The 225,746-nt window shown below is 73.1% G+C and carries 199 protein-coding genes, 4 tRNA genes, 1 other RNA gene and 2 pseudogenes (1 of these 206 running past the window's edge); 113 read left to right on the forward strand and 93 right to left on the reverse strand.

Going from position 1 to position 225,746, the window contains the following annotated elements:
* Positions 1 to 106 precede the first annotated feature (106 nt).
* The 3 genes from ACIBCA_RS24035 to ACIBCA_RS24045 all read left to right on the forward strand — a co-directional run bounded on the left by ACIBCA_RS24035 (position 107) and on the right by ACIBCA_RS24045 (position 3,630).
* Positions 107 to 835 carry a hypothetical protein gene (locus ACIBCA_RS24035; RefSeq protein WP_396285026.1) on the forward strand — a complete coding sequence of 243 codons (729 nt, stop codon included), beginning with the start codon at positions 107 to 109 and terminating at the stop codon, positions 833 to 835.
* A 322-nt stretch (positions 836 to 1,157) separates the two neighbouring features.
* The gene (locus tag ACIBCA_RS24040; RefSeq protein ID WP_396285027.1) at positions 1,158 to 1,346 is read left to right on the forward strand and encodes a hypothetical protein; all 189 of its coding nucleotides are present in this window, start codon (positions 1,158 to 1,160) and stop codon (positions 1,344 to 1,346) included.
* Positions 1,347 to 1,689: 343 nt separating this feature from the next.
* On the forward strand, positions 1,690 to 3,630 hold the full coding sequence (locus ACIBCA_RS24045; RefSeq protein ID WP_396285028.1) for a DNA/RNA helicase domain-containing protein: 1,941 nt from the start codon (positions 1,690 to 1,692) through the stop codon (positions 3,628 to 3,630).
* A gap of 561 nt (positions 3,631 to 4,191) precedes the next feature.
* Here ACIBCA_RS24045 and ACIBCA_RS24050 read toward each other — a convergent pair.
* Positions 4,192 to 4,383: pseudogene (locus tag ACIBCA_RS24050) on the reverse strand (ATP-binding cassette domain-containing protein); the annotation flags it as partial.
* A gap of 80 nt (positions 4,384 to 4,463) precedes the next feature.
* Between ACIBCA_RS24050 and ACIBCA_RS24055 the strand changes: the two are divergent.
* The gene (locus ACIBCA_RS24055) at positions 4,464 to 6,533 is read left to right on the forward strand and encodes a Shedu anti-phage system protein SduA domain-containing protein (RefSeq protein WP_396285029.1); all 2,070 of its coding nucleotides are present in this window, start codon (positions 4,464 to 4,466) and stop codon (positions 6,531 to 6,533) included.
* A 341-nt stretch (positions 6,534 to 6,874) separates the two neighbouring features.
* Here ACIBCA_RS24055 and ACIBCA_RS24060 read toward each other — a convergent pair whose 3' ends face one another.
* Both ACIBCA_RS24060 and ACIBCA_RS24065 read right to left on the reverse strand, forming a co-directional pair.
* On the reverse strand, positions 6,875 to 7,963 hold the full coding sequence (locus ACIBCA_RS24060; RefSeq protein WP_396285030.1) for a PP2C family protein-serine/threonine phosphatase: 1,089 nt from the start codon (positions 7,961 to 7,963) through the stop codon (positions 6,875 to 6,877).
* 162 nt (positions 7,964 to 8,125) lie between these two features.
* A complete protein-coding gene (locus ACIBCA_RS24065; protein ID WP_396285031.1) occupies positions 8,126 to 9,343 on the reverse strand; it encodes a cytochrome P450 in 1,218 nt (405 codons plus the stop codon).
* A 121-nt stretch (positions 9,344 to 9,464) separates the two neighbouring features.
* Here ACIBCA_RS24065 and ACIBCA_RS24070 point away from each other — a divergent pair, with 121 nt between their 5' ends.
* The 3 genes from ACIBCA_RS24070 to ACIBCA_RS24080 all read left to right on the forward strand — a co-directional run bounded on the left by ACIBCA_RS24070 (position 9,465) and on the right by ACIBCA_RS24080 (position 11,178).
* The gene (locus tag ACIBCA_RS24070) at positions 9,465 to 9,821 is read left to right on the forward strand and encodes an arsenate reductase family protein (protein WP_396285032.1); all 357 of its coding nucleotides are present in this window, start codon (positions 9,465 to 9,467) and stop codon (positions 9,819 to 9,821) included.
* 74 nt (positions 9,822 to 9,895) lie between these two features.
* Positions 9,896 to 10,447, forward strand: a complete 552-nt coding sequence (locus ACIBCA_RS24075) for a DUF1697 domain-containing protein (RefSeq protein WP_396285033.1) — start codon at positions 9,896 to 9,898, stop codon at positions 10,445 to 10,447.
* A 185-nt stretch (positions 10,448 to 10,632) separates the two neighbouring features.
* Entirely contained in the window at positions 10,633 to 11,178 is a 546-nt protein-coding gene (locus tag ACIBCA_RS24080; RefSeq protein ID WP_396285034.1) for an FHA domain-containing protein, read from the forward strand.
* Between the two features lie 11 nt (positions 11,179 to 11,189).
* Here ACIBCA_RS24080 and ACIBCA_RS24085 read toward each other — a convergent pair whose 3' ends face one another.
* The 7 genes from ACIBCA_RS24085 to pulA form a co-directional block, all read right to left on the reverse strand.
* On the reverse strand, positions 11,190 to 12,155 hold the full coding sequence (locus tag ACIBCA_RS24085; protein ID WP_396285035.1) for a DUF1152 domain-containing protein: 966 nt from the start codon (positions 12,153 to 12,155) through the stop codon (positions 11,190 to 11,192).
* A gap of 43 nt (positions 12,156 to 12,198) precedes the next feature.
* A complete protein-coding gene (locus ACIBCA_RS24090) occupies positions 12,199 to 12,324 on the reverse strand; it encodes a hypothetical protein (RefSeq protein ID WP_396285036.1) in 126 nt (41 codons plus the stop codon).
* Between the two features lie 181 nt (positions 12,325 to 12,505).
* Positions 12,506 to 13,363, reverse strand: coding sequence for a hemerythrin domain-containing protein (locus ACIBCA_RS24095; RefSeq protein WP_396285037.1), 858 nt, complete (start codon positions 13,361 to 13,363; stop codon positions 12,506 to 12,508).
* Positions 13,364 to 13,587: 224 nt separating this feature from the next.
* Entirely contained in the window at positions 13,588 to 14,652 is a 1,065-nt protein-coding gene (locus ACIBCA_RS24100; protein WP_396285038.1) for an alpha/beta hydrolase, read from the reverse strand.
* 386 nt (positions 14,653 to 15,038) lie between these two features.
* A complete protein-coding gene (locus ACIBCA_RS24105) occupies positions 15,039 to 16,781 on the reverse strand; it encodes a carbohydrate-binding module family 20 domain-containing protein (RefSeq protein WP_396285039.1) in 1,743 nt (580 codons plus the stop codon).
* Positions 16,782 to 17,057: 276 nt separating this feature from the next.
* Entirely contained in the window at positions 17,058 to 19,391 is a 2,334-nt protein-coding gene (locus tag ACIBCA_RS24110; RefSeq protein ID WP_396285040.1) for a M4 family metallopeptidase, read from the reverse strand.
* 609 nt (positions 19,392 to 20,000) lie between these two features.
* Positions 20,001 to 25,601 carry a pullulanase-type alpha-1,6-glucosidase gene (gene pulA, locus ACIBCA_RS24115; RefSeq protein ID WP_396285042.1) on the reverse strand — a complete coding sequence of 1,867 codons (5,601 nt, stop codon included), beginning with the start codon at positions 25,599 to 25,601 and terminating at the stop codon, positions 20,001 to 20,003.
* 338 nt (positions 25,602 to 25,939) lie between these two features.
* Between pulA and ACIBCA_RS24120 the strand changes: the two genes are divergently transcribed.
* A complete protein-coding gene (locus ACIBCA_RS24120; RefSeq protein WP_396285043.1) occupies positions 25,940 to 26,905 on the forward strand; it encodes a phosphatase PAP2 family protein in 966 nt (321 codons plus the stop codon).
* Positions 26,906 to 26,956: 51 nt separating this feature from the next.
* Here the strand turns inward: ACIBCA_RS24120 and ACIBCA_RS24125 are convergent, their stop codons facing one another.
* Positions 26,957 to 29,983, reverse strand: a complete 3,027-nt coding sequence (locus ACIBCA_RS24125; protein WP_396285044.1) for a bifunctional [glutamine synthetase] adenylyltransferase/[glutamine synthetase]-adenylyl-L-tyrosine phosphorylase — start codon at positions 29,981 to 29,983, stop codon at positions 26,957 to 26,959.
* A gap of 132 nt (positions 29,984 to 30,115) precedes the next feature.
* Here ACIBCA_RS24125 and ACIBCA_RS24130 point away from each other — a divergent pair, with 132 nt between their 5' ends.
* Positions 30,116 to 31,255: an acyltransferase family protein gene (locus ACIBCA_RS24130; protein ID WP_396285045.1), complete on the forward strand. Its 1,140-nt coding sequence runs from the start codon at positions 30,116 to 30,118 to the stop codon at positions 31,253 to 31,255.
* On the opposite strand, the gene ACIBCA_RS24135 is transcribed toward ACIBCA_RS24130, so the two are convergent.
* Entirely contained in the window at positions 31,222 to 32,436 is a 1,215-nt protein-coding gene (locus ACIBCA_RS24135; protein WP_396285046.1) for a hypothetical protein, read from the reverse strand. The genes ACIBCA_RS24130 and ACIBCA_RS24135 overlap by 34 nt on opposite strands.
* A gap of 178 nt (positions 32,437 to 32,614) precedes the next feature.
* Positions 32,615 to 33,976 carry a type I glutamate--ammonia ligase gene (gene glnA, locus ACIBCA_RS24140; protein ID WP_396285047.1) on the reverse strand — a complete coding sequence of 454 codons (1,362 nt, stop codon included), beginning with the start codon at positions 33,974 to 33,976 and terminating at the stop codon, positions 32,615 to 32,617.
* 189 nt (positions 33,977 to 34,165) lie between these two features.
* Between glnA and ACIBCA_RS24145 the strand changes: the two genes are divergently transcribed.
* Positions 34,166 to 35,926 carry an NAD+ synthase gene (locus tag ACIBCA_RS24145; RefSeq protein WP_396285048.1) on the forward strand — a complete coding sequence of 587 codons (1,761 nt, stop codon included), beginning with the start codon at positions 34,166 to 34,168 and terminating at the stop codon, positions 35,924 to 35,926.
* An 18-nt stretch (positions 35,927 to 35,944) separates the two neighbouring features.
* Here ACIBCA_RS24145 and ACIBCA_RS24150 read toward each other — a convergent pair whose 3' ends face one another.
* The 3 genes from ACIBCA_RS24150 to ACIBCA_RS24160 form a co-directional block, all read right to left on the reverse strand.
* A complete protein-coding gene (locus ACIBCA_RS24150) occupies positions 35,945 to 36,973 on the reverse strand; it encodes an endonuclease/exonuclease/phosphatase family protein (protein ID WP_396285049.1) in 1,029 nt (342 codons plus the stop codon).
* A gap of 209 nt (positions 36,974 to 37,182) precedes the next feature.
* A complete protein-coding gene (locus ACIBCA_RS24155) occupies positions 37,183 to 37,842 on the reverse strand; it encodes a TetR/AcrR family transcriptional regulator (protein ID WP_396285050.1) in 660 nt (219 codons plus the stop codon).
* A 125-nt stretch (positions 37,843 to 37,967) separates the two neighbouring features.
* On the reverse strand, positions 37,968 to 39,608 hold the full coding sequence (locus ACIBCA_RS24160) for an MFS transporter (RefSeq protein ID WP_396285051.1): 1,641 nt from the start codon (positions 39,606 to 39,608) through the stop codon (positions 37,968 to 37,970).
* A gap of 256 nt (positions 39,609 to 39,864) precedes the next feature.
* Between ACIBCA_RS24160 and panB the strand changes: the two genes are divergently transcribed.
* Positions 39,865 to 40,734: a 3-methyl-2-oxobutanoate hydroxymethyltransferase gene (gene panB / locus ACIBCA_RS24165; protein WP_396285052.1), complete on the forward strand. Its 870-nt coding sequence runs from the start codon at positions 39,865 to 39,867 to the stop codon at positions 40,732 to 40,734.
* A gap of 40 nt (positions 40,735 to 40,774) precedes the next feature.
* Here panB and ACIBCA_RS24170 read toward each other — a convergent pair whose 3' ends face one another.
* Complete coding sequence (locus ACIBCA_RS24170; RefSeq protein WP_396285053.1) at positions 40,775 to 41,578, reverse strand: aminoglycoside phosphotransferase; 804 nt, start codon at positions 41,576 to 41,578, stop codon at positions 40,775 to 40,777.
* Between the two features lie 67 nt (positions 41,579 to 41,645).
* Positions 41,646 to 41,768, reverse strand: coding sequence for a hypothetical protein (locus ACIBCA_RS24175; RefSeq protein ID WP_396285054.1), 123 nt, complete (start codon positions 41,766 to 41,768; stop codon positions 41,646 to 41,648).
* A gap of 296 nt (positions 41,769 to 42,064) precedes the next feature.
* Here ACIBCA_RS24175 and ACIBCA_RS24180 point away from each other — a divergent pair, with 296 nt between their 5' ends.
* On the forward strand, positions 42,065 to 43,090 hold the full coding sequence (locus tag ACIBCA_RS24180; RefSeq protein WP_396285055.1) for an ATP-binding cassette domain-containing protein: 1,026 nt from the start codon (positions 42,065 to 42,067) through the stop codon (positions 43,088 to 43,090).
* Positions 43,087 to 43,908, forward strand: coding sequence for an ABC transporter permease (locus ACIBCA_RS24185; protein WP_396285056.1), 822 nt, complete (start codon positions 43,087 to 43,089; stop codon positions 43,906 to 43,908). The genes ACIBCA_RS24180 and ACIBCA_RS24185 overlap by 4 nt, the downstream gene beginning before the upstream one ends.
* Before the next feature lie 167 nt (positions 43,909 to 44,075).
* Here the strand turns inward: ACIBCA_RS24185 and ACIBCA_RS24190 are convergent, their stop codons facing one another.
* Positions 44,076 to 47,495, reverse strand: a complete 3,420-nt coding sequence (locus ACIBCA_RS24190; protein ID WP_396285057.1) for an AfsR/SARP family transcriptional regulator — start codon at positions 47,493 to 47,495, stop codon at positions 44,076 to 44,078.
* 184 nt (positions 47,496 to 47,679) lie between these two features.
* On the opposite strand from ACIBCA_RS24190, the gene ACIBCA_RS24195 reads away from it, so the two are divergent.
* Positions 47,680 to 48,450, forward strand: coding sequence for a site-2 protease family protein (locus ACIBCA_RS24195; RefSeq protein WP_396285058.1), 771 nt, complete (start codon positions 47,680 to 47,682; stop codon positions 48,448 to 48,450).
* Between the two features lie 198 nt (positions 48,451 to 48,648).
* Here the strand turns inward: ACIBCA_RS24195 and ACIBCA_RS24200 are convergent, their stop codons facing one another.
* Together ACIBCA_RS24200 and npdG are read right to left on the reverse strand one after the other, a co-directional pair.
* On the reverse strand, positions 48,649 to 48,948 hold the full coding sequence (locus ACIBCA_RS24200; RefSeq protein WP_396285059.1) for a hypothetical protein: 300 nt from the start codon (positions 48,946 to 48,948) through the stop codon (positions 48,649 to 48,651).
* Between the two features lie 59 nt (positions 48,949 to 49,007).
* Positions 49,008 to 49,721 carry an NADPH-dependent F420 reductase gene (gene npdG / locus ACIBCA_RS24205; RefSeq protein ID WP_396285060.1) on the reverse strand — a complete coding sequence of 238 codons (714 nt, stop codon included), beginning with the start codon at positions 49,719 to 49,721 and terminating at the stop codon, positions 49,008 to 49,010.
* A 47-nt stretch (positions 49,722 to 49,768) separates the two neighbouring features.
* Here npdG and ACIBCA_RS24210 point away from each other — a divergent pair, with 47 nt between their 5' ends.
* The gene (locus tag ACIBCA_RS24210; RefSeq protein ID WP_396285061.1) at positions 49,769 to 50,374 is read left to right on the forward strand and encodes a hypothetical protein; all 606 of its coding nucleotides are present in this window, start codon (positions 49,769 to 49,771) and stop codon (positions 50,372 to 50,374) included.
* Positions 50,375 to 50,465: 91 nt separating this feature from the next.
* Positions 50,466 to 51,818, forward strand: coding sequence for an MFS transporter (locus ACIBCA_RS24215; RefSeq protein ID WP_396285062.1), 1,353 nt, complete (start codon positions 50,466 to 50,468; stop codon positions 51,816 to 51,818).
* Here the strand turns inward: ACIBCA_RS24215 and ACIBCA_RS24220 are convergent.
* Positions 51,815 to 52,039, reverse strand: coding sequence for a hypothetical protein (locus ACIBCA_RS24220; protein WP_396285063.1), 225 nt, complete (start codon positions 52,037 to 52,039; stop codon positions 51,815 to 51,817). The genes ACIBCA_RS24215 and ACIBCA_RS24220 overlap by 4 nt on opposite strands.
* A 105-nt stretch (positions 52,040 to 52,144) precedes the next feature.
* On the opposite strand from ACIBCA_RS24220, the gene map reads away from it, so the two are divergent.
* A complete protein-coding gene (gene map / locus ACIBCA_RS24225; protein ID WP_396285064.1) occupies positions 52,145 to 52,990 on the forward strand; it encodes a type I methionyl aminopeptidase in 846 nt (281 codons plus the stop codon).
* A 48-nt stretch (positions 52,991 to 53,038) separates the two neighbouring features.
* On the opposite strand, the gene ACIBCA_RS24230 is transcribed toward map, so the two are convergent.
* Complete coding sequence (locus ACIBCA_RS24230) at positions 53,039 to 53,731, reverse strand: bifunctional DNA primase/polymerase (RefSeq protein ID WP_396285065.1); 693 nt, start codon at positions 53,729 to 53,731, stop codon at positions 53,039 to 53,041.
* A gap of 416 nt (positions 53,732 to 54,147) precedes the next feature.
* On the opposite strand from ACIBCA_RS24230, the gene ACIBCA_RS24235 reads away from it, so the two are divergent.
* Entirely contained in the window at positions 54,148 to 54,357 is a 210-nt protein-coding gene (locus ACIBCA_RS24235; RefSeq protein WP_396285066.1) for a hypothetical protein, read from the forward strand.
* Between the two features lie 55 nt (positions 54,358 to 54,412).
* On the opposite strand, the gene ACIBCA_RS24240 is transcribed toward ACIBCA_RS24235, so the two are convergent.
* On the reverse strand, positions 54,413 to 55,078 hold the full coding sequence (locus ACIBCA_RS24240) for a PadR family transcriptional regulator (RefSeq protein ID WP_396285067.1): 666 nt from the start codon (positions 55,076 to 55,078) through the stop codon (positions 54,413 to 54,415).
* Positions 55,079 to 55,233: 155 nt separating this feature from the next.
* Between ACIBCA_RS24240 and ACIBCA_RS24245 the strand changes: the two genes are divergently transcribed.
* Both ACIBCA_RS24245 and ACIBCA_RS24250 read left to right on the forward strand, forming a co-directional pair.
* Positions 55,234 to 55,632, forward strand: coding sequence for an ACT domain-containing protein (locus ACIBCA_RS24245; protein WP_396285068.1), 399 nt, complete (start codon positions 55,234 to 55,236; stop codon positions 55,630 to 55,632).
* Between the two features lie 70 nt (positions 55,633 to 55,702).
* Positions 55,703 to 55,960 carry a hypothetical protein gene (locus ACIBCA_RS24250; protein WP_031075430.1) on the forward strand — a complete coding sequence of 86 codons (258 nt, stop codon included), beginning with the start codon at positions 55,703 to 55,705 and terminating at the stop codon, positions 55,958 to 55,960.
* Positions 55,961 to 56,028: 68 nt separating this feature from the next.
* Here the strand turns inward: ACIBCA_RS24250 and rnpB are convergent.
* From rnpB to ACIBCA_RS24265, 3 genes are all read right to left on the reverse strand, one after another.
* An RNA gene (gene rnpB / locus ACIBCA_RS24255) (RNase P RNA component class A) lies at positions 56,029 to 56,426 on the reverse strand.
* A gap of 13 nt (positions 56,427 to 56,439) precedes the next feature.
* Positions 56,440 to 57,915, reverse strand: a complete 1,476-nt coding sequence (locus ACIBCA_RS24260; protein WP_396285069.1) for an MFS transporter — start codon at positions 57,913 to 57,915, stop codon at positions 56,440 to 56,442.
* 27 nt (positions 57,916 to 57,942) lie between these two features.
* Positions 57,943 to 59,436: an RNB domain-containing ribonuclease gene (locus ACIBCA_RS24265; RefSeq protein WP_396285070.1), complete on the reverse strand. Its 1,494-nt coding sequence runs from the start codon at positions 59,434 to 59,436 to the stop codon at positions 57,943 to 57,945.
* Between the two features lie 267 nt (positions 59,437 to 59,703).
* On the opposite strand from ACIBCA_RS24265, the gene ACIBCA_RS24270 reads away from it, so the two are divergent.
* The gene (locus tag ACIBCA_RS24270) at positions 59,704 to 60,138 is read left to right on the forward strand and encodes a DUF3995 domain-containing protein (protein WP_396285071.1); all 435 of its coding nucleotides are present in this window, start codon (positions 59,704 to 59,706) and stop codon (positions 60,136 to 60,138) included.
* A gap of 42 nt (positions 60,139 to 60,180) precedes the next feature.
* The gene (gene yaaA / locus ACIBCA_RS24275) at positions 60,181 to 60,966 is read left to right on the forward strand and encodes a peroxide stress protein YaaA (RefSeq protein ID WP_396285072.1); all 786 of its coding nucleotides are present in this window, start codon (positions 60,181 to 60,183) and stop codon (positions 60,964 to 60,966) included.
* 13 nt (positions 60,967 to 60,979) lie between these two features.
* Here yaaA and ACIBCA_RS24280 read toward each other — a convergent pair whose 3' ends face one another.
* Genes ACIBCA_RS24280 through ACIBCA_RS24290 form a run of 3 tightly spaced genes read right to left on the reverse strand, consistent with a single transcriptional unit; the run spans position 60,980 to position 63,721 of the window.
* On the reverse strand, positions 60,980 to 62,113 hold the full coding sequence (locus ACIBCA_RS24280; protein WP_396285074.1) for a bifunctional RNase H/acid phosphatase: 1,134 nt from the start codon (positions 62,111 to 62,113) through the stop codon (positions 60,980 to 60,982).
* 4 nt (positions 62,114 to 62,117) lie between these two features.
* Positions 62,118 to 62,861 carry a zinc ribbon domain-containing protein gene (locus ACIBCA_RS24285; protein ID WP_396285075.1) on the reverse strand — a complete coding sequence of 248 codons (744 nt, stop codon included), beginning with the start codon at positions 62,859 to 62,861 and terminating at the stop codon, positions 62,118 to 62,120.
* A gap of 23 nt (positions 62,862 to 62,884) precedes the next feature.
* Complete coding sequence (locus tag ACIBCA_RS24290; protein ID WP_396285076.1) at positions 62,885 to 63,721, reverse strand: Nif3-like dinuclear metal center hexameric protein; 837 nt, start codon at positions 63,719 to 63,721, stop codon at positions 62,885 to 62,887.
* Between the two features lie 339 nt (positions 63,722 to 64,060).
* On the opposite strand from ACIBCA_RS24290, the gene ACIBCA_RS24295 reads away from it, so the two are divergent.
* Together ACIBCA_RS24295 and ACIBCA_RS24300 are read left to right on the forward strand one after the other, a co-directional pair.
* Positions 64,061 to 66,178 (forward strand): alpha/beta fold hydrolase, encoded by a 2,118-nt coding sequence (locus ACIBCA_RS24295; protein ID WP_396285077.1) that lies wholly within the window; start codon positions 64,061 to 64,063, stop codon positions 66,176 to 66,178.
* 258 nt (positions 66,179 to 66,436) lie between these two features.
* Positions 66,437 to 66,580, forward strand: coding sequence for a hypothetical protein (locus tag ACIBCA_RS24300; RefSeq protein ID WP_396285078.1), 144 nt, complete (start codon positions 66,437 to 66,439; stop codon positions 66,578 to 66,580).
* Between the two features lie 73 nt (positions 66,581 to 66,653).
* On the opposite strand, the gene ACIBCA_RS24305 is transcribed toward ACIBCA_RS24300, so the two are convergent.
* Positions 66,654 to 67,736, reverse strand: a complete 1,083-nt coding sequence (locus ACIBCA_RS24305) for an alcohol dehydrogenase catalytic domain-containing protein (RefSeq protein ID WP_396285079.1) — start codon at positions 67,734 to 67,736, stop codon at positions 66,654 to 66,656.
* Positions 67,737 to 67,886: 150 nt separating this feature from the next.
* Here ACIBCA_RS24305 and ACIBCA_RS24310 point away from each other — a divergent pair, with 150 nt between their 5' ends.
* From ACIBCA_RS24310 to ACIBCA_RS24330, 5 genes are all read left to right on the forward strand, one after another.
* Complete coding sequence (locus ACIBCA_RS24310) at positions 67,887 to 69,218, forward strand: M48 family metalloprotease (RefSeq protein ID WP_396285080.1); 1,332 nt, start codon at positions 67,887 to 67,889, stop codon at positions 69,216 to 69,218.
* Between the two features lie 117 nt (positions 69,219 to 69,335).
* Positions 69,336 to 69,989 (forward strand): class I SAM-dependent methyltransferase, encoded by a 654-nt coding sequence (locus ACIBCA_RS24315; protein WP_396285081.1) that lies wholly within the window; start codon positions 69,336 to 69,338, stop codon positions 69,987 to 69,989.
* A 180-nt stretch (positions 69,990 to 70,169) separates the two neighbouring features.
* On the forward strand, positions 70,170 to 71,186 hold the full coding sequence (locus ACIBCA_RS24320) for a hypothetical protein (RefSeq protein ID WP_396285082.1): 1,017 nt from the start codon (positions 70,170 to 70,172) through the stop codon (positions 71,184 to 71,186).
* A gap of 8 nt (positions 71,187 to 71,194) precedes the next feature.
* Positions 71,195 to 72,121, forward strand: coding sequence for an N-acetylmuramoyl-L-alanine amidase (locus ACIBCA_RS24325; protein WP_396285083.1), 927 nt, complete (start codon positions 71,195 to 71,197; stop codon positions 72,119 to 72,121).
* Between the two features lie 186 nt (positions 72,122 to 72,307).
* Positions 72,308 to 73,237: a hypothetical protein gene (locus ACIBCA_RS24330; RefSeq protein WP_396285084.1), complete on the forward strand. Its 930-nt coding sequence runs from the start codon at positions 72,308 to 72,310 to the stop codon at positions 73,235 to 73,237.
* A gap of 77 nt (positions 73,238 to 73,314) precedes the next feature.
* Here ACIBCA_RS24330 and ACIBCA_RS24335 read toward each other — a convergent pair whose 3' ends face one another.
* The 3 genes from ACIBCA_RS24335 to ACIBCA_RS24345 all read right to left on the reverse strand — a co-directional run bounded on the left by ACIBCA_RS24335 (position 73,315) and on the right by ACIBCA_RS24345 (position 76,508).
* The gene (locus ACIBCA_RS24335) at positions 73,315 to 74,376 is read right to left on the reverse strand and encodes a prenyltransferase (RefSeq protein ID WP_396285085.1); all 1,062 of its coding nucleotides are present in this window, start codon (positions 74,374 to 74,376) and stop codon (positions 73,315 to 73,317) included.
* Positions 74,373 to 75,122: a class I SAM-dependent methyltransferase gene (locus ACIBCA_RS24340; RefSeq protein ID WP_396285086.1), complete on the reverse strand. Its 750-nt coding sequence runs from the start codon at positions 75,120 to 75,122 to the stop codon at positions 74,373 to 74,375. The genes ACIBCA_RS24335 and ACIBCA_RS24340 overlap by 4 nt, the downstream gene beginning before the upstream one ends.
* 75 nt (positions 75,123 to 75,197) lie before the next feature.
* Entirely contained in the window at positions 75,198 to 76,508 is a 1,311-nt protein-coding gene (locus ACIBCA_RS24345; protein WP_396285087.1) for a glycosyltransferase family 4 protein, read from the reverse strand.
* Positions 76,509 to 76,761: 253 nt separating this feature from the next.
* Between ACIBCA_RS24345 and ACIBCA_RS24350 the strand changes: the two genes are divergently transcribed.
* The 7 genes from ACIBCA_RS24350 (at position 76,762) to ACIBCA_RS24380 (ending at position 84,785) form a co-directional block, all read left to right on the forward strand.
* A complete protein-coding gene (locus ACIBCA_RS24350) occupies positions 76,762 to 77,373 on the forward strand; it encodes a TetR family transcriptional regulator (protein ID WP_396285088.1) in 612 nt (203 codons plus the stop codon).
* A 148-nt stretch (positions 77,374 to 77,521) separates the two neighbouring features.
* Entirely contained in the window at positions 77,522 to 78,766 is a 1,245-nt protein-coding gene (locus ACIBCA_RS24355) for a prenyltransferase/squalene oxidase repeat-containing protein (protein ID WP_396285089.1), read from the forward strand.
* Positions 78,763 to 79,791 (forward strand): SCO2322 family protein, encoded by a 1,029-nt coding sequence (locus ACIBCA_RS24360; RefSeq protein ID WP_396285090.1) that lies wholly within the window; start codon positions 78,763 to 78,765, stop codon positions 79,789 to 79,791. Before ACIBCA_RS24355 ends, ACIBCA_RS24360 begins: the two co-directional genes overlap by 4 nt.
* Before the next feature lie 381 nt (positions 79,792 to 80,172).
* Complete coding sequence (locus ACIBCA_RS24365; protein WP_396285091.1) at positions 80,173 to 81,318, forward strand: CbiQ family ECF transporter T component; 1,146 nt, start codon at positions 80,173 to 80,175, stop codon at positions 81,316 to 81,318.
* Positions 81,315 to 82,916 (forward strand): ABC transporter ATP-binding protein, encoded by a 1,602-nt coding sequence (locus ACIBCA_RS24370; protein ID WP_396285092.1) that lies wholly within the window; start codon positions 81,315 to 81,317, stop codon positions 82,914 to 82,916. Before ACIBCA_RS24365 ends, ACIBCA_RS24370 begins: the two co-directional genes overlap by 4 nt.
* Positions 82,913 to 83,749 (forward strand): ECF transporter S component, encoded by an 837-nt coding sequence (locus ACIBCA_RS24375; RefSeq protein WP_396285093.1) that lies wholly within the window; start codon positions 82,913 to 82,915, stop codon positions 83,747 to 83,749. Before ACIBCA_RS24370 ends, ACIBCA_RS24375 begins: the two co-directional genes overlap by 4 nt.
* Before the next feature lie 277 nt (positions 83,750 to 84,026).
* Positions 84,027 to 84,785 (forward strand): LysR family transcriptional regulator, encoded by a 759-nt coding sequence (locus ACIBCA_RS24380; RefSeq protein ID WP_396285094.1) that lies wholly within the window; start codon positions 84,027 to 84,029, stop codon positions 84,783 to 84,785.
* A 101-nt stretch (positions 84,786 to 84,886) separates the two neighbouring features.
* On the opposite strand, the gene ACIBCA_RS24385 is transcribed toward ACIBCA_RS24380, so the two are convergent.
* Together ACIBCA_RS24385 and ACIBCA_RS24390 are read right to left on the reverse strand one after the other, a co-directional pair.
* Positions 84,887 to 85,210: an antibiotic biosynthesis monooxygenase family protein gene (locus ACIBCA_RS24385; RefSeq protein ID WP_396285095.1), complete on the reverse strand. Its 324-nt coding sequence runs from the start codon at positions 85,208 to 85,210 to the stop codon at positions 84,887 to 84,889.
* A gap of 43 nt (positions 85,211 to 85,253) precedes the next feature.
* Complete coding sequence (locus ACIBCA_RS24390; RefSeq protein ID WP_396285096.1) at positions 85,254 to 85,664, reverse strand: cupin domain-containing protein; 411 nt, start codon at positions 85,662 to 85,664, stop codon at positions 85,254 to 85,256.
* Between the two features lie 61 nt (positions 85,665 to 85,725).
* Here ACIBCA_RS24390 and ACIBCA_RS24395 point away from each other — a divergent pair, with 61 nt between their 5' ends.
* Both ACIBCA_RS24395 and ACIBCA_RS24400 read left to right on the forward strand, forming a co-directional pair.
* Positions 85,726 to 86,208, forward strand: coding sequence for a MarR family winged helix-turn-helix transcriptional regulator (locus ACIBCA_RS24395; RefSeq protein WP_396285097.1), 483 nt, complete (start codon positions 85,726 to 85,728; stop codon positions 86,206 to 86,208).
* 284 nt (positions 86,209 to 86,492) lie between these two features.
* Positions 86,493 to 87,476, forward strand: coding sequence for a peptidoglycan-binding protein (locus ACIBCA_RS24400; RefSeq protein ID WP_396285098.1), 984 nt, complete (start codon positions 86,493 to 86,495; stop codon positions 87,474 to 87,476).
* Between the two features lie 3 nt (positions 87,477 to 87,479).
* On the opposite strand, the gene ACIBCA_RS24405 is transcribed toward ACIBCA_RS24400, so the two are convergent.
* The 4 genes from ACIBCA_RS24405 to ACIBCA_RS24420 form a co-directional block, all read right to left on the reverse strand.
* Positions 87,480 to 88,067, reverse strand: coding sequence for a TMEM165/GDT1 family protein (locus ACIBCA_RS24405; RefSeq protein WP_396285099.1), 588 nt, complete (start codon positions 88,065 to 88,067; stop codon positions 87,480 to 87,482).
* 201 nt (positions 88,068 to 88,268) lie between these two features.
* Complete coding sequence (locus ACIBCA_RS24410; protein ID WP_396285280.1) at positions 88,269 to 89,048, reverse strand: ABC transporter permease; 780 nt, start codon at positions 89,046 to 89,048, stop codon at positions 88,269 to 88,271.
* Positions 89,048 to 90,664 (reverse strand): dolichyl-phosphate-mannose--protein mannosyltransferase, encoded by a 1,617-nt coding sequence (locus tag ACIBCA_RS24415; protein WP_396285100.1) that lies wholly within the window; start codon positions 90,662 to 90,664, stop codon positions 89,048 to 89,050. Before ACIBCA_RS24415 ends, ACIBCA_RS24410 begins: the two co-directional genes overlap by 1 nt.
* Positions 90,665 to 90,843: 179 nt before the next feature.
* Positions 90,844 to 92,148, reverse strand: a complete 1,305-nt coding sequence (locus ACIBCA_RS24420) for an MFS transporter (RefSeq protein WP_396285101.1) — start codon at positions 92,146 to 92,148, stop codon at positions 90,844 to 90,846.
* A gap of 154 nt (positions 92,149 to 92,302) precedes the next feature.
* On the opposite strand from ACIBCA_RS24420, the gene ACIBCA_RS24425 reads away from it, so the two are divergent.
* Positions 92,303 to 92,881 (forward strand): MarR family winged helix-turn-helix transcriptional regulator, encoded by a 579-nt coding sequence (locus tag ACIBCA_RS24425; RefSeq protein ID WP_396285102.1) that lies wholly within the window; start codon positions 92,303 to 92,305, stop codon positions 92,879 to 92,881.
* Positions 92,882 to 92,982: 101 nt separating this feature from the next.
* Here the strand turns inward: ACIBCA_RS24425 and ACIBCA_RS24430 are convergent, their stop codons facing one another.
* The 4 genes from ACIBCA_RS24430 to ACIBCA_RS24445 all read right to left on the reverse strand — a co-directional run bounded on the left by ACIBCA_RS24430 (position 92,983) and on the right by ACIBCA_RS24445 (position 97,037).
* Positions 92,983 to 94,830, reverse strand: coding sequence for a glycosyl hydrolase family 18 protein (locus ACIBCA_RS24430; RefSeq protein ID WP_396285103.1), 1,848 nt, complete (start codon positions 94,828 to 94,830; stop codon positions 92,983 to 92,985).
* 330 nt (positions 94,831 to 95,160) lie between these two features.
* Positions 95,161 to 95,772 (reverse strand): FxLYD domain-containing protein, encoded by a 612-nt coding sequence (locus ACIBCA_RS24435; protein WP_396285104.1) that lies wholly within the window; start codon positions 95,770 to 95,772, stop codon positions 95,161 to 95,163.
* A 118-nt stretch (positions 95,773 to 95,890) separates the two neighbouring features.
* Positions 95,891 to 96,451: a DoxX family protein gene (locus tag ACIBCA_RS24440; protein ID WP_396285105.1), complete on the reverse strand. Its 561-nt coding sequence runs from the start codon at positions 96,449 to 96,451 to the stop codon at positions 95,891 to 95,893.
* 151 nt (positions 96,452 to 96,602) lie between these two features.
* Positions 96,603 to 97,037, reverse strand: a complete 435-nt coding sequence (locus ACIBCA_RS24445; protein WP_396285106.1) for an Lrp/AsnC family transcriptional regulator — start codon at positions 97,035 to 97,037, stop codon at positions 96,603 to 96,605.
* 217 nt (positions 97,038 to 97,254) lie between these two features.
* Between ACIBCA_RS24445 and ACIBCA_RS24450 the strand changes: the two genes are divergently transcribed.
* From ACIBCA_RS24450 to ACIBCA_RS24460, 3 genes are all read left to right on the forward strand, one after another.
* On the forward strand, positions 97,255 to 98,085 hold the full coding sequence (locus ACIBCA_RS24450) for a tryptophan 2,3-dioxygenase (RefSeq protein ID WP_396285107.1): 831 nt from the start codon (positions 97,255 to 97,257) through the stop codon (positions 98,083 to 98,085).
* A gap of 17 nt (positions 98,086 to 98,102) precedes the next feature.
* Positions 98,103 to 99,344: a kynureninase gene (gene kynU, locus ACIBCA_RS24455; protein ID WP_396285108.1), complete on the forward strand. Its 1,242-nt coding sequence runs from the start codon at positions 98,103 to 98,105 to the stop codon at positions 99,342 to 99,344.
* Positions 99,345 to 99,470: 126 nt separating this feature from the next.
* Positions 99,471 to 99,968 carry a hypothetical protein gene (locus tag ACIBCA_RS24460; protein ID WP_396285109.1) on the forward strand — a complete coding sequence of 166 codons (498 nt, stop codon included), beginning with the start codon at positions 99,471 to 99,473 and terminating at the stop codon, positions 99,966 to 99,968.
* A 14-nt stretch (positions 99,969 to 99,982) separates the two neighbouring features.
* Here the strand turns inward: ACIBCA_RS24460 and ACIBCA_RS24465 are convergent, their stop codons facing one another.
* Positions 99,983 to 101,008 (reverse strand): hypothetical protein, encoded by a 1,026-nt coding sequence (locus tag ACIBCA_RS24465; RefSeq protein ID WP_396285110.1) that lies wholly within the window; start codon positions 101,006 to 101,008, stop codon positions 99,983 to 99,985.
* A 76-nt stretch (positions 101,009 to 101,084) separates the two neighbouring features.
* On the opposite strand from ACIBCA_RS24465, the gene ACIBCA_RS24470 reads away from it, so the two are divergent.
* Positions 101,085 to 101,717, forward strand: a complete 633-nt coding sequence (locus tag ACIBCA_RS24470) for a TetR family transcriptional regulator (RefSeq protein WP_037973422.1) — start codon at positions 101,085 to 101,087, stop codon at positions 101,715 to 101,717.
* A gap of 91 nt (positions 101,718 to 101,808) precedes the next feature.
* On the opposite strand, the gene ACIBCA_RS24475 is transcribed toward ACIBCA_RS24470, so the two are convergent.
* Complete coding sequence (locus tag ACIBCA_RS24475; RefSeq protein ID WP_396285111.1) at positions 101,809 to 103,338, reverse strand: choice-of-anchor A family protein; 1,530 nt, start codon at positions 103,336 to 103,338, stop codon at positions 101,809 to 101,811.
* Between the two features lie 367 nt (positions 103,339 to 103,705).
* On the opposite strand from ACIBCA_RS24475, the gene ACIBCA_RS24480 reads away from it, so the two are divergent.
* Positions 103,706 to 104,407, forward strand: a complete 702-nt coding sequence (locus tag ACIBCA_RS24480) for a 4'-phosphopantetheinyl transferase family protein (RefSeq protein WP_396285112.1) — start codon at positions 103,706 to 103,708, stop codon at positions 104,405 to 104,407.
* Here ACIBCA_RS24480 and ACIBCA_RS24485 read toward each other — a convergent pair.
* The gene (locus ACIBCA_RS24485) at positions 104,404 to 105,495 is read right to left on the reverse strand and encodes a DUF5937 family protein (RefSeq protein ID WP_396285113.1); all 1,092 of its coding nucleotides are present in this window, start codon (positions 105,493 to 105,495) and stop codon (positions 104,404 to 104,406) included. The two genes, ACIBCA_RS24480 and ACIBCA_RS24485, sit on opposite strands and share 4 nt — an antisense overlap.
* 101 nt (positions 105,496 to 105,596) lie before the next feature.
* Here ACIBCA_RS24485 and ACIBCA_RS24490 point away from each other — a divergent pair, with 101 nt between their 5' ends.
* The 3 genes from ACIBCA_RS24490 to ACIBCA_RS24500 all read left to right on the forward strand — a co-directional run bounded on the left by ACIBCA_RS24490 (position 105,597) and on the right by ACIBCA_RS24500 (position 107,237).
* Positions 105,597 to 105,746, forward strand: coding sequence for a hypothetical protein (locus ACIBCA_RS24490; protein WP_396285114.1), 150 nt, complete (start codon positions 105,597 to 105,599; stop codon positions 105,744 to 105,746).
* Between the two features lie 127 nt (positions 105,747 to 105,873).
* Positions 105,874 to 106,356, forward strand: a complete 483-nt coding sequence (locus ACIBCA_RS24495) for a hypothetical protein (protein WP_396285115.1) — start codon at positions 105,874 to 105,876, stop codon at positions 106,354 to 106,356.
* Positions 106,357 to 106,415: 59 nt separating this feature from the next.
* Positions 106,416 to 107,237 carry a helix-turn-helix domain-containing protein gene (locus ACIBCA_RS24500; RefSeq protein WP_396285116.1) on the forward strand — a complete coding sequence of 274 codons (822 nt, stop codon included), beginning with the start codon at positions 106,416 to 106,418 and terminating at the stop codon, positions 107,235 to 107,237.
* On the opposite strand, the gene ACIBCA_RS24505 is transcribed toward ACIBCA_RS24500, so the two are convergent.
* Both ACIBCA_RS24505 and ACIBCA_RS24510 read right to left on the reverse strand, forming a co-directional pair.
* On the reverse strand, positions 107,234 to 107,656 hold the full coding sequence (locus tag ACIBCA_RS24505; protein ID WP_396285117.1) for a hypothetical protein: 423 nt from the start codon (positions 107,654 to 107,656) through the stop codon (positions 107,234 to 107,236). The two genes, ACIBCA_RS24500 and ACIBCA_RS24505, sit on opposite strands and share 4 nt — an antisense overlap.
* Positions 107,657 to 107,865: 209 nt before the next feature.
* A complete protein-coding gene (locus ACIBCA_RS24510; protein WP_396285118.1) occupies positions 107,866 to 108,849 on the reverse strand; it encodes an Lrp/AsnC family transcriptional regulator in 984 nt (327 codons plus the stop codon).
* A gap of 92 nt (positions 108,850 to 108,941) precedes the next feature.
* Between ACIBCA_RS24510 and ACIBCA_RS24515 the strand changes: the two genes are divergently transcribed.
* Positions 108,942 to 109,745, forward strand: a complete 804-nt coding sequence (locus ACIBCA_RS24515; protein WP_396285120.1) for an inositol monophosphatase family protein — start codon at positions 108,942 to 108,944, stop codon at positions 109,743 to 109,745.
* On the opposite strand, the gene ACIBCA_RS24520 is transcribed toward ACIBCA_RS24515, so the two are convergent.
* From ACIBCA_RS24520 to ACIBCA_RS24550, 7 genes are all read right to left on the reverse strand, one after another.
* Positions 109,738 to 110,625, reverse strand: a complete 888-nt coding sequence (locus ACIBCA_RS24520; RefSeq protein WP_396285121.1) for an amidohydrolase family protein — start codon at positions 110,623 to 110,625, stop codon at positions 109,738 to 109,740. The genes ACIBCA_RS24515 and ACIBCA_RS24520 overlap by 8 nt on opposite strands.
* Complete coding sequence (locus ACIBCA_RS24525) at positions 110,622 to 112,256, reverse strand: acyl-CoA dehydrogenase family protein (RefSeq protein ID WP_396285122.1); 1,635 nt, start codon at positions 112,254 to 112,256, stop codon at positions 110,622 to 110,624. Before ACIBCA_RS24525 ends, ACIBCA_RS24520 begins: the two co-directional genes overlap by 4 nt.
* Positions 112,240 to 112,857, reverse strand: a complete 618-nt coding sequence (locus ACIBCA_RS24530; RefSeq protein WP_396285123.1) for a TetR/AcrR family transcriptional regulator — start codon at positions 112,855 to 112,857, stop codon at positions 112,240 to 112,242. Before ACIBCA_RS24530 ends, ACIBCA_RS24525 begins: the two co-directional genes overlap by 17 nt.
* A gap of 160 nt (positions 112,858 to 113,017) precedes the next feature.
* Positions 113,018 to 114,451, reverse strand: a complete 1,434-nt coding sequence (locus ACIBCA_RS24535; protein WP_396285281.1) for a S28 family serine protease — start codon at positions 114,449 to 114,451, stop codon at positions 113,018 to 113,020.
* Positions 114,452 to 114,566: 115 nt separating this feature from the next.
* A complete protein-coding gene (locus tag ACIBCA_RS24540; RefSeq protein WP_396285124.1) occupies positions 114,567 to 115,415 on the reverse strand; it encodes a serine protease in 849 nt (282 codons plus the stop codon).
* Positions 115,416 to 115,580: 165 nt separating this feature from the next.
* Positions 115,581 to 116,429, reverse strand: a complete 849-nt coding sequence (locus ACIBCA_RS24545) for a serine protease (RefSeq protein ID WP_396285125.1) — start codon at positions 116,427 to 116,429, stop codon at positions 115,581 to 115,583.
* Between the two features lie 119 nt (positions 116,430 to 116,548).
* Positions 116,549 to 117,232, reverse strand: a complete 684-nt coding sequence (locus ACIBCA_RS24550) for a TetR family transcriptional regulator (RefSeq protein WP_396285126.1) — start codon at positions 117,230 to 117,232, stop codon at positions 116,549 to 116,551.
* A 136-nt stretch (positions 117,233 to 117,368) separates the two neighbouring features.
* Between ACIBCA_RS24550 and ACIBCA_RS24555 the strand changes: the two genes are divergently transcribed.
* From ACIBCA_RS24555 to ACIBCA_RS24565, 3 genes are all read left to right on the forward strand, one after another.
* On the forward strand, positions 117,369 to 117,524 hold the full coding sequence (locus tag ACIBCA_RS24555) for a hypothetical protein (protein WP_396285127.1): 156 nt from the start codon (positions 117,369 to 117,371) through the stop codon (positions 117,522 to 117,524).
* A gap of 67 nt (positions 117,525 to 117,591) precedes the next feature.
* Positions 117,592 to 117,882: a DUF4190 domain-containing protein gene (locus tag ACIBCA_RS24560; protein ID WP_396285128.1), complete on the forward strand. Its 291-nt coding sequence runs from the start codon at positions 117,592 to 117,594 to the stop codon at positions 117,880 to 117,882.
* Between the two features lie 111 nt (positions 117,883 to 117,993).
* Positions 117,994 to 118,863 carry a metallophosphoesterase family protein gene (locus ACIBCA_RS24565; protein ID WP_396285129.1) on the forward strand — a complete coding sequence of 290 codons (870 nt, stop codon included), beginning with the start codon at positions 117,994 to 117,996 and terminating at the stop codon, positions 118,861 to 118,863.
* A 51-nt stretch (positions 118,864 to 118,914) separates the two neighbouring features.
* Here the strand turns inward: ACIBCA_RS24565 and ACIBCA_RS24570 are convergent, their stop codons facing one another.
* From ACIBCA_RS24570 to ACIBCA_RS24580, 3 genes are all read right to left on the reverse strand, one after another.
* Positions 118,915 to 121,443, reverse strand: a complete 2,529-nt coding sequence (locus ACIBCA_RS24570; RefSeq protein ID WP_396285282.1) for an ATP-dependent Clp protease ATP-binding subunit — start codon at positions 121,441 to 121,443, stop codon at positions 118,915 to 118,917.
* 96 nt (positions 121,444 to 121,539) lie between these two features.
* On the reverse strand, positions 121,540 to 122,244 hold the full coding sequence (locus ACIBCA_RS24575; RefSeq protein WP_031074511.1) for a VIT family protein: 705 nt from the start codon (positions 122,242 to 122,244) through the stop codon (positions 121,540 to 121,542).
* A gap of 95 nt (positions 122,245 to 122,339) precedes the next feature.
* Complete coding sequence (locus tag ACIBCA_RS24580; protein ID WP_396285130.1) at positions 122,340 to 122,945, reverse strand: HAD family hydrolase; 606 nt, start codon at positions 122,943 to 122,945, stop codon at positions 122,340 to 122,342.
* Between the two features lie 149 nt (positions 122,946 to 123,094).
* On the opposite strand from ACIBCA_RS24580, the gene ACIBCA_RS24585 reads away from it, so the two are divergent.
* The 16 genes from ACIBCA_RS24585 (at position 123,095) to ACIBCA_RS24660 (ending at position 144,020) form a co-directional block, all read left to right on the forward strand.
* Positions 123,095 to 123,625 carry a hypothetical protein gene (locus ACIBCA_RS24585; protein ID WP_396285131.1) on the forward strand — a complete coding sequence of 177 codons (531 nt, stop codon included), beginning with the start codon at positions 123,095 to 123,097 and terminating at the stop codon, positions 123,623 to 123,625.
* Between the two features lie 110 nt (positions 123,626 to 123,735).
* The gene (gene fxsT / locus ACIBCA_RS24590) at positions 123,736 to 127,419 is read left to right on the forward strand and encodes an FxSxx-COOH system tetratricopeptide repeat protein (protein WP_396285132.1); all 3,684 of its coding nucleotides are present in this window, start codon (positions 123,736 to 123,738) and stop codon (positions 127,417 to 127,419) included.
* A gap of 141 nt (positions 127,420 to 127,560) precedes the next feature.
* Positions 127,561 to 128,922, forward strand: coding sequence for a S28 family serine protease (locus ACIBCA_RS24595; protein ID WP_396285133.1), 1,362 nt, complete (start codon positions 127,561 to 127,563; stop codon positions 128,920 to 128,922).
* A gap of 177 nt (positions 128,923 to 129,099) precedes the next feature.
* Positions 129,100 to 129,285 carry a hypothetical protein gene (locus ACIBCA_RS24600; protein ID WP_396285134.1) on the forward strand — a complete coding sequence of 62 codons (186 nt, stop codon included), beginning with the start codon at positions 129,100 to 129,102 and terminating at the stop codon, positions 129,283 to 129,285.
* Positions 129,286 to 129,373: 88 nt separating this feature from the next.
* Positions 129,374 to 130,741, forward strand: coding sequence for a lanthionine synthetase C family protein (locus ACIBCA_RS24605; RefSeq protein ID WP_396285135.1), 1,368 nt, complete (start codon positions 129,374 to 129,376; stop codon positions 130,739 to 130,741).
* A gap of 22 nt (positions 130,742 to 130,763) precedes the next feature.
* Positions 130,764 to 133,991, forward strand: coding sequence for a lantibiotic dehydratase (locus ACIBCA_RS24610; protein ID WP_396285136.1), 3,228 nt, complete (start codon positions 130,764 to 130,766; stop codon positions 133,989 to 133,991).
* A complete protein-coding gene (locus tag ACIBCA_RS24615) occupies positions 133,988 to 135,835 on the forward strand; it encodes an ABC transporter ATP-binding protein (protein WP_396285137.1) in 1,848 nt (615 codons plus the stop codon). Before ACIBCA_RS24610 ends, ACIBCA_RS24615 begins: the two co-directional genes overlap by 4 nt.
* 22 nt (positions 135,836 to 135,857) lie before the next feature.
* Positions 135,858 to 136,088 carry a hypothetical protein gene (locus ACIBCA_RS24620; protein WP_396285138.1) on the forward strand — a complete coding sequence of 77 codons (231 nt, stop codon included), beginning with the start codon at positions 135,858 to 135,860 and terminating at the stop codon, positions 136,086 to 136,088.
* A gap of 355 nt (positions 136,089 to 136,443) precedes the next feature.
* A complete protein-coding gene (locus tag ACIBCA_RS24625) occupies positions 136,444 to 136,896 on the forward strand; it encodes a LuxR C-terminal-related transcriptional regulator (RefSeq protein WP_396285139.1) in 453 nt (150 codons plus the stop codon).
* 13 nt (positions 136,897 to 136,909) lie between these two features.
* Positions 136,910 to 138,847, forward strand: a complete 1,938-nt coding sequence (locus ACIBCA_RS24630) for an asparagine synthase-related protein (protein ID WP_396285140.1) — start codon at positions 136,910 to 136,912, stop codon at positions 138,845 to 138,847.
* Positions 138,820 to 139,077 carry a lasso peptide biosynthesis PqqD family chaperone gene (locus ACIBCA_RS24635; protein ID WP_396285141.1) on the forward strand — a complete coding sequence of 86 codons (258 nt, stop codon included), beginning with the start codon at positions 138,820 to 138,822 and terminating at the stop codon, positions 139,075 to 139,077. Before ACIBCA_RS24630 ends, ACIBCA_RS24635 begins: the two co-directional genes overlap by 28 nt.
* Before the next feature lie 100 nt (positions 139,078 to 139,177).
* Complete coding sequence (locus ACIBCA_RS24640; protein ID WP_396285142.1) at positions 139,178 to 139,606, forward strand: lasso peptide biosynthesis B2 protein; 429 nt, start codon at positions 139,178 to 139,180, stop codon at positions 139,604 to 139,606.
* Positions 139,596 to 141,470, forward strand: a complete 1,875-nt coding sequence (locus ACIBCA_RS24645) for an ABC transporter ATP-binding protein (RefSeq protein WP_396285143.1) — start codon at positions 139,596 to 139,598, stop codon at positions 141,468 to 141,470. Before ACIBCA_RS24640 ends, ACIBCA_RS24645 begins: the two co-directional genes overlap by 11 nt.
* Positions 141,467 to 142,492, forward strand: coding sequence for a methyltransferase (locus tag ACIBCA_RS24650; protein ID WP_396285144.1), 1,026 nt, complete (start codon positions 141,467 to 141,469; stop codon positions 142,490 to 142,492). Before ACIBCA_RS24645 ends, ACIBCA_RS24650 begins: the two co-directional genes overlap by 4 nt.
* 4 nt (positions 142,493 to 142,496) lie before the next feature.
* Positions 142,497 to 142,949, forward strand: coding sequence for a nucleoside deaminase (locus ACIBCA_RS24655; RefSeq protein WP_396285145.1), 453 nt, complete (start codon positions 142,497 to 142,499; stop codon positions 142,947 to 142,949).
* Between the two features lie 21 nt (positions 142,950 to 142,970).
* Positions 142,971 to 144,020: an HNH endonuclease gene (locus ACIBCA_RS24660; protein ID WP_396285146.1), complete on the forward strand. Its 1,050-nt coding sequence runs from the start codon at positions 142,971 to 142,973 to the stop codon at positions 144,018 to 144,020.
* Positions 144,021 to 144,536: 516 nt separating this feature from the next.
* Here ACIBCA_RS24660 and ACIBCA_RS24665 read toward each other — a convergent pair.
* The 3 genes from ACIBCA_RS24665 to ACIBCA_RS24675 all read right to left on the reverse strand — a co-directional run bounded on the left by ACIBCA_RS24665 (position 144,537) and on the right by ACIBCA_RS24675 (position 146,492).
* Complete coding sequence (locus ACIBCA_RS24665; protein ID WP_396285147.1) at positions 144,537 to 144,878, reverse strand: CBS domain-containing protein; 342 nt, start codon at positions 144,876 to 144,878, stop codon at positions 144,537 to 144,539.
* Between the two features lie 18 nt (positions 144,879 to 144,896).
* Positions 144,897 to 145,430, reverse strand: coding sequence for a hypothetical protein (locus tag ACIBCA_RS24670; RefSeq protein WP_396285149.1), 534 nt, complete (start codon positions 145,428 to 145,430; stop codon positions 144,897 to 144,899).
* A gap of 582 nt (positions 145,431 to 146,012) precedes the next feature.
* Entirely contained in the window at positions 146,013 to 146,492 is a 480-nt protein-coding gene (locus tag ACIBCA_RS24675; protein ID WP_396285283.1) for an NUDIX hydrolase, read from the reverse strand.
* Positions 146,493 to 146,509: 17 nt separating this feature from the next.
* On the opposite strand from ACIBCA_RS24675, the gene ACIBCA_RS24680 reads away from it, so the two are divergent.
* The 12 genes from ACIBCA_RS24680 to ACIBCA_RS24735 all read left to right on the forward strand — a co-directional run bounded on the left by ACIBCA_RS24680 (position 146,510) and on the right by ACIBCA_RS24735 (position 154,623).
* Positions 146,510 to 147,289 (forward strand): GntR family transcriptional regulator, encoded by a 780-nt coding sequence (locus ACIBCA_RS24680; protein WP_396285150.1) that lies wholly within the window; start codon positions 146,510 to 146,512, stop codon positions 147,287 to 147,289.
* A 138-nt stretch (positions 147,290 to 147,427) separates the two neighbouring features.
* Positions 147,428 to 147,769, forward strand: a complete 342-nt coding sequence (locus ACIBCA_RS24685) for a hypothetical protein (protein ID WP_359834956.1) — start codon at positions 147,428 to 147,430, stop codon at positions 147,767 to 147,769.
* Between the two features lie 5 nt (positions 147,770 to 147,774).
* The gene (locus ACIBCA_RS24690) at positions 147,775 to 149,166 is read left to right on the forward strand and encodes an FtsK/SpoIIIE domain-containing protein (RefSeq protein ID WP_396285151.1); all 1,392 of its coding nucleotides are present in this window, start codon (positions 147,775 to 147,777) and stop codon (positions 149,164 to 149,166) included.
* Between the two features lie 82 nt (positions 149,167 to 149,248).
* Positions 149,249 to 149,947 carry a DUF2637 domain-containing protein gene (locus tag ACIBCA_RS24695; protein ID WP_396285152.1) on the forward strand — a complete coding sequence of 233 codons (699 nt, stop codon included), beginning with the start codon at positions 149,249 to 149,251 and terminating at the stop codon, positions 149,945 to 149,947.
* Between the two features lie 16 nt (positions 149,948 to 149,963).
* Entirely contained in the window at positions 149,964 to 150,155 is a 192-nt protein-coding gene (locus ACIBCA_RS24700; RefSeq protein WP_359834951.1) for a mobile element transfer protein, read from the forward strand.
* Positions 150,156 to 150,170: 15 nt separating this feature from the next.
* Entirely contained in the window at positions 150,171 to 150,374 is a 204-nt protein-coding gene (locus ACIBCA_RS24705; protein ID WP_396285154.1) for a hypothetical protein, read from the forward strand.
* Positions 150,371 to 150,907 (forward strand): hypothetical protein, encoded by a 537-nt coding sequence (locus ACIBCA_RS24710; protein ID WP_396285155.1) that lies wholly within the window; start codon positions 150,371 to 150,373, stop codon positions 150,905 to 150,907. The genes ACIBCA_RS24705 and ACIBCA_RS24710 overlap by 4 nt, the downstream gene beginning before the upstream one ends.
* Before the next feature lie 77 nt (positions 150,908 to 150,984).
* The gene (locus ACIBCA_RS24715) at positions 150,985 to 151,527 is read left to right on the forward strand and encodes a GGDEF domain-containing protein (RefSeq protein ID WP_396285157.1); all 543 of its coding nucleotides are present in this window, start codon (positions 150,985 to 150,987) and stop codon (positions 151,525 to 151,527) included.
* Between the two features lie 90 nt (positions 151,528 to 151,617).
* Positions 151,618 to 151,815, forward strand: coding sequence for a hypothetical protein (locus ACIBCA_RS24720; protein WP_396285158.1), 198 nt, complete (start codon positions 151,618 to 151,620; stop codon positions 151,813 to 151,815).
* Positions 151,812 to 153,233 (forward strand): replication initiator protein RepSA, encoded by a 1,422-nt coding sequence (repSA, locus tag ACIBCA_RS24725; RefSeq protein ID WP_396285160.1) that lies wholly within the window; start codon positions 151,812 to 151,814, stop codon positions 153,231 to 153,233. Before ACIBCA_RS24720 ends, repSA begins: the two co-directional genes overlap by 4 nt.
* The gene (locus tag ACIBCA_RS24730; protein ID WP_396285161.1) at positions 153,230 to 153,448 is read left to right on the forward strand and encodes an excisionase family DNA-binding protein; all 219 of its coding nucleotides are present in this window, start codon (positions 153,230 to 153,232) and stop codon (positions 153,446 to 153,448) included. The genes repSA and ACIBCA_RS24730 overlap by 4 nt, the downstream gene beginning before the upstream one ends.
* Positions 153,448 to 154,623, forward strand: a complete 1,176-nt coding sequence (locus tag ACIBCA_RS24735) for a tyrosine-type recombinase/integrase (RefSeq protein ID WP_396285162.1) — start codon at positions 153,448 to 153,450, stop codon at positions 154,621 to 154,623. Before ACIBCA_RS24730 ends, ACIBCA_RS24735 begins: the two co-directional genes overlap by 1 nt.
* A gap of 65 nt (positions 154,624 to 154,688) precedes the next feature.
* Here the strand turns inward: ACIBCA_RS24735 and ACIBCA_RS24740 are convergent.
* Positions 154,689 to 154,760, reverse strand: a tRNA-Val gene (locus tag ACIBCA_RS24740).
* A gap of 187 nt (positions 154,761 to 154,947) precedes the next feature.
* Here ACIBCA_RS24740 and ACIBCA_RS24745 point away from each other — a divergent pair.
* Both ACIBCA_RS24745 and ACIBCA_RS24750 read left to right on the forward strand, forming a co-directional pair.
* Positions 154,948 to 156,219, forward strand: coding sequence for a hypothetical protein (locus ACIBCA_RS24745; RefSeq protein ID WP_396285163.1), 1,272 nt, complete (start codon positions 154,948 to 154,950; stop codon positions 156,217 to 156,219).
* Positions 156,220 to 156,294: 75 nt separating this feature from the next.
* Positions 156,295 to 156,507, forward strand: coding sequence for a zinc ribbon domain-containing protein (locus ACIBCA_RS24750; protein ID WP_396285164.1), 213 nt, complete (start codon positions 156,295 to 156,297; stop codon positions 156,505 to 156,507).
* Here ACIBCA_RS24750 and ACIBCA_RS24755 read toward each other — a convergent pair.
* From ACIBCA_RS24755 to ACIBCA_RS24765, 3 genes are read right to left on the reverse strand one after another with little or no spacing between them, the layout of a single operon-like run.
* Positions 156,504 to 157,343, reverse strand: coding sequence for an HAD family hydrolase (locus tag ACIBCA_RS24755; RefSeq protein ID WP_396285165.1), 840 nt, complete (start codon positions 157,341 to 157,343; stop codon positions 156,504 to 156,506). The genes ACIBCA_RS24750 and ACIBCA_RS24755 overlap by 4 nt on opposite strands.
* A complete protein-coding gene (locus ACIBCA_RS24760; protein ID WP_396285166.1) occupies positions 157,343 to 159,910 on the reverse strand; it encodes a phosphoribosyltransferase in 2,568 nt (855 codons plus the stop codon). Before ACIBCA_RS24760 ends, ACIBCA_RS24755 begins: the two co-directional genes overlap by 1 nt.
* A 52-nt stretch (positions 159,911 to 159,962) precedes the next feature.
* Complete coding sequence (locus tag ACIBCA_RS24765) at positions 159,963 to 161,156, reverse strand: HpcH/HpaI aldolase/citrate lyase family protein (protein WP_396285167.1); 1,194 nt, start codon at positions 161,154 to 161,156, stop codon at positions 159,963 to 159,965.
* 299 nt (positions 161,157 to 161,455) lie between these two features.
* On the opposite strand from ACIBCA_RS24765, the gene ACIBCA_RS24770 reads away from it, so the two are divergent.
* The gene (locus ACIBCA_RS24770; protein WP_396285168.1) at positions 161,456 to 162,646 is read left to right on the forward strand and encodes a TerD family protein; all 1,191 of its coding nucleotides are present in this window, start codon (positions 161,456 to 161,458) and stop codon (positions 162,644 to 162,646) included.
* Between the two features lie 46 nt (positions 162,647 to 162,692).
* Here the strand turns inward: ACIBCA_RS24770 and ACIBCA_RS24775 are convergent, their stop codons facing one another.
* Positions 162,693 to 163,439, reverse strand: a complete 747-nt coding sequence (locus ACIBCA_RS24775; protein WP_396285169.1) for a Tellurium resistance — start codon at positions 163,437 to 163,439, stop codon at positions 162,693 to 162,695.
* A gap of 380 nt (positions 163,440 to 163,819) precedes the next feature.
* Between ACIBCA_RS24775 and ACIBCA_RS24780 the strand changes: the two genes are divergently transcribed.
* Positions 163,820 to 164,974 (forward strand): DUF2637 domain-containing protein, encoded by a 1,155-nt coding sequence (locus ACIBCA_RS24780; protein WP_396285170.1) that lies wholly within the window; start codon positions 163,820 to 163,822, stop codon positions 164,972 to 164,974.
* Between the two features lie 90 nt (positions 164,975 to 165,064).
* Here the strand turns inward: ACIBCA_RS24780 and ACIBCA_RS24785 are convergent, their stop codons facing one another.
* The 5 genes from ACIBCA_RS24785 to ACIBCA_RS24805 form a co-directional block, all read right to left on the reverse strand.
* Entirely contained in the window at positions 165,065 to 166,165 is a 1,101-nt protein-coding gene (locus tag ACIBCA_RS24785; RefSeq protein ID WP_396285172.1) for a DUF475 domain-containing protein, read from the reverse strand.
* A 167-nt stretch (positions 166,166 to 166,332) separates the two neighbouring features.
* Positions 166,333 to 166,911 (reverse strand): TerD family protein, encoded by a 579-nt coding sequence (locus tag ACIBCA_RS24790; protein WP_396285174.1) that lies wholly within the window; start codon positions 166,909 to 166,911, stop codon positions 166,333 to 166,335.
* Positions 166,912 to 167,146: 235 nt separating this feature from the next.
* Positions 167,147 to 167,722, reverse strand: coding sequence for a TerD family protein (locus ACIBCA_RS24795; RefSeq protein ID WP_396285176.1), 576 nt, complete (start codon positions 167,720 to 167,722; stop codon positions 167,147 to 167,149).
* A gap of 152 nt (positions 167,723 to 167,874) precedes the next feature.
* A complete protein-coding gene (locus ACIBCA_RS24800; RefSeq protein ID WP_396285177.1) occupies positions 167,875 to 168,333 on the reverse strand; it encodes a peroxiredoxin in 459 nt (152 codons plus the stop codon).
* 298 nt (positions 168,334 to 168,631) lie between these two features.
* Positions 168,632 to 169,069 (reverse strand): DUF3052 domain-containing protein, encoded by a 438-nt coding sequence (locus ACIBCA_RS24805; RefSeq protein WP_031078347.1) that lies wholly within the window; start codon positions 169,067 to 169,069, stop codon positions 168,632 to 168,634.
* 517 nt (positions 169,070 to 169,586) lie between these two features.
* On the opposite strand from ACIBCA_RS24805, the gene aceE reads away from it, so the two are divergent.
* The 9 genes from aceE to ACIBCA_RS24850 all read left to right on the forward strand — a co-directional run bounded on the left by aceE (position 169,587) and on the right by ACIBCA_RS24850 (position 183,865).
* Positions 169,587 to 172,337 (forward strand): pyruvate dehydrogenase (acetyl-transferring), homodimeric type, encoded by a 2,751-nt coding sequence (gene aceE, locus ACIBCA_RS24810; RefSeq protein WP_396285179.1) that lies wholly within the window; start codon positions 169,587 to 169,589, stop codon positions 172,335 to 172,337.
* A 119-nt stretch (positions 172,338 to 172,456) separates the two neighbouring features.
* The gene (locus tag ACIBCA_RS24815; protein WP_396285180.1) at positions 172,457 to 173,116 is read left to right on the forward strand and encodes a TetR/AcrR family transcriptional regulator; all 660 of its coding nucleotides are present in this window, start codon (positions 172,457 to 172,459) and stop codon (positions 173,114 to 173,116) included.
* Positions 173,117 to 173,208: 92 nt separating this feature from the next.
* Entirely contained in the window at positions 173,209 to 174,513 is a 1,305-nt protein-coding gene (locus ACIBCA_RS24820; RefSeq protein WP_396285181.1) for a sensor histidine kinase, read from the forward strand.
* Entirely contained in the window at positions 174,510 to 175,184 is a 675-nt protein-coding gene (locus ACIBCA_RS24825) for a response regulator (protein ID WP_396285182.1), read from the forward strand. Before ACIBCA_RS24820 ends, ACIBCA_RS24825 begins: the two co-directional genes overlap by 4 nt.
* 142 nt (positions 175,185 to 175,326) lie before the next feature.
* Positions 175,327 to 176,472, forward strand: coding sequence for an alpha/beta hydrolase (locus ACIBCA_RS24830; RefSeq protein ID WP_396285183.1), 1,146 nt, complete (start codon positions 175,327 to 175,329; stop codon positions 176,470 to 176,472).
* A gap of 27 nt (positions 176,473 to 176,499) precedes the next feature.
* Positions 176,500 to 177,753 carry an acyltransferase gene (locus ACIBCA_RS24835; RefSeq protein WP_396285184.1) on the forward strand — a complete coding sequence of 418 codons (1,254 nt, stop codon included), beginning with the start codon at positions 176,500 to 176,502 and terminating at the stop codon, positions 177,751 to 177,753.
* Positions 177,754 to 177,994: 241 nt separating this feature from the next.
* Positions 177,995 to 179,905 (forward strand): galactose oxidase-like domain-containing protein, encoded by a 1,911-nt coding sequence (locus tag ACIBCA_RS24840; RefSeq protein WP_396285185.1) that lies wholly within the window; start codon positions 177,995 to 177,997, stop codon positions 179,903 to 179,905.
* A 23-nt stretch (positions 179,906 to 179,928) separates the two neighbouring features.
* A complete protein-coding gene (locus tag ACIBCA_RS24845; protein WP_396285186.1) occupies positions 179,929 to 182,313 on the forward strand; it encodes a Dyp-type peroxidase in 2,385 nt (794 codons plus the stop codon).
* 340 nt (positions 182,314 to 182,653) lie between these two features.
* Entirely contained in the window at positions 182,654 to 183,865 is a 1,212-nt protein-coding gene (locus tag ACIBCA_RS24850; protein ID WP_396285187.1) for an alpha/beta hydrolase, read from the forward strand.
* A gap of 21 nt (positions 183,866 to 183,886) precedes the next feature.
* On the opposite strand, the gene ACIBCA_RS24855 is transcribed toward ACIBCA_RS24850, so the two are convergent.
* Positions 183,887 to 184,867 (reverse strand): helix-turn-helix transcriptional regulator, encoded by a 981-nt coding sequence (locus ACIBCA_RS24855; RefSeq protein WP_396285188.1) that lies wholly within the window; start codon positions 184,865 to 184,867, stop codon positions 183,887 to 183,889.
* 102 nt (positions 184,868 to 184,969) lie between these two features.
* Here ACIBCA_RS24855 and ACIBCA_RS24860 point away from each other — a divergent pair, with 102 nt between their 5' ends.
* On the forward strand, positions 184,970 to 185,548 hold the full coding sequence (locus tag ACIBCA_RS24860) for a TIGR03086 family metal-binding protein (protein ID WP_396285189.1): 579 nt from the start codon (positions 184,970 to 184,972) through the stop codon (positions 185,546 to 185,548).
* 49 nt (positions 185,549 to 185,597) lie between these two features.
* Here ACIBCA_RS24860 and ACIBCA_RS24865 read toward each other — a convergent pair whose 3' ends face one another.
* Both ACIBCA_RS24865 and ACIBCA_RS24870 read right to left on the reverse strand, forming a co-directional pair.
* Positions 185,598 to 186,611, reverse strand: a complete 1,014-nt coding sequence (locus tag ACIBCA_RS24865; RefSeq protein ID WP_396285190.1) for an aldo/keto reductase — start codon at positions 186,609 to 186,611, stop codon at positions 185,598 to 185,600.
* Between the two features lie 86 nt (positions 186,612 to 186,697).
* On the reverse strand, positions 186,698 to 187,168 hold the full coding sequence (locus ACIBCA_RS24870; protein ID WP_396285191.1) for a MerR family transcriptional regulator: 471 nt from the start codon (positions 187,166 to 187,168) through the stop codon (positions 186,698 to 186,700).
* Between the two features lie 132 nt (positions 187,169 to 187,300).
* Between ACIBCA_RS24870 and ACIBCA_RS24875 the strand changes: the two genes are divergently transcribed.
* A complete protein-coding gene (locus tag ACIBCA_RS24875; RefSeq protein ID WP_396285192.1) occupies positions 187,301 to 188,134 on the forward strand; it encodes a serine hydrolase domain-containing protein in 834 nt (277 codons plus the stop codon).
* Here the strand turns inward: ACIBCA_RS24875 and ACIBCA_RS24880 are convergent.
* Entirely contained in the window at positions 188,131 to 188,907 is a 777-nt protein-coding gene (locus ACIBCA_RS24880) for a pirin family protein (RefSeq protein WP_396285193.1), read from the reverse strand. The two genes, ACIBCA_RS24875 and ACIBCA_RS24880, sit on opposite strands and share 4 nt — an antisense overlap.
* A gap of 195 nt (positions 188,908 to 189,102) precedes the next feature.
* Here ACIBCA_RS24880 and ACIBCA_RS24885 point away from each other — a divergent pair, with 195 nt between their 5' ends.
* The 5 genes from ACIBCA_RS24885 to fabF all read left to right on the forward strand — a co-directional run bounded on the left by ACIBCA_RS24885 (position 189,103) and on the right by fabF (position 194,111).
* Positions 189,103 to 190,299 (forward strand): PucR family transcriptional regulator, encoded by a 1,197-nt coding sequence (locus tag ACIBCA_RS24885; protein WP_396285284.1) that lies wholly within the window; start codon positions 189,103 to 189,105, stop codon positions 190,297 to 190,299.
* A gap of 91 nt (positions 190,300 to 190,390) precedes the next feature.
* Positions 190,391 to 191,341, forward strand: coding sequence for an ACP S-malonyltransferase (locus tag ACIBCA_RS24890; RefSeq protein ID WP_396285194.1), 951 nt, complete (start codon positions 190,391 to 190,393; stop codon positions 191,339 to 191,341).
* Positions 191,338 to 192,369 carry a beta-ketoacyl-ACP synthase III gene (locus tag ACIBCA_RS24895; RefSeq protein ID WP_396285195.1) on the forward strand — a complete coding sequence of 344 codons (1,032 nt, stop codon included), beginning with the start codon at positions 191,338 to 191,340 and terminating at the stop codon, positions 192,367 to 192,369. Before ACIBCA_RS24890 ends, ACIBCA_RS24895 begins: the two co-directional genes overlap by 4 nt.
* 80 nt (positions 192,370 to 192,449) lie before the next feature.
* Positions 192,450 to 192,701, forward strand: coding sequence for an acyl carrier protein (locus tag ACIBCA_RS24900; RefSeq protein WP_396285196.1), 252 nt, complete (start codon positions 192,450 to 192,452; stop codon positions 192,699 to 192,701).
* A gap of 141 nt (positions 192,702 to 192,842) precedes the next feature.
* Complete coding sequence (gene fabF / locus ACIBCA_RS24905) at positions 192,843 to 194,111, forward strand: beta-ketoacyl-ACP synthase II (protein ID WP_396285197.1); 1,269 nt, start codon at positions 192,843 to 192,845, stop codon at positions 194,109 to 194,111.
* Positions 194,112 to 194,270: 159 nt separating this feature from the next.
* Here fabF and ACIBCA_RS24910 read toward each other — a convergent pair whose 3' ends face one another.
* Both ACIBCA_RS24910 and ACIBCA_RS24915 read right to left on the reverse strand, forming a co-directional pair.
* Complete coding sequence (locus ACIBCA_RS24910; RefSeq protein ID WP_031068041.1) at positions 194,271 to 194,765, reverse strand: DUF3145 domain-containing protein; 495 nt, start codon at positions 194,763 to 194,765, stop codon at positions 194,271 to 194,273.
* Between the two features lie 367 nt (positions 194,766 to 195,132).
* The gene (locus ACIBCA_RS24915; protein WP_396285198.1) at positions 195,133 to 196,158 is read right to left on the reverse strand and encodes an NADP-dependent oxidoreductase; all 1,026 of its coding nucleotides are present in this window, start codon (positions 196,156 to 196,158) and stop codon (positions 195,133 to 195,135) included.
* A gap of 113 nt (positions 196,159 to 196,271) precedes the next feature.
* Between ACIBCA_RS24915 and ACIBCA_RS24920 the strand changes: the two genes are divergently transcribed.
* The gene (locus ACIBCA_RS24920; protein WP_396285285.1) at positions 196,272 to 196,727 is read left to right on the forward strand and encodes a MarR family winged helix-turn-helix transcriptional regulator; all 456 of its coding nucleotides are present in this window, start codon (positions 196,272 to 196,274) and stop codon (positions 196,725 to 196,727) included.
* Between the two features lie 121 nt (positions 196,728 to 196,848).
* A complete protein-coding gene (locus ACIBCA_RS24925) occupies positions 196,849 to 198,405 on the forward strand; it encodes an LCP family protein (protein WP_396285199.1) in 1,557 nt (518 codons plus the stop codon).
* A gap of 31 nt (positions 198,406 to 198,436) precedes the next feature.
* On the opposite strand, the gene ACIBCA_RS24930 is transcribed toward ACIBCA_RS24925, so the two are convergent.
* Positions 198,437 to 199,342 (reverse strand): 1-aminocyclopropane-1-carboxylate deaminase/D-cysteine desulfhydrase, encoded by a 906-nt coding sequence (locus ACIBCA_RS24930; RefSeq protein WP_396285200.1) that lies wholly within the window; start codon positions 199,340 to 199,342, stop codon positions 198,437 to 198,439.
* Positions 199,343 to 199,710: 368 nt separating this feature from the next.
* Here ACIBCA_RS24930 and ACIBCA_RS24935 point away from each other — a divergent pair, with 368 nt between their 5' ends.
* Positions 199,711 to 201,666 (forward strand): hypothetical protein, encoded by a 1,956-nt coding sequence (locus ACIBCA_RS24935; protein WP_396285201.1) that lies wholly within the window; start codon positions 199,711 to 199,713, stop codon positions 201,664 to 201,666.
* A gap of 141 nt (positions 201,667 to 201,807) precedes the next feature.
* Here ACIBCA_RS24935 and ACIBCA_RS24940 read toward each other — a convergent pair whose 3' ends face one another.
* The 3 genes and pseudogenes from ACIBCA_RS24940 to ACIBCA_RS24950 all read right to left on the reverse strand — a co-directional run bounded on the left by ACIBCA_RS24940 (position 201,808) and on the right by ACIBCA_RS24950 (position 203,275).
* The gene (locus tag ACIBCA_RS24940) at positions 201,808 to 202,035 is read right to left on the reverse strand and encodes a hypothetical protein (protein ID WP_396285202.1); all 228 of its coding nucleotides are present in this window, start codon (positions 202,033 to 202,035) and stop codon (positions 201,808 to 201,810) included.
* Positions 202,036 to 202,112: 77 nt separating this feature from the next.
* A pseudogene (locus ACIBCA_RS24945) lies at positions 202,113 to 202,280 on the reverse strand (SPFH domain-containing protein); the annotation flags it as partial.
* Positions 202,281 to 202,438: 158 nt separating this feature from the next.
* Positions 202,439 to 203,275 (reverse strand): SAM-dependent methyltransferase, encoded by an 837-nt coding sequence (locus tag ACIBCA_RS24950; RefSeq protein ID WP_396285203.1) that lies wholly within the window; start codon positions 203,273 to 203,275, stop codon positions 202,439 to 202,441.
* 239 nt (positions 203,276 to 203,514) lie between these two features.
* Between ACIBCA_RS24950 and ACIBCA_RS24955 the strand changes: the two genes are divergently transcribed.
* Both ACIBCA_RS24955 and ACIBCA_RS24960 read left to right on the forward strand, forming a co-directional pair.
* Complete coding sequence (locus tag ACIBCA_RS24955; protein WP_396285204.1) at positions 203,515 to 204,084, forward strand: RNA polymerase sigma factor; 570 nt, start codon at positions 203,515 to 203,517, stop codon at positions 204,082 to 204,084.
* Complete coding sequence (locus tag ACIBCA_RS24960; protein WP_396285205.1) at positions 204,081 to 204,788, forward strand: hypothetical protein; 708 nt, start codon at positions 204,081 to 204,083, stop codon at positions 204,786 to 204,788. The genes ACIBCA_RS24955 and ACIBCA_RS24960 overlap by 4 nt, the downstream gene beginning before the upstream one ends.
* A gap of 115 nt (positions 204,789 to 204,903) precedes the next feature.
* On the opposite strand, the gene ACIBCA_RS24965 is transcribed toward ACIBCA_RS24960, so the two are convergent.
* Positions 204,904 to 204,977 (reverse strand) — tRNA-Ile (locus tag ACIBCA_RS24965).
* 228 nt (positions 204,978 to 205,205) lie between these two features.
* On the opposite strand from ACIBCA_RS24965, the gene ACIBCA_RS24970 reads away from it, so the two are divergent.
* A complete protein-coding gene (locus ACIBCA_RS24970) occupies positions 205,206 to 206,069 on the forward strand; it encodes a trypsin-like serine peptidase (protein WP_396285206.1) in 864 nt (287 codons plus the stop codon).
* 118 nt (positions 206,070 to 206,187) lie between these two features.
* Positions 206,188 to 206,955 (forward strand): trypsin-like serine peptidase, encoded by a 768-nt coding sequence (locus ACIBCA_RS24975; RefSeq protein WP_396285207.1) that lies wholly within the window; start codon positions 206,188 to 206,190, stop codon positions 206,953 to 206,955.
* A gap of 101 nt (positions 206,956 to 207,056) precedes the next feature.
* Here ACIBCA_RS24975 and ACIBCA_RS24980 read toward each other — a convergent pair.
* Both ACIBCA_RS24980 and ACIBCA_RS24985 read right to left on the reverse strand, forming a co-directional pair.
* A tRNA-Asn gene (locus ACIBCA_RS24980) sits at positions 207,057 to 207,129 on the reverse strand.
* Between the two features lie 60 nt (positions 207,130 to 207,189).
* Positions 207,190 to 207,262: transfer RNA gene (locus ACIBCA_RS24985), tRNA-Asn, on the reverse strand.
* 239 nt (positions 207,263 to 207,501) lie between these two features.
* On the opposite strand from ACIBCA_RS24985, the gene ACIBCA_RS24990 reads away from it, so the two are divergent.
* The 4 genes from ACIBCA_RS24990 (at position 207,502) to ACIBCA_RS25005 (ending at position 212,499) form a co-directional block, all read left to right on the forward strand.
* Entirely contained in the window at positions 207,502 to 207,798 is a 297-nt protein-coding gene (locus ACIBCA_RS24990; protein WP_031068026.1) for a hypothetical protein, read from the forward strand.
* Between the two features lie 107 nt (positions 207,799 to 207,905).
* Positions 207,906 to 209,339 carry an FGGY family carbohydrate kinase gene (locus tag ACIBCA_RS24995; protein ID WP_396285208.1) on the forward strand — a complete coding sequence of 478 codons (1,434 nt, stop codon included), beginning with the start codon at positions 207,906 to 207,908 and terminating at the stop codon, positions 209,337 to 209,339.
* A 105-nt stretch (positions 209,340 to 209,444) separates the two neighbouring features.
* Positions 209,445 to 210,848 carry a glutamate decarboxylase gene (locus tag ACIBCA_RS25000; protein WP_396285209.1) on the forward strand — a complete coding sequence of 468 codons (1,404 nt, stop codon included), beginning with the start codon at positions 209,445 to 209,447 and terminating at the stop codon, positions 210,846 to 210,848.
* 490 nt (positions 210,849 to 211,338) lie between these two features.
* Positions 211,339 to 212,499 carry a DUF2690 domain-containing protein gene (locus ACIBCA_RS25005; RefSeq protein ID WP_396285211.1) on the forward strand — a complete coding sequence of 387 codons (1,161 nt, stop codon included), beginning with the start codon at positions 211,339 to 211,341 and terminating at the stop codon, positions 212,497 to 212,499.
* On the opposite strand, the gene ACIBCA_RS25010 is transcribed toward ACIBCA_RS25005, so the two are convergent.
* The 3 genes from ACIBCA_RS25010 to ACIBCA_RS25020 all read right to left on the reverse strand — a co-directional run bounded on the left by ACIBCA_RS25010 (position 212,487) and on the right by ACIBCA_RS25020 (position 217,086).
* A complete protein-coding gene (locus ACIBCA_RS25010) occupies positions 212,487 to 213,581 on the reverse strand; it encodes an RNA polymerase sigma factor (protein WP_396285212.1) in 1,095 nt (364 codons plus the stop codon). The genes ACIBCA_RS25005 and ACIBCA_RS25010 overlap by 13 nt on opposite strands.
* Before the next feature lie 166 nt (positions 213,582 to 213,747).
* Complete coding sequence (dnaG, locus tag ACIBCA_RS25015; RefSeq protein ID WP_396285213.1) at positions 213,748 to 215,655, reverse strand: DNA primase; 1,908 nt, start codon at positions 215,653 to 215,655, stop codon at positions 213,748 to 213,750.
* 123 nt (positions 215,656 to 215,778) lie between these two features.
* Entirely contained in the window at positions 215,779 to 217,086 is a 1,308-nt protein-coding gene (locus ACIBCA_RS25020) for a deoxyguanosinetriphosphate triphosphohydrolase (protein ID WP_396285214.1), read from the reverse strand.
* A 115-nt stretch (positions 217,087 to 217,201) separates the two neighbouring features.
* Between ACIBCA_RS25020 and ACIBCA_RS25025 the strand changes: the two genes are divergently transcribed.
* Complete coding sequence (locus tag ACIBCA_RS25025; protein WP_396285215.1) at positions 217,202 to 217,441, forward strand: hypothetical protein; 240 nt, start codon at positions 217,202 to 217,204, stop codon at positions 217,439 to 217,441.
* Between the two features lie 12 nt (positions 217,442 to 217,453).
* Here the strand turns inward: ACIBCA_RS25025 and ACIBCA_RS25030 are convergent, their stop codons facing one another.
* On the reverse strand, positions 217,454 to 218,449 hold the full coding sequence (locus ACIBCA_RS25030; RefSeq protein WP_396285216.1) for an SGNH/GDSL hydrolase family protein: 996 nt from the start codon (positions 218,447 to 218,449) through the stop codon (positions 217,454 to 217,456).
* 159 nt (positions 218,450 to 218,608) lie between these two features.
* A complete protein-coding gene (locus tag ACIBCA_RS25035) occupies positions 218,609 to 219,553 on the reverse strand; it encodes a PAC2 family protein (RefSeq protein ID WP_396285217.1) in 945 nt (314 codons plus the stop codon).
* 660 nt (positions 219,554 to 220,213) lie between these two features.
* On the opposite strand from ACIBCA_RS25035, the gene ACIBCA_RS25040 reads away from it, so the two are divergent.
* Positions 220,214 to 220,948: a GNAT family N-acetyltransferase gene (locus ACIBCA_RS25040; protein WP_396285218.1), complete on the forward strand. Its 735-nt coding sequence runs from the start codon at positions 220,214 to 220,216 to the stop codon at positions 220,946 to 220,948.
* Here ACIBCA_RS25040 and ACIBCA_RS25045 read toward each other — a convergent pair.
* Positions 220,938 to 222,182, reverse strand: coding sequence for an ADP-ribosylglycohydrolase family protein (locus ACIBCA_RS25045; protein WP_396285219.1), 1,245 nt, complete (start codon positions 222,180 to 222,182; stop codon positions 220,938 to 220,940). The two genes, ACIBCA_RS25040 and ACIBCA_RS25045, sit on opposite strands and share 11 nt — an antisense overlap.
* 109 nt (positions 222,183 to 222,291) lie before the next feature.
* Between ACIBCA_RS25045 and ACIBCA_RS25050 the strand changes: the two genes are divergently transcribed.
* Positions 222,292 to 223,287 carry a hypothetical protein gene (locus ACIBCA_RS25050; protein WP_396285220.1) on the forward strand — a complete coding sequence of 332 codons (996 nt, stop codon included), beginning with the start codon at positions 222,292 to 222,294 and terminating at the stop codon, positions 223,285 to 223,287.
* Positions 223,288 to 223,314: 27 nt separating this feature from the next.
* On the opposite strand, the gene ACIBCA_RS25055 is transcribed toward ACIBCA_RS25050, so the two are convergent.
* Entirely contained in the window at positions 223,315 to 223,836 is a 522-nt protein-coding gene (locus ACIBCA_RS25055; RefSeq protein WP_396285221.1) for a ribonuclease domain-containing protein, read from the reverse strand.
* Positions 223,837 to 224,124: 288 nt separating this feature from the next.
* Positions 224,125 to 225,746, reverse strand: partial view of a pyruvate, phosphate dikinase gene (gene ppdK / locus ACIBCA_RS25060; protein ID WP_396285222.1) — the 3' portion only. It continues 1,087 nt past the right edge of the window; the window shows 1,622 of its 2,709 coding nt (coding positions 1,088-2,709); its start codon lies off the right edge, out of view — the gene reads right to left on this strand; it ends in the stop codon at positions 224,125 to 224,127.

Raw genomic sequence — 225,746 nt, forward strand, 5'->3', positions numbered from 1 at the left:
ACAGCACAGCCCACTCGGCATCCGAAAGCTCATGACGACGCACCATGGCGGACATGATCCCTCATCACTTGATCAGCTTTGAAGACGACCCCTAGAGCAGGCGGATGTGGAAGCAGAGTACGGCGGCGACAAGGCGAGAATGGTGGAGCTCTCAGAAGACAGGGTCGAGCTCTTCCGGGCATACAAAGACAAAAAGCAGGCCATGCCCCTCAAACCGCTCACCCACGCCCAGCTGAGCACGGCAACTGGAACTGGCCCCGTAGATTTCGACGCCCTGCTTGACGCAGTACTTGAAGTGCCCTCCGGGCCACAAAATGCTTCGCGCTACCACAAGGCCATTGAATCGCTTTTCACTGCCTTGTTCTATCCGGCACTGACCCAGCCCGTAATAGAGCATCCTCTCGACGAAGGCAGGAAGCGGGTTGACATAACTTACACGAACCGAGACCGGCACGGATTCTTTGACTGGCTCACCCGACAGGGGCACCAGTGTTCATATGTATTCGTTGAGTGCAAGAACTACGGATCTGATCTGGGAAATCCCGAACTAGACCAGCTATGCGGGCGGTTCACCCCACTGCGAGGAAAGGTCGGGATAATCGCTTGCCGCTCATTCGCAGACAAGGAGCGCTTCTTGCTGCGCTGCCGCGACGTGGCATTGAACCGCCGTGAGTTCGTCCTGGTCCTCGACGACGACGACTTGGTCCTGCTGGTCGAGGAAGTTAAGAAATCTCTCGGACCTCGACGCGACCCTGACGGCGCGTTGATTCGCGACAGGCCGAAGCCCGGCGAGTTTCGTTTGCTCAATGAGCGGTTTCGCCGACTCGTCAGCTAGAGCCGCGCCTGTCCGTGCATACTCGCCGCATCCATTGCTGCCCTGGCGGTCACTGTCCAGAGCGTCGAGCCCCTCCCGACAGCGTATTGCGGCTGCAACCACAGCGGTGATTTCTCCAGGGAGCCTAGAAGTACGTGACCTGGACGATGTAGACCTGCTCGTGTCGTACGACGGTCAGGCACTCGAACAGGCCAGCGGGAGACATCAGCCGCCTTGCTCTTCTCTGCGGCGCCCGCGAGTGCGCACCGAGCGGACAGACCATCGGGACCTGCGCCCTCCTCGGGCCGTCCGGGCTCGGCGAGACCATATGCCCGATCCGGACATGCCGCTCAAGCTGAGCATGCTCCAGTTGCTGGACGCTATTTGTGATGGCGAGCCGCGGATCAGAGGCATCCGTCAGGAACTGCGTCCGTCCGACGCGGCCGCGCCGCTTACCGACGATCACGAGACCGGCTGGCGCCGGCTGTTCACAGTCGCAGTCCTCGCTTCCCTGTCAGTCGCACCGGACTGACCCTGCGGGCGACACACCTCGGCCACCATTGCGAGCGGCACCCGCCCCGGTCTCGCTGATCCCTCACAGGCGAGGGACCGCGGTAGTTGATCACGACCCGCGACACCTTCTCCAACCGGGGCGGCGCCGGCACGCCTCTGAGCAGGAGGATGCCGACCCCGTGTTCACTGCGCTGAAGTGAGGCTTTACCCAGCCGCCTGGTCGCGCCGGGCCCGTTCGACATCCTCCACGGCGGTGACGCCGCCAGTAGGTGGCGCACAGGCTGCATGCAGAATCGATTCTGCTAGGTTCCAGGTGGCTCGGCTCGCACGAGCTTTCACTCGCTACCGGGGGGGCAGACGGGATGGCGGTCGGGGGCGGCTGGAAGCCGCTAGAGGCGTTCTGGCCCGTGCAACGGCTGGTGCGGGACCGCCACCAGTTGGTCCGGAAAATCAGCGAGTGCTACTCCGCCGCACACCCGAAGGACAAAAAGCCGAGCCCCTCGGATGTCAGGTCCTGGCGTGAGAGCGTCTACGAGCTGGCGACCACGCTGGACAACCTCGGACGCGGCCAGGTGCGGATGTTCATCGAGTACCTCGCCGACGGCCAGATGAACCACATCGACGTCGTCCTCGCAGGACAGCATCCATCGGGACGGCTAAGCTACGCCGTCATCGAGCTAAAGCAGTGGGGCAGCGTCGAGCGTCCGACCGTGTCGAAGACGACCGGGCTTTGCGCCTCCTGCAGGGCGGAGGGGAACACCACGCTCTGCCGGCGCTGCGCCAGGGATCTGGTCTACGCTCCGTTCCCTGAGTACCAGAGGCACCTCAAGCATCCTGCGGTCCAGGTCGGCAACAACGTGGACGACCTGCGCAGGCACCACAGCATGTTCGACGACCGCTACGTCAACCTCGTGGGCGCGGCCTACCTGCACAACCTGATGGATCCAGAGCACCAGTGGATCAGCCAGGTATCCCCTCGCCCCGGGATCCCCACGTTCACCGCACGGCAGCCCGGGGACCTGGAGAAGTTCCTGACCGCGAACTTCAGCTCCGACTCTGGCGCGGAGGCCGCGCAGGAGTTGCTCGGACGTCGACGCTCGAGCAACCTCCTGACCGACGAGACCGGGGCGATCATCAACGGTCACACCCGGTTCAGTCTCATCGAGCACCAACTGCAGGCGGTCCGGGAGATCGCCGACGCCACCGCGGCCGTCGGGTCGCCGGGGGTGAAGAAGGCGTTCGTCGTCGAGGGACGGGCGGGCAGCGGCAAGTCGCTCGTCGCGCTCACCGCGCTGGGAGAGGCGCTGCAAGCCGGGCGCTCCGCCGCCTTCGTTTCCGGCGGCATCGCCTCCCGCGACACCTTCAAGCGGGCCGCCAAGGGGTACCAGAAGGTCTTCAGACCGCTGGTGCAGGTCGCCGACAAGTTCGGGCCCGACGAACTGGACCTCATCGTCTGCGACGAAGCTCACCGCCTCAGCGAGCGACCCATAACCGGCTCCTTCAGCATGCGGTCGACGGGACAGAGCTCGGTGGAGGTCGTCGTCACCCGTGCTCGCGTGCCGGTCTTCTTCATAGACGGAGATCAACGCCTCTTCGCGGAGGAGGTCTGGTCTCCGGAGAGGCTCAAGAGCGAACTCTGGAGCCTCGGTGTGGAGATCGTGCCGATCAACCTGGACCGGGTACTCCGAACTGTCGGCAGCTCGACCTACGACACCTGGGTCAGCCGGTTCATGGCCGGGGACCCCATAGCGTGGCGCCCGGACGGCGCCAACGATCCCGAACCTTTCGAGCTCTATTACGCCGAAAGTGCCGCCGAGATGGAGTCATTCCTCCAGGACAGGGACCCGGCGGGCGTGAGTGCCCGGATGAGCGCCGGAATGTGCTGGGGCTGGACCGACGACACCGGCACCTACCCCGACGTCAGCCCCGAACCCGACTGGGCACGCCCCTGGAACGCCGGCGACAACCACAGCACCCAGGGAATACCCAAGCGGAAGTTCTGGGCAACCGACCCCGGAGGCTTCGGGCAGATCGGGTGCGTGCACACGGCCCAGGGGCTCGAGTACGAATGGGGCGGCGTGATCATGGGCCCCGACCTCACGTGGGAGGACGGTGCCTGGGTCGCCCACCGCGAACACGTGAAGAGCAAGGCATCGCGCATCGAGGACGACACCGAACTCACCCGGGCGCTGTGCAGGGCCTACGGCGTGCTGATGACCCGTTCCATCCGTGGCCTGGTGCTCTACTCGGTCGACCCTGGCGTCAGAAAGCTCTTCGCCGACCTCGGCGTGCGAAAACTCTGATCCGCCGCCCTCTGTGTGCCGGGCCGATGGTTCGCCATGGGTCCTTGGCCAGGGCCGGATAGTGCCAGCAACGTCCCGCCGGACCCACTACTCGGTTGACGAGTTCACTGGCACCAGTGACAGGCCGCGTAGCCGCCCGGGTGACACGAGCCTCCGACGCTCAGACTCGGCGAAGCCCTGGAACGTCGCGGCCGCGAATCGGCTTGGTTCTCGGTAGGCTGCGGGCGGCGGCGTGACGTTGCGCCCGTCGAGCCCTTCTGGTCCGGAGGCCGGATCCCCAGCAGGGCCCAGATGGTCTCCAAGCGCTCCGCAGACCATGGGGGCGACAAAGCGAGCTGCTCCTCCACCCAGGCATCGATCAGCTCCTCCAAGTCACCGCCAAGTGTGCTCATGCGGCGACTCTACGAGATCATGTGTGCCTTCCGCATGATCGGGCCCGCGGATGCCTTGAAGCACTGGCGCGATGTCGTCCTAGCTGAGGATCACGGTCCAACACTGTTCTGGCCAAGAGGGTTCGGCTGGGAGTCGCCAGGGCATTCAGACGTCCCCGAGCCTGCCGCGAGCGAGGGCTCCCGAGATGCGTTGCTGCTGGCCGCCGGACAGCTCGGTCGGTCGGTGCTTGAGGCGGTCGGTCAGGCCGACGGTGGCAACCACCCTCTCCACCCATGCCTGGTCGGGCTTGCGGTCGGCGCTGTCCATCGGCAGCGTGATGTTCTCCAGCGCCGTCAGGGTGGCCAGCAGGTTGAACACCTGCACCTCTTCGTCGACCGACTGTTGCCTCAAAAGTCGTTAATCGGCAGACGAGTTGGCGCATGTAAGTCCATTCTGAGCGCATGACCTTGCCCATTGCCTCTCCGGCTACACCCGCGACGGCAAAGATCACCACAGTGACGCGGCGCGACATCTTTGACTATCTGCGCGGGACTGGCGCCCCGTGGTGGGGGCGACTCGACGACGAGACAGCGTTCCTGGAGCGGCTGTACAAGCTCGACGAGTTGCCGTCGACCGACAGCCGATTCGCCACTGCGCGCGGCGACATCGTCCAGCACCGGTTCAACAACGAGGACTGGGACGATGACTGGATCTTCATGGATGCGCGCCTCGGGCTCCGCTCCGGGCCGGACGAGGTACTGCTCGCCTTCCTCGTGGAGACCCTGCACCCGGAAGTGCTTTCCGACGTCGACCAAGCCTCTCGGCACGTCGATCAACTGAACCGCCTCTTGGAACCCGATGGCTGGGCACTTCGCGCTTACCAGTTCCTGTCAGGCCGGCCGATCTACTCACCGGTCCGGGTACAGGCCGCCGGCCCGCTGGTGTCGTTGCCCTTGAACGACGATGACGCGGGCAAGCTCGACCTCGTTCTCGGCCAGGTATACAGCCTCCTCGACTGCGACGGGCAGGAGACCGCCCGCGACCTCCTGCGCAAGGCCATGCTCACGTTGCGCCGCGACGGCAGCTTCTACCACCCCATGCCGGGCGACAACTGGACTGCCAGCACGTACGAAGCCGTCCTCACCGTCGACCGCCCACTCCTCCCCGCGTTCACGCCAGCGGTGGCCGAGGCGACCTGGCACCAATTGGGAGCAGTACTCGCACGGCTCGGACGCGAAGACGTGCAGTCGCTCGTGATCGAAGGCGATATGGGGCCGATGCCCTACATCCCACACGACTGGAGAGGCCGCGCGGTCACACCGGCTTCCCCCGTGATCCGCGGCGCCCGCATCAACTTCGCTTCCACCGACTTCAACGTTGTGCGCCGGGACTTCTCCGACCTTGAGATCCGCTCCGCTGCGGACGGCGGCTTCCGCTACCTCTACGACACTCGGGCGAACAGGCCGGTCACCGACTTCGTGCTCGACGACCGACCCCAAGTAGCGACGCTGTGCAACGTCACCATCATCAGGAAGGGCGATATCTACTCCCCCCGAATCAAGCTGTGGAAGAAGGACAAGAGCAAAGCCGAGAAGGCAGCGGCCATGGAGGTCATTCCCGGCACCGAGAGCACACAGCTCATCAAGGCGGTCGTCGACACCAGCGACGCCCACGAGAACTTCTGGAAGGTCATCAACTTCCTCCAGGAGTGCAGCGGGCTCTACACCCCGGGCAGTCGTGCCGGTCTGACTGTCAACGATGCCGATCAGCTCGCCGAAGTTCTGACCGGCCAGGACCGGACTATGCTCCTGCAAGCGCTCAAGACCGCCATCGGTGGTTCGCTCACCGAAGAAGACATCCGCCTCATCAGCAACCGCAAGATCCAGCTCCAGCGCTTCGACCGACTGCTGAACGACCCTGAATATTTTCAGGAGGAGAAGGACCGAACCGCCAAGTCCAGCGAAGCGCTCTGGCAGGACTACTTCGAAGGAAATTCCTGGATCTTCGGCTACGGTCTCAACCTCGTCGCCTGCGAGGCCCTTGATGACGGCAAGCTGGAACGCATCACCACCGGGGCCAACATCTTCACCGGAGCCGGCAAGCGGATCGACGCGATCATGCGCTCCAAAGGCTTCATCAGCAGCATGCTGTTCTGCGAGATCAAGACCCATGAGACGCCGCTGCTCGCCAAGACCCTCTACCGCACCCCGGACGTCTACCAGGTCTCGACGGAACTCGGAGGCGGAGTCGCGCAAGTGCAGAAGACCGTCCACAAAGCCCAACGGCTGATCTCCAAGGAACTGACCCGGCTCTACCAGGCTGACGGCACCCCGACCGGTACCGAACTCTCGACCACCAAACCCCGCCAGGTCCTCGTGATCGGCAGCCTGGCCGAATTCAAACACAAGGGCGAGGTCAACCCAGAAAAGCTCAGCTCCTTCGAACTCTACCGATCCTCCGTCCAAGGCATCGAGGTCATTACGTTCGACGAACTCTACGACCGAGCATGCTTCATCGTGGCGGACCAGTAGGACTCTGTCGCCCCTCGCGGCCAGGGAGGCCTCGCACTTCGGTAGCTCTCCGTAGGCCGCACAACGAGCAAGCGGCGCGACCTCTCATCACCACCCGACACTTTCCGGTGTCCCTCATCCGTTGAGGCCGCCGCGTGTGCACTGGTTGTGAAATGATCTTCCTCTAGAGTCATATTTCCGCAGGTCAGAGGCATGTTCGATCAGAGCTACGACCTCTGATCGGTGGCGGTCACCACGACGGCGCCACGTCGACCGGTTGGTCGGCGTGGCGCCGTCGTGGTGACCGCCACCCTTCCTTGCGGACGCCACGCGCCCGGGGGCTTGTGCACCGGAGGACGGGCCTACTCGGGGGTGAGGGCGAGGACGGCGAGGTCGTCGGCGAGGAGGCCGGCGAAGGTGTGGACGTCCTGGGCGAGGAAGGAGACGACGCGGTCGGGGGTGGCGGGGCCGAGGGCGGCGAGGCGGGTGGTGAGGGGGTAGAAGGTGCCGGCGGCGTCGCGGGCTTCGCTGACGCCGTCGGTGTAGAGGAGGAGGGTGTGGCCTGGGGGGAGGGCGACGGCGGTGGGTTGGCGGGCGTCGGCGGGGCCGAGGTGGGCGAGGCCGAGGGGGAGTTCGTCGGCGCAGGAGACCGGGGAGATGGTGCCGTCGGCGAGGAGCAGCGGGGTGGTGTGGCCGCGGTTGACGATCTCCACGCAGTCGGAACCGGGCCGGTACTGGAGCAGGACGGCGGTGGCGAACAGTTCGTCGTCGCCGCGGTCGGCGGCGTCGCGCAGGACGGCGCGGTCCAGCTGGTCGGCGAGGTCGACCAGGTCCGGGGTGTCGTGCGCGGCCGCGCGGAAGGCGCCGAGCACGTCGGCGACCGTACGGACGGCGCCGAGGCCCTTGCCGCGGACGTCGCCGAGCAGGACGCGCACGCCGTAGCGGGTGTCGCAGACCTCGTACAGGTCCCCGCCGACGAGCACCTCGGCCTGGGCGGGGCGGTAGAGGCCGGCGACCCGCAGGCCCCCGGCGCGGTCGGGGACGGGGCGCAGGACGGTGCGCTGGAGGGTTTCGGCGACGGTACGGGCCTGGAGCAGGGTGCGGTTCTGGCGGGTGCGTTGCCAGGCCAGGGCGGTGCCCATCACGCCGGAGAGCAGGGTGGCGATGTAGACCCAGACGTGGTGCTGCTCGTCGACGTGGCCGGCGCGCAGGGCGAGCAGGATCTGCAGGGCCAGGGCGCCGCCGGTGGTGGCGGCGGTGAGCACCGGGCCGTAGCTGAACGCGGCGACCACGGGCAGGGCGGTGAGCAGGAAGCCCGCGGCGACGGCGTCGGGGACGAGGGCCTCGGCGGCCAGGTCGAGCACCAGCAGCAGCACCGGCAGCCAGAGCACCCAGCGGGGCGTCGGGGGCTGCTCGACCGCGGGGTACGGCGGGCGGGACGCTGCGGGCACGGTGGGACCTCCTGGCCGACCGGTCCGGCCGATGCAGGCGGATTGACCGGTTCGTCCCTCCATGCTCCCCCAGGTTCGGCGCTGCCACGAACGGCCGAGCGCCCGGGGGAACAGGGAGGGAACAGGGAGGGGGCAAAACGGGGGGCAGGGAGGGACGGGCGGTCAGCGGACGGTCACCGGCAGCGTCTCGTAGCCGCGCAGGATCAGCCGGTCCCGCCGCAGGGCCACGCCGCCGGGGGCGAGCCGGGGGAAGCGGTCGAGCAGGGCCGGCACCGCGATCTCGGCCTCCATCCGGGCCAGCTGCGAGCCCAGGCAGTAGTGCGTCCCGCCGCCGAAGCTGAGCGGCTGGCTGTCGGTGCGGGCCGGGTCGAAGACCTCCGGGCGCTCGTAGCGGGCCGGGTCGTGGTTGGCCGAGCCGATCAGCAGGGTCAGCATGGAGCCGAGCGGGACGGGCAGGCCCTCGACGGCGAGGTCTTCGGCGAGGGCGATCCGGGCGGTGGCCTGCACCGGGGAGTCGAAGCGCAGCACCTCGTCGGTGAAGCCGGCCGGGGTGAGGGCGCCGCTGCGCAGCCCGTCCGCGACCTCGGGGTGGCGGAAGAGGAGGGCGAGGCCGTTGCCGAGCAGGTTGGTGGTGGTCTCGAAGCCGGCGACCAGCAGCAGCACCAGGTTGGCGAGCAGTTCCTCGACGGACAGCCGGTCGTCGTCCGCGGCGGCGATCCGGGCGAGGTCGGTCACCAGGTCGTCCCGGGGGTCGGCGGCGCGCTCGCCGGTGAGCTCCAGGAAGTAGCGGGACAGCTCGACGGCCGCCTTGTCGGCCTCACCCAGGTCGTCCAGCGACTGGAACATCTCCAGGGCGACGGTGAGGTCGGAGGCCAGGCCCCGGAAGCGGTAGCGGTCCCGCTCGGGGACGCCGAGCAGCTCGCAGACCACGCCGACCGGCAGCCGGAAGGCGAAGGCGTCCATGAAGTCCACGGGCGAGCCGTCGGCGCCCTGCTCGGCCATCTCGTCCAGCAGCCGCCCGACCGCCGCCTCCACGGCCGGGCGCAGCTCGGCGACGCGGCGGGCGGTGAAGACCGAGGCGATCAGCGAGCGGACCCGGGGCTGGTCGGGGGCGTTGCGCTGGAGGATCGAGCGGCCGAACAGGACGAGCGACTCGTGCTGCGCGTACTGGGCGTCGAACCCGACCATCATGTCGCCGGTGACCATGCCGAAGGCGGGGGTGCGCAGCACCTTGTTGACGGCCGCGTAGCCCGTCACCAGGTACGCCCCCTCCCCCGCCGGCACCACCGGGCCCAGCCCGCGCGCCCGCGCGTACAGCGGGTACGGGTCGGTCCTCCCCTCCGTGGTCATCATCCGTTCGACGATCGCCGCGCCGTCCATCCCGTGCTCCCCTCCGAGTTCTCACGTCACCGGTTCGTGAACACCCGGAGGCCACCGGGGAGTTCCCGGACGAGACGGCGGTTACGGGCCCGGGGGGCGGCGGGTCGGTAGGGTTGACGGCATGGAGATCTGGATCAACCCCCGGTGCGGAAAGTGCCGTACGGCGCTCAAGGAGCTGGACGCGGCCGGGATGAAGTACACCGTCCGGCGCTACCTGGAGGACCCGCCGAGCGCCGACGAGCTGGAGGAGGTGCTGGAGCGCCTGGGCCTGGAGCCCTGGGACATCACCCGCCTCGACGAGCCGGCCGCCAAGGAGATGGAGATGAAGCAGTGGACCAGGGAGCCCGCCGACCGGGCCCGCTGGATCGCCGCGATGGCGGAGCACCCGGCGCTGATCCAGCGGCCGATCATCACCGCGGACGACGGCCACGCCGTGATCGCCCGGACCCCCGAGGTCCTGAAGTCCGTCCTGCCGTAGGGCGTGTCTGACAATTCGCAGTGCGGGGCACCGGCGGTCGGGCGGCCGTCGGTGCCCGGTGCCACACTGACCGGGTGACGACCACGAGCACCACGTACATCGCGTTCCTGCGGGCCATCAACGTCGGCGGCCGGACGGTGAGGATGGAGCGGCTGCGGGCGCTCTTCACCGAGCTGGGGCTCGGCGGCGTCCGCTCGTACATCCAGACCGGCAACGTCTTCTTCACCACCGACGAGCCGGACCGCGCCGCGCTGACCGCCCGGATCGAGGCGCATCTGGAGGCCGGGCTCGGCTACCCGGTGCCGGTGCTGCTGCGCACGGTCGACGAGGTGGCCGACCTGCTGGCCGCCGAGCCGTTCCGGGGCGTGGAGGTGACGCCGGACGTGCGGCTGGTGATCGCCTTCCTCTCCGAGCCGCTGCCCGCGGACCTCCCCGTGCCGCGCCGCTCGCCGAAGGGCGACGTCGAGGTGGTCGGCGCCGACGCGGGGGCCGCGTACGTCGTCGTGCACCTCCAGGACGGCAAGTGGGTCACCAAGGAGCTCTTCGACAAGTCGTACAAGGGGGCCGTCACCTCGCGGTTCCTGCACACCACGGAGAAGATCCTCGCCGCCGCGCGCAAGGGGTGACCGAGGAACCGGGCGGCCCGGCGCGGCGTCTGTCGCTCAGTGACGTACACCCCCGGCGCCGGCCCGCGGCGCTACCCGCTCCCCGCACACCGCGCTCCCCGCCCTCTCCGCACACCGTGCTCCCCGCCCTCCCCGCACACCGCGCTCTCTGGACACCCCGATCAGGCCGAGCGGACAATCGGGCCATGACGTCTCCTGAGTCCCACACCGGCCGCCTGCGGCCGTCCGACGCCGAACGGGACCAGGCCATCGACGCGTTGAAGGACGGCGCGGGCAGCGGGCGGCTCTCCCACGACACCTTCCTCGGCCGGATGGACCTCGCCCTGCGCGCCGAGAGCCGGGGCGAACTGGAGGCCGTCCTCGCCGGCCTGCCCACCGGCGGCCCGGTGGAGCGCGCCGTCCTGCGGACGGTCGGCCGGGTCTCCGCCTTCGGCGGCCGCCTGAACCGGGCCTGGCGCACCGAGCGGCTGCCCGGACTGGCCCTGCCGCAGGCGGGCGCCGGGCAGTTGACGATCGGCCGCATCCCGGGCTCGGCGCTGCGGCTGCACCACCCCTCCGTCTCCCGCCACCACGCCGAGCTGCGGCAGGAGAACGCCGGCTGGGTGCTGTACGACCTGGGCTCCACCAACGGCACGTACGTCAACGGCCGCCGGATCGCGGGGGCCGTGCTCGTACGGCCGGGCGATCAGGTGCGCTTCGGCGACCTGGAGTTCCGCCTCGCCGCGAGCTGAGCACCGGGCGGTCAGTGGGGGAACTGGCGGCGCGGGCGCTGCGCGGGCAGCTCCTCCCGGAACTCCTCGATGACGGTGGCGATCTGGCGTGTCAGCACCGTGCGCTCCAGCCGGTCCAGGTACAGGTTCCGGGCGGCCAGCGCCTCGACGGTGACGCCGAAGTAGAGCGTCATCAGGGGGTTGATGAAGAGCTGCTCCCCCTTCGTCCGCTCGGTGAAGCGCACGTCGCCGAACTCGCCGCGCAGCGCGGCCGCGACCGAGCCGTTGACGATGCTGGGGTGTTCGGGGAACGCGGCCCTGGCATGCTCGACGGCGTCCAGGTAGAGCGCGCCCTCGCGGCTGTCGCGCGGAACGGAGAAGGCGCCCAGGTAGCCGCCGGAGCGGTCGAGGGCGGCGAGGTTCTCGAGCACCAGGGAGTGGTTGACGCCGTGGTGGGCGTCGATGCCGAACCCCAGGCAGGCGACCAGCCGTTCGGGCACCTCGGGCAGCCCGGCGACGGCGGCGAGACTGGCCATGTCCTCCTCGGGGGTGCCGAGGCCCATCTCGTCGCCGCGCATCAGGATGTCGGTGCCGCCGTCCACCAGCAGCAGCGCGTCCACCCCGCCCAGGTGGTCGAGCAGCCGACGGTACGCCTCGCGCAGTGGCTGCACGCCGGTGGCCGGGAAGGCCCACACCGTGTCGGGCATGCCGTGCAGGTGCAGCCAGCGGGCGAGGGTGCGCTCGGGGAAGTACCCCTCGGGGGCGGGGGTTTCGGGCCCGATCCGGGCCAGGTCGGGCTCCTGCCAGACCTCGCCGGGCAGGCCGTAGAGGTGGGTGAAGGAGAGGTTGGCGAGGTGGACCTCCTTGCCGGCGGCGCGCAGCGCCAGTGCGATCGGCAGGCCGGCGTACACGTCGAAACCTCCGCCGGCCCCGGCGATCAGGACGCGGTCGGCGGCCAGCAGCCGGGTGAGCAGCGGAGGTTGCAGCAGCGAGGTCACCCGGCGGACGGTAGCACCGCCGGGTCTCGTACGGTGTCAGGGGTCAGCGGTTGACGTGCAGTTCGGCGAAATGGTCCTCCTTGTCGGACTTGCGCAGGGTGACCTTGACGCCGCCGACGAATGCCTCCTTGCCCTTGTCGACGGTAGGACGCGTACGTCCGGGGGCCATCGGCCCGGGGCGGTACGTATTCCCTGGCCCGGCCCGGAGCCGTACGGGGGTCGTGACCCCGAGGTGCGTGGGTCCGATCCCCTAGGGGGACAAGGGAGTTGACGATCGGACACCGGCTCGGCGCATATGCCGGGGGCCTGTGCCACGCGCGTAGAAGAGCGGCCCGCGAAAAGGCCCTCGGTCAGTCCGTGGCCGGGCCCGGGAAGCCGAACAGGTCGGACGGGAGGTCGGTCGGGAGGCCGGGACGGCCGGGGCGGCCGGGCTCCTCCGGGAGGTCGGAGGCCACCGGGGAGCCCCACAGCCGCGCGGTGCAGCGCTGGTACGTCGCCCGCCAGTGCGACCAGTTGCGCGCCACGTCGTCGTCGCACTCGGCCAGCAGCAGCTCGACCCGCGCCTCGTCCACGCCCTCCAGCAGCCAGGCCAGCGCGTCCGGGGTGCCCGGCCCCTCCGCCGTGGAGAGCAGGTCCAGCAGCTCGCCGAGGCTCCCGACGCGCGAGCCCTCGCTGAAGACGTTCTCCATCCGGGGCAGCAACTGCCGCTCCTCGATGCGCAGGTGGGTCTCCAGGCGGGCGGCCAGGTCCTCCATGGCGTACGCGACGGGCCAGGCGCTGCCGGTGTCCCGGGTGGCGATCCGCACGAGGGTGGTGACCCGGGTGAAGGAGTGATCCAGCCCGTGGTGGTCGTCCTCCAGCCAGTTGAGCAGCAGTCTCAGCTCCGGCGCGAAGCGGCGCACGATCGGCCAGATCCGGGTGTCCTGCTGCTCGTGGTGGCAGGTGAGCATCGCGGTCATGAAGTTCCAGTGCCGCAGCAGGGCCTCGCCCTGGTCCTCCTCGCCGGGCTGGAGCAGCCGCAGGGCGTTGGGCAGACGGGCGAGGTCGCGGCGCAGCGCGGCGTGCACCAGTCGCAGCCCGGCGAACCGGAAGGTGACCGGTTCCTCGTCGGCCTCGTGCCCGTACGCGGTCACGGCCCGGGCGTCGGCCCCGGACTGCGCCTGCTCGGGCACGGACGGGGACGGCTGGGGCAGCAGGTGGATCGGCATGGGACTCTCTTCACGACTGGCGGGCGGATGGTCGTCGGCCGGGTGAGGCGGCCCCATCCAAGGTGCTCGAAGTCGATCAGAAGGGAATCAATGTCCGATTGACGCGCAGGTCACGGGCCCTTTCGCGTACTCCGACAAGGACCTCGGCGCCGGATGCGCGAAGACCCGCGGCACCGGGGTGCCACGGGTCTTCGAGGGTGACTCCAGGGAACGGCGGGGGGGGATCAGTCCGAGGCCGGCCCCGCCAGGTTCGCGGTCAGCCAGACCAGCGTGTCCGGGATCATCTTCTTGAAGTCCGAGGTGAGGTGCTTGCCGCCCGGCTGCTCGTAGTAGGTGATGCTCACCGGGGCGACGGCCTTCTTCACCCAGTTCGTGACGATGTTCTTCTCGTACCCGTTGGCGCCGCCCGCGGTGACGTACATCTTCACGTCGGCCTTGCCCTGGGTGACCAGGATGTCGGGGTTGTTGGCCGCCTTCTCTGCGTCGTGGCCCTTCCAGAACCCGGAGTCCGGGATGAAGTAGCCGTCGATCGGCACCGCGGCCTTGTAGACGTCCGGGTACTGCAGGGCGAGCTTCGCGCTGCAGAAGCCGCCGGTGGAGGCGCCCATCACGCCCCAGCCGTCGCGGCCCTTCACGGTGCGGAAGTTGGCGCGGACGAAGTCGGGGATGTCCTGGGCCATCCACGTGGCCATCTTCTCGTGGCCCGGGATGTCGGAGCAGTCCAGCGCGTTCTTCTCGTCGCTGGTGAAGTTCTGCACCGGCATGATCATGATGAACGGATGGGCCTTGCCCTCCTTGACCAGCTTCTCGTTCTCCTCCTGGATCGGCAGCTGGTTGTCGGTCCAGGTGTTGTAGCCGTTGCTCTGGCCGCCGGCGAAGAGGGTCAGCACGGGGAAGCCGCTCTTGGCGTACTTGGGGTCGTTGTACTCGGGCGGCAGCCAGACCCAGACCTGGCCGGTGACGCCGGACTTCGCCCCGGTGACCTTGGTCAGGAAGATCGGGCCGGCGCCGGTGTCCCGGACCTTGCCGAGGTTCGCGGCGGGGCCGGTCGGCATCAGCACCTTCCCGCCGCCGGCCGGGGCCGCGGTGGTGGTGCCGGTCGGGGCGCCCGGGGCGGTCGTGGCGCCGGCGTCGCCGGCCGGGGTGGTGGCCGCCGGGGTGCCGTCCGCCTTGGCGCTGTCCCCCTTGTTACCGCCGTCGGAACCGCCGCAGGCCGCGAGCGCGGCGGCCAGGACGAGCGTGACGGCGCCGGTCAGGACGGCACGGGAACGGGACGACTGGCTAAGCACGGTGAGGACTCTCCGACCGATGTCACACCCGGTCCGGCTGACCGGGTGGTGGCCCCCCGGTGGGGCCGGACAGGCTCGGGGGCGCGGCGCTGGTGCGGCCCCGGAGCGACGGCGCGCCGTCCCTCCTGGGGGCGAACCTTCCTGCGATCTTATGACGTGGGTCGGGGTGGCCCGGTTGCGAGGTGGCCACCGTGAATCCAATGTTTGTTCGCGATCGGGTAAAACCCTTCACCGATGCCCCCCACCCGGCGGGGCCGGGCGGGGGCCGGACGGCGGGGGTGCGCCGGCCGCGAGCGGAGGCTCAGCGGGTCACGGTCGGGTCGGAGCCGGGTCAGAGCCGGGTCAGAGCCGGGTCAGAGCCGGTTCGGGGCCGGGTCGGGGCCGGGTCACGGCCGCCAGGTGTCACCGAGCGTGACCGTCCCGGTGGCGGGGACGGTCGCCGTGCGGTTGGCCCCCGACTCCCAGGTGACCGCGCCGCTCGCGTCCTTGCGCACGTACTTGTACTGGAAGGACGTGCCGGCGGGCAGCGAGAGCGTCAACGACCAGACCGGGTACCCGGCGGAGGACATCGGCAGCGCCTTGGCCGGGTCCCAGCCGCCGAGCGCGGCGGCGTCGCCGACCACGTAGACGTTCTGGCCGAGCGAGGTGGTGGCGTTGACGTTGAACGAGGCGCCGGAGACGCTCGCCGCGGCGGCCTGGACGTACAGAGCGACGGCGTCGCCCGCACCGACCGTCGCGGTGAACCGCCCGTCGGCCCCGACCTGGTACGTCGGCCCGGTGCAGCCGCCACCCGCCTGCGGGTCGCCGTGCTGGACGTCACAGTACGTCCCGGCCGGCAGACCGGTCTGGAAGGTCTGGGTGATCGCGCCCGTCTCGTGGTTGATCGCGACGTAGCCCTTGCCACCGCGCCCGAAGGCGATCGCGTTGTTGCCGTTGGACCACCAGTTGGTCACCCCGGTGCCCGCGACGGCGTTGCGGAAGCCGACCATGTTGGCGACCTGCCGCCAGGCGTGGGTGCAGTTCCAGCCGTCCTGGTAGCAGGCGTTCACGGTGCCGCCGAGCGGCGGGCCGTCGTCCTTGTTGGTGAAGCTGTAGCCCGAGTAGATGTTGGGCGAGCCGTAGGTGGAGGCCAGCAGGAAGACGTTGGCCAGCGTGTAGGTGTTGCCGTAGGTGTAGTTGAGGGTGGAGCCGTTGCGCTCGGTGTCCCAGTTGTCGAGGAAGCTGCGGGCCTGGTTGCCCGGCAGGTAGCCCCAGGAGGCGCCCCAGGTGCTGAGGTTCGCCAGCTTGTCGGTGGTGAAGATCCGCTTGAGGTCGGTGCCGACGCGGAACTCGTCCACGTCCCCGGTGCCGGTGTACTCGGAGGGCTGGATCGGCTCGCCGGCGCCGTAGATGACCTCCTGGACCCAGTAGGCGCTGGGGTTGGCCGTCCTGGCCTTGATCGCGGCGAGGTCGGAGGCGGCTATGTGCTTGGCGGCGTCGATGCGGTAGCCGTCGACGCCGAGGCCGGCGAGGTCGTCCAGGTAGTGCGCGATGGTGGTCTGGACGTACGCGCTGCCGGTGTCCAGGTCGGCGAGGTTCACCAGCTCGCAGGTCTGCACGTTGGTGCGGTCCTGGTAGTTGCTGATCGCCTGCCGGCAGGAGTGGAAGTCCTGGTCCTGGTAGTAGCCGGGGTAGGTGTACTTGCTGTAGACCGTGCCGCCGGTGCCCGTGCCGGAGCCGGCCGACATGTGGTTGACCACCGCGTCGGCGATCACCTTGACCCCCGCCGCGTGGCAGGTGTCGACCATGTTCTTGAAGGACGTACGGTCGCCGAGCCGTCCGGCGATCTTGTAGCTCACGGGCTGGTAGGAGGTCCACCACTGCGGGCCCTGGATGTGCTCCTGCGGCGGGGAGACCTCGACGAAGCCGTAGCCCTTGGGGCCGAGGGTGGAGGTGCACGCCTGGGCGACGGAGTCGAAGCGCCACTCGAAGAGGGTGGCGGTGACGTCCTTGCCGTTGTTCGCCGGAGGGGCGGCCTGGGCGGGGGTGGGGGCGCCGAGCGAGGTGCCGAGCGAGAGTGCGAGAGCCGCGGAAGCGGCGAGCGCGCCGGCCCTGCGGGCAGGCCGGCGCGTGGGGGCGGTGGTGACCACGTCGTCTCCATGGGGGGTGGCTGGGGGGTGGGGCAGCCGGGGAACTGCAGGAAGTTTCTGTAACTTGCTGGAAACTTGCAGAGAACGTAGGGCCGGGGACGAAGTGGGGTCAAGAGGTAGGACAGTAACGTTTCCGCAGGCGGGAGACGGTTCGCCCACGACGGACGGCAACGGCAAGGGCCCGGCGGCCGTAGCCGCCGGGCCCCTCACCTGTCCTTCCGGTTCACCGGTGCGTCACCCAGTGCGTCACCGGTGCGCGTCAGCCGTCATACGGCCTCAGCTGGTCTGGATCGCGGTGTCGTCGATGACGAAGCTGGTCTGGAGCGACCCGTCCTCGACGCCGTTGAACTTCAGGGTGACCGTCTGGCCCGCGTAGGACGAGAGGTCGAAGGTGCGCTGCTGGTAGCCCGCGGCCGCGTCGACGTTGGAGTACGTCTTGAGGGCGGTGCCGTTGACGGAGACCGTCAGCTTGTCGTACGCCGTGGAACCCGTCTCGGCGGTGTCGATGTGCAGCCAGAAGCTCAGCGTCGCCTTGCAGCCGGTCGGGATGGTCACCGTCTGCGACAGGGTGTCGGTGTGGGTGGTGCCGTAGCCGTTCAGCCACGACTTCCAGGAGCCGCTGTGCGCCGCCTGGGAGGAGCTGTTGTCGACGACGCCGGAGCTGGCCGTCCACGGCGAGGCCGTGCCCGTCTCGAAGCCCGCGTTGCCGAGCAGCTGCGCCGGGGTGCAGTTGCCGCCGCCGGTCGGGGTGACCGTCCAGGAGAAGCTGGTCGTCCCGCTCTTGGCGGCCGAGTCCTTCACCGTGATGGTCACGTTGGAGGTGCCCGTGGTGGTCGGGGTGCCGGTGATCGCGCCGGTGCTGGCGTTGATCGCCAGGCCGGCCGGCAGGCCCGTGGCGGAGTAGGACAGCGGGGCGGTGCCGCCGCTGGCCTTGATCGCCAGGTTGACGGCGGTGCCGACGACGGTGGACTGGCTGCCCGGGTTGGTGACGGTGACGCCGCCCGGGTTGGGCAGCGAGCCGACGTTCACGGCGGCCCAGGCGGTGGCGACCGCGTTGTACTCGGCGCTGTTGGCGCCGTACAGGTCGGTGGCCGCGTCCAGGGTCGCGGTGCGGGCGGCGGCGTAGTCGGTGGTGGAGGTCATGTGCGCGGTCAGCGCCTTGTACCAGACCTGCGCCGCCTTGTCCCGGCCGATGCCGGAGACGGTGATGTTGTTGGCCGTCGGGCTGTTGTAGCTGACGCCGTTGATCACCTTGGCGCCGCTGCCCTCGGCCAGCAGGTAGAAGAAGTGGTTGGCGACACCGGACGAGTAGTGGACGTCCAGGTTGCCGACGCCCGAGTACCAGGAGTCGGCCGAGCCGCCGTCCTTGGAGGGCTTGTCCATGTAGCGCAGCGGCGTGCCGTTGCCGTTGATGTTGATGAGCTCGCCGATGAGGTAGTCCGGGTTGTCGGCGGGCAGGTTCGCGTAGAACTCGACCATCGTGCCCATGATGTCCGAGGTGGCCTCGTTGAGGCCACCGGACTCGCCCGAGTAGTTCAGGTTGGCGGTGGCCGCGGTGACGCCGTGGGTCATCTCGTGGCCGGAGACGTCGAGTTCGGTGAGCGGGTGGGTGTCGCCCGAGCCGTCGCCGTAGGTCATGCAGAAGCAGCCGTCGTCCCAGAACGCGTTGACGTAGCCGGTGTCGTAGTGGACGCGGCTCATGGCGCCGACGCCGTCGTTGCGGATGCCGTTGCGGCCGAAGGTGTTCTTGTAGAAGTCCCAGGTGGCGGCGGCGCCGTACTGGGCGTCCACGGCGGCCGACTCGCGGTTGCTGGCCTGGCCGTTGCCCCAGGTGTCGGAGGACTTGGCGAACAGGGTGCCGTTGCCGGTCGTCCCGTTGCTCATGTCGGTGGTGTACTGCCCACCGCGGGTGCCGTCCTTGAGCTGGTACTGCGAGCCGCTCTGGGTGGTGGTCAGCGGGACGTTGCCGACGAAGACGCCGTTGCCGGAGCCGCGCTTGATGCCTTCCGTCTTGCTCAGCACCGCACCGGTCTTGGCGTCGGTGACGATGTGCAGCGCGCTCGGGGTGCCGTCCGACTCCTTGCCGCTGACGACGGTCTCGTAGGCGAGCGTCGGGGTGCCGGAGGCGGCCCAGACGACCAGGCGCGGGGCGGCCTGGACGGCGCCCTGCTCGGCGGCCAGCGCGGCCTCCTGGGCCTTGGGCGCGCTCAGGGCGGGGGTGGTGTCCACGCCGGCGAGGTTGGCCTCGCTGGCCTTGGTCACGTTCTTGGTGGCGCCGGAGGGGTCCAGGTGGACGATCAGGTCGCCGCCGAGGACCGGCAGTCCGGCGTACGTGCGCTCGTAGCGCAGGTGGCGGGCACCGTTGGCGTCCTGGACGACGTCCTTGGTGACGAGCTTCTCCTGGCCGCTCAGCCCGAGCGCCTGGGCGAACCCGGCGGACTGCTGGGTCGCGGAGGAGATCAGCGCGGCCCGGCTGACCTGCTGGTTGGCGACGGCGGCCGGGGCGTCCGGGGTGGCGGCCTGCGCGATGACCGGTATGCCGGTGACCAGCAGCGCGGTGGTGGCGGCCAGGACGACCGCCGCCTTCCGGGCGTGGGCGTAACGTGACATGCGGACTCCTTTTCCGACCGGTGCCGGTTCGCACACGGTGGAGAGACGCTGGGCCGCGGGGTTGCGGCGCAGTGGGGGCCCCCGCCGGGGTACACGGCGGAGGTGCGGAAGTGCGGTGGCGCGGTGGGAATGCGGCGTTACGGACGAGCTGCAGGGTCGGTCGCGCTGCACCTGAACTGGAGCGGCTGCTCCGGGAGGTGGGGCCCCCACGTCTGCAGCCGGACGAATCGTGGCAGTAAACGGCGCGTCAATGACAGATGCATGCCACTGATTGGCCGGTTCATTACCGAAACCGTATGCACGACTGTTCATCAGTTGTGTTACGGCGGGACTGGCTTGTGAACACGGTTTTCATGCCCCCCGAGAAGTTCGATCACCGCCGAAAGTCACTGACCAGCGCTCAGGGGTGTGGTTCGTACCGCTGGGTAGGGCGGACTTACCGGCGGGCGCGGCACTGCCGTGCCGCAGCCGTGCCACGGCCGTGCCACCGGCGATTTCCGGCCACCGGGTGGCGAGAACGCTACGGGCCCCGCACCGCCTGAACGGCGGTGCGGGGCCCGGGGGTTGCGATCGTGGGCGATCGACCCTGCGTGAGCCGGAAGAGCGGGCCTACCTCTGGACGAACACCGCCACCGTCCGGCCCGGCACGGTGAACGTCCCGGTCGCGGCGTCGAAGGCGGCCGTCTTCACCACCGCGTCCGCCCCGCCCGCCTGGACGGGGTGCAGCGCCTGCTCCGTCCCCCGCAGGGCCGGGAGCGCCTGGGTCTGCGCGGTGGGCGTGGCGTTGAAGACCACGGTGACGCCCTTCTCCGCGCCCGGCAGGCCCGTGCCGTCCAGGTGCAGGGTGATGACCCCGGGCGTCTCCCCGGGCGTGCCGGAGAGCGGGTAGGACAGCCGCCGCTGGACGTCGGACAGGGTGGGCAGGGCGAACAGCGGCGAGGACTGCTTGATGCGCAGGAACTCCCGGTACTGCGCGCCCGTGGCCCGGATGTCGGCCGCGCTCACGGTCAACTTCGGGTCCCCCAGGAGGAGTCGGGCGGCGGGCCACATCTCCTGGTTGTCCTTCGCCATGGGCAGTCCGCGGCCCCAGCCGTTCCCCTGCGACGGGTCCCAGTGGATGGAGTTGAACCAGTCGCCGGAGTCGTAGGCGTTGGAGTCCAGGGACTTGGAGCGCAGCAGGTCGCTACCGGCCTGGGCGAAGCCCACGCCCTGGGTGAGGGCGGTCAGCGACAGCCCGAGCGCCTGCATCCGGGCCCGGTCGGCGGGCGCGGTGGCCTTCGGCAGCTTGTACGCGAGCGCGTCGAACAGGTCGGTGTTGTCGTGGGCGTCCACGTACTCCACCGACTCCCCCGGCCTGGCCGCGTACCCGGTCGGGGAGCCGTTGTAGTCGACCTGGGCGCCGGTGACGGCCCGGCCCGAGCTGTCGGTGAAGGAGTACCCGGCCAGGTTGCCCGTCAGCCCGACCTTCACCTGGTCCATCTGGTGCAGCAGCCGGGCCTTCTGCTCCTCGGGGGTGCCGTTGGCCGGCGAGCCGTTGGGGTCGGTGAACAGGCCGGAGGAGAAGCCCTGCTGCGGCGCGGAGTTCAGCATGAAGTTGCCGCCGCGGGCGGCGTCGCGCAGCCGGTCGTCGAAGGTGGCGATGCCGGTGCCGGCCAGGTTGAGCTGGGTGGCCTGTTCGAAGCGGGCGTTGTTCGCGACGACGCCGAAGTTCCAGCCCTCGCCGTACAGGAGGACGTTCTTGCCGTCGACGCCGTCCGAGGCCGGGGTCATCCGGCGCAGCGCGGACTGCACGTCGAGCATGGTGGACTTCGGGTCGATGCCCATCAGGTCGAAGCGGAAGCCGTCGACCTGGTACTCCCGGGCCCACAGCGACACGGAGTCGACCACCAGCCGGTTCATCATGGCGTGCTCGGGCGCGGTGTCGGCGCAGCAACTGTCCGTCGTCACCTTGCCGTTGGCGTCCAGGCGGTGGTAGTAGCCGGGCACCACCCGGTCCAGCACCGAGTGGTCGGCCTGGCCGGCGGCGGCGGTGTGGTTGTAGACCACGTCCAGCACCACGCGCAGCCCGGCCGCGTGGATCGCCTGCACCATCCGCCGGAACTGCACCGTACGGGCCGTACCGTTGGGGTCGGTGGCGTAGGAGCCCTCCGGCACGTTGTAGTGCAGCGGGTCGTAGCCCCAGTTGTACGCGTCCTCGGCGGCGACGGCCGCCACGCACTCCTGCTGCTTGGGGCCGTCCGGGGGAAGGGACTTGAGGTCGCAGGCGGGCAGCTTCTGCTCCGCCCGGTTCTCCCGGACGGTGGCGAGGTCGAAGGTCGGCAGCAGGTGGATCGTGGTCACCCCGGCCTGGGCGAGTTCGCGCAGATGCCGCATGCCGGCCGATTCGGACTCGGTGAAGGCCAGGTAGGTGCCGCGTTCGGCCGCCGGGACGGTGGAGTCCTCCACCGAGAAGTCCCGGACGTGCAGTTCCTGGATCTGCTGCTTCCCCTGCGGAACGGCCGGCGGGCGGGGCTGGTCGTCCCAGCCGGCGGGCTTGAGCTCCTTGGCGTCCAGGTCGGCGACCAGGCTGCGCCGGGAGTCGGTGGAGAGGGCGACGGAGTACGGGTCGGTGACGGTGTTGACGACCGTCTGCTGCACCGAGGGCGCCCAGACCTTGACCTGGTAGAGGTAGTACTTGCCGTCCAACTCGCGCCTGTCACGGACGAGTTCCCAGACGCCGGTCTCCTCGTCCTGCTTCAGCGGCAGGGTCTTCGGGCTGCCGCCGGTGGCGGAGTCGAAGACCTGGACGGAGACCTGCTGCGCGGTCGGCGCCCAGAGCGAGAGCGCCACCTTGCCGTCGTAGTAGGCCGGGCCGAAATCCACCTTTCCGGTGCGACGGGCGTACAGGTCGTCCAGCACGCCGGGGATCTGCACGCCGGTGGCGGCCAGCGCGGCGCCGTTCGGGAGGTGCTCGGTGAAGAGCAGCTGGCCGCGCAGCGCGGCCGGGACGCGGGCGGTGTCCCTGGCGTCGAGGGTGAAGGCCCGGTAGCCGGACAGGTGCGGGTACGCGGCCTTCTGGGCGTCGGTGAGTCCGCCGGGCACGGGGCTGAGCCGCAGCCAGTGGCCGGGCTTGGTCAGCACGCCCTTGTCGGCGCGGATGCCGCCCTCGGGGTCGTAGACCAGCTGCGCGCTCGCGCCGCCGGCCAGGGCCGCGTCGGTGGCGCCGTAGCCGGGCGGGACGACGACCGTACGGGCGTCGATCCACTGGGCCTTGGCGGTGGAGAGGTCCACCTGGGAGGCGGAGCCCGGGTTCTGCGGCAGCAGGTAGCCCTCGCGGCCGCCGAGGATCCACACCTCCCGCCCGTCGGCGGTCAGGTTCAGGGACTGATCGGCGGGCAGGTCCTTCTCGTCGCCGCGGTGCAGGATGTAGCTGAGGCTGCTCGCTCCGGGGGCCAGCGGCACCTCGAAGACGGCGCCGAAGGCGTCGCGGCGCACCGGCGTCAGCGGCTTTCCCCAGTCGGTGGGGGTGGCGGCGCCGGTCCAGTCGTGCAGGCCCCAGCCGTCGTAGTCGCCGTCCTCCCGGTGGTAGTGGAGGACGGCGGTGTCGGCGGGCTGAGTGTTGGGCGGGCCCGGGTTCGCGGTGCGGACGGTGGGGTCGCCCTGCTTGAGCCACACCTCGCCGCCGGCGCCGACGTCGACGTGGCGGTCGGCGTCCACGTCCTTGACGCCGTTCCTCTCCACGATGAAGCCGAGGTCCGAGGCGCCCGGCTTGAGCTTCACGTACGCGAAGGCGCCGTACGCGTCCCGGCCGGTGAACGGGTGCCCGGCGGGCCACTGGGTGCCCTCGCCGTCGGCGAGGTCGCCCCAGGCGTAGAGGTTCCAGCCGTCGTAGTCGCCGTCGGCGCGGTTGTAGTGGACGACGGCGTACGGGCGGGAGCCGGCGGTGGGCACGGGCTTGGGGGCCGGGGCGCCGGTGGTGAAGCTCGCGGTGGCGGAGCGCAGGTGGCCCGCGGCGTCCTGGACGACGGCCTTGTAGCGCACCACCGTGCCGGGGGCCGTGGCGCCCAGGTCCTGGGTGACGGCGTACTTCCCGTTGTCGGCGGTGCCCAGGGTCTGCCAGGGCCCGTCGCCGATCTGCGCGGCGAAGCTCACCCGGTTGAAGCCGCCGTCCGCCTTGGCCCCGACGGTGACCAGCCCGGTGGAGCCGTCCGCGGGCGGCTGCACCGACAGCTGCGGGGCGGCGTCACCGGAGGCCACCTTGCCGTCCGCCTTGAACACCACGGAGGACAGCGCCGGGACGGTCACCGTCACCCTGTGGTCGCCGCCGGAGGTCAGGGCGGTCGCGGAGGTCAGGGTGGTCGCGGAAGTCGGGGCGGTCGCGGAAGTCGGGGCGGAGCCCGCCGAGGGGTAGATCCGGTCGAAGCCCATCCCCGCCGAGAAGGTGTCCAGGGTGACGGTCTTCGCCTCGGCCGCGTTGTTCACGGCCACCAGGTACTCGACCTGCTGCCCGGCGTCGATCCGGGAGAAGGCGTACACGCCCGCGCCGTCGGCGGCGTACCGCTCGATCTGCGCGCCGTCGGCCAGCGCCGGGTTGTCCCGCCGCAGCTTCGCCAGCGAGGCGAGGCCCTGGTAGAGCCCGCCGCCCTGCCCGTACCGGTCGGCCGGTCCGGAGGGGCCGCCGAGGACGCGGTCGGCGTTGTAGGAGGCGGTCCGCGAGGCGAACATGTCCTGCCGGGCGTCCTTGTCGCCGCCCGCGCCGGTGAAGCCCTGCTCGTCGCCGTAGTAGACGACGGGCTGGCCCCGGGTGAGGAACTGCAGCTCGCTGCCGAGCCGGTCCTTGCTCAGCAGGGTGGCCTCGTCGGCGCCCGGGTTGTCGGCGAGCAGGAAGGAGCCGAAGCGGCCCATGTCGTGGTTGCCGAGGAAGGTGGGCAGCTCGTAGGCGTCGGTGTCGGCGCTGGTGTAGCGGTAGTCCTGGGCGTACACGTCGGCGAGGGCCTTGGCGGTGCCGCCCTGGGAGACGTACGAGCGGGCCGCGCCCTGGAAGGGGAAGTCCAGGGTGGCCTGGAGCCTGCCCTTGGTGACGTAGGGCGAGGTGACGGCCGGGTCGCCGGAGTAGACCTCGCCGAACATGAAGAACTTCCGGTTGCCCTGCTTGGCGGCGAACTCCTTGAGCGCGGGCGCCCACTGCTGCCAGAAGGCCAGGTTGACGTGCTTGACGGTGTCGATGCGGAAGCCGTCCACCCCGGCGTCCTTCACCCACTGCTGGTAGACCTTCTCGAAGCCCTTCACCACCCGGGGGTTCTGGGTGTCGAGGTCGTCCAGCCCGCTGAAGTCGCCCTCGGTGGCGGACTCGCCGACGAAGGTGGAGTCCCCCCGGTTGTGGTAGAGCGCCGGGTCGTTGAGCCAGTCCGGGCTCTTGGCCTTGGCGTCGGCCGGGGTACGGAACACCGGGGTGTAGGGGAAGGAGTCCTTGGTCAGGTTCGGCCAGGGGGCACGCGCGTCGGCGACGGCCGTCTCGTCGACGGGGTTCCCGTCCGCGTCGAGCGTCGGGTAGGCGCCCGTGGAGCGGTAGGCGTGCTGCTGCTCGGCGTCGTCGAGGACGTCGGCGGTGTGGTTGGTGATGACGTCGAAGAAGACCTTGAGGCCGCGCGCGTGCGCCTTGGCTATCAGCTCCTTGAGCTGCTCGTTGGTCCCGAAGTGCGGGTCGACCTGGGTGAAGTCGGTGATCCAGTACCCGTGGTAGCCGGCCGAGGCCTGGTCCCCCGCGCCCTGGACGGGCTTGTTCTTGAAGATCGGCGCCATCCAGATCGCCGTGGTGCCCAGGTTCTGGATGTAGTCGAGCTTCTGGATCAGCCCGGCGAGGTCGCCGCCGTGGTAGAAGCCCTTGTCGGCGGGGTCGAGGCCGTTCTCCAGCCGTCCGCCGGTGATGCCGCCGGTGTCGTTGCCGGTGTCGCCGTTTGCGAACCGGTCGGGCAGGACGAAGTAGAACTGCTCGCGGGTGAGGTCGTGGCGCCCGGCGGTGGCCGCGAGCGCGGCGTCGGAGGGCGGGGCGGGCGGGGCGGCGGCCAGGGCGGCGGGGGCGCCGCCGAGGCTCGCGGCGGTGAGGGCGGCGGACAGGGCGGCGGCGAGCAGCGCGGCCGTACGGCCGGATCTGCGGCGGGGGGTGCGCGGGGTGCTCCGCGGGATGCTCCACGGGGTGCTCCGCGGAGGGCGGAGCGGCGAATCGGCCACTGAGGGCTCCCTAGGGGGAGGGGCGGTCGGGTTGCCAGGAAGCTAGCGGCCTGCAATATGTTTCAGCAAGATGCAGAAACGGTTTCCTCCCGGGAAAATACGGGCCGACAGCGGCCCCGCGGCGGTCAGGGCCACCCCGATTACGCGCCCGGAGCGCTCCGCGTGACAATGGGACGTATGCCTGTTCCACCGGTGAGCACCAGACGCGTCCGTACCCCCTACCCCGGTGGGAGCCACCCCCTAGGACAGGCCGTACGCCTCAAGGGGGACAGCTGGTGAAGAATCCACTTCCGGAGGATGAGCGGACGACGACGAGCCGTCTGGCAGACTTCTCGTCCATGGGGGAACCGACCGAGATCCAGCAGGGCGACGCCGTACGCGCCGAAGCGGCCCACGGTGGCGATTCCACAACGGCGACGGCCGCCTCGGCGCGCATGCCCGAGGGAGCCACCCGTGCCGCCCAGTCCCGTACCGCCGCGCTGCGCAGCCGCATCCGCGAGCAGCGCCGCTCCCCGGCCAGACCCCGGATCTGGATCGAGCTCGCCCTCATCGGCGTCAGCTACTGGATCTACTCGATCGTGCGCAACGCGGTTCCGCAGCAGGAATCGATAGCCCAGAAGCACGCGAGCTGGATCTGGAGGCTGGAGCAGGACCTCGGCATCGCCGTGGAGCGCTCGGTCAACCACGCCATGGACGGCGTCGGGTGGCTCATCACCGGGATGAACTACTACTACGCGACGCTGCACTTCATCATCACGATCGGTGTGCTGGTCTGGCTCTACCGCAGCCACCCCGGCCGCTACGTGGCCGCCCGCACCGTGCTGTTCGTCACCACCCTGATCGCCCTGGTCGGCTTCTACACCTTCCCGCTGGCCCCGCCCCGGCTGATGACCGACGGCGACTTCATCGACACCGTGCAGACCCACCACACCTGGGGCTCCTTCGCCTCCGGCCCGGCCTCGCACGTCTCCAACCTGTACGCGGCCATGCCCTCGATGCACATCGGCTGGTCGATGTGGTGCGGCCTGGCGATCTTCTTCCTGGCCCGCCGCACGTGGGTCAAGGCGCTCGGCGTGGCGTACCCGCTCGCCACGCTGCTGGTCATCGTCTCGACCGCCAACCACTTCTGGCTTGACGCGGTGGGCGGCGAGATCTGCCTGGCGGGCGGCTTCCTGGCCGCCCGCTGGCTCTACCACGAGTGGGTCTACAGGCTGCCGCAGGTGCCCGCCCGGGAGCGGGCCGAGGCGCCGGTCACCGTGCCCGAGCAGTGGAGCGAGCCGACGGTCGACAGCGCCCGGCGCTGAAACCGTGGGTGAAGGGCCCCTCTCCCGGCGGGAGAGGGGCCCTTTCCCGTCTCAGCTGTAGCCGTAGAACAGCCGGTCCACGACCGCCCTGGCCCGCCGGGTGGTGCGCCGGTAGTCGTCCACCAGCTCCCCGCTGTGCCCGGCGCCGTATCCGAGGTAGCGCGCCACCCCGGCCAGCTCCCTGGCCTCCCCGGGGAAGCTGTCGCCGGGCCGGCCGCGCACCAGCATCACCGCCGAGCGCACCCGGGAGGCCAGCACCCAGGCCGCGTCCAGCACCCGCGCGTCCGCCTCCCCGACCAGCCCGGCCCCGACGGCCGCGGCCAGCGCGGGCCTGGTCCGGGTGGTGCGCAGGGCCGGCACCTCGTGCCCGTGCCGCAGCTGCAGCAGCTGCACCGTCCACTCCACGTCCGCCAGCCCGCCCCGGCCGATCTTGGTGTGGGTGGTCGGGTCGGCTCCGCGCGGCAGCCGCTCGGCCTCGATCCGAGCCTTGATCCGGCGGATCTCCACCAGGTCCCGCTCCGGCACGCCCGTGCCCGGGTAGCGCAGCGGGTCGATCAGCCGCCGGAACCGCTCGCCCAGCTCCTCGTCCCCCGCCACCGGCTCGGCCCGCAGCAGCGCCTGGCTCTCCCAGACGTGCGACCAGCGCCGGTAGTACGCCTCGTAGGAGGCGAGGGTGCGCACCAGCGGACCGCTGCGCCCCTCCGGCCGCAGGTCGGCGTCCACCAGCAGCGGCGGCTCGGTGGAGGGCGCGGCCAGCAGGGTGCGCAGCTCGTTGCAGACGGCCTGGGCGGCCCGGGCGGCGTCCTCGTCCAGGGAGCCGAGCAGCGGCTCGTGGACGAAGAGGACGTCGGCGTCGGAGCCGTAGCCCAGCTCGTGGCCGCCGAAGCGGCCCATCGCGATGACCGCGATCCTGGTCGGCAGGCCCCCGTGCTGGGCCTCCCAGCCCGCGACGCAGGCGCGCAGGGCGCCCTGGAGGGTCGCGGCGTTGAGCGAGGTCAGCGCCTCCCCGGCGAGGTCCAGCGCCTCGGTCGGGTCGTCCGCGAGCCGCCCGAGCACGTCCGCGGCGGAGGTGCGGAACAGCTCCCGGCGCCGGACCGAACGGGCGGCGGCCACGGCGGCGGCGGTGGTCCCGGCCCGGCCGACGGCGGCCAGTATCTCCGCCTCCAGGGCCGCCCGGCCGCGCGGCGCCAGGCCCTGCGGGTCGCCCAGCATGGCGACGGCCTCGGGGGCGCGCAGCAGCAGGTCGGGGGCGAGCCGGCCTGCCGAGAGCACCCGGGCCAGCTGCTCGGCGGCGGCGGACTCGTCGCGCAGCAGCCGCAGGTACCAGGGGGTGCGGCCGAGGGCGTCGGAGACCTGGCGGAAGTTGAGCAGCCCGGCGTCCGGGTCGGCCGAGTCGGCGAACCAGCCGAGCAGCACCGGCAGCAGGGTGCGCTGGATCGCGGCCTTGCGGCTTACTCCGGAGGCGAGCGCGCTGAGGTGGCGCAGGGCGGCGGCCGGGTCCGTGTAGCCGAGCGCCTCCAGCCGGGCCCTGGCCGCGTCCGGGGTCAACCCGGCGGCGCCGGGCGGCAGTTCGGCGACGGCGTCGAGCAGCGGGCGGTAGAACAGCTTCTCGTGCAGCCGCCGCACCTCGACGGCGTGGCGCCGCCACTCGCGGCGCAGCGCCGCCTCCGGGTCGGTGCGGGTGTCGCCGTGGATCAGCGGCGCCAGCGAGCGGGCCAGGCGGCGCTGGTCCTCCTCGCCGGTGGGCATCAGGTGGGTGCGGCGCAGCCGGTAGAGCTGGATGTGGTGCTCCAGCGAGCGCAGGAAGCGGTAGGCGGCGTCCAGCGCGGCGGCGTCCGCCCGGCCGACGTACCCGCCGCGGGAGAGCGCGGCCAGCGCCTCCAGGGTGTTGCCGCTGCGCAGCGCCGGGTCGGTGCGGCCGTGCACCAGCTGGAGCAGCTGCACGGAGAACTCGACGTCGCGCAGCCCGCCGGGGCCGAGCTTGAGCTGGCGGTCCAGTTCGGTGGCGGGGATGGAGTCGATCACCCGGCGGCGCATCTGCTGCACGTCGGCGACGAAGTTGTCCCGGGCGGCGGCCTGCCAGACCATCGGGGCGAGCGCCTCGACGTACGCGGCGCCGAGCTCGGCGTCCCCTGCGACGGGGCGGGCCTTGAGCAGGGCCTGGAACTCCCAGGTCTTGGCCCAGCGCTGGTAGTAGGCGAGGTGGCTGGCCAGGGTGCGCACCAGCGGGCCGTGGCGGCCCTCGGGGCGCAGGTTGGCGTCCACCGGCCAGATGGTGCCCTCGCCGGTGGTGTCGGCGCACAGGCGGGTGAGGGCGGCGGCGAGCCTGGTGGCCGCCTTGAGGGCCTCGTGCTCGTCGACGCCCTCGCGGGGCTCGGCGACGAAGACGACGTCCACGTCGGAGACGTAGTTGAGCTCCCGGCCGCCGCACTTGCCCATGCCGATGACGGCCAGGCGGCAGGCGGCGGCCGCCTCCCGGTCCCGGTCGGCGGCGAGGTCCAGGGCGGTCTGGAGGGTGGCGCCGGCCAGGTCGGCGAGTTCGGCGGCGGTCTGGGCGAGGTCCGTGGTGCCGGTGAGGTCGCGGGCGGCGATGGCCAGCAGGCAGCGGCGGTAGGCGATGCGCAGCGCGTCGGCGGGGTCGTGGCGGGGGTCGCGGACGCCCTCGGCGAGGGCGCGGCGGAAGTCCTCGGGGCCGGGGTGCATGTCGCGCAGCTCGAAGGTGACGAGCACGTGCCAGTCGTGCGGGTGCCGGGCCAGGTGGTCGCCGAGGGCGGCGGAGACTCCGAGGACGCCGAGCAGCCGGTCGCGCAGCGGCTTGGAGGTGGTGAGGGTGTCGCGCAGGGTGTGGCGGTCGGCCTGGTCGGACGCCTCCAGCAGCCGGGCGAGGCCGAGCAGGGCGAGGTCCGGGTCGGCGGTGGCGCCGAGCGCGTCCAGCAGCACGGGGTCGTCGGCGAGGCCCTCCAGCCCGGGGCCGTCCAGCAGCCGCACCGCCTGCGCCGGGTCGGTGAACCCGCGCCTGACCAGCCGCATCTCCGGCCGGCTCACCCGGCCGCCGGTCCGCTGATCCTCCACCGCCATCGGCCCTCCCATCCGTCGCCCCTCAGCAGGCTACGCGCCCGCGCGGCCCCGCGCCGGGCGTGACCACCAGCCGGGCGGGCTCGTTCACCCGGCGCCCGCCTCCCCTGCCCCCTGACGCTCCGGAGCCGCCCGATGCCCAGCCGCCTGCCCTCGCTGACCGGGCTGCGCTTCTGGGCCGCCCTGCTCGTGGTGCTGTACCACCTCTCCCGCAAGGTCGGCGAGGTGCCGCTGCTCAGTCCCCTTGCCTGGTACGGGCGTTCGGGCGTCACCTTCTTCTTCGTCCTCTCCGGCTTCGTCCTCGCCTGGACGTACGACGCCTCCCCCACCCGTACCGCGGCCTTCGCCCGCCGCCGCTTCGCCCGGATCTGGCCGCTGCACGCGCTGACCACCGCGCTCTCCCTGGCCGCCGACGCCGCGATCGGCGCGGCCCTGCCCCTCGCGGCGGCGCTCTGGTCCCTGGCCCTGCTGCACACCTGGACGCCGGGGACGGTGTACGGGGGCAACCCGGCCTCCTGGTCGCTGGGCGCCGAAGCCTGGTTCTACCTGCTGTTCCCGTACCTGCTAAGGGCGTTGAGGCCCCGTCCGCGCACCTGGCTGCCGCTCGCGGCCCTCTGTTCGGCCCTCGGCCCGGCCCTGTGGGCGGCGGGCGCCCTGCTGCCCGGGGACCCGTCGCTGCGCGGCTTCCTGCTGGACTACCTGCCGCTGACCCGCACCCCGCAGTTCGTCCTCGGCGTGGTCGTCGGCCTGGCCGTCCGCCACGGCCTGCTCCCCCGGCTGCGGCTCGCCCCGGCCGCGCTCGCCGTCCTGGCCTGGCACCTCGCGCTGGTCCCCTGGCACGCCTGCGTGCCGGACGCGCTCTGGTACGGGCCGTACAGCGCCTCGCAGTTGGTGCCCGCCCCGCTGTTCGCGGCCCTGCTGGCCGCCGCCGCCCGGCGGGACGCCGAGGGTACGGCACCCCGGCTGCTGGCCGGGCGGGCGGCGGTGCGGCTCGGCGAGTGGTCGTACGCCTGGTACCTCGCGCACGAGATCGGCCTGCGCTGCTGGACGGCCCTGCGGGGCCGCCCCGAGCCGGGCGCGGCGACGGCGCTCGTCTGGCTGCTGCTGGCCGGCGGTTCGCTGTTCGCCGCCGGGGCGCTGTACCGCCGGGTGGAGCGCCCCTGCGAACGCCTCCTGCGTGGGAACGCACCGGCGCCGCTGCCACAGGTGGTGCGGCAGCGGCGCCGGGAGGTGTCGGAGGCTCAGACCTCCTCGGATCCGTCCAGGTTGACGTAGGCGTAGAAGACGCCGACGTCGTAGCCGTCCTTCTGGGTGTTGAAGCTGGCGGTCAGGTCGGTGTCCCCGTTGCGCAGGAACGGGGAGATGTCCCAACGGTTGGAGTCGTAGCCGAAGTTGTTGCGGTTGTACGGGTTCCGGGCGAACTGGTCGGCCGGGGTGAGCTCCTCGATGGTGGAGTTGAAGGCGTCGTCCGGCGCGTGGTTGACGTCCTGGAAGAGAGCCGCGGGCCCCTTGGTGGACTTGACCGAGAGGGTGTCGCCCGTCCACTTGAGGTCGCCGTCGTAGACGACGAAGCCGAGCTTGCCGCCGACCGGGCCGCTGTCCGGAGTGTGCAGCCCGGACAGCTTGACGTCCAGCTGCGGGCTGTCCGGCAGCTCGACCTGGAAGCCGTCCCACAGGTGGATGTGGCGCAGCGGCTTGCACTCGTTCTCGTACGCGACGACGATCGTCCAGCCGCCCCAGCTGTGCGGCTTCACCACCGAGTCCATGTTGGCGACGGTGTAGGTGCCGTTGCCGGCGTTCTTGACCAGGTCGGTGATGTCGGCGGACGCCTGGTAGCTGCTCTCCACGTCGGTGGTGATGTAGCCGATGGACGGCTGGTCGTTGGCGATGTTGCGGTACTGCTTCTCGCCCGGGACCTTCAGGTACACCTCGTCGATCTGGCTCTCCGGCAGCACGGTGTCGCCGATGCCCCGGGTGCCGCCCCAGTACAGCCGGGCGTACTTGACGTGGGAGCCGTCGATCAGGCCGAGGTCGGCGGAGCTGGCGGAGTAGATCTGGTCACCGAGCGGGCCGATCGAGCCCGGGTCGATGTTGATGTACTTCATCTCGTACTTGTTGTTGATCGGCCTGGGACCGAGGCCCTTGCGGGCGTCCTCGCAGGGCGGCTGCGCCGGGTCCAGCGGCGCCTTGGTCTCGTCGCAGGTCATCAGCGAGTTGCTGATCCGGGTGATGGAGCCGTGGAAGTTGCCCGTGAAGCGGGTGGTGAACGGCAGCGGGTTCTCGGAGATGGTCTCGGCGCGGGTGTGCGGCTTCGAGGAGCCGGAGCCGCGGGCGTCGGCCATGGTGGGCGCGATGAGGAGCTGACCGGCGACGGCGACGAGCGCGGCGCCCGCGACGCCGGTGCGGCGGGCGAGCAGACGGGCGGCGGCGGCGCGGCTGACGGTGGAGGAGCGCATGGTGCCTCTCGGGGACGTAACGGACGAAGCCCGCCAATCGGACCACGACGTTCCGTCACATCATCGTCACAAACCGCCATCAGAGGAACGTTTCGCCGCAGATCCACCCATACGGAGGGGCCCGCCGTCATCCTCCCGGACGACGGCGGGCCCCGGCCCGTTTACGCGGAACCTGCCGCTACAACACCTGGAGGTTCTTGCGCAGCTCGAACGGGGTGACCTCGGAGCGGTACTCCTCCCACTCCTGACGCTTGTTCCGGAGGAAGAAGTCGAAGACGTGCTCGCCCAGGGTCTCGGCGACGAGCTCGCTGCGCTGCATCAGGTCGATGGCCTCGCCGAGGTTCTGCGGCATCGGCTGGATGCCCAGGGCGCGGCGCTCGGAGTCGGACAGGGCCCAGACGTCGTCGTCGGCGCCGGGCGGGAGCTCGTAGCCCTCCTGGATGCCCTTGAGGCCGGCGGCGAGGGTTACGGCGTAGGCGAGGTACGGGTTGCAGCCGGTGTCCAGGGAGCGGACCTCGACGCGGGTGGAGCCCTGCTTGCCGGGCTTGTACATCGGCACGCGGATCAGGGCCGAGCGGTTGTTGTGGCCCCAGCAGATGTACGAGGGGGCCTCACCGCCGGCGCCGGCGGTGCGCTGGGAGCCGCCCCAGATGCGCTTGTACGAGTTCACCCACTGGTTGGTGACGGCGGCCGTCTCGGCGGCGTGGCGCAGCAGGCCCGCGATGAACGAGCGCCCCACCTTGGAGAGCTGGTACTCGGCGCCGGACTCGTGGAAGGCGTTGCGGTCGCCCTCGAAGAGGGAGACGTGGGTGTGCATGCCGCTGCCGGGGTGCTCGGAGAACGGCTTGGGCATGAAGCTGGCGTGCACGCCCTGCTCCAGCGCGACCTCCTTCATGACCAGGCGGAAGGTCATGATGTTGTCGGCGGTGGAGAGCGCGTCCGCGTAGCGCAGGTCGATCTCCTGCTGGCCGGGGGCGCCCTCGTGGTGCGAGAACTCCACCGAGATGCCCATCGACTCCAGCATGGTGATGGCCTGCCGGCGGAAGTCGTGGCCCACCCCGCGCGGGGTGTGGTCGAAGTAGCCGGACTGGTCGGCGGGGATCGGCGCGGTGCCGTCGCCGGGGAGGTTCTTCAGCAGGAAGAACTCGATCTCCGGGTGGGTGTAGAAGGTGAACCCCAGCTCGGAGGCCTTCTCCAGGGTGCGCTTGAGCACGAACCGGGGGTCGGCGTAGGAGGGCGAGCCGTCCGGCATCAGGATGTCGCAGAACATCCGGGCGGTGCCCGGGGTCTCCGAGCGCCAGGGCAGGATCTGGAAGGTCGTCGGGTCCGGCTTGGCGATCATGTCGGACTCGTACACCCGGGCGAATCCCTCGATCGCCGAGCCGTCGAAGCCGATGCCCTCCTCGAACGCCTGCTCCAGCTCCGCCGGCGCCACCGCGACCGACTTGAGGAACCCGAGAACGTCGGTGAACCACAGCCGGACGAACCGGATGTCACGCTCCTCGAGCGTCCGAAGCACGAACTGCTGCTGCTTGCCCATGGGGACAGTCTCACCTCTGCTCTTTACGCTCGTGTTACGCCCGGAAGGCCGCCGAAAGACCCCACCGAACGCCTGACCCCATCATGGCCGATCGCCGCCCCGCCCGGCAGTGCCGACCCCCCCCCCGGACTCCCCGTCCAGGGGCCCCTGACGGGACATCGCGTCAGATCGACGATTACACTTCGAGCCATGCCCACTCTCCGTCTCGCCCTCTGTCAGACCGACCCGTGGGTCGGTGACCTCGCACGCAACGGGGACGAGGTGGTGCGCTGGACCAGGCAGGCCGCGGAGGCCGGCGCGCAGCTGGTCGCGTTCCCCGAGATGGCCCTGACCGGGTACCCGGTGGAGGACCTCGCGCTGCGGCACTCCTTCGTGGAGGCCTCCCGCTCCGCCCTGGTCGAGCTCGCGGAGCGGCTGGCGCGGGAGGGGCTGGGCGAGGTGCCCGTCGTGGTCGGCTACCTCGGGCGGTCGGAGCACGCCTCGCCGCGGCTGGGCCGTCCGGCCGGGTCTCCGCAGAACTGCGCGGCCGTGCTGCACCGGGGCGAGGTGGTCACCCGCTTCGCCAAGCACCACCTGCCCAACTACGGCGTCTTCGACGAGTTCCGCTGGTTCGTCCCCGGCGACCAGCTGCCGGTGCTGCGGGTGCGCGGGGTGGACGTGGCGCTGGCGATCTGCGAGGACATCTGGCAGGACGGCGGCCGGGTGAGCGCCGCCGCCGAGGCCGAGGCCGGGCTGCTGCTGGTGCTCAACGGCTCCCCGTACGAGCGCGACAAGGACGACCGGCGCCTGGAGCTGGTCCGCCGGCGCGCGGCCGAGGCGGGCTGCGCCCTGGCGTACGTCAACATGGTCGGCGGCCAGGACGAGCTGGTCTTCGACGGCGACTCGATCGTGGTCGCCGCGGACGGCGAGGTCCTCGCCCGCTCCCCGCAGTTCGAGGAGCACCTGATGGTCCTCGACCTCGACCTGCCGGCCGCCAGCAGCGACCACACGGACGGCCTGCTGCTCGCCGACGGCCTGCACCTGGTCCGCTCCGAGCTGGGCGGGGAGCCGGTGGAGCCGGTGGAGCCGGCCGAGCGGGTGAGCTCCGAGGTCGCGCCGAGGATCTCCGACGAGGCGGAGATCTGGGCCGCCCTGGTCTCCGGCACCCGGGCGTACGTGGTGAAGAACGGCATGCGGTCGGTGCTGATCGGCCTGTCCGGCGGCATCGACTCGGCGCTGGTGGCCTCGATCGCCGTGGACGCGATCGGCGCGGAGAACGTGTACTGCGTCTCGATGCCCAGCCGCTACTCCTCCCAGCACTCCCGGGACGACGCGGCCGAGCTGGCCCGCCGCACCGGCCTGAACTTCCGTACCGTCCCCATCGCCCCGATGTTCGACGCCTACATGGCCGCGACCGAGCTGACGGGCCTGGCCGAGGAGAACCTGCAGTCCCGGCTGCGCGGCACCCTGCTGATGGCGGTCTCCAACCAGGAGGGCCACCTCGTCCTGGCGCCGGGCAACAAGAGCGAGCTGGCCGTCGGCTACTCGACCCTGTACGGCGACTCGGTGGGCGCGTACGGCCCGATCAAGGACGTCTACAAGTCGCTGATCTTCCGCCTGGCCCGCTGGCGCAACGAGGAGGCCCTGCGGCGCGGCGAGGAGCCGCCGATCCCGGAGAACACGATCAGCAAGCCGCCGTCCGCCGAGCTGCGGCCCGACCAGGTGGACACCGACTCGCTGCCCGACTACGACCTGCTGGACGAGGTGCTGACCCGCTACATCGAGGGCGACGAGGGCCGGGACGCGATCGTCGCGGCCGGCTTCGACCCGGCGGTGGTGGACCGGGTGGTCCGGCTGGTCGACACCGCCGAGTACAAGCGCCGCCAGTACCCGCCGGGCCCGAAGGTCTCGGTGAAGAACTTCGGGCGGGACCGCCGCCTGCCGATCACCAACCGGTGGCGGCGCGGCTGATCAGGGGCTGACCAGCGGCTAGTAGCGGTAGGTGGCGGCCACCGGGAGGTGGTCGCTGCCGTCCCGGGGCAGGGTGCGGGAGTCCACCGGCGTCAGCCCGCCCTTGCTCATGATCTGGTCGATCCGCGCCATCGGGAAGGCGGCCGGCCAGCTGAACCCGAAGCCGTCCCCGGCGGCGCCCTGGGCCGAGCGCATCTGCGAGGTGATCGGCGCCAAGCTGCGGTCGTTCATGGTGCCGTTGAGGTCGCCGAGCAGCAGGACCTTCCTCACCCGCTCGGCCTGGATCGCGTTGCCGAGCGCCTGCGCGCTGACGTCCCGCTGGTCGACGGTGAAGCCGCCCTCGGCCTTGAGCCGGACGGAGGGCAGGTGCGCCACGTACACGGCGAGCGGGCCCTGCGGGGTGGTGACCTCGGCGCGGAAGGCCCTGGTCCAGCCCATCCTCAGGTCCACCGGGGAGACGTCACCGATCGGGTACTTCGACCAGAGCCCGACCGTCCCCTCCACCGCGTGGTACGGGTAGGCCCCGGCGAGCCCGGTCTCGTACGAGCGCAGCGCCGAACCGGCCAGCTCCTGGAGGGCGACGATCTGGGCGCCGGAGCCCACCAGGCCCCGGATCGTGCCGGGCACGTCGGTGTTCCCGGCGGCGACGTTGTGGCTGACCACCGTCCAGTCGCCGTGGCCGCCGCCGCTGCGGTCGGTGACCAGGCCCCCGAACAGGTTGGCCCAGAGAGCGGCGGGCAGCAGCAGGGCGATCAGCGCGGTGGCGGAGCGGCGCAGCAGCGCGGCCGCCAGCAGCACGGGGACGGCCAGGCCCAGCCAGGGCAGGAAGGTCTCCAGCAGGCTGCCGAGGTTGCCGACGCCGTTGGGCACCTCGGCGTGGAAGGCCAGCAGCAGGGCGACGAGGACGGCCAGGGCGGCCAGCAGCAGGCCCCGCCGCCAGACGGTGGCGCCGCGCCGGTCGCGGCCCCAGTGGCGCAGGCCGAGGAAGCCGCCGCCCCGGGCCGGTGGGGCCGGGGCCCGTTCCTCGGTCGTGCCCGCCTGCGCCATCCGTGGCTCCCGTTCGCTCGTGCCGTCCGCCGGTCCGGCCCCGCCCGCGCGGTGCGCGGACGAAGTGCCCGACTGGTGCCGGTTCGATCGGATTCCCGGCTCAGCCTATGCCGGGACAGACGTGGGGCCCCGCGGTGAGGGTTCCGGCGCGGCCGGTTCCGTGAGCGAGGCCACGCCGGCGGGGATGCCCGATCGGCGCGTCAGCGGGGTCAGGCGGGCGGGGCGAGGCCGTCGAGGAGCGAGTCGACCATGGTGCGGGCGAGGTCCGGGTCCTCCAGGTCGGAGTCGTCCCAGAGGATGGCGCGGTAGAGGATCGGGCCGAGCATCAGGTCCCCGAGGAGTTCCACGTCGAGGTCGGAGCGGAGCACGCCCTCCTCGACGGCCTGGCGGATCAGGGTCAGCGCGGCCTCGCGGCGCGGCTTGATCACCCGTTCGCGGTACGCGGCGTACAGCTCGGGCTGGCTCTGCATCTGGCCGAGGGCGGCCTTGAGCACCCAGCGGGTGCGCTTGGCGAGGCCCCGGCGGCGCATGTAGTCGATCATCTTGACCAGATCCTCGCGCACGCCCAGGCCGCTCGGCTCGGGCGCGGGGGCCTCCAGCCGGCTGACCACGTCGACGAGCAGGGCCTCCTTGTTGGGCCAGCGCCGGTAGATGGTGGCCTTGCCGACGCCGGCGGCCGCGGCGATGCCCTCGATGGTCAGCTCGGACATCATCGTGCCGGCGGCCATCAGGCCTTCGACGGCGGCGAAGATCGCCTGCTCGGCGGCCTCGCTGCGCGGCCGCCCGCGCCGTCCCGCACCGGCGGCGCCGCAGTCCCGCTCGCCGCAGTCGGGGGCCTGGGGCCCGGCCGTCGGGGTGTCCGTCTTCATCCCCGGTACTCTCCCTCGCTCTGCCCGGGCATCGGGGCCCGTCCTGCCGCCGACGGCCCCGCCGGCCGGACGGCGTCCGGTCGACAGGGCCATTGTCACTCAGTCCTCGTGCGCTTCGCGGCTGGTCAGGCGTCCGCGGCCGCGGCCGCGCGGGCCTGGCCGCCCTGGGCGTCCTGCGCGGAAGCCTGGTCGGCCTGCGGCGGCACCTGGCCGGCCGGACCGCCGGGGGCGGCGGTGCGGCGCGGAAGCAGGAACCAGGCGACGAGCGCGCCGACCATCGAGATGGCCACGGAGAGCCAGGAGACGACGTGCATGGCGTGCATGAAGGAGTCGAAGGCGGGGGCGATCAGGCCCTTGCCCTTGTCGCCCATGTGCTCGGCGACGGCCATGGTGGCCTCCAGCGACTCGCCGGCCTTGTCCCGGTACTCGGGGGGCAGCTGCTGGAGGGTGTCGGACATGCCGTCGCGGTAGGAGGTGGAGAGCACCGCGCCGAGGACGGCGACGCCCAGCGAGCCGCCGACCTGGCGGAAGGTGTTGTTGACGGCCGAGCCCGCGCCCGCCTTCTCACGCGGCAGCGAGCCCATGATGGCGACGGTGACGGGCGGCATGACGTGCGCCATGCCCGCGCCCATGACCAGGCCGAGGACGATCAGCACCCAGATCGGCGAGGTCGCGGTGATCACGCCGTACCCGACGAAGCCGAGGGCGACGAGCACCATGCCGGCCGCGGCGGTGGCGGCGACGCCGAGGCGGTCGACGACCAGGCGGGCCCGCGGGGCGAACACCAGCTGGGCGGCGGCCATCGGCAGCATCAGCATGCCGGCCTGGAGGGCGCTGTAGCCGCGCACGCTCTGGATGTAGAAGACGCCGAAGAAGGAGACGCCCATCAGCGCGAAGAAGATCACGCCGACGACCACGACCGAGGCGCTGAAGACCTTGTTGCGGAACCAGGAGATGTCCAGCGCGGGGAAGCGGGTGCGGCGCTCGAACAGGACGAACGCGACCAGGGCGACCACGCCGATCAGGGTCGGCAGCCAGGCGTCGACGACGGTGAAGTCGGCCAGCTCGCCGCCCTTGATGATGCCGTAGATCAGCGCGACCAGGCCGATGATCGACAGCAGCACGCCGACCGGGTCCATCTTCCCGGGGTTCGGGTCCTTGGACTCGGGCACCAGGATCGCCATCGCGATCACGGCGACGATCACGATCGGGACGTTGACCAGGAAGACCGAGCCCCACCAGAAGTGCTCGATCAGCAGACCGCCGGTGATCGGGCCGATGGCGATGGCCAGGCCGACCGCGCCGGCCCAGATGCCGATCGCCTTGGGCTGCTCGGCGCGCTCGAAGACGTTCATGATGATCGCCAGCGTGGCGGGCATCGCCAGCGCGCCGCCGACGCCCATCAGGGCGCGGTAGCTCACGAGTTCACCGGGCGAGCCGGCCATCGCGGAGAGCAGCGAGGCGATGCCGAAGACGACCATGCCCGCCAGCAGCGCGCGCTTGCGCCCGAAGCGGTCCCCGAGCAGGCCCGAGGTGAAGAGCAGCCCCGCGAACACCAGGGTGTACGAGTTGATCGCCCATTCCAGGTCGCTCTGGGTGGCGCCCAGGCCGACCGGGGCCGGGGTCGCGATGGTCTTCATCGCGACGTTGAGGATCGAGTTGTCGAGCACGACGACGAGCAGGGCGAGCACCAGGGTGCTCAGGATCGCCCAGCGGCGGCGGTGGATGGCTTCCGGTACCCGTGGTGGCGCGGCTGCGGTGGTCATTGGTCTTCCCCGTCCGGTTCGGTGGTGCGGTGTACGGGGCGGTTCCGAGCCGCGTGCGTCTCGTATTACCCCCGGACGTCAGCCTAGCCCTCTTTTCGATACGAGACGAATCCGTTTCATAAAGAGCCGGTGTGTCCCGGATCGCACCCGTGCGTGCTCCCCCCTCTTTGCGCCCACGCCGGGGCGTGCAAGCATGGAGGTGATCCGGGGACGCCGCACGGCGCCACGAGACGACAACCCTTCAGGAGTCCGTTCGATGAACGCTTCCTCGCCTTCGCCTGCCCAGAACCAGGCGTCGACCACCTCCCTCTACGGCGGGGTCACCAACCGACGGGTCACCGTCCGCGACCTCGCCGCCGCCAAGCAGCGCGGCGAGAAGTGGGCCATGCTCACCGCCTACGACGCCCTCACCGCCGGGGTGTTCGACGAGGCCGGCATCCCCGTCCTGCTCGTCGGCGACTCGGCCGGCAACTGCCACCTCGGCTACGAGACCACCGTGCCCGTGACCATGGATCAGATGGTGATGCTCTCCGCCGCCGTCGTCCGCGGCACCAAGCGCGCCATGGTCGTCGCCGACCTGCCCTTCGGCTCCTACCAGGAGTCCCCCGCGCAGGCCATGCACAACGCCGCCCGGCTGATGAAGGACGCCGGCGTCGGCGCCGTCAAGCTCGAGGGCGGCGAGCGCAGCGCCCGCTCCATCGAACTGCTCGTCGAGGCCGGCGTCCCGGTGATGGCCCACATCGGCCTCACCCCCCAGTCCGTGCACGCCCTCGGCGGCTACCCCGTCCAGGGCCGCGGCGACGAGGCGGCCCACCAGATGCTGCGCGACGCCAAGGCCGTCCAGCAGGCCGGCGCCTTCGCCGTCGTCCTGGAGGCCGTCCCCGCCGAACTGGCCGCCCAGGTCACCGAACAGCTGGCCATCCCCACCGTCGGCATCGGCGGCGGCGCCGACACCGACGCCCAGGTCCTCGTCTGGACCGACATGGCCGGCATGACCGCGGGCCGCGTCCCCAAGTTCGTCAAGCAGTACGCGAACCTGCGCGCCGTCCTCGGCGACGCCGCCCGCGACTTCGCCGAAGAGGTCCGCACCGGCACCTTCCCCGCCGAACAGCACACCTTCCACTGACCGGCCCCGTCGCCGCTTCGGCCCCGCCGAAGCGGCGACGTCACCCCCGGAAGCGGGCCCATCGCCGAGCCGCCCTGCTCAGGCTGGCCGTCCACGGATCCGGCTCGCTGCCCGCGATGTCGGCCCACATCCGGGCCTGAGCCTTCGCGAAGATTTCCAGCAGCGCAGGATCGCCGAGACCCCAAGCCGGAACCCTGGCGGCCCAGCCCTCCGCCGAAGCCGGGCTGTGGCCACCGGCCGCGATCAGCCAGATCACCCAGAGAGCCGGGTCGATCCAGGCCGCGCCGCGCGTGGCCCACGCCCAGTCCACCAGAACCGCCCGTTCTCCCTGAACCAGCACGTTCTCGTTGTTCAGGTCCGTGTGCAACAGCGCGTCACCCGCGAACCTGGCCGCCGTCCCGGGCTCGTCCACATACGCAGCCCATCGCTGCTCCGCCTGACGGAGTTCGATCCCGGGGCACGGGACACGGCCGAGCCGGGTCAGCACGTCAACCATCGACTCCAGGTCCCCGGCCGCTTTGTAGTCGGCGTGCCGGGCCCGGATGTGCTCGAACGCGAGCAGGCTCCATCCTTCGACTTCCATGTGCCACAGCACCGTCGGCGCGAGGCCGTGCAGGGACGGGTTGATCTCCGCCTCGCGCTGCTGTGTCCACACACGCGGGTGGCTGAGCCGCAAGCCCTTGACGAAGACGCTGCCCTCATCGGTGGCGAGCCTGACGGCGATCTCGGAGTTGAACCCGGCCGAGACCGTCTCCGCCCGACGAATCGGACCTCCAAGCCGTACAGAAACAGCCTGGTGCACGGCTTCGGGCAGATCCGCCCAGTGGATGCGCGTGGTGGTCACGACCTACAGGCTCCCAGAATCAGCCCGGAGGCCGACGGCATCGGCGCGGTCGGCCTCCGGGGGCGTGCTACCGGTACGGGTTGTCGTCGCTGCATCCGGGGAGGGCGTCGGCGCCGAAGTCCTCCATGTCGTCGACGAACCTGATCTCGTCGTCGTCCTTCTCCGTGCGGGTGGCGGTCATCTCGACCATGACGGTTCAAAATTGATTCTTGTTTCAGGGGCGCCTCCTCGATCGAGGAGGCGCCCCTGTTGTTCCGAATCTCTTCTGCGCACTGAATGGGTGGGTGGGTTAGTTGTAGCCCTTCCCCTCGGCTTGCCGAGGGGAAGGGCTACAACGTTCCGCACTTCTCTTTGGCCGTTTCGTTGGTGCTGAAATGGTGGGTGCCCGAGAAGGGCCCCAAGCGATGACAGCCGGGTGACAGCGGCGTGACAGGGGGCTCGGTGGCGTGACAGGGGGGCGACAGGGGGGTCGGGCAGTTTGGGGGCATGACAGGAATCGGCACTGCCCCGAACACGCGGGGAACCACCGGGAACGCCGTCGAGGTGCAGGGGATCGTCAAGCACTTCGGCGAGACGAAGGCCCTCGACGGGGTCGACCTCACTGTGCGCGAGGGCACCGTCCTCGCGCTGCTCGGCCCGAACGGGGCCGGGAAGACCACGCTCGTCCGGGTGCTCTCGACGCTGATCAAGCCGGATGCCGGCACCGCGTTCGTCGGCGGCTACGACGTGTTGCGCCAGCCCAAGCAGCTGCGCCGCACGATCGGTCTGACCGGGCAGTACGCCTCGGTGGACGAGTTGCTCTCCGGCTACGAGAACCTCTACCTGATCGGCCGCCTCCTCGATCTGCCCCGGCGCGAGGCGAAGGCCCGGGCCACCGAGCTGCTGGAGCGCTTCTCGCTCACCGAGGCCGCCGGCCGGATCGCCAAGACCTACTCGGGCGGCATGCGCCGGCGTCTCGACCTGGCCGCCAGCATGATCGGCCGCCCCCGGGTGCTCTACCTGGACGAGCCCACCACGGGCCTGGACCCGCGCACCCGCAACGAGGTGTGGGACGAGGTGCAGCGGATGGTCTCCGAGGGCAGCACCGTGCTGCTCACCACCCAGTACATGGAGGAGGCGGAGCAGCTCGCCGACGAGCTGACCGTCATCGACCGCGGCAGGGTCATCGCCAGCGGCCGCGTCGACGAGCTGAAGGCCAGGGTCGGCGGCCAGACCCTGCAGGTCCGCCCGGTGCACCCGGCCGAGCTGCCCGAGATGGCCCGCTGCCTGTACGAGACCGGCGTCACCAACGCGACGTACTCCGAGGACACCGGGCTGCTCGCGGTGCCGATCGTCGGCGAGGCGCACCTGACCGCCGTCATCGGGGTGCTCGGCGGGCGCGGCTTCGCGATCGCCGGGATCGACACCAAGGTGCCCAGCCTGGACGAGGTCTTCCTCGCCATCACCGGCAAGCCCGCCGCCGACCGCGCCACCGCCACCGCCCCCGGCCACGCCAAGGAGACCGTCGCATGACCACCGCCACGCTCGCCCCCGCCCACGCCCGGGGCGACGAGTCCCGGATCGGCCTGGCCGCCAACCTGCGCCACGTCGGCGCGCTGACCAGGCGCAACCTGATGAGGATCAAGGCCGACCCGGAGTCGATGTTCGACGCCGTGCTGATGCCGATCGTCTTCACCGTGCTCTTCGTCTACGTCTTCGGCGGCGCCATGTTCGCCGGGGACCAGGACGCCTACAAGCAGTACATGATCCCGGGCCTGATCGGGCAGACCGGGATGACCCTGGCGCTGGCCGTGGGCACCGGCCTGAACAGCGACTTCCAGACCGGGGTGATGGACCGCTTCCGGACCCTGCCGATCGGGCGGGCCTCCGTGCTGCTGTCCAAGATCGTGGCCGAGTCGCTCCGGGCCCTGCTATCCACGGCGATCCTGCTGACCTTCGGCTTCCTGCTCGGCTTCGAGCTGAAGACCGGGGTGCCGGAGCTGCTGGCCACCGTCGGTCTGTCGATGGTGTTCGGCATGTCGATCGTCTGGATCTCGATGCTGCTGGGCATGGCGCTGCGCAGCGCCCAGGCCGTCCAGGGCGTCTCCATGCTGGTGCTGCTGCCGATGCAGTTCGGCAGCTCGATCTTCGCACCGACCGACACCATGCCGGGCTGGCTCCAGGCGTTCACCAAGGTCAACCCGCTGTCCGCGCTGGCCGACGCCTCCCGGGCCCTGCTCAACGGCCACGGGGCGGTGGCCCACCCGGTGATGGTGGTGCTGGTCTGGTCGGCGGTCTCGACGGCGATCTTCGCCCCGCTGGCGGTGGCCCGGTTCCGCAAGCGGACCTGAGCCCCGAGAACTCCGTCGGCCGCCTCACGGGGGTGTGACCGACGGGATCGGCGGGCGGCCCGGGACAGGCCGCCCGCCGGAGGTACGGCCGGCCGGTGAACCCTGGGGACGGGCACCGGCCGGCCCTTCGTCGTTCCCGGGCAGACCCCGGGCGCCTCGACGGGCCGTCAGTCGAGGATCTCCGCCAGCAACTCCTGGGTCTGCCGGTGGTTCAGGAGGGAGCCCTCCGCGCGGACCGCCTCGAAGGTCCCCTCCCCCAGCCGGGCGCGCAGGCCCGCGATGGCGCGGTCGCGCTCGTGCCGCTCCAGGTAGCCGCCCTTGGGGCCGTTCAGCCCGCCCTGGGCGCCGATCAGGAGCGCCGCCGTCCGGGCCCGCTCATCGTCCTCATGGGCCTCGGCGAGGGCGCGCAGTACCCCGATCACGGCCGGGACCAGCATCACCGTCATCTGCTCCGCGAAGCCGGAGACCGAGTCCAGGCTGCGGACCAGCCGCCAGCCCTCGCGCAGCAGCGTGAAGCCGGTGTCGGCGTCGCCCGACCGGGCGGTGACCCAGCCCTTCGCGGTGGTCAGCAGTCCGGTCGTCAGGCCCGGGGCGAAGAACCCGACCCTGGTCACCTCCAGCGACTCCAGCTCCGCCAGCGCCTCGGTGAACTCGCCGCGGTAGGCGTGGATGCCGCACAGCGTCAGGTGTCCGAGCAGGACGGCGCCCACGGTGGCCTGGTCCGCCGCCGGCCCCGCCAGCCCGGCCATGGTCTCCCGGATCATCCGCTCCCCGGCCGCCATGTCCCGCTCCACCAGGACACTGGCCAGCTGCACCCGCAGGATCGGCACCTCCTGGGGTGCGCCCAGCCGCTCGGCGATCTCGATGGCCCGCGCGAACGCGGCGGTCGCCCCCTCGGTGTCGCCCCGGTTCGCCAGCGCCTCGCCGCGGGCCGAGAGCGCCTGGGAGATCCCCCAGAGGTTTCCGGCCCGCTCGAAGATCTCCAGCGAGCGGTCGAGGTCGCGCAGGCTCTGGTCCTGCCCGTCGGGCCAGTCGTTGAGGGCCTTGGCCCGCACCTGAAGGACGAAGGCCAGGTCGTGCGGCTTCCCATGGATCTCGCTGCCGCGCACGGCGTCGTCCAGGAGGTCCCGCATCAGCTCCATCCGGCCGGCCAGGAACGCCGCGAACACCCGCATCAGCGCCGGGAAGCGGTAGGACTGCGGCAGCTCCGGCCCGTACACCTCCAGCAGGCGGCGGGCGAGGCGGACGGCCTTCGGGTCCCCGAGCACCTCGAGGTTGCCCTCGAACAGCCCCATCAGCCGGAACATGGCCAGCAGGCGGCGGGCCTCCTCGACCACGCCCGCGGGCATCGGCAGCTGGTACTCCAGGACGTTGCGGTCCAGCGGCACCGGTGTCGGCGCGTCGTCGGCGAACGGGTCGCCGCCGAGCGCGGCGACGGCCTCGTACCAGCCCCGGGCCTCCCGGCTGTAGCCGCGCAGCCCCCAGTACCAGGCCAGGCCGAGGACGAGGACGAGCGCCTGCTGCTCGTCGCGCAGGTCGATCGCGCGGCGCAGGGCGGCGCGGATGTTGTCCTGCTCGCGGTCGAGCACGCCGAGCCAGTGCAGCTGCCCGTGGCCGTGGACGGCCTGGTCGGCGCCGGCGACGACCGTACGGAAGCGGTGCAGATGGCGGGCCTCGGTCGCGGCGCGCTCGGCGGCGGACTCGGCGAGGCGCTCGGTCGCGTACTCGTGGATGGTCTCCAGCATCCGGTAGCGCGGCAGGCCCCCGCCCTCGCCTCCGCCCTCATCCAGGTCGGCGACCAGCAGGGACTTGTCGACGAGGGAGAGCAGCACGTCGGCGACGTCCTCCGGGGCCACCTCGGAGTCGTCCGCGCAGACCGCCTCGGCGTCCTCCAGCTGCCAGCCGCCGGTGAACACCGCGAGGCGGCGCAGCACCGCACGCTCGCGCTTGCCCAGGAGGTCCCAGCTCCAGTCGACCACCGCGCGCAGGGTCTGCTGGCGCGGCAGCAGGGTGCGGCTGCCGGCGGTGAGCAGGGCGAAGCGGCCGTCGAGCCGGTCGGCGATCTGGCGGGCCGTCATCACCCGCAGCCGGGCGGCGGCCAGCTCGATGGCCAGCGGCAGCCCGTCCAGGCGGCGGCAGATCTCGGCGCACGCCTGCGGGTCGCTCCCCGGGTCGAAGCCCGGACGGGCGGCGGCGGCGCGCTCGGTGAGCAGCCGCAGGGCCACCGGGTCGGGCAGCGGTTCGACCGGCAGCACCGTCTCGCCGGGCACGCCGAGCGGCTCCCGGCTGGTGGCGAGCACGGCCAGGCCCGGGCACTCGGCGAGCAGGACGGCGACGAGCTCGGCGGCGGCCTGGATCAGGTGCTCGCAGTTGTCGAGGACGAGCAGCATCCGGCGGTGGCCGCAGTGCTCGACCAGGCGGCGCACCGGGTCCTCGGGGCGCTTCTCCATCACCTCGGCGACCACACTGGTGTGCAGCACCAGGTCGCGCAGGCCGAGCGCGGAGACCACGGCGGCGGGGACGGCCTCCGGGCTCTCCAGCGGGGCGAGTTCGGCGATCCACACGCCGTCCGGCCAGGCGCCGCCGGGCTGTTCGGCGCGGCCGGCCTCGACGGAGAGGCTGGTCTTGCCGGAGCCGCCGGGGCCGATGAGGGTCACCAGCCGACGGTCCGTCAGCAGGCTTCGTACGGTGGCGAGATCGGCCTCGCGGCCGACGAAGCTGGTCAGCCGGCCGCGCAGATTACCCACCGGGCGCGGGGACTTGGGCGCGGGACCGGGCTTCGGCGCCTCGGCCGTCTCCGCCGTCTCGACCGTCTCGGCCGTCTCGGCTGCCTCGGCCGTCCGGACCACCGGCTCCTCAGGGCTCGCGCTCTCGGTGGAGGCGAGCAACTCGGCGTGCAGGGCCTGGAGTTGCCGCCCAGGGTCGACGCCGAGCTCCTCCGCGAGGGCGCGCCGGGTGCGCTCGTAGTGGCGCAGCGCCTCGGCGGTGCGGCCGCTGAGGTGCAGCGCCCGGAGCATCAGCTGCTGCAACGGCTCGTCCGAGGGCCGGCGGTCGCAGAGTTCGGCGAGTTCGGCCACCAGGTCGGCGGCGCGGCCGAGCTCGAGGTCGGCGGTGATCCGGTGGCGGCGGGCCTCCTCCCGCTGGGCCTCCAGGCGGACGGCCGGGCCGGAGCGGTCGGGCAGGTCGGCCAGCGCCGGGCCGCGCCACAGGGCGAGGGCGGCGCGCAGCCGCTCGGCGGCGAGGGCGTGGTCGCCCGCGTCGAGGGCGCGACGGCCCTCGGCTCCCAGCCGCTGGAACTCGGCGAGGTCGGTGGCGGAGGAGGTCAGCCAGTAGCCTGCCGGGCCGGAGCCGACCTCGTCGCGGCCGATGGTGCGGCGCAGCCGGCCGACCAGGGTCTGGAGGGCGGCGGAGGCATCCTGCGGCGGTTCCGCCTCCCACACCTCGTCGACCAGGAGGTCCGCCGGGACGGGCCGGCCCTGCCGCAGGGCCAGTGCGGTGAGCAGGGCGCGCAGCCGGGCGCCGCCGAGCGGCACCGGTGTGCCGTCGTCGTGATGGGCCGTGGTGGTGCCGAGGATGCCGTAGTGCACCGGACCATTCTGGTCGATCCGCGGGCCGGGGGCGCACACTTGTGCGCGCCCCCGGACAGGCCCTCCTCGCGGGCGGAACCCGGCGGGAGCCTCGGACGTTCACCGGGAACGGCTTGTCCGGCCCCCGCACCGCCCGGCATGATCGAACCCGACCCCCGTCACCCCGCACCCGGAGCACCCTGAGATGACCTTCGCCTCCACGCAGCGCTCCCGCAGCGAGGACCGCCGGATCAGCCCGGTGTTCTGGGTGCTGCTCGCCGTCCTCGGCACCTCCGCCTGGGCGCTGTCCACGGGTTACGGCACCGCGGGCTTCGGGGTCTTCCTGTTCGTGGTCTCGGGCTGGGTCGTCTCGCTCTGCCTGCACGAGTACGCCCACGCGCGCACCGCGCTGCACGGCGGCGACATCACCGTGGGCGCCAAGGGCTACCTCACGCTGAACCCGCTCAAGTACGCCAACGTGTTCCTCAGCCTCGTGCTCCCGATCGTCATGGTGATCCTCGGCGGCATCGGCCTGCCGGGCGGCGCGGTGTGGATCGAGCGGCACCGCGTCCAGGGCCGGCTCAAGCACAGCCTGATCTCGGCGGCCGGGCCGCTGACGAACGTCCTCTTCGCGGCGGCGCTGCTGATCCCGCTCAGCGCGGGGTGGGTGACCAACCTGAACCTGGGCTCCGCGATGGCGTTCCTCGCCCTGCTCCAGATCAGCGCCGCGCTGCTGAACCTGCTGCCGGTTCCCGGCCTGGACGGCTACGGGATCGTCGAGCCCTGGCTGTCGTACAAGACCCGGCGCTCGATCGAGCCCTTCGCGCCGTACGGCGTGTTCGCGGTGTTCGCGCTGCTGTGGGAACCCCGGGTGAACAGGCTGTTCTTCGACGCGGTGTACAACGTGATCGAGCTGTTCGGCGTGAACGGGAACGCGGCCGGCTACGGGTACGCGCTGTTCCGCTTCTGGACCTAGGCCCTCTCTTTCGGATCTTGTCGGGTGAGCGGGCGTCTCCCCCAGCCTTCGGCCGGGAGGTACCCCCATGGGTGCGTGCATCGGCGGTGCCGAGGAGGGAGCCACTGCGGAGCATTGGTGACTGACGAGAAGCCGTCGAGGTGCGTGCCCCGGCGGCGACCGCCCGGCAAGATCCGAAAGAGAGGGCCTAGGCCCGGCCTAGCCCTGCTGAGCCGCAGCGGACGCCTCGAGGATCCTGGCGCGGCGGCGGTCGAGCCAGATCACGTTGCTCGCCACGCCCGCGAGCAGCGGCCACAGCACCAGGCCGAGCCAGAACGCGTTGAGTGCCGAGATCACGGTGGCCGCCAGCGCGAGGACGACGACGGTCAGGGCGAACAGGGTCGTGCGGGGCATGGCGGGGGCTCCTCGGGCGGGGTCGGCCGGGCAGAGGTCGGCCGGATCGGGGCCGACCGGGTCGATCGGCGGGTCGGGGTCGGCCGGGTCACGGCCGGGACCCATTGTCGCCGACCTCACCCCCGGAGCCCGTCCAGGGGTGAGGCCGACACACCCGGCGGGTGTCACACGTCGGTGATCCGCAGGCCCGCGTGGGCCTTGTAGCGGCGGTTGACCGAGATCAGGTTCGCCACCAGCCCCTCCACCTGGTGGGCATTGCGCAGCCGGCCCGCGAAGACGCCCCGCATGCCGGGGATGCGCTCCGCCAGCGCCTGCACGATGTCCGTGGCGGCCCGCTCCTCGCCGAGCACCAGGACGTCGGTGTCGATCCGCTCCACCGACTCGTCCTGGAGCAGCACCGCCGAGAGGTGGTGGAACGCGGCCGTGACCCGGGAGTCGGGCAGCAGGGCGGCGGCCTGCTGGGCGGCGCTGCCCTCCTCCGGCTTGAGCGCGTAGGCGCCCTGCTTGTCGAAGCCGAGCGGGTTGACGCAGTCGACGACGATCTTGCCCGCCAGCTCCTCGCGCAGCGCGCTCAGCGTGGCCGCGTGGCCGTCCCAGGGCACCGCGACGATCACCACGTCACTCTCCCGGGCGACGGTCGCGTTGTCGGCGCCGCGCACACCGAGGGCTCCGTCGCCGAGTTCGGCCGCCGAGGCCTCGGCCCGGGCGGCGTCGCGGGAACCGATGATCACCTGCTGGCCGGCCCTGGCCAGCCGCAGGGCCAGGCCCCGGCCCTGGTCGCCGGTGCCACCGAGGACACCGACCACCAGCTGGGAGACGTCCGGGAGTTCGCGGGCGGAGGGCTTCGGGGCGTTTGTCGCTGAATCGAGGGAAGTCATGGCCCGATCCTCCCAAACCCCGTGCCCGGCGCGACATCCTGGGCCGCATGGACGCGCTCAGGGTCACCGCACTCCGGGAACGACTGGCCGGCACCGGCTGGCTGGAGACGGTCGGCGGCTTCGCCGGCTCGCTGCGTCGCTCGGTGGAGCGGCGCGGCGCCGGCGACCTGCTGCTGGTCGGCACCGAGGCGTACGAGCCCTGGCACCTGGCCGCCCACCTGGACGACGAGGCCGCCTGGTCGGCCGTCCCCCGGCTGGCGCCCACCCTGCTGCGCCACCGCCCGCCCGCCGGCGCCCCCGCGCACCTGGCGTACGGCCTGGGTCGGCTCGCCGCGGCCGGGCGCGGGGCGACCGTCCTGGTGGTGGCCCCCTCGGCGGCGGGCGTGCCGCTGCTGGAACGGGTGCAGGACGCCCGGCGCCAGGGCGCGACCGTCCTCGCCCTGGACGGCGCCGCCCCCGGCGAGCCGGGCGACCTCGGGGGCCTGGCGCACGAGCGACTGGGGGTCGGCACCACCGCCGAGGAGCCCTTCGACCTCGCCCAGCACCTGGTCAGCGCCGCCGCCGGGGAGCCGCCCACGCGCCGCTCGGCGCTGGGGCGGCTGGCCGAGCTGGCGGGGCGGCTGACGGCGGGGCCGGCGATCAGCCGCTGGTGAGTCCGTCGCTGGTGAGCCGGCGGCCGGTGAGTCGGCACCCGGTGAAAAACCCGTTGCGGGCGGCGGAACCGCCGTCCGAGGATGGTCGTTCGTGAACGACGACGAGCCGAGCCATCCCGGTCGCCTGCGCACGACGCTGCGCTCCCTCGCCCCGGACCTGTCCCCGTGGCGCGAATCCCGCGACTTCCGCCTCCTGTGGACGAGCGGCTGCGTCACCAGCTTCGGCGGCTTCCTGACCTTCGTCGCCGTACCGATGCAGATCAAGGAGCTCACCGACTCCTCCTTCGCCGTCGGCCTGATCGGCGCCGTCGAACTCGTGCCGCTGATCGTCTTCGGCCTCTGGGGCGGGGCGCTCGCCGACGCCCTGGACCGCCGCAAACTGGTGCTGCGCTCCGAGATCGGGCTCGGCCTGCTCGCCGCCCTGCTGCTGCTCAACGCCCTGCTGCCGCACCCGGTGCTCTGGCCGATCTACGTGGTCGCCGCCCTGGTCGCGGCCTGCGACGGGCTCCAGCGCCCGGCCCTGGACTCGCTGCTGCCGAGGCTCGTCCCCCACGAGCACCTGAGCGCCGCCTTCGCCCTCAAGTCGCTGTACCACAACGTGGCTTCGATCGCCGGGCCCGCGCTGGCCGGTGTCGTGGTGGCCTTCTCCGGGGTGCAGACCGCGTACGCGCTGGACGTGCTGACCTTCGCCGTCTCCCTGCTCCTGCTCGTCCGCATCAAGGCCGTCCCGCCCGCCACCGGGGCCGAACGGCCGTCCGTCCGGGCCGTGTTGACGGGCATCCGGTACGCGTGGAGCCGCAAGGACCTGCTGGGCACCTACGCGATCGACATGTGCGCCATGCTGTTCGCCTTCCCGGTCGCCGTCTTCCCCTTCCTGGCCTCCGAGTTGGACGCGGACTGGGCGCTCGGCCCGATGTACGCGGCCTCCGCCGTCGGCGCCCTGCTGATCGGGGCGACCAGCGGCTGGACCTCCCGGGTGCACCGGCACGGCCGCCTGCTGGTGGTCGCGGCCGTCGCCTGGGGCGCCTCGATGGCCCTGGCCGGGCTCACCGCGAACATCTGGATCGTCCTCCTCGGCCTGGCCCTGGCCGGCGGCGCCGACGAGATCAGCGGCATCGCCCGCTCCACCATGTGGAACCAGTCCATCCCGGACGAGGTCCGGGGCCGGATGGCCGGCGTCGAGCTCCTCAGCTTCTCCGTCGGCCCCCAGCTCGGCCAGGTCCGCGCCGGCACCATGGCCGGCCTCATCGGCGCCCGCGCCGCCGTCTGGACCGGCGGCCTCGCCTGCGTGGCCGCCGTCCTCGCCGTCGCCGCCGCCCTCCCCAAGCTCCTCGCCTACGACGACCGCACCGACCCCCACACCACCGCCGTCCGCGAACAACACCACCGGCAGGCCGAGCAGGCCGAGCAGGCCGAGGAGGCCGAGGAGGACGCTGCCGTCTAGGAGGGCTTCGGGCCCTGGTCGTTCCAGCGGGGGTCCTCGCGCCACTCCTCGTTGCGTTCGGCGGCGGTTTCCAGGGCGCGGGCGGCTTCCTCGGGGGTGGAGTAGGGGCCGAGGCGGTCCTTGGCGGGGCACTCGGGGCCCTCTTCGACCTTGGCGTGCTTGATGCAGTAGAACCACTCGCCCGGCTTGCCGGTGGTCTTGCGGTGGAATCCGAGGGGCATGGGGCTCTCCTGTTCAGACAGAGGGGTCGCTACCGATCATTCCCCGCTCAGGGGCGCTCCGCACACCGCCCGGGTGGCCCGGTCCTCACGACTAGACTCGCCGCCATGGCTCTCGAACCCGGCATCCAGTCCCCCACCCGCAAGGTCCCGGCGCACATCGCGCGCCCCGAGTACGTCGGCAAGCCCGCGCCGACGCCGTACACCGGGCCCGAGGTGCAGAGCGCCGAGACGATCGAGAAGATGCGGATCGCGGGCGGGATCGCCGCCCGGGCGATGGAGGAGGCGGCCAAGCTGATCGCCCCCGGCGTGACCACGGACGAGCTGGACGCCGTCGCCCACGCGTACATGTGCGACCACGACGCGTACCCGTCCGACCTCGGCTACCGGGGCTTCCCCAAGTCCGTCTGCACCTCGATCAACGAGGTCATCTGCCACGGCATCCCGGACTCGACCGTGCTGCGGGACGGCGACATCGTCAACATCGACGTCACCGCGTTCATCCACGGGGTGCACGGCGACCTCAACGCCACCTACTCGGTGGGCGACGTGGACGAGGAGTCGCGGCTGCTGGTCGAGCGCACCCGGGAGTCCCTGAACCGGGCGATCAAGGCCGTCAAGCCGGGCCGTCAGATCAACGTCATCGGCCGGGTGATCGAGTCCTACGCCAAGCGCTTCGACTACGGCGTGGTGCGGGACTTCACCGGGCACGGCATCAACACGTCGTTCCACTCCGGCCTGATCATCCCTCACTACGACAGCGAGCGGGCCACCGAGGTCATCAAGCCGGGCATGACCTTCACCATCGAGCCGATGCTCACCCTGGGCACGTACGACTACGAGATCTGGCCGGACGGCTGGACGGTCGTCACCAAGGACCGCAAGCGCACCGCCCAGTTCGAGCACACCCTGGTGGTCACGGCGGACGGCGCGGAGATCCTCACCCTGCCGTGACCCCCACCGGGCGCCGTCAGCCGCTCAGCTGCTCAGCTGCTCAGCTGCTCAGCCGATGATCCACTGCTCCTCGGCGACGGCGCCCGTCTCGGTGCAGGCGTCGGTCAGCACGTCCAGCACGCGCAGCGGGTCCGGCAGCGGCAGGTCGGGCCCGCGCAGCCAGGACACCTGGGAGCCGTCCGGGAGGGCGGCCGGGGGCAGCAGGGTGTACGAGCCGCGGCAGTGCCAGCGCATGCCGGGGTGCTCGGAGTCGGTGTCGGGGGTGGAGTCCAGCGCGCTGTCCCACCACTCGTCCTCGTCCTGCGGGGTGCGGGTGGCGGTGAAGAACAGGTAGCGGTCCTCGCCGACCGCCGCGACCGGGCCCTCGACGCCCAGCGCCGTCAGCCGTTCCAGCGCCAGCCGTCCGGCCTCGGCCGGGACGTCCAGCACGTCGTGGACCCGGCCGGTGGCGGTGATGAAGTTGGCCAGCGGGTCGCGGGCGAGCCAGCGGGAGAGCTGCTCGGGGTCGGTGGTGGCCTGCGTCTGCCAGGCGAAGGAGACCGGGTGCCGCGCCGGGGCCGGACAGGCCACCCGGTCACAGGAACAGCGGTATCCGGCCGGGTGGGCGGCGGGGGCGACGGGGAAGCCCGCGCGCACCGCGCCGAGCAGTTGGTCCAGCCGGGCGGCCGGCCCGTCCGCGGCCCCGCTCCGCTGACGATCACGCTTCTGCCACCAGGTCGTCCACCTGCTGCCGGCTTCCATCGAGCCCCTTCCGCGCAACTGCCGTGGCCCCGTGCGACACGGCGTTCGACGTACCACTGGGACGCAACGCACGGCACCCGCCGGTGCTTCCCGATGCGGTGCTCGGCCCTGCTGTCCGCGCCTCGCCGGCCGTGGACCGGGGTCACCGGACGGCCGACGCCCGGGTCTCGGTACGCCTGTCGCGGCAGCACGCTGTCCGCGCCGGAGACGGCCGGAGGGCGCGCCGACGCGCGCCCCGCCCGGCCCGTACGGGCCCGCTGACCCGGGGTGGACCCCGGGGGCGTAACAGGAAGGATAAGGGTGCGCGGGCCCTCCGGATGACCGGGGGCGGTGCCTCTCCGGTCACACTCCCCGCACCGGGGCCTCACCCCGCCTCCCCGTTCGCCGCGGGATGAGACCCTTGGGGGGTGAAGAGCGTGGACACCGAATTCGTGGGCGGCCCCCTGGACGGCAAGGTCCTGCCCATCCCCCTGGGCCCGATGCTCGGTGTGCCCAAGAAGTACAAGGTCCCCGTCCCCGCCCACGGCGACTCCCCCGGGCGCACGCTGGTGTACGTCCGCAGCAAGCAGGTACGGGGCCTCAGCTGGTTCTGGCGCTACGAGTACGACGAGGCCGCCTCCGGCTGACGTCCGCTGACACCCCGTCGGGGCCGGTCCTGGGCCGGCCGGCCCCGTTCGGGGGTCAGTCGTCCTCGGCGAGGATCAGGTACAGCTTCTTGCGGGCCTCGGTCAGCACCGCGAGCCCCTTGGTGCGCTGAGCCTCGGTGCCGGTGGTCATGACCTGCCGGATGGCCTGGTCCACGGCGGCCAGCGCCTGGCCCACCTCCTGGACGGCCGCCCAGTCGACCTCCCGGCCCGCCTCGGCCCACGGCTCCGCCTGACCGGCCTCGGCCTCGACCCGGCCCGCCTCGGTGAGCGAGACCAGCCGCTTGCCGCCGACCGTCTCGGAGGTGATCAGGCCCTCCTCCTCCAGCAGCTGGAGGTTCGGGTAGATCGAGCCGGGGCTGGGCCGCCAGGCCCCGCCGGTGCGCTCGGTGATCTCGGCGATCATCTCGTAGCCGTGCATCGGCCGCTCCTTGAGCAGCGCCAGCAGCGAGGCGCGCACGTCCCCGCGCCGCGCCCGGCCGCCGCGCCGCCCGTGCGGCCCTCCGCGCCGGCCGCCGTGCCCGCCGAACCCGTGCCCGTACGGGCCGCCGCGCGGCGGCCCGAAGCCGCCGAACGCCTCCCGCCCGTCGAGCCCCTCCCCGGGCATGCCCGGCATGCCCGTCATCCCCCGGAACCCGGGCCCCGGACCGCGACGCCTTCCGCCGCGCGGACCCTCTCCACGAAATCGCATTCCTGAGCGCATCGCGCCCACCTCCCGTTTGCCTGCACATCTCGTTCCGAAACAGTCGAGTCACTGTCTCGATAGCTCGACGATATATCGGTGAGCGATCGCCGTCAACGCTACCGATATGTCGTCGATCCACGCGCGGCCGCCCCGCAGCGGCTACGGTGACGGGCATGGCCGGTGAAAGAGATCTCGCGCTGCTCCTGCGCGGCATGCGCCCGTTGCTGAACCCCGGGCGGTACGTCTACTGCACGCTCCCCGCGAAGGTGCCCGCCGGGATGCGCCCGGTGGTGACCGTCGCCGAGCCCGAGGGGGTCACCGTCGTGGTCGCCCAGGAGGAGGCGGACGCGCTGGGCCTGCGCTACGAGTACGTGGCCGCCTGGATCACCCTGCAGATCCACTCCGCCCTGGAGGCCGTCGGCCTCACCGCCGCCGTCGCCACCCGGCTCGCCGAGGACGGCATCAGCTGCAACGTGGTGGCCGGCTTCCACCACGACCACCTCTTCGTCAACGCCGACGACGCCGACCGCGCCGTCCGCGCCCTGGAGGACCTCTCCACCCGCTCCGCCTGAGTGGCCGCCCGCCGCTCCCCCTCCGACACTGGGACCAGCCGCTGCACCCACTGGAAGGGAAGCACCCCCGATGGCCACCTGCGTCACCTGCGGGAACGACTACTGGCTCGCCTTCGAGATCAAGACGATCACCGGCGACACCTACACCTTCGACAGCTTCGAATGCGCCATGGAGAAGCTGGCCCCCCGCTGCGAACACTGCAACGTCCGCATCGTCGGCCACGGCGTCGAAGTCGCCGGCATGTTCTTCTGCTGCGCCAACTGCGCCCGCGTCAACGGCGGCCTCGGCACCCAGATCCGCGACGCCATCGGCGCCCACCCGGCGTAGGGGCGTGAAAAAAGGCCCTCCGGCCCGCGCGAGCTGCGCGGGCCGGAGGGCCTTCGAACGTCCAGGGGCGGAAGAGTCGGCCTGTACGCCGGGTTCTGTCACCCGGGTCGCTTGCGCGGCCCGGGGAGACGGCCATCCATCTAGGGCTGCCGTTGCCGACAGCCTCGTGCGGTCTACCCGCGAATTCGGGCGAGCAGCCCTCGAACATCCGCGCACGGCGCCCTAGGGCACCGATCTTGACCTTGCTCCAGGTGGGGTTTACCTAGCCGGCCGGGTCACCCCGGCCGCTGGTGGTCTCTTACACCACCGTTTCACCCTTACCCACGCGCCGTAGCGGTGGGCGGTCTGTTTTCTGTGGCACTGTCCCGCGGGTCACCCCGGGTGGGCGTTACCCACCACCCTGCTCTGTGGAGCCCGGACGTTCCTCGGCGGGTCTGGGACCCGTCGCGACCGCCCGGCCGGCTCTTCCGCCGTAGTGGTCATCGTAGCCGCTCGGGCGGGGCCTGCCGTACGTCGGGGCGGGCCAGGGGCGGCTCGCCGCCGAGGCGGGCGGCGACGCGGGCGGCGGTGGCGGTGGCCCAGGGGGTGGTGGTGAGCAGGCCGAGGGTGAGGATCGCGGCGCCGAGGCCCACCAGGATCCACCAGCCGGCGTGGCTGGCCGGGGCGAAGCCCGTCGCCACCGGGCCGACCACGGCGGAGGTCACGACCGTGCCGATCACCGCGACGCCCAGCGACTGGCCGACCTGGCGGCTGGTGGAGGCGACGGCGGCGGCCACACCGGCCTGGGCGCGGGGCATGCCGGAGACGGCGGCGTTGGTGATCGGCGCGTTCACCATGCCGAAGCCGAAGCCGAACAGCGCGTACGCGGCCAGCAGCAGCGCCGCCGGGGAGTCGGCGGTGAGGCGGGTGAGCAGCAGGCCGCTGGCGGCGAGGCCCAGGCCCGCGGCGACCAGCGGCAGGCGCGGGCCCCGGCCGCCGACGATCCGTCCGGACAGCGGCGCGCAGACCAGCATCATCCCGGCCATCGGCAGCGTCCACAGGCCCGCCTCGACGGGGCCGTAGTGGCGGACGTCCTGGAGGTAGAGGGTGTTGAGGAAGAGGAAGCCGCCGAGCGCCGAGAAGGCGCAGACGGCGGTGACGGTGGCGCCGGTGAACGGGGCGCTGGCGAAGAAGCGGGGGTCGACCAGCGGTTCGGCGACCCTGCGCTCCCACAGCGGGAAGGCGATCAGCGCGGCGACGGCGGCCGAGGCGAGGGCGAGGATCAGCGGGGAGGTCCAGCCGTTGCCGGGGCCCTCGATGATGGCGGCAGTGCCGCAGCCGAGCAGGACGACCATCAGCAGCTGGCCCACCGGGTCCAGCCGGCGCGGGCGGGGCGAGCGGGACTCGGGGACGTAACGGAGGGTCAGCGCCATGGCCAGCAGCGCGACCGGGACGTTGATCAGGAAGATGGACGGCCAGCCGGCGCCGTCCACCAGGAAGCCGCCGACCAGCGGACCGAGCGCCATCGAGATGCCGACCACGCCGCCCCAGACGCCGATCGCCCGGGCCCGTTCCCTCGGGTCGGTGAAGGTGTTGGTGATGATCGACATCGCCACCGGGTTGAGCATCGAGCCGCCGACCGCCTGCACGGCGCGGAAGGCCACCAGCCAGCCCAGGCTCGGGGCGAGGCTGCACAGCAGGGAGCCCAGCGCGAAGCAGGCCAGGCCGGTCAGGAACACCCGGCGGCGGCCGAAGCGGTCGGCCACCGAGCCGAACAGCATCAGCAGCGAGGCCAGGACCAGGGTGTAGGCGTCGATGATCCACTGGAGCCCGGAGGCGGGGGCGTCGAGGTCCTTCTGGATCGCGGGCAGGGCGATGTTCACGACCGTGTTGTCCAGGCCGACGATGAACAGGCTCAGACAGCAGATCGCGAGGACGAGGAAGCGGCGGCGTGGCGTGGCGGGAGCGTCGGGCACAGGCAGATCCTCCCACTCCCGCCCGGCTCAGAGGGCGGCGAAGCGGACCGTCCGGGTGGCCGGGTCGGCCGTGGTCAGCCGGACGTCGATGACCCGGCCGAGCGGCAGCGCCGCGCGCTCGGACGCGCCGTCGGACGCTCCGTCGGACGCTCCGTCGGACGCGCGATCGCAGCGGGCCCGGACGGCGGGCTCGCGCAGCTGGACGGTGCCGGTGCCCGGCCGCTTCGCGTCCACGTCGATCACCACCGCCGAGAAGCCCTCGCCCTCCCGGCCCGCCAGCAGCTCCGCCTCCAGCAGGTCCACGCAGGCCCGTTCGACCTCGGCGGCCCGCCGGTCCCCGCTCGCCATCAGCGCCGGTACGGCCGGCAGCGCCTCGCGCGCCCAGGCCGGCACCTCCTCCCCCGCCGCGACGGCCGCGCACACCTCCTGGGTGAACCGGTCGCCGAGGCGGCGCAGCGGCGCGGTGCAGTGCGCGTACGGCGCGGCGATCGCGGCGTGGCCCGGGTCGGCGGGGGCGGGCAGGCCCCGGGACTCGTCGAACGCCTGGTAGCCGGCGCCGCGCAGCAGGCCCGTGCAGGCGTTGAGGAAGGCGGCGTCGAGCGGGGCGTCCGGGTCGAGGGAGCGGATGAGCTCCGGGTACGGGAGCGCCTGCGGCCAGTCCACGTCCAGGGCGGCGGCGATGCGGCGCAGCCGCTCGTACGCGGCGGGCGGCGCGGTGGGCAGGGTGCGCAGCAGGCCGATGCCGGCGTCGAGCATCATCTCGGCGGCGGCCATGCCGGTGAGCAGGGAGATCTGGGCGTTCCAGCCGTCGGCGGGGCTCGGGGCGCGGTAGCCGAGGACGTAGCCGTGCAGGGTCTCCTCGACCTCCTGCTCCGGCACGGGCAGGCTCACGCCGCCGCGGTCGCGCTCCTGCCGCTCGCGCAGGCCCCCGACGGTGGCGAGGAGGGCGAGCTGCTCGTCGGCGCCGCCGAGGTCGACGGCGCGTTGGACGGCGGCGTAGTCCAGGCGGCGGTGGGAGCGGACCATGGCGCGGCGCAGGTCGGCGAGGACGAGAGCGCCCTCGGCGTCGAGGTCGAGCTGCCAGAGCAGGGCCGGGCGGGGCTCGCCGGGCAGCAGGCTGGCGGCGTCCTCGGAGATCCGGGCGGGGTGCAGGGGGACGCGGTGGTCGGGGAAGTAGAGGGTCTCGACGCGGCGGCGGGCCTCGGTGTCGATGGCGCCGCCGGGGTGGACGAAGGCGGCGACGTCGGCGATGGCGTAGTACACCCGGAAGCCGCCGCCGGGGCGGTGGGTGAGGTGCATGGCCTGGTCGAGGTCGCGGGAGCCGGGCGGGTCGACGGTGAACAGCGGCAGGTCGGTGGCGTCCAGCTCGGGCGTCCGGGGGCGCTCGGCCGCCTCCTCCGCCTCGGCCAGCACCGCCTCGGGCCACTCGGTGTGGATCTCCAGGCGGGTGCGGAGCTCGGCGAGCTCGGTGTTGATCCGGGCGGAGTCGGCGGCCTTGACGCGCAGTTTTCGGCGAGGCATGGACGCCAGCGTAGGGCGAATCGGGTGATTCCGGGCGGAGGCGCGGAGGCTTACCGGCCCAACGCGGAGGCAAGCCGCACGGGCAGGGACTCCTCCACGGCGTCGTCGTCGCCGGGCACCAGGTTCAGGGGGCGCAGGGTCATCTCACTCACTCTCCTCGCAACTCACGGTAGTGGCGCAGGCGGTGGGGGCCCAACCGGTTTGGCCGGGTGTAAGGGCTCGTACGGTGGGGGGAGTCGGGGTGTTGCTGCGAAGGGGGTTCGGGTGATGGGCGTGGTGAAGGCGACCGGGGTCGTGGTGGCGGCGGGGATGGGGGTGGTGGGGGCGTTGCACGCGGTGTGGGCGGTGTCGCCGTGGCCGTTGCGGACGCCGGAGGAGTTCGCGGACGTCGTGGTGGGGACGGGCGAGGGGGTGCCTCCGGCGGCGGCCTGTCTGGGGGTGGCGGGGTTGCTGGGGGCGGCCTCGTACCTGGTGGCGGCGGAGGCCGGGGTGGTGCCGGCGGTGGGGCCGGCGCGGGTGCGGCGGGCCGGGGTGCGGACGGTGTCGGCGGTGATGCTGGCACGCGGGGTCGGCGGGCTGGCGCTGTTCGGGACGGTGGTCGAGCGTTCGGAGCGGTTCCGGCGGCTGGACCGGCGGTACTACTCGCCGCTCTGCCTGGCGCTGGGGGTCGGGGCCGCCGTGGTCGGCCGGGCTCGGCAGTAGGGTTGCGGGGTTCGTCCGCTGAAAAGTATCGAGGAGTCCCCTGTGCTGGTGCTGTTGCCGCCCTCGGAAGGCAAGGCTTCGTCCGGGGACGGTGCGCCGGTGGCGCTCGGCGGCCTGTCGCTGCCGGGGCTGACGGCGGCGCGCGGGGCGGTGCTGGACGCGCTGGTGGAGCTCTGCCGGGGCGACGAGGACGCCGCCGCCGGGGTGCTGGGGCTGACGCCCGGGCTGCGGGGCGAGATCGCCAAGAACGCCGGGCTGCTCACGGCCGGGGCCCGTCCGGCGGGCGAGGTGTACACCGGGGTGCTGTTCGACAACCTGGGCCTGGCCACTCTCGACGACGCCGCCCGCGACCGGGCGGAGCGCTCGCTGCTCGTCTTCTCCGGCCTCTGGGGCGCGGTGCGCGTCTCGGACCGGATCCCGTCGTACCGCTGCTCGATGGGCGTGAAACTCCCCGGCCCGGGGGCGCTCGGGGCGTACTGGCGGAGCGCGATGGCGCCTGTGCTTCCGGAGGTCGCGGACGGGCTGGTGCTGGACCTGCGCAGTTCCGCGTACGCGGCGGCCTGGAAGCCGGCCGGCGAGGTGGCCTCCCGTACGGCGACCGTCCGGGTGCTCCAGGAGCGGGACGGCAGGCGCACGGTGGTCAGCCACTTCAACAAGGCGACCAAGGGCCGGATCGTCCGGGACCTGCTGACCGCCGGGGCCGAGCCGAAGACGCCCGGCGAGCTGATGGACGCCCTGCGGGAGCTGGGCCACCACGTCGAGCTCGCCGCCGAGGGCACGGCGCGCAAGCCCTGGCAGCTCGACGTGGTGGTCACCGAGGTGCACTGAGCCGGTAAAAGGCTCAGCGCAGGTGCGAGGTGTCGTTCAGCAGCCGCAGCGAGGCGTTGCCGTCCGCGTAGTACTGGACGGCGCAGATCGAGGCGGCGGACAGCTCCATGCGGAACAGCGAGTCCGGCGGGGCGCCCAGCGCCAGCCGTACCAGGGTCTTGATCGGGCTGACGTGCGAGACCACCAGCACCGTCTTCCCCGCGTACCGGGCGAGGATCTTGTCCCGGGCGACGCCGGCCCGGTGGGTGAGGCTCGCGAAGCTCTCGGTGCTGCCGGTCGGCCTGGCCTTGGTGGAGCCGAGCCAGGCCGTCAGGTCGTCCGGGTGGCGCTGCTGCACCTCGGCGAAGGTGAGGCCCTCCCAGGCGCCGAAGTCGACCTCGCGCAGCCCCTCCTCGTACCGGACCTCCAGGCCGAGCCGGGCGGCGGCGATCTCGGCGGTCTGCCGGGTGCGGCGCATCGGGGAGGCGACCACGGCCTGGACGCTGCCGCGCGCGGCCAGGGCCTCGGCGGCGCGCTCGGCCTGCCAGCGGCCCTTGTCGGAGAGCTCCGGGTCGCTGCCGCCGCTGCCGGAGAAGCGCTTCTCCGGGGTGAGCGGGGTCTCGCCGTGGCGCAGCAGGACGAAGGTGGTGGGGGTGCCGAGGTCGGCGGGGGCGGCCCAGCCGGCCTTGGGGGCGGCGGTCTCCAGCGGGACGTCGTCGGCGACGACGACGGGCTTGCGCGGCTCCCACTGCCGCCCGGCCTGCCCGGCGTCCATGGCCTCGTTGGCGAGCCGGTCGGCGTCCTTGTTGCGCTCGCGCGGGATCCAGCCGTACGTGACCCGGCCGGCCGGGAAGACCTCCCGGGCCTCGGCGGCGAGCGGGCGCATGTCGGGGTGCTTGATCTTCCAGCGCCCGGACATCTGCTCGACGACCAGCTTGGAGTCCATGCGGACGTCGACGCTCGCCTCGGGGTCGAGGGCGTGGGCGGCCCGCAGGCCCGCGATCAGGCCCCGGTACTCGGCCACGTTGTTGGTCGCGTGGCCGATGAACTCGGCGGCCTCGGCGACGACCTGCCCCGTGTCCCCGTCCCGGACCACGGCGCCGTAGCCGGCCGGCCCCGGGTTGCCCCGGGACCCGCCGTCCGCCTCGACGACGAAGCGCGCCGGCACGGGATCAGGCGCCCGAGTCGGCGGTGCGGACCAGGATCCGCGAGCAGTTCTCGCAGCGGACGACCTTGTCGGCCGGCTCGGCCTTGATCGCGTTCAGCTCGGTGATGGAGAACTCGGTGCGGCAGCCCTCGCAGCGGCGCTGGTAGAGGCGGGCCGCGCCGACGCCGCCCTGGGTCTCGCGCAGCTTGGTGTAGACCTTGAGCAGGTCGGCCGGGAGGACGGTGGCGACGGCCTCGCGGTCGCGCCGGACCTTCTCGGCCTCGCCGTCGATCTCGGCGAAGGCGGCGTCGCGGCGGCCCTCCGCCTCCTTGAGCACGACGGTGGAGTGCTCCAGGCGGGCGCCCAGCTCCTCGACGCGCGTCTTCGCGCTCTCCTGGCGCTCCATGATCTCGAGCACGACCTCCTCCAGGTCGCCCTGGCGCTTGGCCAGCGAGCCGATCTCGTGCTGGAGGTTCTCCAGGTCCTTCGGCGAGGTGACCGCGCCGGAGTCCAGGCGCTGCTGGTTGCGGGCGGAGCGGGCGCGGACCTGCTCGACGTCCTGCTCGGCCTTGGTCAGCTCACGGGTGGTGTCGCCCAGCTGGGCCTCGGCGGCGACGACGAGGTCCTTGAGCGCGGTGTGGTCGGCGGTGACCTTGTCGATCTCGGCGTGCTCGGGCAGGCTCCGGCGCCGGTGGGCCAGCTGGTCGAGCTTGGAGTCGATGGCCTGGAGGTCGAGCAGGCGGATCTGGTCGGCGGGCGCGGCGTTCAAGCGGAAGGCTCCTGTGAATCGGGTCAGGCGGGGAAGGACATGGGGGCGTGCGCGGTCCACGGGTCGGTGACCAGGTGGGACACCTTGGTCTCGACCGTCCAGCCGCGCTCGGCGGCGGCGGCGCGCAGGGCGCGCTCCGCGAGGGTGAGCCAGGGCCACTCGGTGGCCCAGTGCGCGGCGTCGAGCAGGGCGACCGGCGCGGCCTCGGAGGCCTCCGAGGCCGGGTGGTGGCGCAGGTCGGCCGTCAGGTAGGCGTCGACGCCGGCGGCCCGTACGTCGGCGAGGAAGGAGTCGCCGGAGCCTCCGCACACCGCGACCCGGCTCACCAGCCGGTCCGGGTCCCCGGAGACGCGCACGCCGGCGGCGGTCGCGGGCAGGCCCTCGGCGACGCGGGCGGCGAAGGCCGTCAGGGTCAGCGGGGGCTCGAGCAGGCCGATGCGGCCGCTGCCCCGGCGGCCCAGCGGGTCGGTCGGGTCCGGCACCAGCGGGCCGGTGACCTCGAGGCCGACCGCCTCGGCGAGGGCGTCCGAGACGCCCGGGTCGGCGTGGTCGGCGTTGGTGTGCGCGACGTGCAGGGCGATGCCGTTGGTGATCAGCGTGTGCACCACCCGGCCCTTGAAGGTGGTGGCGGCGACGCTGGTGGTGCCGCGCAGGTAGAGGGGGTGGTGGGTGACCACCAGATCCGCGCCCCACGCCACGGCCTCGTCCACGACCGCCTGGACGGGGTCGACGGCGAGGAGCACGCGGGCGACCTCGGCCTGAGGGTCTCCGCAGACCAGGCCGACGGCGTCCCAGGACTCCGCCCACTGCGGGGGGTAGACCTCTTCGAGGGCGGCGATGACGTCGGACAGTTTCGGCACCAGTCGAGACTACCGTGCGCGTGGGGGCGGTCGGGCCTCGGCCGATGCCGGGGGCTCCGGCAGGACGGCGGTGGGCGTCGTTCGGACGCGGGTGCCTTGCGCGTACGGGTGCTCGGCGGGGCGCGCGGCGGCGTCAACCCGCGCACAGGGGGGCCGGGCGCCCGATGCGCACAGTCACGTGCTCGTACGAATTCGAAACCGCCCCCGGATCACCCTTACGAGTGAAGTGACCGAATCTCCGTTGAGCCGCCGATTCTCTCGAAACTAACTTCTGTCCTGCGAACGGGAGTTGCCCGGGGCCTCGCGTCCGGCAGCCGAGACGAAGGGACGTGGTCGCGGATGAGGGGGATGAACGCGGCCACCACCCTGGCCGCCCAGGCCCTGCGCCGCCTCGGCTTCGGCTTCGCGGGCGACGGCAGCCACGCCGCCTGCCTCGCCTCCGCCGCCGACGGCGGGTGGTTCGTGGAGAGTTGGCGCCTCCCGGCGGACGGCGGACCGGCCGCACCGGCCGCCCTGCCCCTGGCCGGCAACCGCTCGGAGAGCCTGCACGCGCAGCTGGTCGCGCTCGCCGACGGCTCGGTGCTGGTCTGCCGGCACGACGGCGAGCGGCACGACCTCGTACGCCTCTCGCACAGCTTGCACGGCTCGCACAACTCGCCCGGACCGCACGGACTGCACAGCTCGCACGGCTCGCCCGGCCTGCACGGCTCGCACGGCGAACCTGCCGCCGTCGAGCAGCAGTTGGCCACGCTGCGCCTCCCCGGGCTGCGCCTCCTCCCGCTCCCCGCCCCCGCACCGGCCGACCCCCACGCCCCCGTCGCCGTCGCACTCGGCAGCGACGCGCGCCCGGCCACCACCGCCTGGCTGATCCGGACGGACGGCAGCGCGCCCGAACCCGTCGCCGAGATCCCCGGCCTGCACGGCGGCGGCACCTGGCTGGACCGTGCGGGCGCCCTGCTCGCCCTGGACCGGATCGGCGACGGGCTGGTCCGCAGCGTGGCGCTCGACCTGCGCAGCGGCGTCACCACCCCGCTGCTGGAGATCGGCGAGCGCAGCAACGACCGGCTGGTGCTGTTCGACCCCGACACCCGCTTCGCGATGGTCCGCAGCGACGCCCCCGGCACCGACCGGCTCGGCTGGGGCGTGCTCGGCGGCGGCGAGCCGCTGCGCTTCCCCGAGTGCCTGCACGTGGCGGGCATGTTCCTGCAGCCGGTCGCGCTGCGGCAGGCCGCGGACGGCCCCCGGGTGGCGGTGCAGATCGACCACGGCGCCTCCTCCGCCCTCGCCCTGTGGCGGCCCGCCCTCAACCGGCTGGACCGGCTGCCGGTGCCGCCCGGGCGACTCGGCGCGGTCGGGCACTGGAGCGGCGCCGGGCTGCGGATGCCGTACTCCTCGCCCGACCACCCCGCCGCCCTGGCCACCCTGGACGTGGACGCGCTGCTCTCCCACGGCCCCGCCCCGGCCGCCACCGGGCCGATGCCCCTGCCGCTCCAGCTCGCCCCGCTCGGCCCCGGACTGCCCGGGGCCCGACGGGACGCCGTCCCGCCCTGGCAGCCCGGGGGCGCGCGCACCGGGCCCAACCACAGCGCACCCGACCACAGCGCACCGAACCGCACCGCACCCGCCGGCTGGCGCCTGGACGGCAGCACCCCGCCCGGGGACGGCGGCCGCTGGCAACCGGCGCAGAGCCTCGAACTCGCGGGCCCGACAGGCCCGTTGGAGGCCGTGGTGTACGGCGGGGACGCCTGGCTGAGCAGCCCGCACCTCGTCCTGGCCCTGCACGGCGGCCCGGCGGACGCGTGGCGGCTGGAGTTCGACCCGGCCCTGCAACGGATGGCCGCCGAGGGCCTGGCGGTGATCGCCCCCAACCAGCGCGGCTCCACCGGCTACGGCGTCGCCCACGCCCTGGCCATCCGCGGCGCCTGGGGCGGGCCCGACCTCGACGACGTCCTCCACCTCCTGGAGGGCATCGCCGGGCAGCGGGCCGCGCTCGGCCTCGAACCCCCCGCCCTCTTCGGGGTCAGCTACGGCGCCTTCCTCGCCCTGCTCGCCGCCGCCCACGCGCCCGCCGAGCACGTGTCCCGCTGCGCGGTCGTCGCCCCCTTCCTGTCCGGCGCCCGCCTGCTCGCCGAAGCCGCGCCCCCCGTCCAGGCGCTCACCGCCCGCCTCGGCGGCGGCGACCCCGTCACCGACGCCCGCGGCCCGCGCGACGTCCTGCAGCTCACCCACCGCATCGGCGCGCCCCTGCTGATCGTGCACGGCAACCGCGACGAGGTCGTCCCCGTCAGCCAATCCCGGGCGCTGCGCCACGAATTGCTCCGCATCGGCCGCGTCGAGGGCGAGGACTTCCGCTACGTCGAGGCCGCGGGCGCGGGCCACGAACTCCTCGCCGAGGAGGGCGGGGCCGTCCTCCACGAACTCCTGGCCACTTTCCTCCGCACCACCCGCCCGGGCTGAGCCCGAGGCCCTGGCACCCAGCCGGTGACACTCCCTTCAGAACCCCCTTCAGGCTCCGCCGGGGCTGTGGGGCGATCTCGATAGGATCTCGTCCGGCCCGGCCGTTATGGTGTCCGGGTCCAGTCGGCCCAAGGGCCGCGATCACCGGCTGCGGGCGCGTACCGAGCGCCCGATCGGGGACCGGGCCGTGCGCGCCACAGCGCCGGTCGGGCGCCGATGACCTGCACCCATCCGCACGAAAACACGGGGACGATTCCGATGTCCGACACCCTCACCGACGCCGACGAGAAGACCGCCGAGGACACGGCGGCGCACGGTCGCCACCGTGGCGGCTCCGCCGCCGACGACAGCGCCCAGTCCGACCCGCGCGGCCGGCACCGCGCCGCCGACCACCGGGGCTGAACCGGGCGGCACGCGACGGCGGTACGGGCGAGGGCCCGTCGGGACTGTGGTGTCCCGACGGGCCCTCGCGCGTTCAGCCCAGGGTCACGACCGTCCGCAGCGCCTCGCCGCTGCGCATCTGCGCGATCGCCTCGTTCACGTCCGCCAGCGCCACCCGGTGGGTGATCATGCCGTCGAGGTCGATCCGCCCGGCCCGCCACAGGTCGACGACCAGGGCGATCGTGCGCGCCACCGTCGCCCCGCCGTACAGCGAGGGCAGCAGGCGCTTCTCGTTGAAGAACAACTCGCCCATGGTGAACTGCGCGAGGTCGTCCTGCGCCCCCGCGCCGATGACGACCACCGCGCCGCCGCGCCGGGCCGCGTCGTAGCCGGCCCGGACGGTGGCCGAGCGGCCGACCGCCTCGAAGACGTAGTCGAAGCCGCCCCCAGGCAGGGACTTGGCGAGGGCCTTGAGCTCCTCGGGCGCGAGGGCCTCGGTGGCGCCGAAGGCCAGCGCCCGCTCGCGCCGCGAGGCGACCGGGTCGACCACGGCGATCCGCGCGGCCCCGCACACCCGGGCGCCCTGGACGGCGGCCACCCCGACCCCGCCCGCGCCGATCACGGCCACGGACGAGCCGGGCTCCACCCGCGCGGTGTTGACGGCCGCGCCGATGCCCGTGGTCACCCCGCAGCCGATCAGCGCGGCCACCTCGTACGGGAGGTCGGCCGGCACCTTGACGAGGGCCTCGGCGGCCACGACCACCTCCTCGGCGAACGCCCCGGTGCCGTAGAACCCGGACGCCTCGGTGCCGTCCTGCGCCAGGCGGAAGCCGGGCGCGCCGAGCCGCCGCAGGCTGGCCACGCACAGGTGGCCCCGGCCGGCCCCGCAGTGGGCGCAGCGGCCGCAGGGGGCCATCCAGCAGAGCACCACCCGGTCCCCGGGTTCGAGGCCCGCGACACCCTCGCCGACCTCCACCACCTCGCCCGCGCCCTCGTGCCCGGGCACGAACGGCGCGGGCTGCGGCAGGACGCCGCTCATCGCGGACAGGTCGGAGTGGCACAGGCTGGCGGCGCGCATCCGCACCCGTACGGTGCCCGGGCCGAAGCCGACCGCCGTCACGTCCTCGCGGACGTCGAGGGTGTCCTGGCCGGTCTTGTGCAGGACGGCTGCGCGCATGGGGCTGCTCCCGGGGGTGCCTGGTGTGCGTCGGGCGAGGGTCGGGCCGATTCTGGCACGACGCCCGCGCACGGACTAGAACGCGTTCCAGTCACCGGAAACGGCAGGACGCCAGGACGTGTGTCGGCCGCGACTGCCATGATCACCGTCGTGACCGAGCCCAGCTCCCCCGTCCTCCCGGCCCCGGCCCCGGCCCCGGCCGCCGCCGCCGAGCCCTGCCCCCGCTGCGGCGCGGGCCTGACCACCGACCCGCGCTTCGCGTTCTGGTGCCCGACCTGCGACTGGAACGTCGGCCCCGAGCGGCCCGAGCCCACCCGGCACGAACGCGCGGCCGCCGCCCGGGCCGACCGGCTCCACCGGGAGCTCGCCGCCGGGACCTCCCCCACCGCGCGCCGCGAGTGGCTGCTCGCCTCCGCCGCGGCGACCCTGGTCCACCTCTCCACCGCCGCCCTGTTCCTCGGCTCGCTGGCCCTGCTCGTCGCCGGCAACACGGTCCAGCGCTGCCTGGGCGGCGTCCTGCTGGTCTTCGCGGTCGTCCTGCGGCCGCGGTTCGGCCGAGTGCCGCGCGGTGAGGGCGTCCTCGACCGCGAGCAGGCGCCCGCCCTGTACGGCCTGGCGGACCGGGTCGCCGCCGAGGTCGGCGCCCCGCGCGTGGACCTCATCGTCCTCGACGACGACTTCAACGCCTCCTTCGGCGTCGTCGGGCTGCGCCGCAGGACCGTCCTGACGCTCGGCCTGCCGCTGTGGGAGGCCCTGGACGACCAGCAGCGCATAGCCCTGCTCGGCCACGAGTTCGGGCACCGGGTCAACGGCGACAACCGCCGCTCGTTCTGGCTCGGCACCGCGATCTCCACCCTCGCCACCTGGTACGACCTGGCCCGCCCGGGTCGGCTCCACCTCGGCGTGAGAACCCTGCTCGTCCGGGTCGGCGAGATGATCGCCGACCTGCTGCTCAAGGCCCTGGCCTGGCTGCTGCTGCAGGCCGTCCAGCTGCTCGACGGCCTCACCTCCCGGGCCGGCCAGCAGGCCGAGTACCTCGCGGACTCCCTGGCCGCGCGCACGGCCGGCACAGAGGCCGCCCGGGGCCTGCTCACGACCCTGCTCCTCCGCGGCTCCGCCGAGGTCGCGCTCACCCGGGCCCGCTCGGGCGGCGGCCGGGGCCCGCGCATCGTCCGCCGCGGCGTACGGTCCGCGGAGACGGCTCGCACCGACGCCCCGAACCCGGACCTGCTCTGGGAGCGGATGCGCGAGCACCTCGCCTCCATCCCGGCCGTGGAGCGCGACCGGCTGCTGCGCTGGAACACCCTCGACCGCACCGCCGTGGACGGCTCCCACCCGCCGACCCACCTGCGGCTCGCCCTGCTCGGCCACGGCCCGGAGCAGCCCGCCGCCGTCCGGACCGGGCCGGAGGAGGCCGCGGCCGTCGCCGCCGAGATCGCCCCGCACCGCGCCCGGATCGCCGCGGCCCTGCTCGCCGGCTGACGGCCGGGACCGCCGGGACCGCCGGGACGGCCCGGACCGCCCACCGGCGCCGCGCGCCGCTACCGTCGAGTAGGGTCCGAGCACGTCCGTCCACCGCACGACCCCGAGGAGCACCGCATGTCCGACCTGCTGGAGAGCGCCCGCCCGGCACCCGAGGTGCTGGCGGCGTTCGAGGCGGCCACCGGGTTCATGCCGGTGGACGAGGGCCTCGCCCTGTACGCGGCGGCGGTGGAGGCGGCCCGGCGCACCGGGCTGCCCGTGCTGGAGATCGGCACCTACTGCGGCCGCTCGGCCGTCCTGCTCGCGGCCGCGGCCCGGGAGGCGGGCACCGTCGCGCTGACCGTCGACCACCACCGCGGCTCCGAGGAGCAGCAGCCCGGCTGGGAGTACCACGACGCGACGCTGGTCGACCCCGAGGTCGGGCTGATGGACACCCTGCCGCGCTTCCGCCGCACCCTGCACGCCGCCGGGCTGGAGGAGCACGTGGTGGCGCTGGTCGGCCGCTCGCCGAGGATCGCCGCCCTGTGGGGCCGCCCGGTGGGCCTGGTCTTCATCGACGGCGGTCACACCGACGAGCACGCGACGGGCGACTACGAGGGCTGGGCCCCGCACCTGGCGCCCGAGGGCCTGCTCGTGGTCCACGACGTCTTCCCCGATCCGGCGGACGGCGGCCAGGCCCCGTACCGGGTGTACCTGCGAGCGCTCGCCGAGGGCTTCGAGGAGGTCTCGGTCACCGGCTCGCTGCGCGTCCTGCGCCGAACCACCGCCTGACCTTCCCGACCGGTAACCCCGCGCAGCCCCGCGCCGATGCTCTAACGTCGTGCCGGGGCTGTCGGGCGTGGGTTCGAACGGTACGGTGTCGGCGCAACGGGCAGCTCAGCAGCGGCTCGGCAGGAGCTCAGCAGGAGCTCGGCAGGCAGACCATCGGCGGACGGCGGGGGCTAGCGGCACATGACGGACCAGCACAACACCGCACCGGCGGTCTGGGACCCGACCGCACGCGGTGGCGCGGGCGGCTGGGTGCGCAACGCGCAGCAGCCCGCGACGGAGGCGGCGCCGAAGGCGGCCGTCCCGGCACCCACGCCGGCGCCTGCACCGGCACCCGCACCGGCCCCTGCACCGGCGCCCCAGGCAGCTCCGCGCCCCACCCCGCCGCCCCCGCCGCCCGCCGCCCAGCCTGAGGACGCGCCGACCACCCGGCTCGCGCCGCCCCCCTCGCTCCCCCCGGTCCCGCCGCCGCCCCCGGCCGCCCCACCGCAGCCCTCCGCCCCGGCCGACCGCCGTCCGCTGCTGCTGATCGGCGGCGCCGTCCTGCTGGTCCTCGCCATCGGCGGCGGCCTGATGCTGGCCTCCGGCGACGACGAGAAGGACAAGGGCGCCGCGCCCGCACCGACCGCCGCCGCCCCCGCTCCCGTCACCGGCGCCCCCCAGCCGCTGCCCACCGCCGCGCCGCCCACCACGGCGGACACCACGCCGAGCAGCCGCCCGTCCGCGAGCGCGGCCGCCACCGGCGGCCCTCTGGCGGCCTCCCAGGCGAAGGCCCTCAACGACCTGCTCCCCAAGAGCGGGACGGTCAAGATCGGCAACCTCGTCGCCCAGGTGGGCGGCTGCCCGGGGAAGGAGACGATCGAGAAGGACGCCAAGGAGTTCGACGGTCTCGCCGCCCAGTACCAGACGAAGCTGGACAAGGCCCCCGACCTGACCGTCTCCGACGTGCCCGGCGGGACGGACCTGCTCAACTCGATCAAGTCCGCCTGGCAGTCGTCCGTGGACGCGAACAAGGCGTACGCGGCGTGGGCCCGCGCCGTCAACCAGCAGGGCTGCACCGACCCGGCGTCCGTTCCGGAGAAGAAGCGCGCCGACGAGCTCAACTCGCAGGCGACGAAGGCGAAGTCGGCCTTCTTCGCCAAGTGGTCGTCGGTCGCGGAGAGGTACGGACTCACCGCACCGCCCCAGGACGGGATCTGATCCGCCCCATGACACCGCCCCGCCGCTCCGCCCTCCTGCGCGCCACCACCGTGGTGGCCGCGGTCGTCCCCCTGTGCACGGCGGGCTGGCTGGGCTGGCGGGCCATCGACGACCCCGCCCCGGCGGCCACCGCCAGCGCCACCGCCACCGCCTCCCCCACCGAGGCGCAGACCACGCCGCTCACCCCGCCCGTCGCCGCCGCACCCACCGGGACCGCCGCGCCGGCGCCGACCCCCACGCCGACGGCCACGGCCACCACCCCCACCCTCGCCGGCCGCACGATCGTCCTGGACCCCGGCCACAACCCCGGCAACTTCCAGCACCCCACCGAGATCAACCGCCAGGTCGACATCGGCAACAGCCGCAAGGAGTGCGACACCACCGGCACCGAGACCAACGCGGGCTACACCGAGGCCGAGTACAGCCTGGACGTCACCCGCCGCGCCCGCGAGATCCTCGCCGCCCGCGGCGCCACCGTCGTCCTGGTGCAGGACGGCGACCGCGCCTGGGGCCCGTGCATCGACGAGCGCGCCCGCGCGGGCGCCGCCGCGCACGCCGACGTCGCGCTCTCGGTGCACGGGGACGGCGGCCCGGCGGGCGGCAGCGGGTTCCACGTGATCATGCCCGCGAAGGTCGTCGCCGGTAAGGCGGACAACTCCGCGATCGTCGAGCCCTCGCACCGCCTCGGACTGCTGCTGCGCGAGCACTTCCACGCCGCCACCGGCGAGCCGTACGCGGACTACATCGCCAGCGAGGGCCTGGACACCCGCTCGGACCTCGGCGGACTCAACCTCTCCACCGTCCCCAAGGTGTTCATCGAGTGCGGTAACATGCGCAACTCGACGGACGCCAAGCGAATGACGGACCCTCAGTGGCGCCAACAGGCCGCTCTGGGGATCGCCGACGCGCTGACGGCTTATCTGACCACCCGGTGACGGCGGGGTCGGGGCGGTCCGCACCGCGACCGGCCCGCACGGTTTGCAACGAATTCGCCCCGTTCCCGGTCCCGCTGTGCACCGGCAGGACGGTTGGCCCTAGGCTTCTGGTCCGTTCGGGAGTTTCGGCCGGTCACCCCGACCGCACGAATCGCCGTCCACGACACGTCAACGAGGGGAACGTTAGTGAATCTGCGCGCTCTCACCAGGGGAGACGCCGCCGTCGCAGGCGGGGCCGTCCTGCTCTTCATCGCCTCCTTCCTGCCCTACTGGACCCCGGGTTGCAACGACAGCAGGTTCTGCGTGTCGACGAATGCCTGGAACACCGCGTGGTTCCCCGTCCTGCCTTCGGTCTACCTCCTCGGCATCCTCGCCGCGGCGCTGATCCTCGTGCAGCGGTTCCAGGGCCCGGCGGCCGCCAACCGTCAGGTGCTCGGCCTGCGGCTGGACCAGTGGGGCATCGCGTTCGCGGTGTCCGCGCTGTGGGCCTCCATCTGGGCGCTCGGCGGCGGCGGTGACACCTACGGCACCAACGCCGGTCACGGTTTCGGTGCCTGGCTCGGCTTCATCTCGCTGATCGTCCTGGCCGGTGCGGCCGCGGTCGGCCCGCTGGTGCCGGCGCTCAAGGCCCCGCTGGTGACCGACCGTCCGGCCGTCCCGTACCAGGGTGGCTACCCGGTGCCGGGCCAGCCCGGTCAGCCCGGTCAGCCGCAGCCCGGCCAGTACGGCTACCCGGCGCAGGGCCACGACCCGGCGTTCGGCGCCCAGCCCACCCCGGGCGGCTACGGCTACCCGGCCGCCGGCCAGCCGCAGCCCGGCCAGCCCGTCGCCCCGGTCCAGCCGCAGGACGCCGGTGTCCCGGCCCCGCAGCCGACCCAGGTCGCCCAGCCGGCCGCCGGCGGCGCCCCGGCCGCGGACTTCCAGCCCTTCTGGTTCGCCGTCCCGGCCCCGCGCCAGCTGGCGCCGAAGGACAACCCGGCCGGCGCCCCGGTCGGCGAGGTCGTTCCGGGCACCTGGTACCTGGCCGTCGAGCAGCGCGGTACGGCGCTCGTCGCCCAGCTGCCGGACGGCTCCCAGGGTGTCCTGGCGGACACCACGGGCATCCAGCGCGGCTGACCGTCCGCAGGACGTACGCACGCACGTGGAAGGGGCGGGACCGGTTCTCCGGTCCCGCCCCTTCCGCATGCAGGTCGTCAGCAGCAGTCGTGGACCACCAGGCCCGCCGGCAGTTCCTCGCCGCCGAACACCGCGACCGTCGCCGGGTCCCCGCCGAGCGCGGCCACCGCGAGCAGCAGCGCCCCGGCCGTCCAGGTGGTGCGCTCCTCCGGCCAGATGGCGTCGTCCTCGAAGACGTACCCCGTCCAGTACGAGCCGTCCTCGTGCCGCAGGTGGCGCTGGATCCAGCGCAGGATGTCCACCGCGCGGTCGGACTGGCCGATCGCCCACAGCGCGAGGGCGAGTTCGGCGCTCTCGCCGCCCGTCACCCAGGGGCGGTCGCTGACGCAGCGCACGCCGAGGCCCGGCACGACGAAGCGCTCCCAGTCCCGCTCGATCCGGGCCACGGCGGCCTCGCCGCGCAGGCCCGTGCCGAGGACGGGGTAGTACCAGTCCATCGAGTAGCGGTCCTTGTCGAGGAACCGCTCGGGGTGGTGGGCGATCGCGTGGCGCAGCCGTCCGGCCGCCAACTCCCAGTCGGGCTGCGGCTCTTCGCGGTACTCGGCGATGGCGAGGCCGCAGCGCAGCGCGTGCAGGATGCTGGAGGAGCCGGTGAGCAGCGCCTCGCCGGTGGCGGTGCCGTCCTCGCCGACGCGCCAGGCGATCGGGCCGTCGGGCAGCCGCTGCTCGACGATGAAGTCCAGCGCCCGCCGCACGACCGGCCAGATCCACTCCAGGAAGGCGTCGTCGCCGGTGCTGAGGTGGTGGTGCCAGACCCCGACGGCCACGTAGGCGCAGAAGTTGGTCTCCTTGGAGCGGTCGGTCACCGCGCCGTCGGTGTAGGCGGCGTACCAGGAGCCGTCCGGGTTCTGGTGCCCGGCGAGCCAGCGGTAGGCGGCCTCGGCGGCGGCGTGCTCCCCGGCGGTGTCCAGGGCCATGGCGGCCTCGGTGTGGTCCCACGGGTCGAGGTGGTGGCCGGCGAACCACGGGATGGCGCCGTCGGGGCGCTGCTCGGCGAGGATGCTGCGCACGGTGTCGGCGGCCTGCTCGGCGTCCAGCACCCCGTCGAGCAGCAGCACCTCGGGGACGGCGGCGGTCACGCCGACGCCCGCTGCGGCTTCGCGGCGTGCGGCTTCGAGGCGTACGCGACGAAGCTCTTGCCGATGAGCGGGTTGAGCGCCTTCTCCGCGGCCTTGGTGATGCTGCTGATCACCGGGGTGCCGACGATGTCCCAGACCAGCAGCTGGTGGTACGCCTTGACGGGCAGCGCCTTGTCGTTGTCCACGCCCACCGCGCACTTGATCCACCAGTACGGGGAGTGCAGGGCGTGCGCGTGGTGGCTGCCGTACGGCTCCAGGCCCGCGGCCTTGATCTTGCCGAGCAGTTCGTCGCCCCGGTAGATCCGGATGTGGCCGCCCTCGACCTCGTGGTACTCGTCGGACAGCGCCCAGCAGATCTTCTCCGGCAGCCAGCGCGGCACGGTGACGGCGAGCAGGCCGCCCGGCTTGAGGACGCGGAACATCTCGGCGAGCACGCCCTCGTCGTCCGGTATGTGCTCCATCACCTCGGAGATGATGATCTTGTCGAAGTACCCGTCCTCGAACGGCAGCGCCAGCGCGTCACCCTGCATCGCGACCGCCGACGCGCCCTCCGGGGCCTCACCGGCCTGCTCCATCGCGGCGAACCACTTCTTGACCTCGGCGATCTCCTCGGCGTTCTGGTCGAGGGCGATCACGTCGGCACCGCGGCGGTAGCACTCGAACGCGTGCCGGCCCCCGCCGCAGCCCAGGTCGAGCACCCGGTCGCCGGGGGCGAGCGGGAAGCGCGAGAAATCGACGGTCAGCACTGCAGGGCTCCCATTCCTATTGCCAACAAGCGTTCTTGACGCCTCGTCAGTTCGACGACGCTCGCCCGTGCCACCTCAGGGCACGTACCGCCAGCCCGGGCCCGAGCGGGCCCGCGCGCCGGCGCCGGTGGCGATCGCCGCGCGGTACGCCTCGGCGGTCAGCTCGGCGGCCCGCTCCCAGGTGAACCGGGCCAGCACCCGCTCCCGTCCGGCCGCGCCCAGCCGCTCGCGCAGCTCCGGGTCGTCCAGCAGCCGGCCCAGCGCCGCGGCCAGCCGGTCCGCCTCCCCCGGCGGCACGGCCAGGCAGGTCTCGCCGTCCTGGCCCGCCACCTCGGGGATCGCCCCGCCGGTGGTGGCGACCAGCGGCGTGCCGGTGGCCATCGCCTCGGCGGCGGGCAGCGAGAAGCCCTCGTACAGCGAGGGGACACAGGCCACCTCGGCGGAACGGTAGAGGTCGACCAGCTCGGCGTCGCTCAGGCCCGTACGGAACTCGATGTGCTCCGCCAGCCCGAAGCGGCGCACCGCCTCGGCCACCGGCCCGTCGTCCTTCTGCGGCTTGCCGACCACCACCAGGTGCGCCTCGCGCTCGGTGCGGACCTTCGCCAGCGCCTCCACCAGGTACACCAGGCCCTTGAGCGGGACGTCCGCGCTGGAGGTGGTGACGATGCGGCCCCTCACCCGTTCGACGTCCGCCGAGGGCGACCAGAGCCGGGTGTCGGCGCCGATCGGCACCACCGAGACCGCGCCCGGCGCGGCGCCCAGGTGCTCGGCGATCTCGCGCTTCGAGGTGCCGGAGACGGTCAGCACGTGGTCCAGCCGGGCGGCGACGCGGCGCTGCATCCGGGTGAAGGCGTACCAGCGGCGCAGCGACAGCCGCTTGAGGCGGGTCGGGGCCGCCTCCAGCTCCAGGCGGCGGTCCACGGTGATCGGGTGGTGGATCGTGGTGACCAGCGGGAACCCGTGCCGGGCCAGGCCCAGCAGGCCGTAGCCGAGGGTCTGGTTGTCGTGGACCACGTCGTAGCGGCCCTTGTGGGCGGCCAGGTACCGCCGGGCGCGCAGCGAGAAGGTCAGCGGCTCGGGGAAGCCGCCGGTGCGCATGGTGGCGTACTCCAGGGCGTCCACCGCGCCGCGGAACTCCTCGCGGGCGGGGGTGCGGAACGGATCGTCCGCGCGGTAGAGGTCCAGGCTGGGCAGCTCGACCAGGCGCACCGAGCCGGGGCCCTCGACCTCGTCCAGCACCGGGTACGGCTGCGAGCCGATCACGTCCACGTGGTGTCCCAGCCGGGCCAGTTCGCGGGAGAGGTGGCGGACGTAGACGCCCTGGCCACCGCAGAAGGGGTCCCCCCGGTACGACAACAGGGCGATGCGCAGCGGCTGCGCCGTCATCCTGGGCCCTCATCTCTCGCTGCGATCTGTGCTGCCGGTCGGTGTGCCGGTCGCTAAAGTAGATCAGGTTTCAGTGGCTGTGGAACTCGTCATCGACCGTGTGAACAATGAGAGACCTCGAAGATACCGGCCCGTAGCATCCGCTCAGGAGCCAGGGCTGGTGATTCCCGCCACGCCGGCCCGGTCGACCCCGCGTCGACCCGTGCCGTCCACGGTGGAGCACGCCACCGCCCACGCGCCCCGGGAGCACCCCTTGCCGTCGTCCACCCCCTCGCCGTCAGCCGTCCCCGACGCCGCTCCGCTGACCGCCCGCCAGGCCGAGCGCCGGCGGCGCATCCTGCGGGCCGCGACCGCCCTGGCGGCGCGCGGCGGGTACGAGGCGGTGCAGATGCGGGAGGTCGCGGAGGGCGCGCAGGTGGCGCTCGGCACGCTGTACCGGTACTTCCCCTCCAAGGTTCACCTGCTGGTCGCGGTGATGCTGGAGCAGTTGCAGGGCCTCCAGGAGCACATCCGGCGCCACCCGCCGACCGAGGACGAACCCGCTCTGCGCGTCGCCGACACCCTCACCCGGGCGTTCCACGCGCTGCAGCGCGAACCGCTGCTCGCGGAGGCGATGGTGCGGGCGCTGTCCTTCGCGGACCGCTCCGTCGGCACCGAGGTGGACCAGGTCAGCGGAGCCACCGGACAGCTCATCCTCGACGCGATCGGGCAGTCCGGCCCGCCCAGCGAGAGCCAGCGCGCCGCCGTGCGCGTCATCGAGCACACCTGGCACTCGGCGCTCGTCTCCTGGCTCTCCGGCCGCTCCTCGATCGCCGAGGTCCGGGCCGACCTGCACACGGCGGCGCGGCTGCTCAGCCTGCCGTGAAGCTGGAACCTGTTCCTGCCGGGGTGGGCGGCGGCCCGGGGCCTCGTCCCGCGGCCCGGCGGCTAGAGTCGATGGGCCCGTCATCAGAGGCCGCCGCTCGCCACTCATCGCTCACCGCGCCTCGCTCACCGAAAGGCACGACCGCATCATGCTCACCGCCGCCCGCCTGGGCGCCGCCGCCCTGTCCTCCGCACTGTCCTCCGTGCTGCTGACGGGCCTCGCCGCCGCCCCCGCCCTCGCCGACGTGCCCACGCCCGCGATCCCCGAGGGCCTGTACGGCAAGGGCGACCCGACGTACGACGGCGTCTGGCGGCAGTCCCTCGCCCTGACCGCGCTGGCCGGCGCCAAGGTCACCCCGGCGGACTCGGCGGTCGCCTGGCTCACCGGCCAGCAGTGCGAGGACGGCGGCTGGCCCTCCTTCCGGGCCGCCGGCGCGGCCTGCGACGCCAAGTTCGAGGACAGCAACGCCACCGCCATCGCCGTCCAGGCCCTCCTCGCCCTCGGCGGGCACCAGGACGCCGCCGACAAGGGCGTGAACTGGCTCAAGGCCAACCAGAACGCGGACGGCAGCTGGGCCTACAACCCCGGCAACCCCGGCGACGCCAACTCCACCGCCCTCGCCATCAGCGCCCTCCTCGCCGCCAGGACCGACCCGGCGACCGTCGCCAAGTCCGGCAAGTCCGCGTACGACGGGCTCGCGCTCTACCAGCTCGGCTGCGCCGCCCCCGCCGACCAGCGCGGAGCCTTCGCCTACCAGCCGACCGCCCCGGGCGGCGCACTCGCCCCCAACTCCCTCGCCACCGGCCAGGCCGCCCTCGCCGCCGCCGGCGGGCACCTGCCCGTCGCCACCACCGTCCGCTCGGACACCGCACCCAAGGCCCTGACCTGCACCGACGCCGCCGCCACCGGCCCGGTCTCCCGCCTCGACTCGGGCGAGGCCGTCGCCGCGTACGTCACCGCCCAGTTCGCCTCCGGCGGCAACCACCTCACCCTCACCACCCCCGGCGCGGCCCCCACCCCCGACTACACCGCCACCGCCTGGGCCGCCCTCGGCCTCATCCAGTCCGGCCACCCCCAGCAGGCCACCGACGCCGTCGACTGGCTCACCGGACAGAGCGCCACCTGGACCAAGAACGGCACCGACGCCGGCGCCACCGCCAGCCTCCTCCTCCTCACCCAGGCCGCCCACGGCGACACCGCCCCCCTCACCGGCCAGCTCACCGCCCTCGGCCCCACCCCCAAGGCCACCACCGCCCCCGCCCCCACCACCACCTCGGAGCCCGCCCACAACGACGGCATCGGCCAGTACTGGCTGATCATCGTCGGCGGCCTCGTAGGCATCGGCGGCGGCCTCCTCCTCAGCCTCCAGCGCAAGCGCACCCCCCGCCCATGACCCCCAGCACCTCCACCCCGGCCGACGCGGACGAAACCCCCCGGGCGGGCCGGCCCTCCCGGGCTACGACTGCGGATACCCACCACCCCTCCGCCGCCCGGGCCATCCGCCCGGGCGGCGGCGCCGGCGCCCACCGGGCCAACGGGCCCACCACACCCGCCGACACCCCCAACCCGGCCGCCACCATCGACGCCTCCGTGGCCAACCCACCCAGGCCAGTGGGCGCCGAGCCCGCCTCCGACGAGGCCGCCCGCCCCGCCGGGCGCCGTACCGACAGCACGGGCCGACCCTCCCGGGCTACGACCGCGGATACCCGCCTCCTCTCCACCGCCGTGTCCGGCCGGGCTGTCGGGTCGAGTGCGCGTAGCGGCACTCGGCCCGGGGGTCGGCTCGCGGTTGTGCTGGTGCCGGTGTTGGCCGTGCTCGTGGTCCTCGCGGGGGCAGGGGCGGCGGAGGCCGCCGGGTACCGGTACTGGTCGTTCTGGCGCGGAGCGGACGGCGGGTGGGCCTATCAGCAGCAGGGGCCCGCGGTCGCGGTCCCGGCGGACGGGGCGGTGGACGGCTGGCGGTTCGCCGTGAGCCCCGACGGTGGCCAGGACGCCGCCAAGCCGCGCACCGGCGCGGACTTCGCCACCGTGTGCGCCGGCACGCCCGCGCAGCAGGGCCGCAAGCGGGTGGCCGTGGTGCTGGACTTCGGCACCCCCGAGGACGCCGGCTCCGCCGGGCCGCCCCCGGAGCAGCGCACCCTGTGCGCCTCCGTCGCACCGAGCGCCACCTCGGCCGAGGTGCTGGCCGCCGTCGCACCACCGCTGCGCTACGACACCAACGGCCTGCTATGCGCCATCTCCGGCTTCCCGAAGGCCGGTTGCGCCGACCAACTCGGCTCGGCCGCCCAACCGGCGGGCGCCGCCCCCGGCTCCTCCTCATCGAGCGGCCCGAACCTCGGCCTGATCGCCGGTGGCGCACTGGTCGCCGTCCTGGCGGCCGGCGCCGTCTGGCAGTCCCGCCGCCGCCGCTCGACGTGACCGCCCTCAAGGACCACCCCATGCCGCCCGCCCCCAACCCCGCGCACAGGAAGTCGGCGGGCCCGACTTCCCACGCACCTACCGCTGCTGGCGCTTGGCCGCCCGCGCCTTCCCTCAACCCCGCGCACGAGAAGTCGGCCAGCCCGACCTCCCACGCACCCACCACCACCAGCACCCCGCAGCCGCACCCATCCCCCAACCCCGCGCACGAGAAGTCGGCGGGCCCGACTTCCTGTGCACCCACCACTGCCGGCGCCTCGCCGCCTCTCCGGTCGCCCAACCCCGCGCACAGGAAGTCGGCGGGCCCGACCTTCGCCACCGCCTCATCACCCCTGGCCTCCCTCAACCCCACGCACGAGAAGTCGGCGAGCCCGACTTCCTGTGCACCCGCCGCCTGATCGCCCCAGCCACCAGGAACACCCCGTGCCCCCTTCCCGCAGTACCCGTCCGTCCTCCGGGCCGCGCCAGCTTCACCCCGGTGCCTGGTGGTTGTGGGCGCTCGGGATGGGGGCGGCGGCCACTCGCACCACCAATCCCGCGATCCTGCTCCTGATCGCCGCCGTCGCCGGATACGTCGTCGCCGCGCGGCGCGGCGACGCTCCCTGGGCGCGGTCGTACGGGGCGTTCCTGCGGCTGGGGCTGGTGGTGCTGGGCATTCGGATGGTGTTCGCGGTGGTGCTCGGGTCGCCGGTGCCGGGCACGCATGTGTTGTTCACGTTGCCCGAGGTGCCGCTGCCCGCGTGGGCGCAGGGGGTGCGGATCGGTGGCCGGGTGACGTTGGAGGGGCTGCTGGCCGCGCTGTACGACGGGCTGCGGCTGGCGACGCTGCTGGTGTGTGTGGGCGCCGCCAACTCGCTCGCCAGCCCGGCGCGGCTGCTGCGGGCCCTGCCCGGGGCGCTGTACGAGGCGGGGGTGGCGGTGGTCGTGGCGATGACGTTCGCCCCGAATCTGGTCGCGGACGTGCGCCGCCTGCGGGCGGCGCGACGGCTGCGGGGCCGTGAGGACCGGGGCATCGCCGCCGTGCTGAGTGTCGGACTGCCCGTCCTGGAGGGCGCGTTGGAGCGTTCGGTGGCGCTCGCCGCCGCCATGGACACCCGGGGGTTCGGCCGTACCGCCGATGTCCCGCGCCGACTCGCCCTCGCCACGGCCGCGCTCACCCTCGCCGGGCTGCTGGGCGTCTGCCTGGCCGCGTACGGCCTGTTGACGGCCGGCGGCACCGGCTGGGCGCTGCCCGTCCTGGCTCTGGGCCTGGCCGCCGCCTTCGCCGGGCTGGCGCTCGGCAACCGACGCTCCGTCAGAACCCGTTACCGGCCCGACCCCTGGGCCGTCCCGGAGTGGCTCACCGCCGCCTCCGGCCTGGCCGTGGCCGCGCTGACCACCTACCTGGCGGGCGCCGACCCCGCCGCCTTCGCCCCGACCGTCGTCCCGCCGTCCGTCCCGGCGCTGCCGCTGGGCGCCGTCCTGGCCGTACTGCTGGGCCTGGTACCGGCGTTGGCCACCCCGACCCCACCCCGGAGCGCCTCGTGATCACCTTCGAGCAGGTGTCCGTCCAGTACGCGGACGCCCCGACGCCCGCCCTCAGCGGGCTCGACCTGACGGTGCCGGAGGGCGAACTGTGCCTGCTGGTGGGCCCGTCCGGCTCGGGCAAGTCGACGCTGCTGGGCACGGTCTCCGGCCTGGTGCCGCACTTCACGGGCGGGGTGCTGCACGGCCGGGTGACGGTCGCCGGGCGGGACACCCGCGAGCACCGTCCGCGTGACCTCGCCGATCTGGTCGGCACCGTCGGGCAGGACCCGCTCGCGCACTTCGTCACCGACACCGTGGAGGACGAACTCGCCTACGGAATGGAGTCCTTGGGGCTCCCCTCCGACGTGATGCGCCGCCGCGTCGAGGAGACCCTCGACCTCCTGGGCCTCGCCGACCTGCGCGGCCGCGCCCTCACCTCGCTCTCCGGTGGCCAGCAGCAGCGGGTCGCGATCGGCTCGGTGCTCACCGTGCACCCTCGCGTCCTCGTCCTGGACGAGCCGACCTCGGCGCTCGACCCGGGCGCCGCCGAGGAGGTACTGGCCGTCCTGCAACGCCTGGTGCACGACCTGGGCACCACCGTGCTGATGGCCGAGCACCGGCTGGAGCGGGTGGTGCAGTACGCCGACCAGGTCCTGCTGCTGAGCCCCGGCGCCCCGCCCGTGCTGGGCGAGCCGGCCGAGGTGATGGCGCACTCACCGGTGCACCCGCCGGTGGTGGGTCTGGGCCGACTGGCCGGCTGGCAGCCGCTGCCGCTGTCCGTCCGCGACGCCCGCCGCAAGGCGTCCGGCCTGCGCGAACGCCTGAACGGGCACGCCCCCGCCACCCCCGGGACCCCGACGGCCGATCCCGTCGCCGTCGTCGAGCGCCTCGCCGTGCGCCGGGGCCCGGTGCCCGCCCTGCGCGGCGTCGACCTCGCGCTGCGCCCCGGCGAGATCACCGCCCTGATGGGCCGCAACGGCGCCGGCAAGTCGACCCTGCTCGGCAGCCTGGTCGGGCTGCACGCGCCCGCCTCCGGCACCGTCCGGGTCGGCGGCCGCGTCCCGCACCGCACCCGCCCGGCCGAGCTGATCCGCGAGGTCGGCCTCGTCCCGCAGGACCCGCGTGACCTGCTGTACGGCGAGTCGGTGGCCGCCGAGTGCGCCGCCGCCGACTCCGACGCGCACGCCGAACCCGGCACCTGCCGCGCCCTGGTGGAGCGGCTGCTGCCCGGAATCGCCGACACCGCGCACCCCCGCGACCTCTCCGAGGGCCAGCGGCTCACCCTGGCCCTGGCCGTGGTGCTCACCGCCCGGCCCCCGCTGCTGCTGCTCGACGAGCCGACCCGCGGCCTGGACTACGCCGCCAAGGCCCGGCTGGTCACCGTCCTGCGCGACCTCGCGGCCGAGCGGCACGCCGTCCTGCTGGCCACCCACGACGTCGAGCTGGCCGCCGAACTGGCCCACCGCACGGTGATCCTGGCCGAGGGCGAGGTCGTCGCGGACGGCCCGACCGCCGAGGTCGTGGTCTCCTCCCCCGCCTTCGCCCCGCAGGTCGCCAAGGTGCTGGCACCGGGCCCCTGGCTCACCGTCCACCAGGTCGCGGAGGCGCTGACGTCATGAGAAGCCACCCCGTCCCCCTCGGCCGACGCTCCGTCGCGGCGCTGTCGATGGTCTCCCTCGTCGGCGTGGCCGCCTTCGGCTGGCCGCTGCTCGCCTCGACGAAGTCCGCCCTGGTCGGCCACTCCGCCGACGCGCCCTGGCTGTTCGCCCTGCTCCTGCCGCTCCTCCTGGCCGTCGTCATCGCGCAGATCAGCGAGGGCCGGTCGGCGGGCGGGGGCGCGCCGGGTCTGGACGCCAAGTCCGTGGCCCTGCTGGGCGTGCTGGCCGCGGCGGGCGCCGCGCTGCGGCCACTGGGCGCGGGGACGGCGGGGCTGGAGCCGATGTTCTTCCTGATGGTGCTCTCCGGCCGCGTCCTCGGCCCGGGCTTCGGCTTCGTCCTCGGCTCGCTGTCGATGTTCGCCTCCGCCCTGCTGACCGGCGGGGTCGGGCCGTGGCTGCCGTTCCAGATGCTCGCCATGGGCTGGGTCTGCCTCGGCGCGGGCCTGCTCCCGGGCCCCGCGACCCTGCGCGGGCGCGGCGAACTCGCCCTGCTCGCGGTGTACGGCGCGCTGTCCGCCGTGCTCTACGGCACGATCATGAACCTCCAGGGCTGGCCCTACATCGCGGGCCTCGCGGGCTCCATCTCCTTCGTCCCCGGCGACCCGCTGCCCGCCAACCTGCTGCGCTTCGCCGCCTACTGCCTCACCACCTCCCTCGGGTGGGACCTTCCGCGCGCCGCCCTCACCGTCGTCCTCTGCCTCACCCTCGGCACCCCCGTCCTGCGCGCCCTGCGCCGCACCACCCGCCGGGCGGCCTTCGACGCCCCGGTCTCCTTCCGCCCGCCGGAGGCGTGAGCAGGAGGCGTGCGCCGGGGGACTGACCCCGGGCGCGCACGAGTTGACCCTGCGGGGCGAGTCCGGCTCCTTCTCCACGGGCGTGGATCACCACCTCACCGTCGCCAGGCCGACCCCGGCCGGAACCACCTGACCGACCCGCCCGCCCGTCGACCCACTTGCCCGTACGCTGACACGAACACGCACACCCACGTACGCACGCACCTCCACGCACACCCACGCACAGCACGCACTCGTCAGCACCAGGCAGTCGGGAAAGCCAGTGGAACTAGGTCAGTTGCGCGTCTTCGAGGCGGTCCTCGCCCACCACACCATCGCCGCAGCCGCCACGGCCCTCGCGCTGGACCCCGCCACCGTCGACGCCCGACTACGCGCCCTGGAACGGAGCCTGGCCACCGCCCTGCTCCACCGCACCCCCCACGGCCTGACCCCCACCGCGTCCGGCGAGCGGCTGATCCCGTGGTCCCGAAGACTGCTGGAGCAGGCCGACCAGGCCCGGCGCGAGGTGACCGGCCCCCGCGCCCGCCTGCGCCTGGGCGTCCTGCACTCCATACCGGGCCCGGACCTCACCGCCGCGCTCGCCCAACTCTGCGACTACCGCCTCGAACTGCACACCTCCACCACCTTCGACACCCTCCTCCACGACGTCGCCGCCGGCGCCCTGGACGCGGCGCTCATCCTGGACGCCCCCGGCCCGCTCGGCGCCCTCGGCTTCCCCCTGCCGCCGGCCCCGCTCGCCCACCTCGACCTCGCCGAACTGCCCCTCGCCCTGGTCGCCGCCCCCACCCACGCCCCGCGCCTGCTCCTCCCCTCCCCCGGCAGCCCGTACCGCCTGGCCGCCGACCGGCTCCCCTCGCCGGGTCTCGAACGCCTCCCCACCGGCCCCCTCCCCACCACCCTCGCCTGCACCCTCCAGGGCCTCGGCCTCGCCCTCCTCCCCGAATCCACGGCCCGCCCCCACCTCACCGCCGCCACCCTCACCCGCCTCCCCCACCACCCCCCACCCCTCCACCTCCGCCTCGTCCGCCGCGCCTGAGCCCCCCTGCTCCCCTGCTCCGCCGGTCCCCGGCCCCGGCCCCGGACGCACGAACGGCGCGTCCCGCAGCCGCGGGACGCGCCGTTCGTCATGCCCTGTCGTCAGCCCTTCGGGCCGGTCGACTGGACGACGTCGAAGGACCAGAGGGTGGAGCCGGAGGCGGCCGGGCGCTTGGGGGCCTCGGTGTCGCCGCCGTGCTGGTGGGCGGCCTTCATCGGGCCCTCCATCCACGCCTGGAAGGAGGCTTCGTCACGCCAGCGGGTGTAGACGAGGTACTGGTCGGTGCCCTCGACGGGGCGGAGGAGTTCGAACCACTCGAAGCCGTCGGAGTTCTCGACGGAGCCGGCGCGGGAGGCGAAGCGCTGCTCCAGCACCTCGCGCTGCTCGGCGGGGACGGTGAGGACGTTGATCTTGACTACGCTCATGGGCTCCATCCTGCCCCACCGAACAACCGGACAGCGGCCGCGGTCAGGCGACCCAGGCGGGCAGGACGCGCTGGTCGTCGCGGGGGGCGAGTTCGCAGGCGCCGGGCGGGGTGACGGCGTCGGGGTTGTAGGCGTGGGAGGGGGAGGGGGAGGTGACGACGGCGGTGAAGCCCTCGGCGGTGACGATCTGGCGGCGGACGTCGGCGGGGAGGACGAGGGTGTCGCCGGCGGCGACGGTGAGGGTCTCGCCGTCCAGGTCGACGGTGGCGGTGCCGGCGAGGAAGGTCCAGATCTGCTCGGTGTCCATGGCGTGCAGCGGGCCCTTGCGGTCGGCGTCCATCTCGACCCGCCAGAGGGCGAGGGCGGTGGCGCCCTGGGTGGGCGAGGCGTAGGTGGTCATGACGCCGTTCGGGGTCTCGGTGCGGCGGGCGTCGGTGCGGCGGATGACGGTCATGGTTCGGCTCCCCCTAAGATGGTCAATGTCGTTGTCTATATAGTCAATGAGGTTGTCCATCATGTCAACACCCGATCCCGCCCCGCCCGGCTTCGAGCTGCCGCTGCGCCTGCTCCTCGCCTTCCGCACGATCATCGACGAGCTGCACGAACGCATCGCCCGCGAAGGCCATCCGGACCTGCGGCCGATGCACGGATTCGTCTTCCAGGCGATCGGCCCGCACGGCACCACCGCCGCCGACCTGGGCCGCACGCTCGGGGTCTCCAAGCAGGCGGCGGGCAAGACCGTCGAAGCCCTGGAGAAGCTCGGCTACGTCCAGCGCGGCAGCGACCCCGCCGACACCCGGCGCAAGGTGGTCCGGCTCACCGACCGCGGGGTGGACTGCCTGGTGCGCTCCGCGCGGATCTTCGACGAGCTGCGCACCGAGTGGGTCGCCACCCTGGGCGAGGAGCAGCTGCGCCAGATGGAGGACGGCCTGCGACGCCTCGCCCCCGGCGACCCGTTCCGGCTGGACACGCCCCGCTGGTTCGGCGGCCCGTCCTGACGGCCGGCCCCGACACGGGCGGATGATCACTCCCAGCTCACCAGGCCGTCGGATACGTCCCGTTATGCACCGCCCGGTGGAGCCGAGCGTGAGCGAACCGGACGGCCGGCGATCACCGGCGGTTCACTCGGGGCCAAACGCCACCAACCGGCACAACACCCCCGCCCGGTACCCGACGCCCCTGTCCCGCCCCGGGAGCGTCCTGCATAATCAGGGCGCGTTCGCGCGCCGGGAACCGCCCGGGACGCCGCGGAAACCACCCGAGCTCCGAGGAGGACCGGCCGATGCCGGACCAGCACTGCCCGACGTGCGGCGCCGCACGCTCCACCGGGTGCGGCTGCGTCCCCGGCCATGGTTACCAGGGAGCCCCCGGCGTCCACCCCGACCCGAGCCTCGACGAGACCGCCGTTCTGCCGCACCTGGAGGGGCCACCGCTGGTCCGGCCGTACGTGCCGGAGGTCTTCGGGCTGGTCGCCGAGGAGCCGACGGCGGATGCCATCCCCGTGGCCGACCCGTTCGCGACCAGCGTGCTGCCGCCCGTCCCGCCGGGACCGCCCGCGGGTCCGAACGGTCCGAGCGGCGGGGAGGAGCTCGGCTTCTTCCCGTTCGACAACGCCCCGACCGTCCCGACCCCCGCGGAGGGCGGCGGCCGGGCCGCGAGACGGGCGGCCGAAGAGCGGCCCCTCGCCCAGCGCAAGCTGCTGCTCGCCGGGGCCGGGGCGGCCCTGGTCGCGCTGACCATCGGCGTCGCCTACGCGGTGACGCCCTCCGCCGAGCCGACGCGCCAGGCGGAGCCGCTGCCGACCACCACCCTGGCGCCCGCCCCGGTCGACCCGCCCACGCTGGTGACACCCTCCCCGACCGCGCAGCCGACCAGCGAGGCACCGAGCCCGTCGGCCACGCCGACGACGCACAAGCCGAGCCCGACCAGGACGGTCACTCCGACGACGCAGGCCGCCTCCCCCGTGCCCCCGCCGGCGCCGCCCGAGCCGACCCCGACGCCCACCGCCACCACTCCGACGCCGACCGCCACCACCCCACCGCGCGTACTGAAGTACGGGATGAGCGGCCCCGACGTCACCGCCATGCAGCAGAAGCTGGCCAAGGTCATCTGCTGGGCGTACGTGCCGGTGACCGGCACGTACGACGACATCACCGTGAACACCGTCGCCTACTTCCAGGACATGCAGGGCGTCCGTGGCGACAAGCAGGGCGTCTTCGGCCCCAACACCCGCGCCGCGCTGGACGGCCGCGGCACCTCCTGCTGACCGTCAGCCCGTGATCGCCGACACGATGCTGAAGCCCGCGAGCCCGACCATGATCGCCGCGGCCACCCGCACGATCCACTTCATCGGCACGACCTTCAGCAGCTTCTGACCGCCCACGATCGCGATCCCGCCGACCGCGCACAGGCCCAGCCACGAGCCGAGGCCGACCGCGAGCAGGTCGCCGTACTTGGCGGCCAGGTTGGCGGTCATGATCTGCGTCAGGTCGCCGAACTCGGCGATCGCTACCACGACGAAGCTCGTCCCGGCCACCTTCCAGAAGCTGTTGGACGAGGGCTCCTTGGCCTCGTGCCCGTCCTCCTCGTCACCCCCGCCGTGGAAGAGCAGCATCGCCGCGCCCACGAGGAACAGCGCGCCGGTGACGCCCTGCACCCAGCGGTGCGGCAGCAGCGAGAGCAGGTGCCCGGCGGCGAGGGCGATGACGACCTGGACGAGGAAGGCGGCGGCGACGCCCGCGAACACGTAGCGGGCGCGGTACTTGGTGCCGAGCACCAGGCTGGCCAGCGCGGTCTTGTCCGGCAGTTCGGCCAGGAAGATGAGGCCGAAGGTGAGAGCGGCAACGGTCAGGCTCATGGATGGGGTCCTCGGTCGGGCTGCCGGGCTCCGGCGGCTCCCTCGGGGGGACGCTTCGGCCCGACAGCACTGGAAATGGTCACAGCACTGCGGCCGAAGGTCTCGCCGACACCCATCGAGTGGTGCCCCGGGCGCCGGGCCCCGGGGGGCCAGTATGTCGACGGTCCGGTGGAGGGCTACTCCCCTTCAACGCGGACCAGCCTACCGGACGGCGCCGGGCTCCCCCACCTGCACCAGCCCCCGCCCGACCAGCTCCAGCACCACCACGATCGACACCGCCTCCACGGCCAGCAGCCCGATCAGCACGAACAGCTGCACCGCCCCGGCCTGGACGGGCGAGGCGCCGCCGAGCAGCATGCCGACGAAGGCGCCGGGCAGGGTGACCAGGCCGACGGTGCGGGTCTGGTCCAGCGCGGGGACGAGCGAGGTCGCCGCCGCCGTACGGCAGATCTCCAGCCGGGCGTCGCGCCCCTCGAAGCCGAGCGCCAGGGCCGCCTCCACCTCGCCGCGCCGCTGGCTCAGTTCGTCGAGGGCGCGGCGGCCGGCCAGCGAGGTGGCGGTGAGCGCCCCGCCGATGAGGATGCCCGCGACGGGGATGACGGACAGGCCCTTGAGCGGCAGCAGGCCCGTGCCGAGCAGCAGGGCGAGCACCGGCAGCACCCCGGCGCCGATCGGGGCGGCCGCCCAGACCCAGCCGGGGCCGGGGGTCATCCGCCGCCCGGCGGTGTGCACCGCGACGGAGAACATCAGCACCACGAACAGCGCCGACCACCAGAGCGAGCCCACCACCCAGGTGATGACCGCCGCGACGCCGGCCAGCTGCACCACCGCCCGCAGCCCGGCCCGCAGGACGGCGTGGCCGTGGCCGAGCAGGCCCCACCCGGCGACGGCCACGGCGGCCAGCAGCAGCAGCGCGGTGACGACGCCGAGCAGCGGGGTGACGGGCAGCAGCTGCCCGCTGCCGGAGGAGGCGAGGCCCATCAGATCCAGCTGGTGAACCACATCCGGTCCTGCCAGGACGACATCGGGATCACCTCCGCCGTGTACAGCGGGTAGAAGAAGGCGAAGCACCCGACGATGGCGAACACGATCAGCCCCGCGCCGATCGCCCCGTAGCGGCGGCGCTCGCGGCTGCACCCGGGCGGGCCGAGGATCGCGCCGAGCATCTGGGCGACGGCCAGGCACAGGAACGGCACCAGCACGACCATGTAGAAGGAGAAGATCGTCCGCTCCTGGTACTTGAACCAGGGCAGGTAGATCCCGGCGACGGCGCAGAGCACGGCGCCCGAGCGCCAGTCGCGGCGGAAGAACCAGCGCCACAGCAGGTAGGCCAGCGCGAAGCAGGCCGCCCACCACAGGAACGGGGTGCCCAGGCCCAGGATCTGCGAGGCGCAGCCGCCGGTGGCGGTGCAGCCGCGCTGGCCCTGGGGCACCTGATCCCAGTACATGGAGACCGGGCGGCCGTCGACCAGCCAGGCGAAGGGGTTGGACTGGTAGGTGTGCGGCTGGACCAGGCCCGTGTTGAAGTCGAACATCTGCGAGTGGTAGTGCCAGAGACTGCGCAGCGGCGCGGGCACCCAGCTCATCGGGACCTGCGGCAGCGGGATGCCGAAGAGGCTGTCCGGGGAGAGCCCGTCGCGGCCGTCCGCCCAGTGCCGGTCGTAGCCGCCCTCGCCGGCCGGTCCCGTGCCGCTGGCGAGCCAGCCGCTCCAGGAGCCGACGTAGACCACGAGGGCGGAGCCGACCATGGCGAGGAGGGCGGGTCCGGCGTCCCGGCGCAGCATGGAGAGCCAGGGGCGGCGGGCGCCGGCGCCGCGGCGGCCGGACTGGTCCCACAGGACGGTGAGGACGCCGAAGGCGGCGAGGATGGGGGCGCCGTTCCACTTGACGGCGCAGGCGGCGCCGAGGAGCAGTCCGGCGGTGATGCGCCAGGGGCGCAGGCCGAGGCGGACGGTGTCGCCGTCGGTGGCCAGGGCGAGCCGGGCGCGGGCGTGGTCGCGGTCGATCAGGAGGCTGCCGAAGGCGGCGAGCACGAAGAACATCTGGATGCCGTCGAGCAGGCCGATCCGGCTCATGACCAGCTGGAGGCCGTCGACGGACAGCAGCAGGGCGGCGGTGCAGCCGATGAGGGTGGAGCCGAAGAGGCGGCGGCCGATGCGGGCGAGCATCAGCACGGTGAGGGTGCCGAGCAGGGCGGTGATGAACCGCCAGCCGAAGGGGTTGAGGCCGAACAGCTGCTCGCCGATCGACATCACCCATTTGCCGAGTGGCGGGTGGGCGACGAACTCGGGCGCGGAGTTCAGGGGGATGCTCTGCGGGACGGCCAGGATGTCGGTGTTGGCGTGGTCGGGCCAGGTGCCCTCGTAGCCCTGCTGGAGCAGCGACCAGGCGTCCTTGGGGTAGTACGTCTCGTCGAAGACGAAGGAGTCGGGCTTCCCGAGGTGCCAGAAGCGCAGCAGGCCCGCGAACAGGGCGACGGCGATCGGGCCGGTCCAGTCGGCGTGCCGGGTCAGCCACGGGGGCAGTCGGCGCGGGGCCGGGGCCGGTGCTTCGGCGGCCGGGGCCACCGGGGGGTGCGTGAGCGCCGCTTGGGTCATAGCCTCGCCGATTCGCCTGTCTTCGCCGGGTCACGCCGGTCCGCACCAGGGCCGGACGGGCGACAGGCACCGACACTATGTGCCGGTGCCCGGGAATCCAAGCGCGACGGGCTCCGACCAGGTGACCTGGTCGGAGCCCGTCTCGAACGCCCTTGCGCGGGGGGTGCGCTCGGACGGGATCAGGCGGCCGTCTGCAGCTCGCGGACCTCGACGGCCGTGCGGACCACGGCCGGGGCCGCGTTGTCCTGCTCCGGCGTCAGGTGGGTGCGCAGGCGCAGCGCCAGCCAGACGATCAGCAGGGTGCTGCCCGCCATGGCCGCGAGGTAGAGCGGCCAGGTGCCGGAGCCGACCATCAGCACGCCGACGGCCGGGCCGACCGCGACGGCGATCTGCTTCACCAGGGCGTACCCGGCGTTGTAGGTACCGAGCAGCCGGGAGGGGGCGAGGTCGGCGACCATCGGGCCCATGGTGGGCGCGAGCAGCGACTCGCCGACGCCGAACAGGGCGTAGACCGAGACGATGGCGACCGTGGCGGCCATGGTCTCCGTGCGGATCAGGCCGGCGACCAGGGCCATCGTCCAGGCGCCGAGCCAGACCACGGCGGCGGCGGCCATCGCGGTGGTGCGGCGGCGGCGCGCGGTGATGCGCACCATGAACATCTGCAGGATCACGATGGTCAGCGCGTTGGCGCCGATCGCGAGGCCCAGGGTGGACGGGGCGGTGCCGACGGTGTCGGTGGCGAAGGCCGCGACGCCGGACTCGAACTGGCCGTAGCAGGTGAAGAAGATCAGGCCGGCGAGGATGCTGAGCCGCACCATCGCCTTGTCGGCGAGCAGGGCGCGCAGGCCCGTCGGGCCGCCCTTGTTCTCCTGGACGGCGGACAGCTGCGCCCGGGGCATCCGGGTGGTGCCGGTGATCAGGGCGAGGCCGAGGAACGTCGCCGCCTCGATGGTGAACAGCCGGGTGAGGCTGGCCGGGTCGCTGACGTCCACGATCTGGCCGCCGACCAGGGCGCCGATGCCCATGCCCAGGTTGACCAGGGTGAACTGCAGCGCGAAGGCGTGCGAGCGCGTGGCCGCCGTCGAGCTGCGGACGATCATCGTGGCGAGCGCCGGCTGGCAGGTGGTGACACCCGCGCCGAACAGGAAGGAGGAGACCAGCAGCGCCGGGGTTCCGGTGGCGTGCCCGAAGGCGAACGCGCCGACGGCGGCCAGGCCCGCCCCCGCGAGGAGCACCGGGCGGGGGCCGTACTTGTCGATGCCCCGGCCGGTGATCGGCAGCACGGCGAGCGCCGCGAGCGCGAAGACGGTGAAGACCATCCCCGCCGCCAGCGATCCGAGCCCGCGCACCTGGTCCACGTACACGAACATGTACGGCATCGTGAACCCGCCGCCGAACGCGCTGAGCGCGTTTCCGATCTGGACGCGGCGCAGCGGACCGCCCGCTCCACGCTGCCGCCTCTGCTGCTTCACCGTGCCGATCACCGTGCACATCCCTTCCTGGTTCGTCCGGTGTTTCCCCTGGAACTCTTAATCCCAGAAGATTTCAGACCTAAACTGTGACGAGATAAAGTCTTAGCACCGGAAGAGTGCGGAGTCAAAGGCTTAAGGGGTGCACGCTCGTGCGACACTGGTCCGCATGACTACGGACAAGCCGGCGACGACGGCCGACAAGCCCGCGCCGGCCACCCCCCTGGAGTTCGGCATCGCGGAGCAGGTGGCGCTCTACCAGCGGGAGTTCCCGACGGTGGACCCGCAGGTCGAGACGATCGTGCAGACCCTCAACCGGGTCTCGCGGCGGATGGGCGTGGCCTACGACCGGCAGCTGACTGTGCTGGGAATCACCTCCGCCGAGTGGGAGGTGCTCAAGGCGCTCGTGGTCTCCGGCAGCCCGTACCGGCTGGGCCCCGGCGAGCTCGCCAAGCGGCTCGCGCTGACCCCGGCGGCGATGACGCACCGGATCGACCGGATGGTGGCGGAGGGCCTGGTCACCCGGGATCGGGACGAGTCCAACCGGGTGCGCGTGATCATCGAGCTGACCGAGCTCGGCCGCGACAAGTGGCTGGAGTCGATGCGGATGGCGGCGGTCTTCGAGGAGGAGCTGCTCCAGGACATCGCCGGGGAGGAGCGCACGCTGCTCTCGGGCCTGCTGGCCCGGATGCTGCTGCGGATCGAGGAGAGCCGGCCCGAGGCGCCGGGGCGCACGGCGAACCAGTAGGCGAAGACGGGTCCGGCCCGCCGGGGGTGATCCCCCGGCGGGCCGGACCGTTCACTGCTCAGGTGCGGTGCGAGGGTCCGTCAGCCCTCAGCTCCGGTGGGTCAGCAGGGACCGTTGTCGGTCCAGACGCCCCACTGGCCGCTCAGGCTCGGGTCCTCGCCCTGGGTCCACCACTTGTTGGTGTAGTAGTGGCCCTTCCACGAGACCTTGGTGCCGCCGGCCGCGTAGACGGTCGCGGAGTTCCAGGCCGGGGCGGCCGTGCAGGTCGGGTTGCCGGTGGGCGTACCGGTGGGGGTGCCGGTCGGCGTGCCCGTGGGGGTGCCGGTCGGCGTGCCCGTGGGCGTACCGGTCGGGGTCCCGGTGGGCGTGCCGGTCGGGGTGCCGGTCGGCGTCGCGGTCGGGGTGCCGGTCGGCGGGGCCGGGCAGCCGCTGGCGGAGCCGTTGACGGCGGTCACCATCTTGTCGAAGAGGGTGGTCTTGGTACCAAGGTCGTACAGCGAGAAGGCGAAGGCGCCGCCGAGGCCGTTGCAGTGGGCGTAGTCGATCTTGGCCTGGATCGAGCGGCTGTCCTCACCGCTCCAGAAGGTGGTGCCGTCGTAGAAGTACGTGGCCTTGGCGTCGTCGTCCCAGAAGGTCTTGGACGGGTTGTCGACGAAGCCCGTGAGCTCCTTGTACATCTGGATGCCGGCGACGTTGCCCGAGTTCGCGGAGCCGGTCGCGGGGCTGGCGGCGGGCTGGAAGAGGCCGTTCTTGCCGTTGTTCTGGACGCCGGTCCAGCCGCGGTAGTAGAACGGGACACCCATGTTGATCTTCTTGGCCGGGAAGCCGCCGGGGATGCCGTAGTCCGGGTCGCCGACCGTCCACGCCTTGATGGCGTTGTCGATCGAGTACTTGCCGTGGCCCGGCTTGGCCGGGGTGGACGGGTCGTTCGGGCCCGAGTACAGGGCGGACTGGTGGTTGGTCGGCCCCTGGGCGTCCCAGCCGCCGTGCAGGTCGTAGGTCATGACGTCCATGAACGTGAGGTACTGACCGATCTTGTCGGTCTCGACGTTCATGATCTTGTCCTGGCCGGCGCCGACGGCCGCGGTCAGGTCGTAGGTCTTGTGGTCCGTCTGGCCCTGGGCGTCGAGCTGCTTGCGGAACTCGGCCAGCAGCAGGGTGAAGTTCTGCTTGTCGGCCGGGCTGGAGAGGTTGCCGGTGTGGCCGCCGCCGCCCGGGTACTCCCAGTCGAGGTCGAAGCCGTCGAAGATGCCGGCCGCCGTGCCGGGGCCGCCGAAGCCGCCCTCGGAGGGGATGTTGCCCTTGATGAACATGTCGATGCAGGAGGACACCAGGTGCTTGCGCGAGGCGTCGGTGGCGGCGGCCGCGGAGAAGTACTTGGAGTAGGTCCAGCCGCCGATCGACATCAGGACCTTGAGCTTGGGGTTCTTCGCCTTCAGCTTCTTGAGCTGGTTGAAGTTGCCCGCGACCGGCTGGTTCCAGACGTCGCCCACGCCGTCGACGGAGATGTCCGCGCCGAAGCTCTTCTGGTAGTCGGCGAACGAGTCGCCCGCGCCGTCACCCGCGTTGGGGTTGTTGTCGTTGCCGTCGGCGGCCTTGTTGGCCTCGAAACAGCCCAGGTCGGTCGGGTGGATGTTGGCGAACGAGTACTGCATGTAGTCCAGCTGGCCGGCGACGCCGGTGTCCTGGATGGTCTTCGGGTAGTACGCGTTCAGGTAGATCGACCACTGGTCGAAGTAGGCGACCTTGAGGCCGCCCGAAGTGGCGGGCGCGCCGGTGGAGTTGGTGGTGGCGGCGCTGGCCGAGCCACCGCCGGTCAGCGCGAGGCCCGCGCCGAGCAGCAGGGAGGCGGCGGTGCCGGCCGCGATGGCGACCAGGCTCTTGGGACGGCGGCGACGGCCGTCCTGGGGAGCCGGCGTCCCGGCCCTTTCGATGCGTGAGCGCAGCATGGGTGCGTGACTCCTGGTTGTGGGGGTGCCGTCGCCCCTGGGGCGCGCGTCCGGGGTGGGGCCGGACGACAGGGGCATGACAGATCAGGGGTGGGGAGTGGAGGGCGATCAGGTCTTGACGGACGGACATCGGGATGTGCCGAACCGGCGCCCCCGGCCGTGAGGCCGTTGACGCCGGTTCAGGGGCTCCCTGCACCTGGGCATAAAAATGGACTAGACCAACTCCCCCGTCAAGAGGTGCCGTTGGGCCTTGAGCCGGGCTTAAGGTTCCGCCCCGGCTCCGCCCCCGGCCCTGCCCCCGCCCCCACCTGCGCCTCGGTACCGGACGGCTCAGTACCGGACGGCGTTGGCGACCTCGGCCTTCACCGTGCCCGACAGGTCCCGGTTGCTGCGGGCGGTGGCCTGCGCGCTCTGGCCCGCCGCCACGTCGTTGACGGTCACCGCCGCCGCGTCGAGCACCTTGCCGGACTCGTCGGTGAAGTTCACCTGGATCACGTACCGGTACGACTGCTGCCCGTGGTTGGTGACGGTCAGCGCCGCCTGCGCCTTGCCGTCCGAGCCGGTGGTCACCGCCCCGAGGGCGACGTCCCCCTTGGCGTCCAGGCCGCCCTTGATGCCCTCGATCGCCGAGGAGGCGGCCGACACCGCCGCCGAGGCCTCCGCCTGGGCCGAGGAGATCAGCGCCCCCGCCCCGCCCGCCGCCGAGGCCAGCGCGGAGGCGGCGGAGGCGGCGGCGCTCACGCCCTTCTCGATCTCGCCGATCGCCGAGGAGGCGGTGCTGCTCGCCGTCTTGCCCGAGGAGCAGCCCGCCAGCGCCGCCGCGCCGAGCACCGCCGCGGCCAGCACCCCGGCGACGGCCCTGCGGCGGCGCAACACCGGTGCGTCCGGCGGCCGTCGGGTGACGCGCGGAAGGCGGGCCCGGGCGGGCGGCTGGCGGTCCATGTGGTCCTCGATCCTTCGAAGTTCCTTCGGAGTTCCCTCGGAGAGTGGTTACGGGCGCCCTCGGAGAGTGGTTACGGGCGCACCCCCCGAGAGTGGTCTCGCGGCCGGCAGGCCGGGGCTACGAGAGCCCCGAGCCCTCCTGCTCGTCGGCCTCCACGGCGGCCCGCTCCTCGCGCAGCCGCACCACGTGCCGGCGGCGCGCCACCACGCCGTACGCACTCGCGGCGCTGGCCAGGAAGGCCGCCAGGCCGACCCAGGGCCGGTCGAAGACGTGGCCCGTCAGGTGGTCCAGGGAGTAGCGGCCCGGGCCGGCCAGGCCGATCGCGAGCCCGGTCGCGCCGAGGAAGGCCGGGTACTCGTAGCCGCCGCCCATGGCGAAGAAGCCCGCCGGGGCGTGCACCGCCACCGCACCGGCCATCGTCCCGGCCACCACCGCCCCGGCCGCGGGCGTGGCCAGCCCGGCCACCAGCAGCGCGCCGCCGCCCGCCTCGCCCAGGCCCGCCGCGATGGCGCTCTCCCGGGCGGGGTGGAAGCCCATGTGCTCCATCGCGGCGGTGGTGCCCTCGAGGCCGCCGCCACCGAACCAGCCGAACAGCTTCTGGGCGCCGTGGGCGATCAGCACCCCGCCGACCGCGCCGCGCAGGGCCAGCAGGCCCAGGTCCTTACGGTTCAGGCACATGTCGCGTCCTCGTTTCCGTGCGTCCGTGCTTCCGTGCCGGATTCGTCCTCCCTCCATGGCACCCGAGCACGCCCGCGCGTTCGACCTGGGGCCGCCATCCGGGCGAATCCGCCGCCGTACGGGAATGAGCCGGACGGCGCGCTACGGCGCGCTACGGGGCCACGACCGGATGCCAGGGCACCGGGCTGGAGAGGATCATCGAGCTGGACGGCTGCCCGTAGCCACCGAGCCGGTCGCACAGGGCCTCGAAGTCCGCCATCGTCGGCACCGCGACCAGCAGCACGCAGCAGGCCCCGCCCGTGACCCGGTGCAGCTGCAGCACCTCCGGCCAGGTGGCCACGTCCGGGTCGCGCAGGACGCAGCGCGGCCCGTAGCACTGGATCTGCACCAGCGCGGTGATCGGCAGCCCGGCCCGGGTGAGGTCGACGTGGGCGTGGTAGCCGCTGATCACGCCCTCCGCCTCCAGCCGGCGGACCCGTTCGGCCACCGCGGGTGCGGACAGGCTCACCCGGCGGGAGAGTTCGTTGTACGAGAGCCGGGCGTCGGCCTGCAGCTCGGCCAGCAGGCGGCGGTCGACGGCGTCCATGGGGGCTCCCTGAGGGTGTGGACCGGCGGTTTTTCCGTTCGTAAAGGGAATCCGCGAAACGCCTCGTGAACGGCAGCCCCGAGGGCGGTTGCGGTGCCCGTCGACCATTCAACCGGGGGGTGGGACCGCCGCACAATGGGCCTCGGTGGGAACCGGGCCTTCTGTCCGGTCCGCCGACCCCGGGCGAGGGCGCCCGGACGGATCAGGAGGGATCGGGATGGGGCACGACACGGTGGAGACACCCAGCCTGTCATTCGGTCGGGGCGGCGAGCCGGGTCGGGGCACCCCGTACGCCCAGTACGTACGGCTGGAGGAGCTGCACAGCCTCCAGCACCCGCGCAGCAAGGAACCGGCGGAGCTGTCCTTCATCGTCACCACCCAGGTGATGGAGCTGCTCTTCGACCTGCTGCGGCACGAGTGGACGATCGCCCGGCAGGCGCTGCGCGAGGACGACCTGCCCGCCGCGCTGGCCGCGCTGCGCCGGGGCACCCACGCGCAGAACGTGCTGGTGGAGTCCTGGGACCTGCTGGCCACCATGACGCCGCAGGAGTTCAACTCCTTCCGCTCGCTGTTCGGCGAAGCCTCCGGCTTCCAGTCGGCCGCGTTCCTGCACCTGGAGTTCATGCTCGGCAACAAGAACGCCGCGCTGCTGGCGATGTACGCCGGCATGCCGGAGACGCAGGCCGGCCTGGAGGAGGCGCTGCGCTCCCCCGGCCTGTACGACGAGGCGCTGGCCCTGCTCGCCCGGCACGGCCTGGACGTGCCCGCGACGGCCTCCGCCGAGCGCCACCGCCCGTCCGAGGAGGTGGCCGCGGCCTGGCGCCGGGTGTACACCGAGCCGGAGTTCGCCGGCCTGCGGCCGCTGGGCGAGACGCTGCTGGACGTGGCCGAGCGGGTCACCCGCTGGCGCCAGCGCCACCTGTCCTCGGTGAAGCGGACGATGGGCGGAAAGCCCGGTTCGGGCGGCTCCAGCGGGCTGGCCTGGCTGCGCAAGTCCGCCGAGCAGGACGTGTTCCCGGAGCTGTGGGCCATCCGGGACGAGCTGTGAGCGAGGGGAACGGGACCATGACGTCGACGACGCGGACCACGCGCGAGGAGTGCGCCGCACTGGACGCCGCCGACCCGCTGGCGGCGTTCCGGGAGGAGTTCTCCCTGCCGCCCGGGGTGATCTACCTGGACGGCAACTCGCTGGGCGCCCTGCCGGTGCGCACCCCCGCGCGGGTGGCGCAGGTGGTCGAGCAGGAGTGGGGCCACGACCTCATCCGCAGCTGGAACGACGCGGGCTGGTTCGAGCAGCCCTACCGGCTCGGGCGCCGGCTCGCGCCGCTGATCGGCGCGGGCCCGCAGGAGGTGGTGGTCTGCGACACCACCTCGGTGAACCTGTTCAAGGTGCTGTCGGCCGCGCTCGCGCTGCGCCCGGGCCGGCGCACGGTGCTGGGCGACGGCGAGGCGTTCCCGACCGACCTGTACATCGCCGAGGGCGTGACGGGCCTGGTCGAGGGCGCGCGCCAGGTGCTCGTCCGCCCCGAGGAGCTGGACGCGCACCTGGACGCCGATGTGGCCGTCGTCGTGCTCTCGCACGTGGACTACCGGACCGGCGAACTGCTGGACATGCCCGGCATCACCGCCCGGGTGCAGGCCGCGGGCGCGCTGATGATCTGGGACGTGTGCCACTCCGTGGGCGCGCTTCCCGTCGAACTCGGCGCAGCGGGCGCCGACTTCGCGGTCGGCTGCACCTACAAGTACCTCAACTCCGGCCCCGGCGCCCCGGCCTTCCTGTACGTGGCCGAGCGGCACCTGGCGGCCGCGCCCACCCAGCCGCTGAGCGGCTGGTTCGGCCACGCCCGCCCGTTCGCCTTCGAGCCCGGCTACGAGGCCAAGCCCGGCATCGGCCGGTTCCTGACCAGCTCGCCCTCCCTGCTCGGCCAGGCCGCCCTGGGCGTCAGCCTGGACGTGTGGGAGCGGGCCGACCTCGCGGCCGTCCGGGCCAAGAGCCTGGCGCTGACCGACCTGTTCATCTCCCTGGTCGAGCGCCTGGACGGCGTGGAGGTGGTCACCCCGCGCGAGCACGCCCGGCGCGGCAGCCAGGTCGCGCTGCGGCACGCCGACGGCTACCCGGTGGTCCAGGCCCTGATCGCGCGCGGGGTGATCGGCGACTTCCGCGCCCCGGACCTGATGCGCTTCGGCTTCACGCCGCTCTACCTCTCGTACACCGAGGTGTGGGACGCGGCGCGGCACCTGGCCGAGGTGCTGGAGAGCGGCGAGTGGCGCGAGGAGCGCTTCTCCCGCCGGGGCGAGGTGACTTGACCGGAGCCGCCCGGTCCCGTCCGGCAGATGACGTGACGGAGGTCATGGCCGTACGGTAGTTCGACGCCCATCACCCTTGGGAAACCTCCCTTCTGACCGTTCGTCGGCCACAGGGGAGGTTTCACCATGAAGATCGAACTCGGACCGCTCGGCCCGAAGCCCTCCGAACAGATCCTCGGGCTGATCCTGCTCTTCACGATGATGACCACCCTGGGCCTGCGCCTCCTGCCGCGCATCGAGCGGCTGCGGGCCGAGCGCTGGGAGGCCACCGAGGGGCGGGTCGAGCACGCGGAGGAGCTGCGCGCCGAGGCGGAGTCCCTCCGGCAGGCCCGGCTCCAGGAGCTCACGGCCGCCCGGCACCAGGCCGCCCGCATCCGCCAGGACTACGCCGAGCAGGGCGCCGCCTCCATCGCGGCGGCCCGCGCGGAGGCCCTGCGCGACCGGAAGGCGCTGCTCGCCGCCACACACGCCGCGCTCGACGCGGACCGTGTCCAGGCGAACGCCCGACTGCGCGAGGACGTCGGCGAGTTGGCCGTCACCCTGGCCGGCCGGGTGGTCGGCGAGCCGGTGCACACGGTCGCCGCCGAGCGCCGTACGGTGGACCGCTTCTTCGCGGACCGCTGAGGCCGCGCCGCTCGTCACGTCTCAGTGGAGGGCCTGGTCAGTTCGCCGACCAGGCCCTTCAGCACGTCGAAGGCCGGCTTGCGGGAGTAGTCGTCGCGCAGCAGCCCGAAGTGGTGGAACAGGTCCGCGCCCGCGCTGTCCGCGTCCCGCAGACCGAAGAACCCGTAACCGGTGACGCCGAGTTCGGCGGCGAGCCCGGCCACCGTCCGGACCACCAGCTCGACGACCTCGGCCTGTCGCGCCTCACTGCGCCCGGGGCCGGGGCCGGTGGGCCAGCCGTTCTCGCAGATCCGCACCGGGACGTTCGGTGCGATGCCCGCCTTCGGGAGCGCGTCGTTACGGAAGCTCTCCACCAACCACCGGACGGCGCCCGCGAGTTGCTCGCCCGGCACCGGCCGGAACACGTCGGGGAAGAAGTCCAGGCCGACGTAGTCCAGCGCCCGGTGGAAGCGCTCGTCGGCGAGTTCGCCGATCTCGGGCCAGAAGGTGTCGGCCGGATCGAAGGCCGGCACCGCGTTGAACCCGACCGCCAGGTCGGTGAACCCGCAGGCCAGCGCCGCCTCCTTGGCCGCGACCACCCCCTCCACCAGGGCCCGGCGCACCCCCGGCACGCTGCCGTCCAGGACGGGGAGGTCCGCGTTGGGCTCCTCGCAGATCTGCAGGGCGGCGATCCGGGCGCCCTCGGACCGGACGACGGTCCGGATGGAGTCCAGCCAGCCGTCCAGCTCGCCGCTGGAGCCGCCGAGGCCGCCGGGGCCGCCGGAGCCGCTGGAGCCGCCGGGGCCGCGGTACTGGAGGACGAGGTCGAGCTTGCGGCCGTCGCCGAGGTACTGCTCGGGGCGGGCCGGGGTCGGGTCGTCGGCCGGGTAGGAGCGGTAGGCACGGACGGTGAACCGTGGTGCACCGCCCTGGAGTTCGCGCAGCGCTTCGGTGATCCGCGCGGGGTCGTCGGGGCTGACGGGGTCGATCAGGCCGGTCTCGCTGCCGAGCCGGCCGCCGGGGTAGACGCCGAAGGTGAAGCCGTCGCCGAAGTAGGTCATGGCGACACCGTACTCCAGATTTTTGGTGTCACTGCAAGTTTGGAGTGACACCATGGATAGCGGATAGACTCCGGGCATGGGACTTCGCGAGACCAAGAAGCAGCAGACCCGGCTCCTGCTGGCCGACACGGCCATGGGCCTGTTCGCCGAACGCGGCTTCGACAAGGTCACCGTCACCGAGATCGCCCGGGCCGCCGGAGTCGCACCCACCACCGTCTTCAACTACTTCCCGACGAAGGAGGACCTCTTCTTCGACCGGGAGGACGAGGTGGTCGCCCGGCTCGCCGAGGCCGTCCGCCACCGACCGCCGGGCAGCTCCGCCGCCCGGGCCGTCCGGGACGACCTGCTGGCGGCCATCGCGAGCGGCGAGCCCACGGTGGGGCTCAACCCAGGGATCGCCACGTTCTGGCGGATCGTCGCCGACAGCCCCGCCCTGCGCGCCCGCCTGCTGGACCTCGGCGAACGAGCCGAAGCCGCCCTCGCCGAAGCCCTCGCCGAGGAGACCGGCACCGACCCCGCCGACCCCCTCCCCCGCCTCACCGCCGGCGCCCTCGCCGGCGCCCACCGGGCGGCGCTCGCGGAGATCCGCCGCGCCGTGGTCGGCGGCGAGGCGCCCGCCACGCTGCGCCCCCGGATCGAGGCGGCGGTGGAACGGGCCTTCGCCCTCCTCGGCGAGGGCCTCGCCGACTACCCGCCGGCGCGGCGCTGACAGTATGCGACAGCACAGGCCGCCCGGGTCGGCGAGGACCCGGGCGGCCTGTGCGTTCAGCGCGTTACGGCCGGTCGGCCGTTACGGCCGGTCAGCTGTGGCGACCACGGCGGCGGGCGGCCAGCACGGCCAGACCGCCGAGGGCGAGCAGACCCGCGCCCGCCAGGCCGAAGATCATCGGCGCGTCGCCCGCACCGGTGGACGGCAGCTCACCGCCGCCACCGTGGTGGTGGCTGCTCGGACCCGGGGCCGGGGCCGAGCTCGTGCTCGTGCTCTCACTCGCGCTCGGCGAGGAGGACGGCGAGGTCGACGGGCTCGGCGAAGAGGAGGGGCTCGACGACGGGCTCGGAGAGGAGGAGGGGCTCGACGACGGGCTCGGAGAGGAGGACGGCGACGAGGACGGGCTCGGCGACGGGGAGGACGACGGGCTCGACGAAGGCGAAGGGCTCGGCGAGGACGACGGGCTCGGCGACGGCGAAGGGCTCGGTGACGGCGACGAGGACGGGCTCGACGAAGGCGACGGGCTCGGGGAGGAGCTCGGCGAGGACGACGGGCTCGGCGACTGCGACGGCGACTCGGACGGCGACGGGCTCGGCGACACCTTGCACTCCGGCAGGTCCCCGTCGAACGGGTAGCTGTGGAGCTCGTACCCGCCCGTCCCCGTGTGGATCAGGTTGCCCGCGAGGTACACCCGCCCGTTCATGCCCGGCTGGGCGATGGTCATCGTGCCGCCCGGGTTGCCCGCGAGCACCGATCCCTGGAACTGGGCGCTGCCGAGGATCTGGGCGTTGGTCGCGGTCGGGAAGTTGTACATCAGCTTCGACCGCATGTCGGTGGTCTGGTCCCCGGCCAGGCCGGTACCCGTGTAGGTGTTGATGATCGGGCTGTCCCCGAGCATGTTCACCACGACGGTGGCGCCGGCCGGGATGTTGTTGAAGACCAGGCCGATCTGCCCGCCGGTGGGCGAGGCGAGGTTCCCGGGGACGTTGAAGACCTGCTTCATGCTGGTCCCGTCGCCGGTGAAGGTCGCCTGGCTGGAGGAGACGTCGACGGTGCCGGTCGCGGTGGCCCGCCCGACACAGTCGGAGACCTCCTCGATCTGGGTGAGCACGGTCTGGTAGGGCGCGGCGGCGTTCGGGTCCGCGATGGACTGGCCCGTCGGGTCGATGGTGACGACGCCCGAGACGCTGCCCGCGTGGCGCAGGTTGCCGAAGGCCGGGCCGTGCGAGTCGCTGCCGCCGATGAGGATCGAGTTGCCTCTCGCCGCGACGACGTCGCCGCCGGTGGTGACGAAGTCGCTGCCGTTCGGCGGGACGATGCGCGAGCCGACGCCGACGACGCCCATGTTGTAGATGCCGCCGCCGTTCTTGTCGACGGTCAGGTTCCCCAGGGTGACGATCTTTCCCTCGGCCTCGGCCGCACGGCCGTTGACGGTGTAGTTGCCGCCGGTGAAGACGTTGATGCTGGCGTCGCGGCCGGTGAAGTCGCCGTTGTTGGGCCCCGGCCAGGTGGCCGGGCAGTCCGGCCCGGTGCAGGCGCCCAGCGGCGGGGCGAGCGGCGCGGCCGTACCGACCGTCGACAGCACGACGGCCATCGGCAGGGCCGCGACGGCGGTGGCCACGGCGATGCGGACGGTCCGGCGGCGCCCGGCGGGTGCCCTTCTCGTAGCGGTTCTCCTGTGACCCGGCGTACCGGTACGGCCCTGACCCATCGACACTTCCTCCGCGCATGGAAAAGGGCAGGTGTCGAAGACCTGCCACATTCTGTGTGATCTGCTGTCGATCCCACAGATTCGGTGTATCCAACCCCAAAACGGACGAATCACACCCTACAGACCCTCAGGTCGAATCCGAAAGTCATTCGAAGGGCGCAGCCGGCGACAGTGCCCAGGCAGCGCACGGGCAGCGCACGGGCAGCGCACGGGCAGCGCCCAGGCAGGGCCCGGGACGGAATCACCGACCGGGGACGGGTCCGGCTAGGTTGGGGGCATGACCACCGAGGCCCAGGACCGGAGCGCCCCGCTCGTCGCCGTCGCGTCCACGGACGCCGTACTGCGCCACCCCGAGGCGGGGGAACACCTGCTCACCGCCATGGAGCGGGAGCGCGCCGCCCGGTTCCGCAACGAGTCCGGACGGGCCGACTACACCGCCGGGCACGTCCTCGTCCGGCTCTGCGCCGCCCGGCTGCTCGGCGTCCCGGTGACGGCGGTCGTGCTCGCCCAGCAGTGCCCGGACTGCGGCCTCGCCGACCACGGCAAGCCCTACCTGCCGGACCATCCCGGGGTGGAGGTGACGCTCTCCCACACCAAGGGCGTGGTCGCGGCCGGGGCGGGCTTCCAGCCCGTCGGGGTGGACGTCGAACTGGCGGTGCGCGGCGGCTCGTTGCGCGCGGTCGCCCGCCGGGTGCTCACCGCCGGCGAGCTCGCCGCCGTCGAGGCCGCGCCGGAGCCGGACCTCGCCTTCCTGCGGCAGTGGGTGCGCAAGGAGTCCCTGATCAAGATCGGCCGGGCCCGCCTCGACACCCTCGGCGAGATCGACCTCGCCGCCCTCCCCCTGGACGTCCCCCCGGGCGAGCCGCTCCGCAGCCGCTACGAGGACCTCCACCTGCTCGACTGGACGGACCCCGGGCACGGCGCCGCCGTCGCCGCCGTCTCCACGGCCGCCCCGCGGGTCGTCGATCTCACGGCTTAGCGGAGCACCGACTCCAGGAAGTCGCTGCCGATCCGGACCACCACCGAGAGGTCCAACTGGTGGAGGACGTAGCGGCCCCGGCGGCGGGTGGTGAGCAGCCCGGCCCTGCGCAGGACGGCGAGGTGCCGGGACACCTCGGGGGGCGTGATGTCGCAGGCGTCGGCCAGCTCGCTCGTCGAGGAGGCGCCGCGCGCCAGGTGGCGGCAGAGGTTCATCCGCATCTGGTGGGTCAGCGCCTCCAGGCGCAGCTTCACCGCCTCCACCGACTCGGTGCCGCCGACCTCGTGGGCGGCGGCCGGGTACTGGATGACCGGCTGCCAGCCCGGCGCGTACAGGGAGAGGAAGTGCGGCCAGCCGAAGACGGTGGGCAGCAGGGTGACGCCGCTGCTCCGGGCGTCGGTGCGGCCGTGCACCAGCTTGTCGACGACGATGCGGCTGCCCTGCCCGTCCTCCTCCAGGCTCAGCACGGAGGAGGCCGCGGTGAGCGCCTCGGCGAGGCCCTTGCGGCGCAGCAGGTCGGTCTTGTGCCGGGCGTCGGCGGCGAGCTGGACGTGGACGCGGCGCCAGGCGTCGGCGAAGAACGCCCGGTCGCAGTCCTCCAGGAGGCGCCGGATCCAGGCGCGGGTGCCGGTGGGGTCGGCCAGCATCCGTTCGCCGAAGGCCGCCTGGCGCGGTCCCCGCGCGGCCGCCAGGTCGAGGGCGCGGCGGCGTGCCCGGCCGTCGGTGAGCGGCGAGGGCATGCCCCTGCCGTAGAGGCTGCTGCTGCACGAGATCTCCATGGCCGAGCCGACGAAGGTCTCGTCGTCCAGGCGGTCGAGGTCGTCCAGTTCCTCGGCGAGGGTCTCCCGGGGGCGGGCGGGCATCAGGAAGTCGGAGCGGGTGGAGCGCCACATGAAGTCGGCCTCGAACAGGCGGTCGGCGAGCTCCGGCTCCAGAGCGGCGGAGGTCGCCGTGGTCCAGGCGTGCAGCCGGGGGTGGTGAGCGGGCTCGGCCAGCGCGTGCAGGGCGTTGCCGAGTTCGGCCAGCGGCGAGGGGCTGAAGACGATCCGCTCGGGCGGCAGTCCGGTGATGTCGATGGTCACGCTCACCCCACCATGATGCCGGGGCGGGCGGGGGCGCTGTCGCGCCGTTTGACCAGGGCCGTCAATCGGCGGGACGGGCGCGGTGCGGCGGGCGCAGGGTGAGCGGCATGAACGCACTCCAGCAGCACCTCCTCGACAGCCACCGCGCCGCCCGGCACGGCGAGCCGGCCCCGCCCCTGCCGGGCACCCACGACCTCGCCGTGCTGCGGGACCTCGTGCGCCGCGTCCGGCTCGCCGTGCGGGGCGGGGAGCGCTAAGCCCCGGGTGGCGGCGCGTGGGCTCCAGGTGTGCCTCGGGGCGGCGGATAAGCAGGTGTTAGCGTGCCTGGTCGCGGGCGCTCCCGCTCCCCGTCCTCTCCCCCGGATCGATCGAAGGTGCCCCGCCGTGGCCAAGTTCCTGCTGAGCCTGCACGTTCTCGTGTCGGTCCTGTTCATAGGCCCGGTCGCCGTCGCCGTCAGCATGTTCCCGCGCCGGGCGAAGGCCGCGCTCGCGGGCGGGCCGGACGCCGCCGGCGAGGCGGGCGTGCTGCGCGTCCTGCACCGGATCACCCAGGTCTACGCGCTGCTGGGCGTCTCCGTTCCGGTCCTGGGCATCGGCGTCGCGCAGGTCATGGACGTGCTCGGCCAGTCCTGGCTGATCGTCTCGATGGTGCTCACCGCGATCGCGGGCCTCTCGCTGCTCCTCTTCGTCCTGCCCGGCCAGCAGGCCGCCGTGGACGCGCTCGGGCTGGCTCCCGAGGACGAGCAGCACGGCAAGGCCGTGAAGGGCCTGCGGCTGCTGCCGATGACGGCCGGGGTGTTCAACCTGCTGTGGGCCGTGGTCGTGGTGCTGATGATCATCCGGCCGGGGTCCACCACCGGGGTCTGACCGCCGAGGTCTGACGCCCTCTGCCGTGTTCGGGGCTCGTTCGAGTACCGTCCTCGATCATGACGATCGTGGCGGGCATGGGCAGCCCGACAGGGACCGGCGTCGGCGCGCTGCTGCGCGGCTGGCGGGAGCGGCGACACCTCAGCCAGCTGGAACTGGCGCTCCGGGCCGACTCCTCGGCCCGGCACCTCAGCTTCGTCGAGAACGGGCGCTCCCGCCCGAGCCGGGAGCTGCTGCTGCGGCTGGCCGAGCACCTGGACGTCCCGGTGCGGGAGCGCAACGCGCTGCTGCTCGCGGCCGGCTACGCCCCCTGTTTCGCCGAGACGCCGCTGGACGACCCGTCGATGGACGCGCTGCGCGGCGGCGTGGAGCGGCTGCTCGCCGCCCACGACCCGTACCCGGCGGTGGTCGTCGACGGCGCGTTCCGGGTGCTGGCGGCCAACCGGGCGATCGGGCTGCTGCTGGACGGCGTCGCCCCGCACCTGCTGGAGCCGCCGTTCAACGCGATCCGGCTCGTCCTGCACCCGGACGGGCTGGCGCCGCGGATCGTCAACCACCGGCAGTGGCGGGGGCATCTGCTGGAGCGGATGGAGCGGCAGCTGGAGCTGGTCCGTTCCGAGCCGCTGCGGCGGCTGTACGAGGAGGTCCGGGGCTACCCCGAGCCGGTCGACGCGTGCGACGCCTCGGCGGAGGACCTCGGCTGCTCGCTCGCACTGCCGCTGCGGATCCGGCACGACGGGCGGGTGCTGTCGTTCCTGTCGACCATCGCGACCTTCAACACGCCGCTGGACGTGACGGTCTCCGAGCTGGCGATGGAGACGTTCCTGCCGGCGGACGAGCCGACGGCCCGGTATCTCTGGCAAGCCGTCCAGCAGCCTTAGCGGACGTCGCGCCGCAGGGCGGTGAGCTGGAGGGCGACGAAGAGGGCGACCACGGCGGCCTGGGCGGGGATCCAGACGGCGCCGGCGGTGGTCGGCTCCAGCCGGGCGGCGAGGGCGACCAGGCTGAGGACCGTCCAGGCGGCGTTGAGGTCGACGACCGTCAGGACGGCGAGCCGGTGGGGGCGCGGACGGGTGGCCAGGGCGGCGACCAGCAGGGCGTAGACGGTGAGGAAGAGCCCGAGGCCGAAGAGGGTGGAGCGGCCGATGCCGAGCAGGTCGCCGAGGGGGCCGGGGAGGGCGAGGTAGGCGAGTCCGTTGCCGCCGGTCACCACGGCGTCCAGGGCGAGGGTGCCGCGGACGGTCCACGGCGAGAAGGCGGGGGCGGGGGACGGGGTGCGGGTGGTCGCGTTCGCGGACATGGCGGATCGCCTCCTGACACGGGTGCGGGCTGGGGTTCCTCTGCGGCGGAACTATGGAAGTAGTGGCACTACTGGCGTAGTCGTGGCGCCGCCGGAGCAGCGGGACTGCGGATGTAGTGGCACTACTTCCGTAGTCCCGCCGCCGTCGTGCGACCAGCCTGCCGGGCGCCGGGGTGGGCGTCGATTACCTCCCGGGTAAGCGCCCCGGCTCACGGCCGATCCCGGAGCAGCACCCCCGCGCGCTTCACCGCGCGGGCGGTGATGGTGGTCTCGGCGCGGGTGACGCCGAGGGGGCCGAGGGTGTCGGTGAGGAAGCGGTAGAGGGCCGGGTGGTCGGGGCAGAAGAGCGTGGCCAGGAGGTTGGTGGGGCCACTGGTGGCGAAGACGCCGTGGACCTGGGGGTGGCCGGCGAGGGCTTCGCCGACCTCGGCGAGGCGGCCGGGCGGGACGTCCAGCCAGAGGTTGGCGTCCACGGCCATGCCGAGCAGGCGGGGGTCGACGGTGACGTGGGCGCGCAGCAGCCCCAGCCCGTCCAGCCGGTTCAGGCGGCGGCGGACGGTCGACTCGGGCGCGCCGGTCGCGGCGGCCAGGGCGGCGTGGGACTGCCGGGCGTCCTCGCCCAGGCGGTCGAGCAGGGCGCGGTCGAGGTCGTCGACGGGTGGCCGGACGGCGGGGCGCGGTGGCCGGGGGCGGGCGAGGGCGGCGATCTCACTCCCGGTCAGGTACCCGGCCTGCCACTGGGAGGCGTCCGCGAAGGCGTGGAGCACGGCGTGGGCGGTGGTCTCGGTGACGGCGCTGGTGGCGGGCAGCTGCCCGTACAGGAGGCGGTCGCGGGAGCCGGCGTCGGTGAGCATGACGGCGCCGATCTCCTGGCCGCCGAGGAGGATGTCGACGAAGGGCACGTCGGGCCGGTCGGCCAGGGCGCGGGCGACGGCGTCGACGGTGCCGCCGAGCACCCGGACACGCAGCAGCAGGGCGCCGACGGCGTCGTCCTCGACGTCGGGGAGGCGGACCACCCGCAGCACGCCCGTCTGCCGCATCCGGCCGAGGCGGCGGGTGACCGTCCGGGCGGAGACGCCGAGCACCTCGGCGAGACGGCCGGGTTCGGCCCGCCCGTCGAGCTGGAGGGCGCAGACCAGACGGCGGTCGAGGGTGTCCAGCACGCTGTCCGGATCAGTCGCTGCCAGGTCCATGGTGTCCGTTCTCCGTCGTTCGAGCGCCGATGACGTCCTGATCAGCAGCACCCACGGTACCTCTTGTCCTACCGACGAGGAGGAGGACGACGATGGACCTGTGGACGACGGCGGAGGGCGTGGAGGCGGCGGTGCGCGAGGTCGGCGCGGGGCTGGCGGCGCGCCGGCCCGTGGAGCCGGTGCAGGCGCGGACGCCCGAGGAGGCGGCCGCGGCCTTCGCGGCGGTGGACGGCCCGGCCGCCGCCGAGCTGCGCGAGCGGCTCACCGCGCTGTACCCGGCGGCCGGCTGGCTGCCCGAGGAGCTGGACGGCTCGCTGCCCGCCGAGGGTGAGTGGTGGGTCTGCGACGCGACGGACGGCGCGGTGCAGTACCTGCTCGGGCAGCCGCACTGGGCGGTGACGGCCACGCTGGTGCGCGACGGCGAGGCGGAGCTGGCCGTCGTCCACGCCCCGGAGCTGTTCGGCCGGGGCCGCACCTACCGGGCGGTGCTGGGCGGCGGCGCCCAGCTGGACGGGCGGCCGATCGCGCCGGTGGAGCGGGAGTTGGCGATCACCGTCGCGGCCACCAGCCAGCCGCCGATGGTCGCCCGGGACGCGACGGCGCTGCGCCGTGCCGGGGAGTCGCTGTCCGCGATGGCGGGCGCGGTGCTGGCGGTGCGCAACCTCGGCCCGACCGCGCTCCAGGTGGCGCAGGTCGGTTCCGGGCACCTGCCGCTGTTCTGGCAGTACGGCGTGGACGCGGGCAATCTGCTGCCCGGCGCCCTGATCGCGCGCGAGGCGGGCGCGGCGGTGACGGACGCCGCCGGGGCGGCCTGGACGGCCGGCTCCGACAGCTTCCTCGCCGCCGCGCCCGGGCTGCACGCGCGGGCGGTGGAGGTCCTGCGAGCGGTCAGCTGACCCCGAGGCCGAACAGTTCGGCCGCGTTGTCGTGGCAGACGGCCCGCAGCCACTCCTCCCCCAGCCCGAGCCCGGCCAGCGCCTCCAGCTGGTGGACGTACCGGTAGGGGATGTTGGGGAAGTCGCTGCCGAGCAGCACCCGTTCGCGCAGGGCGCGCAGCCGGGGCAGCTCCTCGCGGGGGAAGGGCTGCTCGGCCTCGACGAAGTCGGTGAAGGCCATGGTCGTGTCCAGCCTCACGGCGGGGTGGCGTTCGGCGAGGTCGAGGAACTCGCCGTACTCGGACATGCCGAGGTGGGCGACGACGAGCACCAGGCGGGGGTGGCGCTTGAGCACCTCGCCGATCGGGCCGGGGCCGGTGTACCGGCCCGCCACCGGGCCGGAGCCGCAGTGGGTGACCACGGGGGTGCCGCTGTCGGCCAACAGGCCCCACACCTCGTCGAGTTCACGCGCCGCCGGATCGTAGCCGCCGACCTGGAGGTGGGCCTTGAACACCCGGGCGCCGTCCTCGACGGCCCGGGCGGTGTAGGCCGCCGCCCCGGGTTCGGGGAAGAAGGTGGCGGTGTGGAGGCAGTCGGGGGTGCGGGCGGCGAAGTCGGCGGCCCAGGCGTTGAGCCAGCCGGCCATGCCGGGCTTGTGCGGGTAGAGCATCGAGGTGAACGCCCGGACGCCGAACTCCCGCAGCCGCGCGACCCGTTCGGCCTCGGCCTCGCGGTAGGCGATGGGCCAGGGGCGGCCGATGAGCGGGCCGGCCGCGTCGAAGTAGGCCCACACCTTGTCGAGGACGTTCTTCGGCATGAAGTGGGTGTGCACGTCGATGAGCCCGGGCAGGCCGAGGCCCTGCCAGAACTCCCGTACGGTGGAGGCCTCCTGAGTGCTCACGCGGGCACCGGCCGGGCGCGGTCGACGATGGCGGCGGTGTCGACGCCGACGGGCAGGGTGCCGAAGGCGGAGCCCCGGTCGCCCGCGAGGCGGGTGGCGCAGAAGGCGTCGGCGACGGCCGGGTGGCCGTAGCGGACGAGCAGGGAGCCCTGGAAGGCCAGCGCCATCGCCTCGACGAGGCGGCGGGTGCGGTACTCCAGGTCGGTCAGGTCGCCGAGCTGCTTGCGCAGGTCGGCGACGGCCGCGTCCAGCCGGCGGTCGGCTCCGGCGGCGGCGTCGAGTTCGCCGAGGAAGGCCTGGACCGCCTCGGGGCGCCGGGCCATGGCGCGCAGCACGTCCAGGGCGGCGACGTTGCCGGAGCCCTCCCAGATCGAGACCAGGGGCGCCTCGCGGTAGAGCCGGGGCATGCCGGACTCCTCGACGTAGCCGTTGCCGCCCAGGCACTCCAGGGCTTCGGCGGCGTGGGCGGGGCCGCGCTTGCAGACCCAGTACTTGGCGGCGGCCAGGCCCAACCGCCGTACCAGCGCCTCGGTTTCGTCGCCGGCGAGGGCGAGGTCGGTGGCCCGGGCCAGGCGCATGGCGACGATCGTGGCGGCCTCGGACTCGACGACCAGGTCGGCGAGGACGTTGGCCATCAGCGGCTGGTCGGCCAGCGGTTTGCCGAACGCCCGCCGGTGCAGGGCGTGGTGGACGGCCCGGGTGGCGGCCTGGCGCATGCCGGAGGCGGCGCCGATGGTGCAGTCCAGGCGGGTCATGTTGACCATCTCGATGATGGTCGGCACGCCCCGGCCCTCCTCGCCGACGAGCCAGCCGACGGCGCCGTCGTACTCCAGCTCGGCGGAGGCGTTGGACTTGTTGCCGAGCTTGTCCTTGAGGCGCATCAGCTGGAGCCGGTTGCGGCTGCCGTCCGGGAGGACGCGCGGCAGCGCGAAGCAGCTGAGCCCGCCGGGGGCCTGGGCGAGGGTGAGGAAGAGGTCGGACATGGGCGCGGAGGTGAACCACTTGTGCCCGGTGAGGCGGTAGGTGCCGTCGGGCTGCGGGGTGGCGACGGTGGTGTTGGTGCGGACGTCCGAGCCGCCCTGCTTCTCGGTCATCGACATGCCGGCGATCAGGCCGCGCTTGGTGTGCGGCTCGCGCAGCCCGAAGTCGTACTCCTTCGCGGCCAGCAGTGGCTCCAACTCGGCGGCCAGGGAGGGGCTGTGGCGCAGGGCGGGGACGGCGGCGTAGGTCATGGAGACCGGGCAGGTGTGGCCGGCCTCGACCTGGCCCCAGACGTGGAACTTCGCGGCGCGGGCGGAGTGCGCGCCCGGCCGGTCGTCGCGCCAGGGCGCGGCGTGCAGGCCGTGGGAGACGGCGGTGCGCATCAGCTCGTGCCAGGAGGGGTGGAACTCGACCTCGTCGACGCGGTGGCCGAAGCGGTCGTGGGTGCGCAGCACGGGCGGGTGCTCGTTGGCCAGGCGGCCGTGTTCGGCGGCCTCCTCGGAGCCGGCGAGGCGGCCGAGTTCGCGCAGTTCGGGTTCGGCCCAGCCGGCGCCCGCGCGGTGCAGGGCGTCGAGCAGGGTCGGGTCGGCGGCGGTGTCGTGTCCGTACGGCAGGGGCACCTGGTTGGTGACCTCATGCGTCGCTGTCATCGCGTCCTCCCAGGGCACGCAGGGTGAAGGAGACCAGGGCGGGGACCACCTCGGAGGCGGCCCGGTCGGTGGGGTCGGCGAGCGGTCCGGCGAGGGCCTCACCGACGGCGCCGACGAGGGCGGCGGCGGTCAGCACCGGGTCCTGCTCGGGGAGTTCGCCGTTCGCGAGGGCGGCGGCGATCTCGGTGGCGATCACATCACGGAAGGCCCGCCGGAAGACGAGGCGCTCGCCGTCGACCACGGCGTCGGCCGGTTCGACGAGCAGGGCGTACGCGAGGCGGGGGGCGCGCAGGGCGCGGGCGGCGAAGGTCTCGACGACGGCGGCGACGCGGCGCTGCGGGGTGTCCTGGCGGGCGAGGGCCTCGTGGACGGCGGCGATCTCCCGGTTCACGACGCGGCGGAACAGCTCGACGGAGAGCTCGGCCTTGTTGGCGAAGTGCTGGTAGAGGCTGCCGGTGGCGATCCCGGCGCGGTCGGCGACGGCGGCCATGGTGCAGCCGCCGTAGCCGCGGTCGGCGAGCAGGAGCACGGCCGACTGCAGCACGGCCTCGCGCTGGGCGTCCAGACGGGCTTGGACCGCGGGGGTGCGTCGGTAGGCCACGGAAAGCATTGAAGCACCGATTCAGCACTTCAGGAAGGGACCGCTTCGGACAGGGGCCGCTTCGGGCAGGGGCCGCTTCGGACAGGGGCCGGGAACGCGAGGAGGCCACCCCCGCGCGGGGGTGGCCTCCTGTGGTGGCGAAACGGCGAAACGCCGCGCGTTACAGCGGGCGGTGCTCCTGCTCCAGCTTCTGGCCCTCGACGTCGAGCGGGCCGAACGCCGGGATCAGCTGCGGGGACTTGGTCAGCGAGCGGGCCGCGGGGGCCTGCTCACCGAGGCCGGCCCACTCCAGCACCTTGGCGGTCGCCTCGGCCGACTCGGCGGCGGGCAGCTTGCCGATGTTGGAGCCGTGGTTGCCGCCGGGCACGGTGTAGACGTAGCTGTCGTTCTCCTCGTCCGGCCGGAACGGCTTGGCGCCCCACGGGTCGTTGCCGCCGTAGACGTAGATGATCCGCTCGCCGTCGCGCTTCACCCAGCGGTCGATGTCGCGCATCGCGTACGGGTTGAAGCCGGGGACGTTGACGTCCTTGGAGATGTAGGTCCGGGCGGAGTACAGCTCCTTGTAGTCGTAGTGCAGCAGGTCCTTGAGGTTCGAGACGTCGAAGAACGGCTGCCCCAGCTCGGTGGCCGCCTGGTAGTAGTACGCGGTGTACTTCGCCAGGCCCTGGTCGCTGTTGCCGGTGGCGCCCACCTGGGCGTCGTACCAGGCGAACAGCTCGTCGTCGGTCGCGGTGGCCGCGACCGGGACCTTGGCGCAGTCGGCCTCCAGGCTGTACTGCCAGAACGCCCAGACGGTGTCCAGCACGCCGCCCTCGTAGGCGCGGTCCGCGCTGCCGACGGTGGTGAAGGTGGAGCCGGCCGCCTTGTTGGCCGCGTCGAAGCGGGTCTCCATGTGGTCGCGGCGCACCAGCAGTTCGCGCTGGGCGGCCGAGAGGCGGTTGCGGCACTCGGGGGTGCCGACGGTCTGGAAGAACTTGCTGTAGGCGGAGTAGTCGTCGATGTTCGTGTTGTTCGGCGCGACGTAGGCGACGGTGCCGGCCATGTCGTCCGGGTAGAACCGGCGGTAGTAGGTGGAGGACATGCCGCCCTTGCTGGCGCCGGTGGAGAGCCACTCCTGGTCGTAGATCCGCTTGAGGGCGGTGACCAGCTGGTGGGAGTCGGCGGCCTGCTGGCGGATGCCCGCCTTGGTCCAGTCGGCCGGCTCGGGGCGCGAGGGGGTGAAGTAGCGGTACTCGATGGAGACCTGGTTGCCGTCCACCAGCCGGGTGGGCTCGGTGCGGGACGGGTTGGTGCCCAGGGTGTAGCCGTTGGTGTAGAAGACGGTCGGGCGGTCGTAGCCGCGGTGCAGGAGGGTGAACCGCTGCTGGAAGGTGCCCAGCCAAGGGCGGAAGTGGTCGATCGGCTGGGTGTAGGTGGCGACGAAGAAGCGGTGGCCGGTGGTGGTCGGCTTCTCCTCCGTGATCGTCACGCCGGGGATCGCCGCGAGGCGGTCCTTGATGTCGGCGTTCGGGTCGTCGGCGGGGCTGTGGCCGTGGGCGGCCGCGGCCGCACCGCCGTCCGCGGCCAGCGCGGGGCCCGCCAGACCTCCGCCCATCACCAGGACCGGGGTCAGCGCGGCGGTGACCAGCAGACCTCGGAACCTGGCTATCGACTTGGTGCTCATCAACTCTCCATCGGGTCAACGGACATGACAGGTGGTGTCAACGGCCCTACGGGCGGGGCAGGACGCAGCCGGCGCGCGTCAGGTCGAGCCGGTTGCCGGGGCCGAAGCAGGCGGGGATGCCGTAGGTCTCCTGGGCGTAGCCGATGCCCTGGCGCACCGTCACGTTGCCGGACTGGTCGACCTCGCACGGGTTGTCGAGGGTGCAGCTCTCGCCGCTCTCGTTGATCGTGTTGTTGACCGCGACGACCTGGCCGGTCGAGGCGTCGACCACGGGCGAGCCGGAGGTGCCGCCGATGACGTTGCAGCCGGAGGTGTAGCGGACGGAGTCCTTGAAGGTCCAGTCCGCCTCCTTGAGCCGGTAGGCGAAGCCGTCGACCGAGCAGGAGTAGATCTTCTTCCAGTACCCGGACACGACCCGGATGTCGGCGCCCCGGACGGGGTGGGTGTCGGCGATGGTCAGCGCGGAGATGCCGTACTTGGACTTGATCGCGGCGTAGGTGGTGTTCAGCTGGTAGATCGACACGTCGGTGTCGGTCATGGCGCCGTAGACCACCTTGGTGGCGCGCAGCGTGGCGAGCTTGCCGCCGCTGGAGCCGAGGAGGCTGAAGGTCCGGCTGGAGGCCTGGTTGGTGACGACCTGCCCGGGGCCGGGCATGCCGGACTCCAGGCAGTGGCCGTTGGAGAGCACCAGGGCGGGGTCGGTCGGGGTGGAGTTCGGCATCCGGACGACCGAGCCGGAGCAGTTGCTCAGCGCCACCGTTCCGGCGAAGGAGACGGAGCCGAGCGGGGCGGCACCGGCGGGGGCGGGCTGGGCCTGGGCGGGGGCGGCGCCCACCAGGGCGGTGCCTCCGGCGAGGGCGAGCGCGGCGAGCGTGCCTATGAGCGGCTTCTTCATGAGAGACCTCTCGGTGTCGTGGGGGTCCGCCAAAACTGTCGCGGACATGACCCGGTGTCAAGGGTCACCACATGACCTGGACACCGCTCCCGCCGGACGGCGGGTGGCCCGCACGCGCGAAGGCGCCGGTCAGCGGCAGGTTTCCCGCCGCCGGCGCCTCCGGGTTCACGAGCGGGGCAGGGCGCAGTCGGGCAACGTCAGGTCCAGCTGGTTGCCCGGGCCGAAGCAGGCCGGGATGAGGTACGTCTCCTGGGCGTAGCCGATGCCCGGATGCACCGTCACGTTGCCGGACTGGTCGACCTCGCACGGGTTGTTGAGGGTGCAGCTCTCGCCGCTCTCGTTGATGGTGTTGTTCACGGCGACCAGCAGGCCCGTCGAGGCGTCGACCACCGGGGAGCCGGAGGTGCCGCCGATGACGTTGCAGCCGGAGGTGTAGCGGACGGAGTCCTTGAAGGTCCAGTCCGCCTCGTTGAGCCGGTAGGCGAAGCCGTCGACCGAGCAGGAGTAGATCCGCTTCCAGTACCCGGAGACGACGCGGATGTCGGCTCCCTGGGCGGGGTGGGTGTCGGCGACGGTCAGCGGCGCTATGCCGTACTGCGCCTGGATGGTGGCGTAGTCGGTGTCCAGCTGGTAGATCGTCACGTCGGTGTCGGTCATCGCGCTGTAGACGACCTGGGTCGCCGTCAGGGTCGCGAGGTCGCCGCCGTCCGGACTGAGCAGGGTGAACGTCCGGCTGGAGGGCTGGTTGGTGACGACCTGCCCGGGGCCGGGCATGCCGGACTCCAGGCAGTGGCCGTTGGAGAGCACCAGGGCCGGGTCGGTCGGGGCGGAGTTCGGCATCCGGACGACCGAGCCGGAGCAGTTGCTCAGCGCCACCGTTCCGGCGAAGGTGACGGCGTCGACGGGGTCGGCGTGAGCGGGGGCGGGCTGGGCCTGGGCGGGGGCGGCGCCCACCAGGGCGGTTCCTCCGGCGAGGGCGAGCGCGGCGATGGTGCCGATGAGCGGCTTCTTCATGAGAGACCTCTCGGTGTGGGGGTCCACCAAACTTGTCGCGGACATGACCCACTGTCAAGAGTCGAGGCTCACCCCGGACACCACCCCGCCGAACCGCCTCCGGTACGAACCGGAACCCCTCAACTCCCCTGCCAGTGGCGCCGACCGAGGCTGATCAGGCGCAACTGCATCCGGGCGGTGGCGGCGATCCGCTCGACCCTCCCGGGATCCGACCCCGGCACCTCCGGCGCCTCCGACGCTTCCGGCACTTCCGACGCTTCCGACGCCTCAAGCGCCTCCAGGAAGGCGGCGGCCGTGGACACCATGTGGTCCACGTACAGCTCGGCGAGCATCCTCAACTCCGGCGCACCCCAGCCCGGCAGGGCCGGCTGCAGCGCCAGCGCCTCACCGACCTCGGCGGCGAACCGGCCGAGCTCGGCGTCGATGGCCTCGCGCACCTGCCGTACGCCGCCGTGCCGCTCGCGCGCCAGGAACCGTACGTGCGGGCGGTGTTCGCGCACGTGCCGCTCGATGACCGTCACCGCGCGGTCGATCATCTCCTCGGCGCCGCCGGACTCGGCGAGCACCGAGCGGATCATCCCGTGCAGGCTGGCCAGCGACTCCTCGACCAGGGCGACGCCGAGCGCGGCCAGGTCGGGGAAGTGGCGGTAGAAGGCGGCCGGGGAGAGCCCGGCCTCGCGGGTGACCTCGCGCACGCCCAGGCTCGCCAGGTTCTGATCGGCCAGCAGGTGCAGGCCCGCGTCCATCAGGGCGCGGCGGCTCTGCTGCTTCTGGGCCTGCCTGGCCCCCACGGTGTGACTCACGCCATTCAGTAAACAGTCGTTTGCCGAACTTCGCCAGCGGGCGTACAGTGAGGACCGAACTCAGTGAACACTTGTCAACCGAAACCGGCGGCCACCGACCGCCGGATCGGCACCGGCACCCCCGGAGGAGTCAGCCGTGATCCTGTTCTCCGCCCTCGTCGCCATGGGCGTCCTGATCGGCGCCGCCGCGCACACCTCGCTCCCGGTCTTCCTCACCGCCTCCGCCGCCATCACCGCCTGGCTGCTCGCCTTCGGCGCCCGCGAGGGCATCGCCCGCCTGCGCCGCCACTGAGCCCGCAGCCGAGCCCGCCGCCACTCAGCCCGCAGCCACTCAGCCCGCCGCCGAGAGGACTCCCGCCATGAGCACCGTCACCGCACCCCACAGCGTCACCGCACCCCAGGCCCGCCCCGACGCCGCCGAGGCCGACGGCCTGGCCGTCGCCTCCTTCCTGCTCGGCCTGCCCGGGCTGCTCCTGTTCAACATCGTCCTGGGCCCGCTCGCCATCACCCTGGGCACCCTCGCCCTCGTCCGCGGCACCCGCCGACGCGCCCGGGCCGCGCTCGGGCTGGCGCTCGGCGTCGCCTCCCTGGCGATCCTGGCCGTCACCACCCTCACCTCGCACGGCGTGCTGATGGACTTCGGCTCCTAGGCGGCTCCTAGGCGGCTCCTAAGGGCCCACCGCTTCATCGGAGTTCACGCCCGCGAACCGTACGCGTCGTAGGGTGGCGGTGAGAGAGCCTGGTGACCACAGGGGGCGGCAGTGACGACCGAGCACCACAGAGACACCACGCCGGCGGACGGCGGCGGGCGGCTGCTCGCGGTGAGCGACCTGCACATCTCGTACCAGGAGAACCGCGACCTGGTCGAGAAGCTCCAGCCCGGCCACCCCGATGACTGGCTGATCGTCGCCGGGGACGTCGCCGAGCACTCCGCCAGCATCGAATGGGCCCTGGGCCTGCTCGCCGAGCGCTTCGCCCGCGTCATCTGGGCGCCCGGCAACCACGAGCTGTGGACCCACCCCGAGGACGCCGTACAGCTGCGCGGGGTCGCCCGCTACGAGCACCTGGTGGAGCTCTGCCGCCGCCTGGGCGTCCTCACCCCGGAGGACCCGTACCCGGTGTGGACCGGCCCCGGCGGGCCCGTGCGCGTCGCGCCGCTGTTCCTGCTGTACGACTACTCCTTCCGCGCGCCCGGCACCACCACCAAGGAGGAGTCGCTGGCCGCCGCGTACGAGAGCGGCATCGTCTGCGCGGACGAGCGGATGCTCCACCCCGACCCGTACCCCGACCGGGACTCCTGGTGCCGCGAGCGCGTCCGCCTCACCGAGGAGCGCCTCGCGGCCTGCGACCCGTCCGTCCCCCTGGTGCTGGTCAACCACTACCCGCTGGTGCGCACCCCCACCGAGATCCTCTGGTACCCGGAGTTCGCCCAGTGGTGCGGCACCGAGCTGACCGCCGACTGGCACCTGCGCTTCCCCGTCGCCACGATGATCTACGGCCATCTGCACATCCCGCGCCGGACGGTCTACGACGGGGTGCCCTTCGAGGAGGTCTCCCTCGGCTACCCGCGCGAGTGGCGCAAGCGCGGGCTGCCCGATCCGCTGCTGCGCGAGGTCTTCCCGGGGGCCTGACACGACCGCACCCCCCGCCGATGACGGCGGGGGGTGCGCGACCTCACGGGCTCAGGCGTTCGCCTCCTCGAAGCTCGCCGAGGGCTCGGGCCGGGCCAGGGTGACGGTCAGCTCGCCGTCGCTCACGTCCGCGATCAGGGTGTCGCCCGCGCGGACGGTGCCGTCCAGCAGCAGGTTGGAGATCCGGTTGTCCAGCTCCGACTGGATCGTGCGGCGCAGCGGCCGGGCGCCGAACTCCGGCTGGTAGCCGCGGTTGACGAGGAGCTCCTTGGCCGCCTCGGTGACCTCCAGTTCCACGCCCTGGGCGCGCAGCCGGCGCCGGCTGCGCTCCAGCAGCAGGTCGACGACGGAGAGCAGGTCCTTGCGGGTGAGGCCGTGGAAGACGATCACCTCGTCGATCCGGTTGAGGAACTCGGGCCGGAACTGCAGGCGCAGGTCCCGCATCAGGTCGTCGCGCAGTGCTTCATCAGGAGCTCCGCTCCGGGCGTCCACGTTCCCCACGCGGTCGAGGATGCGCTGCGAGCCGATGTTGCTGGTCATGATCACCACAGTGTTGCGGAAGTCGACCGTACGCCCCTGGGAGTCGGTCAGCCGCCCGTCGTCCAGCACCTGGAGCAGCAGGTTGAAGACGTCCGGGTGCGCCTTCTCCACCTCGTCGAAGAGCAGCACGCTGTACGGCTTGCGGCGCACGGCCTCGGTGAGCTGCCCGGCCTCCTCGTAGCCGACGTAGCCGGGCGGGGAGCCGACCAGCCGGGAGACGGTGTGCTTCTCCTGGAACTCGCTCATGTCGAAGCGGATCATCCGGTCCGGGTCGCCGAAGAGCAACGCGGCCAGGGCCTTGGCGAGTTCGGTCTTGCCGACGCCGGTCGGGCCGAGGAAGAGGAAGGATCCGGTCGGGCGGTCCGGGTCCCCCATGCCGGCGCGGCCCCGGCGCACGGCCTGGGCGACGGCGGTCACGGCCTCGTCCTGGCCGATCACCTTCTCGTGCAGGTGGGCCTCCAGGTTGAGCAGCCGCTCCTTCTCCGTCGCGTTCAGCTCCGCGACGGGGATGCCCGTCCGGGAGGAGAGCACCTGGGCGATGTCGTCCGCGGTGACGTCCACGACCTCCTCGCGGGACTCGGCGATGGCCGCCAACTCGTCCTCGGTCTGCCGTAGTTCGGTCTTGAGGTTGGCGGCGCGGACGAACTCCTCGTCGGCGACGGCCTCGTCCAGCTCGCGCTTGAGCTTGGTGATGCGGTCGTGGACGCCGCTCGCCTCGGTGGAGCCGCTCAGGCTGCGCAGCCGCACCCGGGCGCCGGCCTGGTCGAGCAGGTCGATCGCCTTGTCGGGCAGGAAGCGGTCGCTGACGTAGCGGTCGGAGAGCGTCGCTGCGGCGTCCAACGCCTCGTCACTGAAACGGACTTGGTGGTGCGCCTCGTACGCGTCGCGCAGGCCCTGGAGGATCTCGATGGTCTCCTCCACGCTCGGCTCGGGCACCAGCACCGGCTGGAAGCGGCGCTCCAGCGCGGCGTCCTTCTCCACGTGCCTGCGGTACTCGTCCAGGGTGGTCGCGCCGACCACGCTCAACTCGCCCCGGGCCAGGGCGGGTTTGAGGATGTTCCCGGCGTCCATCGAGCCCTCGCCGCCACCGCCCGCGCCGACCACGGTGTGCAGCTCGTCCAGGAAGAGGATCACGCTCTTCTCGGCGGCGGTGACCTCGTCGATCACGTTCTTGAGCCGCTCCTCGAACTCGCCCCGGTACTTGGAGCCGGCGACCAGCGCGGTGAGGTCGAGGGAGACGACCCGCTTGTCCTTGAGGCTCTGCGGCACGTCCCCGGAGACGATGCGCTGCGCCAGGCCCTCGACGATCGCGGTCTTGCCGACGCCGGGCTCGCCGATCAGCACCGGGTTGTTCTTGGTGCGGCGGGAGAGGATCTCGACGGTCTGCTCGATCTCCTCGGCCCGGCCGACCACCGGGTCCAGCCGGCCCGAACGCGCCTCCTCGGTGAGGTCGCGGCCGTACTCGTCCAGGGTCGGGGTCTCGCTCGGGCGCGCGCCCGTGCTGCTGCGCTCCCCGCCGACGCCCCGGCCGTCCAGCACCGTCTTCAGCGCCTCCTGCGAGGGCGCCGCGTTGCGCAGCGCGGCGCCGCCGCCGGAGCGCTCCTGGTCCAGCAGCGCGCCGAGGAGGTGCTCGGGGCCGATGTACGAGGCGCCGGCGGCCTGGGAGCGGGCGTGGGCGGCCAGCAGGGCGCGCTTGGCCGCCGGGGTGAGGGCGGGCTGCCCCTCCACCTCGCCCGGGCCGGTCGGCAGGGCCTGCTCGAGGTCTCCGCCGAGCTGGTCCGGGTCGATGCCCGCGCGCTCCAGCATCCGGCGCGAGGGCTCCACCCGGGTGGCCGCCCAGGCCAGGTGGGCGGTGTCCAGGTCGTTGGTGCCGTCCTCGGCGGCGCGCTGCGCGGCCAGCGCCAGCAGTTCCTGCGAGGACTCGCTGAGCAGCCGCCCGATCGGCACCCTCTGCACGGCGGGCGGGGAGGCCATCGGGCTCATCCCGAAGAACCGGCTGAGCAGGTCGGAGAACGGATCGTTCGATCCGAACGGGGGCATGGTCACGGCGATTCACCTCTCCCAAGCGGTTTGCTGCCACACAAACACAGGGCCGTGGCGGCCGCCTGTCGAGCGGGCGGTCGACCCACCCCGGGCTCAGCCCGTGAGGCTGTCCAGCAGCACGCCGCCGCTGTACGTGACGGCCATCGCCAGCAGCCCGCCCAGGACGTTGCGCAGCACCGCCCGCCCCGCGCCCGCGCCGCCCAGACGGGCGCTGGCCCAGCCGGAGAGGGTCAGCGCGGCGACCACGGCGGCCACCGTCGCGGGCAGCCGCCACGACTCGGGCGGCAGCAGCACCGCCAGCAGGGGCACCACCGCGCCCAGGGTGAACGCGGCGGCGCTGGCCAGGGCCGCCTCCCAGGGGTTGGTCAACGCCTGTGGGTCGATGCCGAGTTCGCTCTGCGCGTGGGCGGCGAGCGCGTCCCGCTCGGTGAGCGCCACGGCGACCTCGCGGGCCAGCGGATCGCCCAGGCCACTGCCCCGGTAGTAGTCGGTCAGCTCGTCGAGCTCCCCCTCCGGGTCCTCCGCCAGCTCACGCCGCTCCTTGGCCAGCGCGGCCCGCTCGGTGTCCCGCTGGGTACTGACGGAGACGTACTCGCCCGCGGCCATCGACATCGCCCCGGCCAGCAGCCCGGCCACCCCCGCCGCCAGCAGCGCGGTACGCGAGCCCGCGGCGCCGGCCACGCCCGTCACGATGCCCGCGGTCGACACCACACCGTCGTTGGCGCCCAGCACGGCCGCCCGCAGCCAGTTCAGCCGCGACGCCAGCTGCGCCCGGGACTCCCCCGTCCGCTCGGCCATCGCGCGCTCCTCGGGGTCGGCCGGATCCTCCCGATCCTCGCCCGAGGGCCTCACGGCCGCCAGCCGGACTGCCGCGGGGGGCAGGCCCGATCGGGCTAGTTCATACCGAGCGCCCTTTGCAGGTCCTCCGGCTCGCGGTACAGCAGGCCGGTCATGCCGAGGGCGCGGGCGGCCTCGACGTTCTCCTCGCGGTCGTCGACGAACAGGCAGCGCTGCGCCGGGACGCCTGCGCGTTCGGCGGCGAGCTCGTAGATCCGCCGGTCGGGCTTGGCGCAGCCCACCTCCGAGCTGTTCACCACGGCGTCCGCGAGGTCGGTCAGGCCCATCAGCGCCAGGTCCTCGTCCAGCCAGCGCGTGGCATTGGTGACCAGCACCACCGGGCCGTGCTCCCGTGCCCGGCGCAGCAGGTCCACCACGGCCGCGTCCGCCCGGAACGGCGAGTCGGCGAACGCCCGGGCCAGCCGCCGCGCCCGCTCGCCGTCCACGCCCGGTTCCAGGCCGCGCGCGATGGAGTCCACCCACTGCGCCTTGGTGATCCGCCCCAGCAGGAGCGGCAGGTCGACCTCGGGCGCGAACCCGGCCGCCGCCGTGCTGCCCTCGGGCAGGCCCGCCTCCCGCTCCAGCTCCGCCACCCCCGTCCCGTCGAAGAACCGGATCACGCCGTCCACGTCACACAGCACCGCATCGAATTCCCTGGTCACCGCCCCTTCGTACCACCACCGCGGGGCCCGCGCGGCGTCGGGGTGGCGGGCGGATGTTCGAGACGGCCACCGTCGTGGGAACCATGGCAGTTGATGAACCGTCACTCCGGGAGCGAGGACCCACCGAACATGACAGGAGGGAGCCGGGAATGCTGCCCGAGGAACTGAGCGCGCTGGCTGCGGCCACGGCGACGGGGATCGTCCAGGCCGCCGGGACGGACCTGTGGTCGGCCGTACGGGAGCGGGTGGCCCGGCTGTGGCGCCGGGGGCGGGCGGGGGCCGAGCAGGAGGACCGGGCCGAGCGGGCCACGCGGGAGCGGCTGGAGGAGACCGGCCGGGAGCTGGCCGCCGCCGAGGACCGGGCCGCCGCCGACGGGCACTGGCAGGACCGGTGGAGGACCAGGCTGCAGGACTTCCTGGAGGACCTCCCGGCGGAGGAACAGGACGCCGCCGTCCGCGAGTTGAAGGCGATGCTCGCGGAGACGGAGACGGGCGGGCAGCCCTCCCCCGGGGTGCGGGCCGACCACGGCGGTGTGGCCGCCGGGGGGAACATCCACAACGAGCGCGGTGTGATCGCCGGAAGCATCGAGGGCGACGTCACGATCGGGGGCGGCGGGCGCCCGGACGACGACCGCGCGGGCACCGACCGCCCTACGCCGCCGGGGCCGGCCCCGCGCTGACCGGTTCCGGAGACGAGCACGACCCCGCCGGACCGGCGGGCCAGGCGCATTCCGGTACCTCCCCGGGCCACACCGTCAGCCCCGGCGGGGACATCTCCGTCGACGGCGGCGTGGTCGCGGGCAGCGTCGGCAGCCTCCACCTGCACGGACTCGCCGCGCCCACGGCCTCCGGCCGTCCCGTCCAGCTCGGCACCGTCCCCGCGCCCGCCGACTGCTACCGCCACCGCCCGTCCGTGGACGGGCGCCTGGGGCAGGGCGGTTCGGCCCTGCTGAGCGGCCCGGCCGGCACCGGCAAGACGCAGGCGGCCGCCCACCACGTCCATCTCGCCCTGCAAGCGGGCGAGTTGGACCTCGTCCTGTGGATCGACGCCTCCAGCCGGGCCGCCATCCTGCGCGCCTACGCCCTCGCGGTCGGGCGCCTGGGCGAGCACGCCCCCGCCGAGGAGGCGCCCGACCGCCTGCTGGCCTGGCTCAACACCACCGACCGCCGCTGGATGGTGGTCTTCGACGGCCTGACCTCCGCCGGGGACCTCGCCGAACTGCGCCCGGCCCCCTCCGCCACCGGCCGGGTGCTCGTCACCACCCGCAGCGGTTCCCAGCGGCTGCGCATGCGCCGCCAGAGCCACGTGCCGGTGGGCCACTTCACCGCCGCCGAGGCCCTCGGCTTCCTGGGCGACCGCCTCGCCGTCCACGATCTCCACGCCCCCGCGGCGGAGTTGGGCACCCTCGCCGAGGGCGAGGAGGGCCACCCCGGGCGGCTGAGCGCGCTCGCCGACCGGCTGGTCGACCTGGCCGCCGCGCCGCCGCCGCACCCGTACGGGCTGCGCCTCGGCCCGGCAGGCCGGGCGCTCAGGGGCCACCCGGGCCGCCCTTCCGCCTCCGACTGCCCGCTGTGCGCGCCGCCGAGCGCGGCCGGTACCGCCGTCGCGCTGCGGTACGCGCCCGAGGACGTGGTCTGGGCCCGCTGGGTGGACGCCGTCCTGACCCGGGCGGGGCTCCGCACCGTCGCCGAGCCCTCCGACGCACCCGACACCAGCACCGGCGGCCCCCACGGCGGGGCCCCGGACCGGACCGTCCTGCTCGTCTCCCCCGCCTCCCTGCGCTCGCCCAGGCCCGCCCTCGCCCCCGCCACCGGCCTCGTGGTGGTGGCGAGGATCGACGGCGTCTCCCCGCTCGCCGCCCACCGCGAGCACCCGGGCGTCCCCCTGACCGGCCCGGACGGCGCCCGCGCCGCCGCCGCGCTGCTCGACGCCCTCGGCGGCGCCCCGCACCCGCCCGACCTCACCGGACTGCGCTGGCCCGGCTCGGGCGCCGCGCACTTCAAGGTCCCGCTGCGCTACCCCGCCTTCACCGGCCGGCGCGAGGTCCTGGACCACCTGCACCGCCGGCTCGGCGGCGGCGTGGCCGCCGTCGTGCCCAGCTCGCAGAGCCTCGTCGGGCTCGGCGGGATCGGCAAGACCCAGATCGCGCTGGAGTACGCGCACCGGTTCAAGGCCGAGTACGACCTGATCTGGTGGATCGACGCCGAGCAGCCCGAGCTGATCCCCGCCGCGCTGGCCAACGTCGCCCGCGAACTGCGGCTGCCCGTCGGGGACTCCGTCACGGAGGCCTCCGACGCCGCCCTCGCGGCCCTGCGGCGCGGGGACCCGGCCGAGCGCTGGCTGCTGGTCTTCGACAACGCCGACGCGCCCGCCGACATCGAGCCCTTCCTGCCCGGCGGCTCCGGGCACGTCCTGGTCACCTCCCGCAACCCCGGCTGGACCTCGATGGCCGAAGCCTTCGCGGTGGACGTGTTCACCCGCCGGGAGAGCGTCGAGCACCTGTGCCGGCGCGCCCCGAGCCTGACCGCCCTGGACGCCGACCGCGTCGCGGACGAGCTCGGCGACCTCCCGCTCGCCGTCGAGGTCGCCGCCGCCTGGCTGAACGCCACCGGCATGCCCGTCGACGACTACCTGGTGCAGCTGCGCATCGCCGCCTCCCGGGTCCTGCTCCTGGACCGCCCCATCGGGCACCCGGCCTCCGTCGCCACCACCTGGAGCGTCTCCATCACCCGGCTGCGCACCGAGGCCCCGGCGGCGGCCAGGCTGCTGCAGCTGTGCGCGTTCTTCGCCCCCGAGCCCATCGCGATGCGGCTGCTCTACAACGAGCCGATGATCGAGGCACTCGCCCGCTACGACGAGCGCATCGACGGCCTGCTCGCCGTCGCCGAGGCGATCCGGGCGATCGGCCGCTACTCGCTCGCCCGGGTCGACGCCGCCCGCCGGACCGTCCAGCTGCACCGGCTCGTCCAGGCCGTCATCCGCTCCGAGATGACGGAGGCCGAACAGCGCGCCGCCCGGCACGACGTCCACCTCGTCCTGGCCGGGGCCCGGCCCGCCGACGGCGACGACGCCGGCCCCGCCGCCTGGCCGGTCGTCGAGGAGATCTGGCCGCACCTGGGCGCCTCCGGCGTCGAGACCTGCGACCTCCCCGAGCCCCGCCAGCTGATGATCGACCGGGTGCGCTACCTGTGGCGCCGCGGCGACCACCGCCACGGCGACGAGCTCAGCTCCACGCTGCTGCCCGTCTGGGCCGGACGGCTCGGCGAGGACGACCCGCAGCACCTGCGGCTGCGCTTCCAGCGCGCCAACATCCTGCGCTCCCTGGGCCGTCACGGCGAAGCCCTGGCCCTGGACGAGGCCGTGCTCGCCGGCCAGCGGGCCGTCCTCGGCGAGCACCACCGGCACACCCTGATGACGGCCGGCTCCCTCGCCGCCGACCTCCGCTGCCTCGGCCGCTTCGAGGACGCGCTCGCCCTGGACCTCGACACCTACGGCCGGTTCCGGCGGCTCTTCGGCGACCGCAACGACCGCACCCTCGCCATGGGCCACAACCTGGCCATCGACTACCGGCTCGTCGGGGACAGCCGGGCCGCCCTCGACCTCGACCGGACCACCCTGGAGGGGCGCATCGCCGTCCTCGGCCCGCTGCACCCGTGGACGCTCGTCACCAAGTACTGCGTGGCCAGGGACCTCAGGGACCTCGGCGACTTCCCCACCTCGATCGAGCTCCTGCGGGAGTCCGGCGAGGGCTTCGACGGCATCCAGGACCCGGAACTGCCCGAGAACCTGCGCAACGCCTCCTCCCTCGCCGTCTCCCTGCGCCGCGTCGGCCGGCTGGAGGAGGCCCGCGCCACCAACGCCGTCACGTACGAGCGGCTCCTGCGCCGCTACGGCGACCACGCGCCCGACACCCTGATCTGCGCGATCAACCTCGCCGCCGACCACAGCGCCGCCGGGGACAACGAGGCCGCCCGCGCCCTCACCGTCCGGGTGCAGGCGGCCCACCACCGCCTCTTCGGCCCCGACCACCCCTTCTCCCTCCTGTGCGCCGCCAACCTCGCCCTCTACCTGCGCACCAGCGGCGAGGCCCGGGAGGCCGTCGAACGCGGCGAGGAGGTGGTCACCGCCCTGCGCGAACGCGTCGGCGCCGGGCACCCGCTCACCCTCAAGGCGATGATCAACCTCGCCAACGCCCACAACGACGTCGGCCGCCACAGCGACGCCCTCGCCCTGCAACGCCAGGCCGCCACCGCCCTGCACACCCGCTACGGCCCCGACCACCCCGACGCCCTCGTCTGCACCGCCAACCTCGCCCTCACCCTCCACGCCCTCGGCCACCCCGACGACGCGTCCGCGCTGCACACCCGCGCCCTCGCCGACCTCACCCGGTGCCTGGGCCCCGACCACCCCGACACCCTCACCGCCCGCGCCCACCGCCCGATCGACCGCGACCTCGAATCCCAGCCCGTCTGAGAATCCCAGCCCGTCCGAGAATCCCGGCCCGTCCGAGAATCCCGGCCCGCCCGAATTCTCCGTTCCCGACCGATTCGCATTCCTCCGGCCTAAGGTGACACGAAGTCAGCGAAAGCCGAAGATTCCCTCGGGGGGAACACCGTGGCACGAACGAGAACGAATACCCACCTGCTGTCCGCGATATTCGCCGCCCTCCTGGCCGTACTCCAGCTCCTCACCGCGACACCCTCCCTCGCCGCCGGCACCGGCCCGGCGGCGGACATCGCCTCCCGGCTCGCCCGGGTGCCCGGCCTGACCGTCCGGGAGCAGCGGGCGGTGGACGGCGGAGGCCGGCAGTACCTGATGGAGTTCCGGCAGTGGGTCGACCACACCGACCACGCGAAGGGGACGTTCCAGCAGCGGCTCAACCTGGTGCACCGCTCGCTCGCGGCGCCGACGGTGCTCTACTCCACCGGGTACGAGCTCGACGAGACGCCGGCGCGCAGCGAGCCCGCCACGCTGCTCGACGGCAACGAACTGAAGATCGAGCACCGGTTCTTCGCCTCCTCGACCCCGTCCCCGCCCGACTGGGGCACGCTCACCGTCCGGCAGTCGGCGGACGACTACCACGCCGTGGTCTCCGCCCTGAAGCGCCTGTACCGGGGCCCGTGGATCGGCACGGGCTGGAGCAAGGGCGGCATGGCCTCCGTCTACCACCGGCGCTTCCATCCGCAGGACCTGGCCGGCACGGTCGCCTACGTGGCGCCGCACGACCTCGACCCCTCCGACAACGGCGCCTACGACCGGTTCCTGGCCACCGTCGGCGAGCCGGTGTGCCGGGCGGGCGTGGAGCGGGTGAGCCGCCAACTGCTCCAGCACCGAGGCGAGTTGGGCGCCCGCCTGGACGCCTGGGCGAAGGCCGGGTCGTTCACCTTCAGCCGCACGTTCACCACCACCGACCGGGCGGTGGAGTACCTGGCCATGGAGTCCGTGTTCTCGTACTGGATGCTGTGGGGCGACGCCCGGTGCGGCCTGGTGCCCGTGCCGGAGGCCACCGTCGACACCCTGTGGGGCTGGCTGAACTTCAGCCTCGACGGGCTCGAGGGGTACACCGACCAGCGGATCTCGGCGCACGCCGCGTACTACTACCAGGCGGCCACCCAACTCGGCAGCCCGGCGCCCTCCTTCGCCTGGCTCGCCGACCTGCGCCGCTACCCGGACGTGAACCGGGTCCGCGCCTTCCTGCCGCCCGAGCTGCGGGACCGGCCCTTCGACGCCGGCGCGATGCGCGACGTCCAGGGCTGGATCGACCACGACGGCGAGCGGCTGGTGTTCGTCTACGGGCAGCAGGACCCGTGGGGCGCCGAGCGGTTCGCGGTGGGCCCCCGCACCCGGGACTCGGCCGTGTTCACCGCTCCCGGCGCGACCCACGGCACCGCCTCGCTGGCCGCGCTGACGGCGGGGGACGCGGCCCGGGCCAAGGGGATGCTGGCCCGCTGGGGCGGCCGGGCCCCGAGCCCGTGAAATACCGCGTTAACACGCGGTCAGGCGCCGGTCGATTGTCAAAAGCGGAATATGGCGCACATCTCAACTGCCTTTGCGAGGGCACTGTTCCATTGATTCGAGTGCGTTCGTCGACTTAGCTGTGGGTGTCCGGCAGCAGCATTACTCGTCCCTTTTTCCTTCGAAAGGAACAGCATCATGTCTGCAACCACCACCGCCGTCGCCGACCCGTTCGTGCTCGACGTCAAGGTCACCGCCCAGGGCGAGAGCGCGGCCGAGCCGTGGCCGACCGCCACCTGCCTCGGCTGCACCAGCCGTTGCCCCTCGGTGAAGGCCACCTGCACCGTGCTCAGCTGTGTGACGCAGTGCCCCATCGGCTGCTGATCCACCGATGAAGTTGGTGCCGGCCGTCCCCGGGGGCGGCCGGCACCCGCGTTTGACGTCCGGAACACGCACCAGAGAACGGGTGGCCATGTCGAACCTCCGCAGCCTCACAACTCCCCCCGACCTGTCCGCGGTGGCGCACGAGCGGGCCGTCCTGGTCGGCGAACGCCTCTCCCAGGAGGCCCTGGTCGCCGCATCGGTGGAGCGGGCCGCCGCCGAGGCCCGCAACCCCTTCGAGTGGGGCGGAGCGTCGCTCGGCAAGGGGTACACCGGCGTGGCCCTGCTCCAACTCGCCCTGGCCAGGCACCCGCTGGGCGCGCAGGACGACTGGCTCGCCCGGGCGCAGGGCGTTCTCGGCGGGGCGGTCGCCAGCACCCACACCCATCCGCTCACCACCACCTCGCTGCTGCTGGGCAGTTCGGGCCTGGCCCTGGCCGTCGAGGAGTTCCGGCGGTACGACGAGCGCTACGCGCCCAGCGCCCGGCGGCTGTGGCAGCAGGTGGCCGAGCAGGTCCGCGGCCACAACTGGCCTCCGCGCGAACGCGGTTACGCCGCCACCGACTACGACGTGATCTCCGGCGCGGCCGGCGTGCTCGGCGCCCTGGTCTCCGCCCCCGAGGCGCTCGCCGAACACCCGGAGGCCGTCGACCTGCTGGTGCGCTACCTCCTGGAGGCGGTCGGCGGCCCGGAGGCGGACCTCGCCTGCCGCGTCCCGCCCGAGCTGTTCCCGCTGGAGGAGTACCGCGAGCAGTACCCCTTCGGCTACTACAACACCGGGCTCTCCCACGGCATCCCCGGCATCCTGTCCGCGCTCGCCGCCGCCCACCGGGCCGGGTGCGAGACCCCCGGGATCCGCGCCGCACTGGGCCGGCTGGCGCAGCGGCTGCTCGACTGGTCGACGTCGGACGGCTTCGGGCCCGACTGGCCCGCCGGGATACCGCTCACCGAAGGCGGCGCGGCGGACCCGGCGGCGGCCGTACCCACCCGCACCGCCTGGTGCTACGGCACCCCCGGGGTCGCCGTCGCCCTGTTCCAGGCCGGCACCGCCCTGGGCGACGGCACGCTGCGGTCGGCGGCCGCCGACGCCCACCGGGCCGCCGTCGCCCGGGCCCTGGACGCGCCCGGGGCCCTCTCCTCGCCGACGCTCTGCCACGGCACGGCGGGCCTGCTCTGCACGGCCGCCTTCTTCGCCGAGCAGACGGAGCAGAACGACGGCGGCCCAGGCGACGGCGGCCGGGACGACGACGGCCGGGACGACGTCCACCGGCTCACCGAACGGCTGCTCACCCAGTGCGACCCGGAGCACCCCCTGGTCGTCCGGGACGAGGAGTCGACGGGCAACTTCGTCGACGACCCGAGCTTCCTGACCGGCGCCGCCGGGGTGGGCCTGGCCCTGCTGACCGCCGCCGGCGGCGGCCGTCAGCTCTGGTGGAACGGCCTGATGCTCCATGGCTGAGGAACGAGGAAGGACGACGACGGTGGCACGAGGCCTGTACGAGCCGGCCGGGTTCGCCCTGCTGCGGGCGCCGATGCAGAGCACGGAGACCTTCGCCGAGCTCGACGCCGGGCCCGAGCGGCTGCTGGAGATCGCCGCCCGGCCCGAGGTGCGCGAAGCCCTGCGGATCGCCAGCCCGGACCTGGTCCGGGCCCTGGAGCGGTACGAGGCCGGCGACGGAAGGGCCGGCGCGAAGGCCGACGGCGGGCGCCGCACCGAGCGGCTGCTGTCCGGCCTGGCCCGCTACCTCGGCCGGATGAGCAGCCGCCCCACCCCGTTCGGCGCGTTCGCGGGCGTCGCCCTCGTCCGGCTGTCCGAGACGACCGGCGCCGTCCTGGACCCGGCCGGGGCCGCCACGCAGACCCGCTCCGACATGCGGTGGCTGCTGGACCGCATCGGCGCCCTGGAGTCCGACCAGGAGGTGCTGACCGGCTCGCGGCTCTTCTGGAACCCGCTGGTCACCGACCTGGACGACCGCTTCGTGCTCCCCTACGCCGACGTCTACGGCAGGAGCGACAACCGGGCGATCACCATCGCCGCCACCCCGATGCTGCGCCGGATCGGCCTGCTCTGCGCGGAGCCCGTCCCGTTCGGCGAGCTCGTCGACGCGCTGGTCGCCGAGACCGGGGAGCGGTACCGCGAGTCCGCGCGCAGCTTCCTGCTGATGCTGCACGAGTCCCGGTACCTGCTGACCGACCTGCGGCCGCTGCGCACCGACTTCCGCCCCGAGACCCATCTGCACCGGCTGCTCGCCGAGCGGACCGGGCCGCAGGTCGCGGCCCCCTGGGCCGAGCTGCGCGACCTGCTCGACCGCAGCGACCGGGCCCGGCCCGGCACGCGCTCCGAGCTGCTGCGGGAGGCTGCGCGGCGGCAGCGGGAGATCCACGAGGAGCCCGCGGCCGTGCCCTTCCACGTGGACACCCGGCTCGGCGTGCACGACCCCTCGGTGCACCGGGCGATCGGCGACGCCGCCGCCGCGGCCGTCGAGACGCTGATGCGGCTGGGCTGCCACCCCGTCCGGCAGGCGCACCTCGCGGAGTACCACGAGCGCTTCGTCGAGCGGTACGGCACCGACACCGAGGTGCCGGTCCTCGAACTGCTCGACGCCGCCACGGGGTTGGGCGCCCCGGCCACGTACACCCAGCCCGCCGCGCCGCGCAGCCCCCGCGTCCCGCCGTACCCGGGCCGGCCGGACGCCCAGCAGCGGCACCTGGCCCGGCTGCTGGCCGACCACCTGCGCGGGGGCGGCCGCACGCTGGACCTCTCCGACGAGGACGTACGGCGGATGACGGTCTGGGACCCGTCCGCCTCGCAGGCGCGCCCGCTGCCCGCCGTCGACCTCTTCTGCCAGGTTCAGGCGGCCTCCCCCGCCGCGATCGACGCGGGCGAGTGGCAGCTGGTGGTGGCGGCCGACGGCGTCACCTTCGGCGGCCGCTCGATGGGCCGCTTCGGCGAGCTGCTCGGCCCGGAGGCGGTCGAGGAGCTGCGCCGGTACGTGGGCACCGCGCAGGAGCGCTCCGGCGACGCGATCCACGCCGAGGTGAACTACCAGCCCACCTTCGCGGTCGGGGCCAATGTGGCCACCCACCCCGCCACCCGCGCGTACGAGATCCTCGTCAACGCCGTACCGACCGTGCCGAAGGAGCGGCGGATCCCGCTGTCGGACCTCGTCGTCGGCGCCACCGCGCAGCGGTTCTACCTGCGTTCGCTGCGCCTGGGCCGGGAGGTGGTCGCGGAGCAGAGCCACATGCTGGTCGGCACGACCGCGCCGAACGCCGCCCGGTTCGTGCTGGAGGCGTCCCAGGACGGCGTGGCGCTGCCCGTCGGCTTCCAGTGGCACGACCTGGACACCCTGCCGTTCCTGCCCCGGGTCCGCCGGGGCAGGGTGGTGCTCCGCGCCGCGCAGTGGAACCTGCGGCCCGGCGAGCTGGTGTCCGGGCCGGAGGACCACGACGGCGCCCGCTTCGACGCCGCCCTGGCGGAACTGCGCGAACGCTGGGGCATCGACCGGTACGTCTACGTCGTCCAGCTCGACAACCGCCTGCTGCTCGACCTGGACAGCGCCCTCGGCCGGCGGCAGCTGCACCGCGAGGCCCTGTCGGCGCTGCGGGACGGCTCGCCCGCCTTCCTGGAGCTGCACGAGATGCTGCCCGCCGCCGAGGATCTGTGGCTGCGGGACGTCGAAGGCCGGTCCTACGTCAGCGAGTTGGTGGTCCCGGTGGTGCTCCGGGCCGAGGCCGGCACCGCTCCGGGCCTGCCGCGCACCCCGGAGGCGGCGTACCGGCGGCTGGTACAGACCCCGGAGCGGGTGGGCCTGCGCAGCCCCCGGCGGCGGTTCCCGCCCGGTGGGGAGTGGACGTACCTGAAGGTGTACGGCGACGCGGCGGCGCAGGATGAGCTGATCACCGGCCCGCTGGCCGAACTCGCCGAGGGGCTGGGCGAGTCCGGCCTGGCCGACCGGTGGTTCTTCATCCGCTACGCCGACCCCGACCCCCATCTGCGGGTGCGTCTGCACGCCCGCCACGAGGAGGCCCGGGAGGCCGTCCTGCTGGAGGCGGTGCGCTGGGGCCACCGGCTGGTCGGCGCGGGAGTGGCCACGCACGTCCAACTCGACACCTACGAACGGGAGATCGAGCGCTACGGCGGGATCGAGGTGATCACGGACGCGGAGCGGCTGTTCTCCGCCAACAGCCACCTGGTGACCGCCCTGCTGCGCGCCGGTGCCGGCGCCGCCGAGGGCCGTGGAGACGGCCCGCCCACGGCCGAGCACCTGCTCGTCGCCGCGCACCACGCGCTGTACCGGGACTGGTACGGCACGCCCCCGGAGCGGGCGCCGCTGCTGCCCGAGCTCACCCGGGCCGTCCGCGAGGGCTTCCGCGCCGACCGGCGCTACCTCACCGACCTGCTGGAACCCTGGCCCGCCCATCCGCACCGACTCGCCTCCGAGCACCGCGCGTTGCTGGCACCGCTGTTCGCCGCGCAGCGCACGGCGGTCGAGGGCCTGCGCGAGGCGGTGCGCCGCCACCACCCGGGCGAGCGGGGCGAGGCGCTCGAACAGGCCCTGCTCGTCAGCCTGGCGCACATGCAGAGCAACCGGCTGCTCGGCGTGGACCGGGAGCGGGAGGAGCACTGCTACGGCCTGTGGCGCCTCGCCCTGGACGCGATCCGGACCAGGCCCGCAGGCGTACCGGCCCCGGCGGGTGCCCGATGAGCGACACGGAGGTGGCCGCCGCACCCGCGGGCCGCTGGCCGCGGCTGCGCACCGGCGCCCGGGTGGTCGCGCTGTTCTGGCGGCTCAGCCCGAGGACGGTCTGCGTGGTCCTCGGCCTCACCCTGGTCACGGGCCTGCTCCCGTCCCTGCAGATCAAGCTGACCCAGGAGGCCGTACAGGGCGTCGTCGACGCGATCCAGGGCGGCGGTTCGACCCGGTCGGCGGTGGTCACCGGCTGCCTGCTGGCCGCACTCGCCGTCCTGATGCACCTGTTCAGCACCTGGGAGCAGTACGCCAAGATGCTGCTGCAGCTCCAGTTCGTCTACCGCGTCAACGAGCGGCTGATGGGCAAGGCGACCAGGCTGGACCTGGAGCAGTTCGAGAACGCCGAGACGTACGACATCCTCCAGCGGGCCAACCGCGACGGGACCAGCCGCCCGTACCAGATCTTCCAGGGGATCATCGAGGTCGGCCAGAGCGCCGTCCAACTGGCCTCCGTGGCAGGCGTGCTGCTCTCCTGGAACGTCTGGGTGGGCTTGCTGATCCTGGTCTCGCCCGCGCCGTCGATCGCGGCCTCGCTGATCTACGGGCGGCGCGGCTACACGGTGGAGCGCGAGCGGGCCTCGAAGCGGCGGCTGATGCAGTACCTCCAGTACCTCACCACCACCGACCGGACGTTCAAGGAGGTCCGGCTGTTCAACCTGGGCGGGCTGTTCGTCGGCCGGTACCGGGCGCTGAGCGAGGAGTTCTACGGGACGGACCGGGTGCTGGCCAGGAAGCAGGCGTTCGCGGCCTTCCCGCTGGGCCTGCTGAGCGTGCTGGTCTCCTCCGGCGCGCTGGTGTACGCGCTGGCGACCACGGCGACGGCCGCGGCGGTCGGCCGGCTGGCCGCGTACACCCAGGCGATCAACATGGTGCAGGCCTCCGCGCACAGCGTGCTGTTCGGCGTCGGCGAGCTCTACCGCAACATCCTGTTCGTCGGGAACGTCTTCGAGTACCTGGACCTGCCGGAGTCCCGGATCACCGGCGGCACGCGGAAGTTCCCGGCCGAGCTCCGGCAGGGGATCGAGTTCCGGGAGGTGTCCTTCGCCTACCCGGGCACCGACCGGCCGGTGTTCTCCGGGCTCTCCTGCACGATCCCGGCCGGCCGCTGCACGGCGATCGTCGGGCACAACGGCGCCGGGAAGACCACGCTGGTCAAGCTGCTGGGCCGGCTGTACGAGCCGACCTCCGGGGAGATCCTGATCGACGGGGTGCCGATCCGGGAGTACGACCTGGACGACCTGCGGGCCCATATCGGCGTCATCTTCCAGGACTTCGTGCAGTACGAGATGACGGCGGCGGAGAACATCGGCTTCGGGTCGGTGGCCGACCTGGACGACGCGGCCCGGGTGCGCCGGGCCGGCCGCGAGAGCGGCGCGGACGCGTTCCTGGACCGTCTGCCACAGGGCTACGACTCGGTGCTGGGGCGGACGTTCGAGGGCGGGCAGCAGCTGTCGGGCGGGCAGTGGCAGAAGGTGGCCCTGGCCCGGGCGTTCATGCGCAGGGCGCCGCTGGTGGTGCTGGACGAGCCGACCGCCGCGATCGACGCGGAGGCGGAGGCGGAGGTGTTCGGCAAGCTCCGGGAGATCGCCGCCGGGGCGACGGCCGTGCTGATCGCCCACCGCTTCTCCACGGTCCGGATGGCCGACGAGATCCTGGTGCTGGAGAAGGGCGCGCTGATCGAGCGCGGAAGCCACCGGGAGCTGATGCGGCTCGACGGGACGTACGCGCGGCTGTTCACGCTCCAGGCGGCCGGCTACCTGGACGAGGAGCCCGTTTCGTCCACCAAGATTGACGACTGATCAGCGACGGTAGGATCGCCATATGACCCGTTCCCTGTTCCTGCGGGGCGTGCTGCTCGCCGCCCTCGGAATCGTGCTGGTTTTCTGCGCGACGCTCGGCTGGCTCCCGCTCGGCGACAATCCCTTCGTGCGGCACGCGCCGCAGCTGGCCGGAATCCTGATGATCGGTCAGGGCGCCCTCTGGGTGGCGAGATCACGCTCGGACGCGTCGGGCTCGGACGGATCCGGCTCGAACGGACCGGACTCGGACTGACCGGACTCGAACGGATCGGGCTCGGACTGATCACGCTCGAACGGATCGGACCGCGAGGATTCCTGATCCGAATTCGGCCAAGTTGGATCATCCCCGCCGATCGGCGGAATGCGACCCCCGCCTTCCCCGCCGATCGGCGGGAGCGCACTTCGCGACCCCGTAGCACCACCCCCGCCGGTCGGCGGGCAAACCGCTCCGCCCATGGCCGTACGGTGCGGGTCCGTCACCGGATCCACCCCTTACCCGAGCATCGGTCAGTCCGGCATCTGACGGAAACCGTTCACCGGAACGAAATCCTCCAGATGCCCCTGACATGATCGGAATTCGGCGCAGTCCGTCGAATCAAGGGGGAACGATGAGCATTCGCGATCAGTCCGGCGCGCCCCGTTGGATGTCCGCCCTACGCCGGGTCGGAAGACTCACCTCACGCGAACGGGAAGTCTTCGCGCTGCTGGCCGAGGGGCCCACCAACCTGGACATCGCCGGCGAGCTCTTCGTCACGGAGCGAACCGTCCGCGCGCACATGGTGAATATCCAGACGAAACTCGGGCTGAACAGCCGCCTGAAAGTCTGCCTCGCCTCCGCCGCTTACCTCCAAAGACTGTCGCCGACGACAGTGGGCGAACGGAAAGCCGCCCCGCAGGATGGTTCTCAGCACGAACGATCCGAGCAGCCAGAGGAGGTGAATTCGATGAAGAAGAAGCCTTACCAGGCCCCGAAGCTCACGGCCCGCGGCGCATTCGCCGCCACCACCGCCGGTTTCGGCCGCATCAAGGCCGACCAGCTGGTCGGCCGCCTCATCCCGTGAGAGGGCGCATAGCGTGACCAAGGCACTCGGCGGCAGCATCGACCGCTTCGTGATTCTGCCGGACCACGATGCGGCATCCGCGGTCGCCGGGTGCCTTCCCTTCCGGCCCACCCGTCTCGTCGCCCACCCGTCCGGGCGCCCCTGGGTCCTCGCCGAACTCCCGTACGGCCGCCTCACCGAGGCCCGCGAAGGGGACGACGCGATCGTCCTCATCGGCCCCGGCCCGGCCGACCCCGAGGCACTGCGCTCGGCCCTGCGGCGCAGCCGGGGCACCGGCGGCCACGACCGCCTCGACGGCCTCGACGGCCTCGACGGCCTCGACGGCCTCGACCGCTTCCTGCGCCAACTCCCCGGCGTCTTCCACCTCGTGGCCGTCGTCGACGGCGTGACCCGGATCCAGGGCACCGCCTCCGGTGTGCGCAAGGTCTTCCACACCCGCCACCGCGGCACCCTGGTCGCGGGCGACCGGGCCGAGACCCTCGCCGACCTGACCGGCGCCCCCGTCGACGAGGCCGCCCTCGCCCTGCGACTGCTCGAACCCGTGCCGCACCCGCTCAGCGAGCGCACCTCCTGGCACGGCATCGAGCCCACCCCGCCCGGCAGTTACCTGCGCATCGACCGGCGGCAGGGCGTCACCGTCCGGCGCTGGTGGGAGCCGCCCGCGCCCACCCTGCCCGCCGCCCGGGGCGCCCGCCCCGTCCGCGAGGCCCTGGACGCCTCCGTCCGCCTCCACCTCGCCGGCCGCCCCTCCGTCAGCAGCGAACTCTCCGGCGGCTTCGACTCGACGGCCGTCAGCTACCTCGCCCAGGCGGAACGCACCCGGCAGGGCGGCTCGCCCGTCCTGGCCGTCACCGCCGACAGCCGGGACCCGCTCGACGACGACCGCGTCTGGGCCGCCCTCGCCGCCGAGGCCAACCCGGCCCTCGACCACCACGTCCTGCCCGCCGAACGGCTCCCGCTCGCCTACGCCGACCTCGCCGCCCCGACCGGCCGGACGGACGAGCCCTCCATCGCCGTCGCCCAGCGCGCCCGGGTCCTCGCCGTCACCGAACCCGCCCGCCGGGCCGGCTCCGAGGCCCACCTCACCGGCCACGGCGGCGACCACCTCTTCGTCGGGCTGCCCACCCTCGCCGTCGACCTGCTCGCCACCCGCCCCTGGGCCGCCGCCCGCCGGATCACCGCCTACCGCGGCATGTTCGGCTGGTCCTGGCAGGACACCGCCCGGCAGCTGGCCCGCCGCGACCCCTACCGCCGCTGGCTGCTGCGCTCCGCCGTCAGCCGCGGCCCGGCCGCCGACTGGCGCACCCCGATCCTCACCTGGGGCGTGACCGCCGCCCTCCCCCCGTGGGTCACCCCGTACGCCGCCGAACTCGTCCGCGGCGAACTCGGCCGCGCCGCCGCCACCGCCCGTCCGCTCGCCCCCACCCCCGGACGGCACCTCGAACTCGACGGCCTGCGCGACGGCGCCCGGCTCGTCCGGGCCCTCACCGACCTCACCGGCCGCGCCGGACTGCCGATCTCCGCCCCCTTCCTCGACGACCGGGTGATCGAGGCCGCGCTCCGCGTCCGGATCGAGGACAAGGTCCGCCCCACCGCCTACAAGCCGCTGCTGCGCCGGGCCATGGCCGACGTCCTGCCCCCACGCCTGCTCACCCGCACCACCAAGGGCGTCGGGGACCTCGACCTCGCCCTCGGCGCCCGCGAGCACGCCGACGGCCTCATCGCCCTGTGGACGGACTCGCGACTCGCCGCCCGGGGCCTGGTGGACGCCGAACTCCTCACCACGCTGTGCGGTCGGCCCGACTCCCCCCAGCTCGACGACGGCGCGCTGCTCACCACGGTGGCCTGCGAACTGTGGCTGCGCGCCGCCGAACACCCGACCCACCGCCCGCCGAACCGGCCCGACCCCACGGGAGCACCCTCATGCCCTCTCGACTCCGCGACGACGTGACCCTCGTGGCCACCGACTACGGCGCCGTCCTCCTCGACGAACGGGCCGGGCGCTACTACCAGTTGAACCCCACCGGGCAGGTCGCGGCCGAGCACCTGCTCGCCGGTCGCGGCACCGAGGACATCGTCGCGGCGATCACCACCGAGTACGAGGTCACCGAGGAACTCGCCCGGGCCGACCTGCACTCCCTGCTCGACCAGCTGCGCCGGGCGGGCCTGGTGGTCGCATGAGCGGGCCCGACACGGAGATGGGCGCAACGGAGATGGGCGCAGCAAAGGTGGGCGCGGCAAAGGCGGGCGCAGCAAAGGCGGTCGCAACGGAGGCGGTCGCATGAGCGTCGGCATGACCGTGCCGCGCACCCGGCCGGGCGGCCCCGGGCGGGCGCTGACCGTCCGGGCCGCCGTCCTCGCCGGGCTGCTGCTGGCCAGGCTCTCGCCCCGCCGCCTGCGCACCCTGCTGGGCCGGGCCGCCACCGGCGCCCGCCCCGCCCCCTACCGGATGGCCGAGCGGCACTACCGCGAGGTCGTCGGCGCCAGCGCCCGCTGCGCCGGCTGGCAGGGCTGCCTGCCGCGCTCGATCGCCGTCGCCCTGCTCTGCCGCCTGCGCGGCGGCTGGCCGCAGTGGTGCGTCGGTGTGCGCGCCACCCCGCCGTTCGCGGCCCACGCCTGGCTGGAGGCCGAGGGGCGGATCGTCGCCGAACCGGGTGGCAGCGGGGACTACCGGGCGCTGATCCGCGTCGGGGCCGGCCGTGACCACTGACCCCCAGGCCCAGAACCAGGACCAGGACCAGAGCACCGGCCCCGGCCTCCCCCGCCTCCTCGCCCTGATCCGCCCCGACCTGCGCTGGATCGGCACCGCGGGCCTGCTCGTCGTCCTCGCCTCCGCCTTCGGGCTGGCACAGCCACTCCTCGCCGGCACGGTCATCGACCGCGTCCGCACCGGCAGCGCGCTCACCGGCCCGGTGGCCGTGCTGATCGCCCTCTTCGTCGCCCAGGCGGCCGTGGACACCGCCGGCCGCTACCTGCTGGAACGCGCCGGGGAGAACGTCGTCCTGCGCCTGCGCCGCCAGCTGGTCGGGCACCTGCTGCGGCTGCGCATCGCCGTCCTCGAACGCCACCGCGTCGGCGACCTGATCTCCCGGGCCAGCAACGACACCGCCGCCCTGCGGGACGCCGTCAACCGCAGCCTGGTCGAGATCGCCGTCGGCGTGCTCACCGTGATCGGGGCCACCGTCCTGATGCTGCGGATCGACCCGGTGCTCTTCCTCACCGTGCTCGGCGTCTTCGCCGCCGCGGGCCTCGGGGTGATGGCCGTCCTCGACCGGATCAGGGTGGCCGGCGAACAGGCCCAGACGGCCGTCGGCACCTTCGCCGCCGACCTGGAACGCGGCCTGACGGCCGTACGCACCATCCGGGTCGGCGGCGCCGAGGAGTCCGAGACCGAGAACATCGTCGCCTCCGCCCGCGAGGCCCGCCGGGCCGGACTGCGCAGCGCCCGCTTCGGCGCCGCGACCGTCCCCGTCACCCAGCTCGCCGCCGGCGGCTCCTTCCTGCTGGTCCTCGTCCTCGGCGGCAGCCGGGTGGCCTCCGGCAGCCTCCAACTCGGCGACCTGGTCGCCCTGTTGCTGTACGCCACCTACCTGGTGATGCCGCTCGGCAACCTGCTGGAGGGCCTGACCACCCTGAAGCGGGCGATGGGCGCGCTGCGCCGCATCGACGAGTGCCTCGGCTGGGACGCCGAACCCATGCAGACCCCCGGCCCCGCCGCCGGGGTGCGGCAGGCGTTCCCCGGCGCCCCCGTCCTCGCCTTCCGCGACGTCTCCTTCTCCTACGGCGAGCGGCCGGCGCTACGCGGAGTCGGCTTCGAGCTCGCCCCCGGCACCCGGACCGCCCTGGTCGGCTCCTCCGGCGCGGGCAAGTCCACCGTCCTCTCCCTGATCTGCCGGCTCCACGAGCCCGGGCACGGCTCCCTCCACTACCTCGGCCACCCCGCCGACGACCTGACGCTCCGTCAGTCCCGTGACCTGATCGCCCTGGTGGAACAGGAACCGGCCGTTCTGCACGGCACCCTGCGCGACAACCTCCTGCTCAGCGGTGAGGCGTCCCCCGAGGCCCTCGACCGGGCGCTGCGGCAGGTGAACCTCCACCGGCTGGTCGAACGGCTGCCCCAGGGCCTGGACACCCCCGTCGGCGAGCACGGCGCCCTGCTCTCCGGCGGCGAACGCCAGCGCCTGGCCATCGCCCGCGCCCTCCTCAGCCGCCCCGCCCTGCTGCTGCTCGACGAGCCCACCGCCAGCCTGGACAGCGAGAACGAGACCGCCGTCATGGCCGGGCTGCGCCACCTGCCCGAGCAGACCGCCGTCCTCGTCGTCGCCCACCGGCTCTCCACCGTCCGCGACGCCGACCGCATCCTCGTCCTGGACGAGGGCCGGATCGCGGCCAGCGGCGACCACGAGGAGCTCGTCCGCACCAGCCCGCGCTACCGCCTGCTGCTCGGCGACCAGATCAACCAGGCCGACCAAGCCGACCAAGCCGAGCAGCTCGACGCCGGCCCCTCCCACCCTCACACCCGCCCCTCCCGCCCTCACACCGGCCCCTCCCGCCCTCCCGGAGCCCACCCGTGACCGACGACCTCGCCACCCACCAGTTCGCCGAAGCCGTCAGCGGACTCGCCCCCGTCGCCCTGCGCGCCGCCGCCACCCTCCGCCTCGCCGACCACATCGCCGCCGGCCACGACCGCCTCCCCGCCCTCGCCGAACGCACCGGCACCGACCCCGACCTCCTCGAACGCCTCCTGCGCTTCCTGGTCTGCCGCGAGGTCTTCACCGAGCCCCACCCCGGCGCGTACGGGCTGACGGGCCTCTCCGCCGCCCTCCTCGACGGCCACCCCTCCCGCCTGCGCTCCTGGCTCGACCAGTCCGGCATCGGCGCCCGCCTCGACGCCGCGGCCCGGGGCCTCCTCGACGCCCTGCGCACCGGCCGCCCGCCCTACCAGGACCTGCACGGCAAACCCTTCTACGAGGACCTCGCCGCCCACCCCTCCGGCCTCACCTTCGACGCCCTCCGCAGCCGCCACGCCGAGGGCTTCGCCGCCGAACTCGTCCAAGCCCACCCCTGGCCGCAGGCCGGCCACGTCGTCGACCTCGGCGGCGGCACTGGCGTCCTCCTGGACGCCCTGATGCGCGCCCACCCCCACCTGCGGACCACCCTCGTCGAGCTCCCCGACGCCGCCCGCGCGGCCCACGACCGCCTCACCGCCGCCGGCCACGGCGACCGCTTCACCACCGTCGCCGGCAGCTTCCTCGACCCCCTCCCACCGGGCGCCGACGTCTACACCCTGGTCAACGTCCTCCACAACTGGAACGACACCGACACCCTGCGCATCCTCCGCCGCTGCGCCGAGGCCGCCGCCCCCCACAGCACCGTCCTCGTCGTCGAACGCCTCCTCGACGAGGGCGACCCCCACGCCATGACCGCCATGGACCTCGGCATGTTCCTCTACCTCGGCGGCCGCGAACGCACCCTCCCCGCCTACCGCTCCCTCGCCACCACCGCCACCCTCACCCACACCGCCACCACCCCCCTCCCCTCCGGCCTGCGCATCCTCACCCTCACCCCCGCCCGCCCCGCTCCCCGGGCAGAATGAGCCCATGTCCCGGGAATCGGATCGGCACCTCCTCCACACCGCCCTCGAGGAGGCCCGCACCGGCCTCGCCGAAGGCGGAATCCCCATCGGAGCCGCCCTCTACGGCCCCGACGGCCAAACCCTCCTCGGCCGAGGCCACAACCGCCGCGTCCAGGACGACGACCCCTCCACCCACGCCGAAACCGCCGCCTTCCGCGCAGCCGGCCGCCAACCCTCCTACCGCGGCACCACCATGGTCACCACCCTCTCCCCCTGCTGGTACTGCAGCGGCCTGGTCCGCCAGTTCGGCATCTCCCGCGTCGTCATCGGCGAAGCCCGCACCTTCCACGGCGGCCACGACTGGCTCGCCGCCCACGGCGTCGAGATCGTCCTCCTCGACGACCAGGACTGCATCTCCCTGATGACCACCTTCATCGCCGCCCACCCCACCCTCTGGCACGAGGACATCGGCGCCTGACCCGGCCCGTAAGCTCTGGCCATGGAAAAGGGAGCCATCTCGCGAGACGACATCCTCAAAACCCTGCAGGAGTACGACGAGTTGGGGAGCCAAGCCTTCCTCGACCTGTACGGCTACAGGAAAGACCGCAAGTACCTGGTTCTGCACGACGGCAAGGAGTACGACTCCAAGGCCGTTGCGGGCGTTGCCCACAAGCACCAGCACGGCAGGCCGCTCGCCTTCGACGAGTTGCACGATGGCCTGGGTCATGCCGTGGACTGGCTCAAGCGCGAGGGCTTCCGGATCGGCGCGTCTCGCAGCCCCAGGTGGACCCACGATGAGCTGATCCTGGCCTGCGACGTGGTCGCACGGAACGACTGGCACGAACTCTCGGCCTCGGATCCTCGCATCGCAGAGCTATCCGACCTCCTGCAGCTCCTTGCCGCCTACCCACCCGAGCAACGGGCGGCCGAGTACCGCAACCGCAACGGTGCCGCGTACAAGACCCTCAACATCGCCAGCTTCCACCCCGACTACCAGGGCACTCCGACGAACGGCGGTCAGCTGGACCGCGAGGTGCTGCAAGACTTCCTCGATCGTCCAGCGGAGATGGCGCAGGCCGCTCAGCTACTGCGCGACGGACTTCGGGACGGCACCCTTGAGCCGGTGCTTCCCGAGGACGAGGAAGAGGACGACGAAGAGCCGAGCGCTCCGGAAGGCCGCGTGCTCTACCGACGCCACCGCACGCGCGAGCGCAACAAGGGACTCCGCAGGAAGAAGATCGCTTCGGTCCTCAAGAAAGGCGGCACGCTGGCCTGCGAAGCCTGCGGCTTCGACTTCGGCCAGGTCTACGGTGAGCGTGGCGAGGGCTACATCGAGTGCCACCACGTGGTACCGCTCCACGAAGCCGGAGAAAGCACGACCAAGCTCGCCGACCTCGCGCTCATCTGCTCGAACTGCCACCGCATGATTCACCGCGGCGCTCCCTGGCCCACGCCCGCCGAGCTCCGAGTGCTGGTGCAGCAGCAGGCCGACAGCGCCGTACCGCAACTGCCAGACCAGCGGCCCCACGCTGCGATAGGAGTGTCGTAGCCAAGTCACCTACTGGCTCGCAGGCCAGCAGTCACCGCCCTCTTCGCGGCCGACGTCGCCGCTTGAGTGGTGACAAAGATCCGGCGGCGCTCGCAGATCACCGTGAAGCTGAACGCCGATACGCGCTCCTCGGAGGAGACCCGGCGCGAGGCCCTCGGGCACATGGACCGCCTCCTCAAGAGGCGCCGCAAGGCGGGCCGACACAGCCGTTGCCGTCAGTTGTTGAAGTCAAAAGGCCCGCAGCATGATCGCTGCGGGCCTTTTGCGCTGGTGGGCGCGGACGGTTTCGAACCGCCGACATCTGCTTTGTAAGGCCTGGCGTTGACCACCTGCCCTGACCTGCACCTCTCCTGGCCTGCCAGTTCCCCACCCACCGCACCGCCGGCACCCGCGACTGACCGCCACGTACCGCCCGATCTGGCACGACCATGGCACGCCTCGAACTTAAGACTCACCCCCCTCAGCGCCGCAGGTGCAGCCGATTCCGCGAATTACCAGGCACCGAAACCATAAATCCTAGCGAACACGCCTCACAATGCCCACAACTTGAGAACCCTGCAGCACAGGGATAGCTCGCACTTTCGGCCGAGCCTTAATCATCCTAATTGCATCCTCATTACTCGACGCCGCGGACAAGGTTCCGCCGTATCGCACAAGCCCGCGAATAGATCTCCCCTTGCGACCCGCGACGAACTCATCCAACTCGCTGCGATCGATAACCCCAAGAAGGTGCCCACGTTCCCGAATGACTGCAAATTTCACTTTTCGCTCATCCATGATCCTGGCCATAGCCCGGGCAGACTTGGCCAGGTCAATTACCACCGGCTCTTCCCGCACAACCTCAAGTCCATTCACCATCAGACAACAACCTCCCAGTTAGGCCAGTACAATCTTGGCCCTGTCCACGTATTTCTTGTAGGTATTCCGTGCGGCATAGATTAGCGCGGCCTCTACAGCCACAGAAGAAAGGCTGACTAGCCATGCGCCATTAGTCGAGTGAGACCCTTGCGTCCGCACCAGCCCTGCCGCCACCGGAAGGATTGCAAGGGAGCAATGACCATAGAACTGATGATGCCTATAGTGCTCATCCACCACGGTTCGAAAGCTGTCAAGCTTTCCCGCTTCGCCTAACTTTTGAAAATCAGCAGATTCGAGCTTGGCGGCGCCGAACCTACACCACACCTCGTAGAGGAGATGCCGCATAGGAGAAAGGATCAACCCTGCCGTCAAGGATGCCATCAGCATCAAGAGCGACAACCCGACATCCGACTTGGCGGCCCGGAAAGTGTTAAACAGCCCCTCCACCTGAGGGCTCCAAAAGCTCACCCCATACAGAACAAGAAACCCAGGCAGGAGATATGCAATTAGGAGGCCGAATGTACTGATCGTGAAGTCCTTGGCCTGACTCATATCTCCATCCGAACACTATCTACGCCGGCTGGTCAGCATGCACACCAATCTAAGCTACCTTCACTGGTTTCAATCCACCACCAGAGTTTGCTTGAACTACTCCAGTCGACTGAACGCCCCAGCCAGTTCCGCGCGCGCCAACGCGCCCGGGCGGCGGAGCGGTTTTGGCCGGTGTCCTGTCTGGTCTGGGGTCGAGCATGATCGGGGGGCCGTAAGCTGTTGCGACTCGGTCAGGGCTCTTTGGGCCTGACCGCAATTTGGCCGAGTGGCCCCCCGGTCTTGCTCGACGCGGGTCCCGGGCCTGGCAGGTGGGTAAAACCGTGGAGCCGCCCGTCACCAGCCACGGCCGGTAGTGGCCTCAACCCGCCCCATCGCCGTCGGCCGCCGGGCGCGGTCGGCCGCCGCCGTCGCGGGGCGCAAGACAGGAGCGGCGGCGAGCGGCAGGGCCGCGCGCTGGCGCGCCGTGCGCGCCCTTGATGAAGTAGCGAAAGTCGTAACAACCCCCTCCACCACCCCGACTGATCCACTGAACCCGCTGGTTGGGAGACCGTCACATAAGTGACGCCCTGGGCTACTCGCCGATCAGCTCGCCGCCTGCTCGTCCAGGAGGTGCCTGCCGTCGTGGGTCCGGATGCTCGGGGCTGCGTCGTCCCGGAGCGCATCCAGCATGCGCACGGCGTAGACCTCGCCCATACGGTCGGCCACCTCGGCCGGGGTGAGCCAGTCGACCGCGGTGGACTCGTCGGACAGCTGCTCGGCGCCGCCTTCGGGGTGACAGCGGAAGACCAGGGCGACGACTCCGCGGGTGACGTTCTTGTAGACGCCGGTGAGCCGTTCGACGCTCACCTTGATGCCGGTCTCCTCGAAGATCTCGCGGCGCACGCCGTCCTCGACGGCCTCTGTCAGCTCTAGCACTCCGCCCGGGGGCTCCCAGGTACCGTTGTCGGCTCGCCGGATGGCCAGGACCCGTCCGTCCTCGCGTACGACAGCACCGGCCACCGACACCGAGTGGAGAGGCGTTGTAACTTGCAATGCGGGGCTGGTACTCATGTACAGGAGAATAGGAGCCCCAAAGGACTATGGCGAGTGACGACGTGGCCTCTTCGGCCAAGGCGAAGTACCTGCAGATCGCGGATGACCTCGCCGCCCAGATCAGATCGGGGACGCTCGCTCCCGGCGCGGCCGTGCCCAGTGAAGCCGAGCTGATGCAGCGGTACGGCGTCGCCTCCGGAACGGTCCGCAAGGCCATCGCGGAGCTTCGCACTTCCCAGCTGATCGAGACGCACCACGGCCGCGGCTCTTTCGTCCGCTCCCGGCCGCCAGTGCAGCGCAAGTCCTCGGACCGCTTCCGCCGGGCCCACCGGAACGCCGGCAAGGCGGCCTACCTCGCCGAGGCCGAGGTGTCCGGCGGCGTCCCGTCCGTGACCGTGCTGTTCGTCGGTCCCACTGAGGCTCCCCCGGAGATCGCCGAGCGCCTGGACGTGCCCGCCGGCGCCCAGGTGCTCGCCCGCAAACGTCGCTACTTCCGTGACGGGGTCCCGACCGAGGAAGCGACTTCGTACCTTCCGTGGGACGCGGTCAAGAACATCCCCGAGGTGTTCGCCGAGAACCCCGGTGGTGGCGGCATCTACGCCCGCCTAGAGGAGCACGGGCACGTACTCGCCGAGTTCGTCGAGACGGTGCGGGCCCGGCTGGCTACCAAGCCCGAGACGGCCGCCCTGGCACTGAGCCCCGGCTCGCCGGTGATCCATCTCGTCCGCGACGCCATCACGACGGCCGGCCGCGTGGTGGAGGTCTGCGACACCGTCATGGCCGCTGACCAGTTCGTTCTGGACTACAGGTTCGCCGCGCGCGACTGACGCTAGCTCAACTTCCGCAACCCGTCGCAAGATTCTTTCTCGCGGCGGGTTGACTCATGTACAGGAGTCCGGCACTCTTCTATTCATCACTCCTGTACATGAGTGCAGGAGGTAACCTCATCTAGAGGAGAAGCAGCCATGGCTGTGTTCAAGGTCGACACCTCCACCGCGTTCGTTTTCGTCGCGGTCCCGCCGGCGCCCAAGGTGGTGAACCGGCAGACCGGGGAGATCGCGGTCGACAAGGAGACGGGTGCCCGGATGATGACCGTCGGGCTGACGATCGCGGACGAGGGCGAGGCGAACCTCTACACCGTGTCCGTGCCGGAGACGGGGATCTCGGAGGGGCTGAGCGTCGGTATGCCGGTCGCGCTGACCGGGTTGAAGGCGCGGGACTGGGAGAACGAGTTCAACGGCCAGAAGCGGCACGGGATCTCGTTCCGTGCGGCGGCGGTCACCTCGCTCGTTCCGGTTCAGGGCTGATCGCCGTGTCGTCGGGGGTGCAGGTCCTCACCGAGCTGGCGCTGCCGGTCACCGCTGCCGCTGGTGGTGCCGCGTTCGCCCGGGCCAAGGCGCCGGCGCTGTACTGGTCGACGATCGGCCTGCCGGTCACGGCGGTTCGGGTGTCGGCCACGTACGGCAGCACCATGGACGCCTGCGGGCTGACCGTGCCACCGTCTCGGCTGCGGGTGCTGGTCACCCGGGCGACGACGCGCCGAGAGGTTCGGCCGGTTCCGCCGCGCATCCGCCGGGTGCGGCCGACGACGACCGGGCTGCGGCTTCGTCTCCGCCTGGCGCCGGGCCAGGAGCCGGCCGACGTGGCCGCCTCGGCGGAACGCCTGCGCCACGCCTGGGGTGTCCACGGCGTGCACGTGAGCGTGATCGGGCCCGGAGTGGTGGAGCTGCGGATGACCGGGTTCGACGTACTTCGGCGGGTGCGGATGCCGCGCCGTCGGCCGGCCGGGGACCTGGTCGTGCCAGTGGCGATGCGGGAGGACGGGACGGCCTTCGTCCGCGACTACCGCGCCATCCCGCACGCGCTCACCCTGGGCGCCACGCTGTCCGGCAAGTCCGTCTACATCCGCAACCTCGTCAGCGAACTCGCCAAGTTGGACGTGGCGTTGGTCGGGATCGACTGCAAGCGGGGCGTCGAGCAGGCGCCGTTCGCCCCGCGGCTGTCGGCGCTGGCCACCGACCCGCAGTCCGCCGGCGATCTGCTGGATGCGCTGGTGGAGATGATGGAGGAGCGTTACGACCTGCTCCGCCACCACCAGGGCCTGGCCGGGCCGGTGGCCTCGCATGAGATCACTTCGGATATCTGGGGACTGCCGGCGAAGCTGCGGCCGGTGCCGGTGATCCTGCTCGTCGACGAGGTGGCGGAGCTGTTCCTGGTCTCCACCCGCAAGGACGAGGAACGGCGCGACCACATGGTCACCCAGCTCATCCGGCTGGCTCAACTGGGCCGGGGGGCGGGGATGTTCGTGGAAGCGTGCGGTCAGCGCTTCGGCTCGGAGCTGGGGAAGGGCGCCACCATGCTCCGTGCCCAGTTGTCGGGCCGCGTGGTCCACCGGGTCAACGACCGCCCCACGGCCGAGATGGGTCTCGGGGACGTCTCCCCGGAGGCGGTGCTGGCCGCCACCCAGATCGCGCCGGACATGCCCGGTGTCGCGGTCGCCGGGGACTCCTCCGGTGGCTGGTCCCGCATCCGTACGCCACACCTCTCTCTCGCCCGCGCCGCCGATATCTGCCGCAGCACCGCGCACCTCACGCCCGCACTGCCGGGCCTGGAGCGCTTCCGGCCCGTGGTCGCGCCGCTCCCGGCCGTCCCGCCGATGCCCGCGTCGCCGCCGCGCTTCGCTCCGGCCCCGGCCGCCGAGTAGCCACCCCCTCCCCCGGTCGGCGCGACCGTCTCCCGCGCCACGTCCCTACCCCTCCCTGCCCAACTCCCGGAAGGGACCGACGATGCGTCCGCCCCGCCCCGACGCCGTACTGATCCAAGCCGCCATCGCCGGCGCCCTGTCCTTCGCCCACCTGCACGACCTGGCCGCAGCGGCCGGCCAGTACGGGTGGAAGGCGTGGGCCTACCCGGTCTCCGTCGACCTGCTACTGGTCGCCGCCTGGCGCCGCATGCGGATGCTCCGCGCCGCCGGCGAATCCGCCCGGGCCGCCTGGACGTGGTTCGCCATCGCCCTGGCCGCCTCGCTCGGAGCGAACGTGGCCACCGCCGGATTGCTCGACCTGGACCACGTCCCGACCTGGCTGCGGATCCTCGTCGCCGGGTGGCCCGCCCTGGCGTTCTTCGGCGGCACCCTGCTCGCCCACAGCAGCCGGGAGACCGCCACCGCCCCGCCCGTCCTCGACGACGAACCGCCCGTCTACGGGCAGCCGGCCGCCGTGCCGGAGCCCGAACCGGCGCCCGCACCGGAGCCGCTGCCGGTCGCCGAGGAGCTGCCCAGTCTCCTGCCCGCACCGGCCCCGGAACCCGCGCCCGCCGCTGCCCCGCCCTCCCCCGCTCTGCCCGCCGCGCTGGTCGAGCACGCCCGCAAGGTCGCCGACGACCACCGCGCCCGTACCGGCGAGCCGATCGACACGGACACCCTGCGCGCCCGGCTCGGTGTCCCGCCGCAGTTCGCCGCCGCCATCGCCGCCCAGCTCACCTGACCGCCAGGAGGCCCGCATGCCCCGCCCGATCCGCCCCCGCAACGTGATCCGCATCGGCCCGGTCCACGTCGCCACCTTCTACGACGGCCGGGGCCGCGAGAAGCACTCCGCTGTCTGCACCGCCCCGCGCTGCGGATTCTCCGCCGAGTTCGACTCGCGCGCCGCCGCCGAGATCGCCGCCCGCACCCACCGCTGCACCGTCCGCTGACAGGAACGCACCGCCATGACTCTCACCCTGCCCCTGGTCCTCGTCCTCGGCGTCGCCGCCTGGGCCGCGATCCGCTTCCTCGGCGTCCGGCTCTGGGTCGCCGTCGTGATCGGCCTCTTCGGCTTCTACCTCGCCGACACCTTCGTCGCCCCGCTCATCGACGGCACCACCCGCACCGGCGTCCAGGTCGTCAACGACACCCAGCAGGGCCGGCCGTGACCGCCGCCCTCCTGCTGCCCCGCTCCCTCGCCCTGACCCCCGAGGGCGCCGCCCTGGTCGCCGAGATCGAGCGCTATCTGGCCGGCCTTCCCGCCACCGCACGCCCGGACCTCCCGTACGTGTGCCCCCTCGGCTCCACCGTCCGGCCCTGGAACGCCGGCTACCCCGCGCCCCGGCCGACCCTGCTGGACCGCCTGGTCCACCGCCCCGCCCGTCCCGTCCCGGTGACGGTCGCCGACCACCTGAGGCTCGCCTCCCGCTACATCTACGCGTTCGGCTGGCTCCAGGGCGCCATGTGGGACTCCGCCGGCCGGGTCTGCCTCCTCGGCGCCCAGGCTGCCGTCCTCGTCCACGGCTACGGCACCCCGGACACCGTCGCCTGGGCCCGTACCCAGGTCATGGAAGTCCTGCACGCCACCGGACGACCGGTCAGCTCGCCCGACCAGTACAACGACCGCCCCACGACCCGCCAGGCGGACGTCCACCACCTGCTCGACCGGGCCGCCGCCCGCGCACAGTCCCTCGGCCTCTGACCGGCCCCCGGGGCGGCCAAAGCCGCCAAGCATCCCACCGCCCCGGGGCCCGCAACCCGTACCGAAAGGACCCGCACATGGACCTCGCCCCGATCCTCGCCCTCGCCGGCGTCCCGCTCGTCGGCTGGGGCGCCCACGGCACCTGGCTCCACCGCCGACTCGCCCACGCCCGCCGCGACCCGCTGACCGGCCTGCTCACCCGCGACGGCTTCACCGCCCGCGCCGAACGGCTGATCCGCTCGCACGCCGAGCACGTGACCGTCCTCCTGGTCGACCTGGACGACTTCAAGGCGGTCAACGACAACCACGGCCACGCCGCCGGGGACGCCGTCCTCGCCGCCACCGCCGACCGGCTCACCCGCTGGTGCGGCTCCCACGGCCTGGCCGCCCGCCTCGGCGGGGACGAGTTCGCCGCCGTCGTCCTCGACTCCGTCCACCGCCTGGACGACCTGCGCGCCGCGCTGCGCGAACCGGTCCCGTTCGCCGGCGCCCTGCTCCCGGTCGGGGCCTCCGTCGGCGCCTCGCACCCGGCCGCGCTCCTGCTCACCGAAGCGCTGTCCGCCGCTGACCGCGACATGTACGCCCGCAAGCCCGACGGCCGTACCGCGCGCCGCCGCTGACCGACTCCGGGGCGGCAAAAGCCGCCAAGCATCCCACCGCCCCGGAGCCGCAACCCTCCCGAACCGAAGGCCACGAAGGAGACCACCATCATGCCCCAGCACCCCGCCCCCGCGGCCCGGATCTGCCCCGACTGCGACGGCTTCGCCCGCGCCGCCATCGCCACCGGCGCCCGCCTCCCGGACGGCACCCGCGCCACCCTCCACGCCGCCTGCCGCACCTGCCACGGCACCGGGAGCGTCACCCGCCGTGCCGCGCCCGCCGCCGCCCCGGCCCAGCTCTGGAGGTGACTCGCTTGCCCGCGACCACCCAGGCCGCCCCGGACGGAATCGCTCTGGCCGATCTCGCCAGGCTCGCCGCCCGGGGCGACCTGCCCCAGCTGAACGAGCAGATCCGCCGCACCGGCGGCTGCGCCAACCCCATCCACCTCAAGGGCTTCCGCACCCTCACCCACGGCCCGACCGGCGCCGTGTGGCACCGCTACTCCACCGATCACGAACCCGGCCAACGACTCAAGGTCGCCTGCGGCAACCGCCGCGCCTCCCGCTGCCCCTCGTGCGCCCGCACCTACTCCGCCGACACCTTCCACCTCATCCGCGCCGGACTCGCCGGCGACCAGACCAAGGGCGTCCCGGACACGGTTCGCGAGCACCCCCGCGTCTTCGCCACCCTCACCGCCCCGTCCTTCGGCCCGGTCCACAACCGGCCCAACTTCGGGGCCTGCCGCTGCGGCCTCACCCACCCCGCCGGCGCCGCCGTCCTCGGCACCCCGCTGGCCCCGGAGACGTACGACTACGCGCACGCCGTGCTGTGGAACAACCACGCCCCCGACCTGTGGCGGCGCTTCACCATCTACCTGTTTCGCACCATGGCGAAGATGGCCGGGCTCTACCAGTACGAGTTCAAGGAGGAAGCGAAGATCGCCTTCGGCAAGGTCGCCGAGTACCAGCGCCGCGGCGCCGTCCACTTCCACGCCGTCATCCGGATCGACGGCCCCAAAGGGCCCGGCACACCCCCACCCGACTGGGCGACCGTCGCCCTCCTGGATGCCGCCATCCGGGAGGCCGCCCGCCGTGCCGGAGTCCCCGTGGCCGCCGCCGGCGACCAACCCGTCCGCGTCCTCCAATGGGGCACCCAGGTCGACGTCCGCCCGATCGGAGCCTTCGGCTCCGGCGAGATCTCGGAACAGGCGGTGGCCTCCTACGTCGCCAAGTACGCCACCAAGTCCGCCGAGACCACCGAATCCGTGGACCGCCGCATCCTGGAGCGCCACGAACTCGACCGCCACGACCTGCCGGACCACACCCGCCGCCTGATCGAAGCCTGCTGGGACCTCGACCCGCACTACCCGGACCGGCTCCTCGCCCACTGGTCCCACATGCTCGGCTTCCGCGGCCATTTCTCCTCCAAGTCGCCCACCTACTCGACCACCCTCGGCGCCCTGCGCCAGGTCCGCGCCGACCACCGCGCCGAACAGGCCCGCCAGGAACTGCGCGAGCGCCTGCTCGCTGCCGGCCTCCCCGACCTCGACGACCTGGCCGACGCCGAAACCCTCGTCGTCGCCCACTGGACGTACGCCGGATCCGGCAACACCCCCGGCGAGTCCATGCTCGCCGCCGCCATCGCCCGCGAGCTGCACGACCGCCACACCACCGACCGCCAGGAGCTGCGCGCCAAACTCGCGCAGGAAGAGGGGGAGAACACATGAACCGTCTACTGACCGTCAGGCAGGTCGCCGAACGCCTCGGCACCTGGGAAACCAGCGGTGAGCGTTTCCCCCGCCGCCTGGTCGCCGAGCGCCGGATCACCTTCGTCAAGGTCGGCCGCCACGTCCGCATCCCGGAGGCCGCCCTCACCGAGTACATCGCCGAGCGCACCGTCCAACCGGCCACCCGGGCCCGTCGGCTGCGGAGGGCCGCCTGATGGCCAATTCCAAGGGCAACCGCCGCCGCTTCGGCTCCATCCGCCAACTCCGCTCCGGCCGCTGGCAGATCCGTTACCCGGACCCGGTCACCGGGTTGACGCGCAAGGGTGAGGAGACCTACCCGACCAAGACGGACGCTGAGGTGGCGCTCACGCTCATCGAGGCCGACATCAAGCGGGACAAGTGGACCGACCCGGACGCCGGGAAGGTGAAGCTCGGCGACTTCGCCTCGACCTGGCTCCGAGACCGGAAGCTGGAGGAGAGCACCCGGGAGCGGTACGCCATCACGCTCCACAAGTACATCCAGCCCGGCCTGGGACACCGAACGCTCTCCGAGATCACTCCGGCGCGGGTCCGCTCCTGGCGGTCGGGGCTTCTGGGCGACGGGGCCGGCGAGCCCTCGGTGGTCAAGGCGTACCAACTGCTGCGCGCCATCATGAACACCGCCGTGGACGACGAGCTGATCCAGCGCAACCCGTGTCGGATCAAGGGCGCCGACACGTACGACGTCCCGGAGCGTCCCGTCCTCTCCGTTCCCGAGGTATTCGCCGTGGCCGAGGCGATCGGCCCTCGCTGGCGGGCCCTGGTCCTGCTGACCGCGTTCACTACGCTGCGCTTCGGTGAGCTGGCCGCACTCCGCCGTAGGCACGTCGATCTGGAGGGCCGGTTCGTCCGGGTGCAGCGCAACCAGGCGGAGCTGAACACCGGGCGGCTGTACGACAAGGCGCCGAAGAGCCGCGCGGGCTTCCGGCCGGTGGCCTTCCCTGCCGAGATCGTGGCCGACCTGGCGAATCACCTCGACCACTTCGCCGGCCCCGGCCCGGACGGGCACCTGTTCATCGGGCCGCGCGGTGGAAAGCTCCGCCGGAGCAACTTCCGGGACGACTGGATCCGGGCCCGCACCGCCGCCGGGGTGAGTGAAGATGCCCACTTCCACGACCTCCGACACACCGGGAACACCCTCGCCTCGCAGAACGGGGCCAGCACCCGGGAGCTAATGACCAGGATGGGCCACAGCAGCACTCGGGCCGCACTGATCTACCAGCACATGACCAGCGACCGGGACCGCGCCATCGCCGACCGTATGGGTGAGGCCGTCCGGAAGGCGCTCGGCCGGCAGGACCCGCCACCGGAGGCGGGAGCATCTGGCACGCCGGTGGCACAGCCAGACTGAGCCCCCGGGAACGATCAAGGGCCAGTTCGTGAGGATCACTCCTCCGAACTGGCCCTTCTCTAATGTGGGCGCGGACGGTTTCGAACCGCCGACATCTGCTTTGTAAGAGCAGCGCTCTACCGCTGAGCTACGCGCCCCCCGTCGTGGGCCGGTGGGCGCACGACGAGCGTCTAGGGTACCTGGTTCGCGGGGGTGGTGCGTGCGGGTGGTCGGGGAGTGGGACGGGAGGCAGGGCGGGGGTGGGGCGGGGGTGGGTGATTGGGGGTGGGGGGATCGGGGAGAATGGCCGGATCAGCGGACGGAGCACGGAGCAGGGAGCGCGCAGTGGCGGCGGCGTCGACGGGCAGTGGCGGCGGCTGGTGGGGGCGGCGTGGCGGGGAGGGCGCGCGGGCGGAGGCGAAGGAGGCCCGGGCCGCGGCGCAGGAGGCGTTCTTCGAGCTGGAGGAGACCCAGCGGGAGCTGCAGCTGGCCGTGGAGACGGTCCGCGCGGCCGAGGAGGGGCCGGCCGCGCAGCGGGCGCTGGCGGAGCTGCCGGCGATCTCCGGGCGGGTCGAGCAGGTCACCGTGAACTACCTGGGCGCCCTGGACGCGTTCAACCTGGACAGCGAGACCCTGGACGCCGCGTCGGCGGCGCGGGCCAAGCGGATGCTGGAGGACGTCCGGGGCCAGCTCGGGTCGGCCCGTGCCGAGCTGGGCGACTACCTGCGCCGCCTCCAGCCGATGGTGGAGCACGCCGAGCAGCAGCTGGTGCGGGTGACCCCGGCGGTGGAGCAGGCCAAGCGCGCGCTGCTGGCCGCGAGCAACGCCCTGGACGCGGTGCGCGGCGCGGGCCTGCGGGCGGACGACCTGGCGGCCCGGCTTGCCGAGCTGGCGCCGGAGCTCGGACGGCTGAACGAGGGCGCCGCCCGGCACGGGGTGGCGGCGACGCTGCGGCGGGCCGAGGAGGTGCGGCAGCGGGCCGAGGCCATCGCCTCCGATGCCGCCCAACTGCCGGAGAGGGCTCATGAGTTGGATCGACGGGTGGCCAGTCTGCGTACCCGTATCCAGGCCCTGGAGACGAAGGCGTCCTCCGTCGCACCGGCGCTGAGCGAGCTGCGCCGCCGCTTCAGCACCGCCTGCTGGCAGGACCTCCAGCACGTGCCGGAGCAGGTCGCGGAGTCGGGCCGCGCGGCCGAGCGCAAGCTGGCCGAGGCGGCCCGCGCCCGGGACGAGCAGCGCTGGGCGGACGCCACCGCCGCGATCGGCACCGTCCGGGCGCTGCTGGAGACGGCGGACGGCTCGGTGCTCTCGGTGACCGACCGGCTGCGCCTGCTCAACGAGGTGCAGCACGATCCCGCCCGCGAGGTGGAGCGGACCCGCTTCGCCCTCCGGGACGCGCAGCGCCTGGCGATGGCCGGCCGCACCTCGCCGGACCCGCGCCACGCGGGCCCGCTGGACGAGGCGGTGGGCCGGCTGGACCGCGCGGTGGCCGCCCTGGAGGCCGCCGGGCGGCACCCGGACTACTGGCACTTCCTGACGGAGCTGGCGGCCGTACGGGACACGGCGGCACGGGTGGTCGACATGATCCGCGAGGACATGGGCGGCCACCACTACTAGCCGCCACTACTAGCCACCACTACTGGCCACCACCACTGGCCGCCGCCGGCGGGCCGGGCTCGGTACCCTGCCGGTATGCCTCGCTACGACTTCCGCTGCCGCTCCTGCGGAGCCACCTTCGAACTGCGCCGCCCGATGTCCCAGGCCGGTGACCCTGCCGTCTGCCCGCAGGGCCACGAGGACACGGTGAAGCTGCTCTCCACCGTCGCCGTCACCGGCGCCGCCACGGCCGCCCCGCAGGCCCCGTCCGGCGGCGGTGGCTGCTGCGGAGGCGGCTGCTGCAGCTAGGCCCTGTCCGGGGCCGAAGGCGCGACAGCGCCCACCGCCGCCGCCAGGAAGCGCCGGACGATCTCCTCCCCCGCCGTCACCCCCACCTGCGCCAGCCCGGTGACGCCGGGGGCCGTCCAGCCCCGGTCCGCCAGCTCGCCGTGCCCCGGCCGCCAGGCCGTGTGGGCGGCGAGCAGCAGGTCGGCGTCGAGCAGGGAGTCCCCGGCGGCGAGCACGGTGCCGGCGCCGCTGCGCCGGACGACCTCGGCGAGCGCGGCGCTCTTGCTGAGCGGCTCCGGCACGGCGTACACCTTGCGGCCTTGGAGGGAGACCCGCCAGCCGCGTTCGGCGCACCAGCCGGTCAGGTCGGCCAGCCAGTCGCCGGGCAGCGCGGCGCGGTCGACGACCAGGTAGGCGAAGGAGTCGTCGGCGATGCGCCGCTTGAGCGTCCAGCCCGGGTCGGCGTGGTGTTCCAGGTGGGCGAGCACCTCGGCGAGCGGGGCCGCGCCCTCGGCGATGCGTCCGGTGATCTCCCGCCGCCAGTCGGCGTCCGGCAGGCCGTCCGCCAGCAGCTGCCCGCCGTTCGCGCAGATCGCCCAACGGGGCTGCGGTCCGGGCAGGTTGACGCGCCGGTACTGCTCGACGGTCCGGGTGGTGGCGGGCACGAAGCAGGCGTACTCGGCGAGTTCGACGAGCAGGGCGGCCGCGTGCTCGGTGAGGTAGGACAGCGGGCGGCCCCCGTACGTCTCGACGCACAGCAGCCGGGGCGCCGCCTCGTCGGGGACGTCCAGTTCGAGCGCCCGCTCGGAGTAGATCAGCGTCCGGTCGAGGTCGCTCGCGACCAGCACGGCACCCATCAGACGGCCCTTCCGTTCGCACCGGTGGCCCCACGGTTGTACCGGGGGTGGATCAACCCCACGCAGGAGTACGGGAGTTCGTCGACCTCCTCGACCTGGACGCCGCGCTGCCCGGCGAGCAGCCGCACATGGTCGAGGTCCGCCCCGACGCCCCGGCGGGCCAGCACCCGCCAGGGGACGCGGCGCAGCAGCACCCGGGTGGTCTCGCCGACGCCGGGCTTGACCAGGTTGACGTCGTCGATGCCGTACGCGGCGCTGATCCGCTCGACGGCGGCCCAGCCGGCCCAGTCCGGCGTGCGGTCCGGGTCGGCGGCCAGCCGCTCGGCGCCCTCGCGCACCGACGGGCGGACCGAGCCGAACCATCCCTCGACGGCCTCCAGGAACTCCCCGGACACGTCGGCGGAGGCCAGCTCCCGGTAGTGCTTGGCGCCGTGGAAGTCCCCCGGCCCGATCAGCCCGGCCCGCAGCACCGTGCGCGAAACCAGGCCGGAGACCGTGGAGTTGAGGCAGGCGGAGGGGATCAGGAAGTCGTCCCGGGTGCCGTAGGTGCGCACGCAGCGCCCCGGGTCGGCGAGCACCGCGAGGGCGGGGTCGAAGCCCGTGCCCACGAGCGCCTCGGCGAGTTCGCGGGTGATGGCGCCCTTGCCCGTCCAGCCGTCGACGAACACCACGTCCCCGGGCCGGTGGTGGGCGGCGAGGTAGCGCAGCGCGACCGGGTCGATGCCGCGTCCGCGCACGATGGACAGCGCGTAGTGCGGCACGTCGAGGCCGTGGGCGAAGGCGAGCCAGCGGCGGATCAGGACGCCGACCGGCGTGCCGGCCCGGGCCAGCGAGGCGAGCACGAGGCCGGGCCCGCGCTCGCGCAGCAGGGTCTCGGCGACGGTGCCGACGGCGAGCGCGATCCGCCGGGCGGAGCCGTCGAGCGCCTGCCGGAACAGCTCCTGGTACTCGGGGCTGGGCTGGTACTCGACCGGCAGGGACTCGGCGTAGTGCGCGCCGCCGTTCTGCACGGCCTCCTCGCGCTCCTCGGTCGGGGCCTCCAGCGCGACCCCGGAGAGGTCCTTGAGCAGCCAGGCCACGTCCTCCTTCGGGTAGGAGGAGAACTCCGGCCCGTACAGCGGTTCGGGAAGCGGCTCGGGAAGGGGCTCGGACGGGGAAACGGGCAGCGGCTCGGGCTTGTACGAGGGCAGCACGGCGAGCACCACCCGGTCGGTGACGAGCCTCAGCTGGTTCAGCAGCGCCCGCTCCCCCTCGTGCAGCGCGGGGGTGTCGGCGACGTCGTCGACGACCAGCACCACGGCGTCGAAGCGCCGCGCCGGGTCGGCGCCGGGGGCGACGTTGTAGGCGTAACGCTCGCGCGAGACGCCGCCGGCCGGGTCGCCGCCGGTCGAGACGCCGCCGGCCGCGTCGCCGTGGGCCGCGTCGTCGTGGGCCGGAAACGCCAGCCGGGTACGGATGGCGTAGCCGGGCTCGTCGACGGCGAGGACGGGCGAGCGGGTGGTGGTGGAGCAGCGGACGCGGTCGCCGCCGAGCAGGTCGTCGAGCGCCCCGGCCAGCCGCAGCGGCGCGTACATCAGCTCCTCGCAGCCGAGCACCAGCACCCGGCCCGCATCAACGGGCAGCTCCGGCGCCAACTTCCCCGCCAAAGAGGGCAGTACGGCCTCCAGCCGGGCCCGGTCCTCCCCGGTGAACCCGTGCCGCCCGCCGTCCGGCAGCCCGGCGGGCCAGTCGAGCTCGACCCGGACCAGCGGCGCGGGCGGGGCCTCCGGCAGCGGGGCGGGCTCCCCGGCCTCGGCGATCAGCTGCTCGGCGCGGGAGATCACGTCCTCGGGCAGCCGGACGGAGCCGAAGGCGGTGGCCACCAGGTCGATCCGGACGCCGAGTTCGGCGGCGGCCTCCTCCAGGCGACGGCGGTCGGCGGCGGAGCGCAGGTCTACCAGGGCGACGACGACGTACCGGGAGCGCGGGTGGAGGGCGTGCAACTCGCGGATGGTGTTGAGGATGGTCTGCCCGGTGGAGAACTCGTCGTCGACGAGCACCAACGGGCCTTCACCACCCAGGAATTCAGGATCCGAGGGCAGCAGCAGATGGGAGGTGGCGTGCGAGTGCTCCTCCTCGAAGCCCCCGACCGGGACCACCCCCGGCACCGGCCGCCGGGTGGAGTGCAGGTACGGCGCACCGAGGCCGTCCGCGACGCTGTGGCCGAGGCCCGTGGCCGTCTCCGCATAGCCGAGCACGACGGCGCCCTCCGCCTCCGCGCCGAGCAACTCCCGTACCCTCCGCCCGAGTTCCACCCCTACACCGTGCACCACGGCGGGCCGCTGCGGAACGTGCTTGCCGAGGACGGTGGAGACCAGCAGGTGGGCCCGCCGGGGATTGCCGGACCGCAGGGCCAGGCCCACGAGCCCGGGCAGCCGCTCCGAGCCGTCCAGCCGGATCCCCACCCGGTCGGCGACCCAACGGCCGCTCCACGTCTGCTCCGCCTCGATCCACTCCCCCTCGATCCACTCTGCGTCGATCCGCTCCGCCTCGATCCGCTCTGCCTCGATCCACTCTGCGATCGCCATTACCGGCCCTGCCTTCGATCGTTCCCGTACAACGAACCCACCCACGACTCCCTCACCCGCACAGGCAGGCCGACAGCAGCTCCGCGAAGCTCACGTCCTCGCGCGCCACCCCGAACACCCGCGCCCGCAGCAGCACCCGCTCCGCCCAGGCCCGGTGCGGCCGCGCCTCGTTCATCTTGTTCGTGTACGCCGACCGCAGCACCCCGCCCCCGTCCCGCTCGGCACGCAGGATGTCCTGGGCGTCGCAGTACTCCTCGTGCGTGACGACGGAGAGCGCGTGCACGGCGGGCACGTGGCTGGGGTGGATGCAGGTCTTGCCCAGCAGCCCGTTGGCGCGGTCGAGTTCGACCTCCCGGATCAGCCCGTCCAGGTCGTGGGCGATGATCCGCCGCCGCACCTCCTCGCCGCTGGCCGCCGCCGTGCCCCCGGAGGAGGCGAAGGGCGTGCGCCGCAGCTGCGGCTTGAACATCCGTTCCTGCACCGGGAAGTACTCCCAGACCGGCCCGGTCACCGTGTACCCGGTGCCGTCGGCGCGCCCGAGCACGTTGACCACGTCCCCGATGACGCCCGCGACCAGCGCCACGTCGTACGCGGTGAGGTCGGGCGAGCGGCGCAGCCCGTACGCGGAGCACAGGTCGGTGACGCCGAGCCGCACGGCGAGGACGCGCTCCCGGTGCCCGGCGAGCAGCCCGGCGATGCCGTGGAGCTGCCCGCGCCTGGTCTCCAGGTGGGCGAGCTCGGGAGACTCCAGGACGGGCATGGCGAACAGCCGCCGCCCGGTGGAGGCTTCGGCGGCGGCGAGGGCGGCCAGGTACTCGCCGCCCCCGTCGGCGGTGAACTTGGGCAGGACGAAGCCGCTGAGCAGTTCCACGGCCGGTCCGAGCCGCTCGGCGAGATCGATGATCTGGGAGGCCGTACGGACTCGAATGAAGAGAAGGGGGTGGCTCTGTGTGTGATCGGTGAAATCATTGACCAGGTCGGAAAGCTGCTCGACCAGGTTCCGCTCCCCCGCGCCCACCTCGTGGTCGGCGATCGCGTCCTCGAGACAGAGCACCATCGAGACCACGCCACGAGCAGCCAGTTTGCGGACGTCGGCGGCCAGGGTGGGCCGGGTGGCCGGGCTGTAGAGGGTGCCGCCGAGGGCGGTGGCGAGCACCGCCGGCTCGCTGTCCGCGTCGAACACCCCGGGCTGCTCCAGGAAGAGCCGCCCGCGGACGTCCTCGGCGAGATGGCCGAAATGACGCATGCTGCCCTCCTCGGGATCGGACGGATCGGGCGTGTCCGGCGGGCTCGACGACCCTCCGCCGGCCCTCGAGGCCCTCTCGAACATCAATCGTACGGACGGATTCCGGCCGTTCCGCCGCTCGGCCCACTGAACTCCCGGAACATCCGCCCTGCCCGTGTCCCGGGCCCGGCCGGCAGCGGCGATCACGGGCGGCAGCCCGGCAAACCTCCGGAACCGCAAGAATTGGCAAAGTCCGGAGCCCCGGCGACCGCCCAGGTCACGTTGTCCGAAGGGGTGGCGAACGGGCAGGATGGTCCGCTATGACGCACGTGATGGCCAAGGGCGCCAACATCGCACTGCCGGCGGCGGCGGTCCGCGCCGTGCTGCGCTGGAGCGACCTGCCCGGTGCGCCGGACGTGGACGCCTCCGCACTGCTGCTCGGAACGGACGGCAGGGTCCGCTCGGACTCCGACTTCGTCTTCTACAACCAGCCCCGGCACCCCTCCGGTCTGGTGCGCCACCTGCCCAAGCAGCACACCGCCGGCGGCACCGAGATCACCGACACCGTCGAGGTCGAGCTCGCCAAGCTGCCCGCGACCGTGGACCGCGTGGTGCTGGCCGGCTCCTCCGAGGGCGGGCCGTTCCGCGCGGTGCCCGGGCTGTTCCTGCTGCTGTTCGACGTCGGGGCCGGTGAAGGCGCTCCGCCCGTCGCGGAGTTCGCGATCGTCGACGCCGAGAACGTCACCGCGCTGGTCGCGGGCGAGCTGTACCGGCGCGACGGCGGCTGGAAGTTCCGGGCGATCGGCCAGGGCTACACCTCCGGGCTGATCGGCCTGGCCACCGACTTCGGCATCACCGTGGACGACGAGGAGGCGCGCGCCGCCGAGCCCGCCCCCGTCACGAACAGCGTCACGAACGGCGCCACGAACAGCGCCCCGACCGCCGCCGTCGACCCGCGCGCGACCCCGGTGCCCGCACCCCGCACCTCCGACCCCGACACCTTCCGCCTGCCCGCGGCGAACCCGCCCGGCCCGGCGCAGAACACCCCGGCACAGAACACCCCGGCACAGAACACCCCGCCGCAGAACACCCAGCCCCAGAACACCCCACCCCAGAACACCCCGGCCAACGGCCCCGCGACCCCGCCGCCGCCCACCATCGCCCCGCCCCCGCCGTCGGCGCCGCCCACCATGCCTCCGGCCGCCCCGCCGACCCCGCCGCCCACCCCGGCGCCCGGCGGCTACGGCTACCCCCCGGCACCCGCGCCCACGAACTACGGCCACCCCAACAGCGGCGGCTACGGCTACCCGGGCCCCGCCCAGCCGTACCCTCCCCAGCCGCCCGCCACGGGCTACGGGCAGCCGAACACCGGCGGCTACGGCTACCCGCCGCACGGCACCGGCCACCAGCCGCCCGTCCAGCCCCCAACCCAGCCGCCCGCACCCCCGGCCACCCAGCCCGTCGAGGAGTTCGCCCTGCCCCCGCAGGGCCCGCAGTTCCAGCCCCGCTAGCCCCGCTAGGCCCGCTAGCCCCGCCAGGCAGCCGGGCGGGGCCGCGTCACTCCGCCCCGCCCCGCTCCTTGTACCCGCGCTGCCACTGCATCCCGAAGCCGTACAGCCGGTCTATGTCCGCCTGGAACCCGTTGACGTACCGCACCTCGCGCCGCACCGTCAGCTGGTTGTCCCCCGCGTTCTCGATCAGCACCACCGCGCAGGAGCGCGCCGCTCGCGCCCGCTCGTCGAGCTTGATCTCGATCCGCGGCCCGGTCTGCGGCACGATCGTGATCACCGCCTGCGTCTGGTCGAAGGCCGGCGTCCCGTCGTAGATGTAGACGAAGATCAGCAGCCGTTTGAACTTCTCCTTCTTCTCCAGGTTGACGTACATCGTCTCCCCGGAGGGCGCCCCGTACTGGTCGTCACCGCTGAGCTTGATGTACGGCGGCTCGCGCAGGTCCCCGAAGAAGTCGCCGAGCGGCTGCACCACACCCCGGCTGCCGTCGGAGAGTTCGTACATGCACGCCAGGTCGAGGTCGACGTTGAGCTGGACGTCCTGCCCCCCGCCGGGATCCTGCGGGCTGAAGATGCGCGGGCTGAAGAGCCGTTTGACGCTGTCCCGGGCGCTCGGCCGCACCGTCCCCGACCGGGTCGTCCAGTGCAGGTTGACGTAGAGGTAGCCGGTGGTGGCCGCCGAGCCAGTGATCGCGTGGTGCGGGGACGACCGGGTGAGCGTGACCTTGTGCTGGCCGTCCGGATTGTCGAAGGCGTAGCTCTTCTCCCCGCGCAGGTACTCCCAGATCGAGACCATCCCGCCCCCTCCCCTTCCCGTCAGGCGATCTGACGGTACGCCGAACCATGATCGGGCATCGGCCCCGCCGTCGGATACCCAAAGTTTCCCCTCCCCTACCCCGCGCAGCCGCCCCGTGCTCACCGCCGGGCCGCCCGCCCGGCTCCCCGGGGCTCCCGGCGGGTCGATTGGCCGGAGGAACCCGCCCTCCCGTAACATGCCGCCCCCTCGGACGCGATATCGTCTAGCCGCACAGGTGTCCCGTCCGCCCCTGCGCGGACGCACGGGCATGCCGTGCGGTGACGAACGAACCGTCAGGTGCTTCTCGCTCGGCGCGAGCTGACCGCCTGTGCGTCGCACCGTGTTCCTGTCCCCTGCCGAAACCCGAGGCCCGACCCGCAATGAACCTGACCTCCATACAGCTGGTCTGGACCGTCGTCGGCGGCGCAGCCCTGCTGTTCGTCGCCATCCTCATAGCGACGCTGCGCTTCAAGAACACGAACAAGGAAGAGAGCGGCGACTCCTGGGAGCGCAGCGAGGAGCGCAGGCGGCGCAAGGAGATGATCTACGGCATCTCCTCGTACACCCTGCTGTTCTGCTGCGCCGGTGTCGCCGCCGCCCTGTCCTTCCACGGCCTGGTGGGCTTCGGCATCGAGAACCTGGGCCTGTCCAACGGCTGGGAGTACCTCGTCCCGTTCGGCCTGGACGGCGCCGCGATGTTCTGCTCGGTCCTGGCCGTGCGCGAGGCCAGCCACGGTGACGCCGCCCTCGGATCCCGCCTGCTGGTCTGGGTGTTCGCCATCGCCTCGGCCTGGTTCAACTGGGTCCACGCCCCCCGCGGCCTGGGCCACGCCGGCGCCCCGCAGTTCTTCTCCGGCATGTCGATCTCGGCGGCCATACTGTTCGACCGCGCCCTGAAGCAGACCCGCAAGGCCGCCCTGCGCGAGCAGGGCCTGGTGCCGCGTCCGCTGCCGCAGATCCGCATCGTGCGCTGGCTGCGCGCTCCCCGCGAGACGTACGCGGCCTGGTCGCTGATGCTGCTGGAGAACGTGCGCAGCCTGGACGAGGCGGTCGAGGAGGTGCGCGAGGAGCGTCAGGCGAAGATGGACGCCAAGGTCCGCGCCCGTACGGCCGACCGCCGCGAGCGGGCCGAGCTGAAGGCGATCTCCCGTCAGGGCGGTGTGCTGGCCCGGGCCCGCGGCGGGCGGCAGCTGCCCGCGCTGACGGCGGCCGGGGACGGCCAGACCGCTACGGAGCCTGCTCTAGCCGCGGAGTCCGACGCCACCACCTCCGCCCTGGACGCCGGCCGCCGCCCGCGCGCCGCGGTCGAGTCCTCGTACTCCTCCGGCTACTCGTCCTCGACGTACTCCTCGTCCTCGACGTACTCGTCCGCTTCTTCGTCCTCCTCGCTGTCCTCGTCCTCCTCGCTGTCCTCGTCCCCCTCGGCCCAGCGCGGCTCGACGGTCGACCTGACGGCCGACGACGACACCCTGTCGATGCCGAAGCTGGACTCGCTGGAGCGCAAGCTCCGCGCGATCGAGCAGCAGCTCGGCTGAGGCTGAGGCCGATCCCTCGGTCACCACACGGAACGGCCGCCCCCGGAGGATTCCGGAGGCGGCCGTTCGGCGTTGTGGCGGGGGCGGTGACTACTGCCCGCTGCCGACCAGTTCGCCGGCGTCCTCGTCGTCCGCCGGCGCTCGCCGGTTGCGCAGGACGGAGGAGCCGAGCGCCAGCCCGATGAAGGCGACGCCGATCAGGCCGGTGACGATCTCCGGGATGTGGAACTTGATCCCGACGAGCAGGATGACGGCCAGCGCCCCGATCGCGTAGTGGGCGCCGTGCTCGAGGTAGACGTAGTCGTCGAGGGTGCCCTTGCGGACCAGGAAGACGGTCAGCGAGCGGATGTACATCGCGCCGATGCCGAGGCCCAGGGTGATCTGGAAGATGTCGTTGGAGACCGCGAAGGCGCCGACGACGCCGTCGAAGGAGAAGGAGGCGTCCAGGACTTCCAGGTACAGGAAGAGGAAGAACGCGGCCTTGCCGGCGACCTGGACGACGGACTTGCCGGACTTCTCGGCCTCCTCCTCGCGCTCGGCCTCCTCCTCCAGGCCGGATTCGAAGATGGAGGAGAGCCCGCCGACGGCGAGGTAGGTGATCAGGCCGAGCACACCGGCCAGCAGAACGGTTTCAGCGTGCTCCCCGGCGAAGAAGCGGGAGGCGAGCACCAGGGCGACCAGGGCGACGACGCTGGACAGGGCGTCGAGCTTGCCGACCTTCTCCAGCGGGCGCTCCAGCCAGCCCAGCCAGTTGTGCTCCTTCTCGTCGAAGATGAAGTCGAGGAAGATCATCAGCAGGAAGACCCCGCCGAAGGCCGCGATGGCGGGGTTGGCCGCCTCGAGGTACTGGCCGTAGGTGTGGCCGTTGTGGACCTTGTCGGAGTGCAGCGCGAGGTCGACGACGGTGGCCGGGCTGAGCTTCGCGGTGAGGCCGACGACCAGCAGCGGGAAGACCAGGCGCATGCCGAACACGGCGATGAGCACGCCCACGGTCAGGAAGATCTTCTGCCAGTACGGGTTCATCCGCTTCAACACCGTGGCGTTGACCACCGCGTTGTCGAAGGAGAGCGAGATCTCCAGGATGGAGAGGATCAGCACGATGCCGAAGCCTTGGGCTCCCCAGAGCAGCCCGGCCGCGATCAGTCCGATGGCGGTGATCGCGAACGACCAGCCGAATGTGCGGAGGAACACGGGACTTGGTTACCTTTCGGGTTCTGGCCGCGCCGGGGTGAACGCTCGTCCCCGAGACGGCCTGACCGGGCCGGGCCCGGTCAGGTCACCCCCGCACCGCCCTCTGTTCTCATGATCGGTTGAGTGATCAGGTGAGTGCGACTAGTCTATTTTCGCCCTTTTCGCCCCTACTGCACGTTCACGCCGAAGTCCAGGGCGATCCCCCGCAGGCCCGAGGCGTACCCCTGGCCCACCGCGCGGAACTTCCACTCGCCCGCGTAGCGGTAGAGCTCTCCGAAGATCATCGCGGTCTCGGAGGAGGCGTCCTCGGACAGGTCGTAGCGTGCGACCTCCAGGCCGTCGACGGAGTTGACGACCCGGATGTAGGCGTTGCGCACCCGGCCGAAGCTCTGTTCCCGCGCCTCGGCCTCGTAGATCGACACCGGGAAGACGATCTTGTCCGCCTGCGGCGGCACCAGCTCCAGGTTGACCAGGATCAGCTCGTCGTCGCCGGTCTCGTCGCCGCCGGTGAGGTTGTCGCCGGTGTGCTCGACCGAGCCCTCGGGGCTCTTCAGGTTGTTGTAGAAGACGAAGTACTCGTCACCGAGCACCCGCCCCCCGCCGCAGATCAGCGCGCTGGCGTCGAGGTCGAACGGGGCGCCCGTGGTCTTGCGGGCGGACCAGCCGAGGCCGATCTGGACCTGCGTCAGGTTCGGCGCGACCTTGCTGAGCGAGACGTTGCCGCCCTTGGCGAGCTTGACCACCATGACCGTCCATCCTCCCTTTCCTTCTCCCGGGGCGCCCTAAAGGTGTAACCCCCGCAGCCCCGGCCGGCCCGTGTCGGCCGACTGAACTTCCTGAACTCACATCCTCCCAGCGCACCGGGGTGCTCCGGAGGCGGAACGGCCCCGGACCGCGATGGTCCGGGGCCGTCCCGGGATGTCGTGCGTCGAACCCTTACCCGCCAAGGGTCCTGACGTCCGGGTGATCCGTGATGGTTCGTCAGACGTTCACGCCGAAGTCCTGGGCGATGCCGCGCAGGCCGGAGGCGTAGCCCTGGCCGATCGCGCGGAACTTCCACTCGCCGCCGCTGCGGTACAGCTCGCCGAAGACCATCGCGGTCTCGGTCGAGGCGTCCTCCGAGAGGTCGTAGCGCGCCAGCTCGGCGTTGTTCGCCTGGTTCACCACGCGGATGTAGGCGTTGCGGATCTGGCCGAAGCTCTGGCCGCGGCTCTCGGCGTCGTAGATCGACACCGGGAAGACGATCTTGTGGACGTCCGCGGGGACGCCGACCAGGTTGACCTTGATCGACTCGTCGTCGCCCTCGCCCTCGCCGGTGAGGTTGTCGCCGGTGTGCTCGACCGAGCCGTCCGGGCTCTTCAGGTTGTTGAAGAAGACGAAGTTGCCGTCCGAGGCGACCTTGCCGTGCTCGTTGCAGAGCAGTGCGCTCGCGTCCAGGTCGAAGTCCGTCCCCGTGGTGGTCCGGGCGTCCCAGCCCAGGCCTACGAGGACGGCCTGGAGACCCGGGGCCTCCTTCGTGAGCGAGACGTTGCCGCCCTTGCTGAGGCTGACTCCCACGTGCCCTCCAAGATTCGGGAGGCACGATCGGTGCCCCCGGGTGGTGCGGTACCGGGCGGCGTCACCCGAAATCGGACGTACGCCCCACTCCGCCAACGGCCCGAGCGTAGTACCCGGTTCCCGCCCGCACCCGGGAACCGGCCGCGCGGGTCTCAGAGGGCGGCGAGCGCCTTCAGGTAGTCCCGCACGTCCCGGGCGTCCGGGAGGCCGTTCACGACGCTCCAGCGCACCGTCCCGGCGCGGTCGATCACGAAGCTGCCGCGCAGCGGGCAGCCGCGCTCCTCGTCCAGCACGCCGTAGGCGCGGGCGACGGCGCCGTGCGGCCAGAAGTCGGCGAGCAGCGGGAAGCCCAGCCCCTCCCGGTCGGCGAAGACCCGCTGGGCGAACTGGGAGTCGCAGGAGAGCCCGAGCACCTGCACGTCCTCGTTCTGCAGGGCGTCCAGCTCGCGCTGGACCTCCCCCAGCTCGCCGGTGCAGACGCCGGTGAAGGCGAACGGGTAGAACACCAGGAGGACGGCCTTGCGGCCCCGGAGGTCGGCGAGGCGCACGCTCGCCCCGTGCTGGTCGTTCAGCTCGAAGTCCGGAGCCTGGGAGCCGACCTCGATGGCCATGGGCGGGAGCCTTTCTGGAGCGACCGGGCCGCGCGGGGGGAGCGCGACGCGCCTCATCCTCGCATCCGCCGACCTGCGTTCGGCCGAACGGATGACCGGCCGCCCCCGGACGGCCGAGCCCGTTCGCCCTGGGCGAACCCGCGGCCGACCGGCGCCGAACCCCGCGACACGGGACACGGCTCACGGCTCACGGCTCACGGCTCACGGGAAGGCGTACGAAAAGGCACCGGGCCCCGCCGGAGTGGTGAGACTCCGGTGGGGCCCGGTGCGGGGCTCTGCGCTGGGGCGATCGCCGGGGTCAGCGCTTGCCGGTCGGCTTGGTCGACTTGGTCGTGAGCCGGGTGGCCGCCCAGTCCTTGGCGACGGCGATCGAGCTCGTCTGCGACAGGCCGGCGGTCTTGGCCGCGTCGGCGATGTCGGACGCCTCGATGTGTCCGTCCCGGCCGGTCTTCGGCGTGAGCAGCCAGATCAGGCCGCCCTCCGCGAGGTACTCCAGCGCGTCGACGAGGGCGTCGGTGAGGTCCCCGTCGTCGTCGCGGTGCCACAGCAGGACGGCGTCGGCGACGTCGTCGTAGTCCTCGTCGACGAGATCCGTCCCGGTGAGCTCCTCGATGCCTTGGCGGAGGTCCTGGTCAGTATCGTCGTCGTACCCCAGCTCCTGAACGATCTGGCCCTCTTCGAAGGCGAGACGGGTTGCCGGGTTGGACTTGTCCGCGGGATCCGCGGTCGCGCTCACGGGAATAACCTCCAGTATTCGGCTCGGCGTCGGCGCCGAGGCTGTGGCCGTAGTCCACACGGGCGCGGCGGTTCGCGCAAGTACCCGACCCCCGATCCCCTCCAAAGGTTGACGTGTCACAGGGGGACACGCCGGTCGACGTGTCGCGAATCACACCGATTTGCCCTTCTCTGCGTGGGACAAGGATGCTTCGGGTGGTCCCGGCCCGCAGGCCGTACGCATGCCCGAGATGCGAACGGCATTCTGGTCCGCGCGTGCGCGGGCGTAGAGTCTCCTGTTGGCCCTCACCCCGGCCGCCCGCCATCGGGTGAACGGGACACCAGGTCGGACCACCTCTGTTCGTAACACCCGGGGGTGCGCGGCGCTGCTGACGAAGCCGGCGCCGCACACCACCAGACCGTCCCGCCCCACAGGGCTGAACGGTTACCGATCGGTAGAGATGACGGATCTCCGAGCGCGGTAGCACGATGGAGGCGGCGCGACACACCTCAGTTTCGACCGACAGTGAAGGAACAGCGTGGCTTCCGGAACCGATCGCAACCCGATCATCATTGGTGGCCTTCCGAGTCAGGTCCCGGACTTCGATCCCGAGGAGACCACGGAATGGCTGGAGTCGCTCGATGCGGCCATCGACGAGCGGGGGCGTGAGCGTGCCCGTTACCTGATGCTGCGGCTGATCGAGCGCGCCCGCGAGAAGCGTGTCGCCGTGCCCGAGATGCGCAGCACCGACTACGTCAACACCATCGCGACCAAGGACGAGCCGTTCTTCCCCGGCAACGAGGAGATCGAGCGCAAGATCCTGAACGCGACCCGCTGGAACGCGGCCGTCATGGTCTCGCGGGCCCAGCGCCCGGGCATCGGCGTCGGTGGCCACATCGCCACCTTCGCGTCCTCGGCGTCGCTGTACGACGTGGGCTTCAACTACTTCTTCCGCGGCAAGGACGCCGAGGGCGAGTCCGGCGACCAGATCTTCTTCCAGGGCCACGCCTCCCCCGGCATCTACGCCCGCGCCTTCCTGCTGGACCGGCTCTCCGAGCAGCAGCTCGACGCGTTCCGCCAGGAGAAGTCGAAGGCCCCGTACGGCCTCTCCAGCTACCCGCACCCGCGGCTCATGCCGGACTTCTGGGAGTTCCCGACCGTCTCGATGGGCCTCGGCCCCCTCGGCGCGATCTACCAGGCCCGGATGAACCGCTACCTGGAGCACCGCGGCATCAAGGACACCTCCGACTCGCACGTGTACGCCTTCCTGGGCGACGGCGAGATGGACGAGCCGGAGTCGCTCGGCCAGCTGTCCCTGGCCGCGCGTGAGGGCCTGGACAACCTGACCTTCGTCGTCAACTGCAACCTGCAGCGCCTCGACGGCCCGGTCCGCGGCAACGGCAAGATCATCCAGGAGCTGGAGTCCCAGTTCCGGGGTGCCGGCTGGAACGTGATCAAGCTCATCTGGGACCGCAGCTGGGACCCGCTGCTCGCGCAGGACCGCGACGGCGTCCTGGTGAACAAGATGAACACCACGCCGGACGGCCAGTTCCAGACGTACGCCACCGAGACCGGTGACTACATCCGCGAGCACTTCTTCGGCAGCGACCTGCGCCTGCGCGCCATGGTCGAGAACATGACCGACCAGCAGATCCAGCACCTGGGCCGCGGCGGCCACGACCACAAGAAGGTCTACGCCGCGTTCAAGGCCGCCCGCGAGCACAAGGGCCAGCCGACGGTCATCCTCGCCCAGACGGTCAAGGGCTGGACGCTGGGCCCCAACTTCGAGGGCCGCAACGCCACCCACCAGATGAAGAAGCTGACGGTCGAGGACCTGAAGCGCTTCCGCGACCGGCTGCACCTGCCGATCACCGACAAGCAGCTGGACGAGGGCTACCCGCCCTACTACCACCCGGGTCGCGACTCGGAGGAGATCCAGTACATGCACGACCGCCGGCAGGAGCTCGGCGGCTACGTGCCCACCCGCAAGGTGCGCCCGCGCAAGCTGGAGCTGCCGGGCGAGGACGCCTACAAGGCCGTCAGGAAGGGCTCCGGCAACCAGACCATCGCCACCACCATGGCGTTCGTCCGGCTGCTCAAGGACCTCATGCGGGACAAGGGCATCGGCAACCGCTTCGTGCCGATCGCGCCCGACGAGTACCGCACCTTCGGCATGGACTCGCTGTTCCCCTCGGCGAAGATCTACAACCCGATGGGCCAGACCTACGAGTCGGTCGACCGGGACCTGCTCCTGGCCTACAAGGAGTCGCCGACCGGCCAGATGCTGCACGACGGCATCTCCGAGGCCGGCTGCACCGCCTCGCTGATCGCCGCCGGCTCCTCCTACGCCACCCACGGCGAGCCGCTGATCCCGGTCTACGTCTTCTACTCGATGTTCGGGTTCCAGCGCACCGGCGACCAGTTCTGGCAGATGGCCGACCAGCTGGCCCGCGGCTTCGTCCTCGGCGCCACCGCCGGCCGCACCACCCTGACCGGTGAGGGCCTGCAGCACGCCGACGGCCACTCGCACCTGCTGGCCTCGACCAACCCCGGCGTCGTCGCGTACGACCCGGCGTACGGCTTCGAGATCGCGCACATCGTCCAGGACGGTCTGCGCCGGATGTACGGCACCAGTGCCGAGCACCCGAACGGCGAGGACGTCTTCTACTACATGACGGTCTACAACGAGCCGATCAAGATGCCGGCCGAGCCCGAGAACGTGGACGTCGAGGGCATCCTCAAGGGCCTGCACAAGTACGCCCCGGGCGCCGCCGGCCAGATCCCGGCCCAGATCCTCGCCTCCGGCGTGGCCGTGCCGTGGGCCCTGGAGGCCCAGCGCATCCTCGCCGAGGAGTGGAACGTCAAGGCCGACGTCTGGTCCGCGACCTCCTGGAACGAGCTGCGCCGCGACGCGGTGGAGGCCGAGGAGTTCAACCTGCTGCACCCCGAGGAGCAGCAGCGCGTGCCGTACGTCACGCAGAAGCTCCAGGGCGCCGAGGGCCCGGTCGTCGCGGTGTCCGACTGGATGCGCGCGGTGCCGGACCAGATCGCCCGCTGGGTGCCGGGCCAGTACCAGTCGCTGGGCGCCGACGGCTTCGGCTTCGCCGACACCCGTGGCGCGGCCCGTCGCTTCTTCCACATCGACGCGCAGTCGGTCGTGCTGGCGGTGCTCACCGAGCTCGCCAAGCAGGGCAAGATCGACCGCTCGGCGCTGAAGGACGCGATCGACCGCTACCAGCTGCTCGACGTGGCCGCGGCCGACCCGGGCGCCGCCGGCGGCGACGCCTGATCACCGGCTGAGAAGGTCCGAGGAGGGCCGGACTCCGTACAGGGGTCCGGCCCTCCTCCGTGCCGTGGCGCTAAGGTTGTGACTCCCGTCTCACCAGCGCAGCCCCGGAAGGCGCCTCCATGGCCGCTCGCACCACCGCCCCCGCGCGGCCGACCGGGCTGCGGGAACGCAAGAAGCAGCAGACCAGGGCCGCCCTCGTCCAGGCCGCCCACGTGCTCTTCCTCAGCCAGGGCTTCGCCCGGACGACCGTCGACGAGATCGCCTCCGCCGTCGACGTCTCCCAGCGCACCTTCTTCCGCTACTTCGCCAACAAGGACGAGGTCGCGCTCGCCGTCATGGCCGACGCCGAGGACTACTTCATGGAGTGCCTGCGCCGGCGCCCCGCCGAGGAGACGCCCCTGGAGGCCCTGCGCGCCTCGATCGTCCAGGCCTGGCGCGACCTCGGCGCCGCCGACCCCACCACCCCCGGCTCCATCGGCAGCGCCCTGGAGCTCCTGCGGATCATCGAGGACACCCCCGCCCTGCTCGCCGCCCACCTGCGCCGGGTCACCGAGCAGGAGCGGACGGTCGTCCGGGTGCTCGCCGAGCGCGAGGGCGTCGACCCCGCCCGGGACCTGCGCCCGGTCGTCCTGGCCGCCGTCTTCGGGGGCCTGGTGCGCGCCGCCCACCTGTCCTGGACGGCCGAGCAGCAGCCGCCCGGCCCGGAGGGCATGGTCCGGGTGATCGAGTGCCACCTCGACCAGCTCGGCCCGGCGCTGGCCGGCCACTGGCGCGGGTAGCACTCAGGTATCACCCCGTACCCGGGTAGCCCCCGAAAGTTCGCGCTCCGGTCCGACGCCCCGCGCGAGCCGCCCTCCTAGGCTGGCCGGCGATGAAGACACCCACCGCCCCCGACACCCGCGCCTTCGCCACCCGGCAGCTGCGCGCCCTGCACCACCACCTCACCAGCCCGCACGGCGAACCCACCCCGCTGCTCGGCAGCTCCCGCCGCCGCTGGATCCGCTTGTTCCCGTACGTCTTCGCGCTGCTCCTCCTGTTCGCGCTGATCCCCAGCGGGATCGCGCTCCTGAACGCCTTCTACGGCCTGGCCATGCCCGTCTGCGCCGCCCTGACCCTCGCCCAGACCACCCCGCTGCTGCTCGCCATCACCCGGCCGCTGGCCGCCTGGTGGATCAGCGCGGCCGCCATGGTCACCACCGCCGCCGTCACCGCCCGCCACCCGCAGCTGATGGGCAGCTGGCCGTGGACGGCGCCGATGATCATCTCGTACGTCGTCCTGCTGCTCGCCCTCGGGCTGCGCGAGCGCCGGGCCACCGTGATCTCGGTCTGGGTCGCCACCGTGCTGCTCACCGCCCTCACCGCCGTCCTCGGCCTGCCCCGCCTCGCGGACGGCACCAGCGTGCTGCTGATCGCCCTCAGCGGCGCCGCCCTGCTGCTCGGCTGGGCCGTGCGCGACCGCGCCGAGGCCCGCCGGCTGCTCAGGGAGCAGGAGCAGATCAGTGAGGTCGAGCGCGAACGCCGCACCCTGCTGGAGGAACGCACCCGGATCGCCCGGGAGTTGCACGACGTCGTCGCCCACCACATGTCGGTGATCGCCGTGCAGGCCGCCAGCGCGCCGTACCGGATCGAGGGCGTACCGGCCGCCGCCGCCGAGGAGTTCACCGCCATCGCGGACGGCGCCCGCGCCTCGCTGGCCGAGATGCGCCGGCTGCTCGGCGTGCTGCGCAGCGAGGAGTCCTCCGGTGGCCGGACCCCGCAGCCGGGCCTGCCCCAACTCGGCCAGCTGGTCGAGACGGTGGGCCGGGCCGGGGTACCCGTCGAGATGGCCGTCGACGAGGAGCTGGAGGAGCTGGTGCCGGAGGCCCTCGGCCTGTCCGCGTACCGGATCGTGCAGGAGGCGCTGGCCAACGTCGTGCGCCACGCGCCCGGGGCGCACACCTGGGTGTCCCTGACCTCGGACGGCCCCGAGCTGCGGCTGACGGTCGTCAACGCGCCCCCGCCGGAGCGCGCCGAGTCCCTGGAGGCGTCCGCCGAGGGCACCGGGCACGGGCTGGTCGGAATGCGTGAACGCGTACGGTTGGCGGGTGGCAGTCTGGACACCGGCCCGCTGCCGGACGGCGGCTTCAAGGTGGCCGCCGTCCTGCCGATCGATCCAGTCCAGGAGACGCCCGCATGACCATCCGCGTGATCATCGTCGACGACCAGGCCATGGTGCGGGCCGGGTTCGCCGCCTTGCTCAACGCCCAGAGCGACATCGACGTGGTGGGGGACGCGGCCGACGGCGCCGAAGCCCTGGAGGTCACCGGCCGCACCCACCCGGACGTGGTGCTGATGGACGTCCGCATGCCCGTCATGGACGGCCTGGAGGCCGCCCGGCGCCTGCTCGACCCCGCTGTCCCTGGAGCCCACCGGCCCAAGGTGCTGATGCTGACCACCTTCGACGTGGACGACTACGTGTACGAGGCGCTGCGCGCCGGGGCCAGCGGCTTCCTCCTCAAGGACGCCCCGCCCGCCGACCTGATCGCCGCCGTCCGCATCGTCGCGGCCGGCGAGGCGCTGCTCGCGCCCAGCGTCACCCGCCGCCTCATCGAGGACTTCGCCCGTACCCGGCCCACCAGGCGCCGCGACCCCAAGCTGCGGCTCAACGGCCTGACCCCGCGCGAGACCGAGGTGCTGGCGCTGATCGCCGGGGGCCTGTCCAACCAGGAGATAGCGGCGCAGCTGGTGGTCGCCGAACAGACCGTCAAGACCCACATCGGGCGCATCCTCGCCAAGCTCGACCTGCGCGACCGGGCCCAGGCCGTCGTCCTGGCCTACGAGTCGGGCCTCGTGACGCCCGGCCAGTAGACCGGCCCTCAGGGTCCAGCCCCTGACTCCCTTAGCCCCCGGGTATCACCCCGGAGTTGGCCCCGCGGTCTGACGTCCGCGGGGCCGTCGCGTTCCTACCGTCCTCCTCGTCGCCGACCGAATCGACGAGGGGAACAGGGACATGGGAACGCATCGGGTCCGACGGGCCGTGGCCGCCGCAGCGCTGGCGGTGGCCGTGATGCTCGGCGCGGGCGGGTGGGCCGCGGCCGACGCCCAGACCGCCGTCACCGGCCCGCCCCCGGGCAGCGCCGCCTGGACGGCCGACACCTCGCTGGGCCTGCGCCTGCCCGACCCCGCCACCGCCTCCGCGGCCGAGGTCGCCGCGTTCTTCGCCGGGCTGAGCCCGGCGCAGCAGGACGAGCTGATCGCCCGCCACCCGCTGGTGGCCGGCAACCTGGACGGCGCCCCGGTCGAACTCCGGTACCGGGCCAACGCCCTGGCCCTCGCCGCCGCCCGCACCGAGGAACTCTCCCGCGCCGCCGACCCGGCCCTCACCCCGGAGGACCACCGGGCGGCCCGCACCCGCGCCGAGCGCTACGGCACCCTGCTGGACGGGCACCGCCGGATCCTCGCCTTCGACCCGCGCGGCCGGGGCCAGATCGCCGAGGTGTACGGCGACCTCGCCCACGCCGCGCACACCGCCGTGATCGTCCCCGGCTCGGACATCGACCTGCTCACCTACGACCGCGCGAGCGACCCGTACGGCACCCCGGCGGGCATGGCCCGCGCCCTGTACGAGGCCACCGCGGCGACCGGTACCGGCACCGGCACCGGCACCGCGGTGATCGCCTGGGCCGGCTACACCACCCCCGTCGGCCTCGGCCCCGACGCCGCCACCGAGCGCCTCGCCGAAGCCGGCGCGGCCCGCCTGACCGCCCTCCTCGACGGCCTCGCCGCGAGCACCCGCCCGCAGGCCCCGGCGGCCCTCTTCTGCCACAGCTACGGCTCGGTGGTCTGCGGCCTCTCCCGCCCGGGCCCGGCCGAAGCCTCCCGGCTGGTGGTGCTCGGCTCCCCCGGCATGGGCGTCGACTCCGCGGACGAACTCGACCCGCGCGTCCCGGTGTTCGCCACCGCCCGCAACGACTCCGACTGGATCGGCGACGTCCCGCACGTCCGGCTGCTCGGCCTCGGCCACGGCGCCGACCCCACCGACCCCGCCTTCGGCGCCCGCCCCCTGCCCGCCACCGGCTCCCACGGCCACACCGGCTACTTCGCCCCCGGCACCGCCTCCCTCGCCGCCTACGCCGCCCTCGCGCTCGGCCGCTGAATCCTCGTTCGGACAGGAGCACCCGCCATGAGCCTCGCCACCTTGCGCCTCGCCACCCTGCGCCTCACCACCCTGCGCCGCGCCGCCCTCAAGGTCGACGCCCGCACCCCCGCCACCCGCGACCGCGCCCTCGACGGGCTGCGCGCGATCGCCCTGCTCGCCGTCCCGATCGGCCACTGGATGCTCGGCGGCCTGACCCTCTCCCCCGACGGCGCCCTGCACAACGCCAGCCCGCTCTCCTCCCTCGGCTTCTTCGCCCCGATCAGCTGGGGCCTCCAACTCCTCGGCGTCTTCTTCCTCGTGGGCGGCCACTCCTCCGTCCGCTCCCTGGAGCGCGCCCACGAGAAGGGGATCTCGTACGGCGGCTGGCTGCGCGCCCGCACCGTCCGGCTGCTGCGCCCGGTGCTCGGGGTGGCGGCCGTGTGGGCGGTGCTGGTCCCCCTGCTGCCCGCGCTCGGCGTCCCGGGCGACACCGTGCACACCGGGGCGACGCTGGTGGTGCAGCCGCTCTGGTACATCGGCGTCTACCTGGCGCTGACCGCGATCACCCCGCTCTGCACGGCCCTCGGCCGGCGCCTGGGCGGCTGGTCGGCGGCCCTGCTGATGGCCGTCGTCGCCGTCGTCGACCTGCTGCGGTACGGCCCGTGGGCCGAGGCGATGCCCTCCTGGGTGGGGCTGCTGAACCTGCTGCCCGGCTGGCTCTTCGGCTACCAGCTGGGCGTGCTCTGGGCGCAGGGCCGACTCGGCCGCCGGGGTGCCCGGGTGCTGCTGCTCGGCGGCGGCCTGCTGTTCGCGGTGCTGCTGACGGTGTTCCACTACCCGGCGAGCATGGTGGGCGTGCCCGGGGCGGAGCGGACCAACTCGCACCCGCCGTCCCTGCTGGTGCTGGCCCTGGCCTCGGTGCAGTGCGGCGCGGCGGTGCTGCTGCGCGAGCGGCTGGGCCGGCTGCTGGCGGCCCGTCCGCTGCTGTGGCTGCCGGTGGTGGCGGTCAACCTGTCGGCGATGACGATCTTCTGCTGGCACCAGAGCGCGATGCTCGCCGTGGCGGTGCCCGGGGCCGCGGGCCTGGGCGCCGTCCCGGGGCTGACCACCGCCCCGGACTCGCTGGGCTGGGTGGCCGGACGGCTGGCGCTGCTGCCGCTGCTCGCGGCCGCGCTGGTGGCGATCGGCTGGTTCACCCGGCGCTTCGACGGCCCGTGGACGGCCTTCTCCCGGGGCGGAAAGGCCCTGGCCGGCACGGCGGCGGCGCTGTTCGCCGCGTACGCGCTCGGGGTGGTGTGACCGGCACCGGATCTCGAAGCACCCGGGGGCGCGGCCTGCGCAGGCCGCGCCCCCTCGACGTATTGGGGCGCCCGAATGACGCGGCCCACGCCGATGGAGTCGGCCCGCATGCGAACCACCACGGGGCGTGATGGCCTGTGACGGTCGGCGACCCTCGCTGGACCGCGCCCGCCCACGGCCCGTCCGCCCCGCATTCGCCGCCCTGAACCGCCCCGAACCCATCCCTCCTCCGAGGAGACCCATGTCCCCGTCCCCACCCCGCCGGTGGCCCGCCACCGTCGTGGTCTGCGCCGTCACCACCGGCGCCCTGCTCGCCGCCGTCACCCCGGCCGCCGCCCACGAGGGGCCCGCCGACCCCGCCCAGGGCGGCCTCACCCCGCACGTCGACTCCCGGCGGGTCGCGGCCGAGATGCGCCAGGACGAGGTGGCCGCCCTCGGCCAGGAGCACGCGGAGGAGCACGCCCGGATGCGCGCGGCCGTCCGCGGCATCGGCGACTACCCGCAGACCACCCGCACCAACCGGCTCAAGGCGCTCACCGACTCCCAGGCGAGCCTCAACAAGGGCTTCGCACCGGGGACGTTCGGGGCGTTCAAGGACTACTTCCCCTCCCCGGACTTCGGCGACCACGTCGCCCTGCTGCCCACCGGCAAGGTGCTGCTGTTCTCCTTCGAACGGATCGAGACCAACCCGGAGAAGGAGCCCGCCCCCACCCAGACCATCGGCAAGGAGAACGCCGGCCGGGCCTTCCTCTGGGACCCGTCCAAGGGCAACGGCCCGGACGCCTTCAAGCAGGTCACCCCGCCGGTCTCGGACATGCCGGACGGCCTGGGCGAACAGCGCCCGGTGCCGTTCTTCTGCTCGGGCCACTCCTTCCTGCCCAACGGCATGCTCGGCGTCTTCGGCGGCAACCTGGGCGGCAACGGCGGCACCGGCGCGAAGCTCTCGCTGGTCTTCGACCCCTGGACGGAGACGTGGACCCGCAACCCGGACATGGCCGTCGGCCGCTGGTACCCCTCGGTGGTGACGGGCGCGGACGGGCGGCAGCTGATCATGTCCGGCCAGTCCGAGCTGGGCTACGGCACCCCGACCCCGGTGGTCGAGCGCTTCCCCGCCAAGTCCTTCCCCGTCCCGCTGGCCAAGAAGGACGTCCCGAGGAACACCCCGGTGGACCGCTTCAAGGTGGACGCCCCGTTCTCCTTCGACTACCCGCACCTGTTCTCGCTCAACGACGGCGACGTCTACGGCTTCGGCCGCGCCGCGGGCGAGCAGTGGAAATTCGACCCGTCCGCCGAGACCCGCACCGACCTCACCGCCCGCCCGGACGGCCGCAAGCGCAACTACGGCTCCGCCGTGATGCTGCCCGGCGGTGCCAACGGCCCGGACTCCGCCCTGATCCTCGGCGGCGACCGCGACAACCCGAGCACCCTGCGCTTCTCCAACGGCAGCTGGACGGCCGAGAAGTCCCGCGCCTTCGGCCGCACCCAGGACGACACCCTGCTGCTGCCCAACGGCCGGCTGATGACCGTCAACGGCGCCTACGACATCCGCGACTACGGCAACGGCCCGTACAACCCCAACGCCGACCTCAAGTACCGGCAGATCGAACTGCGCGACGACCGGGGCGACTGGCAGCTCGGCCCCGTCCAGCGGCTGCCGCGCGGCTACCACTCCAACGCCGTGGTGCTGCCGGACGGCCGGATCATGGTCACCGGCGACGAGCTCCAGCAGCTCGCCAACAACCCGGACGTCAACGGCACGGTCTCCGGCATCCCCGGCACCACGGGCCCGACCACCATGAACGGCACCATCGAGATCTACGAGCCGCCCTACCTGCACCAGGGCGACCGGCCCGCGCTCGCCAACGCCCCCACCACGCCGGTCGGTTACGACAAGAGGTTCACCGTCACCAGCACCACCCCCGGCCTCGCCGCCCGGGCCGTCCTGCTGGCCCCGACCACCTCCACCCACTCGGTCAACACCAGCCAGCGCCACCTGGAGCTGCGGCTGACCGGCCGGGCCGGCAACCGGCTGGAGTTCCAGGCCCCGCCGGACGCCAAGGCCGCCCCTCCCGGCTGGTACATGCTCTTCCTCCTCAGCGGCGACGGCGTGCCCAGCGTCGCCCAGTGGATCCAGCTCAGCCCCACGGCCTGACCCCCCGTACGAAAGGAAGCACCATGACCACGGAGTTGAGCCTTCGCGAGAGCGAGGAGATCCAGGGCGACGTCCTGGCCGGCTTCAAGAAGGACAACGTCAGCGTCCTGTTCCTCAAGTTCGAGGACGCCGTCCGCGCCCGCGACTGGCTGCGCCGGATCACCCCGCAGATCTCCACCACCCGGCAGGTCGCCGAGTTCAACGAGGCGTTCAGCGAGGCCAAGCACGCGGCGGGCGGGGACGACCCCAAGTCGCTGACGGCCACCTGGCTGGGCGTCAGCTTCACCTACGAGGGCCTGCGCATGCTCGCCGGCAGCGACCCGTTCCCCACGCCCCCGCCGGTCGGCGGCGGCCTGGAGGCGTTCAAGGAGGGCTCCGCCCAGCGGGCCGGCGCCCTCGGCGACACCGGCGACAACTCGCCGGAGAACTGGCTGTTCGGCAACGGGAGGAACCAGCCGGTGCACGCCGTGCTGAAGATCTCGGCGGACACCGAGCGCGACCTCTCCTCGGCCGTGGAGGCGCAGCGCATCGCCGCCGCCGAGTGCCGCGTCCTGATCGTCTACCAGCAGAACGCCCGGACACTGCTGGGCAGTCGGCGCGGCAAGGAGCACTTCGGCTTCAAGGACGGCATCAGCGAGCCCGGCATCCGGGGCTTCGACCGGCCGAACCCGGGCAATCCCGAGGAGCAGGACGGCCACCCGGGCACCCGGCTGATCCCGGCCGGGGAGTTCGTCTGCGGCCTGGAGAACGACGAGTTCAGCGGGCCGCCGTCCCAGTACCCGGAGTGGGCGCGCAACGGCTCCTTCCAGGTGGTCCGCCGCCTGGCCCAGGACGTACCCGGCTGGTGGTCGCAGGTCGCCGTCAAGCTCAGGGAGCTGAAGCTCGCCAAGGCCGTCCCGGACACCGCCACCACCGAGTGGCTGGCCGCCCGGATGGTCGGCCGCTGGCGCTCCGGCGCCCCCGTCTGCAAGCACCGGGACCGAGACGTCCCCAACAGCCCGGACGCCGCCAAGGACAACGACTTCGACTTCCGCGACGACCTGGAGGGCCTGGTCACCCCGCTCTGGTCGCACCTGCGCAAGACCAGCCCCCGGGACGGGCTCCAGGAGACCCCGGACAAGCCCCCGATCCCCGCCAAGACCCTCGACGGCCGCCGGATCATGCGCCGGGGCACCCCGTACGGCGCCCCGTTCGACCCGGCCTCCGAGGGCCCCGGCGGGCCGGACGACCCGCGCGGCCTGCTGTTCATCTGCTACCAGGCCGACCTCCAGCGGCAGTTCGAGTTCATCCAGGCCGACTGGATGGACCAGCCGAACTTCCCGCCGAACCGCGACAGCGGCGCCGACACCCCCGCCGGGCACGCGAGCCCGAGGCCCCTGCCCGGGAAGGACCCGGTCACCCAGGAGGCGCCGGACGTCGACTTCGAGCACCTCGGGCCGGACGGGCTGATCGACCACACCCCGCTGAGCTTCCAGCAGTTCGTGCAGACCACCGGCTCGGTGTACGCCTTCATGCCGTCCCTGAGCATCCTGCGCGGGCTCTGCGAGGGCCGGCTCACCCCGGTCGCCGGGCAGAACGGCGGCCAGGCGGGCGGACAGACCGGCGGCCAGACCGGCGGCGGCACCACCACCCCGCCCAGGCCGCAGCCCGTCAAGGCGTACCCCTGCGACGAGTTCGTCGCCGTCCCCGACCAGTACCGCAAGGGCGGCCAGTCCCGGTACTGGGCCTTCCACGGCGACCTCTGCCGGACGATCTCCGTCGCGGACGGAAACGCCCACACCGACCGCAAGGTGGAGGACGACACCTGGCTCACCGCCTGGACCTGCCTCCAGGGCGTCGGCCGGGTGGACTGCGTCCTGCCCGTGCCCGACCAGCAGGATCCGTCGGGCAAGAGCTGGTACTGGGTGTTCCACAGCACCGTCGGCCGCCAGCAGTACCGGCTGGTCTCGATCACCTGCGCCGGCGGCCGCTACACCACCGCCCTGGAGCGCTCCGACCGCGACCTCACCTACTGGGGCTCGCTCAGCGGCGTCGCCCAGGTCGACTGCTGGCTGCCGGTGGCGGACCAGCAGGACCCGACCGGCCGGAACAAGAGCTGGTACTGGGTGTTCCACACCACCGGCGGCCGGCAGCAGTACCGGCTGGTCTCGATCGCCGGCGGCCCCGGGCACACCGACGTGCGCGAGCGCACCGACCGTGAGCTCTCCCAGTGGAGCTCGCTGAGCGGCCTCAGCCGGGTGGACTGCTTCCTGCCCGTCCCGGACCGCCAGCCGCCCGGCGGGACCTGCGAGTACTGGGTGTTCTGCGGCCAGAGCTACCGCCGGATCTCGATCGCCGCCGGCAGCGGCCACCCCGACCGGCTGGTCGACGGGGACCGCACCTGCGACAACTGGTCCTCCCTCGGCTGAACCGGTCCGTTCGTGGCCCCCGGTGCGCGCGACGCGCCGGGGGCGCGCACCGGACCGTCGCGCAACGGACGGCCCGCAGCCGGAGCACCGGTCTCCACGTTCGCGCCGGTCACCTCGGCAGACGCACGCGGACGCCGGCAGGACACCCCCGGTTCATGTGAGCCTTCCCACAGTTTGAGCCTGTCCGTCACCCTCTCGTGACCTCTACGCTTGCCCAGGAAGCCTGCAGACACTCTGCACGGCACTCTGCGCGGCAGCCGGCGAGGCAGCCGGCGAGTCGGAAACACGCACCCTCCGGGCACGCCCGCGAAACGGTGACGGGCCCAAGGGAGTTGGTGCGGTGCGCAACCGTCGACGCTGGAAGCGGGTACTGGTCGGAGCCTTCGCCGGGGCCGCCGTCCTCGCCGACGCCGGCGCCGCCGCCGCCCAGGCCGCGGCCTCCACCGAGCAGCTGGCGATCAGCACCCCTCCGGCCGGCAGCGCCGCCTGGGTCGAGGACCACAGCTTCGGCCGCGACCTGCCCGACCCCGCCACCACCACCCCGGCCGCCGCCGCCGCGTTCTTCGCCTCCCTCGCGCCCACCGAGCTCGACCGCCTGGTCAAGGACTACCCGCTGGTCGTCGGCAACTTCGACGGCGCCCCGCTGGGCCTGCGCTACCAGGCCAACCGGATCGCCCTGGCCGCCGAACGCGACCACGCCCGCGCCCGCGCAAACGACCCGAAGCTGGACGCCGACACCCGCGCCCTGCTCGTCTCCCGCGCCAACGACGTCGAGCACCTGCTCGCCCCCGACCGCCAGGTCCTCGCCTTCGACCCACGCGGCCGCGGCCTGGTCACCGAGGTGTGGGGCGACCTCTCCGACGCCGAGCGGATCTCCGTACTCGTCCCCGGCTCCGACGCCGACCTCGGCCACTTCGACCAGGCCGCCGACCCGCTGCGCTCCCCCGCCGGCATGGCCCGCGCCCTGTACGCCGAGGAGCGCCGCCAGGCCCCCGGCACCCGGACCGCCGTGATCGCCTGGACCGGCTACGTCACCCCCTCGGGCCTGGGCCCCGACGCCGCCACCTCCCGCCTGGCCGACGTCGCCGCGCCCCGGCTCCAGCGCCTGCTAGCGGGCCTGAAGGTGACCACCCGCCCGGACGCGCCCCCGGCACTGCTGTGCCACTCGTACGGCTCGGTGGTCTGCGGCAACACCGCCCCCAGGATCCCCCGCGCCGCCGCCTCGCCGTCCGACACCTCCGGCATCACCGACCTGATGGTCTTCGGCAGCCCCGGCATGGGCGTGCAGAGCACCGCCGACCTCGGCGCCGGCGTGCACGTCTGGGCCACCCGCAACCCCAGCGACTGGATCGGCAACGTCCCGTTCCTGGAGGTCGGCGGGCTCGGCCACGGCGCCGACCCGACCTCCGCGGGCTTCGGCGCCGAGCAGGTCTCCTCCGCCCACGCGGTCGGCCACAACGGCTACTTCGCCGAGGGCACCGAGAGCCTGCACAACTTCGCGTCCATCGCCCTCGGCGACTACACCGACGTCGTCCGCCCCACCACCAACTGATCCCGGCCAGTCCGAGTACAGCTAGTCCCGGTAGAGGCTGAGCGCCTCGGCCGCCGCCCGCGCCATCTCGCGCCGGGCGGCCGCCGGACCCAGCACCTCGAGGTCCGCGCCGAAGGCCAGCAGCATCCGTACGGCCGCCAGCGCCGGGAAGGCCGGCGCCAGCTCCACCCAGTCCTCGGCCGGCCCGCACCTGGGGGCGGGCGGCGGCGAGGTGAGCCGGCCGCCGTGGATGCGCAGGAACATGTCCAGCCGCGCACGGCGCACCCGCACCCGCACCGGCACCTCCTTGGGCACCCGCTCCACCTGCTCGCGCAGCGCCCCCCACACCTCGCCCAGCCCGACCCCGGGGCGGCGGCGCACCACCTCGTCGGTGGGCTCGGCGGCCAGCATCCGGTCGGTGCGGAACAGCCGGGGCTCGCCGTGCAGGTCGGCCACCAGGTACCAGACCGTCGCCTTGCTCACCAGCCCGTACGGGTCGACGGTGTACTCGACGGGCTCCGGGGTGCCGCTGTGCCGGTAGCGCAGGAACAGCCGCCGGTCGGCGAACACCGCGTACTGCAGCTCGCCCAGGTCCGGGCCCGGGTGGTCCCCGGCGGGCGCGGTGCGCATCCACCGGGCCGGGTCGACCAGGATGCGCTCGCTGATCCGCTCGGCGTCCGTACGGTGCGGGGCGGGCAGCGCCGCCATCACCTTGCGCAGCGCCGAGCCGAGCGCCCGGTCGAGCCCGAGGTCGCTGTGCGCGCTCTGGGCGGACAGGACGAACAGCGCGCGGGCCTCGTCGGCGGTCATGCCGGTGACGTCCGTACGGTAGCCGGGCAGCAGCCGGATGCCGCCGTGGCGGCCGCGTTCGCTGAACACGGGGACCCCGGCCGCGGAGAGCGAGTCCACGTCCCGGTAGATGGTGCGCACCGACACCTCCAGCCGTTCGGCCAGTTCGGTGGCGGGCACCCTGCCCCGGGTCTGGAGCAGCAGGAGGATCGAGAGCAGGCGGTCGGCCTTCATGGCGGAAGACTCCCAGAAAGCCTGACGGCACCTGTCAGGTTTTACTGGGAGATTGCCTCGCGCAAGCCGAACTTCCTCTCGACAGCGCGGAGCTGACTGAACATGACCTCCACCCAGGATCCCCGCCCGCAGTACCAGGCCGCCCTCGACCAGCTGGAGGCCCTGGTCGCCACCGTCACCCCGGCCGACCTCGACCGGCCCACCCCCTGCGAGGACTACAACCTGCGGCAGCTCCTGAACCACCTGGTCGGCGCCACCCACCGCCTCGCCTACATGGGCGAGGGCGGCCACGCCGCCGACCACGTCCCGGCCATCGAGGACCCGGCGGACGACGCCTGGGCCGCCGCGCTGGGCCGCGCCCGCACCCGGGTGACCGCCGCCTGGGCCGAGGACGGCAAGCTCGGCCGCCCGACCTCCGCCCCCTGGGGCGAGGTGCCCGGCGGGGCGGTGCTCGGCGGCTACGTGATGGAGACGGTCACCCACTCCTGGGACATCGCCACGAGCCTCGACAAGGGCTTCGAACTGGACGAGGGCCTGTCGGGCGCGGCCCTGGGCATCGCGGAGTTCGTGCTGCCCTCCGAGAACCGCGCCGGGCAGGTCCCCTTCGGCGAGGTGCAGCCCGTCGCCGATGGCGCCGACGTGCACACCCGCCTCGCCGCCTTCCTGGGCCGCAAGGCGTGAGCGCCGCGGGCGTACGGGCAGCGCGCCCGTACGCCCGCGCGTCCCCGGCCTACTCCCGGCCGACGTGGGTGAACTGCATGTCGGAGTACCGGTCGCCGTCCACCTTGCCGGCGACCGGCTCCAGCAGCGCCAGCTCCTCGGCGGTCAGCCCCAGCGCGACGGCCCCGGCGTTCTCCAGGAGCCGGCTGCGCTTGCGGGTGCCCGGGATCGGCACCACGGTCAGCCCGTGCACCTCGGCCCGCTGCTGCACCCAGGCCAGCGCGACCTGCGCCAGCGTGGCGCCCCGCGCCTCGGCGACCTCGCGCAGCGGGGCGAGCAGCTCGCCGTTGACGGCCGCGCTGTCCCCGGTGAAGCGCGGCTGGCTGCGCCGGAAGTCGTCCGCGCCGAGCTGCTCGGCGGCCTGGAAGGAGCCGGTCAGGAAGCCGCGCCCCAGCGGGGAGTACGGCACGAAGGCGACGCCCAGCTCCGCGGCGGCGGGCACGACCTTGGCCTCCGCGTCCCGGGAGAACACCGACCACTCGGTCTGCACCGCGGCGATCGGGTGGATCGCGTGCGCCTCGCGCAGCTCCCCGGCGCTCACCTCGGAGAGCCCCAGGTGGCGCACCTTGCCGGCCTCGACCAGCTCGGCCATGGCGCCGATGGACTCGGCCAGCGGCACGTCCGGGTTGCGGCGGTGCATGTAGTAGAGGTCGATGTGGTCCACGCCGAGCCGGCGCAGCGAGGCGTCGACGGCGGAGCGGACGTAGGCCGCGTCGTTGCGCACGGACCGGAAGGTCGGGTCGTCCTCGCGGCGCTCGATGGCGAACTTGGTGGCCAGGACCACCTGGTCGCGGTGGGCCCGCACGAACGGGCCGATGAACTCCTCGTTGCGGCCGTAGCCGTACATGTCGGCGGTGTCGAACAGGGTGACCCCCGCCTCCAGCGCGGCGCCCAGGGTGGCGAGCGCCTCGTCGGTGTCGGTCGGGCCGTAGAACTCGCTCATGCCCATGCAGCCGAGGCCCTGGGCGCCCACGAGGGGGCCGTCGGTGCCGAGCCGGACGGTGGGCAGGGTGATGTCGTTCATGTGCCGTGTACTTCCTCTGCTGCTCGTTGTCGTGCTCGTCGTGGTGCTCGTCGTGGTGCTCGTCGCTGTACGCAGACGGGGGGTGCTCACCGGGGCGGCCGGCAGGCGCCGGCGTCGTCGAGCTGCCCCGAATAGATGTCGATCTTGTAGTCGAGGACGGCGAGGGTGGCCTGCAGATCGACGATCCGCCGCCGGACCTCCTCGCGCTGGTCGACCAGGAGCTGCCGCCGTTCCTCGTAGGTGTGCTCGCCCAGGCGGGCCATCTCCACGTACCGGAGCATGTCCGCGATCGGCATGCCGGTCAGCCGCAGCCGCGACAGGAAGGCGAGCCGGTGCAGGTCGGCGTCGCAGTAGCGGCGCTGCCCGCCGGCCGCGCGGTCGACGCGGTCCAGCAGCCCGATCCGCTCGTACCACCGCAGGGTGTGGGCGGTCAGTCCGCTGGCGGCGGAGACCTCGCTGATGGTGTGCCGGGGCGTCCGGTCGGGCTCCCCGGTCGGGTGCTCGAACACCTCGGCGCAACTGCGCTGTTCGGTCCGTACGGACGACGGTGTGGCCATGATCTCTCCCCGTGTGCCGCGCCACCTGTGTGGTGCGGCGATGACGACGCTACCGAGTTGGAGTGCACTCCAAGCAAGCGTCCCAGAGGGGCCGCGGAAGCGCCCGGCCGGTCAAGCCCTAGAGTCGGATCCATGGAGAGCTTGCGGATGATCGAGAACTGGCCGGTGCCCCACGCGGCGGCGGCCGTGGTGCGGGGTTCGGACGGCGCGGTGCTGGGCGCGCACGGGCCGCAGCGGCACCTGTTCCCGCTGGCGTCGGTGACCAAGCTGCTCACCTCGTACGCGGCGCTGGTCGCCGTCGAGGAGGGCGTCTTCGAGCTGGACGACCCGGCCGGCCCGCCCGGATCGACCGTCCGCCACCTGCTGGCCCACACCTCCGGGCTGGGCTTCGACGAGGACCGGATCTTCGCCGAACCCGGCAACCGCCGGCTCTACTCCAACGCGGGCTTCGACACCCTGGCCGCGGCGCTCGCCGAGGCCGCCGGGATCGCGTTCCACCGCTACGCCGCCGAGGCGGTGTTCGAGCCGCTGGGCATGGCGGACACCCTGATCAACACCGCCCACAAGTCCCCCGCCGGGGCCGGGGGCCTGTCCACCGTCGCCGACCTGGCCCTGTTCGCCGCCGAGCTCCAGTCGCCCAAGCTGCTGGACCCCTCCACCGTGCGGCAGGCCACCCGCGAGGTCGCCTTCCCCGGCACCAGCGGCGTGCTGCCCGGCTACGGCCACCGCCGCCCCAACGACTGGGGCCTGGGCTTCGAGATCCGCGACGGCAAGTCCCCGCACTGGACGGGCACCGCCAACTCCCCCGCCACCTTCGGCCACTTCGGCCAGTCCGGCACCTTCCTGTGGGTCGACCCCGAGGCCGGCGCGGCCTGCATCGCCCTCGCCGACCGGGACTTCGGCCCCTGGGCCGCCGAAGCCTGGCCGCCCCTGTCCGACGCCGTCCTGACAGAACTGGCGAACTAGCCGTACGAGACCGGCGAGTGCATCTCCCAGAGCAGGAGCTGCGCGCCGTCCTCCCCCGCCGACGGATCGGCGAAGGCGTCGCCGGTGATCCGCACGCTGTCCCCGGGCGCCATCGAGCGCCCGCCGCCCTTGGGCCCGGGGACGGTCCGGTAGCCCAGCGAGCCCGCCGTCAGGTGCGCGTAGCGCCAGGGTGCCTCGGGCAGACCGGTCAGCGGCTGCCACGGCCCGGCGGTGACCAGCCAGAGCGCGGCGTCGCCGCGTCGCAGCCGCAGGGCGTCGGTGCCGGCGTCGCGCTCCAGCCCGGAGGCGAGCAGCGTCAACCCGCCGTCGGCCGGTTCCACCCTGCGCAGCCCGTACGCCGGGGCCGCGTCGAACTCGTCCGGCTGCAGCCACATCTGGACGAAGCGCACCGGGCCCTCGGCGCCACCGACGTTGCGCTCGGTGTGGGTGACGCCGGAGCCGGCGCTGAGGTGCTGGACCATCCCGGGGCGCACGACCCCGTCGTGCCCGTGGGAGTCGCGGTGGGCGAGCGCGCCCTCCAGCACCCAGGTGAGGATCTCGGTGTCCCGGTGCCGGTGCTCCTCGAACCCGGCGCCGGGGGCGAGGAGTTCCTCGTTGCAGGCCAGCAGCGCGCCGAAGTGGGTGTTCTTCGGGTCGTAGTGCCCGGAGAAGGAGAAGGCGTGGCGGGTCTCGACGCCCTCGGCCGGGGTGGAGCGGTAGCGCTCGGCGGTGCGGCGGAGGTCGGCTCGGGGGCGTTCTGCGGCGTCGGTCACGCTCCCCAACCGTAGTGCCCGCGGCCGCCGGGTCCGGGGGGTGTGCACGAGCAGTCACTCGCGTGAGGCAGTCTTGTCCTTGTGCCAGCCGCTTCCGCGAACTCCAAGAACGAACCCGGTCCCGAACCCGAGCCCACGGGCAAGAGCCCTGCGGTCAGGCCCGCCCGCGACCGCCCCGGGCGCGCGGCCCCCCGCCTGACGGCCCAGGAGCGCAGAAACGCCGCCGAGCGGGCCGAGCGGCGCGCGGCGACGCTGAAGCGGCTGGAGAAGTCCTCGGGCAAGCTGGCCACCGCCGCCATCGCGCGCATGGACGACGAGCTCGGCTGGTACCGGCGGATGCCGCCGGAGCACCGCTCCTGGATCGGCCTGGTCGCCCAGGCCGGCATCGCCGCCTTCACCGAGTGGTACCGCCACCCGGACACCGCCCAGGCGATCTCCACCGACGTCTTCGGCACCGCCCCGCGCGAGCTGACCAGGGCGATCACCCTGCGCCAGACCGTGGAGCTGATCCGCACCACGATCGAGGTGATGGAGGAGGCCATCGAGGAGGTGGCCGCCCCCGGCGACGAGGCGGACATGCGCGAGTCGGTGCTCGTGTACGCCCGCGAGATCGCCTTCGCCACCGCCCAGGTGTACGCCCAGGCGGCCGAGGCGCGCGGCGCCTGGGACGCCCGCCTGGAGGCCCTGGTGGTCAACTCCCTGCTGTCCGGCGACGCCGACGAGGGCGTGCTGTCCCGGGCGGCGGCGCTCGGCTGGGGCCAGCCGAGCCAGGTCCGGGTGGTGATGGGCAGCGCCCCGGACGGCGACAGCGAGCTGGTGGTGGAGGCGATCCGCCGGGCCGCCCGCTACGCCAAGCTGCACGTGCTGACCGGGGTGCTGGGCAAGCGCCTGGTGGTCGTGGTGGGCGGCGAGAAGGAGCCGGTGCACGCGGCCAGGGCGCTGATCGGCCAGTTCGCGCCGGGCCCGGTGGTCGTCGGCCCGACCGTGCCGGACCTGCTGTCGGCCACCCGCTCCGCCCACGCCGCCGCGGCGGGCCTGCGGGCCTGCGCCGCCTGGCCGGACGCCCCCCGCCCGGTGCTGGCGGACGATCTGCTGCCCGAGCGCGCTCTGGCCGGGGACCAGGCCGCCCGGCGCCAGTTGGTGGAGGAGATCTACACACCGCTCGACGAGGCCGGATCGGCACTCCTCGAGACGCTGAGTGTCTACCTGGAACAGGCCTCCTCGCTGGAGGGAGCGGCCCGGATGCTCTTCGTGCACCCCAACACGGTGCGCTACCGGCTACGACGTGTGACCGACGTCACGGGGTACGCCCCCTCCGACGTACGTTCGGCCTTCACTCTCCGGATCGCCCTCGCCCTCGGCAGGCTCGCCGCCACCGGGGAGCCGAGCTGAACCCGAGTGTAGGGACCATACAATCCCGGATGGTTTTCTTCGTTACCGTCGCCTACCCGCCCCCGGGTGCCTGGCGAGAGAGGGTTGAACCGTGCTCGTAATCGTCGCCCCTGGACAGGGTGCCCAGTCCCCCGGTTTCCTCAGCCCCTGGCTCGAACTCGACGGTGTCGCCGACCGTCTGCGCCGCTGGTCGGACGTGGCCGGTCTGGACCTGGTGCACGCCGGCACCGAAGCCTCCGCCGAGGAGATCAAGGACACCGCCGTCGCCCAGCCGCTGCTGGTCGCCGCCGGTCTGATGACCGCCCGTGAGCTGTTCCCTGACGAGGCCGTCGCCCGCAAGCTGGTCGGCGCCGTCGCCGGCCACAGCGTCGGCGAGATCACCGCCGCCGCCGGCGCGGGCGTGCTGAACGCCCACGACGCGCTGACCTTCGTGCGCGAGCGCGGTCAGGCCATGGCCCAGGCCGCCGCCGTCACCGAGACCGGCATGATCGCCGTCCTCGGCGGCGACGCGGAGGTCGTCGCGGCGAAGCTGGCCGAGCACGGCCTGACCGCTGCCAACAACAACGGCGGCGGCCAGATCGTCGCCGCCGGCACGCTGGACCAGCTGGAGGCCCTCAAGGCCGACCCGCCGCAGGGCGCCAAGCTGGTCGCCCTCAAGGTCGCCGGGGCGTTCCACACCGAGCACATGGCCCCGGGCGTCGAGCGGCTGGCCGAGCTGGCCCCGACCCTGACGGTGGCCGACCCGCAGGTCCGCTACGTGTCGAACAAGGACGGCCAGGTCGTCACCTCCGGCGCCGAGGTGCTCGCGCGCCTGGTGTCGCAGGTCTCCAACCCCGTCCGCTGGGACCTCTGCATGGAGACCCTCGGGCAGCTCGGCGCCACCGCCGTCATCGAGCTGTCCCCGGCCGGCACCCTGACCGGGCTGCTGAAGCGCAACCTGAAGGGCGTGGCCACCCTGGCCGTCAAGACCCCCGCCGATCTCGACAAGGCCCGTGCCCTGGTCGAGGAGCACGGCGGGCAGGAGCAGGAGAACCAGGCATGAGCAAGCCCCAGATCCGCCCTGCCGAAGGTGCGCGGTACTCGCGCATCCTCGGCGTCGGCGGCTACCGCCCGGTCCGGGTCATCCCGAACTCCGAGGTGCTGGAGTGGATCGACTCCTCGGACGAGTGGATCCGCACCCGCAGCGGCATCGAGCAGCGCCGCTGGGCCGGCCCGGAGGAGTCCGTCGCCGAGATGTCGGTGCAGGCCGCGGGCAAGGCGATCGCCCAGGCCGGGATCTCCCCCGAGCAGATCGGCGGCGTGATCGTCGCGACGGTCTCGCACCTGAAGCAGACCCCCGCCATCGCCACCGAGATCGCCCTGCGCCTGGGCTGCGGCACGGCCCCGGCCTTCGACATCTCGGCCGCCTGCGCCGGCTTCGGCTACGGCCTGGGCGTGGCGGACGGCATGATCCGCGGCGGCAACGCCGAGTACGTGCTGGTGATCGGCGTCGAGCGGCTCAGCGACCTGACCGACAAGTCGGACCGCTCGACCGCGTTCATCTTCGGCGACGGCGCCGGCGCCGCGGTGGTCGGCCCGTCCGACGTGCCCGGCATCGGCAAGCTGATCTGGGGCTCGGACGGCTCGCAGGCGGACGTCATCTCGCAGACCGCCGCCTGGGACACCGCCTTCGCCAAGCCCGACGCCGTCAACGGCGCGGGCGACGAGCTCAAGTGGCCGGCCCTGCGCATGGAGGGCCAGCCGGTCTTCCGCTGGGCGGTCTGGGAGATGGCCAAGGTGGCCCAGCAGGCGCTGGACGCCGCCGGGATCACCGCCGACCAGCTCGGCGCCTTCATCCCGCACCAGGCCAACATGCGCATCACCGACGCCATGATCAAGGCCCTCAAGCTGCCCGCCACGGTGCCGGTCGCCCGCGACATCGCCGAGACCGGGAACACCTCCGCCGCCTCGATCCCGCTGGCGATGGAGCGCATGCTGGAGAGCGGCGAGGCCCGCAGCGGGGACCTCGCGCTGATCATCGGGTTCGGGGCGGGTCTCGTCTACGCGGCGACAGTCGTTACGCTCCCCTAGGCGCGTTTCGCCCCACCCACCCACAAGCCCGTGCCCGGTCGACGGCCGGACACGTTCAACACCGAAGAGGAGCAGCCAGTATGGCTAAGGACAAGGCCGAGGTCCTGGAAGGTCTCGCCGAGATCGTCAACGAGATCGCCGGCATCCCGGTCGAGGACGTCCAGCAGGATAAGTCCTTCACCGACGACCTGGACGTCGACTCGCTGTCCATGGTCGAGGTCGTCGTGGCCGCCGAGGAGCGCTTCGACGTCAAGATCCCGGACGACGAGGTCAAGAACCTCAAGACCGTCGGCGACGCGGTGGACTACATCATCGCCAACGCCGCCGCCTGATCGTTCGACACGTTCGATCCCCCGGTCCGGCTCCCCGCGAGCCGGTCCGACCTGCCGGCCGGGACGCCCCACCGGGCGCCCGGCCGGGCCCACATCCCCGGCTCGCCGCCGACCCCGCACAACGTGAGAGAAGAAGAACCAGTGACCGCTGAAAACCGTACCGTGGTCGTCACGGGTCTCGGCGCCTTCACGCCGCTGGGCGGCGACGCCGCCACCACCTGGGAGAACCTGATCGCCGGGCGCTCCGGAGTGGCGGCTCTGACCGAGGAGTGGGCGGCCGAACTGCCCGTCAGGATCGGGGCGCGCGTCGCCGTCGAGCCGGGCGAGATCCTGCCCCGCCCGGTGGCCCGCAAGCTGGACCGCTCGGCCCAGTTCGCGCTGATCGCCGCCCGCGAGGCGTGGGCCGACGCCGGCTTCGAGACCCCGGCCACCGACGAGTCCTCCAAGCTCGCCCCCGAGCGCCTGGGCACCGTCATCGCCTCCGGCATCGGCGGCGTGACCACCCTGCTCGACCAGTACGACATCCTGCGGGAGAAGGGCGCCCGCAAGGTCTCCCCGCACACCGTGCCGATGCTGATGCCCAACTCCCCGGCGGCCAACGTCGGCCTGGAGGTCGGCGCCCGCGCCGGCGTGCACACCCCGGTCTCGGCCTGCGCCTCCGGCGCCGAGGCGATCGGCTACGCGATCGAGATGATCCGCACCGGCCGCGCCGACGTCGTGGTGGCCGGCGGCACGGAGGCCGCGATGCACCCGCTGCCGATCGCCGCGTTCGCCAGCATGATGGCGATGTCCAAGAACAACGACGACCCCCAGGGCGCCTCGCGCCCGTACGACAAGGCCCGCGACGGCTTCGTGCTGGGCGAGGGCGCGGGCGTGGTCGTGCTGGAGTCGCTGGAGCACGCCGAGGCGCGCGGCGCCCGGATCTACTGCGAGGCCGTGGGCCAGGGCCTGTCCTCGGACGCCCACCACATCGCCCAGCCCGAGCCGACCGGCGCCGGCGTGGCCCGCGCGCTGGCCGACCTGTTCGAGCGCAACGACCTGAGCAAGGCCGAGATCGTGCACGTCAACGCGCACGCCACCTCGACCCCGCAGGGCGACACCGCCGAGCTGAAGGCGCTGCGCAAGGAGCTGGGCGAGGACCTGGACCACATCGCCGTCTCCGCCACCAAGTCGATGACCGGTCACCTGCTCGGCGGCGCCGGCGGCATCGAGACCGTCGCCACCGTGCTGGCCCTGCACCACCGCCTGGCCCCGCCGACCATCAACGTCGAGGAGCTGGACGACGACGTCGAGGCCGACATCGTCCGCGACCAGGCCCGCGCGCTGCCCGCCGAGGGCCGCATCGCCGCGCTGAACAACTCGTTCGGCTTCGGCGGCCACAACGTGGTGCTGGCCTTCCGCACCCGCTGACCCGCCCGTACGACCAAGGGGCCGGTGCTCATCGCGAGCACCGGCCCCTTTCGTCCGCGTGCGGACCGTCGGCGCACGTCGGAGCGCGTCAGCGCATGTCAGAGCACGACGGAACGCGCAGGGCACGTCAGGGCACATCAGGGCACATCAGCGCACGGTTCAGACCACCTGGTGGAGCCAGCGCACCGGGGCGCCCTCGCCCGCGTAGCGGAAGGGCTCGAGCTCGTCGTCCCAGGGCTTGCCGAGCAGCCGGGAGATCTCGGCCTCCAGGTCGGCGCCCTCGCTGCGGGCGCGCAGCAGGACGGCGCGCAACCGGTCCTCGGGGATGAGGATGTCGCCGTGGATGCCCGTGACGGCGTGGAAGATGCCGAGTGTGGGCGTGCTGCTGTAGCGCTCGCCCTCCGCCGTGGCGCAGGGTTCGCTGGTCACCTCGTACCGCATCAGCTGCCAGCCGCGCAGCGCGGAGGCGAGCTTCGAGGCGGTGCCGGACTCCCCCGTCCAGGAGAGTTCGGCACGCCAGTGCCCGGGCGCGGCCGGCTGGCGGATCCAGTCCAGACTCACCCGCACACCGAGCACCCCCGCGACGGCCCACTCGACGTGCGGGCACAGCGCGCGGGGCGCGGAGTGGATGTAGAGAACTCCACGTGTCGTCACCGGGACCTCCAGGCTGTGGACGAGGGTCGCCTTCCCCAGCTGCCTCGTGCCTGCAGTTGATCCACAGTTACCCACGTTAGCCGACATTAAGCGACTAAATTGAGCAAAACGGACAGGCTTTCGCTCAATGCTAGTCGAATCCTCAACGAGGTCCACCCCTCGGCCGGATCTCTCCCCCGAACGGCCCCAACGTCGGGCGGGACCACCGTACCGCGACCGTCCACGGGATGGATGACGCACTTTCGAATCCGGCCGGAATGCGGTAGTGAGGCCCGACGCCCTGCGCCGTGCACGCGAACCGCCCCGCGCGCCCCCTGGTTCGGGGCGGCGGGGCGGTCGGGTACCACGGGGCGGTCCTGACGGGCGGTCAGCCCTCCAGGCTGACGACCATCTTGCCGGTGTTGGCGCCGCGCAGCAGGTCCAGGAAGGCTTCGGCGGTGTTCTCGAAGCCGTCCACCACCGTTTCCTCGTACCGCAGTTCGCCCGAGCGCAGCCAGCCGGCCACCTCGGCGGTGAACTCCGGGCGCAGGGCGGCGTGGTCGCCGACGAGCATGCCCTCCAGGCGCAGCCGCTTGCCGATCGCCATCGCGAGGTTGCGCGGGGCGGCGGGCGCCTCGGTGTCGTTGTACTGGGCGATGGCGCCGCAGAGCACCGCGCGGCCGTGGACGCCGAGCGCGCCGATCGCGGCCTCCAGGTGGTCGCCGCCGACGTTGTCGAAGTAGAGGTCGATGCCCTCGGGGGCGGCCTCGGCGAGCTGCTCGGCGACCGGCGCGTCCTTGTAGTTGAAGGCGGCGTCGAAGCCGTACGCCTCGACGAGCCGCTCGACCTTCTCCTGCGAACCGGCCGAACCGACCACCAGGGAGGCGCCCTTGAGCTTCGCGATCTGTCCGACCAGGGAGCCGACCGCTCCGGCCGCGCCGGAGACGAAGACCTTGTCGCCCTCCTTGAGGCCGCCGACGGCCAGCAGTCCGGCGTAGGCGGTGAGCCCGGGCATGCCGAGCACGCCGAGGTAGGCGGAGAGCGGGGCGGCGTCCGCGTCGACCTTGACGGCCTGCCCGGCGTTCACGGTGGCGTACTCGCGCCAGCCGAGCCCGTGCAGGACGGCGTCGCCCGGGGCGAAGCCCTCGGCCTCGGAGGCGACGACGTAGCCGACCGCGCCGCCGTCCATGGCCGCGCCGAGCCGGAACGGCGGGACGTAGGACTTCACGTCGTTCATCCGGCCGCGCATGTAGGGGTCGACGGAGAGGAAGGCGTTGCGGACCAGGATCTCGCCGGGGCCGGGGTGGCGGACGGGAGCCTCGACGAGGGCGAAGTCGCCGGGCGTCGGCCAGCCCTGGGGGCGGGCGGCGAGGTGCCATTCGCGGGCGGTGGCGGGGGCGGCCTGCTCGGCCATGGCGGTGCTCCTTCGGGAAGTACTGAGGGTAAAAGGTTGAGCAACTGAAGTAACAATGGGCATGAAAGGTTCACCATGTCAACTTTTCAGGTAGACTCTGAACCATGGAGACCATGCCGACCCGGGCCGCCACGCCGCAGTCCGACGAGATCACCCGCGAGGTCGTCGACCTGATGGCCAACCTGGTCGCGCTCTTCCACCGCGAGTACGAGGACGCCGCCGCGGCCCGCTCCCTCACCGGCGCCCAGGCCAAGGTGCTCGCCCTGCTGCGGCGCGGCCCGATGCCGATGCGCCAGATCGCCCAGACGCTCAGCTGCGAGCCCTCCAACATCACCGGCATCGTCGACCGGCTCGAGACCCGCGGCTTCGTCACCCGCGCCGCCGACCGGCACGACCGCCGGGTCAAGCTGGTCGCCGCGACCGAGACCGGCGCCGCCGCCTCCGAGGAGCTGCGCGAGTCGCTGAACTTCGCCCGCGAGCCGCTGGCCGCCCTCGGCCAGGACGAGCGGGCCGTGCTGCGCGACCTGCTGCGGCGGATGCTCTCGGGCGCCTCCGGACCGGGCGCGTGACCAGCATCACAGGCCCGCACACCGATCCGGACACCCTTCGGGGGTAACCGAACGGCCCTTCGGAACGTCTAACGTTCGAATGTCGAACGAGAGAACACCTGAGGACGGGGGGCCACGGAGGATGAGCAGCAGCACGCGCCGGCGCCGCTTTCTGCGGACCGCCATCGGCCTGGCCGCCGTACTGGTGCTGTCGGTGGCGGGCGTAGGAGCCTGGTTCTACAACCGCCTGAACAGCAACATCACCACCTTCGACGCCGGCGGCGTCGCCACCGAGCGCCCGCCCGCGCCCGTCCCCGCCTCCCCCGGCGCCCAGGTGCCGGTCAACCTCCTGCTGCTCGGCTCCGACACCCGCGACGACGGCAACAACTCGCTCGGCGGCGGCGACGAGGGCGTCGGCAACTCGGACACCGCGATCCTGATCCACGTCTACGCCGACCACAAGCACGCGGTGGGCGTCTCCATACCCCGCGACACCCTGGTCACCATCCCCTCCTGCAAGCTGGCGAACGGCACCTGGAGCAAGCCGCGCACCGACCAGATGTTCAACTCGGCGTTCAGCCTGGGCGAGCTCGCCAAGGGCAACCCGGCCTGCACCCAGAACACCGTGGAGTCGCTCACCGGGCTGCGGATCGACCACACCATCGTGGTCGACTTCAAGGGCGCCGCCGCGATGTCCGAGGCACTGGGCGGCGTGGACGCCTGCGTGCCCAACGACGTCAACGAGTACGGCATACACCTCAAGAAGGGCATGCAGAAGCTCTCCGGCCAGTCCGCCGTGGACTACCTGCGCGCGCGCCACGGCATAGGTGACAACTCCGACATCGGCCGGATGAAGCGCCAGCAGGCGTTCCTCTCCTCGATGATCCGCAAGGTGCAGGGCCAGGGCTTCTCGCTCACCACCCTGCTGCCGCTGGCCGACGCGGCCACCAAGTCGCTCACTGTCGACGAGGGGCTCGGTACGGCGTCGAAGCTGGTGGACTTCGCCCGCTCGCTCTCCGACATCCAGCTCTCCGACGTCACCTTCGTCACCGCCCCCTGGCGCTTCGCCGGGGACCGGGTGCGGCTCGTCCAGCCGGACGCCGACACCCTGTGGAAGCTGCTGCGCGAGGACCGCACCCTCGACGGGCACACCACCGCGGGCACCGGCCAGGTGACCTCCTCCCCCGGCCCCACCGCTCCCGGCACGACCGCGCCGCTGACCGCCGAGCAGGCGTCCGCCCCGATCACCGTCGTCAACGGCGTCGGCACCTCCGGGCTGGCCGGCTCCGGCTCGAAGGCGCTCCAGGCGCGCGGGTTCCAGAACGTCGTGCTCGGCGCCAACGAGCCCGGGAAGCAGCACACCGAGGTCGCGTACGACCCGGCGCAGAAGGCGCTGGCCGCGCAGGTCGCGGCGGTCTTCCCGGGCGCCGCCCTGGTCGAGCGGCCGGGCACCGAGGCGGTCACCGTCACCCTCGGCGCGGACTACCAGCCCGCCGGCGCCGCCAGGACGGAGACCGCCGCCAAGCCCGAGGCCGTCACCGAGCCCAAGGCCGCCTCCGCACCCAGCCCCGGCCTGAGCCCCGCCCCCGGCGCCACCAACCCGGCCTCGCCGGGCGTGCCCAGCGGGATGCCGACCGGGATAGCCGAGAACATCCGCGGCGCCGACACCGACCCGTGCGCCAACCTGACCTTCGGCTGATACGGACGGGCCTTCCCGAACCTGCCGGATCTCAGACGGGATCCGGCAGGCCCGTCACCACGGCGGTGAGCCGGGTGCCCCGGGGGAAGGCCCCGACGGCCGTCAGGTCGGCCAGCGCCGCCAGCAGCTTGGCGACGTACCGCAGTTCCACCGGGACGCCGTGCCGCCGCTCGAACCCGGCCGCGAAGGCCGCGAGTTCGGCCGGCACCCGGCCGTAGCCCCCGCCGTGGTGCCCGTGGTCGATCCGCCAGTTCGCGAACTCCCGCCCGTACGCGGCCCGGTGCAGCCGGGCGACCTCCGCCTCCAGGTACCCCTCTCCCCCGCGCAGCACCGCCACCCCCAGCGCCCGCGCGCCCGGCGGCAGTCCGGCGGCGATCCCGGCCAGGGTGCCGCCGGTGCCGACCGGGCAGCAGACCACGTCGCGCCCGCCCAGGTCCGGCAGCTCCGCCGGGATCACGGCGGCCCCGGTCACCGCGAGCGCGTTGGAGCCGCCCTCGGGGAGCACCAGGCAGGGCTCCCAGCGGCGCCACGACCCGCCGTCCCCCGCCTCCGCCCTCCCCGTGGCCTCGCGGTACTCGGCGCGGCCGAGGAACTCCAGGCGCATCCCCGCCCGCTCGGCCGCCGCCAGCGACCAGTTGCGCGGCCGGCCGGCCAGCTCCTCCCCGCGCACCAGCCCGACGCTCTCCAGCCCGAGCGCGGCGGCGGCCGCCGCGACCGCCCGCAGGTGGGTCGAGTACGCCCCGCCGAAGGTCAGCAGCCGACGGTGCCCGCCCTCGACGGCGGCGGCCAGGTTCGGCGCGAGCTTGCGCCACTTGTTGCCGGGCACGCTCGGATGCAGCAGGTCGTCCCGCTTGAGTCTCAGCTCCACCCCGGCCCGGGCGAACACCTCCTCGGCGCAGTCCACGAGCGGGGTCGGCAGCAGGGCGGGTTCGAGCATCCGGCCAGGATACGAGCGCCCGGATGCCGCATCGAAAGGTAAAGAGTCGGTAACGACCGCAACCCCGGCGGGGGCGGCGCGTAGTCCCCTCCCACGGCACCGGAGCCGTGCCCGCAGCACAACCCCGCGTCCCCGGCGGACACGGCGATGCTTCACACTTATATGACCAGGAGAGTCCCCGAACGGGCCTTCGGACATCTGAGAACCTTTCGTCTTGTGGGGGGAATGCCGTGCCGCTCGCGCCATCCGATGTGACAGAGACGACAGGAGACTCCGCCGCCTCTCCGTCACCCGGCACGAGGGGCGGCCGCCCCGGCGGAGGCCCCTCCTCCCTCCTGGGCCGTGGGCGCCCGGCCAGCGGCCTGATCGTGTTCGCCGTCGTCCTGCTCGGACTGCCCCCGCTGCTGCACCTGGTCAAGGCCGACCTGCTCGGCCTCCTGCTGATATGGGGCGCCGCCGCCACGCTGATACGGTCCCGCGGCTCCGCCTTCGACAAGCTGATGGTCTCCGGGGTCACGCTCATCGGCTGGACCTGCGTGCTCGGCCTGATCGCCAGCTACTGGCCGTGGGGCATCCAGCCGCTCGCCCTCACCGAGCTGACCGCCGCCGTCCTGGTCGCCCTGCGCGCCGTACGCGGGCCCGCCCCGGCCGGGGCGCTGTCGCCGCGCACGCTGCTGCCCGTCCGTGACGTCCCGCTGCTGGTGTCCTCGGCCCTGGTCAGCGCCTTCGCGCTCTACCCGGTGCTCACCCGCAACGCCACCGAGCGCCTCGCGCTGATCGTGACGGGCGAGGACCTCGGCCGGCACGTCGCCCTCTACGACACCATCCTGCGCCTCGGCGGCCTCACCTCCCTGCACCAGGGCGCGGCGGCCGAGACGGTGACCCAGGGCCTGGCCACGTACCCCGAGGGCAGCCACCTGACGCTGGCCGTACTCACGAGCTTCCTGCACGGCGGGCCCACCCGGGGCGCCGCGATGGACCAGATCTCCCTCTTCGTCCTGCTCTACACGGTGATGTTCGCCGCGCTGGCCGTGGCGATCCTGTGGGCCGTCCAGCGGGCCGCAGGGCCGGCGCTGCGCGGCTGGCGGGGCTTCGCCCTGATGCTGCCCGTGGCCGCGTTCCTGGCGATCACCGAGCTGCCCAAGCTGTACTTCAACGGCTTCCTCAGCGAGCTCTTCGCGCTCGGCCTGCTGGCCGTCCTGGTCGCCCTGGCCATCCGCCCGCTCAACCGGCTCCCCGAGCAGGTCGCCGCGCTCTCCGCGCTGACCGTCGGCGTCTCCTTCGGCCACTACCTGCTGCTGCCGGCCGCCGGCATCACCGTGCTCGGGTGGGCCGCCGTGCACTGGCGCGTCTGGCGGAAGCACTGGATCGCCGTCCTGGCGGTCTCCGTGGTGACGGGCGCGCTCGCGCTCTTCCCCGCCTACGTCAACAGCAAGACCGCCAACTCCGACGCGCTGACCCTGACCGGCGGCATCGGCCCGGTGAACCGCCGCATGCTCTTCCCGCTGGTGGCGCTCACCCTCGCCATGCTGCTGACCCCGGCCGCGCGCGCCAACCGCGCGCGGCGGGTGGCGCTGGTCTCCGGCGGCGGCATCGTGGCGCTCTGCTACGGGCTCATGCGCTACCAGGCCTGGAAGGTCGGCGGCACCACCTACTTCTACGAGAAGATGCTCCACCAGCTGCTGGTGATCGGCCTGGTCACCATGGCCGCCGCCCTGCTCCCCGCCTTCGGCCGCCGCGTCCTCGCGGGCGGGCGCCCCACCGGCCGCCGCCTGGGCCTGCCGGCGGGGCTGCGCTCGGGCCTCGCCGTCCTGGCGGCCACCGGCGTCCTGCTGTTCGGCGTGGTCTTCGAGAGCCAGCCCGACACCACCGCGAGCTACGGCTGGGAGGGCAGCCCCGGCCGGGGCATGGCCCGTGGCGCGCAGTCCCGCTGGGACGTCGCCCACCGGGTCGCCTCCATCGACCGCTCCCGTCCGGCCGACGACCACAAGGTGGCCGTCTCGCTGCTCGGCCACCGCGCCTACGGCGACTCCGCCGCGGACTGGGGCTCCGTCGAGGACAACCTCTGGCTCGGCGTCCTCAACCGGGACCAGGGCCGCTCCTGGGTCGCCTGGTACTGGGCCATCAGCCACCGCAGCGCCGAGGAGATCCTGGACTACGCCGCCAAGTCCCCCGAGCCCCTGCGGTTCTACATCGACGACCCCAAGCTGCTCGCCGACGTGAGGGCGCTGGCCGCCAAGGGCAAGCACCCGGGCCTCGACGTCAGCCAGGTCAAGCGGAACACCGAGGGCGAGTTCGTCGTCGAGCCCCTCACCTTCGGCTGACCCACCCGTACGCATCAAGGCCGCAGGGCCGCCACCCGGATCCGGGTGGCGGCCCTGCGGCCTTCGGCGGGAGCGGGGCCCTGACGAACCCGCTCAGGGTGGAGGTCCTGGCACTGGTGGCCCTGATCCACCAGCGCCCGGTCAGTCGGCGTCCGGGGCGCCGTCCTCGGGGCTCTGCTTGGGCGGGCGGCCCCGCCGGGGAAGTCGGGCGGCGCCGCCGGGCATGCGGCCGGCGTCGGTGAGGGCGCGGCGCAGGAGGAACTCGATCTGGGCGTTGGTGCTGCGCAGATCGTCTGAGGCCCATCGGGCCAGGGCGTCGTGAACCGAAGGATCCAGTCGCAGCAGGAGCTTCTTCCGTTCCGTCGCCAACGCCGAGCCTTACCGGTAGAGGGAGCCCGTGTTCACGACGGGCTGGGCGCCCCGGTCTCCACAGAGCACCACCAGGACCGTACGGCGGTGTCGGTCTGGATGGCGACGAAGGCGTGGTAGTCGTCGACCTCGAAGACCGCCCTCGCGGTGTCCTCGACCTGCCAGACCACCACGGCGGCCATCTCGATCGGGTTGCCGTCCGCGTCGTTGACCTTGTTGGTCGCGGTCTCGTGGTTGCGGCTCCTCCGGCGAGCGCGTCCGCGCTTGATGGCAAAGTGATAACACTTTTTTCAGATGGTTCGCCGACATCCCAGGCCGGAAGGGTTCTTGGACGCACGAAGAGGCGCCCCCGGGGCCGGCGGAAGGCCGGACTCCGGGGGCGCCGAAGGAAAGTGACGGTCGGTTACGGGCGGACGGCGACGGCCCCCAGACAGGCGGCCTCGGCGTCGGTGAAGACTTCGTCGCCCGGCTCGGGGCGCCAGCGCGGGGTGGAGACGACCCCCGGGTCGAGCAGGTCCCAGTCCGCGAAGAACCCGGCGAACTCGCCCGGGGTGCGCGCCCGGACGGGGTTGCCCGCCACGGCGTAGACCTGGCAGATCCGCTCCGTCTCCTCCGGGGAGTACTCGGGCGTCAGATGGCTGATGACCAGGGCGGAGCCGCGCGCCTTCAGGGCGTCCTTGAAGGTCTCGGTGATCTCGTGGGCGCCGTCCGGGACGAAGTGCAGCAGGGCGACCAGGCTCAGGGCGATCGGCCGGGTGAAGTCCAGCACGCCCGTCTCGCGGACGGCCTCCAGCACGGCCGCGGGCTCGCGCACGTCCGCCTGGACGTAGGCGGTGCGGCCCTCGGGGGCACTGCGCAGCAGCGCCTGGGCGTGGGTGAGGACGATCGGGTCGTTGTCGGCGTAGACGACCCTGCTGCCCGGCTCCACGCCCTGGGCGACCTCGTGCAGGTTGGGCGAGGTCGGGATGCCGGTGCCGATGTCGAGGAACTGGGTGATGCCCGAGCGGGCGAGGGCGCGGGTGGCCCGGCGCATGAACGCCCGGTTGGCCCGGGCCGCGTGCCGGGCCTGCGGGAAGACCGACAGGGCCTGCGCGGCGGCCTCGCGGTCGGGGGCGAAGTTGGTGACGCCGCCCAGGAAGTAGTCGTACATCCGCGCCGAGTGCGGCCGGTTGATGGCGAGATTGATCTCCACGTCCGGCGCGGAGGCCGCGCCCTCGTCGCCGTCCCGTTCGGCCGTCATCCGTTTCCCCCTCGTGCCGCCGGCGTGAACCCCCCGAGCATCCCCGACCCGCAGGCTCTGCCGCAACAGGGCCCGGCCAGGCCCCTCGATCGGAACCGATCCTCGATGACGCAACATCAGTTGACCGATCATCACATACAGACCGAAGCAGTCCGATATGAGATCGCCTTAACCTTTGTCGTCTCATCACGCTTGAATGTATGCACGACATACGGCAGTTCGCCGCAGCAGGAGGTTCCTTGACCAGCGACGACGAGTGGACGTCCGCCGTGCGCGCCCACCGGCTGTCCTACGAGGTGTTCTGCGACGAGCACGAACGGGCCTGGCGCGGGCTCGCCCGGGCCCGTCTGCACGACCACCGGCTCATCGAACGGGCCGTCCGCGACATCCGCGAGGAGCTGCGGCACGCGTGGGCCGCGGCCCTGCGCGAGCCCGCGCCCGCCGGCTACGCCTGGATGGTGGCCAAGCGGCACGTCGCCGACCTCGCCCTGTGGACGGACGCCGGCACCTCCCCGCCGCGCGCCGTCCTGCCCGACTGGGAGCGCGCCCTGCGCAGCGCCTGGCCCTGCGAGAGGCTCGCCCCGCCCGGCCTCGGCGACCACGACCGCCTCCACGCGGCGATCCTGCGCCTCCCGGAGCGCCAGTACGACGTGATCGTCCTGCGCTACGCGCTCGGCCTCGCCTACCCGGCGATCGCCGTGCACCTCGGCATCACCGAGGCCGGCGCCCGGTCCACCGCCGTCCAGGGCCTCGACAAGCTCCACCGCCTCCTGGGCGCCGGCACCGCCGCGCTGGAGGAGAGGCAGTGACCCACGGACGCGAGAACCGCACGGCCACCCCGCCCGACCGCCACACCGCGCTGCCCGTCACCGCACTGCCCGTCACCGCACTGCCCACCACCACCCTGCCCGTCGCGCCGGGCCCCGACCTGCGCCACCTGCTGCGCCCACCGGCGCCCATGGGCGCCGCGCACGCCCAGGCCCGTCACGAACTCGACCTCGCCGCCACCCTGGTGATCGCCCAGCCGGCGGCCGCCAGCTCCCTGGACTCCCTCGCCGACAGCCGCCGCGTCCACCCCGGCGGCGCGCTGGTGCTGGGCGCGCTGCTCTGGCTCACCGGGCACCACGACGCCTGCCAGTTCTGGCTCCAGTTCGCCGCCGGCGGCGGAAACGCCACCGCCGCCAGCTGCCTGTCCCTCCAGCACGCCAGCCGGGGCGAGTTCCGCGACGCCGAGTACTGGCGCGAACAGGCCGACCAGCTCACCACCGACCCGCCCCGCGGCGGCGCCCGCACGGCCTCCTGGCCCACCACCCCGCTGCCCCCCGCCGTCTGGCAGGACACCCTCGCCGCCTGCCACCGGGGCCTGTCCATGAGCCTGCCGCCCCGCGTCGCCGCCGTCGTCCACCAGCTCCCCGTCGACTCCGACGACGACCACCACGGCGAGATCCCCCGCCCCACCCCCCGCCTCGCCCACGACCTCACCCGCGCCGCCGCCCACCCGCGCAGCGCCTGACGGCGTGGCGGAAGGGGTTCGCGGGGGTGGCCGGTCTAGCCTGGGAGTGGTGCGGCCAGGGAGGAATCACCTGGTCGGACGGGCTTTTCATCCGACGAAACGTCGGGCCGAAAGGTGGGGCGGGTGGGACTCGAACCCACGACCAAGGGATTATGAGTCCCCTGCTCTAACCGGCTGAGCTACCGCCCCGGTTCGCCGCGCGGGCCCTTGGCGGCCGCAGCAGCAGTGCGCGGCCCCGGAAGGCCGCTCCGGGCAGCATAGCCGGTCGATCACCGGTGGTGCGCGCCGGGGGCGCACACGGGTAGGCGGGGGTGCGCGCCTCGCCGGGTGGGCCGACGACACGGACCAAGGACGGTGGCAGCCCCGGCCGGCGACCCCGGGTGGCGGCGGCGGGGGCGGACAGGGCAGCCTGGGCGGATGACGATGCGTGGGACGGGTGCGGCGGCCGGGGCGCTGCTGCTGGTGCTCGCCGCGGCCGGCTGCACGACGGCGGCGCGGCCGGGCAGCACCACCGCGACCCTCGGTTCGGCGCCCGCCACCGCCTCCGGCACCGCCGCTTCCGGGAGCAACCACGGCTGGACCAAGCAGCGGTTCAGGGGGGCGGCCGCCGGCCGGACCGGGGTCACCCGCACCGCCAAGCCGACCGTCCTCAACGGGCTGGTCGGCGCGGTGTTCACCCGCAACGCGGACGGCGACCACTTCTGCACCGCCAGCGTCGTGGACAGCGCCGGGCTCAACCTGGTGGTCACCGCCGCCCACTGCGTCTGGGACCCGAAGCTCGGCCAGCGCAGCGACCTGGTCTTCGTCCCCGGCTACCGCGACGGCGAGACCCCGAGCGGGGTGTGGCCGCTGCTGGCCGTCACCGTCGACGACGCCTGGAAGAGCGGCGCCGACCCCGACATGGACGTGGCCTTCGCCGTCGTCCAGGCCCAGAGCGGGCTGCAGGTGCAGCAGGTGCTCGGCGCCAACAAACTGGGCGTCAACCTCGGCTACGACCTCTCCGTGCGGGTCACCGGCTACCCGGGCAGCAGCGAGGTCCCGATCACCTGCTCCAACAGGACCACCGAGCAGAGCCCCACCCAGCTGCGGATCGACTGCCCCGACTACACCGGCGGCACCAGCGGCAGCCCCTGGGTCACCGACTTCGACCCGAGCACCCGCACCGGCACGGTGGTCGGCGTCATCGGCGGCTACCAGGAGGGCGGGGACGACCCGAACACCTCGTACAGCAGCTACTTCGGCGACCGCGTCCAGGCCCTCTACGACCGCGCGACGGGCTGAGCCGTGGCTTCACCGCACCCGGCGGTGGCGTCGCCGGGCCCGGGCTGGTAGATCTTCCTCACGAACGGCGGAACGCACGGCCCCGGTGCCCGCCCCGAGGAACGAGACGGAGCCCCCGATGGCCCCCCGCCCGGCACGGCCCGCGAGCGCGCCCCGCACGGCCTCGCTGACGGCCCCGCTGTCGGCCGCCCTGCTGCTGGCCGCCGTCGCCGCCTGCGGCGGGCAGGACGACCGGACGCCGCCCACCGCCGAGGTCGCGCAGCAGAGCCCCGCCCGGGACCGCGTCGGCACCCTCTCCGTCCACACCGCGCAGGGCCCGCGCGCCTGCACCGCGAGCGTCGTGCACAGCCCGGCCCGCAATCTGCTGGTGACGGCCGCACACTGCGTCCAGAGCCACGAGGTCGGCCTGCTGGACGGCCTGGTGTTCACCCCGGGCTACCGCAACGGCTACTCCCCGTACGGGAGTTGGCCGGTGCAGTCGGTCACCGTGGACCCGCGCTGGACGGAGGACGCCGACCCCGAGTACGACGTGGCGTTCGTCACGGTCCGCACGACGGGCGGGCGGCAGATCGAGGACGCGGTGGGCGGCAACCCGATCGCCACCGGGCAGGGCTTCGGACTGGCCGTCTCCGTGACCGGCTACCCGAACGAGAGCGACGAGCCGATCACCTGCGCGGTGAAGACCCGCTCCCAGAGCCCCACGCAGGAACGATTCGACTGCGGCGGCTACAGCGACGGCACCAGCGGCAGCCCGTGGGTGACCGGCGAAGGGACGGTGATCGGGGTGATCGGCGGCTACCAGGGCGGCGGGAACAGCCCGGACACCTCGTACAGCGTGACCTTCGACCAGCGGGTCGCCGACCTCTACCGGCAGGCCACCACCTGACCGGGCGGTGGTGTGACGAGAGCGACACGGGGCAACACGAAGGCCCCTCGGTCGTCCGAGGGGCCTTCGCTCTGAGCAGTCACCGGGCGGGCCCGGCGCAGCTCCCGCATTTGGACTCGAACCAAAAACCTGCCGGTTAACAGCCGGCTGCTCTGCCAATTGAGCTATGCGGGATCGCGGTACTCAACCTCCGTACCACGCGGGGAAGGAGAGCCTTGACGGGCTCCTTCCCAGCTCCCCCAATTGGACTCGAACCAATAACCTGCCGATTAACAGTCGGCTGCTCTGCCAATTGAGCTATGGGGGATCGGCTTCCGCTCCGGCCCCCGGTTTCCCGGGCTCCTCGGCGTTCGCTGCGGGACATACATTAGCGCACTCGGGGGGGTGGTCCGCCAATCGCTTTCCCCGGCCGGCCCGGCCGGACCCGGCGTGCCCCGTGCGCGCCGGGCACCGCGCGGGGATGCTGGGGGCGCGGGCGGTTCGCCGTCCCGACCAACGGGTAGGGCAACGCGGCAGCAGGCCGCCAGGAGAGGGTGGGTTTCGACCATGTGGAAGCTGTCGTTGGCCGTGGGTTTCGCGGCCGGCTACGTCCTCGGCTCCAAGGCCGGGCGGGAGCGCTACGAACAGATCGCCAAGGTCACCCGGCAGATCGCCCAGAGCCCCTCGGTGCAGGGGGCCACCGACCGGGCCCGGCAGCAGGCCGGCGCCGTCGCCGGGAAGGCGGCCGGGGCGGTCGCGGACCGGGTGGGGGGCCGGCTGCCGAACGCGGTCACGGACCGGGTGCCGTACCTGAACCGCACCCGCGACGGGGGCGAGGACGGCTGGGGTACCGTCCGGCCGTGACGGGCCGGTGACCCCCGGGCTACACACGGCCCAACGCCGGGTCGCGAACCGGCAACAGCACGCCCGGCCCGGACGCGTCCCGGGCCGGGCTGAGGCATGATCTCGACATGGCCATCGTCGCGGGGATAGACAGCTCCACCAACAGCACCCGGATCGTCGCGTGCGACGGTGACACCGGCGAGGTGCTGCGCTCCGGCAAGGCGCCCCACCCCGTGCCCGAGGACCAGGATCTGCGCCCCGGCGAGGCCGACCCCCAGATGTGGCTGCACTCCCTCGGCGACGCCGCCACCGGGGGCCTGCTGGAGGGCGTCCGGGCCATCGGCGTCAGCGCCCAGCAGCACGGCATGATCGGCCTGGACGCGGGCGGGGTGCTGGTGCGTCCCGCGATCCTGTGGAACGACCCGCGCTCCAGCGGCGCCGCCGCCAAGCTCCTCGACGCCCTCGGCGGCCCCGCCGCCTGGGCGGCCGCGATCGGCGCCGTGCCCGCCCCCACGTACACCATCGCCAAGCTGCGCTGGCTGGCCGAGTTCGAGCCCGCCAACGCCCGCCGCGTCGCCGAGGTGCTGCTGCCCCACGACTGGCTGGTGTGGCAGCTGCTCGGCCACCCCAAGCGCCGCACCACCGACCGGGGCGACGCCTCCGGCACCGGCTACTGGTCCCCCGCCACCGGCGAGTACCGCCAGGACCTCGTCGAACTGGCCCTCGGCCACGAGCTCAGGCTGCCGCACGTGCTCGGCCCCGCCGAACCCGCCGGGCACACCCCCGAGGGCCTGCTGATCTCCGCCGGCACCGGCGACAACATGGCCGCCGCCCTGGGCCTGGGCCTGCGCCCCGGCGACGCGGTGGTCTCCCTCGGCAGCGCCGGGACGATCTTCGCCGTGCACGAGGAGGCCGTCATCGACCCCTCCGGCCTGGTCTCCTCCTTCGCCGACGCCACCGGCCGCCACCTGCCGATGGTCGCCACCCTCAACGCCGCCCAGGTGCTGCGCTCCACCGCCGCCATGCTCGGCTGCGACCTGGACGGGCTCGGCGACCTCGCCCTGCACTCCAGCCCCGGCGCGTACGGGCTGGTGCTGCTGCCCTACCTGGACGGCGAGCGCACCCCCGCCCTGCCGCACGCCGCCGGCACCCTGACGGGCCTGCGGGCCGAGTCGATGACCCCTCAGCACCTGGCCAGGGCCGCCGTCGAGGGCATGCTGTGCAACATCGCGGACGCCCTGGACGTGCTGCGCGCCCAGGGCGTCGGGATCAAGCGGGTGTTCCTGCTCGGCGCCGCCGGTCGCCTGCCCGCCGTACGGCACGCCGCGCCGATGCTGTTCGGCGTGCCCGTCGTGGTGCCGCCGCCCGGGGCGCACGCCGCCCGCGGGGCCGCCCGGCAGGCCGCCTGGGCACTGGCCGGCGCCTCCGAGCCGCCCGAGTGGGAGCTGCCCGAGGCGCAGACCGTCGAGCCGGACGGCGACCAGGACCTGGCCATCGGCGCGGCGGTGCGCCAGCAGTACCGGGCCGCGCGGGACCGGATCCACCCCGAGGCCGCGCAGTAGGGCGACAGGAGCACCCGTGAGGATGCGTCACCCGGCCGCCGGTGGCAGCGTGGACCGGGCTGGACGTCGACGACGGGCCACGGGCGTGAAGGGCGGCAGGACGCGATGGCACTGCACAAGGGAGCCGGCGACGACCGCCGGCTGAGCATCGGCCCGTTCACGGGCATCTCCGACCCGCTGGGCGCCATGGAGCTCGCCCCGCCCCTGCACCGGCTCGGCGACGGGCCCGTCACCGCCGACACCGCCTACCAGCTCGTCCATGACGAGCTGCTGCTCGACGGCAGCGCCCGGCTCAACCTGGCGACCTTCGTCACCACCAGCATGGAGACGCAGGCCACCCGGCTGATGACCGAGTGCCTCGACAAGAACATGATCGACAAGGACGAGTACCCGCAGACCGCCGAACTCGAGCGCCGCTGCGTGGCCATCCTCGCCGACCTGTGGCACGCCCCCGACCCGGACGCCGCCGTCGGCTGCTCCACCACCGGCTCCAGCGAAGCCTGCATGCTCGCCGGGATGGCCCTCAAGCGCCGCTGGATGCGCCGCAACCCCGACCGCTACGCGACCGGCGCCCGGCCCAACCTGGTGATGGGCGTCAACGTGCAGGTCTGCTGGGAGAAGTTCTGCGACTTCTGGGAGGTCGAGGCCCGCACCGCGCCGATGAGCGGCGAGCGCTTCCACCTCGACGCCGAACAGGCCGCCGCCCTGTGCGACGAGAACACCATCGGCGTGGTCGGCGTCCTCGGCTCCACCTTCGACGGCTCCTACGAGCCGATCGCGGACATCTGCGCCGCCCTGGACGCCTTCCAGGAGCGCACGGGCCTGGACGTGCCCGTGCACGTGGACGGCGCCTCCGGCGGCATGGTGGCGCCCTTCCTCGACCCGGAGCTGGTGTGGGACTTCCGGCTGCCCCGGGTCGCCTCGATCAACACCAGCGGCCACAAGTACGGCCTCGTCTACCCCGGCGTCGGCTGGGCGCTGTGGCGGGACAAGGAGGCGCTGCCCGAGGAACTGGTCTTCCGGGTCAACTACCTCGGCGGGGAGATGCCGACCTTCGCGCTGAACTTCTCCCGGCCCGGCGCGCAGGTGGCCGCCCAGTACTACGTGTTCCTGCGCCTGGGCCGGGAGGGCTTCCGGGCCGTGCAGGGCGCCAGCCGGGAGGTCGCGCGGTACCTGGCCGGGGAGATCGGGAAGCTCGGCTGCTTCCGGCTGCTCACCCGCGGGGACGAGGTGCCCGTGTTCGCCTTCACCACCACCGAGGACGTGCCCTTCGACGTGTTCGACGTCTCCCGGCGGCTGCGCGAACGCGGCTGGCAGGTGCCCGCGTACACGTTCCCGCCGCACCGGGAGGACCTCTCGGTACTGCGGATCGTCTGCCGCAACGGCTTCTCCCGGGACCTCGCGGACCTGCTGCTCGCCGACCTCGGCCGGCTGCTGCCGGAGCTGCGGCGCCAGCCCGTCCCGCTCAAGGACCTCGGCGTGCCGGCCCGGGCGGGCTTCCACCACTGAACGCCCGGTACTGAATCCGCGACCGGACGCCCACCTCTGGACGTCCACCACCGGACGCTTCTCTCTGGACGTCCACCATCGAACGCCCGGTACCGGCGTCCGCCGCGTACGAACGTGGTCACGGCGGGGAGGGCACGATGAAGCGCCCTCCCCGCCGCGTGTCCCGGTCCGGCCGGGGCAGCCTCCCCCCGCGAGGCTGCCTCGGTCGAGTGGGGGTGAACGGGACGTGCGATCGGGCCGGATCCGGCTGACCGGTCGGCTCCCGAACGTCTCGGCCGGTCGGCGAACCACACCGGCCAGAGAACTGTGCCTGACAGACGCGTGAATGTTCGAGCGTTTCCGGGGGTTGTGAGACACTTCCGAGCGTCTCAGCGCCAGGACCTGGGGTTTGAGACGGCAGGCCGAAGAGGTTGGAGAGGCGGAGACACCCGGACGGCCCGTGCCCCGCGCCCCGCCGCCCCCTCCCCGACTCCCAGCTTGGAAGGCCGCATTGAGTTCCGCGTGGAAGGACCTGCCCGAGGAGCTGTCGGGGCCCGAGAGGGACCTGGCCGGGGAACTCCGGGCCATCAAGGACGCCGCCGGGCTGTCGCTCTCCGAGCTGGCCTCCCGGACGCACTACAGCCGGGCCTCCTGGGAGCGCTGGCTCAACGGCAAGCGCAGCATCACCGAGCAGGCCCTGGAGGCGCTGATCGGGGCGGTCGCGTGCGACGGCCCCGCGCTGCGGACGCTGTGGCGGCTGGCGGTGGAGGAGCGGCCCAAGGTCTCCCTGGAGAAGTCGCCCGCGGAGGCTTCCGCCGCGGCCGACGCTCAGCCCGCGGCCGAGCCGGTCGCGGCACCTGACGCCGAGCCCGGCGCAGTGCCCGGCGCAGAGCCCGCTGCCGAACCCTCCGCGGACGAGCCCGGGCCCGTACCGGCCTGGTGGCGGCGCCCGGCGGTGCTGGTCTCCTCGGCGGTCGCGCTGGCGGCCCTGCTGGTGCTCGCGGGCCTGAACGTCGGCCGCCAGCAGGACGACGACGGGTCGGCCGACGCCGCCCGGCCCGTCCTGACGCCGACCGCCAGCCCGACCGTCACCCCGCCCTCGCCCGTCCCCACCGCCGCGACCTGCCAGGCGCTCGGCTGCGCGCACAAGGACCCGAAGAACACCGGCTGCGGCCGGGACGCCCGTACGCTCGCGACCACCGTCATCGGCAAGGTGGTCGTCTACCTGCGCTACAGCCGGATCTGCGAGGCCGCCTGGTCGGCGATCACCGAGGGCGAGCCCAAGGACTACGCGACGATCACCGACACCACCGGGGACAGCGAGACGGCGCTCATCCACTACGGCTACGACAACTACTCGCCGATGCTGAGCGCGGCGGACCCGGCGATCGGCTTCCAGGTCTGCGGCTTCCAGCCGTCCGGGCACGACTGCACCCTGGTCATCTCCAACCTGGCCATGGTGGTGGACTCCACGCCGATCCCGATCGGCAAGGCCACCCCTCCCCCGGGCACGGGCGCGGGGGCGAGCACCACGCCCGCCGTGGCCACCCCGGGCACGCCGTCCATTCCGGCCACCGTCGCGCCCCAGGCCCCGCCGATCACACCGGCCGCTCCGGGCGAGACGGCCCCGGCGGCCCCCGCCTCGGAGTCGCCGAGCCCTCAGTCGAGGTAGCCGCGCAGCTGTTCGGCGTAGGCGTGGTCGCGGAGCTTGACCAGGGTCTTGGACTCGATCTGGCGGATCCGCTCCCTGGTCACGCCGAAGACCGCGCCGATCTCCTCCAGCGTGCGCGGGCGGCCGTCGTCCAGGCCGTAGCGCAGCTGGACGACCTGGCGCTCGCGCTCGCCCAGGGTGTCCAGGACGGCCTCCAGGTGCTGGCGCAGCAGCAGGAAGGTCGCGGACTCGGCGGGTGAGGCGGCGTCGGCGTCCTCGATCAGGTCGCCGAGCGCCACGTCCTCGTCCTCGCCGACCGGGGTGTGCAGGGAGATCGGCTCCTGGGCCAGCCTCAGCAGGTCGCGCACCCGCGCCTCGGTCAGCTCCAGGGCGGCGGCGATGTCGGCCGGGGCGGGTTGCAGGCCGCGCTCCTGGAGCAGGCCCCGCTGGACGCGCACCACGCGGTTGATCAGCTCGACCACGTGCACCGGCACCCGGATCGTGCGGGCCTGGTCGGCCAGCGCCCGGCTCATGGCCTGGCGGATCCACCAGGTCGCGTACGTGGAGAACTTGTAGCCGCGGGCGTAGTCGAACTTCTCCACCGCCCGGATCAGGCCGAGGTTGCCCTCCTGGACGAGGTCCAGCAGGGTCAGGCCACGGCCGACGTAGCGCTTGGCCACGGAGACCACCAGGCGCAGGTTGGCCTCGATCAGGCGGCGCTTGGCGATCCGGCCGAGCACCACCAGGGAGTCCAGCTCGCGGGCCAGGCGCTCGGGCGGGGGCGGGTCGGCGCTCAGCCGCTCCTCGGCGAACAGGCCCGCCTCGACGCGGCGGGCCAGCTCCACCTCCTCGGCGGCGGTCAGCAGGCGCACCCGGCCGATCTCGCGCAGGTACTGGCGCAGCAGGTCGGCGGCCGGCCCGCCGCCCGCCTCGGCGGCGCGCTCACGGGGTTCGTCGTCAGGTTCCGGCTCGGATTCGGACTCCGGCTCGGATTCGGACTCCGGCTCGGGCTCGGGTTCGAGCACGGGGTCCGGTACGGCGGTAGCGGTGACGGTGGTGACGGTGGGGGCGGTCGCTGCGGCGGGGCCTCGGTCCACGGGCATCCCCTCTGGGCGGGGCGCGACTCTGGCGGACCCGCGCTGTACGGAGGTGGGGGCGTCAACCAGTGTGCGCCACGCCACACTCCGTGGCCGAGACTCGTGCGTCGACTTTCTGCGCCAGGGCGTGTCTGACAATTCCCGCCGGGGGTCGCCGATTGTCAGACACGCCCTAGAGAGCCGCCGAGCCCCGGCTCTTGAGCTGATCGCCGTACTGCTGGAGCTGCCACAGCTCGGTCTGCACCGCGTGCAGCTGCTCCGCGTCGGCCCGGTGGCCGAGGCGCTGGAGGTAGGCGCGGCCCTCGGCGATGCGGCGGTCGACGGCCAGCAGGCGCAGCTTGACCAGGAACTCCCCGGCGTAGATCGCGTCGGCCTTGCGGCGGGAGCGGACGGGCTCCACCGTCAGCTCCGTCACCAGCGAGCGGACCCGGTCGTCCGGGCACGCCTCGCGCACGGCGGTGGTGAAGTCCTTCACGGTGGCCCCGTACGCGGCTCCGCCGGCCTTGGCGATGGCCTGGCGCACGGCCGTGTACGGCGGGGTCGGGAACTCGTCCTCGCCGTAGTGGTCGAAGGCCGGGCTGACCAGGTCAGGGTGCTGGAGGGCCAGTTTGAGCAGCTCGCGCTCCACGAACTGGGCGGCGTCGCGCGGGTTCAGCCGGAAGGCCGGCTGGGCGGGGCTCGGCTGCTGGACGGCCTCGGGGCGGCGCTGGGCGGCGGCGCCCCGGGGGTTCTGCTGGCGTTCGCGGTCCCAGCGGGCGAGCTGGGAGATCCGGCGGACGACGAACTGCTCGTCGAGGATGCCGAGCATGCCGGCCAGGCGGACGGCGTACTCGTGCTGGATCGAGCGGTCCTTGATCTTGGCGACGATCGGGGACGCCTCCTCCAGCGCCGCCGAACGCCCCTCCGGGGTGTCCACGCGGTGCCGGGCCACGGCCGAGGTCAGGGCGAACTCGAAGAGCGGGACGGGGTTGTCGATCAGGTTCCGGACGGCCTCGTCGCCCTGGGCCAGGCGCAGTTCGCAGGGGTCCATGCCGCCGGGGCTGACGGCGATGGAGGTCTTGGCCGCGAACTTCTGGTCGTCCTCGAAGGCGCGCAGGGCGGCCTTCTGGCCTGCGGCGTCGCCGTCGAAGGTGAAGACCGTCTCGCCCCGGTACTGGGAGGTGTCCATCAGCAGCCGGCGGATGATCTTGATGTGGTCCTCGGCGAAGGCCGTGCCGCAGGTCGCCACCGCCGAGGTCACCCCGGCCAGGTGGCAGGCCATCACGTCGGTGTAGCCCTCGACCACCACCGCGCGGCCCGACTTGGCGATCTCCTTCTTCGCCAGGTCGATGCCGTACAGCACGTGGGACTTCTTGTAGATCGGCGTCTCGGGGGTGTTCAGGTACTTCGGGCCGTTGTCGTCCTCGCGCAGACGGCGGGCGCCGAAGCCGACCACCTCACCGGCGATGTCGCGGATCGGCCAGACCAGCCGGCCCCGGAAGCGGTCGATCAGGCCGCCGCGCTGCCCCTGCGAGGCCAGGCCCCCGAGCAGGATCTCCTTGTCCGTGAAGCCCTTGCCGCGCAGGAAGCGCACCAGGTGCTCCCAGCCGACGGGCGCGTAGCCGACGCCGAAGGTCTTCGCCGCCTCCTCGTCGAAACCGCGCTCGGCCAGGAAGCGGCGCCCGATCTCCGCCTCCGGCGAGGCCAGCTGCTCCCGGTAGTAGGCGGACGCCACCTTGTGGGCCTCGACCAGGCGGGTGCGCTCGCCCTGCTGGTGGCGGGGGCTGTAGCCGCCCTCCTCGTAGCGCAGGGTGATCCCGGCCTGGGCGGCCATGCGCTCGACGGCCTCGGCGAAGGTGAAGTGCTCGATCTTCATCAGGAAGGCGATGGTGTCGCCGTTCTCCTGGCAGCCGAAGCAGTGGAAGACGCCCTTGGCGGGGTTCACGTAGAAGGAGGCGGACTTCTCGTCGTGGAAGGGGCAGACGCCCTTGTACTCGCCACCGCCACCGTTGGTCAGCTGTACGTAGTCGCCGACCACCGCGTCGATCGGCAGTGCGCTGCGCACCGCCTGTACGTCTTCGTCCCTGATCCGCCCGGCCACCCCGGAATTCTACTGGGACGGCCGGGCATACGGAGCTCAGGTCGGCTCAGGCCCGACTCAGGTCCGACTCAGGCCCGGCTCGGGTCCGGCTCGGGTCCGGCTCGGGTCCGGCTCGGGTCCGGCTCACGCCCAGGCGGAGCCGACGAGATTGGCGTGCAGGGCCAGCGCCGAGGCGTCGGTGAGGGTCGCGATCTGGTCGATGACGGTGCGCAGGGCCGCTCCGTCGTCCTCGGCCTCGTGGTACATCGCCATGAAGACCGGGTCCAGGCCCTCGGGGGCGCGCTGGGTCAGCACGTACGCCAGCTCGGCGATCACGATCCGCTGGCGGGCCCGCAGCTGCGCCTGCTCGTCGCGCTGCATCACGTACCGGACGGCGACGGCCTTGAGCACCGCGCACTCCAGCCGCACGCCCCGGGGCACCACCAGTTCGGCGGCGTAGCGGGAGAGCCGGCCGGGGCCGTAGCGGGCGCGGGTGGCCTGCTCGGCGGCCAGGCAGAAGCGGCCGATGAGCTGGCTGGTGAGGTCCTTGAGCCCGGCGCGGGCGCGGGCGGTGCCGTCGTAGGCGTTGGGCCACCACTCCTGGGCGAGCAGCCGGTCGAGGGCGGCGGAGAGCTCCTCGGGCTCGGCGTCGCGGGCGTAGCGCTCGGCGACCTTGAACAGTTCGGCGCGCTCCTCCGGGCTGCGCAGGGCCGCCGGGTCGATGTGGCCGGCCTGGAGGCCGTCCTCGACGTCGTGGGTGGAGTAGGCCACGTCGTCGGACCAGTCCATGACGGTCGCCTCGAAGCACTTGCGTCCGGGCGGGGAGCCGGCCCGCAGCCAGCGGAAGACCGGCAGGTCGTCGGCGTAGACGCCGTACTTGGGCGAGGCCGGGTCGGTGGGGTGGGAGCCGCGCGTCCAGGGGTACTTGGTGGCGGCGTCCAGGGCGGCGCGGGTCAGGTTGAGGCCCACGGTGCGGCCGGGCCGGGGCGCGAGCCGGCTCACGGGCTCCTCCTGGGGCGCGAAGCGCTTGGGCTCGAGCCGGGTGAGGATGCGCAGCGACTGGGCGTTGCCCTCGAAGCCGCCGCAGGCTTCGGCGGCCTGGTCGAGGGCCTCCTCGCCGGTGTGGCCGAAGGGCGGGTGGCCGATGTCGTGGGCGAGGCAGGCCGTCTCCACGAGGTCCGGGTCGCAGCCGAGGGCGGCGCCCAACTCCCGTCCGACCTGGGCGCATTCGAGGGAGTGGGTGAGACGGGTGCGCGGGAAGTCACTGCGCATCGGGGCGACGACCTGGGTGGTGCCGGCCAGGCGCCGCAGCGCCGCCGAGTGCAGCACCCGGGCGCGGTCGCGCTGGAACGCCGTACGGCCGGGGCGCTTGTCCGGTTCGGGCACCCAGCGGGCCTCGGCGGCGTGGTCGTACGGGATCGGGGCGGCGAGGCGGTGCGCGGTGTCGTCCATATGCGTCTCACCGTACGCCGCACCCCCGACACGCGGGGTGAGCCGCGCACGAAGGGGTGTGGACGGGAGTGTGAACCCTCCCCCACGCGCCCCTGGGCGGCACTAGCCTGCGGCCATGCCTGAAAGATCATCGTCACCGCCCGCGCCGCAGATGCCCCCGCTGGTGCTGCGCGGCACCCGGGCCCAGGCCCGGCTGGAGCCGCTGCACGTGGTCGTCGAGCAGGGCGGGGCCGTCCACCGCATACCGGTCGAGGCCGTGGAACGGGTCGAGGCCCGGCCGGGGGTGGTGGAGGTGGGGCTGTACTGCGGCCTCGGCGCGCTGTGGTGGGCCCACCACCCGACCCCCGGAGGGTGACGGGCCTCGCGGTCACCCCTTGACGGCCTTGAGGACGACCGCGGCCACCCCCTCCTGCCCCTTGGCGTTGGGGTGGACCGGCGCCAGGCCCTCGGCCGGGAACGGCGGCTCGATCCAGCGGGCCTCCTCCCCCGCGCACATGTCGTGCCCGGCGGAGGGGGCGGCGGCGTCCACGAAGACCGCCCCGGCCGCCTCCGCGCGCTTCTTGAGCATGGCGTTGAGCTGCTGCTCCTTCTCCAGGAGGAAGCCCAGGTCACCGGGGGTGACGGTGCCGCCGAGCACCGGCTTGCAGAGCGCCGGGTCGGCGGGCAGCAGCGAGGGGTAGCCGACCACGAGGACCCGGGCCTGCGGGGAGCGGCGCTTGACCTCTTGCAGCGCCTGGCCGACCCGGTCGCCGGCCGCCTCGACCTTGCGCTGCACCTCGTCGGTGCCGCTCGCGCCGTCCGAGGCGAAGTGGTCGCGGCAGGGCGAGGCGGAGCGCCCCCCGACGAGGCCCTTCACCACGTCGACCAGGTTGTCCTTGGCGCACTCGGTGACGACGTCCACGAAACCGGCGTCGTTGCCGCCGATGCCGAGGGTCACCAGCCTGGTCGCCGGGGTGAGGGCGTCGAACTGGGCCGGGTTGGAGCCGTCCGCGGTCCGCTGGGCGGCGGTGAGGTCCCCGGTGCGGGCGCCGGTGCAGCTGACGTCCTGGAACTGGGCGGCGGTCAGCCCGAGGGCCTTGGCGACCAGGGAGGGGTAGTTGGCCGAGGAGCGGGAGCAGCCGCGCGGCTCACCGGTCTGCGGGGAGATCCTCATGCCGGCCGTGTAGGAGTCGCCGAGCGCCACGTACGGCCAGGTCGGCGGCGGGGTGGGCGTCGGCGTCGCGTGCTCGCGGGCGGGCAGGGCGCCCGCGAAGCCGTCGCCCTCCGAGCCGCCGCTCGTGCAGCCCGTCAGCAGCAGGGCGGCCGGGAGCATGACGGCCAGACCGGCCGTCAGCGCGGCGGTCGGGCGGGTGGTCCTGGGCATGGCGTCCTCGGGAGGGTCGGCGTCACGGGCGGACTCGCAGCGGCGGCCCGTCCCCCGGGCACCGAGGGCTCAACGCACGGGCCCGGCGGATGACTCCCGCCGGGCCCGGATTCGCCGGTGCTTCCTCAGTCGGCGCCGTCCACTCCGCGCTACTCCGCGTTACTCCGCGCCGCGCTCGTGCTCGGCGAGGAACTGCTCGAAGCGGCGGCCGAGTTCGTCCGCCGAGGGCAGGTCGACGGGCTCGGCCAGCAGGCTCTCGCGGCCCTCCGACCCGGCCACCGCGTCGTACTGGCCCTCCATGCCGCGGATCGCCGAGCGCAGCTCGCCGTCACCCTGGGCCAGCTGCTCCTCGATGTCGGCGTAGACCTCGCCGACGCGCTCGCGCAGGCCCGAGCCCGGCAGCACCAGGCCCGTGGCCGACTGCACGGCCTCCAGGATCACCACGGCCGCCGCCGGGTAGGCCGAACGGGCCACGTAGTGCGGGACGTGGACGGCGAAGCCCAGCACGTCGTGCCCGGCCTCCGCCAGGCGGTACTCCAGCAGGGCCTGGGCGCTGCCGGGCACCTGCGCCTGCTCGAACCACTGCGGGTACCCCGCCGCGAGGTCCAGCCGGTTGCCGTGCGGCGTCAGGCCGACGGGGCGGGTGTGCGGCACGCCCATGGGGATGCCGTGGAAGTCGACGCTGAGGCGGACCTCGAAGCGCTCGGCCAGCTCGCGCACCGCCCGGGCGAAGCCCTCCCACTCGACGTCCGGCTCCGGGCCGGTGAGCAGCAGGAACGGCGCGCCGGCGGCGTCGTGGACGAGCTGGAGCAGGATCTCCGGCGGGTCGTAGGACGTCCAGTGGTCGCGGTCGAAGACCATCGCGGGGCGCCGGGCGCGGTAGTCCACCAGGCGGTCGTGGTCGAAACGGGCCACCACCTGCGGGGACCCGGTCTCCAGCAGGTGCGCCACCACCTGGCCGCCGGCCTCGCCCGCGTCCATGAAGCCCTCGAAGTGGTGCAGCAGCACGAGGCCCGCGCCGGTGTCGCGCAACTGCGCGTTGGCCGTGGCCACCGCGGCCACGCCCTGCTGATCCAGCTCGTACAGCGCCTGGAAGTCACGCACCGCGCACCCAACCCCGATCTCTGCTCGCTCCGCCGTCGCTCCGACGCACCGGCCTGTCGTCCACTCCAGCGTGCCGGGCGCCGCCGGAATTCCCGAGCGCCCGGACCCGGCTCGGGACCTCCCTCGCCCGCCCTCCCGGACCATGATCGCACCCGGGTACAAAACCGCTGGTCACAGGGGCTGTGGAGGGCCCTTTCCGGACCCTCCTCAGCGGGTCGTGACGACATTCGCGCGCCGCGAAGTGACGCACCGCCTTCTGGCGGGTATCGTCCTCTCGCTGCCTCGCATCGTCGCGTCGTCGTCACGTCGTCCGTAACGCCGTCGATCACGTCCCGGTCCGATGCTCGGCCAGCCACCCACGACGCATCTTGCCTTCACCTGGCCGCCTGCTTCCCTTCGCGCACTCCTTCCCTCTTCGGCCATTTCGCGGACGCACACTGTCCCCTCGCTCATCCCGCCGGACCGGTCCGAGGACCCGCGTCCGTTCCGGCACCGCGCCGCCCGTTCCGGGCCGCCGCCCCCGCCCTGCCCCGCCCGGAGTGATCCGGCGCACACGGGTACCCGGTGGGCGGTTCCGGGCCGGGGCGAACAGTCCACCGCAGCCCGTGCCGCACCCCGGTGCGGGATGCGCCCTACGACCGATGAAGGACAGAAGGTCCCGTGCCCGTACCTGTCACCCTCACCGGCCGCACCGTGCGGCTGGAGCCCCTCGCCGCGCACCATGCCGAGGCCATCGCCGCGGCCGGCGCCGAGGACCGTACGACCTACGCCTTCACCCCCGTCCCGCACGGCCTCGAAGCGGCCCGCGACTACGTCGCGCGCGCCCTCGCCGACCAGGCCGCAGGCCGGGCGGTGCCGTTCGCGACGGTGAGCACCGCGGACGGCCGGGTGGTCGGGTCCACCCGGTTCCTGGAACTCGACTACTGGCAGGGCCCGCTGGTGTGGCCGCCCGTGCCCGGGGTGCCCTTCGGCGACCCGGCCACGGCCGTCCCCGACGCGGCCGAGATCGGCAACACCTGGCTCTCGCCGCGCGCCCAGGGCACCGGCATCAACACCGAGGCCAAGCTGCTGATGCTCCGCCACGCCTTCGAGACCTGGGGCGTGCAGCGCATCTCGCTGCGCGCGGACGCCCGCAACCTGCGCTCCCGCACCGCCATCGAGCGGCTCGGCGCCACCTCCGAGGGCGTGCGCCGAGCCCACTCGCGCGGGCTGGACGGGGTGGTGCGCTCCACGGCGTTCTACTCGATCCTGGACGCCGAGTGGCCCGCCGTGCGGGACATCATCGAGCTGCGGATCGCCAACGCGACCTCGCCGAGCGCGCCGGATCCGGCGATCAACCAGGAGTGCCTTAGACACGGCGGCCCTGGCGCCGGGCAGCTGATGATCACGGCCTGAGCCGGTCGTCCCCGGACGCTTCCCGGAGGAGGGCAACCAGCCCGTCGGGGCCGCCTGCGTAGTGCTTGGGATGGGCCTCGACGAGGGCTGACACCGGCCGCCAGCCACCACCCGGCACCGGGGCGACCCGGACGCTCCAGATGGCGCTGCCCGACCACACGCGATGCAGGTGGAGGACGCCCTCCTCGGTGCGGTGCACCCAGCTGCCGGCGATCTTCCTGGTCCTGATCCGCTGCCACTGCTCGTCCGTCCAGACCACGTCCGGCACCGGGGCCGGACGTGGCAGTCGCAGTGGCTTCAGCCTGGTGTCGCCGGGCGGAACCGGCTGGACGCTGCCCGGCTCGGTGAACGTCCAGGAGGGCAGCTGTTCGCGGGCGGCCATCCAGGCGGCGGGGATGCCGTGGGTGCCGGTGCGGGCGGCGACCACGCCGCCAGTGATGGCGGCCACGGTGTCCACGTCGCCGCCGGCCGCGATCGCCTCCCAGACGGCGGCGCGGTAGTCGCCCAGGTGCCGGGCCGCGCACCACAGGGCGTACGGGACGGTGTCGGCGGCGGAGGTGCGGCTGCCGTTGCCGAGGACCTTCGCGGCGACCCGGAGGTCGGGCTCGCCGAGCAGGGCGATCGCCTCGGCGAGGCCGTCGCGGACGGCGCCGGACGGGGTGAGGTCGAGGACGCAGCCCAGGAAGACGCCCGGAGCCATCGGCTCGGTTCGCGCGCCGGCGGCGTACGCGGCGGCCACCGCCACCGCGATCGCGCCGTCCACCGCCTGTGGATGGGTGTGGGTGATGACGGCCGTGTCGGCGGCGGGGCCGACCACCGCAGACGGGTCCTCCGCGTACGCCGCGCCCAGCGGGGCCACCCGCATCGCGGCGCCGTTGCCGTAGGAGCCCTGGCCCTCGAACATGCCGGCGGCGAGCGCCTTCGCGTCGCCGCCCTCGCGGATCAGCCGCAGCAGGCGGTTGGCGGACGGGCCGTAGCCCCGGTCGAAGTCGTGGCGGCGGGCGAAGGCGTGGGTGAGGTCGAAGGTGTCGATCGTGCCGCGCTCGGTGTGCACGGCGTACACCGAGCAGGCCATCTCGGTGTCGTCCGTCCACGGCCAGGGGCCGGGCGGGTCGGTGCGGGTGGTGAAGTGGGCGCGGGCGGTGGCCGGGACGAAGAACTGGGCGCCGAGGGCGTCGCCGACGGAGAGGCCGTTGAGCGCGGCGAACGCGGGGCCGGTGGGTGGGGTCGTCATATGGACGCCAGCCCAGCGGATCGGGCCCGGGTTCGTCAACACCATTCGCGACACTCCCCCCAAGGCTGATGTTTCGCATACCTCCGATCCGGGCGGGCAGCACCGGGGCATGACCCGCGCGAACCCCCTCGACCCGCTCGTGCTGCTCGGCGCCGACCAGCAGCACGTCGCCACCCGGGCGCAGTTGCGCCGGCTCGGCGTGCCCTCCGGGACCATCGCCCACCGGCTGCGCCCCGGCGGGCCCTGGCAGCAGGTGCTGCCCCGGGTGATCTGCCTGCAGACCGGGAGACTGACGGCTCATCAGAAACTGCGCGCCGCACTGGCGTACGCGAGTCCGAAGGGGCGTGAGCCGCAGGCCGGGGAGGTGCTGCTGACCGGGATCGCCGTGCTGGCGGAGGCCGGGCTGCCGAGTGCCGGGCATCCGGCCGACGTCTCCGAGGTGGACGTACTGATCCCCGGGCGGCGGCGGGTCGGGGAGCGCGGGTTCGTCCGGGTGCACCGGGCGTCCGGGCCGATGCCGGGCGGGGTCGAGCGGGGGGACGGGCTGTGGGGCACCACGGTGGCGCGGGCGCTGGCGGACCTGGCGCCCCGGGAGAGCGGGCAGCGGCGGTTCCGGGCGTTGTGCGCGGAGGCGGTGCAGCGCCGGGCGTGCGAACTCGGGGAGCTGCTGGACCAGTTGCTCGCCCGGCCCGGTGCGCTGGGTCTGCCGCAGGTGGCCCGGGTGGTGGAGGAGCTGACGGCCGGGGTGCGGTCGGTGGTCGAGGGCGAGGCCCGCGAGCTGATCACCCACGCGGGCCTGCCCGAACCGCTGTGGAACCCGGTGCTGTTCCTGGACGGCCGCTTCCTCGCCGTGCCCGACGCCTACTGGCCGCACGCCTGCGTCGCCCTGGAGATCGACTCCCGCGCCTGGCACCTGCGCCCGGCCGACTACGAGCACGGCCTCACCCGCGCCAACCGGCTGACGGCCGCCGGGCTGCCGGTGGTGCGGACCACGCCCGTGCAGCTGCGGCGCGATCCGACGCCGGTGCTGCACGAGCTGACGGCGCTGGTCACCACCGGGCCGCACGGGCCGCACGACCGGATCAGCTGGCGGCGGGCGAGGTGAGGTGGGGTCAGCCCGCCCGCGCCTCGGTCAGCAGCGGGGGTCGATCTCCTGGAAGGTGGCGTAGTGGTCCGGGGACCAGTACTGCTCGCCGGAGCCGCCGGTGACGACCCGCCGGGTGCCCCGGTCGTTGGAGCCCGGGGTGACGACGGTGAACTCGTGGTAGTAGCCGTCGGTCTTCTTCGGCAGCCGGCTCTCGCGGTTCTCGAAGACGATGCCGTCCCGGTTGTACGGGTAGGGCCCGTTCTTGGCGATCAGGGCGAGGGTGTCCTGGGCCTGGCCGGGGAGCTTGGTGCGGCAGACGTCGGCCAGCGCGGGGTCGGCGGGCACCCAGGTGCCGGTGGCGGCGCCACCGCCGGGCGGCGGGGTGGACTTGGGTGCGGAGGGCTTGGGGGCCGAGGTGTTCGAGGTGCCCGCGCCGGTGGCGGTGGAGGTCGCGGAGGCCTTGGGGTGGCTGTCGCCGCCCTTGCCGGCGAGGAGGTAGCCGACTCCGGCCAGGACCGCCAGGATCAGGACGGCCACGACGAGGAGCGGGCTCTTGCGTCTGGTCATGCGCCCCAGCTTGGCAGGCCCGGGCGCCGCGCCCGATCAGGTACACGCGTGGTGGCGGCCACACGTCCGCACGTCCGCACGACGCCGTCACTACGCGAGTAGTGGCACTACTTCCGTAGTGCCACTACGGAAGTAGTAACGGCCGGGCGGGAACGGACGCCGTTGTCCGTTCCCGCCCGGCCGTGTCACGTACGCCGGTTCTCCTGCGCCGAGCTCCGGTGTACGCCCTCCCGACGGGAGGGATGAGCGGTCAGTCGAGTCCGCGCGAGGTGGGGATGCCTACCCTCCTCAGCGCGAGTCGCTGCCCGCCGTCTCGATGGCGGCGCGGCCTGCCTCCAGGCGCGCCACCGGGATGCGGAAGGGGGAGCAGGAGACGTAGTCCAGCCCCACCTCGTGGAAGAAGTGGACGGATTCCGGGTCGCCGCCGTGCTCGCCGCAGACGCCGAGCTTGAGGTCGGGGCGGGTGGCCCGGCCGGCCTCGACGGCGTGCTTGACGAGCGAGCCGACGCCGTCGCGGTCGATGGTCTCGAACGGGGAGACCCCGAAGATGCCCTTCTCCAGGTAGGCGGTGAAGAACGAGGCCTCCACGTCGTCCCGGGAGAAGCCCCAGACCGTCTGGGTCAGGTCGTTGGTGCCGAAGGAGAAGAACTCGGCGGCCTCGGCGATCTGCCCGGCGGTCACGGCGGCGCGCGGCAGCTCGATCATGGTGCCGAGCTTGATGTCCAGCTGGACGCCGGTGGACTGGGCGACCTCGGCGAGCACGCGCTCGCACTCGTCGCGGACCAGCTCCAGCTCCTGGACGGTGCCGACCAGCGGGATCATCACCTCGGGGCGCGGGTCCCCGCCAGCGAGCCTGCGCTCGGCGGCCGCCTCGGCGATGGCGCGCACCTGCATGCCGAACAGGCCGGGGATGACCAGGCCGAGGCGCACACCGCGCAGGCCCAGCATCGGGTTCTGCTCGTGCAGCTTGTGCACGGCCTGGAGCAGACGCAGGTCGTTCTCGTTCGGGTCCTTGCGGGCCTCGGCGAGGGCGACGCGCACCGACAGCTCGGTGATGTCGGGCAGGAACTCGTGCAGCGGCGGGTCGAGCAGGCGGACGGTGACGGGGAGCCCGTCCATCGCCTGGAACAGCTCGAGGAAGTCGCTCTTCTGCAGCGGCAGCAGGGTGGTGAGGGCCTGCTCGCGGTCCTTGTCGTTGTCCGCCAGGATCAGGTGCTCGACCTCCTTGCGGCGCTCCTCGCCGAGGAACATGTGCTCGGTGCGGCACAGGCCGATGCCCTGGGCGCCGTAGCGGCGGGCGCGCCCGCCGTCCTCGGCGTTGTCGGCGTTGGCCCGCACGGCGAGGCGGCGGCGGCCGTCGGCGTGGGACATCAGGCGGTGGACGGCCTGGACGAGCCCGCCCTGGACGTCGGCACCGGCGTGCAGGGTGCCCTCGAAGTACTCGACGACGGGGGACGGCAGGACGGGCACCTCGCCGAGGTAGACCTTGCCGCTGGCGCCGTCGATGGAGACCACGTCGCCCTCGTGGACGACGAGGCCGTCCGCGGTGGTGAACTTGCGGGACTTGGTGTCGACCTCGAGCTCCTCGGCGCCGCAGACACAGGTCTTGCCCATGCCGCGGGCGACGACGGCGGCGTGCGAGGTCTTGCCGCCGCGGGAGGTGAGGATGCCCTCGGCGGCGATCATGCCGTCCAGGTCGTCGGGGTTGGTCTCGCGGCGGACGAGGATGACCTTCTCGCCGGAGCGGGACCACTTGACGGCCGTGTACGAGTCGAAGACGACCTTGCCGATCGCGGCGCCCGGGGAGGCGGCCAGGCCCCAGCCGATCTGCTTGGACTCGGCGTTCGGGGCGAAGCGCGGGAACATCAGCTGCGCCAGCTGGCCGCCGGTGACGCGCATCAGCGCCTCGT

Source organism: Kitasatospora sp. NPDC051170 (assembly GCF_044455705.1).
Classification (GTDB): domain Bacteria; phylum Actinomycetota; class Actinomycetes; order Streptomycetales; family Streptomycetaceae; genus Kitasatospora.

Coding starts and splice junctions, on each gene's coding strand:
- ACIBCA_RS24040 (WP_396285027.1), top strand. CDS start 1,158: ATGCCGCTCAAGCTGAGCATGCTCCAGTTGCTGGACGCTATTTGTGAT.
- ACIBCA_RS24045 (WP_396285028.1), top strand. CDS start 1,690: ATGGCGGTCGGGGGCGGCTGGAAGCCGCTAGAGGCGTTCTGGCCCGTG.
- ACIBCA_RS24055 (WP_396285029.1), top strand. CDS start 4,464: ATGACCTTGCCCATTGCCTCTCCGGCTACACCCGCGACGGCAAAGATC.
- ACIBCA_RS24065 (WP_396285031.1), bottom strand. CDS start 9,343: ATGGACGGCGCGGCGATCGTCGAACGGATGATGACCACGGAGGGGAGG.
- ACIBCA_RS24070 (WP_396285032.1), top strand. CDS start 9,465: ATGGAGATCTGGATCAACCCCCGGTGCGGAAAGTGCCGTACGGCGCTC.
- ACIBCA_RS24080 (WP_396285034.1), top strand. CDS start 10,633: ATGACGTCTCCTGAGTCCCACACCGGCCGCCTGCGGCCGTCCGACGCC.
- ACIBCA_RS24090 (WP_396285036.1), bottom strand. CDS start 12,324: ATGGCCCCCGGACGTACGCGTCCTACCGTCGACAAGGGCAAGGAGGCA.
- ACIBCA_RS24095 (WP_396285037.1), bottom strand. CDS start 13,363: ATGCCGATCCACCTGCTGCCCCAGCCGTCCCCGTCCGTGCCCGAGCAG.
- ACIBCA_RS24110 (WP_396285040.1), bottom strand. CDS start 19,391: ATGTCACGTTACGCCCACGCCCGGAAGGCGGCGGTCGTCCTGGCCGCC.
- ACIBCA_RS24120 (WP_396285043.1), top strand. CDS start 25,940: ATGGGGGAACCGACCGAGATCCAGCAGGGCGACGCCGTACGCGCCGAA.
- ACIBCA_RS24125 (WP_396285044.1), bottom strand. CDS start 29,983: ATGGCGGTGGAGGATCAGCGGACCGGCGGCCGGGTGAGCCGGCCGGAG.
- ACIBCA_RS24130 (WP_396285045.1), top strand. CDS start 30,116: ATGCCCAGCCGCCTGCCCTCGCTGACCGGGCTGCGCTTCTGGGCCGCC.
- ACIBCA_RS24135 (WP_396285046.1), bottom strand. CDS start 32,436: ATGCGCTCCTCCACCGTCAGCCGCGCCGCCGCCGCCCGTCTGCTCGCC.
- glnA (WP_396285047.1), bottom strand. CDS start 33,976: ATGGGCAAGCAGCAGCAGTTCGTGCTTCGGACGCTCGAGGAGCGTGAC.
- ACIBCA_RS24145 (WP_396285048.1), top strand. CDS start 34,166: ATGCCCACTCTCCGTCTCGCCCTCTGTCAGACCGACCCGTGGGTCGGT.
- ACIBCA_RS24150 (WP_396285049.1), bottom strand. CDS start 36,973: ATGGCGCAGGCGGGCACGACCGAGGAACGGGCCCCGGCCCCACCGGCC.
- ACIBCA_RS24155 (WP_396285050.1), bottom strand. CDS start 37,842: ATGAAGACGGACACCCCGACGGCCGGGCCCCAGGCCCCCGACTGCGGC.
- ACIBCA_RS24160 (WP_396285051.1), bottom strand. CDS start 39,608: ATGACCACCGCAGCCGCGCCACCACGGGTACCGGAAGCCATCCACCGC.
- panB (WP_396285052.1), top strand. CDS start 39,865: ATGAACGCTTCCTCGCCTTCGCCTGCCCAGAACCAGGCGTCGACCACC.
- ACIBCA_RS24175 (WP_396285054.1), bottom strand. CDS start 41,768: ATGGTCGAGATGACCGCCACCCGCACGGAGAAGGACGACGACGAGATC.
- ACIBCA_RS24180 (WP_396285055.1), top strand. CDS start 42,065: ATGACAGGAATCGGCACTGCCCCGAACACGCGGGGAACCACCGGGAAC.
- ACIBCA_RS24185 (WP_396285056.1), top strand. CDS start 43,087: ATGACCACCGCCACGCTCGCCCCCGCCCACGCCCGGGGCGACGAGTCC.
- ACIBCA_RS24195 (WP_396285058.1), top strand. CDS start 47,680: ATGACCTTCGCCTCCACGCAGCGCTCCCGCAGCGAGGACCGCCGGATC.
- ACIBCA_RS24200 (WP_396285059.1), bottom strand. CDS start 48,948: ATGGGTCCCGGCCGTGACCCGGCCGACCCCGACCCGCCGATCGACCCG.
- npdG (WP_396285060.1), bottom strand. CDS start 49,721: ATGACTTCCCTCGATTCAGCGACAAACGCCCCGAAGCCCTCCGCCCGC.
- ACIBCA_RS24210 (WP_396285061.1), top strand. CDS start 49,769: ATGGACGCGCTCAGGGTCACCGCACTCCGGGAACGACTGGCCGGCACC.
- ACIBCA_RS24220 (WP_396285063.1), bottom strand. CDS start 52,039: ATGCCCCTCGGATTCCACCGCAAGACCACCGGCAAGCCGGGCGAGTGG.
- map (WP_396285064.1), top strand. CDS start 52,145: ATGGCTCTCGAACCCGGCATCCAGTCCCCCACCCGCAAGGTCCCGGCG.
- ACIBCA_RS24230 (WP_396285065.1), bottom strand. CDS start 53,731: ATGGAAGCCGGCAGCAGGTGGACGACCTGGTGGCAGAAGCGTGATCGT.
- ACIBCA_RS24240 (WP_396285067.1), bottom strand. CDS start 55,078: ATGCGCTCAGGAATGCGATTTCGTGGAGAGGGTCCGCGCGGCGGAAGG.
- ACIBCA_RS24245 (WP_396285068.1), top strand. CDS start 55,234: ATGGCCGGTGAAAGAGATCTCGCGCTGCTCCTGCGCGGCATGCGCCCG.
- ACIBCA_RS24250 (WP_031075430.1), top strand. CDS start 55,703: ATGGCCACCTGCGTCACCTGCGGGAACGACTACTGGCTCGCCTTCGAG.
- ACIBCA_RS24265 (WP_396285070.1), bottom strand. CDS start 59,436: ATGCCTCGCCGAAAACTGCGCGTCAAGGCCGCCGACTCCGCCCGGATC.
- ACIBCA_RS24270 (WP_396285071.1), top strand. CDS start 59,704: ATGGGCGTGGTGAAGGCGACCGGGGTCGTGGTGGCGGCGGGGATGGGG.
- ACIBCA_RS24295 (WP_396285077.1), top strand. CDS start 64,061: ATGAGGGGGATGAACGCGGCCACCACCCTGGCCGCCCAGGCCCTGCGC.
- ACIBCA_RS24300 (WP_396285078.1), top strand. CDS start 66,437: ATGTCCGACACCCTCACCGACGCCGACGAGAAGACCGCCGAGGACACG.
- ACIBCA_RS24305 (WP_396285079.1), bottom strand. CDS start 67,736: ATGCGCGCAGCCGTCCTGCACAAGACCGGCCAGGACACCCTCGACGTC.
- ACIBCA_RS24315 (WP_396285081.1), top strand. CDS start 69,336: ATGTCCGACCTGCTGGAGAGCGCCCGCCCGGCACCCGAGGTGCTGGCG.
- ACIBCA_RS24320 (WP_396285082.1), top strand. CDS start 70,170: ATGACGGACCAGCACAACACCGCACCGGCGGTCTGGGACCCGACCGCA.
- ACIBCA_RS24325 (WP_396285083.1), top strand. CDS start 71,195: ATGACACCGCCCCGCCGCTCCGCCCTCCTGCGCGCCACCACCGTGGTG.
- ACIBCA_RS24345 (WP_396285087.1), bottom strand. CDS start 76,508: ATGACGGCGCAGCCGCTGCGCATCGCCCTGTTGTCGTACCGGGGGGAC.
- ACIBCA_RS24355 (WP_396285089.1), top strand. CDS start 77,522: ATGCTCACCGCCGCCCGCCTGGGCGCCGCCGCCCTGTCCTCCGCACTG.
- ACIBCA_RS24360 (WP_396285090.1), top strand. CDS start 78,763: ATGACCCCCAGCACCTCCACCCCGGCCGACGCGGACGAAACCCCCCGG.
- ACIBCA_RS24375 (WP_396285093.1), top strand. CDS start 82,913: ATGAGAAGCCACCCCGTCCCCCTCGGCCGACGCTCCGTCGCGGCGCTG.
- ACIBCA_RS24385 (WP_396285095.1), bottom strand. CDS start 85,210: ATGAGCGTAGTCAAGATCAACGTCCTCACCGTCCCCGCCGAGCAGCGC.
- ACIBCA_RS24390 (WP_396285096.1), bottom strand. CDS start 85,664: ATGACCGTCATCCGCCGCACCGACGCCCGCCGCACCGAGACCCCGAAC.
- ACIBCA_RS24395 (WP_396285097.1), top strand. CDS start 85,726: ATGTCAACACCCGATCCCGCCCCGCCCGGCTTCGAGCTGCCGCTGCGC.
- ACIBCA_RS24400 (WP_396285098.1), top strand. CDS start 86,493: ATGCCGGACCAGCACTGCCCGACGTGCGGCGCCGCACGCTCCACCGGG.
- ACIBCA_RS24405 (WP_396285099.1), bottom strand. CDS start 88,067: ATGAGCCTGACCGTTGCCGCTCTCACCTTCGGCCTCATCTTCCTGGCC.
- ACIBCA_RS24410 (WP_396285280.1), bottom strand. CDS start 89,048: ATGGGCCTCGCCTCCTCCGGCAGCGGGCAGCTGCTGCCCGTCACCCCG.
- ACIBCA_RS24415 (WP_396285100.1), bottom strand. CDS start 90,664: ATGACCCAAGCGGCGCTCACGCACCCCCCGGTGGCCCCGGCCGCCGAA.
- ACIBCA_RS24425 (WP_396285102.1), top strand. CDS start 92,303: ATGACTACGGACAAGCCGGCGACGACGGCCGACAAGCCCGCGCCGGCC.
- ACIBCA_RS24430 (WP_396285103.1), bottom strand. CDS start 94,830: ATGCTGCGCTCACGCATCGAAAGGGCCGGGACGCCGGCTCCCCAGGAC.
- ACIBCA_RS24435 (WP_396285104.1), bottom strand. CDS start 95,772: ATGGACCGCCAGCCGCCCGCCCGGGCCCGCCTTCCGCGCGTCACCCGA.
- ACIBCA_RS24440 (WP_396285105.1), bottom strand. CDS start 96,451: ATGTGCCTGAACCGTAAGGACCTGGGCCTGCTGGCCCTGCGCGGCGCG.
- ACIBCA_RS24445 (WP_396285106.1), bottom strand. CDS start 97,037: ATGGACGCCGTCGACCGCCGCCTGCTGGCCGAGCTGCAGGCCGACGCC.
- ACIBCA_RS24450 (WP_396285107.1), top strand. CDS start 97,255: ATGGGGCACGACACGGTGGAGACACCCAGCCTGTCATTCGGTCGGGGC.
- kynU (WP_396285108.1), top strand. CDS start 98,103: ATGACGTCGACGACGCGGACCACGCGCGAGGAGTGCGCCGCACTGGAC.
- ACIBCA_RS24460 (WP_396285109.1), top strand. CDS start 99,471: ATGAAGATCGAACTCGGACCGCTCGGCCCGAAGCCCTCCGAACAGATC.
- ACIBCA_RS24465 (WP_396285110.1), bottom strand. CDS start 101,008: ATGACCTACTTCGGCGACGGCTTCACCTTCGGCGTCTACCCCGGCGGC.
- ACIBCA_RS24470 (WP_037973422.1), top strand. CDS start 101,085: ATGGGACTTCGCGAGACCAAGAAGCAGCAGACCCGGCTCCTGCTGGCC.
- ACIBCA_RS24480 (WP_396285112.1), top strand. CDS start 103,706: ATGACCACCGAGGCCCAGGACCGGAGCGCCCCGCTCGTCGCCGTCGCG.
- ACIBCA_RS24490 (WP_396285114.1), top strand. CDS start 105,597: ATGAACGCACTCCAGCAGCACCTCCTCGACAGCCACCGCGCCGCCCGG.
- ACIBCA_RS24500 (WP_396285116.1), top strand. CDS start 106,416: ATGACGATCGTGGCGGGCATGGGCAGCCCGACAGGGACCGGCGTCGGC.
- ACIBCA_RS24505 (WP_396285117.1), bottom strand. CDS start 107,656: ATGTCCGCGAACGCGACCACCCGCACCCCGTCCCCCGCCCCCGCCTTC.
- ACIBCA_RS24510 (WP_396285118.1), bottom strand. CDS start 108,849: ATGGACCTGGCAGCGACTGATCCGGACAGCGTGCTGGACACCCTCGAC.
- ACIBCA_RS24515 (WP_396285120.1), top strand. CDS start 108,942: ATGGACCTGTGGACGACGGCGGAGGGCGTGGAGGCGGCGGTGCGCGAG.
- ACIBCA_RS24525 (WP_396285122.1), bottom strand. CDS start 112,256: ATGACAGCGACGCATGAGGTCACCAACCAGGTGCCCCTGCCGTACGGA.
- ACIBCA_RS24535 (WP_396285281.1), bottom strand. CDS start 114,451: ATGGGCGGAGGTCTGGCGGGCCCCGCGCTGGCCGCGGACGGCGGTGCG.
- ACIBCA_RS24540 (WP_396285124.1), bottom strand. CDS start 115,415: ATGAAGAAGCCGCTCATAGGCACGCTCGCCGCGCTCGCCCTCGCCGGA.
- ACIBCA_RS24545 (WP_396285125.1), bottom strand. CDS start 116,429: ATGAAGAAGCCGCTCATCGGCACCATCGCCGCGCTCGCCCTCGCCGGA.
- ACIBCA_RS24560 (WP_396285128.1), top strand. CDS start 117,592: ATGAGCACCGTCACCGCACCCCACAGCGTCACCGCACCCCAGGCCCGC.
- ACIBCA_RS24570 (WP_396285282.1), bottom strand. CDS start 121,443: ATGCCCCCGTTCGGATCGAACGATCCGTTCTCCGACCTGCTCAGCCGG.
- ACIBCA_RS24575 (WP_031074511.1), bottom strand. CDS start 122,244: ATGGCCGAGCGGACGGGGGAGTCCCGGGCGCAGCTGGCGTCGCGGCTG.
- ACIBCA_RS24585 (WP_396285131.1), top strand. CDS start 123,095: ATGCTGCCCGAGGAACTGAGCGCGCTGGCTGCGGCCACGGCGACGGGG.
- ACIBCA_RS24600 (WP_396285134.1), top strand. CDS start 129,100: ATGTCTGCAACCACCACCGCCGTCGCCGACCCGTTCGTGCTCGACGTC.
- ACIBCA_RS24605 (WP_396285135.1), top strand. CDS start 129,374: ATGTCGAACCTCCGCAGCCTCACAACTCCCCCCGACCTGTCCGCGGTG.
- ACIBCA_RS24615 (WP_396285137.1), top strand. CDS start 133,988: ATGAGCGACACGGAGGTGGCCGCCGCACCCGCGGGCCGCTGGCCGCGG.
- ACIBCA_RS24620 (WP_396285138.1), top strand. CDS start 135,858: ATGACCCGTTCCCTGTTCCTGCGGGGCGTGCTGCTCGCCGCCCTCGGA.
- ACIBCA_RS24625 (WP_396285139.1), top strand. CDS start 136,444: ATGAGCATTCGCGATCAGTCCGGCGCGCCCCGTTGGATGTCCGCCCTA.
- ACIBCA_RS24635 (WP_396285141.1), top strand. CDS start 138,820: ATGCCCTCTCGACTCCGCGACGACGTGACCCTCGTGGCCACCGACTAC.
- ACIBCA_RS24640 (WP_396285142.1), top strand. CDS start 139,178: ATGAGCGTCGGCATGACCGTGCCGCGCACCCGGCCGGGCGGCCCCGGG.
- ACIBCA_RS24655 (WP_396285145.1), top strand. CDS start 142,497: ATGTCCCGGGAATCGGATCGGCACCTCCTCCACACCGCCCTCGAGGAG.
- ACIBCA_RS24660 (WP_396285146.1), top strand. CDS start 142,971: ATGGAAAAGGGAGCCATCTCGCGAGACGACATCCTCAAAACCCTGCAG.
- ACIBCA_RS24665 (WP_396285147.1), bottom strand. CDS start 144,878: ATGGTGAATGGACTTGAGGTTGTGCGGGAAGAGCCGGTGGTAATTGAC.
- ACIBCA_RS24670 (WP_396285149.1), bottom strand. CDS start 145,430: ATGAGTCAGGCCAAGGACTTCACGATCAGTACATTCGGCCTCCTAATT.
- ACIBCA_RS24680 (WP_396285150.1), top strand. CDS start 146,510: ATGGCGAGTGACGACGTGGCCTCTTCGGCCAAGGCGAAGTACCTGCAG.
- ACIBCA_RS24685 (WP_359834956.1), top strand. CDS start 147,428: ATGGCTGTGTTCAAGGTCGACACCTCCACCGCGTTCGTTTTCGTCGCG.
- ACIBCA_RS24695 (WP_396285152.1), top strand. CDS start 149,249: ATGCGTCCGCCCCGCCCCGACGCCGTACTGATCCAAGCCGCCATCGCC.
- ACIBCA_RS24700 (WP_359834951.1), top strand. CDS start 149,964: ATGCCCCGCCCGATCCGCCCCCGCAACGTGATCCGCATCGGCCCGGTC.
- ACIBCA_RS24705 (WP_396285154.1), top strand. CDS start 150,171: ATGACTCTCACCCTGCCCCTGGTCCTCGTCCTCGGCGTCGCCGCCTGG.
- ACIBCA_RS24715 (WP_396285157.1), top strand. CDS start 150,985: ATGGACCTCGCCCCGATCCTCGCCCTCGCCGGCGTCCCGCTCGTCGGC.
- ACIBCA_RS24720 (WP_396285158.1), top strand. CDS start 151,618: ATGCCCCAGCACCCCGCCCCCGCGGCCCGGATCTGCCCCGACTGCGAC.
- ACIBCA_RS24730 (WP_396285161.1), top strand. CDS start 153,230: ATGAACCGTCTACTGACCGTCAGGCAGGTCGCCGAACGCCTCGGCACC.
- ACIBCA_RS24735 (WP_396285162.1), top strand. CDS start 153,448: ATGGCCAATTCCAAGGGCAACCGCCGCCGCTTCGGCTCCATCCGCCAA.
- ACIBCA_RS24750 (WP_396285164.1), top strand. CDS start 156,295: ATGCCTCGCTACGACTTCCGCTGCCGCTCCTGCGGAGCCACCTTCGAA.
- ACIBCA_RS24755 (WP_396285165.1), bottom strand. CDS start 157,343: ATGGGTGCCGTGCTGGTCGCGAGCGACCTCGACCGGACGCTGATCTAC.
- ACIBCA_RS24760 (WP_396285166.1), bottom strand. CDS start 159,910: ATGGCGATCGCAGAGTGGATCGAGGCAGAGCGGATCGAGGCGGAGCGG.
- ACIBCA_RS24765 (WP_396285167.1), bottom strand. CDS start 161,156: ATGCGTCATTTCGGCCATCTCGCCGAGGACGTCCGCGGGCGGCTCTTC.
- ACIBCA_RS24770 (WP_396285168.1), top strand. CDS start 161,456: ATGACGCACGTGATGGCCAAGGGCGCCAACATCGCACTGCCGGCGGCG.
- ACIBCA_RS24775 (WP_396285169.1), bottom strand. CDS start 163,439: ATGGTCTCGATCTGGGAGTACCTGCGCGGGGAGAAGAGCTACGCCTTC.
- ACIBCA_RS24780 (WP_396285170.1), top strand. CDS start 163,820: ATGAACCTGACCTCCATACAGCTGGTCTGGACCGTCGTCGGCGGCGCA.
- ACIBCA_RS24790 (WP_396285174.1), bottom strand. CDS start 166,911: ATGGTGGTCAAGCTCGCCAAGGGCGGCAACGTCTCGCTCAGCAAGGTC.
- ACIBCA_RS24800 (WP_396285177.1), bottom strand. CDS start 168,333: ATGGCCATCGAGGTCGGCTCCCAGGCTCCGGACTTCGAGCTGAACGAC.
- ACIBCA_RS24815 (WP_396285180.1), top strand. CDS start 172,457: ATGGCCGCTCGCACCACCGCCCCCGCGCGGCCGACCGGGCTGCGGGAA.
- ACIBCA_RS24820 (WP_396285181.1), top strand. CDS start 173,209: ATGAAGACACCCACCGCCCCCGACACCCGCGCCTTCGCCACCCGGCAG.
- ACIBCA_RS24825 (WP_396285182.1), top strand. CDS start 174,510: ATGACCATCCGCGTGATCATCGTCGACGACCAGGCCATGGTGCGGGCC.
- ACIBCA_RS24830 (WP_396285183.1), top strand. CDS start 175,327: ATGGGAACGCATCGGGTCCGACGGGCCGTGGCCGCCGCAGCGCTGGCG.
- ACIBCA_RS24835 (WP_396285184.1), top strand. CDS start 176,500: ATGAGCCTCGCCACCTTGCGCCTCGCCACCCTGCGCCTCACCACCCTG.
- ACIBCA_RS24840 (WP_396285185.1), top strand. CDS start 177,995: ATGTCCCCGTCCCCACCCCGCCGGTGGCCCGCCACCGTCGTGGTCTGC.
- ACIBCA_RS24845 (WP_396285186.1), top strand. CDS start 179,929: ATGACCACGGAGTTGAGCCTTCGCGAGAGCGAGGAGATCCAGGGCGAC.
- ACIBCA_RS24855 (WP_396285188.1), bottom strand. CDS start 184,867: ATGAAGGCCGACCGCCTGCTCTCGATCCTCCTGCTGCTCCAGACCCGG.
- ACIBCA_RS24860 (WP_396285189.1), top strand. CDS start 184,970: ATGACCTCCACCCAGGATCCCCGCCCGCAGTACCAGGCCGCCCTCGAC.
- ACIBCA_RS24865 (WP_396285190.1), bottom strand. CDS start 186,611: ATGAACGACATCACCCTGCCCACCGTCCGGCTCGGCACCGACGGCCCC.
- ACIBCA_RS24870 (WP_396285191.1), bottom strand. CDS start 187,168: ATGGCCACACCGTCGTCCGTACGGACCGAACAGCGCAGTTGCGCCGAG.
- ACIBCA_RS24875 (WP_396285192.1), top strand. CDS start 187,301: ATGGAGAGCTTGCGGATGATCGAGAACTGGCCGGTGCCCCACGCGGCG.
- ACIBCA_RS24895 (WP_396285195.1), top strand. CDS start 191,338: ATGAGCAAGCCCCAGATCCGCCCTGCCGAAGGTGCGCGGTACTCGCGC.
- ACIBCA_RS24900 (WP_396285196.1), top strand. CDS start 192,450: ATGGCTAAGGACAAGGCCGAGGTCCTGGAAGGTCTCGCCGAGATCGTC.
- ACIBCA_RS24915 (WP_396285198.1), bottom strand. CDS start 196,158: ATGGCCGAGCAGGCCGCCCCCGCCACCGCCCGCGAATGGCACCTCGCC.
- ACIBCA_RS24920 (WP_396285285.1), top strand. CDS start 196,272: ATGCCGACCCGGGCCGCCACGCCGCAGTCCGACGAGATCACCCGCGAG.
- ACIBCA_RS24925 (WP_396285199.1), top strand. CDS start 196,849: ATGAGCAGCAGCACGCGCCGGCGCCGCTTTCTGCGGACCGCCATCGGC.
- ACIBCA_RS24930 (WP_396285200.1), bottom strand. CDS start 199,342: ATGCTCGAACCCGCCCTGCTGCCGACCCCGCTCGTGGACTGCGCCGAG.
- ACIBCA_RS24950 (WP_396285203.1), bottom strand. CDS start 203,275: ATGACGGCCGAACGGGACGGCGACGAGGGCGCGGCCTCCGCGCCGGAC.
- ACIBCA_RS24970 (WP_396285206.1), top strand. CDS start 205,206: ATGACGATGCGTGGGACGGGTGCGGCGGCCGGGGCGCTGCTGCTGGTG.
- ACIBCA_RS24975 (WP_396285207.1), top strand. CDS start 206,188: ATGGCCCCCCGCCCGGCACGGCCCGCGAGCGCGCCCCGCACGGCCTCG.
- ACIBCA_RS24990 (WP_031068026.1), top strand. CDS start 207,502: ATGTGGAAGCTGTCGTTGGCCGTGGGTTTCGCGGCCGGCTACGTCCTC.
- ACIBCA_RS24995 (WP_396285208.1), top strand. CDS start 207,906: ATGGCCATCGTCGCGGGGATAGACAGCTCCACCAACAGCACCCGGATC.
- ACIBCA_RS25000 (WP_396285209.1), top strand. CDS start 209,445: ATGGCACTGCACAAGGGAGCCGGCGACGACCGCCGGCTGAGCATCGGC.
- ACIBCA_RS25010 (WP_396285212.1), bottom strand. CDS start 213,581: ATGCCCGTGGACCGAGGCCCCGCCGCAGCGACCGCCCCCACCGTCACC.
- ACIBCA_RS25020 (WP_396285214.1), bottom strand. CDS start 217,086: ATGGACGACACCGCGCACCGCCTCGCCGCCCCGATCCCGTACGACCAC.
- ACIBCA_RS25025 (WP_396285215.1), top strand. CDS start 217,202: ATGCCTGAAAGATCATCGTCACCGCCCGCGCCGCAGATGCCCCCGCTG.
- ACIBCA_RS25030 (WP_396285216.1), bottom strand. CDS start 218,449: ATGCCCAGGACCACCCGCCCGACCGCCGCGCTGACGGCCGGTCTGGCC.
- ACIBCA_RS25045 (WP_396285219.1), bottom strand. CDS start 222,182: ATGACGACCCCACCCACCGGCCCCGCGTTCGCCGCGCTCAACGGCCTC.
- ACIBCA_RS25050 (WP_396285220.1), top strand. CDS start 222,292: ATGACCCGCGCGAACCCCCTCGACCCGCTCGTGCTGCTCGGCGCCGAC.
- ACIBCA_RS25055 (WP_396285221.1), bottom strand. CDS start 223,836: ATGACCAGACGCAAGAGCCCGCTCCTCGTCGTGGCCGTCCTGATCCTG.